Origin of the sequence: Streptomyces hoynatensis (assembly GCF_003626535.1) — a bacterium.
Lineage (GTDB): Bacteria > Actinomycetota > Actinomycetes > Streptomycetales > Streptomycetaceae > Streptomyces > Streptomyces hoynatensis.
The window spans coordinates 225518-453878 of record NZ_RBAL01000001.1; the positions used below are offsets into that span (position 1 = coordinate 225518).

The following is a 228361-nucleotide window of genomic DNA, read 5'->3' on the forward strand; positions in this document are numbered from 1 at the left end:
GCAGGTCGGGAACCGGCGGGCGATCTGCGCCCTGTCCGGCGGCGTGGACTCCGCGGTCGCGGCCGCCCTGGTCAACCGGGCCATCGGCGACCAGCTGACCTGCGTGTACGTCGACCACGGGCTGATGCGCAAGGGCGAGACCGAGCAGGTGGAAAAGGACTTCGTGGCCGCCACCGGCGTCAGGCTGCGGGTGGTGGACGCCGCCGACCGCTTCCTGGCGGCCCTGGCGGGGGTCGCGGACCCGGAGCAGAAGCGGAAGATCATCGGCCGGGAGTTCATCCGGGTCTTCGAGCAGGAGCAGGCCGAGCTGCTGGCCGAGGCGGGCGCCGCCGGGGACGACGTGGCCTTCCTGGTGCAGGGCACGCTCTACCCGGACGTCGTCGAGTCGGGCGGCGGCACCGGCACCGCCAACATCAAGTCGCACCACAACGTGGGCGGCCTGCCGGAGGACCTGGCCTTCGAGCTGGTCGAGCCGCTGCGCACGCTCTTCAAGGACGAGGTCAGGATGGTCGGGCGGGAGCTCGGCCTGCCCGAGGAGATCGTCCACCGGCAGCCGTTCCCCGGCCCGGGGCTCGCCATCCGCATCGTCGGCGAGGTCACCCGCGAGCGGCTCGACGTGCTGCGCGAGGCCGACGCCATCGTGCGCGAGGAGCTGACCGCCGCCGGACTCGACCGGGAGATCTGGCAGTGCCCGGTGGTGCTGCTCGCCGACGTCCGCAGCGTCGGCGTGCAGGGCGACGGGCGCACCTACGGCCACCCGGTGGTGCTGCGCCCGGTCTCCTCCGAGGACGCGATGACCGCGGACTGGTCCCGCCTCCCCTACGACCTGCTGGCCACCATCTCCACCCGCATCACCAACGAGATCGCGGAGATCAACCGGGTCACCCTGGACGTCACCAGCAAGCCGCCCGGCACGATCGAGTGGGAGTGAGCCGGCCCGGCACACCGGGCCGGCGGGCGCGCTGCGGGCAGGCGGCGCGCTCCCGGCGGGCGCCGCGCTCCCGGCCGGGCGGGCCGGGGCCGGTTCAGACCAGGCGGCGGGCGGTGGCCCAGCGGGTCAGCTCGTGGCGGTTGGACAGTTGCAGCTTGCGCAGGACCGCGGACACGTGGCTCTCCACGGTCTTCACCGAGATGAACAGCTCCTTGCCCACCTCCTTGTAGGCGTAGCCGCGGGCGATCAGCCGCAGCACCTCGCGCTCGCGCTGGGTCAGCCGGTCCAGGTCCTCGTCCACCGGCGCCGCCTCCGAGGAGGCGAAGGCGTCCAGCACGAAGCCCGCCAGGCGCGGCGAGAACACCGCGTCGCCCTCGGCCACCCGGAAGATCGCCGCCACCAGGTCGTCCCCGGTGATGGTCTTCGTCACGTAGCCGCGCGCCCCGCCCCGGATGACGCCGATCACATCCTCGGCGGCGTCCGACACCGAGAGCGCGAGGAAGCGCACCGGGTGCTCCGCGTGCGACATCAGCGCGGCGCTGCGCCGCAGCACCTCGACCCCGCCTCCGCCGGGCAGGTGCACGTCGAGCAGGACCACGTCGGGCCTGGCCGCCTTGATGACGTTCACGGCCTGGTCCACGTCCCCGGCCTCGCCGACCACCTCCACGCCGGTCTCCTCGGTCAGCCCGATCTCGGCCTGCACCCCGGCGCGGAACATCCGGTGGTCGTCCACCAGCACGACGCGCGCCCTGGCCTGCGCGCGGCCCGCCGTTCCCTCGACGGCCCCGCCGCCCTCGCCCCCGGCCCTCCGGTGGGATTGGTCAGTCATCCGCTCGCTCCATCGTCAGTTCCACCTCCGTGCCCTCGCCGGGCGTGGACCGCACGCGGGCGGTGCCGCCGTTGCGCTGCATCCGCCCGACTATGGACTCCCGCACGCCCATCCGGTCCGCCGGCACCGAGTCCAGGTCGAAGCCGGGCCCGCGGTCGCGGACCGATACGAAGACCGTACGCCCCTCCACCTCGGCGAAGACCCGGACGGGTCCGCCCTCCCCGCCGTACTTGGCCGCGTTGACCATCGCCTCGCGGGCCGACTGGAGTTGCGCGGCCAGCCGCTCGTCGAGCGTGCAGTCGCCCACGCACACCACCTCGATCGGCACCCCGTGGTGGTCCTCCACCTCGGCGGCCGTGGCGCGCACCGCCTCGGCCAGGGTGCCCGGCTTCTCCTCCTCCTCGGCCGGCTCGCGCACCCGCTCCGCCGACTTGTACAGCCACACCCGCAGCTCGCGCTCCTGGGCCCTGGCGAGCCTGGCGACCTCGCGGCCGTTCTCCGAGTTCCGCTGGATCAGGGTGAGGGTGTGCAGCACCGAGTCGTGGATGTGGGCGGCGACCTCGGCCCGCTCCTGCGCCCTGATGCGCATCGTCCGCTCCTCGGACAGCTCGCGCACCATCCGGATCACGTAGGGCCCGGCGAGCAGCGCGATGCCCACGACCACCGCCACCGAGGCCTGCAGGACCAGGGCCAGCGCCTCGGCCGGCGGGCTCTGCCCCACCACGAAGCCGGCCACGCCCAGGCACACCAGGACCGTTCCGGCCGCGGTGCGGAGCAGCGGCAGCCAGCGGCTGCGCCGGGTCGCCGCCGCCCAGTACGCCCGGCGCGAGTCGTCCGCCTGCCGCCACACCACGGCGGCGCCGATGCCGACGACGAGCAGCGGCCACAGGTACCGGGCGTCGACCGGGAAGTGCACGTTGGCGCCCAGCGTGGCCAGCGCCGCCGCCAGCACCGCGAGCGCGAGGACCTGCCGCTTGTCGGGGCGCCGCAGCAGGTGCCGGAGACCGGGCGTGGCCGGGGCGCGCGGGCCGGCGGCCGGCGCGCCCAGCGGCACCACGAACCAGAACAGGCCGTACAGCGGCACGCCCAGGCCGTTGGCCATCATCATCACGACGAACGCCAGGCGCACCCAGGACACCGGCAGCCGCAGGTGCCCGGCGAGACCGCGCGCCACCCCGCCGAGGACGCGCCCGTCGGCGCTGCGGTACAGCTTGCGCAGGGGCGCCTCGTCGAGTGCGGCCGTCTCGGCCGCGCTGGGCGTCGTCATGTCCCCGATACTCACACGAACGGCCGAGCGCGGGCATCAGGGTGTCCCCCCAGGCACCTCAGGGAACGCTCGGGGCCGCCCCGGATTCCGCCGCGGCGCGCGGGCCGCCACCATGGGAGCATGACCCAGGACCTCGGCGCCCGCCCGGAGCAGGCCACACAGCCGCGGCTGTCCCGCAGCCGCAGGCACAAGGTGATCGGCGGCGTCTGCGGTGGGGTCGGCCGCTCCTACGACATCGACCCGGTGATCTTCCGGGTGCCGCTGGCGGTCCTCTCCGTGATCGGCGGCCTGGGCTGCGTCGCCTACGGCCTGGCCTGGCTGCTCATCCCCTTCGAGGGGGAAGAGGAAAACGAGGGCAGGCGGCTGCTCTCCGGCCGGGTGGAGGGCCCAGGACTCACCGCGCTGCTGTTCATCCTCGCCGGCTGCGGGCTGCTGCTCGCCTCGATCGGCCGCGACGGGGCGGTGCCCGGGTTCTCGATCCAGGTGTTCGCCGCCCTGGCCGGGGTCGCCTACTGGTCGCGGCGCCGGGCCGGAAGGCAGGCCGGGGAGGCGGAGGGCGCGGCGGCGGACGGGGCGGCGGAGCGGGTGGTGGCCGAGGCGCCGCCCGAGGCGCAGGCCCCGCCCGCCGCGGCCGGGCCCTCCTGGTGGCGCGGCACCGGCGAGGGCGGCTACCTGTGGGGTCCCGAGGACGCCAGGCCGGGCGACTACCGGCGGCGCGCGGCCGGCCAGGGAACGCTGCCCGCGCAGGCCGGGTGGACGCCCGGCGTGTGGGCGCCGCGCGAGCACCTGCCGGCCGGGGAGCCGGAGCCGCGCGAGTTCCGGCTCGGCGCGCTGGTGCTGCTGCTGGCGATGCTGGCCTGCGTCGTGGGCACGGCCCTGTCCTGGGAGAGCCAGCCGCTGGGCACCGCCCTCGTCATCGGTCTCGGCGCGGCGCTCGCGGTGTTCGGCCTCGGCTTCCTGGTCAGCACCTTCTTCGGGCGCCTCGGCGCGGGCACGGTCCTCGCGGTGATCCTGACCGGCGGGCTGCTCAGCGGCGCCTCGCTGCTGCCGGACAACATCACCACGGGCTGGTCGGAGCCGGTGTGGCAGGTGACCTCGGCCGCGGAGCTGCGCCCGGTGTACGAACTGGGCACCGGCGACGCGGAACTCGACCTGACGGGCCTGGAGGTGGCGCCGGGCCGGACCGTCAGCACCGCCGTCGAGGCGGGGGCGGGGCAGGTGACCGTGCTGGTCCCGCCGGACGTGACGCTCAAGGTGGACACGGAGATCGACCTGGGGGCGTTCAGCTACACCCCGCTGCCCGGCGGGGACCGGACGGGGCCCGACACCTCCTTCGGCGGGATCGGCCAGGAGGAGCGTTCCGTCTACGAGGCGGAGCAGGGGCAGGAGCCGGGTGGCACCATCGAGCTGCGGCTGGAGATGGGGATCGGCAACGTGGAGGTGCACCGCGCCGTGGAGGGAAGCCGATGAGTTCCCCCGTGGTGCGGGGCACCCGGTATGGCGGCGGAGAGGAGATCAGGTGAGCGCGCGGAACAGGCCCATCCTGCGGCGGCACAGGTTCGAGCCGGCCAGGCTCGTGCTCGGCCTCGCGCTGCTCGGCATCGCGGCCGTGCACCTGATCCGGGCGACCGGGGGCAAGGACCGGGTGCCGCTGCCGGTGCTGCTCGGCCTGCTCCCGGCCGCGCTGCTGGTCTCCGGCGTGGTCGCGGTGCTCGCCTTCGGCGCCCGCATGCCGCGGCGGCGGGAAGGCCGTACGGAAGGCCGGAGAGACATGGCGAAGGGGGCGGCGGCGCCCCGCGCGGGCGGCGAGGACCTGCGGGCCGCAGAACCGGTCGGCGCCGCGCACCACGGTGGCGCCGCGCACCACGGTGGCGCCGCGCACCACGGCGGTGCCCCGCGCGACGGCGGTGCCCCGCGCAACGGGGGCGCCTCGCGCCGCGACGGCGCCTGATCCGTCCCGGGCGGGATCCGTCCCGGGCGGGCGCGCCCCGGCCGGCCTGGCCCTGTGCGCCTCGCCCTCGGGACTGCCCCAGGACGGGGGTGGTGCCAGGTACACCGCGGAATCGGGCGTCCGCCTCCGTGTGCCGGGTGGACGGGTACCGGAACGCTTGGAGCCGTCGGACAGGAAACGAACGACGGGAACATGAATGCGCATACGCCCACGCAGGACCTCCACCCTCGCCCTCGCCTGCGCCCTGACGCTGGCCGCCTGCGGCCTCTCGCTGGCCGGCACCGCGGCCGCCCGGAGCCTGCCGCACGGCCCGCACCAGGCCGCGCCGCAGGCCGCCGCGGGGGGACAGGCCGCCGCCGGCGGCGCCGAAGGGCACCGGGCCGGCCGGGCCGGCGCCCGCGGAACGCTGGTGGACGCCGAGTTGCGGTACTCCCTGCCCGAGCCGTCCGATGCCGCGGACGAGCTGGTGGCCTCCGGGTTCGACGGCGGGGTGGCCGCCTACGGCGTCGACGCCTACCGGCTGACCTACCGCACCGTGGACCGGGAGGGGGAGCCGACCACCGCGAGCGGGCTGCTGGTCCTGCCCCGCACCGGGCGGGCCGCGCTGCCCACGGTGTCCTTCGCCCACGGCAGCGGCGTCCACCGCGACGACGCTCCCTCGATGCAGCGGGCGAGCTTCGTGACCGGGCCGGCGGTGGGCTACGCCGCCGCGGGCTACGCCGCCGTCGCGCCCGACTACCTCGGCATGGGCCTCGGCCCCGGCAGCCACCCCTGGATGGACATCCCCTCCGAGACCTCCGCCTCCCTCGACATGCTGCGGGCCGCCCGGCAGTTCGCGCCGCAGGCCGGGCACCGGCTGAGCCGGGACGTGCTGATCACGGGCTTCTCGCAGGGCGCCTCCGCCGCGGTGGGGCTGGCCAGGGCGCTGGAGGCGGGCGAGGACCGCTGGTTCCAGGCCACCGCGCTGGCGCCGGTGAGCGGCGCCTACGACTTCGCGGGCACCGAACTGCCCGCGCTGCTCGACGGCCGCCTCGACCCCAAGTGGAGCACGATGTACCTGGCGTACGCGCTCACCTCCTTCAACCGCCAGACCGGGGGCGCCGTCTACGCGGACCCGGCCGAGGTGTTCCGCTCCCCCTACGACCGGACGATGGACGAGCTGTTCGACGGGACGCACCAGGGGCCCGAGGTGATGGCGGGCACGCCGGACACGGTGGACGCCCTGCTGACCCCGCACGGCCGTGCGCTGCTCGCGGCCCCCACCGGGGCGCTGGCCGAGGCGCTGCGGGCGACCAGCGGCGTGTGCCGCGACTGGACGCCCGAGGTGCCCGTCCGCCTGTACTACGCCCGGGGCGACGAACAGGCCCTCACGGAGAACACCGCGGGCTGCGCCGCCGCCTTCCGCGCCGCCGGGGCCGAGGCCGGCGTCGTGGACCTGGGCGAGGTGGACTACGAGGGCTCCCGCCACGTCGGCAGCAGCGTCGCGGCCCTCCCCGAGACGATCCGCTGGTTCGACTCGCTGCTCGGCCACAGGCCGTGAGCCACGCGGCGGCGCCCGCCCAGGACCGGCCTGGCCCCCGGGCCGGGCGCCGCCGCCGGGGGCGCCTCAGGCAGGGGCGGCAGCCGGGGTGGCTCGGCCGGGGGCGGCTCAGTCGGCGACGGTGATGACGTAGCGGCCGGACTCGGTGCCCGCCGCGGTGATCACCTGCACGTCCACCCGGCCCGCGTCCACCTCCGCGGGGACCGGCACCGTCAGCCGCGTGTCCCCGGGGTTGCTGAACCCGCCGCGCACCGGCACCAGCGGCACCGGCACCAGCACGCCGCCGATCCGCACCACCGTCTCGGCCAGCCGTTCCGCCGCCTCGGCGCCCGCGGGCACGAAGCCCGAGCCCCTGATCTCCAGGTCGTCGCCCGGCCGGATCGGGGCGTGCAGCTCACCGGGCTCGCGCACCCTGACCACCGACTGGATGACCGGCCGCCCGCCGTCGGTGTACTTGGCCGCCACGTAGGTCAGCGCCGAGACGGCGACCAGCAGGGCCACCGTCCACGGCACCCCCGGCACCTCGCGCGGGGCGCGGGCCAGGCCCGCGCAGCCGAGCAGCATGGCCACGGTGTTCACCAGCACGTACTGCACGTCCGTGAAGCTGCCGCGGCCCGAGTCGTCGGTCAGCAGGTCGGCGGCCCGCGGCCGGGCGGCCCGCACCTTCTGCATCCGGAAGCCCCGCACCCGGGTGGCCACCGTGTGCCGCACCCACACCGTCACCGCGCAGGTGACGCCGACGGCGGTCAGCAGGCCGCCGCCGTGCTCCAGGTCGAGCCCGGACAGCAGCGCCTCGCGCTCCCCGGCGGAGCCCCCGAGCCCGGCCAGGGTCAGGGCCAGCAGCAGCACGGCGTACCCGGCGAGCAGCAGCCAGGCCCCGGCCACGGCCCGGGAGGTGGAGAGCCGGTTGTCCTCGCCCACCAGCGGGGCCAGCACCCCGCCGCGGTCCCGGTGCAGCCAGGCGATGGGGGTGAGGAGCCCCGCCAGCAGCACGGCGGCGAGCAGCCCGGCGGTCCTGGCCAGGGTCCAGCCGCCGCCGAACGCGGTCAGCACGTCAAGCACCAGCAGCAGGCCGACCGCAGACCACAGGGCCACGATGGTCCGCACGGCCAGCCGGGACAGCCAGGCGGAGCCCGCCTCGCCCGCGCGCCGCGACAGCTCGCGGGCCGCCTGGGTCAGCTCGTCGGAGATCCACTGCCTGGCGGCCTCGGGGGAGTGGGCCAGCGCCTGCGGTATCCCGGTGCCCGCGGCCAGCTCGTCGCGCTTGCGCAGGAACGCGGCGACGGCGCGCCTGTGCCCGGCTCCCGCGCCCTCCCGGCAGTCGCCGCAGGCGCAGTCGCTCGCGTGCGTTTCGCTTGCCGCGCTGTCGCGGGACGCCTCCACGGCCACTGTGCTCCCTGATTCCTCTCCCGGACCCCTGAGAAAGGATTGTGCCCTACGCCACGCCGGGCTAGGACGCGGGCCGGGTGGCGGCGGCGAACGGCATGGAGTCGACCGGGGCCACCCGCACCGGGGCGCCGGGCCGTGAGGCGTGGATGATCTGCCCTCCGCCGACGTAGAGGGCGACGTGGCTGTAGCCCGAGTAGTAGAAGACCAGGTCGCCCGGGGCGAGTTCGGCGCGGGAGACCCGGGTGCCCGCGCCGACCTGGCGGTAGCTGGTGCGCGGCAGCGCCACCCCGGCCGAGCTCCAGGCGGCCTGGGTGAGGCCGGAGCAGTCGTAGGCGTCGGGGCCGGTGGCGCCCCACCCGTAGGGCTTGCCGAGCTGGGCGTAGGCGAAGGCGACGGCCGCCGCGGCGCGCGGCCCGGGCGCCGCCACCGGCGCCTCCGGGCGGGCGGCGGCCGGGGCGCCCGCGGTGCCGAGGACCCGGGCGCGCTGGGCCGAGGTGAGGGTGCCGAGGAGCTGTTCGGCCTCGGCGAGCCGCTCGGTCACCCGCTCGCGCTCCTCGCGCGCCTCCTCCCGGGCGCCGGCCAGGGCGTCCGCCTGCTCCCCGGCCTCGGCGCGCAGCTGGTCGAGGTCGCGCAGCTGCCGCCGCACCTCGCGCACGGTCCCGGCCTCGCGGTCGCCGGCGCGGTCGAGGACGGCGGCCCGCTCCAGGAAGTCGTCGGGGGAGGAGGAGAGGGCCAGCTGCACCGAGGGCGGTAAGCCGGCCAGCCGGTACTCGGCCCTCGCGCGGGCGCCGAGGGAGTCGCGGGCCGCGTTCAGCTCCTCGGTGCGGCGGGCGGCCAGATCCTGGAGCCGCTCCAGGCGGGCCTCGGCGCCGGCCGCGGCCTCGGTGGCGGCGTTGTACCGCTCGGTGGCCTCCTCCGCCTCGTGGTGCAGCGCGTCCACGCGGTCGCGGACCTCGGCGAAGTCGGCGGCGGCGGGCGCCGGCTCCGCCAGGGCGGCGTCCGCGCCGAAGGGGAGGGAGGCGAGGCTGAGGGTGGCGGCGGCGGTGCGCAGGACGGGACCGGTGATCGGCGAGGGCCTGGATCGCTTCCGGTGGGCCCCGCGGTGCCGGTGCCAGAGGCTCTTGCGTTGCTGTGACATGGCCTTGGACGCTAAGCCTGCGCGGGGTGGCGCGCGTGCCGCCGGAACGGGATTGGTGCCAATCCCAGGGAAACTGGCGGAAGCCGACGAAACTTGACCGGCGACTTAACTGCTTGTCGTCGCAGTGTGACCATTCGTGATCGGCGCGGCGAGCCTCCGTGCCCCGGCCCTCCGGCTCCGGCCGCCCGGCCGCCCGGCCGCGCGGGCCCGGCTACCCGGCCCCCTGCGCTTCCTCCAGGGCCAGGTCGATGGCCTCCTCGAACTTGTCCAGCTGCTGCGCCCCCTGGAGCGGCCGCCCGTTGACCAGGAAGAGCGGCGGGGTGGTGACGCCCACGTTCAGCGCCTCCTGCGCGTCCCCGCCCACCGCCTCGTCGGCCGCGGAGGACTCCATGTCCGCGGCGAACCGGTCCAGGTCCGCCACCCCGGCCTGCTCGGCGAGCCGCCGCAGGTTGTCCTCCTCGAACCGGCCGCTGTTCTGGTGGAACTCCTCGCCGAAGGCCACCCGGTAGAACTCCTGGAACCGGCCCTGCTGCCCCGCCGCCCAGGAGGCCCGCGCGGCCGCGTCCGACTCGGGGCCGTAGATCGGGAAGTTGCGGAACTCGATGCGCAGCTTCCCCGCGTCCACGTACTCCTCCAGCAGGCGCGGGTAGGTGTCGCGGGCGTAGATGCCGCAGAAGGCGCACTGGAAGTCCGCGTACTCGATCATCACCACCGGCGCGTCCGCCTCGCCCACGGCGAGCGGGTCGTCCGCGTCCCTGCGGGCCAGCGCGGCGAGCGAGGGATCGGCCGCGGGCGCGCTCGCCTCCGCGTCCTGGGCGCCCTCGTCCGCGCCCCCCCGGCTGCCGCCGAGCGTGGAGAGCACGCCGATCGCCAGCGCGCACACCAGCAGCACCGCGAGCACCACCGCGCCCCAGCGCACGGGCGCCCGGCCGCGCTCCCCGGCCTGCGCGCCGGCGGGTCCGCGGCCCGGCCGCGCGGGCCGGCGTCCGGCGGGCTTCTTCCTGGTGCGTGAGACGGGCATGCCGCAAGGGTAGGCCCGTCCCGCACGCAACGCGGTCGCCCCCGGCGCGGTCGCGCCTGCCGCCCGCAACGCGGCCGCCCGCCCCGGCCGGAGCCGGGGCGGGCGGATGGGGTCTGCCCCACCGGCCGCCGCCCGGAGGCGGGCGGCCGGGGGAACGGGCCTGTGGGCCGGATGGCGGTGGTGGTCCCGGCCCACAGGCCCGGGCCGTCACCCCCCGGCCCGCGGGCGGAGGGGCGGGTCGCGAGGGGCGGTGACGGCCGGGGTGGTGGCTTGCGGAAGGTGCCCCGGGAGGCGCCCCGGAAGGTGCCTCAGGACGTGCACGCCCCGCCGTTCAGCGTGAAGCCGGCCGGGTCGGACACCGAGCCCGACGAGGTGCCGTTGAAGCCGAAGCTCACCGACCCGCCCGGCGGGATCGTCGCGTTCCAGCCGAGCGGCTTGGCGCTCACGTCGCTGCCGCTCTGGGTGACGGTCGCGTTCCAGGCGTTGGTGATCCGCTGCTGGTCGGCGAAGGACCACTTCAGCTCCCAGGGGCTGATCGCGGTGTCGCCCGTGTTGCGGACCTCGACCTGCGAGGTGAAGCCGCCGCTCCAGCGGTAGGAGACGTAGTTCACCTCGCACGCCGCCGGGTCGGGGTCGCCCGGGTCACCGTCGTCCGTGCCCAGGCCCGCCACGTAGCCCGCGATCCAGGCCAGCGGGGCGTTCCAGTTGATCGCGACCTCGTTGGTCGAGTACGACTGGATGTCGTCGATGTAGCACATGGCGCCGACACAGCCCTGCAACTCGGCCTCGGCCGTCGGGTCCTGCAGCGCGCTGTCCGGGCCGCCGGAGAGCGAGCCGTCAGGCGGGTGCGGCAGGTCGGGGTCGAGCTGGTGCGCCCAGAACCTGTGGTGCTGGTTCTCCGAGGCGCGCTCGCCCCAGCCGGTGACGTACGAGTGGTTCAGCGGGTTGCGGCCCAGGATGTAGTCGAGGCCGGTCAGCACCGCGTCCCGGTAGGCCGACTCGCCCGTCAGGTCGCTCGCCGTGGCCAGGACGATCATGTTGTTCAGCACGCCGCTGTTGGAGCCCCAGAAGTAGTCCGCGCTCGCGGTGCCGAACGGCAGCCCGTAGGCGGCCGAGTCCGCGGCGTCGACCAGCGCGTCGGCGGCGTCGGTGACCGTCCCGCGCACCGCGGCCAGCTGGTCGGCGGTCAGGTCGTTGGGCACCGAGGCCAGGTCGAGCTGCCCCAGCGCGGCCGTCGAGCCCCAGGAGAACCCGCCGCTCGGGAAGATCGCCTCGGTGTCCCCGCTCAGCGGCGAGCCGAGCACGTCCTGCCGGTAGGAGTCCTCGCCCGTGGTGATGAACAGCTCGGCCGCCGCCCAGTAGAACTCGTCCGTCACGTCGGCGTCGTTGTACGCGCCGCCGCCGGTGGCGTCGGACGCCGGGGCCAGGATGTCCGGGTGCGCCAGGGCCGCCGCGTACGCGGTCTCCGCCGCGTCGAGGGCCTGCGCCGCGAAGTCCGGGTCGTAGGGCTCGAACAGGCGGGCGCCCTGGGCCGCCGCGGCGGCCAGGTTCAGCGTGGCCGCGGTCGACGGCGGGTGCAGCTCACGGGGCTGCGAGTCCTCGTTCGGCAGCTGCGGCAGGCCGGTCCACTGCGCGTCGTGCAGCTTGTGGTGGACCATGCCCGCGAGCTCCTCGCCCGCCGGCACCTGCATCGACAGCAGGAACTCCAGCTCCCAGCGCGCCTCGTCGAGGATGTCGGGGGTGCCGTTGCCCTGCTCGGGAACGGCCAGCTCGCCGTCGGCGAGCTGCTCGCCCGCCGCGTTCTCCGCGGTCAGCGTGCGCTCGTACTCCGACATCAGCTGCGCGACCGAAATGCCGCCGTTGACCACGTACTTGCCCTGGTCACCGGCGTCGTACCAGCCGCCGGCCGCGTCCAGGGTGTAGTCGCAGACGCCCTCCTGGCAGGGGACGTTGTCGTCGCCCTGGTTCGGCGCCACGTTGGCGTGCCCGGCCGGGCGGGCGTACTCCTCGCCCACCAGGTCGGCGTCGATCTCGATGCCGCTGCGCTGCTGGTAGAAGAACGACAGCGAGTCGTCCACCAGGTCGTCGTAGAGGTCGTCGCCGATCGAGAAGGGCTCGCTGGTCTCGCCGTCGATGGTGACCGTGTACCCGTCGCCCGGCTCGGTGACCTCGCTGAAGTCGAAGCCCTGCACGTTCTGGCCGGAGCTCGGGTCCACGCCGAGCGGGGTGGTGGTGCCGCCGGCCACCTCGCTGCCGTCCGCGGCGTTCAGCGTCCAGTCGCGGGCGCCGGTCTCCTCGGTCACGAAGGTGCCCTGCTTGGGCCCTTCGGTGAGGTAGCCGACCTGGTTGACGCGCACCGGGGAGCCGGTGTCCGGGTCGTAGGGCGGCTGCTCGGCCCCGCCGGTGAGCGAGACGTCGTCGAGGCAGAAGGTGTAGGGATCGTCGCTCCCGCCGATCTGGAACACCAGCTGGGCGGCGTCCAGGTCGGTGCCGGCCGTGAAGACGTGGGTGATCGGCTCGGCGACGTCCGTGATCTGGTCGGCCGAGCTGAGCTCCGGCGTGTACGGGTCGACGTTCAGCTGGACGTTGTTCTGGATGGTGACCGGGATGCTCGCGGTGGCGGTGTACGTGAGCTGGTAGGTCTCGCCCGCGGTCAGCGGGATGTCGTTGTAGCCGATGATGGCGTCCCAGAAGTTCGTGGTGCCACCCGGGACGTCCGTGCACAGCCGGCCGTCGACGACGGAGCTCGGGACGTTCTCCGTCCACCACCAGGGAGTGGTGGAACCGCTGGAGAAGTCGCCGTTGCTGATGAGTTCGGGGCCGGCCGCGACGGCGGGGCCGGCTCCGGCGGTGGCGGCCAGGCCGCCCGCGACGAGCCCGGCCGCGAGCGCGGCGCCGAGGAGTCGTCTGCGGTGTGGTGAGCGTCCGGGCGACTGGCCCGGTATCCGGTGTGACGAGGAAGGACGTTCGTTCACGGCTCGATCCTTCGGCAGGGGCGGACTGGGCATGGGAGCGCTCCCAAAAGATCCTCTGTGTCATGGCAGGAACCCGTCAACCCCTCGTCACCCCCCGAGTACCGCCAAAAACACCCAGCACTAAACTCCGCCCCGTGGACGTGACCATCGACCTCGTGCTCGCCCTGCACATCCTCGGCATCGGCGCGCTGCTCGGCGGCTTCCTCACCCAGGTGCAGGCCGCGCGCGGCGGCCAGGCCGCGATCGTGCCGGCCATGCTCGCCGGGGCGGCGGCGATGCTGGTCACCGGCGTGACCCTGGTCGGCCTCGACCAGGCCGCCGACCATCCCGTCGACAACGTCAAGATCGGCGTGAAGCTCGCCGTCCTCGTCGTGATACTCGGAATCGTGTACGTGCGGCGCGGCGAGCGGGTCCCTGCGGGGCTTTTCTGGGCGGTGGGGCTGCTCACGGCGGCGAACGTTTTCATCGCGACGGTGTGGTGACGCTTGGCGCTTGGCGCTTGGCGCTGGCCGCTGGTTTGGCGGGGTGGGGCGCTTTGGGGTGCCGTTCGGGGGTTTTCTGCGGGTTTGTTCGTGGTTGCTGCGGTTTGCGGCCCACGGCCCCGCACCCGCCCGGGGTGGGTATCGCCGAGAGGCGACGACGACGAGTACGCGTGGGTGCGGTGAACGTGCCAGGCGCCCGGGGAGGGGCCGTCACTCTCCCCGCCCGGGCGCCGGGAGCGTACGGGCGCCGTCAGGGGCCGGCAGGGGCAGGCCGGGCATCTGCGGGTGCCGCAGGTGCTGCTCGCCGTCGTCAACGTGCAGGGTGAACGTCTCCGGTCCCGGGGCTCCGGCCGCGTCGTAGGCGCCCAGGACCCGCTCGATCCGCTCCCACAGCCGGACCGGGCCGCCTTCCCTGACCTGCCACCTGCCGTCGGCCGGGGTGAGGGTGGCGGCGGAGCCGGTGACGACGTCGACCAGGTGCACGACCTCGCCGACGGTTGCCATCTGCGCGCCTGGCACCGCGCTTTGGGCCAGGAACCGCAGGTGGAACGCTTCCTCGGTCGCGGCGGTGATCCGCTCCGGGCCGTGCGGCGTCGTACGGGCCTTCCCGGGAAGGCCCGCAGCCCAGTGGGCGGGGTTGCCGAACGCCGGTGCCGCGTGCGTACGGGCCGACATGAAGGACACGGTGCCGGGCAGCAGCTGCCCCTCGGCGGTGCCGTCCTTGGCCACGGTGAGCAGGACCCGCGCGTACCCGTAGAGCCAGCCCGACAGAGTGAGCAGGATTTTTCCGCCCGGCCGGGCCTGCGCGAGGAGTGCGGGCGGGACGGCGCGGAAGGAGCAGGCGGCCACGATCCGGTCGAAGGACGCCTCGGGCCAGTACCCGTACAGTCCGTCCGCCACGGCGAGGGTCGGCGTGTAGCCGCAGCCGTACAGCGCGCCCGCCGCCTGCTCCAGCCGGTGGGGGTCGACCTCGATGGAGGTGACACCGGCGGAGCCGAGCCGTTCGCAGGCGAGCGCGGTCGAGTAGCCGGTGCCGGTGCCGATCTCCAGCACCGTGTGCCCCTCGGTGACCTCGGCGTCGGCCCACATCCGCACCACGAGCGAGGGCAGCGTGGACGACGAGGTCGGGGCGCCGCCGTGCCGTACGGCGGGCTGTTTCCAGTCGGGTTCGTTCCCGTCGAACTGCGTGATCAGGGTGGTGTCGGAGTACGCGGCGCCGAGCCAGCGGCCGTAGTCGAGTTCGGCGGTGACCGGCTCCCACACCGTCAGGCCGTTCCCGTCGCGCTCGTCGGCGGGCAGGTAGAAGCCCGGCACGAACTGGTGCCGCGGCACTGTCGCCACCGCAGCCCGCCAGGCGGAGTCGGCAAGGACGCCGTCCTCGGCGAGGGCCTTCGTCATCGTTTCGCGAAGTCGTGCGGCGTCGGTCTCCGGGTCGGCGGGCATGGTCATGGCCTGCCGCCTCCTTCCATGGTCAGGATGTCGGCGAACGACTCGGTGATGTCGTCGGCGTCGGGCAGCCAGCCCCACTGGCCGTTCGGATTGCATTCGATCGCCGTCCAGTGCCCAGCGTCGTCTCCTTCGCCAGTCAGGGCGAAGTCGAAACAGCCGAAGACCAGGCCGAAGGAGGCGAGGTAGCTGTGCAGCGCGGCCTCTACCTGGGCAGGAACGGTGAGGGGGGTGTGGATCAGCTCGTTCCAGTCGCCCCGGCGCCAGTCCAGCGCACCGTCCGGGGCGGCAATCTGCTGGGCGAAGACACGGCGGCCGACCACGGTGACGCGTACGTCGCCGGTCTTGGGGATCTCGGCCTGGAACAGGTGCGCGGTCACGTTGAGTGTGTCGTCGAACGACTCCGCATCGACGCGCTGGGCCCAGATCGCCCCGGTGTGCCCGTCCTCGTCGCGGGGCAGGCCGCGGAACGTCTTGTAGATGACGCGCTCGTGGCCTGCGGTGAACTTCCGCGCCGCCTCGACGTCGTTGGTGACCAGGGTCGGCGGGATTGTCAGGCCGAGCTCGGCGAACCGCTGGAGCTGGGCGGGCTTGAAGTCGGCACGGGTTACCGCGGCGGGGTGGTTGACATAGAGAGCGCCGTGCAGGTGGTTCAGGACGCCGCCGAGCCCGTGGCGGGCTTCAGCGGCGGCGAACTCGCGTTGCTGGGCGGGCAGGTGCTGATACCGGGCGGTGTACGGGGTGGGGCGGCGGTAGTACACCGCCGCCACCTCCCCCAGCTCCACCTCCCGGCTCGCCGTACGCAGCCGCCCGCCCCACGCCGGGGCGTCCTCGCCGATGTGGAACCCGAAGGTCAGGGCCGGTCCGATGTCGGCGGGGTTGACGCGTACGACGGGCACCTCACGCTCGTTCAGCGCGGCGATGACCCAGTCCGCGGTGACGTCTTCCAGCGCGGTGACGACCAGGACGGTGGAGGCCATCGACTCAGTCCGACTCGTAGTCGGTGGTGTGGTCGTCCTGGGTCTGCGGCTGCGGGTTCTGCCCGTCGCCGCCACCGGACATCGAGGCGGTGCCGGTCGTCCTTGACGTGCCGTGCTTGCCCATCTCCACGACCTGGCCGGCCGTGTCGGTGTAGCGGGCGGTCTGCGTGGACGCGTCGAGTGTCACCGTCGCGTACGACGGTGGGCCGACCGGCAGCCGGTCGGTGACCAGCCGCATCGCCCACGGAGCCTCGGGTGCAAGCGTCGCCATGCGAAGTCCTTTCCTCTGTACGTCACACGGCAGCCGGTGGCTGTCGCCTGAGAAGAATCCGCCCGGCGTGCGGCCCCTGTCGAGTACCGTAGATTTCGCGAACCGTGGCGGAAATGTCACGCGCCGTACATCATGGCGGGGAGGGCAAGACAGGGATGGCCAGAGAAACGGGCAACCCGCACCTGGCGCTGTGGATCGCGGCGACCGGCCAGTCCCAGGGCGAGATTGCCCGCCGCATCACTGCCCTGGCGAAAGCCCGAGGTCACCGGCAAGTCGCCCCGGACGCGACCCGTATCCGCCGCTGGATCGACGGCGAGCGGCCTCGGCCACCGGTGCCCGCTCTCCTTGCCGAGGTGGTCTCCGAGGCAGCCGGGCAGCCGCTCACACCCGGTGATCTCGGCCTGGCGGGTACCGGTGTGGTGCTGGATGGCATCCAGCTCCCGCTGTTGACCGAAGCAGCCGCCCAGGCTCTGGCCGGATGGACGCAGATGGACTTCATGAACCGCCGCGACACCCTCAAGCCCACCTTCGGCGCCCCGCTGATCCTCGCCGCCGAACGGATGCTCGGCGGCACCGCCCGCGCACTGAACTACGACTGCAAGGGCTTCGACGCCGACACCGTCACCGCCCTCGAAGAGGTGACCGCTTTCTTCACCAAGGCCGACGCTTCCAAGGGCGGCGCCCTGCACCGCTCGGCGATCGTCGCCCAGCTCGGCGAGGTCGCCCGCCGCATCCAGGACGGTGTCCCGCCGAAGCTGAAGACGAGGGTGTTCGCGGCGACCGCGGACCTGGCGGCGCTCGCGGGATGGGTCAGTCATGACGTGGGCCGCTACGGAATCGCCCAACGCCTGTGGAGCTACGGCACGTACGCTGCCGGCGAGGCAGGTCAGCGCGACCGGGCGGTGGAGATCGTCACCCGCATGTCTCACCAGATGATCTACCTCGGGCACCCGGCCGACGCCCTCGGCCTGCTCGGCATCGCCGCCCAGAAGGCCACGCTGCCCGCGACGAAGGCGCTGGTCGCCTCGCAGACCGGTCGGGTGCACGCGGCCCTCGGAGACGAGCGAGCGGCCGACCGGCACCTCGGTGACGCCGACGAACTCCTGGCGGACGGACTCGGCGACGACATCCCCGAGTGGGTGGCATACTTCGACGCGGCCGAGCACTCCGGCGCCCGCGCGGTCTCCGCCCGCGACCTCACCGGACTCGGCCGCGGCGGGCGGCCCGCGAGCACCCACTTCGAGGACGCGCTGAAGCTGAGGAAGCCCGGCTTCGACCGTGTCCGGGTCATGGACGGCGTCGGTCTGGCCGCCGCGCTGTTCGACGAGGGTGAGGCCGAGCGGGGAGCCGCCGCGGCCCACCAGGCGCTCGACGACGCCGCCCGTATCGACTCCACGCTCGTCGTCTCCCGGCTCAATACGCTGCTGGAGGCTGCCCGCCCGTACGAGACCGCCGCCGTCGATGAGGTGCGCACGCGGGCGAAGGAACTCGCCGCCGCCCGGCCGACCACGATCGCGGCCTGAGAGTATCGAGCGCATGGGCAAGCACCGCCGACCCGGCCCCCCGAACCAGCCGTCCCGTGCCGTCCCACGCGTGGATGCCGACGACCCGCTCGCCGCGTACAACAAGCGGCGCCGCCCGCCGATGGACACCTACCGGCGCCACCGGCCGGTGCACGGAGGCGCCGGCCACCTCCGTCCAGACGAGCCGCGGGTCTTGGAAGAGTGGAACGACTTCGCGTACGAGGTGGTGGGCACCGCCCCCGACCTCGCGGCGGCCCAGGAGTGGGTGAGTGAACTCCAGATCGAGGACGACTCGGCCGCTTGATGACTCTTGGTGAAGGCCGTGACGCTTCGTGCTCGCAGAAATGACTGGCAGATGGGAAACCGACACGGAGTCTCCAGGCGGACAAACGGTCGTCTGGGGTCCCTGCGGTCGCGATCAGCCTGGTCCCCCTTCAGGGCTTCAAGATCAACTCATTGCCCTTTGGCCCGTATCTCGGCGATACCTCGGGCTGGGTGGGGGGCGCTTTGGGGTGCCGTTCGAGGGTTTTCTGCGGGTTTGTTCGTGGTTGCTGTGGTTTGCGGCCCACGGCCCCGCACCCCGCCCGGGGTGGGGGCGGGAGGGTGGGGTGTGCGGGGGTGAGGGGGTGGTCCCCGGTGGCCGGTGGGCCGTGGCCGTAGGTCGGGGGTCCGGTGTCGGGGGCCGGGGTCTGGTGTCCGGGGGCGGGGGTTTACGGGGTGGGGGTGCGGGTGGTGCGGGTGAGTTCGAGGACGAGCTGGTTGGCGAGGAACCAGTGGGTTGCCGGGTGCCCGTAGGGAACGTGGTCGTCCTCGCTCGCGCTCAGGCCGCCCTGGGGGCGGGGCGTGAAGAACCCGCCGAACACCCCCCACACGCGGGGCTTTCGCACGCGCACGAACGCGGGCTCGCCCAGGTGCGGGCAGTGCCGTGCCGCGAGGTGGGCGCAGGGCGCGCACACGGGTGGCTTGCTGCACAGCAAGCCCTCCGGCCAGCCGGGGATGTCCTCGTCCGGGCCCGGGTGGCGCAGGGCGAACAGCCATCCCCTGCCGTTGCGGTCGGCGGGACGGCCGCAGACCTGGCAGAGCAGTTCGAGCATCGCGCGCCGCTGGCGGGTGGGGTGCATGGTGCGGAAGTCGGGCCGCCCGCTGCCGGGTTGCGGCCGAACGCGCGCCCACAGCACGCCGTGACGGTCGCGGTCCCCGGGGGTTTCGTCGCGGTAGGCCAGCCCCCGGCCGTCGGCCCGAACGGTCAGCGCCCCGTCCGTGACCACCAACTCGCCGCTCCACCGGGCGACCCACGGCACGGGCAGCCTCTTGGGGCCCCAGGCCGGCTGCGGAGGGGTGGGGAGGGCCACGGGAGGTCTGCGGGTACGGGCCGGGGCCGGGCGAGGCGAGATCTCTCTGCTCATCGTTTGCCCTCCGCCGACCAGCCCCCATGGCAACCGTGGACACAGGGATCGAAGGAGATCCCGAGGTGCCGCTCCGGTGGGCGGGGTTCGTGCTGGGTGCAGTCCTGGCAGCGCCGTTCGGCGCAGGCGGGGGAGATGTAGGGCCGCGGCGGATCGGCGGCAAGGCGAGGCTCATGCATGGCGCACGCTCCCCCGGAGGACGGACGTGAGGACCAGGCGCAGGGTTTCGGGGTCGGTCAGGCAGTCCCCGGCCGGGGGCACGAGCCACCGCACCGCGGGGCCGCCGCTCCACGGTCCGCAGCACCAAGTAGCGGGAGGCACTGCCAGGTTCGCGCCTGCGCCGAGGGCGTCGGTCCCCGGCACGAGCCAGGTGGCCGCCGCCCCGGGAGGGAGCAGCCAGGAGGCGACGTGCTGCTCCTGATCCTCGATGAGCGGTGGAGGGCCGCCGGGGAAGCGGCCCGCCGCCTGGAGGGCGGTGAGGCCGGCGACGCGGACGGCGTCGAAGTCCTGGCCGCACGGTATGACGAGTGCGCCTCCACCGGCGGGGGGCATCCACGCGGGCAAGGGGATCGTCGTCATGCTCGGCTCCTGTGACGGTGTGCTTGCTGACCGTCACATCGTGGCGCCGATGGAAGAGCTCAACGTTCCAGGATGTGGAACCTTCGGCGGTCAGGCCATGCCGACCCAGACCGCCAGCGACATCAGTTCTTCGTTCAGGCGCCGCTGCCGCCGGACGAGCGTTCCGACCACCTCGCGCGCCGTCGGGTGGTAGCGCACCTGCTGAGCAGCGGCCTCCCGGGCCCGCCGCAGCGACCTGACGGCCTGGTCCGTCTTGCCCATCTCCGTGAAAGCGCGGCTGAGGTCGATGAAGTGGCGCCCCACCCGAGTCGGCGAGTATCCCGCGGGGAACCGCACGTTCCGGGCGTGCTGGACGGCCTCCGGCAGCTGTTCCAGATCGACCCGTGTCTCGACCGTGTACTGGGCCACGTCCGTGGGGCCGAAGGACAGCCAGTACACGTCCGGCACGTCACGCCCGATGCGCTCCGCGGCCTCCGAGCCGAGCGCCAGGAAATCCGCCGATTGCGTCTCGTCCTTGGCGCGTGCGGCGATGAAGGAGGCGCGCAGGTGCAGCTTTCCGCTCACCGCCAACGCCGATACGCCCCGCGGCTCTTCGGCCTGCTCCACCAGCCGCTGGGCGCGGGCCACCACCTTGAGCCCCACTTCCGGCCTGCCCCGGCGCACGTAGGTCAGGCTTCGCGAGTACAGGCGCACGGCCTGAAGCAGCGGGTCTTCGGCCCGGGCGGCGACCCACCCCATGCGGTCGAGGGCGATCGACGCGAGTTCCGGGTAGCCGAGGCGCCCGGCGAACTGGTGGGCGATCCAGTAGGTGGTCGCGAGGGCCGCCGCGGCACGGCGGCGGTCGTCGGCCGGCTGCTGCTCGCTCAGCACAGTGGTCAGCTCGCCGAGAAGGCCGGGAAGGCGCTCCCCGACCCTCCGGTAGTCGGTGGCCCGGAACAGCCTTACCAACTCACCGGAGGCGATGTGCAGTTCGTGTACGGGCCGGGGGCGGATGTCCGGGTCGGGATCGACGTCGTAGAGGTCGAGCGCCTCGGTCAACGGCGTGATGAGGGAGTCGATTTCGTCCTGCCGCAGCTGCGAGACGTAGGGTTGCCCGTACAGCACGGACACGTCCACGTGGAGGGCGCGCGCCGTGGCGGCGACGAGGGCAGGGCTGGCCGGGACGAGCCCCGCCTCGACCTTTTTGATCATCCCCAGGGACACCGCGGCCCGCTGGGCCAGGCCCTCCTGTGTCCAGCGGCGGAGCTTGCGGTAGTCGGCGATGCGGACACCAGTGTGCTCATTGGCGGGGTATGACATGGTGACATCCGTTCTGACGGGTCACCAGAACGGTAACAGCAGACGGTCGCCTCATCACCCGGTGTGGGCGGGGCCCTTGTGCGATCGGCGGCTCCGCGTCCACCAACGGCGTTCCGCACTGCGGGGAGATGTACCGGCCCGGGGCGAGGCTGGGCGGCGTATTGCGGTTGTCAGGCATGAAGTACCCCCGGCGTCATCGACTGTTGCGATAACAGACCGTAGGCTCACGATTACCCGCGTATCTGAACGGTGGGAATATCTGCAGTTCAGCGGCGGGGGAATCAGTCGTCCAGGCGGAACCTGGTCGACATGCGACGCAGCCGCTCGGACACCGCCGCTCGCTCCGCCTGCCGGATGCGGCGCAGCGTGGCCCTGGCGATCGGATGATTGCGCATCAGCTGTGGGGCCGTGGCCTCGCCCTTCTCCCATTCGGCCAGGGCGCGGTCCCGCCGCCCGGACCAGAGGTAGGCGCGAGCCAGATCGAGGTGGTGATGCCCGCGCCGGGACTTCGGGAGTGCCCTGATCAGTGCCTCGTCCGTCTCCTCGTGCAGCCGCAGCGCCTCGTCCTGCCGGCTCATCTCAAGCTCCACGTTCACGGCGTGGATCGCCACGTTGCCCGCGCTGAACGTGAGGCTGTGCCGGTCGAACGGCGGCGGCCGGAGCGTCACCGTTCGCTCGCTTGCCTCTCGCGCCTGGGCGATGCGGTGCCGCGCCTCGGCGGGATTGTTGCCGCGCGCTGCCGACACGGCCGCGCGCAGATGGAGCGATCCCCATACGCGGATGGCGAGAGGGTCACCGGCGTCGTACCGCGGCTCGACTGCGCGCAACGCCTTGTCGGAGAGGGCGCCCGCGTCGCTCCAGTCGGCCGTGGCCCACATGTCCCACACACGCATCCAGTCGGCCACGGCGGGCATCAGTTCGTCGCCGGACCGCTCGGCCGCCCATGCGGCGCGCTCACAGGCCATGGTGACGAGCTCGGGATGCCCGAGCGCATGCGCTGCGGTGTGCCCGAACTTGCAGGCGATGGCGTAGACGCCGAACGCCTCCTCGCGTTCGCGGCCGGTGGCGACCTCGGCGAGCGCCCGTGCTTCGCGGAGCAGGTCGGGCAGGCGGGCCAGGATGGCGGTGTTCTGCGCGTCATCCCGCAACCGGTGCAGCGCCGCGGTTTCCCGCCACAGAGCCGCGGCGTTCCGCGGCCGTCCGTCGAACACGGGCGTCAGGTCGTAGCGTCGGAGTTCTCTTATGATCGCCGCCGCCGACACCTGCCACTGGTTCGCGGCCGCGGCCCCGGTGTAGGGGCGCTCGATCAGGTCGTTGGGGTGGATGTGGAGCACACCGGCCACCGAGTTGATGAGGCTGGTGCGGTCCAGTTCGATTGCGCCCTTCTCCACCTTCGACACCCATCCCTGGGTGCGGCCGAGCCGGGCGGCGACGTCGGCCTGGGTGAGCCCGAGTCGCAGCCTGGCCTCGCGCATCCGCTGTCCGATGCTCTGCGCCTCGCCCCGCATGTCACGGCACCTCCGTGCGGAAGGGGGCGATGCGCCGGCGTGCCAAGTCGGGCATGGTGACTCCGGTGTTCGTCCTGCGGTTCGCACTCAGGACCGTACCCCCTGCTCCCCTGCCGGGAACGGCGAAGGGCCCTCGGTGCGGGGAGCGGGTCGCGAACGTCCTGACGGGAGGTCGGCCGGTGCCGCGGGCCGGGGGGAGGCCGCGCTACACCCCGCACCAGAGGGCGTACTCCCGCAGTGTCTCCGGGGGTCTGGTGTGTGCCCGCAGCAGGGTTCCCACCGTCTCGTGGACGCCCGGGTCGTACCGCGTCTGCTGGGGCGCCACGTGCCGCGCTCGTTCCAGCGAGGCGAGGGCGTCGTCCGGCCGGGCGGTCCAGGCTTCGGCGCGGGCCCGCGACGCCCAGTAGGCCCCCGCCCGTGCCGCCGGGTACCGCTCCGGGAGCCGCACCCGCCTGGCCTCTTGGAGGGCCTTCGCGTGCCGGTCCATGTCCGCGCTGGCGGACATGGCGTGGATCAGGACGTTCGCCGGGCCGAAGACCAGGCCGTAGTCGCCCAACTCACCGGTCTGCCGGGCCAGTTCTCCTGCCTCCTGCAACCAGTCGTCCGCGGTGGACTCGTCGCCGCTGCGTCGGGCGAGGACGGCGGCGCGCAGGTACAACGCCCCGCGTACGGCCTGCGTCGCGGGCTCCCGGTCGTCGGAAAGGTCCTTCAGCGCCTGGTGGACGAGGGCGAAACCCCTGTCGTGCCGCGCGGCGTCCGCCACGAGCTGCGAGCGATCCCACCGTTCGATCGCCACCTGGCGTGGGTCGCCCGAGTGCGGGGCGGCGGCGGCCATGCGGCCGAGGGCGTGACGGGCCAGATCGACGAACCCGATCTGCCGGGCGACCACGTAGACGGTGCGCCCGAGTTCCGCCTGCAGCCAGCGGACCCGCTCCTTGTCCCGCCCGGGCCTGTCGTGCAGCAGTACGGCGTAGTTGACCTCCGCGATCAGCGCGGGCAACGTCTGGGCCACGTCGAGGTAGCGGCCGGCGGCGCGCGCGGTTTCGGCGTCCCGCACGGAGCGTGCCAGTTCGGGGAGCGCCCGCGGCGGGGGATCGTCCGCGCCCGGCGGGATGTCCCAGTCGTCGAGGGCGCTGCTGATCGGCGACAGCAGGGCGTCGAGCCGGTCCTGCTGGATCATCCGGATGTACGGCTGCCCGTGCAGCACGGAGACGCTCACGCTGAGGGCGCGGGCGAGGGCCGCGACGATGCTGGGGCTCGCGTAGCGCCTGCCCTTCTCGATGCGCGAGATCTGCGCCGCCGACACGTGTGCCCTGGCGCCGAGTTCACGGAGCGAGTAGCCGCGCAGGAGGCGCATCTTCTCGATGCGGGCGCCAATGCCCGTGCGGGCGGAAGAGGAGGGGACCGGCATGGGGAACTCCGTTGGTGCCGACCGTGGGTGACACCTCGACGGTACCCGCGGCTCCCCTGCCGGGAACGGCGAACGGCCCTCGGGGCGAGGCGCCAGGGGCGCGTTGCCCGGCCGGGTGCGGGCGAGGCCCCCGGCAGCCGGGCCGGGTGCGGGCGAGGGCTCGGCCGCCGGGCCGGGCAGGGGCCGGGGCCGCCGGGGTCTCGTCCGCGGTGTGCGCGGCTTCAGGCGGTGGTCGGCTGGTAGGTCAGGACCGTGACGCCGGAGGTGAACGTGGTGGTGTCGGCGAGCCTCAGGCCGGTGACGCTCTCGGGGCGGAACAGCGGCTCGCCCCGGCCCTTGAGGACGGGGTAGATCCAGATCCGGTACTCGTCGAGCAGTCCGGACGTGGCCAGGTGGTCGGTGAGGCGGCCGTTGCCCCAGATGAGGATGTCGCCGCCGTCCTGCTCCTTGAGCCTGGTGACCTCCGCGGTGAGGTCCTCGCCCGGGATGACGACGGTGGGGCTCCACGCGGCGGTGCCGACCGGCTGGGAGGCCACCACGTACTTGGTCATGGCGTTGACCTGGTCGGAGTAGGGGTTGCCGCCCATGTTCGGCCAGGCCTGAGCCATGCCCTCGTAGGTGATGCGGCCCAGCAGCAGCGCATCGCAGCCGGTGGTCAGGGCCAGGGCGTAGGCCATGGCGTCCTCGCTGTTGTGGCTCAGGGACCACTCGTGTGGGTTGTCGATGAAGCCGTCGAGGGTGGCGTAGGTGGAAGCGATGATCTTTCGCACGGTGTCTCCCGGAAAGTGGGTGGGCGGGGCCCTCTGATCGGGCCCGCAAGGGGTGTGGTCAGGCGGCCGCGCGGGTCCGGCGCCAGGGGTCGCTGGGGACGAAGTGGGTGTCGAAGCGCTCCTGGACGGCCAGGAGTTCGCGGGGGTCGGCCTGGCCGCGGCGGACGCGGTCCAGCAGGCGGAAGTAGGCGTCCCGCTCCACGCCCGGGGTGATCACGATCAGCGCGTCGGCAGCCGACCCGGGGGCGGCCGCGAAGGCGTGGACGGCGTGCGGCGGGACCACGAGAGTGCCGCCGGCCTCGACCTCCACCACCTCCTCGCCCGCCAGGACCTGCAGCCGCCCGTCCAGGACGAAGAACAACTCGGCCGAGCCGCGGTGGTAGTGCGGGGTCGCGCCGTCCCGGCCGCGTCCCAGGGTGGTGCGGCTGACTCCCAGGAAGCCGCCGGTGGCCGACGCGTCGGCCAGCAGGGCGATGGTGTCCGGCCCCGCGCCGAGGAACTCGGCGTCCTGCGGGCGTATCACCAGGGGGCCGAACGCGGGCCGCTCGTCCGGGGGCGTCCCCGGCGGGTGTGTGTCGCTCATGCCGAGATGATTGCACGCCTGATAGTACGGCGTCAAACTATACGGTCACGTTTGTATTCGGCCTCGAACTACACTGGGAGGCATGAGCACCGCACACACGCCCGACCCCATCCCCGCTTCCGCCTCACCCGGCGCCGCCTCCCAACCGGGCGAGGCCACGGCGGCGGCCGTCCCGGACGCCCCCGGTGCCCCCGGCGGGCCGGACGTGGCGGACGCCGCCGACGCGGTGGATGCGGTGGTCGCCGCCTGGCAGCGCGAACGCCCCGACCTGGACCTCGCCGCGATCGCGGTGGTCGGTCGGCTCGGCCGCGTGAACCTGCTCCTCGGCCCCGCCCAGGAGCGGGTGTTCACCGAGTTCGGCCTGCAGCGCGGCGAGTTCGACGTCCTGGCGGCGCTGCGCCGCTCGGGCGCCCCCTACGTCCTCAGCCCTTCGCGGCTGTCCGACCTGCTGATGCTCTCCCGGGCGGGGATGACCAACCGGCTGGACCGTCTGGAGTCCGCCGGCCTGATCGAGCGCTCCCTTGACCTCGCCGACCGGCGCAGCTTCCGGGTCCGCCTCACCGAACAGGGCTACGCCACCGTCGACGCCGCCATGACGCGGCACACCGCCAACGTCACCGCCCTGCTGGCGGGCCTCACCCCCGGGGAACTGGCCACCCTGGACGCCCTGGCACGCAAACTCCTGCACCACCTGGCCACCCCCGCCCGCTGAGGTGGGGCGACGCCCGCCGGGCCGACGGCGGGTCCGCCGTCCCGGGGGAGGGACGGCGAGCCGGGGCGGCCCCGGAGGAGGGGGTCAGGCGGCCTGGAGGAGGGAGAGGAGGAGGGTGGCGGCGCACAGGAGGACGTAGGCCGCGGTGGCCAGGGCGACGAGGCGGGTGCGGCGGGCCTCGGGGAGGGGGCGGCGGGCGAGGTAGGCGGCCAGGGCGGGCAGCAGGAGCACCGCGTGCAGGGTGAGGGCGTGGAAGCCCTTCAGGAAGCCGGCCTCCGCGTAGGCCGTGGCCGGGCCCTGTGCCCGGGAGAGGGTGACGCCGCGGACGATCATGGCGACGCCGGAGCCGAGGCCGGCGAGCAGGAGGGCGAAGCCGGCGCGCAGCGCGAGCCGCCGGCTGGGCGGCCCCTCGACGCGGCCGCGGAAGGCGAGAAGGGCGAGGGCGCCCAGGGTGGCGACCAGGACCGCGCCGCCCGCGGCCAGGCTGTAGGCGATCAGCGCGTCGGCCGGCGTCTCCGTGTTGAAGTGCGAGGGGACGTGACGCCAGGCCTGCACGGTGATGCCGGTGACCTCAAGCACGCAGTCGGCGGCGAAGACGCCGAGCAGCAGCGCCCTCGTCCTCGCGGCGAGCCGCAGGTGGGAGGCCACCCAGGTGACGGCGATGAGCGTGCCGCCGAAGGAGAGGCCGAACGTCACCGGCTTGCGCCAGGACAGCGGCCCGAACCAGGGGCGCGGATCGGCGGCGGCCACCGCCAGGTGGCTGAGGCCGGCGGCGATCAGCAGGAGGCCGACGAGGTGGCAGGCGCGCTCCGCGGGCGGGCGGCCGGTCAGGTAGCGGCGGAGGCGGGGCGCGGGCGGAAGGGGAGCGGCCGGTGCGGCGGGCCGCGCCGGGGCGGGAGCGGGAGTGGCGGACACGGGGGTCTCCGGGGCGAAGGGACGGGCGGTGGCGGGGAGTTGCACGGTGCCGACGTGCGGGGCAGTTGCACGGTGCCGACGTGCGGGGCCGGTCGGGGCGGCTCCTGGCCCGGGGCGGGCTTCGGCCGGGGCCGGGAGGGCGGTGGCCCGGTGGTCTCCCCCGCGGGACCGCCGGGCCGCCGCCCTCCCGGGGCGTTCAGGCCGTCACGTCGCGGCGGGCGAAGGCCGTGGCGGAGAGGGCCAGGAAGGCCGCGCTGTAGGCGGCGAGGGTGAGCAGGGCCCGGGTGGCGCTGACGTCCGGGGTGCCGCCCTGGCCGAGCGCCTCCAGCAGGAGGCCGGGGAAGAACTCCTTGCCCGCGCTCCAGGCGTCGCCGGTGAGGTGCTCGAAGGGGCCCGCCCAGGCGATGCCGACGGCCAGGGTCAGCGGCACCGAGCGCAGCAGCATGGCCAGCAGCAGGGCGAAGGTCGCGTACCCGGTCACCCACACCAGCACGGTCGCGTAGTCGGCCGCGGCGGAGCCGATGCCGTCCAGGCTGATCCAGGCGCCCGCGTCCACGTCGAAGGAGCCGGCCAGGAGCCTGGCGACCAGCCACATCAGCAGCTCGGCGCAGGCCAGTCCCGCGGCGGCGAAGGCGAGCAGGGCGGCGAGGCGGCCCACGAGCAGCGGCACGCGCCGCGGCTGGGCGAAGAGCATCGTGCGGTAGGTGCCGCGCGAGAACTCCAGCGCGAACACCCCGCAGAGCAGCGCGAAGAGCAGCGTTCCGGCGAAGGCGACGGCCGAGCGGAAGACCTGGGTGCCGCCGCCCGGGTCGGCCAGCTCCTCCAGGGTCGGCATCATGCCGTCGGTGGGAACCCGGGCGGCGGGCTCCGCGGCGGCCAGGACCAGGGCGGCCCCGGCGGCGGCGAAGACGAGGGCGGCGATCAGGGCGGGCCACAGGGTGCGGCGCCTGGTGAGCCTGGTCCACTCGGCGAGGAACGTGGCGCGCAGCGAGGCGCTGGTGGAGATGGTCACGCGGGCTCTCCTTCGATCATCCGCAGGTAGGTGGACTCCAGGGTGGGGCGGTCGATCCTGAGCTCGGCGAGCAGCAGCCCGGCGTTCGCGGCGGCCCGGTTGACGGTCGCGGCGGCCAGCCGCGGGTCGCGCTCCCCGAGCGGGACGACCAGGTGGTCGCCGGCGCGTTCGGCGGCCAGGCCCTCGTTCGCCACGACGGTGGCCAGCCGTTCCAGGTCGGCCTGTTCTGCCGGGAAGAGGACGAGTTCGGCGCCGGAGCGGGTGGCGAACTCGCCGGCCGGGCCCGCGTAGGCGAGGCGGCCCTGCTCGATGATGAGCAGCCAGTCGCAGACCTGTTCCAGCTCGCCGAGGAGGTGGGAGGAGACCAGCACGCTCCGGTCCTCGGCGGCGAGGCGGGAGATGAGGTCGCGCATGTCGCTCATGCCGGCCGGGTCGAGGCCGTTGGTGGGCTCGTCGAGGATCAGCAACTCGGGCTCGCCGAGCAGGGCGGCGGCTATGCCGAGCCGCTGCTTCATGCCGAGGGAGTACGTGCCGAACCGGTCGCCGCCGCGGTCCGCGAGTCCCACGAGCCGCAGCACCTCGGGGACCCGCCGCGGGTCGTGGCCGCCGAGCCTGGCCAGCACCTGGAGGTTCTCGTGTCCCGTCAGGGAGGGCCACAGCGCCGGGCCTTCGAGCAGGGCGCCGACGCGGGAGACGTAGCGCTCGGGGTGGCTGAGGGAGCGCCCGAGCACGGTGCCCTCGCCCGCGGTGGGGCGGACCAGGCCGAGCAGCATCGCCATGGTGGTCGTCTTGCCTGCGCCGTTGGGGCCGATGAACCCGGCGACCACGCCGCGGGGCAGTTCCATGGTCAGCCCGTCGACGGCGGTCCGGCCGCCGTAGCGCTTGGTGAGGTTGTGCGTCGTCAGCACGGGGGCTTGCGTCGTCATGCCTGCCAGCGTTCCGGGAACGCGCCTCCCGGTCGTCCGCCGGCGGGAGACACCTCGGGCTACCACGCGGGGAGTAGCCGGGAGGGGCACGGGGCCTTCCCTCCGCGGATGCGTGCCCTCCCCGCCCACCCCGAAATGTTTCGAAAGAAGTATGGAAGTTCTCGGGGCGGCGGCGCCCGATGGGGTCTCGATGGCGGTGAAACGGGGCGCGTGACGTGCGGGAACGAGCCGTGCGGCGGGTGAACATGCAGGTCACTGGGTCGAATGGGGGAAGGGTGCCCGAGCGCTGGGCTCTCAGAAAACTTCCGGAAAGAAGTGTTGACCCCGGCCCGATTCGGGCGCAGACTCCCCAACGATCGTTGCCGAATCGCCATGGACACGTCGCCCGACAGCCCCTCGTCAGGCGGCGTTCCAGGAGCCGCGGCAGGTACCACCCCCCACCTCCGGGCGGCCTGTCTCCCGCCCGGGTTCTGGCAGAAGGGTCAGCAATGATCAGAGAAACGGTCAGGAAAACCCATCGCGCGAAACGCCCGCGCCTGCTCTCCGGCCTGCGCAAACTCGCCGTCGTCGCCTCGGCCGGCCTGCTCGCCTCGGCGGGGCTCGTTGCGTTCTCCGGCACCGCCGAGGCCGTCGGCACCCTCGGCAACGCGGCGGCCCAGAGCGGCCGTTACTTCGGCACCGCGGTCGCGTCGAGCCACCTCGGCGAGAGCCAGTACGTGTCCACGCTCGACCAGCAGTTCGGCAGCGTGACCCCGGAGAACGAGATGAAGTGGGACGCCACGGAGAGCAACCGTGGGCAGTTCAACTTCGGCAGCGCCGACCAGATCGTCAGCCACGCGCGCGCCCAGGGCATGAGCGTGCGCGGCCACACCCTGGTCTGGTACTCGCAGCTGCCCGGCTGGGTCAGCGGCCTGGGCGCCAGCGACCTGCGCTCCGCGATGAACAACCACATCACCCAGCTCATGACGCACTACCGGGGCCAGATCTACGCCTGGGACGTCGTCAACGAGGCCTTCCAGGACGGCAACAGCGGCGCCCGCCGCTCCTCGCCCTTCCAGGACCGGCTGGGCGACGGCTACATCGAGGAGGCGTTCCGCACCGCCAGGTCCGTCGACCCCAACGCCAAGCTCTGCTACAACGACTACAACATCGACGGGATCAACGCGAAGAGCAACGCGGTCTACAACATGGTCCGCGACTTCACGTCCCGCGGCGTGCCCATCGACTGCGTCGGCTTCCAGGGCCACTTCAACCCCCAGTCCCCGGTGCCGAGCGACTTCCAGAGCAACCTGCAGCGCTTCGCCGACCTCGGCGTGGACGTGCAGATCACCGAGCTGGACATCGAGGGCTCCGGCTCCGCGCAGGCCGACAACTACCGGCGCGTCGTGTCCGCCTGCATGGCCGTCTCCCGCTGCACCGGCATCACCGTCTGGGGCGTGACGGACAAGTACTCCTGGCGCTCCAGCGGCACCCCGCTGCTGTTCGACGGCAACTACCAGCCCAAGCAGGCCTACCAGGCGGTGCTCACCGCCCTCGGCGGCTCGGGCAGCGACCCCGGCGACCCCGACCCGGGCACCGGTGCCTGCTCCGTGTCCTACGCGGAGACCCAACGCTGGGGTGACCGCTTCAACGGGCAGGTCACCGTCACCGCAGGCAGCTCCGCGATCAGCAACTGGACGGTGACCGTGACCGTCCACTACCCGCAGAAGATCTCCGCCACCTGGAACGGCTCGCCGACCTGGGACAGCAGCGGGAACGTGATGACGATGCGGCCCAACGGCAACGGGCAACTCGGCGCCGGGGCCTCCACCAGCTTCGGCTTCACGGTGATGGCGAACGGCAACTGGTCGGCGCCGACCCTCGGTTCCTGCACCGTCTCCTGACCCGGCCCTGGCCGGCCCGCCAGGACCGGCCGGCCGCGGGTGGCGCGGCGGATCTCCCTCCCGGCCGCCGCGCCACCCACCCGCCGCCCACGCCCGGGGCCGCCGCCACACAACGGCCCGCCCCGGCGTGGGCGGCCGCGTTCCCGGGCCCGGGGCCGATGCGCGGCCCGGGCCCGGGCACGCGGCTGCGTGCCTGGGGTTCGGGGCCGGGCGGACTCGGCCGCGTGCCAGGCGCTCAGGCCGGGCGGACCGCCGCGTACCAGGGCATCGCGTCCACCGACTCGTACGTGATGACGTCGCCCGGCTTGGGCGCGTGGATGATCGTCCCGTCGCCCACGTACATCCCGACGTGGCTGATGTCGGAGTAGAAGAAGACCAGGTCGCCCGGCTGAAGCTGGTCGCGGGACACCCGCGTGCCGATGTTCACCTGGTCCCAGGTCACCCGCGGGATCTCCACCCCGGCCGCCCGCCACGCCGCCTGGGTGAGGCCGGAGCAGTCGTAGGAGCTGGGGCCCGTCGCCCCCCACACGTACGGCTTGCCGAGCTGGGCCTCGGCGAAGGCGACCGCCGCCTCCGCCTGGGAGCCCGCGTCGGCGGGCGCCTCGGACTCCTGCTGCTCCTGCTCCTGCTGCCGGGCCGCCTCCTGCTGCGCCGCCCGCTCCTCCGCGGCCCGGCGCTGCTCCTCGGCGCGCCGCTCGGCCTCCTCCTGCTCCAGCCGCTCCAGCTCGTCGAGTTCGGCCTGCTCCTCGTCGCTGAGCTGGTCGAGCAGCGCCCGCGCCTCGGCGAGCCGGCCCTGCACCGTCTCCTTCTGGGTGGCGAGCTCGGCCCTGCGGTCCTCCAGATCCGTCAGCGCCTCGGCGGCCCCGGCCCGCTGGTCCTCGGCCTCCGCCTGCCGCTCCGTGTACTCCTGGAGCGCCCGCGACTGGAGGTCGCCGAGCCGGTCCAGCGTGTGGTGCCGGTCGAAGAAGCTCTGCGGGTCGGTGGCGAGCAGCAGCGCGGCCGTGTCGGACAGGCCGCTGCCCCCGGTGCGGTACTGCGCCGCGGCGAAGGAACCCAGCGCCCGGCGGGCCTCGTTGACCTGGTCGGTGGCCCTGGCGGCCTGGTCGAGCAGCTGGTCCACGGTGTCCTGCTGCCGGTCGACGTCCTCCTGGGCCTCGTCGTAGCGCTGGGTGGCGACCTCGGCCTCGCGATACAGCTCGTCGACCTGCTGCTGGACCTCGACCGCGCGCTGGTGCGCCGAGTCGGCGCGCTCGCGCTGCTCCTCTATGGAGGTCGGGTCGTTGTCGTCGGCCCAGGCGCCCTGCGTCAGCAGGGTCACCGAGGCGAGAGCGGCGGCACCCACGCCGACGGCGCCGCGACGCGCGGCCGGGGAATCGAGGATGCCGTTGATTCCGTTGCGCGGCTTGCGGTGGGAACCCAAGACGGGCGTCTCCTTCCCTGCCCGCCCTCCCGGGTGGTTCCCCGGCCGGCGGCCGTGAACGAGCCGACGGCACCCCCAGCGTGCCCGGGACAAGCGGCGGCGGCTCGTGCCGCCGGGATCGGCGTCAGGGGAGCGAGCCACCTGCCGCCGCACGGTAGCCACTCGCCGGGCCGTTTGTGAAGGCCGATGTGCGATATGGGCGAAACCAATTCGTGACCTTCGCCACGTCCGCCGCCCCGGCCAGGGCGCGGCCGGGGAGAAGGCGGGAAGGGGAGTTGCCCGAGTGCCGCCGCCCGTGTCAGGGGCGGGCTCTAGACTCGGCAGCGATGAGCGGCCTCTTTGACGACAGCGTTTTTGACGGGCTTGACGGCCTCGGCGGGCCAGACGGGCTCGGCGGGCCAGACGGGCTCGGCGGGCTCGGCGGCCTCCCCGGCGGCACGGCGCCGGCGGGGCCGGGCGGCCTGCCCCGCGGGCGGGCGCCCCTCGCCCACGGCGAGGAGCCGCCGCCGGACCCCGAGGAGGAGCCGGCGGCCGAGGAGCTGCCGGAGGACCTGCCCGAGGACCTGTTCGCCGGGACCTTCGCCGACCCGGCCGCGGCCCGCGCGGAGGACGACGCGTACTACCGCAACGGGGCGCCGAAGCCGCTCGCCGACCCCGCCGCCCTGCTCGCCGGCCTCAACGAGCAGCAGCGCGCGGCCGTCACCCACAGCGGCTCCCCGCTGCTCATCGTGGCCGGCGCGGGCTCGGGCAAGACCCGCGTGCTCACCCACCGCATCGCCCACCTCCTCGCCGCCCGCAACGCCCACCCCGGGCAGATCCTCGCGATCACCTTCACCAACAAGGCGGCCGGCGAGATGAAGGAGCGCGTCGAGGAGCTGGTCGGCCCGCGGGCCGCCGCGATGTGGGTGATGACCTTCCACAGCGCCTGCGTCCGCATCCTGCGCCGGGAGAGCAAGAAGCTCGGCTTCACCTCCAGCTTCTCGATCTACGACGCCGCCGACTCGCGCCGCCTGATGGCCCTGGTCTGCCGCGACCTGGACCTGGACCCCAAGCGGTTCCCGCCCAAGTCCTTCAGCGCCAAGGTCTCCCAGCTGAAGAACGAGCTGATCGACCCCGAGGACTACGCGGCGCAGGTCGCGGGCGAGGCCGCGGGCAGCTACGAGAAGACCGTCGCCGAGGCGTACACCCTCTACCAGGGGCGGCTGCGCGAGGCCAACGCGCTGGACTTCGACGACATCATCATGACGGCCGTCCACCTGCTGGACGCCTTCCCCGACGTCGCCGAGCACTACCGGCGCCGCTTCCGGTACATCCTGGTCGACGAGTACCAGGACACCAACATCGCCCAGTACACCCTGATCCGGCTGCTCGTCGGGCGGCAGGACCCGGGCGAGCTGTGCGTGGTGGGCGACGCCGACCAGTCCATCTACGCCTTCCGCGGCGCCACGATCCGCAACATCCTCCAGTTCGAGCAGGACTTCCCCGACGCCACGACGCTGCTGCTGGAGCAGAACTACCGCTCCACCCAGACCATCCTCTCCGCCGCGAACGCCGTCATCGCCCGCAACGAGGCGCGGCGCCCCAAGAACCTGTGGACGCAGGAGGGCGCGGGCGCCAGGATCACCGGGTACGTCGCCGACACCGAGCACGACGAGGCGCAGTTCGTCGCCGACGAGATCGACCGGCTCACCGACGCGAAGGAGGCCACCCCGGGCGACGTCGCCGTCTTCTACCGGACGAACGCGCAGTCCCGGGTCTTCGAGGAGATCTTCATCCGCGTCGGCCTGCCCTACAAGGTGGTGGGCGGCGTCCGCTTCTACGAGCGGCGCGAGGTCCGCGACGTGCTGGCCTACCTCAGGGTGCTCGCCAACCCCGAGGACACGGTCCCGCTGCGCCGCATCCTCAACGTGCCCAAGCGCGGCATCGGGGAGCGGGCCGAGGCGATGATCGACGCCCTCGCCCAGCGCGAGCGGATCTCCTTCGCCCAGGCGCTGCGGCGGGTGGACGAGGCGTACGGGATGGCGGCGCGCTCGGCGAACGCCGTCAAGCGGTTCAACGCCCTGCTGGAGCAGCTGCGTACCGTCGCCGAGTCGGGGGCGGGACCGGCCACGGTGCTTGAGGCGGTGCTTGAGCAGACCGGCTATCTCGCCGAGTTGCAGTCCTCCTCCGACCCGCAGGACGAGACCAGGGTGGAGAATCTCCAGGAACTCGCCGCCGTCGCCCTGGAATTCGAGCAGGAACGCGAGGAGGACGATCCGGGCAGCCTCGCCGACTTCCTGGAGCGGGTGGCGCTGGTGGCCGACTCGGACGAGATCCCGGAGGCCGCCGAGGAAGGCGGCGGCGTGGTCACCCTGATGACCCTGCACACCGCCAAGGGCCTGGAGTTCCCCGTGGTCTTCCTGACCGGCATGGAGGACGGCGTCTTCCCGCACCAGCGCTCGATGCACCGGACCAAGGAGCTGGAGGAGGAGCGGCGGCTGGCCTACGTCGGCATCACCAGGGCCAGGCGCCGGCTCTACGTCACGCGCTCCGAGCTGCGCAGCGCCTGGGGCCAGCCGCAGCACAACCCGCCCTCGCGGTTCCTCGACGAGATCCCGGCGGAGTACCTGGACTGGCGGCGCACCGGCGCGGCCGCCGCCCCGCCGCCCCCCGCGGCCTCCGCCGCCCCGCGCGCCCGCAACCGGCTGGGCGCCGGCGGCTTCGCCACCGGCCGGATCAAGGACCGCCAGGTGATCGCGCTGGCCCCGGGGGACCGGGTGACGCACGACAGCTTCGGTCTCGGCACGGTCGTCTCGGTGCAGGGGGCCGGGGACCGGGCGGAGGCCACCATCGACTTCGGCGGGGAAAAGCCCAAGCGGCTGTTGCTGCGGTACGCCCCCGTGGAAAAGCTCTGACCTTTGCCGTGTAGTGTCGCCGATATGTCACAGACCGGGGAAAGGGCTTGTGGTAGAGCGGCCGGGGGCGATTAGCTTCGAGCGGCAATGTTCGTACTCCAGTTCCTTCTGTCCCCGGAGTACGTACCGTCTCTGATTCCCAGGGGGAACGACATGAGCCAGCCCTGGCAGCCGCCGCCGGACAACGGCGGCGGATTCGGCCAGCCACCGCAGCCCTACGGCCAGCAGCCCCCGCCGCCGCAGCCCGCGCCCTCGCCCTACGGGCAGCCGCAGCCGCCGCAGCAGCAGGGGTACGGCTACCCTCCGCCGCAGCCGCAGCAGGGCTATGGCTACCCGCCCCAGCAGCCGCAGCCGTTCGGCGCCCCCGCGCCCGGCGGCTACCCGGGGCCCGGCGCGCCGGGCCCGGGCGCCGCGAACAACAACGTGGCGCTCGCGGTCGCCGGCATGGTGGTCGGGGTGATCGTGGCCGCCCTGCTCTACGGCCTCCTCTACCGCGCGATGTACGACGACGACTCGGGCGAGGTCACGCAGATCAGCTACGCCTCCCTCGCGGTGGGCCTGCTGGTCGGCCTGGCCCCGGCGTTCTTCGCCAGGAAGAACTGGCCGCTCTACATCACGGCGGCGGTGCTCGCGCTGCTCGCGGCGATACTCGGGGAGCTGTTCGGGACGGCGCTGATCGTCTCGCACCAGGCGGAGCAGTACATGGGCGCCGACAAGAGCGGCTTCTGGGTGCTGTTCAACTATCCACAGGACACGTGGGACCTGTGGTCGGACGGCAACGAGTTCATCAACTACGTCTTCCTCTGCTTTGCGCCGGCCGGTGCCATCGGCATCTGCCAGGCCATCCTGCGCCGGAGGCCGTGAGCCCGCGCCCCACGCGCGCCCTCGGCAAGGCCCGCCACTTCCCCCGGGGAGCGGCGGGCCTTCCGCTTGCCGCCCCGTGCCGAGGCGGCCCACGCGTCCCCGGCATCCGCGTTCCGGCGGCCGGGGCGTTCGCGCACGCGCGGGCAAGGGCCGGGCGGCACCCGGGGCGCAGGCGTGCGCCGCCCGCGGGCGTGCGCGGGCGTGCGGGGACGGCGGGTCTACGCCGGCGTGCGGGGGCGGGGGGCGTGGGGGAGGGGGCTGCGGCGCGCGGGCCGGTGACCGGGCGACGCGCCCCGGGAGAGACCGGCCCGCCGGCGCCGCCGGGGGCCGGGCCCGGCTCCGCGGCTCAGGTGGGTTCCAGGCCGTGTTCCCGCAGCCAGGGCAGCGGGTCGATGGCCGAGCCGCCGCCCGGCCGCACCTCGAAGTGCAGGTGCGGGCCCGTGGAGTTGCCCGAGTTCCCCGAGTACGCGATGACGGTGCCCGCCTGCACCGAGCCGGACTGGTAGACCGTGCTGCTGAGGTGGCAATACCAGGTCTCGGTGCCGTCCGGGGCGGTGAGGATCAGCATGTTGCCGTAGGAGACGTTCCACTGGGTCCTGATGGTCCCGTCGGTGGCCGCCATCACCGGGGTGCCCCAGGAGACGGGGAAGTCGATGCCGGTGTGCACGGACATCCAGTTGACCCCGGCCTGGCCGAAGTAGGCGCTGAGCCCGTGCTGTTCGACCGGCAGGAAGAACTTGGGCCGCAACGCCTCCTGGCGCTCGGCCTCCTCCTCGGCGGCCCGCTCCTCCGCCTCGTGCTGCGCCTGCAGGTCGAGCTGGCCCTGGGTGAGGCTCGCGCGCTCCGCGTAGTCGCCCGCGGCGGCCGAGAGGCTGACCAGCTGGGTGTCGAACTCCTGGTTGGCCGGCAGCTCCTCGACCTCGGAGGGGTCGGGCGCGGCCACCGGCGCGCGGTCCTCGGAGCCGGTCTCCGTCTCGGAGACGGTCGCCGCGGTGGCGACGGCGGTGACGCCGAGCACCGCGAGCGAGGGGGCGGCGACGCTGAAGAAGGCGGACCTGGCGCGGGGCCTGATCGACCGCCGCCGCCCGCGCCGCGCCGCGAGTTCCTCCCGGCCCCCGGCCGCGGCGGGAGCCGGCTCCTCCCGCTCCCGGGATTCCGCGGGCTCCTCCGGCTCCGGGAGAGCGGCGTCCTGCGCGAGGTCCTGCTCCCCCGCGCCGTCCGTAAACGGCGTGAATTCCGCCGACCCGGCGAACTCGGTCTCGAACTCCGCCCGGAAACCGCCGTCGGGGTCCGTCCCGTCCGCCGTGGCGCCGGCGGGGGCGGCGCCGGGGAATTCCGCCGGAGTTCCGGCCGGGAACTCCGCCTCCGCGCCCGGGTAACCCGGGTAACCGGCGTAGTCGGGACAACTCTCGTAACCGGCCTGGTATTCGGCCTGCCCCGAGTGCCCGGAGGGCGCGAACCGTCCCGCGAATGCGGCGGGTTCGCCCTGTTCCTGCCCGGCGGCCTGCGCCGCCCCGGGAAAACCCGGGTAGGTCCCGTACGCCGCCTCCTGCGGGTGCCCGGCCTCTCCCGGGTAGCCGGAGGGGGCGGGGTAACCCTCCTGCGGAACGCCGCCGTTGCCCGTCTCGCCCGGGCCGCCCCAGCCGGCCTGGGCCGGGTACCCGGCGCCCTGGCCGGCGGCGAATCCCGCCGTGGACCCGTCCGGCACGCCGTCGGTGAACCCGTCCGGCACGCCGTCGGTGAACCCCGCCGGGTAACCGGCCGTGAACCCGGGCTGCGCCCCGGAGCCGTCCGCCGTGCCGTACGCGCCCGCCTGGCCCGCGTCCTGCGCGGCCCAGGCGCCGTCCCAGCCCGGGGTGCCGTGCGCGGGGGTGTCGTAGGAGAGCCCGCCGTCCCAGCCGCCGCCGTACGCCCCCTCGAAGGCCGCGCCCTGCGCCCCGGGGCCCGCCTGTCCGTACCAGTCCTGGGGGGCGTACTGGCCGGGAATGCCCGTCGTGGCCTGGGCCGCGGCGGCCCAGTCGCCCTCGTGGCCGAGGGTGGCGGTTGCGGTGGCGGTGGTCTGCCGGCCGTAGGGGTCGAGAACGTCCGGTGTGGCGTAGGCGCCGTAGCCGGGGTAATCCGATGGCTCGGACGTTCCCGACAGCAGACGATCGCTCACTGACAACGCCTTTCGGCTCGACAACAGGAGCTGGGTGGGTGCCCTGCGGCTGCGGTGCCGCGACTGTACCCGGCGGTAGACGGCGGCCACAATCTTTCCCCCGGGCTTGGCGGCTTTCCCGGGCTCAGGAAACGGGCAATAGCCTGCCTTTTCGGCGGCGCACTCATGGACACGGCACGATTTGTTCGAAAGGCGTTCGAGCGGGGGTGCGGGAACGCGCCCGGGCGGCGGCCCGCGGCACCGCGGGCGCGTTGCCCGAAGTGTCGCGGAGCGCGCCGCCGGGGAAGGGCTCCCGGGCGGGCCGCGGTGCGAGATCCTGGGAGGAGTCTGCGTGCGCAGTCCGTTCGCTATCCGCTGCCGGCGCCGAGCCGGCGGGTTCCCTGGGAGGGTCAGATGGGTGAGCCGGGTCCCCTTCGCGTGGTGGTCGCCAAGCCAGGTCTCGACGGGCACGACCGGGGCGTGAAGGTCATCGCCAGGGCGCTGCGCGACGCCGGGATGGAGGTGATCTACACGGGCCTGCACCAGACTCCGGAGCAGATCGTGGACACCGCGATCCAGGAGGACGCCGACGCGATCGGCCTCTCCATCCTCTCCGGCGCGCACAACACCCTCTTCGCGCGGGTGATCGAGCTGCTGCGGGAGCGGGACGCCGCCGACATCACCGTCTTCGGCGGCGGGATCATCCCCGAGGCCGACATCCCGGCCCTCAAGGCGGCCGGGGTCGCGGAGATCTTCACGCCGGGCGCGCCGACCGGGGACGTGGTCGCCTGGGTCAGGGCCCACGCCCGCCAGGGCATCGGCGCAGCGTAGCGGGCGGGCGGCGCGCGGCGGGCGCGGCGGGCGTGGCGGGGACCGACTGTGACGGGTCTCACCGCCCACTCGGGACCCGGGGTTCATAACCCCCCACGGTGCCCCGATACGCTCGACTTCGGACCTGCCGCGTGCTCCGTCGCTCTCGTACCACGTCACGCGGCCACGCGGCACGCCCACGCTGACAACGAACCGCGAGACATTGATTGAGGGACGGACGCGCGTGGACCTGTTCGAGTATCAGGCGAAAGACCTCTTCGCCAAGCATGACGTACCGGTGCTGGCCGGCGAGGTCATCGAGACGCCGGAGGCGGCGCGCGAGGTGGCCGAGCGACTCGGCGGCCGCGCGGTCGTCAAGGCGCAGGTCAAGACCGGTGGCCGGGGCAAGGCGGGCGGCGTGAAGCTGGCCGCCGACCCCGAGGACGCGGTCGAGAAGGCCAGGGCGATCCTGGGCATGGACATCAAGGGGCACACGGTGCACCGCGTGATGCTGGCGGAGACCGCCGACATCGCCGAGGAGTACTACGTCTCCTTCCTGCTCGACCGCACCAACCGGACGTTCCTCGCCATGGCCTCGATCGAGGGCGGCATGGAGATCGAGGAGGTCGCCGCGACCAAGCCGGAGGCGCTGGCCAGGATCCCGGTGGACCCGATCGACGGCGTCACCGAGGCCAAGGCCAGGGAGATCGTCCAGGCCGCGCGGTTCCCCGAGGAGGTCGCCGGCCAGGTCGTCGAGGTGCTGCAGCGCCTGTGGACCGTCTTCATCGAGGAGGACGCCCTCCTCGTCGAGGTGAACCCGCTGGTCAAGACGGCCGAGGGGAAGATCATCGCCCTCGACGGCAAGGTGTCCCTCGACGCGAACGCCGAGTTCCGCCAGCCGGGGCACGCCGCCCTTGAGGACAAGGCCGCGGCCAACCCGCTGGAGGCCGCGGCCAAGGAGCGGGGCCTCAACTACGTCAAGCTGGAGGGCGGCAGCGTCGGCATCATCGGCAACGGCGCGGGCCTCGTGATGAGCACCCTGGACGTCGTCGCCTACGCCGGCGAGGCCCACGGGGGCGTCAAGCCCGCCAACTTCCTCGACATCGGCGGCGGCGCCTCGGCCGAGGTGATGGCCAACGGCCTGGAGATCATCCTCGGCGACCCCGAGGTCAAGTCCGTCTTCGTCAACGTCTTCGGCGGCATCACCGCCTGTGACGCGGTCGCCAACGGCATCGTGCAGGCCCTCGAACTGCTCAAGTCCAAGGGCGAGAACGTGTCCAAGCCGCTCGTCGTCCGGCTCGACGGCAACAACGCGGAGCTCGGCCGCAAGATCCTCACCGACGCCGACCACCCGCTGGTCGAGCAGGTGGACACCATGGACGGCGCCGCCAACCGCGCCGCCGAGCTGGCCGCGAAGTAAGCAAGCATCCCGAAGACGACGAGGACACACACCACCATGGCTATCTTCCTCACCAAGGACAGCAAGGTCATCGTCCAGGGGATGACCGGCTCGGAAGGCCAGAAGCACACCAGGCGCATGCTGGCCGCGGGCACCACCATCGTCGGCGGCGTGAACCCGCGCAAGGCCGGCCAGCGGATCGACTTCGACGGGACCGAGGTCCCGGTGTTCGGCAGCGTGAAGGAGGCCATCGAGGCCACCGGCGCGGACGTCACCGTGATCTTCGTGCCGGAGAAGTTCACGAAGGACGCGGTCGTCGAGGCGATCGACGCCGAGATTCCGCTCGCCGTGGTCATCACCGAGGGCATCGCCGTGCACGACACGGCGTACTTCTGGGCGTACGCGGGCAAGAAGGGCAACAAGACCCGCATCATCGGCCCGAACTGCCCGGGCCTGATCACGCCGGGGCAGTCCAACGCCGGGATCATCCCGGCCGACATCACCAAGCCGGGCCGCATCGGGCTGGTCTCCAAGTCCGGCACCCTGACGTACCAGATGATGTACGAGCTGCGGGACATCGGCTTCTCCTCCTGCGTCGGCATCGGCGGCGACCCGATCATCGGGACCACGCACATCGACGCCCTGGCCGCCTTCGAGGCCGACCCGGAGACCGAGCTGATCGTGATGATCGGCGAGATCGGCGGGGACGCCGAGGAGCGGGCCGCGGACTTCATCAAGGCCAACGTCACCAAGCCGGTCGTCGGCTACGTGGCGGGCTTCACCGCGCCCGAGGGCAAGACGATGGGCCACGCCGGCGCGATCGTCTCCGGCTCCTCCGGCACGGCCCAGGCCAAGAAGGAGGCCCTGGAGGCGGCGGGCGTCCGGGTCGGCAAGACCCCGTCCGAGACCGCGCGGCTCGCCCGCGAGCTGCTGGCCGCCTGAGCGGGGCGCCGGCGGCCCGAGGGCCGCGCCCCCGTCGCCTCGCGCCCCGGGCGGCGTCCGCGTGCCGGACGCCGCCCGGGGCGCGTTCGCGTCTGCCGCCCGGCTGCCTCAGGGCCAGGCGAGGACCCAGGCGAAGGCGAGGCCGGCGAGCCCGGCGAGCGCGAGGAGGACGGCGAGGCGGGCCAGCCGGGCGTTCCACCGCTCGCTGGCGAGCCTGATCGCCGCGGGCAGGCGGGTCGCGCCCGCGCCCCCCGCCGCCGCGAGCAGGCCGCGGACCTGCTCGGCGAGCAGCCGCTCCCGCGCCTCGGGCGGGGCCTGCGCCAGCCGCGGGACCCGGTCCACGAGGGCCTCCCGCGCGTTCCGCAGCCGCCGCGCCGTCGCCGCGCAGGTCGCCTCGGTCTCGGCCGCGGTCTGCGGCAGGGGCAGCCCGAGCCCGTCGTGCAGCACCACGGTGCGCCGGTAGCAGCGGGGCAGGGCGAGCAGCGCGGCCCGCAGCAGGGCGTCCCCGGGCGGCCCGGCGGGCGCGGGCTCGGCGCCGCGCGCCCGGCGCCGCCGCGGCAGCAGCGCGTACCAGGGCGAGAGGGCCAGCTCGTGGACCGCCGCCCGCACCCAGCCCGCCGGGTCCTCGTCCCGCGCCACCCGCGGCCACTGCTCCCAGGCCAGCCGGAAGGCCCGCGTCACCGCCCGCTCCGCCCGGGCGCAGCGCCCGCAGAGCAGGTACGCCTGGCGGGTCAGCGCCAGGGCGTGCGTGGTGTAGAGGCGGTCGAACGCCTCCGCCGGTGCCTGCGGGGACCCCGGGACCTGCGGGGGCCGCGGGGCGCGTGGGGTCCGTGGAGCGGATTCATGTGTAAAAACGGTCATATGCATATATTGGGCGACACTACGGCGAAACCCCGTTACGCCGGGGCGGACGGCGTTGTTGGCAGCATGGCCGCGTGCGCGACCTCACCTCCCGAACCCGGCGGCCGAAGGACCGGCCGAGGGCCGGCGCCCTCGCCCCGCTCCAGGGCGTGCTTCCGGCGCTCGGGCGCTGCCTGCCGCCCGGCCGCTTCCGGCTGCGCTGGCTGTTCGACGGCGCGCTCGCGGCCGTGCTCGGGATCGGCGCGGTGGCCGCGGTCGTCCTCTCGCTGTGGACCCTCTCGCCCTACCCGGACACCGGGGCCGACGGCGCCCTGCGGGTGGCGGCCGACCTGTGGCTGCTCGGGCACGGCACCGAACTGGTCCGCCCCGCGGCCGCGAGCGGCGGGGCGCCCGTGGGCCTCACCCCGCTGCTGCTCGCCGCCCTCTCCGGCTGGCTCCTCTACCGCTCGGCCCGCGGCTCGCTCGAACCCGACCCGCTCGCCGGAGAGCCGGGCGCCGAGCCGGGCGAGGGGCCGCGGGCCGCGTTCTGCCTGACCGTCGGCTACCTGCTGGTCGCGGCGGCGGCCGTGGCCTACACCCTGCCGGGGGAGCTGCGCGCCGACCCCTGGAGCGCCGCCTGGCACCTGCCGCTCTTCGCCCTGGCCTGCACGCTCGCCGCGGCGTGCGCCACCTGCGGGATCCCGCCCGCGCCCGCCTGGGCCCGCCGGCTGCCCGGCCCCGCCACGCTGCGCGCCGCGGCCCGCGCCGCCGTGGCCGGAACGGGCGCCTACTGCGCCGCGGGCGCCGCCCTCGCCGCCCTCGCCCTGGCCTGCCACGCCCGGGCGGCGGGCGACTCCTTCGGACGGCTCGGCAGCGGCTGGTCCGGCTGGTCGGGCTGGTGCGACCTGGGCGGCCTGGCGCTGCTCGTCCTCGCGCTGCTGCCGAACGCCGCGGTGTGGGCCGTCGCGTACGCGCTGGGGCCCGGCTTCTCGCTCGGCGTCCACGGCGCCGTCGGCCCCCTCGACGTGCGCGGCGAGCCCGCGTTGCCCGACTTCCCGCTGCTCGCCGCCCTGCCCGAGGGTACCCCGGGCGGCGCCCCGGCCTGGGTGGCGCTCGCGCTGGTCCCGGCGGCGGGAGTGGGCGTCACGGCCTGGCGGGCCGGGCGCGAGGCGCCGGCGGGACGGCTGCCGGCCGCGGGCACCGCCCTGCTCGCCGCCTGCGGCGCCGGCGCGTTCCTCGGGGCGCTCGCCGCCCTGTCCGGGGGCCCGCTGGGCGGCGCGGAACTCGCCGGCTTCGGTCCCGAAGGCCGCTCGACGGCCCTGGCGGTGGCCGCCTGGACCGCCGCGCTCGGCGCGCCCCTCGCCCTGCTGCTGCGCCTGCTGCCCACCCCGCGCCCCCGCCCGCTGGGCGCCCTGCGTGCCCGGCTGCGCCGCCCGGCGCCCCGGCTCGACCCGGAGGCCGAACGGTGGCACACCACGGCCGCCCGCCACAGCCGCTGGGCCGCCCTGAAGAAGTCCTCGGGCACCCTCGTCCCCGACTTCCCCGACTTCCCCGACGTCACGGACCTCACCGGCCCGCTCGGCCTCCCCGAGACCGGGGGCGCGGGCGAGGCCGGGGACCTCGGCCCCGGCGGCTCCCGCGACCCGGCCGGGGGCCCGCCCCACCCCGGGGTCCCGGGCCAGGACCCGCCCCCAGGCCGCTGACCGCCGCCCCGGAGGGGCCGCCCCGCGCCCACCGGCCCGCGAGGGCCGAGGGCCGAGGGGCGGCGGGAGACGGCGGGAAGGCGGCGGGAAGACGGCAGGAGGACGGCAGGAGGACGGCAGGAGGACGGTGGGGGACTCAGTTCTGCTCGCCGAGGAACGGCCGCAGCTCCGAGGGCAACAGCACCTCGCAGGACTCGCGCGAGGGCTTGGTCAGCGCCTGGTCCACACAGTCGAAGTAGTCCTTGTACACCAGCTGGAGGGTGTACGAGGCGGCCACGATCGCCAGCGAGAGCCCCGCGAGCACCAGGCCGGAGATCGCGGCCGTCAGCTGCGGCCGGTCCTTGCGCGCCGCCACCCGCGCCGCCGCGCCCTCGCCCGGCGGCACCGCCACCGGCGGGGCCTGGCCCTGGAGTTCCCGCACCCGGCGCTCCCTGGCCTCCTTGCCGTCCTTGGGCCCGCCGCGCAGCGCGCTGACGCCCCAGTAGAGCGCGAGCGCCCCCAGCAGCAGCGCCAGCCACTCCCAGCCGAGCAGCACGCCGCCGCACACGCCCCACATCCCGGCGAGCATCGCGTACCTGGCGTGCCGCTGCGCGGGGTCGGAGGGGTCCCAGCGGGGACCGCCGAAGCCGCCCTGGCGCTCGGGCCCGTTCGGCGGCTCCCCCCAGCGCCCGCCCTGCCGCTGCGGCTGCCGGGCGCTCCACTGGCCGCCCCAGTGCGGGGCCTCCTGCTGTTCGCCCTCGCCTCGCTCCCCGCCGTTCCCCTCGGCGCCCTGCGGGTGGCGGGGGCGCCACGGCTGGTCGGGCTGTCCTTCCGGCGGCGGGGCGAAGGGATTGTCCTCATCGCCCTGCCGCTCCTGCCGCGGTTGCTGGCCGTGGGCTGGGCGTCGGTTGGTCATCGTGGTCGTCGAATCTCCCTCTGGCTGTCCGGTCGCCCCCCGCCTCCCCCGCCTGCGGTCGCGTGGCGGACGCCGATCAGCCGCCGTCTGTGGGCGTCTCCTCCCGACCGTACCTGTCCTGCCCCGCCCCACGGGACGGGGGGAGTGGGGCGTGCCGGTATCGTTGCCGGTGCCTCCCGCACGCGGTCCTTCGGGACCAGTTGAAGAAAGACCTCGTCGTGGCCTCTGTCCCCGAGCCGACGTCCCCGGCGCGCCTCGTTGTCCTCGTCTCGGGTTCCGGAACGAATCTCCAGGCGATCCTCGACGCCGTCGCGGCGCAAGGACCGCGGGGCTACGGGGCCGAGGTGGTCGCCGTGGGCGCCGACCGGGACGGCATCGAGGGGCTGCGGCGCGCCGAGCGCGCGGGGCTGCCGACCTTCGTCCAGCGGGTGCGGGACCACGCCACCCGGGTGGACTGGGACCGGGCGCTCACCGACTCGGTCGCCGCCCACCGCCCCGACCTGGTGGTCTCCGCCGGGTTCATGAAGATCGTGGGAGCGGATTTCCTGGCCGCTTTCGGCGGCAGGTTCATCAACACCCACCCGGCCCTGCTCCCCAGCTTCCCCGGGGCGCACGGCGTGCGTGACGCGCTCGCGCACGGCGCCAAGGTCACCGGGTGCACCGTCCACTTCGTCGACGCCGGTGTCGACTCCGGTCCGATCATCGCCCAGGAGGCGGTGGAGATCCGGGACGAGGACGACGAGATCTCGCTCCACGAGCGGATCAAGGAAGTCGAGCGACGGCTGCTCGTCGAGGTCGTGGGCCGGATTGCCCGGCACGGCTACCACATCGAGGGACGAAAGGTGTATATCCCGTGACCGTCCAAGGCGGCGCGCCAGGCGCGGAGGAGACAGCGGACCAGTCCGCCGAGGCAACGCGGCGCCCGGTGCGCCGGGCCCTGATCAGCGTGTACGACAAGACCGGCCTCGAAGAGCTGGCCCGGGGCCTGCACGCGGCGGGCGTGCGCCTGGTGTCCACCGGCTCCACCGCGCGCGTGATCGCCGCGGCCGGGGTGCCGGTGACCCCGGTGGAGGAGCTCACCGGCTTCCCCGAGGTGCTCGACGGGCGGGTGAAGACGCTGCACCCCCGCGTGCACGCCGGCCTGCTCGCCGACCAGCGCCTGGAGAGCCACCGCGGGCAGCTGGACGAGCTGGGCATCGAGCCCTTCGAGCTCGTGGTCGCCAACCTGTACCCCTTCCGCGAGACGGTCGCCTCGGGCGCCACGCGGGACGAGTGCGTGGAGCAGATCGACATCGGCGGCCCCTCGATGGTCCGCGCCGCCGCGAAGAACCACCCCTCGGTGGCCGTGGTCGTGGACCCGGGCCACTACGAGACGCTGCTCGCCGCGGTGGCGGCCGGCGGCTTCACCCTCGCCGAGCGGCGCGGCCTGGCCGCCCGGGCGTTCCAGCACACCGCCGAGTACGACGCGGCGGTGGCGGGCTGGTTCGCGGAGCTCGACACCACGGCGGACCAGCCCTTCGCGGCCCACGCGAACCTGACCTTCACCCTGGACCGGGTGCTGCGCTACGGCGAGAACCCGCACCAGGCCGCCGCCCTCTACACCGACGGCAGCGGCCGGGGCCTGGCCGCGGCCGAGCAGCTGCACGGCAAGGAGATGTCATACAACAACTACGTGGACACCGAGGCCGCGCACCGCGCCGCCTGGGACCACGACCGGCCCTGCGTGGCGATCATCAAGCACAGCAACCCCTGCGGGATCGCCGTCGGCGCCGACGTCGCCGAGGCCCACCGCAAGGCCCACGCCTGCGACCCGCTCTCCGCCTACGGCGGCGTCATCGCGGTCAACCGGCCGGTCTCCGCGGCGCTCGCCGAGCAGGTCGCCGACATCTTCACCGAGGTCATCGTCGCCCCGGACTACGAGGACGGCGCCCTTGAGGCGCTGACCCGCAAGAAGAACATCCGCGTGCTGCGCTGCCCCGAGGGCCCCGCGGCGCGCACCGAGCTGCGGCCGGTGGACGGCGGCGCGCTGATGCAGGTCACCGACCGGCTCCAGGCGCCGGGCGACGACCCGGCGAGCTGGCAACTGGCCGCGGGGGAGGCGCTGTCCGCGGAGGAGCTGGCCGAACTCGCCTTCGCCTGGCGCGCCTGCCGCGCGGTGAAGTCGAACGCCATCCTGCTGGCCAAGGACGGCGCCACCGTCGGCGTGGGCATGGGCCAGGTGAACCGGGTCGACTCGGCGCGGCTCGCGGTGCGGCGGGCAGGCGCGGAGCGCGCCGCGGGCTCCTACGCGGCCTCCGACGCCTTCTTCCCCTTCCCCGACGGCTTCGAGGTGCTGGCCGAGGCCGGCGTCAGGGCCGTCGCCCAGCCCGGCGGCTCGATCCGCGACAAACTGGTGATCGAGGCGGCGGAGAAGGCCGGAGTCACCCTCTACCTCACCGGAACCAGGCACTTCTACCACTGAACGCCGCCGCCGGGGGCGAACTCCCGCCGCCCCCCGGCGCGTTCGGCAACACCACCGGGCGCCCCCGCCCTCCGCGGACGGCGCACGCACGGGCCCTGCCCCTCCCCCGGGGAGGCGGCGGGGCCCGGGGCGTTCAGGGCTGCGGCCGGTCGAGCAGGCCGACGACGACCTCGTGGACGACCTCGTGATCGCGCGCGTCGTGCAGCCGCCAGGGGCCGCCGTCCACCGTGTACCACTCGTCGGCGCCCGCGTAGCGGATGCGCATCGTCAGGGCGCCGTCCTCGGCCGCGGTCGTATACAGCTCCAACTCGCCGGTGATGACGCCGACCTCCTTGGTCATCACCCCGCCGCGGGGCGGGGTGAAGACGGAATACCTCTCGCTCATGACTCACTGATACCGGAATCGCCGCCCGCCGGTCCGCAGGCGCCGAGCATGTCCTGAAGGGCGGCCCGCTCCTCCTCGTCGACCGTCAGCCCCCACTCGTACTTCACGTCGATCCACATCGCGGCGTAGGTGCAGTGGTAGGACTCCTCGACCGGCTGCCAGTCGGCCGGGTCCTGGTCGCCCTTGGACCGGTTGGCGGCGGCGCTGACGGCGATCAGCTGCGGGTTCTCCAGGTCGTTGGCGAACGAACGGCGCCGGTCCTCGGTCCAGCCGGCGGCGCCGGAGCGCCAGGACTCGGCGAGCGGCACCACGTGGTCGATGTCCACCTCGGAGGGGGCGTCCAGGGTCGCCCCGTCGTAGGGGCTGTGCCAGGTACCCGAGGTGGGCCGGCAGTCCTCGTCCACCTCCACCCCCTCGCCGTCGCGGCGCAGCACCCACTGCCTGGTGGTGCAGCCGTCGGTGGTGATCCAGTGCGGGAAGCGCTCGCGCGCGTACCCGGCCATCGAGCCCTCGGGGGCCGTGGCGAGCTCGGCGAGTTCGGCGCGGGCGGTCTCCGGGTCGGGAATGCCGGGCGGACTCGCCCCGACGGGCCGCGCGAGCAACGTGCCGAGCAGCACGCTCACGCAGCCCCCGACCAGCAGCAACAGCCGCGCACCACGCACCCGTTGACCGCGACGGGGTCCGGCGGCGGCGTGGGGCTTGGCGGCGTCGTGGGGGTGCGGGCCCTGGCGGGGCCCGGCGGTGTGGGGGTCCGGGTGAGCCATCAGGTACCTCCGGGGGGAGGGTGGGGATTACCTGATGTTCCGCTTACCCGAAGTGACGCGAGCATGCCCGATCGTGACCCCCCGCCCACAACCGGCAGAGGCGAACCCCCCACCCGCACGCCCACCCCACGCGCCGGAGCCGCCCGGGCGCGCGTGCGGAGCGGGGGCGCTCACCGGGCGCGGACCGCCTTGCTGGCCTTGGTCACGCCCACCTGGAGGGCGTGGCCCGGGCGTCGTCCTCGGTGACCGGGTCACCCAGGTCGATCAGGTCGTCATCGTCCGCAAAGGGGGTGTCCCAGGTGCGCACGGACATGGCGGCGATATGGATGCCCCGGCGCAGAATCTCGGCCTCGGGCACTCCGAGGCGGGCAGCGCCTTCCTTGATCAGCGCGAGGTCTTCGGGGTCGGCGTATACGTTCGTTCGCTGCATGGGCATGCACCACTCTTACTCGTGCACCGCGCTGGGACATAGGCGGGCAGCGCTATGGCGCTGGTTCGCGGGTGGTGCGGGTGAGTTCGACGACGAGCTGGTTGGCGAGGAAGAAGGGCGCGGCCGGGTGGCCGTAGGGGAGGTAGTCGTCGGGGCCGGGGGCCAGGTGCGGGTCGAAGATTCCGCCGAACACGCCCCAGACGCGGGGCTTGCGCGCGCGCACGTACACGGGCTCGCCCAGATAGGGGCAGTGCCGCGCCGCGAGGCGCGCGCACGGCCGGCAGACCGGTGGCTTCGTGCACAGCAGCCCTTCGGGCCAGCCCGGCATGTCCTCGGCCGCCTCGGGGCGGCGGACGGCGAACAGCCAGCCCTTCGCGTTGCGGTCGGCGGGTCCTGAGCAGACCTGGCAGCGCCGCTCCAGCATGGCCTGCCGCTGCCGGACGGGATGCATCACGCGGTAGTCGGGCCGCCCGCTGCCCGGGGCCTGCCCGACCCGCGCCCACAACACCCCGTGCCGGTCCCGCTCCCCGGCCCTCTCGTCCCGGTAGGCCAGCCCCTGCCGGTCGGGCCGCAACGTCAACGGCCCACCCGCGAGCACCGGTTCACCGCTCCACCGGGTGACCCAGGGGACAGGCAGCCCCCGGGGACCCCAGGTCATCACGCCGGACATGGCCTCGTTCACGATGTCTTCCTGTCTCCGAGATGCCTCCGGATCGCCTCGGTCAACTCGGCAACCCTTCTGCGCAACTGCGCGAGTTCCTGAGCGGTAGGGCGCGGGTCACTTGGGGACTCGTTCCCGGGGCGCGGGGGTGTGGACATGGGCATCACCTGCTGTACTTCGACCTCCCAGGGCAAGCACGGTCCGTGCGCTGCCGGTTACCCAGACAACACCCGCGCTGCTACCGTCAGCAGGGGTGAGCGGAGGTTACTCACCTTGCACGCGTGGACGGACGGATAAAGGCGCAGGTGGGGGTATGGGCGAGCGCATCGCAGGCGACGAGGTGAGTGACCTCGCCGCTTTCGGTATCGAGGTGCTGGCCGCGCGCGAGTCGCGCAAGATCAAGCAAAGGCATCTCGCGGACGCGACGGGATACAGCCGGTTCTATGTGTCCAAGGTCGAGCATGGCGTACAGATGCCGAGTGACCGGTTCGCCGAACGCTGCGACGAGGTGTTCGGCACGAACGGACTCTTCCGGCGGTTGCGCCGCAGGATCAGCAATCTGGACCCGCCTGCCTGGTTCGCTCCCTATCTCAGGCTTGAACCCCAGGCCGCCCGCATCTTCGACTGGTCGGTGCACTGCCTTGTCGGGTTCGCGCAGACAGACGCGTACGCGCGCGCGATCTTCCGCGCCGGATATCCGCGAGATACGGCGGAAAGCATCGCACTGAAGGCCGCCGAACGGCTGCGGCGGCGCGAAAAGCTCGACCGGGCGGACCCTCCCCCCGAGATCTGGCTGGTCGTTTACGAGGCCGCGCTACGTGCTGTAGTGGGGGGTCCAAGGGTCATGGCCGATCAACTCGCCAGCCTCGCACGGTACGCCGAGTCGCCCGGCGTCGATTTTCAGGTCATGCCGTTCGGGGCCGGGGCCCACGGCGTGCACATGTCCGCCTTCACTCTCCTCACCTTCTCCGACGAAACCGCAACAAGCGTGTGGGCAGACGGCCCGCGCGGGGGCAGGCTGTATCAAGAGGCTGCCGTGACGGCCGAAGCCGCGCGCGTGCACGAGCGCATGCGGGCGCACGCGCTGTCGCCTCGTGATTCGCTCAATCTGCTGTGCGCTATCCGTGAGGAGCACCTGAAGAATGTCTGACCTGAACCGGGCCCCCGGGCTGAAGTGGGCCACGTCCTCGTACAGCGGCAACGGGAGTCAGTGCATCGAGGTCGCCGCGCTGTCCGGGGCCGTGGCCATGCGCGACACCAAGAACCAGAGCCGCGGGCCGGTCCTCACGGTGCCAGGCGCCGCGTGGCGCGCGTTCGTCGGCGCCGCCGTCAACGACCGACTCCGCGCGTGACGGGGCGCAGTCGTGTGTCCGGAAACCCGCGGAGCGGCCCCTCAGACGGCGAGGGGGACCTGGGTGCCCTGGGGCGGGGCGTTGTAGTGGTCGATGATCTTGTTCAGCTCGACCTGGTAGTACAGCGCGCCGAGGCCCCACAGGAACATCAGCAGCAGGCCGACCACGGGGCTGCAGGTCTGCGCGAGGCCCGCGGAGCGCTGGGCCTGGGCTATGCGCTTGCCGGTGTTGTAGAGCGAGACGAACGGCGGAATGATCAGGAAGATGCCGAACAGGATGGTCACCACGGCCATGCCGGGGTTGACCTCCACCCGCTGGTCGTACTCCTTCAGCTCCTTGTTGATCTTGTAGTACCAGACGATCCGGTAGATGCCGAAGGTGATGAGCGGCAGGCCGATCCAGGCGGCCGCGGGGCTGCGGCGCTTCATGGCGAGGCCGAAGCCGACCGGCTGCGCGGGCAGGCCCGGCTGGCCCGGGGCGCCCGGGTAGGGGGCGGGCGGGTAGCCGCCCTGGCCGGCCTGCGGCCCCGCCTGCTGCGGGCCGGGGGCGTACGGGCCCGGCTGGCCCGGCTGGGCGTAGGGCCCCGGCTGGCCCGGCGCCTGGTACGGGCCGGGCTGCCCCGGGGCCTGCGGGTAGGGCCCCGGCTGCCCGCCCTGTGCAGGCACCCCCTGGGGGCCGGGAGGCGTCTGGTAATTGCTCACGGTGGAGCTCCTTGACTGTGATTCGGTCGATGGCGTCGGGCACCGCCCGGGCGCTGCTTCGCGCCGCGGTGCCGGGCCGTCCGTGCCCGCCGGGAAGGCGCGGCACGGGAGGGGCCATGGCCCGGCCGGGGTGAAGCCGCCGCAGGCGTGCGTGTGTTCCACGGACGCGCGTGTCTTCCCCCCGAGTTGCCCGGCGTGCTATTCGACCCTTCCGGCGGGCCCGCTGTCCAGTCGGATGACATGACTGTGGCGTAGTGGGTGCTTCGTGTGACAGCACGGTGATCCGGCGGTGACGGAACGCGCCGCGGCGCGGGCCCCCGGATTGCGCGGCCCGCGCCGGTATCCGCGAGGATGGGGGCATGAGCGCGAAGACTCTCGATGGCAAGGCCACCGCCGCGGCGATCAAGTCCGGGCTGAGTGCCCGGGTCGAGGTCCTCAAAGAACGCGGCCTCACGCCCGGGCTCGGCACGCTGCTCGTGGGCGACGACGTGGGCAGCCAGAAGTACGTCGCGGGCAAGCACCGCGACTGCGCCGCCGTCGGCATCGCCTCCATCCAGCGCGAGCTCCCGGCCACCGCGACCCAGGCCGAGATCGAGGCGGTCGTCGCCGAGCTGAACGAGGACCCCGCCTGCACCGGCTACCTGGTGCAGCTGCCGCTGCCGCGCGGCATCGACGTCAACCGCGTCCTGCGGCTGATCGACCCCGCCAAGGACGCCGACGGCCTGCACCCCACGAACCTGGGCCTCCTGGTGCTGGGCGAGCCGGGCCCGCTGCCCTGCACCCCGAACGGCATCATCACCCTGCTGCGCCGCTACGAGGTTCCCCTGGCGGGCGCCGACGTCGTCGTCGTGGGCCGCGGGGTCACCGTGGGGCGCTCGCTGCCGCTGCTGCTCACCCGCCGCACCGAGAACGCCACCGTGACCCAGGTCCACACCGGGACCCGCGACCTGGCCGCGCACCTGCGGCGCGCCGACATCATCGTGGCCGCGGCCGGCGTACCGCACCTGGTGAAGCCGGAGGACGTGAAGCCGGGGGCGGCCGTGCTCGACGTCGGCGTCAGCAGGGACGAACAGGGCAGGATCGTGGGCGACGTGCACCCGGGCGTGGCCGAGGTGGCGGGCTGGCTCTCGCCCAACCCCGGCGGCGTCGGCCCGATGACCCGCGCCATGCTGCTGCAGAACGTCGTGGAGGCCGCGGAACGCGCCGCCGCCCCGGCGGTGGCCGAGTGAGGGCCGCGGGCGCCGCCTGGCGCGACCGCTGGCTCGTGCCGGAGAAGTACCGCACGCGCGACACCGCCAGGCCCGAGGGCGGGCAGCGGACGGCGGGCGGCGAGGCGCCGGCGCCGATCCGCCAGTGGCCCCTGCTCGCGGTGCTCGGGACGACGCTGCTCGGGCTGCTGGTGGCGCTGAGCGACTTCAGGATCGGGCTGCTGATCGTCGGCTGCGCCCTGCTCGGGGGCGGGGTGCTGCGCGGCTGGCTGCCCGCCGTGGGCATGCTCGCGGTGCGCTCCCGCTTCACCGACCTGCTGACCTACGGCGTGCTCGGCGGGGCGATCGTGCTCTTCACCCTGATGGCCGAGCCCGATCCCTGGCTCGAAGTGCCCATCCTGAACGACCTGTTGAGGTTCTCCGCGGGCGGTTAGCCCCCGGGTGGCCATGCCCGGGCCCCCACGGCCGGACGCCCCCCTCCGGCGAGCCGGGCGCCGCCTGGCGGGCGAAGCGGCGGGTGCCGGGCGGCAGACGCAAGGCCGGGCGGCAGGCGCCGAGCGCCATGCGCCGTGCGGGAGATCGAGCGGCAAGCGCCGCGCGGCAGTCGCCGTGCGGCACGAGGCGAAGCGGCGGAGGGAGCGGCAAGCGGAGGTTCAGCGGAGCCAGGCGGCCACCGTTGCCTGGTGGCCGCCGACCCACTCCTCCGCGGCGGCGGTGGGGGTCATCCCCTCCCCGGCGATCAGCTCGGCCACGTAGTCCTGGTCCTCGGCCGTCCAGGAGAAGGCGCGCAGGAAGTCGGCGGCCTCGCCGCCCTCGTCGGCGAAGTCGGCGTTGAGGTATTTGCGCAGCTGAATGCGCGGATAGTAGGAGGGCAGCTCCACCTCGGAGAGCCCCACCCGGCCGGTCAGCCAGTGCGGCTGCCACAGGTACGTCAGCAGCGGCCGGCCGTCGCGGCCGGCCTCGGCTATCTGCTCTTCGAGGGATTCCTCGCTGCCCGTGGCCACGGTGCGGTAGTCAAGACCGAGGTCCTCGATGATCGCCTCGTCCCTGGTGGCGAACTCCGGGTCGCCGTGCAGCACTTGCCCGCCCAGCTGGTCCGCGAACTCGTTGAGGTTGCGCCAGTCGAGGACCTCGGGGTGCTCCTCGGCCCAGGCCGTGGGCACGAACCAGCCGACGTGCCCGGTGATGCCGAGCGGCCCGGCGTCCACGACGTCCTCCTTGCGCTCGACGTGCAGCTCGCGCCGCTCCGGCACCGCCCCCCAGTCCTCCAGGATCGCCTGCACGCTGCCGTCGCCGAGGGCGTCCCAGGCGCTCTGCTGATCGGTCTCCACCCGCTCCACCGGGATGCCGAGCTCGTTCTCCAGCACGTACGCCACCACGGCGACGTTCGCCTGCCCCCCTGGCCAGGAGGGGACGGCGAGCGTGACCGGCTCGGGCTCGTCGTCGGTGCCGACCACCCCGTCGGCCAGGCTGCACGCGCTGAGCGCGACCAGGCTCAGGGCGCCCAACCCGGCGAGCAGCGGATGACGTATGCGAGGGCGCATGCTGTGGGTTCCTTAGGCCGTGACGGCGTACGCGGCGCACACGGCGAACGCAGCGTGGCCCCGACGTCAGGTCTGGGGCCACCGGTGCTGCGCGTGTGCTGCGGGAGCAGTCTGTCAGATCAGTCCGAGCCCGGATACGGCCTCGCGCTCGTCGATCAGCTCCTGCACGGAGGCGTCGATCCGGGGCCGGGAGAACTCGTTGATCTCCAGGCCCTGGACGATCTGCCAGGAGCCGTTCGCGGTGGTGACCGGGAAGGAGGAGATGAGGCCCTCGGGCACGCCGTAGGAGCCGTCCGAGACGACGGCCATGGAGGTCCAGTCGCCCTCGGGGGTGCCGTGCACCCAGGTGTGGACGTGGTCGACGGCGGCGTTGGCCGCGGAGGCGGCCGAGGAGGCGCCCCTGGCCTCGATGATGGCCGCGCCGCGCTTGGCCACGGTCGGGATGAACTCCTCGGCCAGCCAGGTCTCGTCGCCCACGGCCTCGGCCGCGTTCTTGCCCGCGACCTCCGCGTGGAAGATGTCCGGGTACTGGGTGGCCGAGTGGTTGCCCCAGATCGTCAGGCGGCGGATGTCGCTCACGCTCGCGCCGGTCTTCCTGGCCAGCTGGGTGAGCGCGCGGTTGTGGTCGAGGCGGGTCATGGCGGTGAACCGCTCGGCCGGCACGTCCGGGGCGGCGGCCCTGGCGATCAGGGCGTTCGTGTTGGCCGGGTTGCCCACGACGAGGACCTTGACGTCGTCGGCGGCGTGGTCGTTGATCGCCCTGCCCTGCGGCTTGAAGATGCCGCCGTTGGCCTCCAGCAGGTCCCCGCGCTCCATGCCCTTGGTCCGCGGCCTGGCGCCCACCAGCAGCGCCACGTTGGTGCCGTCGAACGCGGTGGCCGGGTCGTCGGTGATGTCGATGCCCGCGAGCAGCGGGAAGGCGCAGTCGTCGAGCTCCATCGCGGTGCCCTCCGCCGCGGAGAGGGCCGGGGTGATCTCCAGCAGCCGCAGCCTGACCGGGGTGTCGGGACCGAGCAACTGGCCGGAGGCGACCCGGAACAGGAGGGCGTAGCCGATCTGGCCGGCCGCGCCGGTAACGGTGACGGTGACAGGAGTGCGGGGCATGAGTGGCCTTCCGAAGTCGGAGAGTTCGGACGTGAGTCGGGCACCGATCCGGCACCGGGCTCAGGCGGCGGATCAGGTGCGCGGTGGGGGAAATATAGGGGAAATATCGGACAGTCGAGACAGTGTCGGCCGGTCCACGCCAGATTAGCCGAAGGCCCCCGGCCCACCTGCGCCGGGGCGGCGGCACGGCGGCCGTGCGGCGGGGGCCGCGCCGGCCGTGCGCCGGGGGGCGCGGTGGCGGTGCGCCGGGGGCCGCGCCGGCCGTGCGCCGGGGGGCACGGCGGCCGTGTGCCGGGGGGCGCGCGGAGCCGTTCACCCGCCGGGTCCGGCGGTGCGCGCGGGGCGGTGCGCCGGGCGGGATGGGCTGTCGGAGGGACCTGAGACAATGGATGGCATGGCCACCGAACGCCCCACAGAGCGGCTCCGGGTTCTCTCCGGCATCCAGCCCACCGCAGGCTCGTTCCACCTGGGCAACTACCTGGGTGCCGTGCGCCAGTGGGTGGCGCTCCAGGAGACGCACGACGCCTTCTACTCGGTCGTCGACCTGCACGCGATCACGGTCCCGCAGGACCCGGCGGCGCTGCGCGAGGCCACCAGGCTGGCCGCCGCCCAGCTGCTCGGCGCCGGCCTCGACCCCGAGCGCTGCACGCTGTTCGTGCAGAGCCAGGTGCCGGAGCACGCCCAGCTGGCCTGGGTGCTCAACTGCGTGACGGGCTTCGGCGAGGCCGCGCGGATGACGCAGTTCAAGGACAAGTCGGCCAGGCAGGGCGCGGAGAGCACCACCGTCGGCCTCTTCACCTACCCGGTCCTGCAGGCCGCCGACATCCTGCTCTACCACGCCCGCGAGGTGCCGGTGGGCGAGGACCAGCGGCAGCACATCGAGCTCACCCGCGACCTCGCCGTGCGGTTCAACGGGCGCTTCGGGGAGACGTTCACGGTGCCCGGCGCCTACATCCTCAAGGACGCGGCGAAGATCTACGACCTCCAGGACCCCGCGGTCAAGATGAGCAAGTCGGCCTCCTCGGCCAAGGGCATCGTCTGGCTGATGGACGAGCCGAAGACCTCGGCGAAGAAGCTGCGCAGCGCGGTCACCGACACGGACACCGTGATCCGCTACGACCCCGAGGCCAAGCCGGGCGTCAGCAACCTGCTGTCCATCTACTCCGCGCTGACCGGGATAGGCGTGGCCGAGGTCGAGGAGAAGTTCGCCGGGCGGCTGTACGGCGCGCTGAAGACGGAGCTCGCCGAGGTCTTCGCGGAGTGGGTGACGCCCTTCAGGGACCGCACCCGGCAGTTCCTCGACGACCCGGCCGAGCTCGACCGGCTGCTGGCCAGGGGCGCCGAGAAGGCCAGGGCGGTCGCCGCCCCGACCCTGGCGAAGGTCATGGACCGGGTGGGCTTCCTGCCGGCCGGCTCCTGACCGAGGCCACCGCGGGCGGGCCCCCGGGCGGGGCGGCCCGCCGGAGCGGCGTCCCGGCGCGCGGGAGGAAGGCCCCGTGCCGAGGCCGGGGAGCCGGGGAGCCGGGGAAGCCGGGGAAGAGGCCCCCGTACGGGGGCCGGGAAAGCAGGCCCCGTACGGGGCCGGGAGAGAGGCGAGGACGAAGGAGGACCTGTCGTGGGGACGGTGACGCTCGGCGTGTCGATCGCGGTCCCCGAGCCGTTCGGCAGCGGACTGCAACGCCGCCGCCTCGGCTTCGGCGACGCCGCCGCGGCGGGCATCCCCACCCACGTCACCCTGCTGCCGCCCACCGAGGTCGAGGCGGCGGCCCGCCCGCTGATCGAGGACCACCTCGCGGCGATCGCCGCCGCGGGCCGCCCCTTCCCCCTGCGGCTTTCCGGCACCGGCACCTTCCGGCCGCTCACGCCCGTCGTCTTCGTCCGGGTCGCCGAGGGCGGCCGGGAGTGCGGCCGGCTCCAGGAGCGGGTGCGCGAGAAGGGCGGCCCGCTCGCCCGCGAGCTGCCCTTCCCCTACCACCCGCACGTCACCGTCGCGCACGGCATCGCCGAGGAGGCGATGGACCGCGCGCAGGCCGAGCTCGCCGGGTACGAGGCGGCCTGGACCGTGGGCGGCTTCTCGCTGTACGAGCAGGACGGCGCCGGGGTCTGGCAGCAGCGCCGGGAGTTCCGCTTCCCGGCCGGGCCCGCGGGCGGCCCGGCCGGCTCCGCGCTGGAGCGCGCGGCCCCCGAGGCCGCCTGAGGCCGCATGGGAGCGCCGGGCCGGGGAAGGCGCCCGGTGCGGGGGGGCCGTCCCCTGCCGGTCACGGTGCGTGGCCGCCGTCGCCGCGCGGCGCGCGTCGCCGCGGCGCCGACCGTAGCGTGGACAGGATGGATTGGCTGACCCGGCTGCCCTGGATCGGCCCGTTGTTCACGCGGTTCTTCCGCAGCCGCGTGTGGCGGGTCTACCGGCATCTGGACGAGCGGGCCTGGACCCGGCTGGCCGCGGCGATCACCTTCACCAGCTTCGTCACGCTGTTCCCGGTGCTCGGCCTGGCCGCCGCGCTCGGCGCCTGGCTGCTCACCGACCACCAGCTGGGGCAGATCCAGGACTGGATCTCCGACCAGGTGCCCGGCATCTCCGACCAGCTCGAACTGCACGCGGTCTTCGCGCACTCCCACGCGATCGGCATCGTCTCGCTGATCCTGGTGCTGCCCACCGGCGCCAGCTGGGTGGACGCGGTGCGCGGCTGCCTGCGGGCGCTGTGGGACCTGCCCGACCCCGAGGAGAACCCGCTGCTGCGGCGGGCCAAGGACGTGGGCGTGCTGGCGGGGCTCGGCGCGCTCACCCTGCTGTCCCTGACCGGCTCGGCCTTCGCGCTGAGCTTCGTGCGCACCCTCGCCGGGCACGGCGCGGGCAGCGTCTTCATCCAGACGGCGGCCTACCTGGGGGCGACCGCCGTCACCTACGTGCTGCTGTCCTACGTGCTGGTCTGGCTGCCCGGGGTACGGCCCCCGCCGCGCTCGGTGGCCTTCGCCTGCCTGCTGGGCGCCGTCGGCTTCGAGGTGCTCAAGCTGCTGATCGGCGGCTACCTCACCGAGGTGGCCACCCGCAACCTGTACGGCGCGTTCGGGGTGCCGGTGGCCCTGCTGGTGTGGATCAACCTGATGGCCAAGCTGCTGCTGTTCTGCAGCGCCTGGACCGCCACCTCGCTCAGTCCCCGTCAGCGTCCTCGTGCCGACGCGCTCGACGCCCAGGAAGGGACCGCAGGGCGGCCGGGGACGGAAGCGGGTGGCGACGGTGGAACAGATACGCCGCCAGGGTCAGCACCGCCAGACCCGCCACGGTGAAGGCGAGGACGAGGAAGCCGCTCACCGGCTGTTCGCTCTCGGCTGAACTCGCCGTCTGCCCCCCGGCGGCCTCCGCCTCCGGGGACTGCTCCGCCTCCTGCTGCCCGGCCCCGGCCGCCGGAACCTGGTCGCGGGGCGGCACCAGCTCGCCGACCGGCCGGGCCTGCCCGGCCGCCGCGAAGCCCCAGTCCAGCAGGGCCGCGGCCTCCCGGTAGACGGCCAGCGGGCCCTGCTCCTCGTCCGGCGCCATCGCGGTCACCAGCAGCACGCGCCCGTCGCGCTCGGCGACGCCGGTGAAGGTGTGGCCGGCCTGCGTGGTGTAGCCGTTCTTCACCCCCGCGATGCCCTCGTAGGGTTCGAGCCCCTGGGCGCCCACCAGCAGCCGGTTGGTGTTCTGGATCTCGTAGGTCTCGCGGTCCTCGCCGCTGCCCTCGCCGGGGAAGTCGGCCCGCGGCAGGGCCACGTACTCCCGGAAGTCGGCGTCGAGCATCGCGTCCCGGGCGATCAGCGTGAGGTCGTAGGCGGAGGAGGTCTGCCCCTCGGCGTCGTAGCCGTCCGGGTTGACCGCGTGGGTGTCCAGCGCCTGGAGTTCCCGGGCGCGCGCGTTCATCTGGCCGACCGTGCGCTCCACGCCGCCGTTCATCGCGGCGAGCGCGTAGACCGCGTCGTTGCCCGAGGCGAGCAGCGCGCCGTGCCACAGGTCCTCGACGGTGTACGTCTGCCCGTCCGCCACGCCGACCGAGCTGCTCCCCTCGCCGAGCCCGGCGAAGTCCTCGGGGCGGGCCCGGTACACGTCCTGCCGGTCGAGGCCGGGCATCACCGTGTCGGCGAAGAGCATCTTCAGGGTGCTCGCCGGCGGCAGCGGCCAGTGGGCGTTGTGGGCGGCGAACACCTCGCCCGTCTCGGCGTCGGCGACGATCCACGACTTCGAGGTCAGGTCCCCGGGCAGGGCGGGGACGCCGGGCCCGCGATCCACCTGGGTGCCCACCTCGCCCAGCAGCTCGCCGCCGACGGTGGACATGTGCTCGGGCGGCTCGGGCGCTCTGCCCTCCGCCGCGGCCATGGCGGGCAGCAGCGCGAGGGCCGGGGTGACTATGGCCGCCACCAGCGCGTGAACGGAGGTCCGAAAAGAGGACGAACGATTGAACGGCACACCGCGAACTTACCGTTGGGCCCCGGGACCCGGGCCAGTGGAGAGGCCCAAACCGGTGAGAGGCCACCGTCGGGTGGGGGATGGGCGTCCCACATACTGGCGGCAGCAGTCGCCGGCCGGCCCGGGAGAGGAACCCCTTCGTTGGACATCATCGTGGGTGCCGTCATCGGCATCGTGCTGGCCGCCCTTCTCGCGGCGGCCCAGTGGTATCTGTGGCGGCGGCTGATACGCGACGTCTCCGCGCCCGGCGGGTGGTACCGGCGCGCCGCCACCGCGGTGGCCTGCGTCCTGCCGGTGACCACGCTGCTTGCGCTGCGCGGCCGGGAGTTCGGGCTGCCCTTCGGCTTCCTGCAGGTGGTCTCCTGGCCCGGCTACTACTGGATGGCCGCGCTGCTCTACCTGCTGCTGATCCTGGCCGCCGTGGACCTGGTACGCGCCGTCCTGGCGCTGCGCGGCCGCCGCCTCGCGCGCCGCGCGGCGCGCGAGGCCGCGCCCGAGGCCGCCGCCGTCTCCGGCGGGGGAGCCGCGGCGGGGGCCGCCGGGGAGCCCGCGGCCAAGGCCGGAGCGCCGCAGACCGCGGGGCAGGAGAGCGAGGGGCAGGAGAGCACGGGGCAGGACGCCGCCGGGCCGGAGAGCGAGGGGCAGGACGCCGCCGGGCCGGAGGCCGTGGGGCAGGACGCCGCCGCGTTCGGGCGGCGGCGCTTCGTGGCGCGCGGGGTGGCGATCGGCGCCGGCCTGGCCGTCACCGGCACCCTCGGCTACGGCACCTACGCCGCGCGCCACCTCACCACCAAGCACGTGCGGGTGGCGCTGCCCCGGCTGCCGCGGGCCGCGGAGGGCTACCGGATCGCGGTGGTCAGCGACATCCACCTCGGCCCGCTCATGGGCGGCTCCCACTGCCGGCGGGTGGTGGACGCGGTGAACGCCACCCGGCCCGACCTGATCACGGTGGTGGGCGACCTGGTGGACGCCGAGGTCGACGACCTGCGCTCCGCCGTGGCGCCGATGGCCGACCTGAGCGCCAGGCACGGCGCGTACTTCGTGACGGGCAACCACGAGTACTACGTGGACACCGGGGCCTGGGTGGACCACGTCCGCGAGCTCGGCCTGCGCCCGCTGGTCAACTCCCGCGAGGAACTGGAGTACTTCGACCTGGCCGGGGTCAACGACGTGAGCGGGGAGGGCAGCGACTTCGGCGGCCCCGACTACGAGGCGGCCCTCGGCGACCGCGACCCGGGCCGCGTCTCCGTGCTCATGGCGCACCAGCCGGTGATGGTGCACGAGGCCGCGGACTGGGGCGTGGACCTCCAGCTCTCCGGGCACACCCACGGCGGCCAGCTCTGGCCGATCACCTGGGTCGCCGCCGCCGCCAACCCCACCCTGGCCGGCCTCGACCGGTTCGGCGACACCCAGCTCTACGTCAGCCGCGGCGCCGGCGCCTGGGGCCCGCCGGTGCGCGTCGGCGCCGACCCGGACGTCACGGTGGTCGAACTGCGCCGCGCCTGAGACCCGTCGGGATGTCCGGTTTTCGTATCAAGGTCTCCTCTGGGTCAACTATTCGCGCCACGTAGGTGTCTTGGATAACGAGCGGGGCACAAACTGACAGCGTGACCGCAACGAAGACCGCTGCCGGCGCAAGGAGGAGCGTGGAGGCATGGCAGAAGATCTCAGAGCCGGAACGGGGGCGGAGGCCGGCGCGGCGGACGCCCTGGTGATCCGTGGCCGGGTGCGGGACGCGCTCGGCGTCGCGCTGCCGCGCGCCGTGGTCACGCTGTCGGGTCCTGACGGCGGGCGCAACCTGGCCAAGACGCGCAGCGCCGACGACGGCCGCTTCACCGTCGCGGCCCCGGGGGAGGGCGACTACCTGCTGGCCGCGTTCTCCCCGCAGTTGGGCAGCCAGAGCATCGTCGTGCGGCTGGACGGCCGCCCGGTGGAGGTGGAGTTCAGAATGGAGGTGCCGGGCGCGGTCGTGGAGTGAGCGCGCCGGCGGGTGCACACCGGATCGCCACCGGCCGCTCGCCCTTTTCCCGAAGTTCCCGGTGCATGACAGAAATCCCTGTGGTTGGCTTGCCTCGCGTGTGTCGTCCGAGAAGGAGCGCGAGGTGCCGAGGACCCAGGGCCGCAGGGCCGTTCGCGGGGCGGTCGCCGCCGGAGTCGCCGTGCTGCTCGTCGCCGGCGCGGTCGGCGGCTGGATGTTTTTCCGCCCGGGCGGCGGCGAGGATCGGCCCATCGTGGTGGGCACCACCTCGGCGCCCACCACACTCGACCCCGGCGGCGCGTACGACACCGGCGCGTTCGCCCTGCTGAGCAACCTCTACCAGTCCCTCATGACCTTCGTGCCCGGGCAGGAGGAGCCGGTCCCCGACGCGGCCGAGCGCTGCGAGTTCACGGACAACCAGCTGACCGTCTACCGCTGCCGGCTCAGGGACGACCTGACGTTCAGCAACGGGGACGAGGTCACCGCCGAGGACGTCAAGTTCTCCTACGACCGCATCCTGGCCATGGCCGAGCGCGCCGCGCAGGAGGCGGCGGACCCGGGCATCCCCGCGGAGGAGAAGTTCTCCTACGCGGGCCCGGCCGGCCTGCTCGCCGGCATCGAGGCCGTCCGCACCGACCGCCGCGACGTCATCTTCGAGCTCAAGCACCCGGACGCCACCTTCCCGTTCGTCGTGGCCGGCAGCGCCGGGGCCATCGTCGACCGCCACAGCTACGAGGAGCTCACGCCGCGCCAGGACGGCGTGGTCGTCGGCTCGGGGCCCTACGTGCTGAGCGACTACCGGCCCAACGAGTACGCCGAGCTCGAACCCAACCCGCACTACCACACCGAGAGCGGCATCGAGGCCCCGAAGGAGCCGGTCACCGTCCGGTTCTTCGTCCAGGGCGAGGACGGCACCTCGGCCGAGGAACAGCTCGCGGCGGCCTGGCACGAGGGGACGCTCGACGTCAACGCCGGGACCATGCCGCCCGACTTCATGGCGGGCGTCAACCACAGCGACCCCACCTTCCAGCTGGCCGAGTCGACCGGCGCCGACATCCGCGTGCTCGCCTTCAACACCGACGCGGACTCGGGCGTATCCGAGCGGGCCGTCAGGCGGGCGGCGGCCGCCCTGATCGACCGGGAGGCGATCGCCGGCCACGCGCAGCACGACACCGTCGAGCCGCTGTACTCGCTGATCCCGGTCGGCTACCCGGGCCACGCCACCCCCTTCTACGATCGCTACCACGACACCGACGTCGAGGAGTTGCGCGCGCAGCTGCTGCAGGCCGGGCTCAGCCTGCCCGTCCACTTCACCCTCGCCTACTCGCGCGGCACCGCGGCCGAGGCCGAGGCCGCCGAGATCCAGCGGCAGCTGGAGGACGGCGGCCTGTTCGACGTGGACGTCGAGTACCACGAGTGGTCGGAGTTCATCCAGCACGTCTACGGGCCGCGGGACTACGACGCGTATCTCATGGGCTGGACGCCGGACTTCCCCGATCCGGCCGCGTTCACCGGCAACATCCTCGGCGAGGGCGACGGCCTGGCCACCGGCTTCCGCGACGAGTCCGTGGACCGGCTGATCGCCGCCACCGAGGCGGAGCCCGACCGCGGCCGGGCCGCCGAGGACTTCCAGGAGATCGACGACAGGGCCGCCAGGTCCGCGCCCGTCATCCCGCTGTGGCAGAGCAAGCGGATCATCCTCGGCGGGCGCGACATCACCGGCATCCAGACCCTCTCCTCGGGCGGCGGGGTGCTGCGCCTGTGGGAGCTGAGCCGCATCTGAGCCCGCCCGGCCCCGCGGGGCAACCGGCCGCGCCGGCTGCGCGAATGGTGATCTTTGCGGCAGGATGCGGGCATGGCACGTTTACGGCACACGATCAGGCTGGCCGCGGTCCAACGCCGGGCCACGGAACGGCTCCTCGCCGCATTGCACGAGGCCATGGAGGGCCTGCGGGTGCGGGACGGGGCGCTGGTGACCGGGCAGGGGCACGCGGTGCGGGGCCTGGCCCTGCACGCCGGGGAACACCTGCGGCCCGGCGCGGCCTACGCGGTGGGCGGCGCCGAGGGCCTCACCCTGCTCGCCTGGGACCGGCGCGAGGAGACCGCCGTGCGCTACGACGCGGTCCAGCCGGAACAGCAGGCGCCGGGCGGCGGAACCACCCCGCCGGCGCGCGCCGTGAGCGAGCTGCGGCTGCGCAGCGCGGAGCGCCCCAGGCGGCTCGAACTCACCCTCCAGGCCGGGCTGACCCGGCCCGACGGGCGGCGGCGGCGCCTGCGCTGGTTCCTGCTGCGCGGCGAACTCGACCTGGAACGCTGGTGGCAGAGCGCGGCAGGGGCCACCGGCGGCGCGCCGCTCACCCTGCGGATGCGGCACCCGCTGCTGCGGGCGGTGCTCACGGCCACCCCGCGACCGGGCCCCGAGGGCGACTGGTGGGTGGACGTGGTCACCACGATCCAGGGCCGCGGCCTGGTCAGGCCGGTGGCCGCCGTCCCGCTGCGCGCCACCCGCGGCCTGCTGCGGCGCGGCCTGGGCGACGCGCTGGGGCGCCTGGCGGAGGACTGGCGCGCCTCGGGCGCCCCGCTGTTCGGCAGGCCCCCGGACGAGGTGGTGGCGGAGCTCCTCTCCCCGGCGCCCCCGGCCGAGCGCTGAGCCGTCCCCCCGGCCGGGGCGCGCGGGCAGGCCGGGGCGCCGGGCCCTACAGCACCTTGCCCGGGTTGAGGATGCCGAGCGGGTCGAAGACGCGGCGCACGGCGCGCTGCATCTCCACGCCCACCTCGCCGAGTTCGCGGGCCAGCCACTCGCGCTTGAGCACCCCGACGCCGTGCTCGCCGGTGATCGTGCCGCCGAGTGCGAGACCCAGGGCCATGATCTCCTCGAAGGAGGCGCGGGCCCGGCGCCGCTCGTCCTCGTCCCCGGCGTCGAAGCAGACCGTGGGGTGCGTGTTGCCGTCCCCGGCGTGCGCGACCACGCCGATCGTGAGCCGGTTCCGCTCCGCGATCTCCGCCACGCCGTCGAGGAGTTCGGCCAGCCTGCCGCGCGGCACGCAGACGTCGTCGATCATCGTCGTCCCGGTCAGGGCCTCCAGCGCGGGCAGCGTGGCGCGGCGCGCGGCGAGCAGCAGCTCCGACTCGGCCACGTCCGCGGCCGGCACCACCTCGCTCGCCCCCGCGGCCCGGCACAGCTCGCCCACCGCGGCCAGGTCGGCGGCGGGCTCCGCGGTGTCGAAGGCGGCGAGCAGCAGCGCCCGGGTGGACTCCGGCAGGCCCATCCGCGTCAGCTTGTTGACCGCCCTGACCGCCGTGGCGTCCATCAGTTCCAGCAGCGAGGGGGTGTGCCCCTCGGCCATGATCCGGGCCACCGCCTCCCCGGCCGCCGCCGAGGAGCCGAACTCCGCGGCGAGCGCCAGCTGCGGCGCCGGGGCCGGCTTCAGCGCGAGCACCGCCTTCACGACCACCCCGAGCGTCCCCTCCGAGCCGACGAACAGCCGGGTCAGGTCGTAGCCGGCGACCCCCTTGGCGGTCCGCCGCCCGCAGCTCAGCAGCCGCCCGTCCGCGAGCACCACGTCGAGCCCGAGCACGTACTCGGCGGTCACCCCGTACTTCACGCAGCACAGCCCGCCCGAGCCGGTCCCGATGTTGCCGCCGATCGTGCACTGCTCCCAGCTGGAGGGATCGGGCGGATAGGCCAGGCCGTGCGCGGCCACCGCCTTGGAGAGGTCGGCGTTGACCACCCCGGGCTCCACCACGGCGAACCTGTTCACCGGGTCGATCTCCAGGATGCGGTCCATCCGCACCAGCGAGAGCAGCACGCAGCCGTCCACGGCGTTGGCCCCGCCCGAAAGCCCGGTGCGCGCCCCCTGCGGCACCACGGGGACCCGCAGCTCGCTCGCGGTCCGCAGCACGTGCTGCACCTGCTCCACGCTCCGCGGCAGCACCACCGCAGCCGCTCTGCCCGCCGGGCAGAAGCTGGCCATGTCATGGGCATAGGAGGCGAGGACATCGCTGTCGGTGAGGACCGCTGACGCGGGCAGCCCCTCGCGCAGCCGTGCGACAAGAGTGCTCATACCCGCAGCTTGGCAGCTCGGCGGGCAAAAGCCCATGCCCCGGGGCGCGCCCGCTCTCGCCTGGCGGAAGGGAACTTCCCCCGCGGCGGGCGCGTCCCGGGCCTGGCGTTCAGACGCGCCGGGTGACCAGGGCCCGCTTCACTTCCTGGATCGCCTTGGTGACCTCGATCCCGCGCGGGCAGGCGTCGGTGCAGTTGAACGTGGTCCGGCAGCGCCAGACCCCGTCCCGGTCGTTGAGGATCTCCAGACGGCGCTCGGCCGCCTCGTCCCGGGAGTCGAAGATGAACCGGTGCGCGTTGACGATCGCCGCCGGGCCGAAGTACTGGCCGTCGCTCCAGTAGATCGGGCAGGAGGAGGTGCAGGCGGCGCACAGGATGCACTTGGTGGTGTCGTCGAAGCGCGCCCGGTCGGCCGGCGACTGCAGCCGCTCCCGGGACGGCTCGTTCCCCTCCGTGATCAGGAAGGGCAGCACGTCCCGGTACGCCTGGAAAAAGGGCTCCATGTCGACCACGAGGTCCTTGAGCACCGTCATGCCCTGTATCGGCTCGACGGTGATCGGCTTGGTGCCCCGGCCGTCCTTGAGGACGGCGATGTCCTTGATCAGGGTCTTGCAGGCCAGCCGGTTGCGCCCGTTGATCCGCATCGCGTCGGAGCCGCACACGCCGTGCGCGCAGGAGCGGCGGAACGTCAGGGTGCCGTCGATCTCCCACTTGATCTTGTGGAGGCCGTCGAGCACCCGCTCCTTGGGGTCGATGGCGAGTTCGAAGTCCTGCCAGGACGCCTGGTCGGAGACCTCGGGGTTGAAACGGCGGATGCGGAAGGTGACCGTGACCAGGTGATCGGCCCCGGCCTCCGCCCCGGCCGGCTTGTCCAGCGTGGGTGTGGCCATCAGTACTTACGCTCCATCGGCTGGTAGCGGGTCTGGACGACGGGCTTGTAGTCCAGCCGGATCGACTCGTTGCCTTCGCTGTCCACCTCGCGGTACGCCATGGTGTGCCGCATGAAGTTGACGTCGTCGCGGTGGGGGTAGTCCTCGCGGTAGTGGCCGCCGCGGGACTCCTTGCGGGCCAGCGCCGACACGACGAGCACCTCGGCGAGTTCGAGCAGGTTCCCCAGCTCGAGCGCCTCCAGCAGGTCGGTGTTGAACCGCCTGCCCTTGTCCTGGATCGACACGTTCCGGTACCGCCTGCGCAGCGCCGTGATGTCCTCCAGGGCCTCCTTGAGGGTCTGCTCGGTGCGGAAGACCATGGCGTTGCGGTCCATCGTCTCCTGCAGGTCCTTGCGGATCTCGGTGACCCGCTCGCTGCCGGTCGACTCCCGCATCCGCGCGACCTCGTCCGCGACGAACTTCTCCGGCGCCTCCGGCAGTTCGACGAACTCCGCGCGCGAGGCGTACTCGGCGGCGGCGATCCCGGCCCTGCGGCCGAAGACGTTGATGTCGAGCAGCGAGTTGGTGCCCAGCCGGTTGGCCCCGTGCACCGAGACGCAGGCCACCTCGCCCGCCGCGTAGAGACCCGGCACCACGTCGGTGTTGTTGGCGAGGACCTCGCCCTGCACGTTCGTGGGAATGCCGCCCATCGCGTAGTGCGCGGTCGGCTGGATCGGGATCGGGTCGGTGTACGGCTCGATGCCCAGGTAGGTGCGGGCGAACTCGGTGATGTCCGGCAGCTTCGCGTCCAGCTGCTCCGGCGGCAGGTGGGTCAGGTCGAGGTACACGTGGTCGCCCTCGGGGCCGCAGCCACGGCCCTCGCGGATCTCGGTGTAGATCGAGCGGGAGACGACGTCGCGCGAGGCCAGGTCCTTCATGACCGGCGCGTACTTCTCCATGAAGCGCTCGCCGTCCTTGTTGCGCAGGATGCCGCCCTCGCCGCGGGCGCCCTCGGTGAGCAGGATGCCCATGCGCCAGATGCCGGTCGGGTGGAACTGGAAGAACTCCATGTCCTCCAGCGGCAGCCCGCGCCGCCAGGCCGCGGCCTGCCCGTCGCCGGTGAGGGTGTGCGCGTTCGAGGTGACCTTGTAGAACTTGCCGTTGCCGCCCGAGGCGAAGACCACCGCCTTGGCCCGGAAGACGTGCAGTTCCCCGGTGGCCAGCTCCAGGGCCACCACGCCCGCGGTGCGCCGCTGCCCGTCCACCTCGTTGAGCAGCAGGTCCAGGACGTAGAACTCGTTGAAGAACTCCACGCCCTGCTTCACGCAGTTCTGGTACAGCGTCTGGAGGATCATGTGGCCGGTGCGGTCGGCCGCGTAGCAGGAGCGCCGCACCGGGGCCTCGCCGTGGTTGCGGCTGTGACCGCCGAAGCGCCGCTGGTCGATGCGGCCCTCCGGGGTCCGGTTGAACGGCAGGCCCATCTTCTCCAGGTCGAGGACCGAGTCGATGGCCTCCTTCGCCAGGATCTCGGCGGCGTCCTGGTCGACCAGGTAGTCACCGCCCTTGATCGTGTCGAAGGTGTGCCACTCCCAGTTGTCCTCCTCGACGTTCGCGAGGGCGGCGGCCATGCCGCCCTGCGCGGCGCCGGTGTGGGAACGGGTCGGGTACAGCTTCGTCAGCACGGCCGTCCGGCTGCGCTTGGTGGCCTCGATGGCCGCGCGCATCCCGGCACCGCCGGCCCCGACGATGACCGTGTCGTACTTGTGGATCTGCATGTTCGTCTGGGCTCTCGTCTGCGCTCTCGTCTGGCTGGGTCTCGCCGGCGCCGTACGTCAGCGGATGTTCGGGTCGAAGGTGAAGATCACCAGCGTGCCGAGCAGCACGGTGAAGACCGTGGCCGTGTACAGCAGCGCCTTCAGCCAGAAGCGCGTGTCATCGTTCTGGGCGTAGTCGTTGATGATCGTTCGCAGGCCGTTGCCGCCGTGCAGCATGGCGAGCCACAGCATGGCGAGGTCCCAGACCTGCCAGAACGGCGAGGCCCAGCGCCCGGCCACGAAGGCGAAGCTGATCTTGCTGACGCCGCCGTCGAGGACGAGCTGTATCAGCAGGTGGCCCAGCACCAGGATGACCAGGACGATGCCGGACAGCCGCATGAAGAGCCAGCCGTACAGCTCGAAGTTCGTCCGGGTGGCCCGCGGGCTGTGCGGGGTCCTGGTCCGCGGCGGCTCGATGAGCGGCGCCGGGTTGTCGGGGGAGAACTCTGAGCCGGCGGCCCGGGTGGTGTCGATCGCCATGGTCATCAGCTCCCGAACAGTTCGCGGAAGGCGTGGTTGAGCACCGGGTAGGCGGCCCCCGCCATCAGCAGGGCCCACAGGCCCACCGCCACCCACAGCATCTGCCGCTGGTAGCGGGCGCCGCGCTGCCAGAAGTCGACGGCGACGACCCGCAGGCCGTTGAGCGCGTGGAAGAGGACGGCCGCCACCAGGCCGTATTCCATGAAGCCCACCAGGGGCGACTTGTACAGGTCGATGGCGTCGTCGTACGCCTCTGGGGAGACGCGGACCAGTGCGGTGTCCAGCACATGGACGAACAGGAAGAAGAAAATGAGGACACCGGTGACGCGGTGCGCCACCCATGACCACATGCCTTCCCGGCCGCGGTACAACGTTCCTGCCGGCACGGAAGAACCCTTCGCAAGCGATTCGGGGCCTGCCGGCTGCTCCTGCTTCCTCGGGGACGTCGGTCGGGCCCGGCCGGATATGGTTCACCGGCCGCCGCCATGGTAGCCGCGGGAGAGGGGTGACCCGGGCCCGGGGGCACCCGACACCGGTTGCCGGGTCGCGTCCTGCGGTTACCGTCGTTGCTATGCGACAAGCGCCATGGCGAATATTCGCGCTGGTCGTGGCCGTCTTCGTGATGGCCACGGGGACGTTCCTCGTCCTCACCCAGCGTTCCGAGACCGGGGTCGCGTCGCCGCCCTCCGCCACCCCCACACAGCCCCCACAGTCCCCCACCGCCCAGCTGCCCGACGGGCCGGGCGGCGAGCCGCAGACCATCCCCGCCGTCCGCTCCTTCGACCCCGCGGAAGGGGAGGGCTGGGCGCCGGCCGAGGGCGTCACCCGCGTGGTCGCCGACTCGGACGGCCCGCTCGACGGCACCGCCGACCGGCTCGCCGAGGAGCTCGACGTGCGGCGCGCCGACGAGGGCGCAAGGCCGGGCGACGTCGAGCTGAAACTGGACGAGGACGCGGACACCGGCCGCGAGGGCTACCGCCTGGTGACCCGCGACCACCGGGTCACCATCACCGGATCGGACGATGCCGGGGTCTTCTACGGGACCAGGACGGTGATCCAGTCCGTGCGCGCGGCCGGCGGCCTGCCCGAGGGCACCGTCTCCGACCGCCCCGACCGGCCGCAGCGCGGCCTGCTGCTCGACATCGCGCGCAAGTTCTACCCGGCCGACTGGATCGAGGACCGGCTGCACGAGATGGCCGACCTCAAGCTGAACCAGCTGCAGCTGCACCTGAGCGACGACCAGGGCTTCCGGGTGGAGAGCTCCTCGCACCCCGAGGTGGTCTCCGAGGAGCACCTCACCAAGGACCAGGTGCGCCACCTGCTCTCGGTGGCCGACTCGCTGCACATCACGGTCATCCCCGAGATCGACTCGCCGGGACACCTCGGCGCCGTGCTCGCCGCCCACCCCGACCTCCAGCTGCACCGCGCGGACGGCTCGGTGACCGAGGGCGCGATCGACATCTCCAAGCCGGCCGCCGGGCGGCTGGTCGACGACCTGCTGCGCGAGTACGGCGACCTCTTCCCCGGCCGCTACCTCCACCTCGGCGGGGACGAGTACGTGGCGCTGATGAGCTCGGACCCCGAGGCCACCTACCCCGACCTGGCCGCCACGGCCCGCGACCGCTACGGCGAGAACGCCGGCATCGCGGACCTGGCCACCGCCTGGCTCAACGACCGGGCGGAGACCGCACGGGACGTCGGCAAGACGCCGCAGGTGTGGAACGACGGCATGTTCGCCGACGGGGAGGTCGAGCCCGACCACGACCGGCAGGTGGCGTACTGGACCGGCCGCGAGGCGGGCGCGCGGGAGCCGTCCGAGTACCTGGAGGAGGGCTTCCGGCTGATCAACAACAACTCCGAGTACCTGTACTACGTGCTCGGCCAGCCCAACGGCTTCACCTACCCGACCGGGCAGCGGATCTACGAGGAGTGGACGCCCGACGTGCTGCGCGGCACCTCGCCGGTGGCCGAGCGCTTCCGCGGCGCCGACCACGTGCCGGGCGGGCGGCTCGCCGTCTGGGGGGACGTGCCCGACGCGCAGACCGAGGCGGAGGTGGCCGAGGGCATCAGGCTGCCGCTTGCCGCCCTCTCGCAGAAGCTGTGGAATCCCGATCGGCCGCGGCTGAGCTGGCAGGAGTTCACCGCACTCGACTCCCGGGTGACGGAGGCGGGCACGGGCTGAGCGCCGCGGGGCGGGGCGGCGGGGCGCCCGCCCGCGGGCAGGGAACAGCCGGGGCCGCCACCCCCCACAGGAGAGACCCCGGCTGTCACCGGGCACGAGTCGCAAGGTCCCGGGCCCGTATCCCCTTCAGCGTCGGCCGGACGTTTTCCGTTACCGAGCGGATACGTCCGGATGCGCCATGGACTTGGGCCCGCGAGGCCGCGTAGCGTTCAGGCACTAGAGACACACAGTCACCAGCCTTGGGAAAGCGTGCGGTGAACGCCGCAAAGGGGGGCCGGGAGTGCAGGGGGCAGACGTGGAGCTGACCGCCGCGGTGCGGGCGGCTCAGCAGGGGGACGAAAGCGCGTTCCGCGCGGTGTTCAGGGCCGTGCACCCGCGCCTGCTCGGCTACGTGCGGACCATCGTGGCCGAGCCGGACGCCGAGGACGTCACCGCGGAGGCGTGGCTGCACATATCGCGCGACCTGCAGCGGTTCAGCGGCGACGCGGACCGCTTCCGCGGCTGGACGGCGAGAATCGCGCGCAACCGGGCCCTCGACCACCTGCGGGCGCGCGGCAGGCGCCCCAGGGAGTGCCGGGCGGACGAGGACGCGCTCGCCGACCTGCCCTCCTCGGCGGACACCGCGGAGGAGGCGCTGGCGGCCGTGGCCACCTCGCAGGCGCTCGCGCTCGTCGCCGAGTTGCCGCAGGAGCAGGCGGAGGCCGTGGTGCTGCGCACCATGTTCGGCCTCGACTCCAGGCGGGCGGCGCTGCTGCTCGGCTGCCGCCCCGGCGCGGTGCGCACCGCCAACCACCGGGGGCTGCGGCGCCTGGCGCAGCGCCTGGAGCTGGTGCAGGACTGAGGCCGCTGCGGCGCGAAGGGACGCGCCGGTAACGGAATCGGCGGCTACGGCGCAGTAAGAAACAGGCCGACTGGTCATCGGCCGGCGGGCAACCCGAGGTCCCCCCCGTACCTCAGGGAAGCCCCAGGCGCGGGCGGGGCGGCATTCCCCCTAGCCCCGCCCGCGCACTCCGGCCCTCGCCGGCGCCGCGTTCCCCGCGGCGGTTCCGTGGCGTTCCCTGTGACCTTCCCTGTGACCTTCCCTGTGGCGTTCCCTGTGGCGGTGTCCCGGGCCCCGGGTGTGCCTTGGGGCGTGCCCCGCCGCCACTCCCGCCGTTCCGGCCTGCCCCGGCGTGCGGCGGCCCGGGGGTTCCCCGGGGTTCCCCGGGAAACAGTCTTGCTATTCGCCCGCCCCGGCGGCTCCCGGCGGCCCCCGGTCCCGCGCCGCGCGGCTGGGCGGGGGGCGCGTTCCGGCTCGCCTTTCCCCCCTTTTCCGCGGCCTGGCCGCGCGTTTGTTCACCTTCTTTGCCTGAAGTTCACCAAAGGGCGTCCGGGGAAAGGTGAACACCAGTGATACGGGACCTGTCCGAGTAATGAATTTCATCGGATAATTGCTCGAAACTGCCAGCTTGGAGCGCGAGTTGGCCGTGAGGTGTCGTGCTGTTAACTGGTTGTTGTGACTGAGTTGGCCCGACCCTCGACCTCGACGCCTACGGTTCATTCCGTGCCCGATTCATCCCCCACGTCACTTCGAGTGGCCGTGCTGGCGGATTCTGACACCAGGTGGAAATGGGGCGCGCTGACCGCGCGCCGGATAGCCCCCGAGTCATCCGTCCACGGCTATCTCCTGCGGGGGCGTGCCACGCCGACCGCGCGGCAGCTGGCGGAGACGAGCACCGGCGTGGACGAACCGCGCGAGATCAACGCCATCGACTTTCTCGCCGAGGTGAACGGAAACGGCGCCCAAGAGAAAGAGCGGCCGTTCGATCTCCTCGTGCTCTCCTGCGTCGGCAATACCGTGCAGGCGATGTTGCACGGCCTGGCCCGCGCCTGGCACGGCACCGCCCGGCGCACCGTCGTCGTCACCGGCTATGTCGGCGTCGTCTACGAGAACCTGACAAGCGGCCTGCTGCTGCGGCACGGCGCCGATCTCATCCTCGCCAACAGCCCGTACGACGCCCGCCGATTCCGCGAGGCTTTCCAGGGAATGCGCGCCGACAGCGCGGCCGTCACCGAATGCGCCCTCCCCTTTCTCGACGGCAGGCCGCACGACCCCGGCGCCGTCGCCCGCGGCGAACGCCCCTACCGGGTGGTCTTCGCCGTCCAGCCCTCGGTGCCCGCCACCCGCAAGGACCGCGCCTACCTGCTGGAGCGGGCCATGGAGCACGCCAGGCGCCACCCGGACCGCGAGGTCGTCCTCAAGCTGCGCAGCAAGCCGGGCGAGCACACCACGCACGTCGAGGAGCTGCCCTACCAGCGGCTCGCCGAGCGCGCCAAGTCCGAGCAGCCCCCCAACTTCCGCCTCTCCTACGGGAACATGGGGGAGATACTCGACGGCACCGACCTGCTGATCACCGTCAGCTCCACCGCCGCCCTCGAATCGCTGCACCGCGGCATTCCCACCGCGATCCTCACCGACCTCGGCGTCCGCGAGCTGCTGGGCAACCACTACTTCATCGGCTCGGGCTGCTTCGCCTCCTGGGACGAGCTCGACAGCGGGTACCTGCCGAACGCCGACCCCGCCTGGCTGGAGAACCAGGGCCTCACCACGTCCACCGAGCACGCCTTCGCCACCGCGCGCGGCCGGCTCGCCGGGCTGCTGGAGCAGGCGGCCGAGGAGGTGGGCCTCCCGCCGCTCGACCCCTACTACACGGTCCGCACCGCCCCCGGCTACCTGCCGGGACTCCTCGCCAGGCACGGCCTCGACGTCAAGGGCGCGCCCAAGTCGGACTACCAGGGCCCGGCGCAGGACACCGGCGTGCGCGGCGCCTCGCGCCGCCTGCTGCGCCGCACCGCCCGCGGCGCCTACCGGGCGGGCGTCCAGCGGGTCGCCCCGCTGATCAGGAGGTGGGGGCAGCTGTGAGCGGCGCGGCGGCGCCCTTGGGCGCCACCCCACGACGTAACCCACCCACCGAACAAAGGGTTCAGGCATGAGCACTGTGCTGGCTGTGATTCCCGCCCGCGGCGGCTCCAAGGGGGTGCCCGGGAAGAACCTCGCGCCGGTCGGTGACGCCCCCCTGGTCACCCGCGCCGTCAGAGAGTGCCGCGCCGCGCGGCTGCTGACCGCCGTCGTGGTCTCCACCGACGACCCCGGCATCGCCGCCGCGGCGCACGCGGCGGGCGCCGAGGTGATCGAGCGCCCCGCGGAGATCTCCAACGACACGGCGACCAGCGAGGCCGCCGTGCTGCACGCGATGGGCGTCTACGAGGAGCGGCACCACGTCGCCGTGGACGTCGTCCTGCTGGTGCAGTGCACCAGCCCCTTCCTCACCCGCGAGGAGGTGGACGGGGTCGCCGCCGCCGTGCTCGACGGCGCGGACACCGCGCTGACGGTGGCCCCCTTCCACGGCTTCGTCTGGCGGGAGGCGGCCGGCACCGGCGGCCACGGCGTCAACCACGACAAGGCGTACCGGCCGCGCCGCCAGGACCGGCCGCAGGACCTGCTGGAGACCGGCGCCTGCTACGGGATGCGCGCCGAGGGCCTGCGCCGGGAGCGGCACCGCTTCTTCGGGCGCACGGAGCTGGTGCGCGCCGACCCCGCGCGGGTGCTGGAGATCGACGACCCGCACGACCTCGCGCGCGCCCGCGCGCTCGCGCCGCTGCTCGACGGCGGCACGTCGGGGCTGGCCGGCTGGCCGCTCCCCGACTACCTGCCGACCCGCGCCGACATCGACGCGGTCGTGCTCGACTTCGACGGCACCCAGACCGACGACAGGGTGCTCGTCGACTCCGAGGGACGGGAGTTCGTCTCGGTTCACCGCGGCGACGGGCTCGGGATAGCCGCCCTGCGGCGTGCCGGACTGCCGCTGCTGATCCTGTCCACGGAGGAGAACCCGGTCGTCGCCGCGCGGGCGCGCAAGCTGCGCATCCCCGTGCTGCACGGCATCGACCGGAAGGACCTCGCCCTCAAACAGTGGTGCGAGGAGCAAGGAATCGCGCCGGAGCGCGTGCTCTACGCAGGCAATGACGTCAACGACCTGCCGTGCTTCGACCTGGTCGGCTGGCCCGTCGCCGTGGGCAGCGCCCACGACATCGTCCGCGGAGCCGCCCGCGCGGTCACCTCCGCGGCGGGCGGGGCCGGTGCGATCCGCGAGATCGCCTCGTGGATTCTCGGAAAGGAACTGACCCAATCATGACCCCAGGCAACCGACTTCGTAAGCTCGGCGACCGCATCGTCGGGCCCGGCCGCCCGGTCTACGTCACCGGCGAGATCGGCATCAACCACAACGGCGACCTGGAGAACGCCCTCGCGCTGATCGACGCCGCCGCCGAGGCCGGCTGCGACGCCGTCAAGTTCCAGAAGCGGACGCCGGAGGTCTGCACCCCGCGCGACCAGTGGGACATCGAGCGCGACACCCCCTGGGGCCGGATGCGGTACATCGACTACCGGCACCGCGTCGAGTTCGGCGAGGACGACTACCGCGCCATCGACGAGTACTGCGCCAAGCGCGGCATCCACTGGTTCGCCTCGCCCTGGGACACCGAGGCCGTCGACTTCCTGGAGCAGTTCGACGTCCCGGCCCACAAGGTGGCCTCCGCCTCGCTGACGGACGACGAACTGCTGCGCAGGCTGCGCGCCACCGGCCGCACGGTCATCCTCTCCACCGGCATGTCCACCCCGCAGCAGATCAGGCACGCCGTCGAGGTGCTCGGCAGCGAGAACATCCTGCTCTGCCACGCCACCAGCACCTACCCGGCCAAGGCCGAGGAGCTCAACCTGCGGGTGATCCACACCCTCCAGGCCGAGTACCCGAACGTGCCGATCGGCTACTCGGGCCACGAGACCGGCCTGCAGACGACCCTCGCCGCCGTCGCGCTCGGCGCCGTCTTCGTCGAGCGGCACATCACCCTCGACCGCGCCATGTGGGGCTCGGACCAGGCGGCCTCCGTCGAGCCGCAGGGCCTCCAGCGGCTGGTGCGCGACATCCGCACCATCGAGGAGTCCCTGGGCGACGGCGTCAAGAAGGTCTACGAGAGCGAGCTGGCGCCGATGAAGAAGCTGCGCCGGGTCAGGGGTGTCATCGCGGAGCAGGAGGAGAACGCCGACCGCGAGCCCGCCGGGGTCTGAGCGGGCCCCGAGTCCGCGAGGCACCCACAGCGCATGTGACAACGGGAGACGGGACGGAACCGCCGCATGAGTGACACCGGGGCGCAGACGCTGGCGTTCGCCGAGAGTCCGGTGCAGCTGCTGAACATACTCGAGTGGGCCCACGCCGCCGCCCCCGGCGCGTTCACGGTCGTCATCCTGCCCCCGCACGACCCCACCACCCGCGGTCAGCTGCGCCGGATGACGCAGCTCGCCGAGGAGACCGGCTGCCGCGTGCTGTGGCGCGAGGCACGCGGCGGCGCACTGGCCCCGCCGCGCGCCCTGGCCGCGCTGGCCGGGCCGCTGCGCCGGGCCAGGCGGCTGGTCATCGGGGACCCGTTCTCCCGTTACCTGCAGGTGCTGCTCTCCATGGCGGGCCGCTGCGACGTCGTCGTGGTGGACGACGGCACGGCCACCATGGAGTTCACCGCCCAACTCGCCCGCGGCGAGCGGCTGGTGCGCTGGCACCGGCCGTCCTCGCGCGGGCCGCGGGCGCTGCTCTTCGCGCCCGTCGCCCGGCGCGCGGTGCGGCGGCTGACCCCGGCCGCCCGGCGCCGCGTCGAGGTGTTCACCGCGATGCCGGTGGAGCAGGTGGCGGGCGTCTCCTTCACCGAGAACACCTTCGCCTGGACCAGGGCCGGCTCCCCGCCGCCGCGGCTGACCGGCGGCGCCGACCTGGTCGGCACCTCGCTGGTGGAGACGGGCGTCATCGACGAGGAGCGCTACGTCGCCGGGGTCGCCCGGCTGGCCGCCGAGCACGGGGTCACCCGCTACTTCGCCCACCGCAAGGAGGGCGAGGAGAAGCTGGCCCGGCTCGCCGAGGCGGCCGGCCTTGAGGTGGTGCGCCCCGACCTGCCCCTCGAACTCGTCGCCCGCCGCGGCCCGATGGGCGCCACGATCCTCAGCTTCCCCTCCACCGTGGTGCACACCCTGCCCCGGGTCCTCTCGGACACCGAGGTGCGGGTCGTCGTCTGCGACATAGCCGAGGGCTGGTTCACCGACCGGGCCACCGAGCGGGCGAGCGGCTTCCTCTCCGCGGTCACCAGCACCGCCCTCGGCGGGCGCGGCGTGACCTCCCTGGCGGCGCCGCAGTAGCCGCGCCGCCCGGCCGGCGGGGGCCGCGAGTGCCGCGGGGAGACGGGCGAAGCACCGCCGGGCCGGGTCGGCCTGAAGGCGCGCTGATGTCCGTCCACGCGCGCGCCGTGAAAAAAAGGAGGCATACCCAGTCACTTGCGACCTTATGCAGCCGGGACTGCGTTCATCACAGTAACTTTCCATGATCGATCGCCATTTGGGGCCTCAACAGCGTTAACCTCGTCACGTGAGTGATCTGCTGTCTCCCGAGTCCACCCTCACGTCGCCAGGGCTGCCGGAGCTCTCCGAGGCCCTGCGGGCCGAGCTGGTCGCCTTCCGCCGGGACCTGCACATGCACCCCGAGCTGGGCAACCAGGAGGTCCGCACCACCGCCGTCGTCAAGGAGCGCCTGGAGCGGGCCGGCCTGGCCCCGCGCGTCCTCGACATCGGCACCGGCCTGATCTGCGACGTACGGCAGCCGGGACTCGAGGGGCCGCTGCTCGCGCTGCGCGCCGACCTGGACGCCCTGCCCATCCCCGACACGAAGACGGTGCCCTACCGCTCGACCATCGCCGGCCGCGCCCACGCCTGCGGGCACGACGTGCACACCACCGTGGTGCTCGGCGCCGGGCTGCTGCTGGCCGAATTGGCCGCGGCCGGCCGCTTGACCCGCCCGGTGCGGCTGCTGTTCCAGCCCGCGGAGGAGGTGCTCCCCGGCGGCGCGCAGGACGCCATCGACTGCGGGGTCCTGGACGGGGTGGGCCAGATCCTCGCGCTGCACTGCGACCCGAAGGTGGACGCCGGCCGGATCGGGGTGCGCACCGGCGCCATCACCTCGGCCTGCGACCGGATCGAGGTCACGCTCTCCGGGGCCGGCGGGCACACCGCGCGCCCCCACCTGACCACCGACCTGGTCACCGCCGCCGCCAAGGTGGCCACCGAGGTGCCGGCCCTGCTGGCCCGCCGCGTCGACACCAGATCGGGACTCGCCGTCACCTGGGGCCGGCTGGAGACCGGCCACGCCGCCAACGTCATCCCGCAGACCGCGGAGCTCTCCGGCACGATGCGCTGCCTCGACCTGGACGCCTGGCACGCCGCCCCCGACCTGGTGCACGCGGCGGTGGACGAGGTGGCCACGCTCTACCGGGCGAAGTCCGAGATCCAGTACGTCCGCGGCGTTCCCCCGGTGGTCAACGACGCCGCCTCCACCGCGCTGCTCACCAGGGCGATGACCGCGCGCTTCGGCCCCGACTCGGTGGAGCCCACCGAGCAGAGCCTGGGCGGGGAGGACTTCTCCTGGTACCTGGAGCACGTTCCGGGCGCCATGGCCCGCCTCGGGGTGCGCCCGCCGGCCGACCCCGCCGCGCCGGCCCGCCGCCCCCCGCAGGACATCCACCAGGGCGACTTCGACGCGGACGAGCGGGCCATCCCGGTCGGCGTGGAACTGCTCGTGGCGGCGGCCCTCCTGGGGTGAGCCGCGCGGCCGTGGGGCGGGCGATCACGGCCTCCCGCCCCACGGCCCCTCCGCCCGTGCCGGCGCGCTCCCCGCCCCGCAACCCGGCGGACGCCGGCCGCCCCAGGCGGCTCTCACGTCGCGTTCACACCGATCTGATAACGGGAAGAGCGCATGGGTAGACGCCTGTTCTACGCGCGTTACGATCGCCGCAACGGCGCCGTAAGGGGCGCTTTCGACGGACCGCCAATGGAAGGGATCGCCCTCTTGCGCCGCGTATCCAGGCTTCTTGCCACCGTGGCCATTTCGGCCACTCTCGCACTGACCGCCGCCTGTGGCGAGAGCTCCACCGAATCGAACGACAACGACAACGGCTCCGGGAACAACGAGCAGCCCGGCGTCGGCATCGCCTTCGACGTCGGCGGCCGCGACGACCACTCGTTCAACGAGTCCGCCGCCCGCGGCGGCGACCGGGCCGAGGAGGAGCTGGGCGTCCACATCGACTACCAGACCGCCCGCAACGGCGAGGCGGACGCGGACCGCGTGCAGCGCCTGACCGCCATGGCCCAGGCCGGATACAACCCGGTCATCGGCGTCGGCTACCTCTACGGCAGCGCCATCGAGCAGGTCGCGCAGGACTTCCCCGACACCACCTTCGGCGTGGTGGACTCCGCCCCCGAGGGCGACAACGTGTACGGCATGACCTTCGCCGAGCACGAGGGCTCCTACCTTGCGGGCGTGGCGGCGGCCCTGAAGACCGAGAGCGGCCAGGTCGGCTTCATCGGCGGCGTCCAGACCCCCCTGATCCAGAAGTTCGAGGCCGGGTACGTGCAGGGCGTGCACGACACCAACCCCGACATCGACGTGGACGTCCGCTACCTCTACACGGACGACGACCGCGGCTTCAGCGACCCGGCCCGCGCGGCCGAGCAGGCCGACGCGATGCTCGGCGACGGCGTCGACGTGATCTACACCGCGGCCGGCTCCTCCGGGCAGGGCGCCATCGAGACGGTCGCCGGCGTGGACGGCGCCTGGGCGATCGGCGTGGACTCCGACCAATACCAGCAGCCGGGCCTCGCGGAGTACCAGGACCACATCCTCACCTCGATGGTGAAGGGCGTGGACGTGGCGGTGTACGACCTCATCGAGGCCGTCCAGAACGGCGAGGCCCCGCACGGCGCCCACGAGTACACCCTGGCCGAGGACGGCGTCTCGCTGGCCACCTCCGGCGGCTTCATCGACGACATCGCCGACCGGATCGACGAGGCGTCGCAGCGCATCGTCAACGGCGACATCGAGGTGCAGGACACCCCGTAGCGGCCCCGGCCCCCTCCGACTCGCCGGGCCGCCAATGCCATGGGGCTTGGCGGCCCGGCGACCCGGGCCCGGCCGCCCCCGGGCCCGTCTCCGGCCCGCCTGCTCCCGGCTTCCCCCCGTCCCCTCGTCACCACGACGCGATACCGTCGGGCCGGGACCGGCGGTCCCCGCGCCGCCCGTTCCGTATCCTGCCCGGCCCGCAGGCCAAGGAGAGTGCGTCATCCCACCCCAAGACCTCCGCAGCAGCCCGGCCGAGTCCGGCGGCGCACCGGCCGTCGAACTGCGGGGCATCACCAAGCGCTTCCCCGGCGTCGTCGCCAACCGCGACGTCGACATCACCGTCCGGCGCGGCACGATCCACGCCCTGGTCGGCGAGAACGGCGCGGGCAAGTCGACCCTGATGAAGATCCTCTACGGCATGCAGCGGCCGGACGAGGGCACCATCGAGATCGACGGCGAGCGGGTCGCCCTCCGCGGCCCCGCCGACGCCATCGGCCGTGGCATCGGCATGGTGCACCAGCACTTCATGCTCGCCGACAACCTCACGGTGCTGGAGAACGTCGTGCTCGGCGCCGAGCGGCTGCACGGCATCGGCGCCCGCGCCCGCCGCCGCGTCCTGGAGATCTCCGACACCTACGGCCTCGGCGTCAGGCCCGACGTGCTGGTGGAGGAGATCGGCGTCGCCGACCGCCAGCGGGTCGAGATCCTCAAGGTCCTCTACCGCGGGGCCAGGACGCTGATCCTCGACGAGCCGACCGCCGTGCTGGTCCCGCAGGAGGTGGAGGCCCTCTTCGGCAACCTGCGGGAGCTGACCGCCGAGGGCCTGACGGTCCTGTTCATCTCGCACAAGCTGGGCGAGGTCCTCTCGGTCGCCGACGACATCACGGTCATCCGCCGCGGCACCACCGTGGCCACCGTCGAGCCCTCGGCCACCACCCCGCGGCAGCTCGCGGAGCTGATGGTGGGCAGCGAGCTGCCGACCCCGGAGACCCGCGAGTCCACCGTGACCGACGAGCCCGTGCTGACCGTCTCGGGGCTGCGGCTGACCGGCCTGGACTCCGGCGGGGTGCGCCGCGAGCTGCTGGCCGACATCGACTTCACCATCCACCGCGGCGAGGTGCTCGGCATAGCCGGCGTGGAGGGCAACGGGCAGGCCGAACTCGTGGAGGCCATCATGGGCATCCGCGACCCCGACGGCGGCCGCATCACGCTCGACGGCACGGACGTCTCCCACGCCTCCACCCGCCGCCGCCGCGAGGGCGGCATCGGCTACATCCCCGAGGACCGGCACCGGCACGGCCTGCTGCTCGAAGCCCCGCTGTGGGAGAACCGGATGCTCGGCCACGTGACCGAGCGGCCCAACAGCAGCGGCGGGCTGCTGACCGCGCGGGACGCCCGCGCCGACACCCGGCGCATCGTCGCCGAGTACGACGTCCGCACCCCCGGCATCGAGGTGACCGCGGGCTCGCTCTCCGGCGGCAACCAGCAGAAGCTGATCGTCGGCCGCGAGATGAGCCACCGCCCCAAGGTGCTGATCGCGGCGCACCCGACCCGCGGCGTGGACGTCGGCGCCCAGGCGCAGATCTGGGACCAGATCCGGCAGGCCAGGCACGAGGGTCTCGCGGTGCTGCTGATCTCCGCCGACCTCGACGAGCTGATCGGCCTCTCCGACAGCCTGCGCGTGATGTACCGGGGCCGGCTGGTCGCCGACGCCGACCCGGCGCGCATCACCCCGGAGGAGCTGGGCAGCGCGATGACCGGCGCGGCCAGCGGCCACCTCGAACACCACGCCCCGGACGAGGGGCCCAGGGCCCCGGCGGCCGCCGAGGGGCACGAGGGGCAGGAAGGCGAGGAAGCGCGGTGACCACCCTGCTCAAGCGCGTCGACCGGGAGAAGCTGGTGCTCGCGCTCGCGGCCCCGCTGCTCGCGGTGGTGACCGCCCTGGCGATCACCTCCGCGGTCATGGGCCTCACGGGCGACAACCCGTTCCGCGCCTACCAGGTGATGGTGGACTTCGGCTCCAAGAGCGACAGCCAGGTCTGGATCATCAACAAGGCCATCCCGTACTACCTCTCCGCCGTCGCGGTGGCCGTCGGCTTCCGGATGAACCTGTTCAACATCGGCGTGGACGGCCAGTACCGGGTGGCGGCCTTCTTCGCCGCGGTCGTCGGCGGGGCGCTGACCCTGCCCGGCTTCGTGCAGATCCCGGTGATCATCCTCGTCGCGATGGCCTGCGGCGCGATCTGGTCGGGCATCGCGGGCTACCTCAAGGCCACCCGCGGCGTCAGCGAGGTCATCACGACCATCATGCTGAACTTCATCGCCGGCTCCCTGATCTCCTACTTCCTCCAGGAGGGCAGGCTCGCCGAGCGGGACGAGAACATCATCCACACCCCGGACATCCCCGACTCCAGCCACTTCTTCGAGTTCTCCACCCAGGTGCAGCCCATCCACGGCACCGTGGTGATCGCCGTCCTCGCGGGAATCGCCTACTGGTTCCTGCTCGGCCGCACCCGCTTCGGCTTCGACCTGCGGGCCGTCGGCCGCTCCCAGCCCGCCGCGGAGGCCAGCGGCGTCAGCGTGACCCGCACCGTGATCACCGCGATGCTGCTCTCCGGGGCCGTCGCGGGCCTGGTCGGCATGCCGACGCTGCTGAACGAGTCGGGCAACTACGGCAACGACTTCCCCGAGGGCATCGGCTTCACCGGCATCGCCATCGCCCTCCTCGGCCGCAACCACGCGGTGGGCATGGGGCTGGCCGCCCTCCTGTGGGGCTTCCTCGAACGCACCGGCACCCAGCTGGAGTTCGAGGGTTACCCGCAGGAGATCGTGGGCGTGATGCAGGGCATCATCGTGCTCTCCGTCGTCGTCGCCTACGAACTCGTCCGCCGCTGGGGCCTCAGGCGCCAGCAGCGCCTGGTCGGCGAGGAACTCGCCGCCAGGGCGGCCGGGACAGGCCCCCGCAGCACTGACGACCAGGACCCGGCGGAGGTGTCCGCGTGACCACGAATCTCTCCTCCAGGCCCCCGGCGGACCGCGCGAGCGCGGCCCCCGCCGCGGAGGGGGGCGCGTCCGCCGCGCCCGCCCCGCGCCGCCTCGGCTACCCGGGGGTGCTGCTGCTCCTGGCCGGGGCCCTGGTGCTGCTCTCCCTGGTCAGGTCCGTCACCGACGAGGGCAGCCTCACCGCCACCGGGCAGTGGAGCGCGGCCATCACCTTCGCCGTCCCGATCGGCCTGGCCGGCCTCGCGGGGCTGTGGGCCGAGCGCTCCGGCGTGGTCAACATCGGCCTTGAGGGCATGATGATGCTCGGCCTGTTCGGGGCGGGCTGGGCCGGCTGGCAGTGGGGCCCCTGGGCCGCGGTGTTCGCCGGGATCGTGGGCGGCGCGCTGGGCGGCCTGGTGCACGCGGTGGCCACCGTGTCCTTCGGCGTGGACCACATCGTCTCCGGCGTGGCGATCAACATCCTCGCCCAGGGCGTCGTGCAGTTCCTGGCCAAGCAGTGGTTCGGCCAGGAGGGCAGCGCGGCCGCCGCGGCGGGCGGCAACGACAAGCAGTCGCCCTCGATGGACCGGATGGAGCCGTTCACCGTGCCGGGGCTCGCCGACTGGCTCGGCGACCTGGCGGACAAGCACTGGTTCCTGGTCTCCGACCTGGCCGGCATCCTCGGCGCCGCGGTGCACGAGGTGTCCTGGCTGACGCTGCTGGCCGTGGTCCTGTTCCTCGGCAGTCACCTGGTGCTCTGGCGCACCTCCTTCGGGCTGCGGCTGCGGTCCTGCGGCGAGAACCCGCAGGCCGCCGAGTCGCTCGGGGTGAACGTCTACCTGTACAAGTACGCCGCGCTCGCCGTCTCCGGCGCCCTCGCGGGCCTGGGCGGCGCGTACCTGGCGGTGCTGATCAGGATGTACCAGGACGGGCAGACCGGCGGGCGCGGCTACCTCGGCCTGGCCACGATGATCTTCGGGAACTGGCGTCCCGGCGGCATCGCGGCGGGCGCGGGCCTGTTCGGCTTCATGGACGCGCTCCAGACCCGCGGCGGCGGCGCGGTGGTGCACGCCACCCTGCTGCTGTTCGGCCTCGGCCTCGCCGGGCTCGCCGTCTGGCAGTTCACGCGCGGCCGGCGCCTGCAGGCCGGGGTGAACGCCGGCCTCGCGGTGCTGCTGTGGCTCTGGTTCGCCACCACGGACGAGATGCCGCTCGAACTCGTCACCGCCAGCCCCTACCTGACGACCCTGCTGGTGCTCACGCTGTTCTCGCAGCGGCTGCGGGCGCCGCGGGCCGCGGGCCGCCCGTATCGCAGAGGCCAGGCCACGTGAGCGAGACGGCGCCCGGGGCCGCGGGCACACCCGGGCGGAAGGAGCCGCCCGAGACACCAGGAAGGCGGGAGATGCCCGACACGACGCCAGGCAGGTCCGCGGGGACGGAGAATCCTGCCGTGGATTCCGCGGACGACACCCCCCAGACCCCCGGGGCCGCCCCCGCCGGCGAGGCGGACTGGGCGGCCCTGCGGGCGGCGGCCAGGGACGCCATGTCCCGGGCCTACGCCCCCTACTCCGGCTACCCGGTGGGCGCCGCCGCGCTCGTCTCGGACGGCCGCACCGTGACCGGCTGCAACGTCGAGAACGCCTCCTACGGGCTCGGCCTGTGCGCCGAGTGCGGGCTGATCTCCGCGCTGCACGCCTCGGGCGGCGGCCGGCTGACCCACTTCACCTGCTGCAACGGCGAGGGCGAGATCATCACGCCCTGCGGGCGCTGCCGCCAGCTGCTCATGGAGCACGGCGGTCCCGAACTGCGCATGGACACGCCCCAGGGCGTGCGCCCGCTCGCGGAGCTGCTCCCGCATGCCTGGCACCTGGAGCGGTACTGATCGCCGCGTGTTCCCCTCGTGCCTCCCGGCGTCCCGCACGCCTTCCGGCGAGCGCCTTCCCCGGCCCCCGCACGCCCCCCGGCGCGCGCGTTGCCCCGCTTCCCCCGCTTCCCCCGAGAGTTTCCCTGTGAGTCATCCATGAGCCACGCCGGCAGCTTCGACGCCATCACCGTCATCCGCGCCAAGCGCGACGGCCACGCCCTCGCCAAGGACCAGATCGACTGGGTCCTGGACGCCTACGTGCGCGGCGAGGTCGCCGAGGAGCAGATGGCCGCGCTGGCCATGGCCATACTCCTCAACGGCATGGACCGGCGGGAGATCGCGGACTGGACGGCCGCGATGATCGCCTCGGGCGAGCGGATGGACTTCTCCTCGTTGCCCCTGCCCACCACGGACAAGCACTCCACGGGCGGCGTCGGGGACAAGATCACCCTGCCCCTGGCGCCGCTGGTCGCCGCCTGCGGCGCGGCCGTCCCCCAGCTGTCGGGCCGGGGCCTGGGGCACAGCGGCGGCACCCTCGACAAGCTGGAGTCCATCCCCGGCTGGCGGGCCCGGCTCTCGGCCGGGGAGATGCTCGGCGTGCTGCGCGAGGCGGGCGCCGTGATCTGCGCCGCGGGGGAGGGGCTCGCCCCCGCCGACCGCAAGCTGTACGCGCTGCGGGACGTGACGGGCACCGTGGAGTCGATCCCGCTGATCGCCTCCTCGATCATGTCGAAGAAGATCGCCGAGGGCACCGGCGCCCTGGTGCTCGACGTCAAGGTCGGCTCCGGCGCCTTCATGAAGACCTACGAGGACGCCCGCGAGCTGGCCGGGACGATGGTGGGCCTGGGCACCGACCACGGGGTGCGCACGGTGGCCCTGCTCACCGAGATGTCCGTCCCGCTCGGGCTGACGGCGGGCAACGCCCTTGAGGTCCGCGAGTCCGTCGAGGTGCTGGCCGGCGGGGGACCGGCCGACGTCGTGGAGCTGACCCTGGCCCTGGCCCGGGAGATGCTGGACGCCGCCGGGCTGCCGGACGCCGACCCGGCCGCGGCGCTCGCGGACGGCTCGGCCATGGACCGCTGGCGGCGGATGATCCGCGCCCAGGGCGGCGACCCGGACGCCCCGCTGCCCACGGCGCGCGAGCGGCACACCGTCCCGGCCCCGGCCTCGGGCGTGTTGACCGCGCTGGACGCCTACGCGGTGGGCGTGGCGGCCTGGCGGCTCGGCGCGGGCCGGGCCCGCAAGGAGGACCCGGTGCAGGCGGCGGCCGGCGTCGAACTGCACGCCAAGCCGGGGGACCGGGTCGCCGCGGGCGCCCCCCTGCTGACCCTGCACACCGACACCCCGGAGCGGTTCGAGGCGGCGCTCGCCGCGCTCGGCACGGAGGGGGCGATCGCGGTCGCCCCCGAGGGGTCGGCCGAGGCGGCCGCCTGGGCGGGGCCGCGCCCCACGGTGCTGGGCCGGATCGCCTGAGGACCGGGGGCCGCGGGCCGCGGTGACGCGCCCCGGCCCCGCCCCGGGCAGCGCCCCGGCCCCGCCCCCGGTGGAGTTCCGGGTGAGGTTCCGGCGAGCCGGGTCACTCGCCGCCCTGAATGTCGGATTGTTTACCGCGACCGTGACCGGCGCACCGCCGATGCCTAGTACCCTGAAGAACGGTTTCGGCGGAACGAGACGGCGGGAGGTGGTGCTGCGATGCGCAGTGAGCCTCCCAGTCATCCACCGCGCCGCGCCAGACCGCCCAGGTAGCCGAACGGCCCGGGCGGCAGGCGTGTGCGCGCACACCGGATGCCCGTGACCGTCTCCGTTCCCTGGGGGTTCCCTCGTCATGACCCACCTGCCTGCGCTGCTTGAGGAGCACGACCTCGCCGGCGCCCTGGAGTGGCTGGAGACGCAGCCGCCGTACACCATCGCGGACGAGATCGCGCGCATGGACGCCGTGGAGTCCGTCATCACCTTCCGGCTGCTGGACAAGGACCGGGCGCTTGAGGTCTTCGAGGAGCTTGAGCCCGTCGACCAGCAGCAGATCCTGGAGGGCCTGCGCGACCAGGCGTTCCGGGACCTGGTGGAGAACATGGACCCGGACGACCGGGCCCGCATGCTCAAGGAGGCGCCGGCCAAGGTCGCCAAGCGGGTGCTGGCCGGACTGAGCGCCAGGGAACGGCAGATGACCGCCGCCCTGCTCGGCTACCCCGAGGGCTCGGTCGGCCGGTACATGACGCCCGAGACGGTCGCGCTCCAGCAGGATCTGACGGTCGGCCAGGCCCTGGAGGTGGTCCGCCGCCGCGGCGGCCAGGCCGAGACGATCTACACCCTCCCGGTGGTGGACCACGGCCGGCGGCTGACCGGGATCGTGGAGCTGCGGGAGCTGGTCCTCAGCGAGCCCGGCGCGATGGTCTCCGACCTGGTGGTGACCGCCCCGCCGATGGCGAAGGCGACCGAGCGGGCGGAGGACGCGGCCCGCCTGATGCGCGAGACCAACGTCCTCGACCTGCCGGTCGTCGACAGCGAGGACCGCCTCGTCGGCCTGCTGACCAGCGACGACGCCTTCGAGGTCATCGAGGCCGCCGACACCGAGGACGTGGCGAGGCAGGCCGGCTCCGAGCCGCTGGAGCGGCACTACATGTCGGCGAGCGTCTTCCAGCTCTCGCGGACCAGGATGATGTGGCTGCTGCTGCTGATGGTGGCGGCCACCCTGACCGTCACCGTCACCCAGGTGTTCGAGAGCGAGCTGGACGCGGTCACCGAACTCGCCCTCTTCGTGCCGCTGCTCATCGGGACCGGCGGCAACGCCGGGGCGCAGGCGGCGACCGCCGCGGTCCGCGCGCTCGCCGTCGGCGAGGTGCGCACCTCCGACCTGCTGCGGGTGATCTGGCGCGAGTGCCGCACCGGGCTGCTGCTCGGCGCCATGCTCGCCGTGGTCGGCTTCGCCGTCGGCTCCCTGTTCGTCGGCGCCGACGTGGCGGCCGTGGTCGCGCTCACCCTCGTCGTCATCTGCGGCTGGGCCTCGACGGTGGGCGGCACGATGCCGCTGCTCGCCAAGCGGCTGCGGATCGACCCGGCCGTGGTCTCGGCCCCGATGGTGACGACCCTGGTCGACGCCACGGGCCTGGTCATCTACTTCAGCACCGCCAAGGCCGTCCTCGGGATCTGAGCCGCCCCGGCGCCGGGCGGCCGGGGCCGTGGGGCGCACAGGGGGGAGAAAATCGGGCCGGGGGCGGGGAGAATACTGCCCGTGGACGCAACGGAGACGCCTGAGATCACTCGGACGCCGCCGTCCGCGCGGCAGCGCACGGTGGCTCCCGGGCCCGGCCTGCTGCACGCGCTCGGCCTGACCGCGCTCCTGGTGTCCGAGTGGGCCCGCCGGCACGCGCGTTCCGCCGGCGAGTCGGAGCTCGCCCTCGACCCCTACCTCCGGGAGGTGGCCCGCACCTCGGCCGACCTCGCGGACGCCGGCTTCTACCGGTTCGTCGCCGACCTGTTCGACACCCTGTGCCTGGGCCAGCCGCGCCTGGGGCTGTGGGCGGCGGTGTACGTGGCGATCGTGGTCCGGCTCAACCGGCGCGGCCCGCACCGGCTGCAGAACGTGCTCTCGCGCCTCGCGGCCACCTACTGCCTGCTGGGCTACCTCACGCTGCTGCCGGTGCTGATCCCGCTCGACGCCGGCTTCTTCCTGCTGCCTGGCATCTGTGCCGCCGCGGTGTGGCTGGTCACGAGGTGACCTCGCGGGCGACGGTCGTGCACAGCAGGGTCTCGGCGGTGCCGGTGGTCTCCGCGGCTCCCGTGGCCCCGGTGCTTCCCGTGCTCCCCGTCGTTCCCGTCGTTTCCGCGCTGTCGGTGGGCTCGGTGGCTCCGCCGTCCGCGGCGGCTCCGGGAGTTCCGGCGGTGCCGGCGCCCTCGGGGTCCCCGGGGCCTTCCGGGCCTTCCGTCGGGCCGGCGCCCGCGGTGCTCCCCGGGCCCTGGGCGTCCCCGCTGCCGCCGTCGGTCCCCTCGGACCCGTCCGTCCCCCCGCTTCCTTCGTCGTCGGTGTTCTCAACGTCCTCGGTGTCCTCGGCGTTTTCGACGAACCAGTACCAGTACGAGGTCGTGTCCTGCGGCCCCCGGGCGCACAGCGGCCCGCTCATCTCCTCCGGGGCGTCGTAGACGCCGGTGATGCGCAGCACCCGGTTGTATCCCTCGGGCACCTCCCCGGCCTCGCAGTCCGCGACCGTCAGCAGGCCGGCCTGCATCTCCGGCTCGTCCTCGCCGTCGGAGCCGCGGGTCTCGTCGGCCAGCAGGCAGGAGCCCACCTCGAACCTGCGGGTCAGGCACAGCGCGACGGTGTGCACGCCCCGGGCGTAGCCCCAGAAGCTCTGCCCCGCTCCCTGCGGGCAGTCGGCCGCCTGCATCTCGACCGCCGACACCTTCACATAGGCGTCGGCCTCTCCACAGTCCACCCGGCGGGGCCGGTGCGCGCTCCACGCGCCGGTGCCGGTGTCGTAGACGGCCAGGCAGTCGCCGGCACTCACCGCCTCGAAGGCCTGGCCCGTGGCGTCGGGGGGTGGGTCCGGGGTGGGCGAGGCGCCGGAAGGGAGGGAATCCGCACTGGTCGCCGCGTCGCCGGCGGGCAGCGCCGCGGGGATCATCGCCTCGCCCGCGCGCTCGAAGACGTTCGGCGCGATCACTCCGGCGAAGGCGGCGAGGGCGGCCACCAGCAGCCAGACGCCGACTCGTCCCTCCTTCTCCACGGTGCCTGACTACCCCCCAAGCGCCCTTCGGTACACCCGGCTTGACGCACCCACGCACGTGCGTGCCCGAAACGTGCAGGAAGGCCGCACACGGTGAAGGCGCAGGGCACAGCGTAATCGCTTTCCCCCAAGGGGGGCCACCGTTGTCCGGGGGGTGGAAGCCGTGGCACGCGCGAAGGCCCGGCCGCCCCGAAGGGCGCCGGGCCTTCCCGATCTCGTAGCGGGGACAGGATTTGAACCTGCGACCTCTGGGTTATGAGCCCAGCGAGCTACCGAGCTGCTCCACCCCGCGTCGACACGTCGAACTCTACGTCACCCGCGCCGCTTCTGCCCAATCGGTTTTCCCGCCCGCGCCTGCCACGGCCGGCGACGGGTCACGAGACGCGGGTCGTGGGGTGCGGGTCGTGGGGTGCGGGTCATAAGGATGGGGCGGGGCGGGGGGCCCGGCGGGTCACCGGCGGCCCGCGGCCCGGCGGAGCAGGCTGACAGGCGGAAGAGGCGAGCCGAGCCGGAAGGAAGCAGCCATGTCCGAAGCCCCGCCCCCTTCGCCTCCGCCGCACCCGCCGTACCCGGCGGCCGGGCCCACGGCCCGCCGGGCGGCCCGCCCCGCGGCGGGGGCGGGCGCGTGAGGGCGGCCTGGTACGAGCGGCAGGGCCCGGCCGGGCGGGTGCTGACCGTGGGGGAGTTGCCCGATCCGGTGCCGGTGGCGGGGGAGGTACGGGTGCGCCTGGCGGCGGCCGGCGTCAACGCGGCGGATGTGGACCGCCGTTCGGGCCGGGACGGCCGCCCGATGCGGGAACCCCTGGTGGTGCCCGGGCAGGACGGGGCCGGGGTGGTCGACCTGGTGGGCCCCGGCGTGCCGAAGGCGCGGCTCGGGGAGCGGGTGTGGGTCTACTTCGCCGCGCGCGGCAAGGCGTTCGGCACCTCGGCCGAGTACGTGGTGGTGCCCGCCGCGCAGGCGGTGCCGCTGCCCGAGGCCGCCTCCTTCGAGACCGGCGCCGCGCTCGGGCTGCCCGCGCTGGCCGCGCACCACGCCCTGTTCTGCGCCGGTCAGGTCCGGGGGCGCGCGGTGCTGGTCCCGGGCGGGGGGCGGGCGGCGGGGCGTTGCGCGGTCGAACTGGCCGCGCGCGCCGGGGCCCTGGTCCTGGCGACCGCGGCGGGCGAGGAGGAACGGCGGGCCGCGCGGCGCTCGGGCGCGGACCACGTCCTGGAGGAGGGCGACGGCGAACCCGGGCGCCTGGCGCGTGCCGTGCTCGGCCTCGTGCCGGGAGGCGTGGACCTGGTGGTGGACGCCGCCCTCGGCGACCACCTGCCGTGGGCGGCGGCCGTTCTCGCCAGGCGCGGCACGCTCGTCGGCCACGGCCCGGGCAGCCTCCCGGAACCCGCCCTTCCGCTCGCGGAGTTGCGCGCCCGCCAGGCCACCCTCCGGCTGCTCGACGTGCTGGAGACGCCGCCCGGGGAACTGCGGGCGGCGGTGGCGCACCTCGGCCGGCTGCTGGCCGCAGGGGCGCTCGCGCAGCCCATCGCCGCCCGCCACCCGCTCGCGGCGGCCGCCGCCGCCCACGAGGAGGTGGAACGCGGCGCCGGCCTCGGCGCGGTGCTGCTCCTGCCACGGGCCGGGGCAACGGACGAGGGGGAGGGCGGCGGTTCGGGCGGGGCGCCCGGCGCCGGGCCGGGCGCCGGGGCAGGCGAGGGGCCCAAGGCGTGGAACCGGCCGCCGGAGGCCGGACGGGAGCCGGGCCCCCGGCCCTGACCCGCGGCGGCCTCGCCCCGGGTCCCGGCGCTCCGGCTTCCCGGCCGCAGGGCGGGGCGGGGCAGCGGCGCGGGCGGGGTGCGGCTCAGGCCGCCGTGGAGAGGACGCGGCGCTCGCGGAAGGCGAGCCGCGTGGCGTACAGCGTGATCAGGGCGGTGACGAGCAGCGCGGCCAGGGCGAAGGCGACCAGGCCGGGCCAGCCGGCGGCGTGGAAGAGAACCGCGCCGAGGGTGCCCCCCGCGCTCGCGCCGAGGTAGTAGGCCACCTGGTACAGCGCCGACGCCTGGGCCCGGCCGTGGGTGACCGTGCGGCTCACCGAGCCGGAGGCCACCGCGTGCCCGAGGAAGAAGCCGCCGGTGATCAGCACCAGGCCGCCCAGCACGAGCAGCAGGCTGCCCGCCAGGCTCAGCAGCAGCCCGGCCGCGACGGTGCCGATCGCCAGGTACAGCGCCCCGCGCCGCCCCAGGCGCTCCATCACCGGCCCGGTCGCGGCCGAGGAGCCGGTGCCCACCAGGTAGATGACGAAGACCGAGCCCGCCAGCCCCGCCGACAGGTGGAAGGGCGCCTCGGTGAGCCGGAAGCCGACGACCGTGTACACGGCGCTGAACGCCGCCATCAGCAGCATCCCGATCGCGTACAGGCGCAGCAGCAGCGGCCTGGCCAGGTGGTCCTGCACCGTCCGCAGCACCAGCCGCGGGCGCAGCGGGGCCGGGTGGAAGTTGCGCGCCCGGGGCAGCAGCGCCCGGAACGCCACCGCGGAGACCACCGCCATCGCCGCCACCGCGCCCAGCGCCGCGCGCCAGCCGAACGCCTCGGCGACCCAGCCGGTCAGCACCCGGCCGGTCATGCCGCCCACGCTGTTGCCCGCGATGAAGAGGCCGACCGCCCCGACCGTGGCCCGGGCGGGCAGCTCCTCGGAGAGGTACGCGACCGCGGAGGCGGGGACCCCGGCGAGCGCGGCGCCCTGCAGGGCGCGCAGCAGCACCAGCCACGGCAGGCTGGGCGCGAAGGGGATGGCCACCGCGAGTGCCACGGCCACGCCGAGCGAGACGGTCATCGTCTGCCGGCGCCCGAAGCGTTCGGACAGCGTGCTCAGCGGCAGCACCGCCGCCGCCAGCCCGATGGTCGTGGCGGACACCGTCCAGCTCGCCTGGTCGGCGCGGACGCCGAAGCCGCCGGCGAGGTCGGGCAGCAGGGCCTGGGTCGAGAAGAGCAGCGCGAACGTCGCGAGACCCGCGGCGAACAGCGCCAGGTTGATGCGTATCCTCATGCGCGTTCCGCCGGCGGTGGCCGGCAAGGGCTGGGTGGAGGCACCCGCGGTGGCGGGCGCCCCGGGCAAAACGGTGGGCATGCTTCGACCGTAGAACGCCCGGTTTCATGCGTCCAATGCATGAATCTGTCATGATTCATGCGCTGACGCATAAGGAGAGGTGGGCGCCCGGCATGTCATCCCCTCGCAACACACAACGCGAGTCGGTAACACCCGACACCACGCCCCAAGCCGACATCTCGGCCGAGTCCTGGGCGGCGGTGCTGACCCCGCGGCTGGCGCAGTTCGCCGGCGTGGCCAGGCAGGAGCACATCACCCAGGCCGCCCGCGACCTGGGCGTTCCGCAGTCCACGCTCAGCCGGGCGATGGCGCGCCTCGAAGCGGACCTCGGCGTCGCGCTGCTGGCCAGGCACGGCCGCACCGTCTCGCTCACCCCGGCGGGGCACGCGTTCGCCCGCTCCGTGGAACGCGCCCTGGGCGAGGTCGAGCGGGCCGCCGAGTCGGTGCGCGCCGACGCCGACCCGGCCGCGGGCAAGGTGGCCTTCGGCTTCCTGCACACGATGGGCCCGGAGACCGTGCCGGAACTGCTGAGCGCCTTCCGCGCCGACCACCCCAGGGTGCGCTTCGCGCTGGTGCAGAGCTACGGCGAGGACATGATCGAGCGGATGCGGGCGGGCGAGCTCGACCTGTGCCTGACCTCCCCGCTGCCCGACGCGCCCGACCTGGTCAGCCGCCGCCTGGACGAGCAGCGGCTCCACCTCGTCGTCCCGGCGGGCCACCGGCTTGCGGGCCGCCGCAGGGTGCGGCTGGCCGAGGCGGCACAGGAGCCCTTCGTCACCCTGGAGCCCGGCTACGGGCTGCGGCGGCTGACCGAAGTGCTGTGCGAGCAGGCCGGGTTCAGGCCGCGGGTCGCCTTCGAGGGGGAGGAGCCCGAGACGCTGCGCGGCCTGGTCGCGGCCGGCCTCGGGGTCGCGCTGCTGCCGCCGCCCACCGTGCCGCGCCCCGGCGTGCGGGAGCTCGCGGTGACCGCCCCGCGCGCGGTGCGCGAGATCGGGGTGGCCTGGCCGGCGGGCCGCCCCGACACCAGGCCGGTGGCCGACTTCAAGCGGTTCCTGCTGAGCCGCAGAGGCCGGATCACCACCCAGGCCCCGGGCCGGCCGGAGGCGTCCCCGGGCCGGCCGGAGGCGTCCCCGGGCCGGCGGGGCGCGCCGGCCGGCCCGCCGGCGGCGGAATCCGGCTCGCCGGCAGGTGATCTACGCGCGTAGGCGCTAGAGTGCCGCGGGTGACCACCCCACGAGACAATCCGCCCTCGCCGGAGCAGATCCGGCGCGCCCCCAAGGTGCTGCTGCACGACCATCTCGACGGCGGGCTGCGGCCGGCCACCATCGTCGAACTCGCCGCCGAGCAGGGCTACGACCGGCTGCCCGCGACCGAGGCGGGGCCGCTTGGCGACTGGTTCCGGCAGGCCGCGGACTCCGGCTCGCTCGTCCGCTACCTGGAGACCTTCGACCACACCGTCGGCGTGATGCAGACGCCCCAGGCGCTGGCCAGGGTGGCGGCCGAGTGCGTCGAGGACCTGGCCGCCGACGGCGTCGTCTACGCCGAGGTCCGCTACGCCCCCGAGCAGCACGTGCAGCGCGGCCTCGCCCTGGAGGAGGTCGTCGAGGCCGTCAACGAGGGCTTCCGGAGGGGCGAACGGCAGGCCGCCGCGGCCGGGCGCCGCATCCGGGTCGGCGCGCTGCTCACCGCGATGCGGCACGCGGCCCGCGCCCTGGAGATCGCCGAACTCGCCAACCGCTACCGGGACCTGGGCGTCGTCGGCTTCGACATCGCGGGCGCCGAGGCCGGCTTCCCGCCCACCAGGCACCTGGACGCCTTCGAGTACCTCAAGCGCGAGAACAACCACTTCACCATCCACGCGGGCGAGGCCTTCGGCCTGCCCTCCATCTGGCAGGCGCTGCAGTGGTGCGGGGCCGACCGGCTCGGGCACGGCGTGCGCATCATCGACGACATCGACGTCGCGGAGGACGGCTCGGTCAAGCTCGGCCGGCTCGCGGCCTACGTCCGCGACAAGCGCATCCCCCTGGAACTGTGCCCCACCTCCAACCTCCAGACCGGCGCGGCCTCCTCCTACGCCGAGCACCCGATCGGCCTGCTGCGGCGCCTGCAGTTCCGGGCCACCGTGAACACCGACAACCGGCTGATGAGCGCGACCAGCATGAGCGGCGAATTCGCCCACCTGGTCCGGACCTTCCACTACTCGCTCGACGACATGCAGTGGTTCACGGTCAATGCGATGAAGTCCGCGTTCATTCCTTTCGATGAACGTCTGGCGATGATCAACGATGTCATCAAGCCGGGGTACGCCGCCCTGCGTTCCGAATGGCTGTTTGGCGGGGGCGCCGACGCATCCCTCTGACCAGGGGCGACGACGCGAAAGAGGGAAGCGGGGCGGGGCCGGTACGACATGTGGGGCCGGGCGGGTCACGGGCGGCGGCGCGCTTTTCGATTCATTGCGACGGCGACCGGGAAATGGCTACCGTCCCCCTCGCCGCTCGAAACCCGACTCCCCCTCAAGGAACGAAACAACTGATGAAGCAGTCAACCGTGAAGACCCTCGGCGCGGCCGCTCTCGGCGCCGCCTTCGTCGCCGCCGCGGCGGGCTCCGCCTCCGCCGCCCCGCTGTCCTCCGGCGTGCAGTCCACCACGGACGACGTGGTGCACACCCTCCCGGTCCACGAGGCCGCGGACACGCTCCCCGGCCGGAGCGGCGAGGTGGTCGAGACCGGCGCCGACATGCTCTCGGGCGAGTCGAGTGCGCTGCCGGTCGCGGACCAGACGCTGTCGCACACCGCGGCCAACGCCCCCGGCCAGGCCGAGACCCTGCTCGAGCCGGCCACCCAGCTGCTCGGCGGCCTGCCGATCCAGCCCGACGGCCTGGCCGGGCTGCCCGCCTCGGACCTCCTCGGCGGCCTGCACCTCGGCTGAGCGGCACCCCCCACGGCGAGGGCCGTCCTCCCGCCCAGACGGGAGGACGGCCCTCGCACGCGTCGTGGCGGCGGGCGCGGGTCAGCCGCGGCCGGTCAGGGCGGGCGCCGTGCTCTCGTGACGGCCCAGGCCCCAGGCGCAGCGGCGCGTCGCCGACTCCCGGTGCGCCTCGGGCGAGGGCAGCGGGGCCGGCGGCCCGGGCGGCACCGGCCGGGACGGGGGCGCGGCCCGCCGTTCGCCGGGGCAGGAGGCCCGGCAGGTGAAGGAGCGCAGCCGCCGGTAGCACAGCTGGTGGGTGAGGGCGACGCCCAGCGCGTCGAGGATGACCGAGTCCACGTTCGCCACCCGGCTGGGCACCAGCGACTGGCCGAACTCCAGGGCGAGCGAGATCGCCGCCCCGGCGAAGACGGCGTGGACGAGGGAAACGAACCGCGGCCCGCCGAACCGCCGCCCGAGCAGCGGCACCAGCACGCCCAGCGGAGCCAGGCGCAGCATGCCGAGAAAGATGACGCGACCGGCCTCCTCGGGGCCCTGCTCGACGTCCTCCCTGAGGGTGGCGAGCGGTTCCAGGTTGGCCGGGGAGACCCACAGCACATCCAGCGGGCGGAGCGCGAGCCACGCGGTCACCGCCAGGTAGAGCACGAGGAGCAGGAGAGCGGTCATCCGGATGCGTGGACAGACGCCGGGCCCGTGGGGACCCAAGGGATGATGCTGCACGCACGCATGGACGCGGCCCTCCTCGGACCCGGTTCCCTGCTTGGGATGTGACCTGCGTCTACCGTGGGCGCGGGCCGGGGCGTGGGCCGGGCGCCGGTGGCCTCAGGGCTTCTGCCCGACGCCGGGAGGCTGGCCGCTGTCCGGGCTGGTGCGCATGGCGGTGCTGCAGGAGTACGTCCTGGGCTGGCCCCGCGGCTCCCCCGGCGGGCCGCCGAGCACCACGGTCTGGCCGCCGTCCCCGAGCCGCGAGCTGTTGGCGAAGGTGCAGATGATCTGGCCGAGGGCGAAGGCCGGCAGGTCACTGGGCCGCTCGCTCAGCCGCAGCACGCCCGCGGGGTCCCCGGGTATGGGGCCGCTGACGCCGAGGTCCTCGGGCACCGCGCTGCTGAACCCCGCGGCCCGCTCCTCCCGGCGCGGCGTCGCCTCCAGCTCGTCGAGCAGCGCCTCGGCCACGGCGACGCGTTCGCTCACCGCTCCCGCCCGGCCGTCCTCGCCGCTGACCGGCGCGGGGTACTCGATCGCGCGGTGCACCGGGTTCACCTTGGAACCGCAGACGAGGAAGACGTCGGTCTGCTCGGTCCCCTCCGCGGCGGACGGCGCCTCGCAGCTGGCGCGGGTGGGCGCGGGGCCGCCGTCCACCGGAACGTCGGTCGCCCTGATCCCGCAGCCCGCGACGCCGGCCAGGAGCCCGAGGAACAGCCCGCGGGCAGCCTTCGCCCGGAACAGCGCGCTCACCGCTGCTCCTCCCGGTCCACGGCCGCCTCGCGCTCGCCGCGCGCCCTGGGCACGGCCGTGCCCGCGCCCTCGGCACCCGCCCCGGACCCCGGCTCCCCGTCCCGCCGGCCCTGCCCGGCGCCCTCCGCGGGAACGGGGGCCTCGTCCGCGGGCGCGGCCGCACCCGGGGAGGCGGCGGTGCCCGTGGACGAGGCGCGTTCTCCGGACCCGGCCGGCCCCTGGGACACGGCCGGGGCTTCGGGCGTGACCGGGGCTTGTGTCGTTTCGGTTGCGCCGGACGTGGTGGATACGGGGGTGGTGGCCGGTCCTTCCGGCGTGGCGGATTCCGCGGGCCCGGCCGAAAGCGCGGGGGTGGCGGATTCCGGGGCCTCGGACTGTTCCTGCTCCTCGTCCGGCTCGGCGAGCTGGGCGTTCCGCGGCAGGCGCAGCGTGAACACGGCGCCGCCGCCCGGCGCGTTGCTCGCCGTGATGTCGCCGCCGTGCAGGTGGGCGTTCTCCAGGGCGATCGAGAGGCCGAGGCCGCTGCCGTCGGAGCGCGGGCGCGAGGCGCTGGCCTTGTAGAAACGGTCGAAGACGTGCGGCAGCACCTCTTCGGGGATGCCCGGGCCGCGGTCGGCGACCTCCACCAGCATCTCGTGCCCCTGCGGCCCCTGCTCCTCGCGCACTGTCACACGTACGGGGGAACCTCCGTGCTTCAGGGCGTTGCCGATGAGGTTGGCCAGGATGACGTCGAGGCGGCGCGGGTCGAGGCGCGCGATGATCCCGCGCGGCGCGTTGACCTGCACCGCGTCCAGCCAGGCGCGGGCGTCGATGCAGGCGGTCACCTGGTCGGCGACGTCCACGTCGTCCAGCACCATGCGGGCCGTTCCGGCGTCGAAGCGGGTGACCTCCATGAGGTTCTCGACGAGGTCGTTCAGCCGGCGGGTCTCGCTGACGACGAGCTGCACGGCCGGCGCGATCATGGGGTCGAGGTTGTCGACCTCCTCCTCCAGGACCTCGGTCATCGCGGTGATCGCCGTCATCGGGGTGCGCAGCTCGTGGGACATGTCGGCGACGAACCTGCGGCTGGCCGCCTCCCGGTTGCTGAGGTCCTTCACCCGCTCCTCCAGGGAGGCGGCGGCGCTGTTGAAGGTCCTGGCCAGCTGCGCCAGCTCGTCCGCGCCCCGCACCTCGAGGCGGGTGTCGAGCTTGCCCTCGCCGAGGCGCCTGGCCGCGTCGCTCAGCCGCTGGACCGGCCGCAGCACCGTGGAGGCGGCGGCCTGCGCCAGCAGCACCGAGCCGATCACGGCGAGGGCGGTCGCGACACCGAGGGACCAGGCCAGCGAGTTCAGGTCGTCGCGCTCCGCGCCCAGCGAGGTGAGCATGTAACCGGTCGGTCCCGCGTCCTCCTCGTCGATGATCTCGGTGCCGCTGATGAGGAAGGGCTCGCCCTCGCGGGAGATCCGCTGCCAGTACATGTGGTAGTCGGAGGAGACGTCGCCGTTGCCCCGCCGCTCGCGGACCGCCTGGGACAGCGAGCCGGGGACCATTTCGACGTTGAAGACCGAGGGATCGGATTCGGCCGTGCAGGCGGGCTCGGGGCCCTCGTCGTCCACGAGGATGACCTGGTAGTTCAGCGCGTTGTTGGCCACGGCCGCGGCCATGCCGCGCAGGTCGTCGCAGGTGAAGTCCTCGGGCAGGGCGCCGGCGTGGTCGCCGAGCGACTTGCGGAAGTCCTTCAGCGCCGCGTTCTGCGCCCTGGTGAGGACGGCGTCGCGGTTGAGCCAGTAGGCGATGCCGGAGACGGAGACCGCGGCCACCAGGGCCACCAGCGCGAAGACGGTGACGAGCCGCAGCCGCAGGCTGGTCAGGCGCAGCAGGCCGCGCAGCCAGCCGCGTAGCGCGCCGTCGGGGCGTTGACCTGCTCTTTCCTTCACGAAAACGCGTCCAGTTCTCTCACGAGGGCGCGTCCAGCCGGTAGCCCACGCCGCGTACCGTGCGGATCAGCTTGGGGGAGGAGGGCACGTCCTCGACCTTGGCGCGGAGGCGCTGCACGCAGGCGTCCACCAGCCGCGAGTCGCCCAGATAGTCGTGCTCCCACACCAGCCGCAGCAGCTGCTGCCTGGACAGGGCCTGGCCGGGGCGGCGGCTCAGCTCCAGCAGGAGGCGCAGTTCCGTGGGGGTCAGCTGGAGGTCGGTGCCGTTCTTGGTGACGGTCATGGCGGCCCGGTCGATGACGATCGAACCGAAGGTGGCGGAGTCGTTGGACTCGCGCTCGCCGCGCCGCATCACCGCGCGGATACGCGCGTCGAGGACGCGGCCCTGCACCGGCTTGACGACGTAGTCGTCCGCGCCCGATTCGAGGCCGACGACCACGTCGATGTCGTCGCTGCGGGCCGTCAGGAGAATGATCGGGAGCTGATCGGTCCGGCGGATGCGACGGCAGACCTCGAATCCGTCAATGCCGGGCAACATGACGTCCAAGACGATCAGATCCGGCCGCTGCTCACGCAGCTGCCGTAGGCCGTCCTCGCCCGTGGCCGCGGTCACGACGCGGTGACCCTGGCGAGTGAGGCTCATCTCCAGGGCCGTCCGCACTGCCTCGTCGTCCTCGATCAGCAACAGGAAAGCCACGCGGCTCATTGTGTCGTATGGGCCCGCCGAGTTCGACAGTCAGGTCGGGATGGGGCGATCCAGGCGATGTGGGACCCGGCCGCTGTGACACCGCTGTGACAGTTGGGGGACTCCGCCATGAAACTGGAGCGGCAGTGTATTTCCCAGCGAAAGGCCCCGGAGACGGGGTTCCGGACGGCGGAGTACACGAAGGGGGAGCGGGATGAGCGCAATGCACGGCATCACCGACGCAACGACGGTGAGTGGGACGCGCACTGCCACCGCCGTGGTTCCGGTCCGGCGCGGGGAGAAGTCCGGTGCCGCGAACAGGCTTGGGGGTCGTCGCAGCATCGGACACCAGCGTCCGCCGCACCTTGCGGCGGTGGGCGCGACGGTGAAAGGGGGACGCACAGGGGGCGCGCGGCGCGAGGGGGCCACGGAGGCGGAGTTCACCGCCTACGTGCGTGAGCGCCGCGCCTCCCTGTACGCGACCGCCTACCACCTGACGGGCGACCGGTTCGAGGCCGAGGATCTGCTCCAGAGCGCGCTGCTGTCGACGTACCGCGCCTGGGACCGGATCAGCGACAAGGCGGCCGTCGGTGGCTACCTGCGGCGCACCATGACCAACCTGCACATCAGCGCGTGGCGGCGGCGCAAGCTCAGCGAGTACCCGACCGAGGAACTGCCCGAGGCGCCGGGCGAGCAGGACACGATGCGCGGCACCGAACTGCGCACGGTGCTCTGGCAGGCGCTCGCCAGGCTGCCCGAGCAGCAGCGCACGATGCTGGTGCTGCGTTACTACGAGGGGCAGACCGACCCCGAGATCGCGGAGACGCTGAACATAAGCGTCGGCACGGTGAAGAGCAGCATCTGGCGCACCCTGCGCCGACTGCGTGAGGACCGGGCGCTCAGCCTCGGCCAGGACCAGGAAGAAGAGTCCTTCGGCGAGCTGGTCGCCTGACCGGGCGGGACGCCCCGAGCGGACGGCCCGAGGGGGCGGGGCACTCCGGTGCCCCACCGCGCCCGCGGAGGCCGGGAACCGGCCGGGAACCGACCGGGAAACCGGCACCGCGGACGTGGGGAAAGACGGGGGAAACGGGGGAACGGGGGGGGACCCGGGGGGTTTACGGGGATCGGGGGACACGGGGGGGACAGCAGGGGGACGGGGGAGCCGCGCGGGGTTCGGCCGACTGGGGGGTTGGGCCGGACCCCGCGCGTTCTTGTGCCCACGCCAAGACGGCACCGCACCCGCCGCCACGCCCACCACGCCGGCCACGCGCGGGGCGGGCCGCCCACCAGGCCAAGACGCGCCGCGCGCGGCGCCCGGCCCCCACGCGCTTTGCGCGGCGCTCACGCGGCGCTCACGGGGGCGCTCGCCCGTCTGCCGGGGTGCCCGGCCCCTCCCGGCGGTCACGCCCTGTCTCGGCCGGTCACGCACGTGCGGGTGTCCTTCCCCAGGGCGGCCGGCTGCCGGGCGGGGCGTTCCCAGGGCGGTCAGGCGCGGGGCGGGGCGCGCACGCGCTTCGCGTGAGGCCCGCGCCGGTTGTTCAGCGCTCGACCGGGCGCGGGCGCGCGGGCACCCGCAAGGTGCCCGCAGGGTGGCGTGCCCCGGGGATACGACGCGCCCGTAGGGCCCCCCGCACGCCCCCGCGTCGCGGCCCGGGGGGCCTCAGCCGTCCGTGCCCCCAGGCAACCCGCCCGCGAGCAACGCGTCCCCCAGTGGCGAACGGCGGTAGACGACCTCACGGCCGCGCCGCGTGGTGGTCAGCAGCCCGGCGCCGCGCAGGGCGGTGAGGTGCTCGGAGACGGTGCCGGGGGAAAGGCCCAGGCGGGCCGCGAGGCGCGAGGTGCTGCCCGGTTCGGACAGCGTTTCGAGCAGCGCGGCCTTCGTCCTGCCGAGCACGGCGGCCAGCCGGTCCGCGCCGCCGGGCGGCCGCTCCCAGAGCGCGCCGACGCCGCGCGCCGGATAGATCAGCGTCGGCTGCCACGGAGGCACGGTCACCACGCCGATCGCGGGCCAGGCGAACACGCTGGGCACCAGCAACAGGCCACGGGCGTCGAGCCGGGTCCTGATCCGCGCATGGCTGTCGATCACCAGCGTGTCCTCGCCCTCCCGGCCGGCGACCAGGGCAACGCGCGGGTGCAGCTCGGCGAGGACGGCGGCGAAGCCCTCGGCGGCCAGCAGCCGCGCCCGGTGATCGATGTCCGCGGCGAGCACCTCGGCGAGCCGGGGCCACTGGGGCGCGACCAGGCGGGTCCAGGCCAGCTCCATCTGGTCGGCGAGCAGGTCGCGCGCCCGCGCCGGGTCCCGCGGCAGGGAACCCAGGTCGGCGTCCACCATGGCCAGCTCCCTGGCAACCTGTGCCGGCGGCGTGCTCCGCAACTCCGCGAGCTGCGCCTCGGCCGTGGTCTCCCGGCCCTGCGGCGGCGGGCCGAGAAACTCGGTGATGTAGCGCCGCGCGCCCAGCACCCGCGCCAGCTCCGCGAGGGGCAACTCCCGTGCGGTCCCGGCCGCGGCGGCCAGCCAGGGCAGGTGGACGGGGTGCCGGTGCCTGCCGAGCAGCACCCGCAGCGCGCCCAGCGTCTCCTCCAGCGGGGAGACGGCGAACCTGAGCCGCCGCGCCGCGGCCGAGGTGATCAGCAACTCGATCACTCGCCCACCTTCCCTGACCGCCCCCACGGCAGCGCCCGCGCTCGCCAGCGTGATTCGGCTAGACCCGAATCAGTATCCCCGTGCCGGCCCGGGGCGGATAGTGCTCTTATGGCCGCTGAACCCACCAAAGCGCGCAAAACGCCCATCACGGAGGCGTCCACCGTGGAGGCGCCTACCGCCGACGCGCCCCCAGTCGATCGCGGCCCTGCCGATCCACCCGGCACCGAGAAGCCCGCCGCTGAGGGGCGCGCCGCCGAGCCCGCCGCCCGGTCGGCCGGCGAGGAGGCTCACCCGGGACCGGCCGCAACGCGCGTGCCGCTCCGCACCTCGGCGTACTGGCACTGGTCCGCCGGGGTGCAGGCGGGGCGGCTGCCCGCGGCGATGGCTCCGCTCGCCTTCACGACGCTCACCGTCGCCACCACCGGCTCCTATCGGCTCGGCGCGGTGCTGATGTCCGTCTTCGTGGTCGTCCAGACGCTTGGCGCGGTGCCCGCGGGCCGGCTGCTGGACCGCGTCGGACCCGGCCGCGGGGTGCCGGTGCTGGCCACCTGCGCCGCCGTGGCCTTCGGCTGCCTCGCCGGCGCCGCGGCGGCCGGCGCCCCCGCCCCTGTACTGCTCGTGCTGGTCGCCGTGCCCGGAGCGGTCGCCGGCGGGCTGCCCGGCGGATTCCGCGGCCTGCTGGCCCGTCTCGTGGACGACGCGGGGCTGCCGCGTGCCGTGTCGGTGGACGCGATGCTCGTGGACGCCGTGCTGATCACCGGGCCGGTGCTGGTGGCGTTCCTGGCGGCGGCCGGTACATTCCTCCCGATTCTCGCGATGGCGGGCTCCTTCCTGGTCTGCGGTCTGCTGATGGCCGCCCTGCCGGGCCGCCACGTGCGGCCCGCAACCGGCCCCGGCCACTCGCGGCCCCGGCTCCCCCTGCGGGCCGCCGCCCCCTGGCTCGGCTGCCAGTTCGCCGTCGGCCACGTCCTGTCCACGGTCGAGGTCTCCCCGCTCGCCTACGCCCAGCGGCTCGGCGCGGGCGAGGCGGGTGCCGCGCTCATCATCGCCACACTGTGCGGGTCGAGCATCGTGGGCGGTGCCCTCTTCGCCTGGCGTGGCCGCCCCGCGGCCGGCTGCGCCGCCGCCTTCCTCGGCTGCTTCCTCGCCGGCTCGCTCGTGCTCACGGCCCAGGGCCGCTGGGCCGGACTCGTCGCCGCGGTCGTCCTCATCGGCGGCTGCACCGGGCCACTCCTCACCGTCGCCTCCCTCCAGATCCAGCGGCTGCTGCCGCCGGGCCGCCGCGCCGAGGGCTTCTCGGTCTCCTTCGTCGTCCAGGGCACCGGCTTCGGCCTCGGCTCCCTGGCCATCGGCGCACTCTCCCTTCCCGTCGCCGCGCTCCTCGCGGCGACGACCGCCGCCCTGGCCTGCGCCGGAGTGCTCAGGCGCACCCGCCGGGGCGCACCACCCCTTCCCGAGCCCGCCGGACCGGAGATAGCCTCCACGCCGTGAGGTGAACTCCCGTGGCGCGTCGCCCCGATGCGCCACTTCCCGCAGCGCCGCGCGAGCCCGCGCCCTCCCGGCGCGCCCCGGGGCCGTCATCCGGCCACGGCCGGTCCCGCCTGCCAGGAGAGTTCACCCATGCCGGAACCGAACCCCGACCTTGCCACTCCCGAACCGCCCGCGCCCCACCTCCTCGCTGCCGCGCATCCCGCCGAACCGCCCGCCGCGCCGCTTCTCGCGGCGATCTCCGAGCCCGCGAACCCGGCCGGCTGGATTGCCGGGCTGCGCGACGAACCCGCCGTGCTGGGCCTCGTCCTCAGCGGCTCCCAGGCCCACGCGGGGATGCCGACCCCGCACTCGGACCACGATCTGCACGTCATCACCGCCGACGAGGCCCCCGCCTGGCTGACCGCGCTGGACGGCTTCCGCAGCCCGCACCTCGACCTCGTCGTCATGCCCCTCGCGGCCTTCCGCCGCCGCGCCCTGCCGGGCGACGAGTACGGCTGGGCCCGCTACGCCTACGTCCACGCGCGGCTCCTTTTCGACCGGTTGGGCGGCACGATCGGCGAACTCCTCGACCGCAAGCGGACGCTGAGCCCCGCCGAGGCGCGGCGGCACGCCGACGGCCACCTCGACGCCTACCTCAACCAGACCTACCGCTCCCTCAAGAGCCACCGCGACGGCCGCCCCGAACTCGCCCACCTCGACGCCGCCGAAAGCCTCCCCTTCCTCCTCGAATCGCTCTTCGCCCTGCACCGGCGGGTCAGGCCGTACAACAAATACCTGGAGTGGGAGCTCAGCAGGCACCCACTCGGCGCCCCCACCTGGCAGGCCGGCACCCTCCTCCCGCGGCTGCGCCGCATCCTGGCCACCGGTGAACCGGCCGCCCAGCGTGCCCTGTTCGCCGATGTGGAACGGCTGGCGCGGGCCCGTGGCCACGGCGAGATCCTCGACTCCTGGGGCACCGACCTCCTGTTGCTGCGCCCGCCGTCCCGGCCGGACCGCGAGAGCCCCTGACCTCGGAGGCCGGCGGAACTCTGGATCCCCCGGGCCACCGGACGCGCCGCGCCGCCCGCCCCCGGAGCCGTCGATGCCCCGAGTCCGTGGCCACCACGGCGGATCCGAGACGGAGGCGCTGAGGCGGCAGGGAGGCCGCGCCCGCGGACCGCGTTCCCCGCGGCGCGGGTCGCGGGCGCCGCCTCCCGGCGCAGTCCGCCGCTGGATCGGCTCAGTCCGCCGTGCGTCCGGCGCAGAGCGCGTCGTCGATGAGGGTGCGGACCCCCGCGTCCACCGCATCCTGCCGGGCGGTGTCGGCTGCGTCGTAGCTGTTGACCGAGACCGTCACCGCGCGGTCGCCGTCCACCGTGATACCGTCCTCGCTCTCATAGCCGAGGGCGTTGCCGCCGTGGTGCCAGTAGAAGCCGCCGCAGCTCAGCGGGGTGGTCTCGATGCCGAGGCCGTAGCCCCGCCCCGGCTCGCCGGGTATCGGGTGGGTGTGCAGCATCTCCGCCAACTCGGGGCCCTCCAGCAGCCGCCCGCCTATCAGGGCGCCGAAGAACCGGTTGATGTCCCGGGGAGTGGAGATCAGCGCGCCCGAGGCGTCGGCCGCCGTCGCGTTGAACAGCGTGGTGTCGACCGTGCGGCCGTCCTCCTCGTAGGTGTGGTACCCGTGCACGGCGGGTGGCGGGAGCACGGGATCGTCCCCGGGCGCGTAGGTGCCCGTCAGCCCCAGCGGGCGGATGATCCGGTCGCGTACTTCCTCCTCCCACGAGTGGCCGGTGACCCGCTCGATGATCAGGCCGGCCAGGATGTAGTTGGTGTTCGAGTAGGCCCAGTCGGTCCCCGGCTCGAAGCGCGGCGGCAGGCGCATCGCCCCGGCCACCAGCTCCTCGGCCTCGTAGTGGCGGAAGCGGTGCGCGTAGTACTCGGCCGCGGAGTAACCGGCAGGGAACACCTCCCTCACGCTCGTGTAGTTGGGCAGGCCGCTGGTGTGCTGGAGGAGCTGCCGGATGGTGATGCGGCTGCCGTCGTTGCCGTTGCCCGAGACCAGGCCGGGCAGCCGGCTCTCCACGGTGTCGTCGAGCGACAGCCGTCCCTCGCCCACCAGTTGGAGGACGACAGTGGCGATGAAGGTCTTCGTGGTGCTGCCCGCCCGGTAGTGCGCCTCCGGGAACACCGGAGCCCCGGTGCGCAGGTCGGCCGTGCCGCTGTGGGCGGTCTGCGTGCCCGACGGGGTGTCGAGTACGGCGGCCACTCCCACGGCCCCCGCCGCGTGAAGTGCCGCGGCATCACGCTGCAGGAGGCCGGGCCCTGGCGCCGCCGCGGCCGACAGACCGGAGGCGAGCACGGCGGCGGCTCCGAGGGCGGCACCGAGGGCCGCCAGGCGCCGCCTCATCGCGTCCCCCGGCAGAGCACGGTGTCCATCAGCTGCCGCAGCGCCGCCTCGGCCCGCAGCAACTGCTCGTCGTCCTCCGTCTTGCCGCTCGCGTTGATCACGATGCTGCGCCGCCCGTCCTCGGTGACGCCCTCCCTGACGGTCGCCCCCGCCAGGTCGCCGCCGTGCCCCCAGCGGTGGCCGCCGCAGGACAGCGGCTCCCGCATCAGCCCGAGCCCGTAGGTGAGGCCGGGGAAGGCGATCTCGAAGTCCGGGTCGACGGGCACGGTGTCGCGCATCTCGGCCAGCTCGCGCGGTGGCAGCAGCCTGCCGTCGAGCAGCGCCGTGAAGAACCGGTCGAGGTCCCGCTCCGTGGTGACGAGAGCGCCGGCCGCGTCGGCCCAGGACATCGAGCGGATCGTCGTGTCCGTCCACTCCGGCGCCCCGGCGAAGTGGTGGTAGGTGTGCAGGTAGGGCTCGGGCAGGGAGGGATCGTCCCCCGGCGCGTAGGTGCCCGCCAGGCCGAGCGGCTCGATGATGCGCTCGGTGACCGCCGTGGCCCAGTCCTGCCCGGTGACCCGCTGGATGATCAACCCGGCCAGGATGTAGTTGGGGTTGGAGTATCCCCAGTCGGGCGCGGGGTCTCCCGGGGCGGCCGGCGGGAAGTCGGGCGCGCTGCCCATGGCGCCCGCCACCAGCTGCCAGGGGCTGACCTGGTCGAACCTGTGCTCCTCGAAGGCGGCGGCGTCGTCTCCCACGTCGTCGGCATAGTCGTAGTTGTGGATGCCGCTGGTCTGCTGGAGCAGATTGCGGATGGTGATGCGGCTGCCGTCGTTTCCGTTGCCCGTGACGACGCCGGGCAGCCATTGCTCCACCGTGTCGTCGAGCGAGAGGCGCCCCTCGGCGGCGAGCTGGAGCACGACCGTCGCCACGAACGGCTTGGTCGCACTGCCGGCCCGCAGGCTCGCCCCGGCCGGAACCTCGCGGCCCGTCCCGAGCTCCGCCTCTCCCGCCTGGGCGCGCGACCGATGCCGACCGTCGCGGACTTCGACGGACAGGCCGACGAACCCTCCGTCCCGCAGGGCCCGTTCCACCTCCTGCCGCAGCTGCTCCGCCGTCAGCGGGGCCGTGGCGGACGGGGCCGCGGCCGCTGCCGCGGCGGCCGGGACTACCGAGCCGCCCCCGGCGAGCACGGCGGCCGCCGCCATCGCGGTGGCCGAAGCACGTAACCGGCGAATTCGCACCGATGTGTTGGTCATGCCCCATAGTCCATCAAAAGGGGCCAGTGGTTCCTATGGGGTCAGCCTCCGTCTTCAACTGAGGACAACCCCAGTACCATTTCGCCGGCTCGGCCACCCTCACTGCGGGAATCCCGAGGCGCAGCCGACCGCAAGGCACCCAGGCCGCGACCCCGCGCGCACGGCCGCGGCCGCCCGGCGCGGACCGTCCGGGCACCGCGGCGCCCGGCGGCTCAGCGGCCCTTGACCCAGGGCGATGGACGCCCCGCGGCGGCGTCGTGGGCGAGCAGCGCTGCCTGCACCCTGTTGCCCACGTCGAGGGCGAGGAGTATCCGGCTGACGTGCGCCTTCACCGTGCTCTCCCGCATCCCGAGCGCCGCCGCGATCTCGGCGTTCGTCCGGCCGTCGGCCACCAGCGCCAGCACGTCTCGCTCCCGTGGCGTCAGCCGGTTCAGGCGGTCCCTGGCCGCCTCGGCCTGCGGGCGTGCCACCAGGTGGTAGCGGTCGATCACCCGCCGGGCGGCGGCCGGGTGCAGCATGGCCGACCCCGCGGCCACCAAGTGCACCGAGCGGAGGATCTCCGCAGGGTCGCTGTCCTTGAGCAGGAAGCCGTCGGCGCCCGCGGCGAGCGCGTTGTAGACGTACTCGTCCAGGTCGAAGGTGGTCAGCGTGATCACTCGCGGCGGGTGGGGGAGCGCGCGCAGCCTGGCGGTGGCGGCGATGCCGTCGAGGCGCGGCATCCGCACGTCCACCAGGGCCACGTCCACCCGGTGCGCCATCGCCCGCTCCACCGCCTGGAGGCCGTCGGCGGCCTGGGCGACCAACTCGATGCCGGGATCGGACTCCAGCAGATCGGCGAGGCCGAGGCGGACGAGCGCGTCGTCGTCCACGATCATCGTGCGGATCACGGACGCCTCCCCTTCCCGGTGGAGTGGCACTCGCGCCGCTCGCGACCGCCGGCGTCGCCGCAGGTCTCAGGGTCGGGCACGGCCCCGGGCGGCGGGCCGGGGACGAGGGGCAGGCGGGCCGAGACGCGCCAGGCCCCGTCCCCGGAGGGGCCCGCCTCGAGTTCGCCCCCGAGGGCCCGCACCCGCTCCCCGAGGCCGATCAGCCCGTAGCCGGAGCGCACTGCCGCGCCCTCGCCCCCCGCGGCATTGGTGACCTCCACACGGGTGGCCGGAGCGCCGTACCGCACCCTGACGTGCACCGCTGCCTCGGGGGCGTGCTTGCGCGCGTTGGTGACCGCCTCCTGTACCACCCGGAACACCGCGAGCCGGTGGGCGGCGGGCGCCCCCGCCGCATCGCCGCCGAGATCGGCCACCACCCGCTGCCCGGCCTCGCGGGCCGCGTCCAGCAGTTCGTCCACCTCCCGCAGGGCGGGCGCGCGCGAGTCTCCGCGCGCCGTGGAGTCACGCAACGCACCCAGGACGTCCCGCAGGTCGGCGAGCGCGTCGGTGGAGGCCGTCCGCAGCAGCCTGACCCGGTCCGCCACCACCGGCGGCAACTGCTCGGCGCGGGTGGCGAGCACGCCGCTGTGCAGGGCTATCAGGCTCAGCCGGTGCGCCAGCACGTCGTGCATCTCCGCCGCGATCGCCGTCCGCTCCGAACTGCGCGCCGCGCTCTCCCGCAGCTCGCGCTCGCGGTGCAGGTGTTCCATCTGCCGGGCGAGGGCGTCGGCGAGCCTGCGGCTGCTGCTCGCCCACAGCCCGAGCGCGAGGGCGACGATCAGCAGCCCGCACGGCCCGTAGGTGCGGGGCGCCCACAGGCTCAACGGCGGCTGCACCAGCGCGTTGACGCCGAGCGCCAGGGCCGTGGACGAGGCGGCGATCTTCACCTTGCCGAGGGCCGTGAGGTGGAAGGAGACGAGGAGCAGCGGCAGCATCGCGCCGAAGCAGCCCCCCGCGGCCACCGCGAGCGCGGTCACCGGCAGCGGCCGGCGGTGCCGCAGCGGAAGGGCGCAGCCCGCGACGAGCGAGGCCACGACGTCCGGGCTGGTGAACCTCCCCCCGGTGGCCACGCTCGCCTCGGGCACGGACACGAAGCAGACGACCACCACCAGAACCGTCTCCACCCACCAGGGCCACCGCGCGTCGTGCCTTGCCACCCGGCCGATGGTAGGGGCCCGGGCGGCCCGCCACCCCCTACTTTCGTCGGGGGTGAAGGCCGCACATCGTCCGGGGCCGCGCGCGTGCCCCGTCCCTAGCGTCGGCACCATGCCGAGCATCACCCTGGGCGGCCCGCACGGGACGTTCCTCGCCGAGTCCTTCCGAAGCTTCCGCGCCACCGGCGCCATCGCCCCGAGCGGCCGCCGGCTCGCCATGGCCCTCGCCGCACCGCTGGGTGGCGCGGGCGGCGCGGGACCGCTGCGGGTCCTGGAGGCAGGCGCCGGCACCGGGGCGGTCACCCGCGAGCTGATCGAACGGCTCCCGCCCGGTGGGGAACTGGACCTGGTGGAGGCCAACCCGAGGTTCGAGACCTGCCTGCGCGAGCTGGTCGCGCGGGCCACCGCGCGCGGCCGGGCAGGCGCCGGAGCCGTCAGGACCCATCTCGCGCTCATCGAGGAGTTCACGGCCTCCGCGCCGGACGCCGGGTACGACGTCATCGTCTCCGGGCTGCCCTTCACCAACTTCGCCCCCGGGCGTGTCGCGGCGATCATGGACGAGTACCTGCGGCTGCTGCGCCCCGGCGGCGAGCTGACGTTCTTCGCGTACGCCGGCACGCGCGCCGTTCGCGCCCTTTTCGCCTCCCGCGCCGAGGCCGCCAGGCACCGCTCGGTGGAGGCGGTGCTGGCCGGCTACCGGCGTCGTTTCCCCGCGGACATCAGGATGACCTGGGGCAACATCCCGCCGGCCCGGGTGTGGCGGCTGAGGCCGGAACCCCCGGAACCCGCCGCGGCTTTGGCCGGGCCCCGCTCGGGCCGGCGCGTCGGCGTGGCCGCCGGGCGAGCCGGCGGCCGCCGGTGAGCCGCGGACGGTGCAGCGCACAGGCGGCGGGTCGGTGCCCCGGGGCCGGCCGGCGGGCCGCGGCCGAGCAGCGCGCGGCCGACCAGCGCGCGGCCCGATCAGCGCGCGGTCAGGCCGGCGCGGCGCGGTCAGGCCGCCGCGCCGCCGTCACCGGTGCACCGTGGCGCACCGTGAGCCGCGGCGCGGCCGTTCACAGTCCCGTCGTGTGCCAGACGGTCTTGGTTTCGAGAAACGCGGTCAGGCGGCGAGTGCCCGGGTCGCGCGACCAGTCCTCGGGCCCGCGCGGGCGGTGGACGCGCTTGAGGGTCTCGGCGGCCGCGGCCTCCAGGTCCGTCGCCAACTCGGCGGCGGCTCCGGTGAGATCCAGCGCGTTGACGTCCCGGTGGGCGGCCAGGTGCGGGCCGAGTTCCGCCGGGTCGCCGGACAGGATGTTCACCACCCCGGGCGGCAGGTCGGAGGTGGCCAGGACCTCGGCCAGGGTGAGCGCGGGCAGCGGTGCGTCCCGGCTCGTGACGAGCACCGCCGTGTTGCCGGTGGCGATCGCGGGCGCCAGCACCGAGACCAGGCCCAGCAGGCTGGAGTCCTGGGGCGCGAGGAGGGCGACGACGCCGGTGGGCTCGGGAGCCGAGAGGTTGAAGTAGGGCCCGGCCACGGGGTTGGCCGCGCCGGCCACCTGGCTGATCTTGTCGGTCCAGCCCGCGTACCAGACCCAGCGGTCGATGGCGGCCTGCACCTGCGTGCGGGCCTGTGCCGGGGTGAGGCCGCCCGCGGCGGCCACTTCGTGCTGGAACTGGTCGATGCGGCCGTGGAGCATCTCGGCGATGCGGTACAGGATCTGGCCGCGGTTGTAGGCGGTCGCCCCCGACCAGCCGGGGAAGGCCTTGCGCGCCGCCACCACCGCGTCCCGCGCGTCCTTGCGCGAGGCCAGCGGCGCGTTCGCCAGCCGGCGCCCGTCCTTGTCGGTCACCGGGTAGACCCGTCCGCTCTCCGAGCGGGGGAACGCGCCCCCGATGAACAACTTGTACGTCTTGAGAACGCCAAGTGCTTCCGTACGCCCCGGGGCGTGCGCCGCATCGTGCAGGAGGGGAGTGCGCGACGCCTGACCGGCGCCCGGTTCTCCGGCGGCACCAGGGGAGTGCGGCGCGTGCGAGGTCCCGGAGCCGCCCGGCGACTCGGCGGAGGCCGAGGCATCCCGCGTCGCGGCGGCGGTCGCGGGCTGCGCGGCCTCGTCTCGTTCCACGGCCTGTTCCTGCCCCTTCTCCCGCCCCTGCGGCGCCCCCTTCCGGGCGTTCTCCCCCGGCGTCTCCCCGCCTGCTGCCCCCGCCTGCACCGCCTTTGCCGCCCTTGCCTCCGTCGTCTTCACCTTCTTCTCGTTCTTGTCCTTCTTGTCGCTCTTCTCGTTCCTCGCCTTCTCCCCGGTCCCGCCGCGCCGCGCCGCCTCGCCGGCCCCCTGGGCCTTCCCGGCCTTGCGGGGCGTGCCGGTGGCGGCACCGGCGCGAGTCGTGCCGCCCGCGCCGGTCCGCGGCTTCCCGCCGCGCGTGGGGCCGGCGGCGCGCGCCGCGTCCGTGCCGCGACCGGTGCTCGCGGCGTCGCCGCCGGTGGGGTGCTCGGGCACCTCAGGCATCTCAGACATCGAGGTAGGGCTCCAGTCCGTGTCGGCCGCCTTCCCGGCCGAAGCCGGACTCCTGATAGCCGCCGAAGGGCGAGGTCGGATCGAACTTGTTGAAGGTGTTGGACCAGATGACGCCGGCCCGCAGCCGCTGGGCCATCCACAGCATCCGCGAGCCCTTCTCCGTCCAGATGCCGGCCGAAAGCCCGTAGGGCGTGTTGTTGGCCTTGACCACCGCCTCCTGGGGCGTGCGGAAGGTCAGCACCGACAGCACCGGGCCGAAGATCTCCTCCCGCGCGATCCGGTGCGAGCCCGACACGTTCGTGAACACCGTGGGCGCGAACCAGTAGCCGCGCCCCGGCAGTTCACACTCGGGCGCCCACCGCTGCGCCCCCTCGGCCTCGCCCGCGCCGGCCAGCTCCTCGATGCGCGCCAGCTGGGCGGCCGAGTTGATCGCGCCGATGTCCGTGTTCTTGTCCAGCGGGTCGCCCACCCGCAGGGTGGCCATGCGTTCCCGCAGGGCGGCCAGCAACTCGTCGGCGACGGACTCCTGCACCAGCAGCCGCGAACCGGCGCAGCACACGTGGCCCTGGTTGAAGAAGATCCCGTTCACCACGCCCTCGACGGCCTGGTCGAGCGCCGCGTCCTCGAAGACGATGTTCGCCCCCTTGCCGCCGAGTTCGAGGGTCAGCCTCCGCCCCGTGCCCGCCAGCTGCCGTGCGATCTCGCGCCCGACCTGGGTGGAGCCGGTGAACGCCACCTTGTCCACCCCGGCGTGCGCCACCAGCGCGGCCCCCGTGGAACCGTCCCCGGTGACGATGTTGACCACCCCGGCAGGCAGCCCCGCCTCCTGGCAGATCTCGGCGAAGCGCAGCGCCGTCAGCGGAGTGGTCTCGGCGGGCTTCAGCACTACCGTGTTGCCGCAGGCCAGGGCCGGGGCGATCTTCCAGGCCAGCATCAGCAGCGGGAAGTTCCACGGGATGATCTGCCCGGCCACGCCCACCGGCCGCGGGCTCGGGCCGAACCCGGCGTAGGCGAGCTTGTCCGCCCAGCCCGCGTAGTAGAAGAAGTGCGCGGCGGCCAGCGGCAGGTCCACGTCCCGCGACTCGCGGATCGGCTTGCCGTTGTCCAGCGACTCCAGCACCGCCAGCTCCCTGGCGTGCTCCTGCAACAACCGCGCCAGGCGGAACAGGTACTTCGCCCGCTCCGCACCCGGCAGCCCGGACCAGGCGGGCAGCGCCGCCCTGGCCGCGGCCACCGCCGCGTCCACGTCCGCGGGACCGCCCTGCGCGACCTCGGACAGCACCTCTTCCGAGGCCGGATTGACCGTCTTGAACGCCGCTCCCGCCGCCGCGGGCCGCCACTGCCCGCCGATGAACAGCCCGTACGAAGGGGCGATGTCCACGATCGCCCGCGACTCGGGCGCGGCAGCGTATTCCAGCAACACCAGCAAAACCCCTGTTCTCTTTCGACCGCGCGGCTCCCCGCGCCCGCCGCGTCCCTCAGTCGACCGTCACGTAGTCGGGGCCGCCGTACGCGCCGGTGGCCAGCTTGTGCCGCTGCATCAGCAGGTCGTTGAGCAGGCTCGAAGCGCCCAGGCGGAAGCGGCGAGGGGTCAGCCACTCCTCGCCCAGCGTCTCGTTCACCAGCACCAGGTACCTGATCGCGTCCTTCGCCGTGCGAATGCCGCCCGCCGCCTTGACCCCCACCCGGCGCCCGGAGAGGCGGAAGAAATCGCGCACCGCCTGGAGCATCACGAGGGTGTTCGCCGGCGTGGCGTTCACCGCGACCTTGCCCGTCGAGGTCTTGACGAAGTCGGCGCCCGCCAGCATCGCCAGCCAGCTGGCGCGCCGCACGTTGTCGTAGGTGACCAGCTCTCCGTTCTCCAGGATCACCTTCAGATGCGCCCCGCCGCAGGCCTCGCGCACCGCCACGATCTCCTCGAAGACGCGGCGGTAGTCGCCCGCCAGGAACGCGCCGCGGTCGATCACCATGTCGATCTCCGCGGCCCCCGCGGCCACGGCCAGCCGCGTGTCCGCCAGCTTCGCCTCCAGGGGGCCGCGCCCCGAGGGAAAAGCCGTCGCCACCGAGGCCACCGCCACCTCGGAGCCGGCCAGGGCCTCGACCGCCACCCCCACCAGGTCGGGGTACACGCAGACCGCGGCCACGCGCGGCACGTCCCGCACGCCGGGGTCGGGAACCAGCGCCTTCCCGCACAGGGAACGCACCCGGCCCGGGGTGTCCGCGCCTTCGAGCGAGGTCAGGTCGACCATCGAGATCGCCAGGTCGATCGCCAGCCGCTTCGAGGTGGTCTTCACCGATCGCGAGCCGAGGACCTGGGCGCGGGCCTCCAGGCCCACCGCGTCCACGCCCGGCAGGCCGTGCAGGAAGCGGCGGAGCGTCGCATTGGAGGAGGCGACATCCGCCAGGTCCCCCAGGTCCCCCAGGTCACCCGGGGCGGCCGGATCCGCGGGGGCGGGCGGGCTTGCCGCGCTGCCCGCCGGGCCCGGCACGTCCGCGCGGGAGGCCGGGAGGGTGGGGGAAGGACCGGCCGCGGCCTGCGCGGCGGGCCCGGCCGAGGCGGGGGGCTCAGGGGACTGCGGCGAGGGAGGCGGCTGCGGGGAGGGCGGCGAGGCGGGTGGTGCGGCTGGCTCCGATGACATGCTCACCAGGTCAGCATATCTACGCGCGTAGCCGCCTGTCACCGCCGAGGGACGGATCGATCAAAACTGCGTGCTCTCTCCGGGCAACCGAATCGCTGCAAACGGTGGTCGGGAAGGTGAGGGGGTGCCGGATGTACAACGAAGCCGAGGAAGCGTTCCAGGAGTTCGTCCGCAGCAGATGGTCCGCGTTGGTGCGGACCGCCTACCTGCTGACCGGCGATCGGCACTTGGCCGAGGACGTCGTGCAGAGCACCTTGGCCAAGGCCTACCGGTCGTGGCCTCGCGTGTGCCGCAGTGACAACCCTGACGCCTACGTGCGCCGGATGCTCGTCACCTGTCACAGGGACCGTTTCCGCAAGAGACGGGTCGCCGAGCACCTCACCGACATACCGCCCGAGGAGGCGACGGCGCAGGACGACATGGCCCGGGCCGACGAACGCGAGGTGCTCGCCAGGGCACTCGCCGGCCTTCCCAAGCGGCAGCGCGCGGTCGTCGTCCTGCGGTACTGGGAGGACCTGAGCGAGCCCGAGGTGGCCCGGGCGCTGGGCTGCTCCGTCGGCACGGTGAAGAGCCAGGCCGCCAAGGCGCTCGCCAAGCTCCGTGTCCTCCTGGGATCGAGCCGCCTGGCCCTGACCGGCTGAGGCGGAAGCCGAGGGCAAACGAGCCGGGCCCCGCACCGCCGACGGCGGGAGGCGAGAGCCACCGCGCGCGGAAGGCGCGGCGAGCCGGGCGACGGTACGGCTGGGGCCGGTACGCCCCGGTCCCTGGGTGCGGGGCGCGACGCCGCGGCGGCCCTTCGGCCACGTCCGCGCCTCCGCAAGCGCGCCGGAGCGCTCGTCCGCACGGGACGGGAAGCGGCCCGGGCACGCAGCGAACGCAGCGATCACGAGATCACGGGATCGCGGAAGAGAGGGGAAAGGAGAGTCATGACCGACTCGCACATGGAGGAGCAACTGCGCAGGATGCTCGCCGAGCAGGCGGCAGGAGCCGCGCCGTCCGAGCCTCCCTACGGCGCGATAGTGCGGCAGGGGCGCAAGGCCAGGCGCCGGTTCCGCGCCGGCCTCGCGACCGCGGCGGTGGTGCTGGCCGCCATCCCCGGCGGGGCCTTCGCCGCCCAGGGGGAGTGGTTCCGCGACTCCGGGTCCGCCCACGCCGCGGCCCGGCACACCGGCTTCCCCGACGGCGCCGGCGTGACCCCGGTGTCCTCGCCGGCGGACAGCGGTGAGTCCGGCGGCACCGGCCCCTCCGGGCCAGCCGACCCGGAGCGGCAGCTCCTGGACGGCATCACGCTCGCGGACGCCACGGAGTCACTGGAGCGCTGCCTCGACGAGTACCCGCAGGACGTCACCTCCGAGCAGCTGCGGATCGTGCTCGCCTGGGTCTCCCAGGGCGACCCGAACCGCGGGGAGGAGCCTCTGCGGGAGGTGCTGGCGATCAGCGACGACCCCGGGGGGAACTTCCAGGTGGTGTGCTCGGACCGGCCGGAGGGCGACCTTACGGGAGTGATGGTCTCGGGGAGCGACTACGGCACCGGCCTGCCCGTGGCGCCCGACCTCAACGCCACGCGGTTCTTCCACCCCACGACCGGGGAGTGGCGGACGCCCTTCCGGTGGGCGGACTTCGGCCTGGTGGAGCCCGAGGTCCGGCGCGTGACGGTGTCGTACGCGGGGTCGACGGAGGAAGCCGTCCTCGAAGGGCAGTACTTCCTCGTCGCCGGCATAGCGGAGGACCAGCCTACGGATCCCCCGGTGGTCATCGGTTACGGGGCCGACGGCGAGGTGCTGTACGACTCGCGGCAGGACCCCTTCTACGAGCCGGGCATGTGAGCGGCGAGCACGGCATGTGATTGCCGAGACGCCTGGGGACAGGGCCTGACCGAGAGCGCACGGGGTCCGGCACAATCGGAGGCATGAGTAAGCCCGAGAAGTATGCGGACCGCGTCTACCGCTCAGGTTCGGCCATGCTGGCAGGGGTGCTGCTGCTCGGCCTGGCGGGGTGGCTTGGGGGCGACGCGGTGCTGCGTGGCTCGGATCGCACGCCCGTGACCGCCGTGTCCGCGCTGCTCCTGGTGGCGCCGCTGGTCATCGCCTTCACCTTCCGCCCGGCGGTCTTCGCCTCCGACGAGCGCCTGCGCGTGCGGAATCCGTTCCGCACCATCACGGCGCCCTGGGGCGCGGTGGAGACCGTCAGGGCGGGGTACTCCACGGAGTTCCTGGCAGGCGGCGTGAAGTACCAGATGTGGGCCATCCCCGTCTCGCTGCGCGCCCGCTCGAAGGCGACCAGGCACAACGAGGCGCTGGCCGTCCCGGACGAGTCCGGAAGGGCCAGGCGTGGCGGCCTCCTCAGGGCGGGGCTCGGCCTCGGTGGCGGCGGGGGGCTCGGCCTGCCGCAGGACAACGAGCCGCGGACGGCCCCCGGCGACCAGGCGGTGGCCGAGCTGCGGGAGCTGGCCGAGCAGCACGGCGGCGACGAGGCCGCTCAGGGCACCGTGTCGGTGAGCTGGTGCTACGAGGTTCTGGCCCCGGCGGCCCTCGGCGCCGTGTCCCTGCTCGTCCTCTGGCTCACCAGCTGAGCGCCCGGCCGGCGCCCGTCGGGTGAGCGCCTGACAGGCTCCGCGTCGGCCGCCCCCGGCTCCCCGCCCGCGGGGCCGCCCGCGCCGGCCGAGCCGCTCGGCCGCCGGGCGGCACCGGCGCCCGAGCCCGGCCCGTCACGGAGCCGGGGCAGGGCGGCCTCGCGGCCGGGTCAGAGGCCGGCCTGGGCCGCGAAGTCCTCCTTGAGTCCGGCGAGCACCCGGGCGGCCGTGGCCCGTGCACGGGGGAGCGCGTCGAGGCCGGGGACGGGCAGCACCGCCTCCAGGTAGCACTTCAGCTTCGGCTCGGTGCCGCTTGGCCGGACGATGACGCGGGCGGCGGAGACCTCGCCGGCTCCGTCGAGGAGGTACCGCAGTCCCTCGGTCGGGGGCAGCTCGGCCGAGCCCTGCCGCAGGTCCTCGGCGGTGCGCACGCGCAGTCCCGCGAGTTCGCGGGGCGGCTCGGCGCGCAGCCGCCGCAGCGCCTCCGCGATCAGCGAGAGGTCCTGGACCCGCACCGACAGCTGGTCGGTGGCGTGCAGGCCGTGTTCCACCGCGATCTCGTCGAGCAGCGAGGTGAGCGTGCGGCCCTCGCGCTTGAGGCCGGCGGCCAGTTCGGCGAGGGCGAGGGCGGCGGTGATCCCGTCCTTGTCGCGCACGCCCTCCGGGTCGACGCAGTAGCCGAGCGCCTCCTCGTAGGCGTAGGCGAGGCCGGGCACCCGGCCGAGCCACTTGAAGCCCGTGAGCGTCTCGCGGAACGGCAGACCGGCGGCGGCCGCGATCCGGCCGCCGAGGGAGGAGGAGACGATCGAGGTGGCGTGGGTGCCGCGGACGCCCTTGCGCACCAGGTGTGTGGCGAGCAAGGCGCCCACCTCGTCGCCGCGCAGCATGCGCCAGCCGCCGGGCGCGGCCGGGTCGGGCACGCCGACGGCGCACCGGTCGGCGTCCGGGTCGTTCGCGACGACCAGGTCCGCGCCGGGGTCTCCGGCCGCGCGGGCGGTGGCGAAGGCCAGGTCCATCGCGCCCGGCTCCTCCGGGTTGGGGAAGGAGACGGTGGGGAAGTCCGGGTCGGGGGCGGCCTGTTCGGGCACCGGCAGCGGGGCCGGGAAACCGGCCAGGCCGAAGGCGGCGTTCAGCACCTCCTGGCCGACACCGTGCAGCGGCGTGTAGACGATCCGGACGTCGCGCGGCGAGCCCGGGGAGAGGACGGCGCCGCTGCGGGCCAGATAGGCGTCGAGGACCTCCTCGCCGAGCACCTCCCAGCCGCCTTCCGGCCGGGGGACCTCGGCCAGGGGCCCGACGGCGGCGATCCGGGCGGAGATGGCGGTGTCGGCCGGCGGGACGATCTGGCTGCCGTCTCCGAGGTAGACCTTGTAGCCGTTGTCGCGCGGGGGGTTGTGGCTGGCGGTGACCATCACGCCGGCGACCGCCCCCAGGTGGCGGATGGCGAAGGCAAGCACCGGGGTCGGCAGCGGCCGGGGGAGCAGGGCGGCGCGCAGCCCGGCGCCGGTGACGACGGAGGCGGTGTCGCGTGCGAAGTCGGCGCTCTTGTGCCGGGCGTCGTAGCCGATGACGACCAGGCCGGGCGCGTTCTCCCGCAGGTAGGCGGCCAGGCCGGCGGCGGCGCGGATGACGACGGCGCGGTTCATGCGGGCCGGGCCGGCGCCCATCTCGCCGCGGAGTCCCGCCGTTCCGAACTGGAGCGTGCCGAGGAAGCGTTCCGCCACGGCCTCGGTGTCGCCGGCGTCGAGGAGGGCGGCGAGTTCCCGCCTGGTGTCGGGATCGGGGTCCTCGGCGAGCCAGGCGCGTGCCCGGGCGAGCAGTTCCTCGTTGTGCGCGGGGTTCGCCGGGTTTGCCGGGTTTCCTGCGGCCGCTGCGGCCTCTGCGGTCGCGGGGCCGGTCCCGTTGCCGGTTGCGTCGAGGCCTGCGGGGGCCTGTGGCGCGCGTCCCGTCTCGTCGGTGGTGTCGGCCATGCTCAGATCCTGCCGAGTACCTGGGTGAGCAGGGCTCCCATGCGGGCCGCGGAGTCCCGGCCGGCCTGGAGCACCTCCTCGTGGCTGAGGGGTTCGCCGGTGATGCCGGCGGCGAGGTTCGTGACCAGGGAGATGCCCAGCACCTCCGCCCCGGCCTCCCGGGCGGCGATGGCCTCGAGCACCGTGGACATGCCGACCAGGTCGCCGCCGATGGTGCGCACCATGCGGATCTCGGCGGGCGTCTCGTAGTGGGGGCCGGGGAGCTGGACGTAGACGCCCTCTTCCAGGCTGGGGTCGATCTCCTTGCACAGGGCCCGCAGCCGGGGGGAGTAGAGGTCGGTGAGGTCGACGAAGTTGGCGCCGGTGAGGGGGGAGGCCGCGGTCAGGTTGATGTGATCGCTGATCAGTACCGGCTGGCCGGGGACCATGCCGCCGCGCAGGCCGCCGCAGCCGTTGGTGAGCACCACCGTCTTGCAGCCGGCGGCGGCCGCGGTGCGCACCCCGTGGGCGACGGCGGCCACGTCGCGGTTCTCGTAGTAGTGCGTGCGGCCGAGGAAGAGGAGCGCGCGCCTGTCGCCCACCTGGTAGGAGCGGATTTTCCCCTGGTGGCCCTTGGCGGTGGGGGGCGGGAAGCCGGGGAGTTCGGTGACGTTGAACTCGGCTTGGGGTTCGCCGAGTTGGTCCGCCGCCGGGCCCCAGCCCGAGCCCATGACGAGGGCGACGTCATGACTCGCGGTGCCGGTCAGCTCGCGCAGCCTGGCAGCCGCCGCCTCTGCGGTCTCCTCAATCTCAGATGCGTTCACGCGCTGAGCCTAACCGCTCACGGCCTACGCGCGTAGAGGATTGTCACAGGCTACCCGCCGGTCTCGGCCATTCCGGCCGGAAGCGATCGGGAACCTCGGCCCCGGGCCCGGCGGGCGGCGGGTCCCGGCGGCTGCCGCAAGGAGCCGGGCCCGCGGCGCGGCCGGCGAGGCGCGGCGGCTCAGCACGGCCGTTTGCGGAGTTCCATCACGTAGTCGTGCGGGGCCCCGGCCGACTCGGCGGCGTCGGCGATCTCGCCCAGGTAGCGGGCGGAGGGGAGGCCGCCCTCGTAGCCGTTGAGGACGTAGCCCCAGGCCGCGAGGTCCCCGTCGAGGGTGTGCACCCGCAACCTGGTGCGGCGGTAGATGCCCATCCCGACCCCCTCCCAGCGGTCCATGGCCTCCTCGTCCGGTGGCGCGATGTCGTACAGCGCCACGAAGACGCCGGCCGTGGCGAGCTGGTCCTCCACGATGGTGGCCAGCGCTCCCTCCCAGCCCATCTCCTCTCCGCCGAAGGTGAGCCGCCAGCCGGTCAGCCAGCCGGTGCCGCGCAGCGGCGAGTGCGGAGCGCGGCGGGACATCAGCCGGGCGTCGAGGTTTCCGGCGTATGCGGCGTAGAGGGACATGGGACTGAGCGTACGGGAGGGGCGGGGGAGAGCCTCTCTGGTGGGTGGCTGGTACCCCCCGGCCGGGGGCAGGGGGCTGGCCGCGGTTCCGGTCGCTCGTAGGAGACACTGGGAGAGTGACTCGAATCGTGATCATTGGTGGCGGACCCGGCGGCTACGAGGCGGCGCTGGTGGCGGCGCAGCTCGGTGCGGAGGTGACCATCGTCGATCGCGACGGACTCGGCGGTGCGTCGGTGCTGACCGACTGTGTGCCGTCGAAGACCCTCATTGCCACCGCGGAGGTGATGACGAGCTTCGACTCCTCGCACGAGGAGCTCGGCATCGAGATCGACCACGACGGCGACGGCATCGGCGACGAGGTGCGTGGCATAGGGGTCGACCTGGGGAAGGTGAACCGCAGGGTCAAGCGGCTCGCGCTGGCCCAGTCCCACGACATCGACGCCTCGGTCACGCGCGCCGGCGTGCGGCTGCTGCGCGGGCGCGGGCGCCTGGAGCCGGAGCACGCGCTGGACGGTTCGCGCCGGGTCACGGTCACCGACGCGGGGGGCGGGAGCGAGGAGCTGCTCGCCGACTGCGTGCTGATCGCCACCGGCGGCATGCCGCGCGAGCTGCCCGACGCCCGGCCGGACGGCGAGCGCATCCTGACCTGGACGCAGGTGTACGACCTCTCCGAGCTGCCCGAGGAGCTGATCGTGGTGGGCTCCGGGGTGACCGGCGCCGAGTTCGCCGGGGCGTATCAGGCCCTCGGCTCGCGGGTCACCCTGGTGTCCTCGCGCGACCGGGTGCTGCCGGGCGAGGACCCGGACGCCGCGGCCGTGCTGGAGGACGTCTTCCGCCGCCGGGGCATGAACGTGCTCTCCCGTTCCCGGGCGGCCGCGGCCAAGCGGGTCGGCGACCGCGTGGAGGTGACCCTCTCCGATGGGCGCGTCATCTCCGGCACGCACTGTCTGATGGCGGTCGGCGCGGTGCCGAACACGAAGGACATGGGTCTGGTCGAGGCGGGGGTGAAACTGACCGAGTCCGGCCACATCTGGACCGACAAGGTCTCGCGGACCACCGCTCCGGGTGTCTACGCGGCCGGTGACTGCACCGGGGTCCTGGCGCTCGCCTCGGTGGCCGCGATGCAGGGCCGGATCGCCATGTACCACTTCCTGGGCGACGCGGTGACCCCGCTCGACCTCAACACCGTCTCCGCCAACATCTTCACCGACCCGGAGATCGCGACGGTCGGCTACACCCAGGCCGACGTCGACGAGCGCAGGATCGACGCGCGGATCGTGAAGCTGCCGCTGCTGCGCAACCCGCGGGCGAAGATGCAGGGCGTGCGCGACGGATTCGTCAAGCTGTTCTGCCGTCCGGGCACCGGGATCGTCGTCGGCGGGGTGGTGGTCTCGCCCCGCGCCAGTGAGCTGATCCATCCGATATCGATCGCGGTCGACAACAGTCTGACGGTGGAACAGATCGCAAAAGCGTTCACTGTGTACCCGTCTTTGTCCGGGTCGATCGCGGAGGCGGCGAGGCAGCTCCATACCCGGAAGTCGGTCGAGTAACAGTAGGCACTGGTCAGCGCGGGTATCGCGCGGGTGCGCCCCCGACGCATATCACGCCGGGGGCGCACGCACAGACAACTTCGGAAATTCCCCGCAACCTGCTGAAAGTAGACGGTCGTTGGCGTTACTGTCGGTTCCGTGTTCGCTGCAGAACGTCGTCAGATGATTCTCGAGATGGTGCGAGCGAACGGAGCCGTGTCGCTCCGGGAGCTCGCCCGCGTTGTCCAGACCTCAGAAGTGACCGTACGGCGCGATGTACGCGCGCTCGAAGCGGAAGGGCTGCTCGACCGCAGGCACGGTGGTGCGGTGCTGCCCGGTGGCTTCACCCGCGAGTCCGGCTTCCCCCAGCGCGCCACGGCCGCGACGGCGGAGAAGACCGCGATCGCCGAATACGCGGCCGGCCTCGTGCGGGAGGGCGAGGCCATCGTGGTCGGCGCCGGCACGACCACGCAGGAGCTGGCCCGCCGGCTGGCCCGGGTCCCCGGGCTCACGGTCGTGACGAACTCCCTGCTCGTCGCCCAGGCCCTCGCCCACGCCAACCGCGTGGAGGTGGTGATGACCGGCGGCACGTTGCGCGGCTCCAACTACGCGCTGGTCGGCAGCGGGGCGGAGCAGTCGCTGCTCGGGCTGCGGGTCAGCCGGGCGTTCCTCTCCGGGGCCGGGCTGACCGCCGACCGCGGCCTTTCCACCTCGAACATGCTGGCCGCGAGCGTCGACCGGGCCCTGGTGCGGGCCGCGGCCGAGGTGATCGTGCTGGCGGACCATACGAAGCTCGGCTCGGACACGGCGTTCCAGACCGTGCCGACCGACCACATCGCGCACCTGGTGACCAACCAGCCGCCCTCCGAGGCGGTCCGGGCCGCCACCCACCACGAGACGCTGCGGGGCGCGGCCCCGGAGGGCCCGGGGCACGGGGAGCCGCACGCGGACGGGGAGAAGGCCGCCGCGGAGATCGAGGCGCTCATCGAGCAGGGAGTGCGGGTCTCGGTGGCGGGCGGGCCGGCGCCGGCCGCGAAACACCCGGCCGAGCCGCAGCGCCGCGACGGTTCGCTTCCCGGCCCGCGTTCGACGCATCCACCGCTCGGCCCGCGCCTGCCCGACCTGTCCCCGCCCCGCCGCCGGTAGCCGCGCCGGCCCCGGCGCGGCGTTTCGCCCTCCGGCCGCGGAGGGCCATCCCCGGCCCGCGGGAAGGACGGCGCGAGCGCCGGTGGGCGCGCGCCCACCGCTCGTCCGGTGGCGTGCCGGGAAGCCCGCGGGTGCCCGCCCCGGGGGCCTGAGTCTTGCGCGGTGCCGCGCCGATGGGCCCGCCGGGTGGGCCGACCGCCAGGGGGCTCCCCAGGGGGCTCGCGGCGTGCGCTCGCGGGACCAGGAGGGTGCGCCCGCGGGGGGCGTGGGCGCGCGGGCTGCGCGCCGGGCCGCGGGGCCGGGCGCGGCGGCCGGGTGGCGCGGGCCGCCGGGGAGGGCGGCGTCGCGCCTGCGGCCGGGCCGCCGCGGCGCCCGGCTCAGTCCTTGATCTCGCAGATCACCGCGCCCGCCGAGACGGCCGCGCCGACCTCGGCGCTGAGGCTGGTCACCGTGCCCGCCCGGTGCGCGTTGATGGGCTGCTCCATCTTCATCGCCTCGAGGACGATGACGAGTTCGCCCTCCTCGACCTGCTGCCCCTCCTCGACGGCGACCTTCACGATCGTGCCCTGCATCGGCGAGGCAAGCGCCGCTCCGCCGGCCACCGCGCCGCCCCGCTTGGCGGGCTTGCGCCTGGCCGGCCTGGCGCCGCCCGCGACCGCGGCCCTGGCCAGCGGCATGGCCAGCGTCGCCGGCAGGGACACCTCAAGGCGCTTGCCGCCGACCTCGACGACCACCGTCTCGCGGCTGTTCGGCTCCTCGCCCTCCGCGGCCCCGATGCCGCCGAAGGGCTCGATGGTGTTGACGAACTCGGTCTCGATCCACCGGGTGTGGACGGAGAACGGCTCACCGGCGCGGCCGGTCACCTCGGGCGCGAAGGCGGGGTCGCGGACCACGACGCGGTGGAAGGGGATGACGGTCGCCATGCCCTCCACCTGGAACTCCGCCAGCGCGCGCGCCGCGCGCTCCAGCGCCTGCCTGCGGTCCGCGCCGGTCACGATGAGCTTCGCCAGCATCGAGTCCCAGGCCGCGCCGATCACGGAGCCGGACTCCACGCCGGTGTCGACGCGCACGCCGGGGCCCAGCGGCGGGTTGAACGTGGTGACGGTGCCCGGGGCGGGGAGGAAGTTGCGCCCGGCGTCCTCGCCGTTGATGCGGAACTCGATGGAGTGCCCGCGCAGCGGCGGGTCGTCGTAGCCGAGCTTTTCGCCCTCCGCGATGCGCAGCTGCTCGCGCACCAGGTCGAGGCCCGTGACCTCCTCGGAGACCGGGTGCTCCACCTGGAGCCTGGTGTTGACCTCGAGGAAGGAGATCGTGCCGTCCTGCCCGACGAGGAACTCGCAGGTGCCCGCGCCGACGTAGCCCGCCTCCTTGAGGATCGCCTTGGAGGCCGCGTACAGCTCGGCGTTCTGCGCCTCGCTGAGGTAGGGCGCGGGGGCCTCCTCGACGAGCTTCTGGTGGCGCCGCTGGAGGGAGCAGTCGCGGGTGGAGACGATGACCACGTTGCCGTGCCGGTCGGCCAGGCACTGGGTCTCCACGTGCCGCGGCCGGTCGAGGTAGCGCTCGACGAAGCACTCGCCCCGGCCGAAGGCGGCGACCGCCTCGCGCACCGCGGAGTCGTACAGCTCGGGGATCTCCTCCAGGGTGCGCGCCACCTTCAGGCCGCGTCCGCCGCCGCCGAAGGCGGCCTTGATGGCGACCGGGAGGCCGTGTTCGCGCGCGAACTCCACCACCTCGTCGGCGCCGGAGACCGGGTCCTTGGTGCCCGCGACGAGCGGGGCGCCGGCGCGCTGCGCGATGTGCCGCGCGGCCACCTTGTCGCCGAGGGACCGGATCGCGGAGGGCGGCGGCCCGATCCAGGTGAGGCCGGCGTCGAGGACGGCCTGGGCGAAGTCGGCGTTCTCCGACAGGAATCCGTATCCCGGGTGGACGGCGTCGGCGCCGGAGTCCGCGGCGGCCTTGAGGACCTTCTCGAAGTCGAGATAGCTGGCGGCGGGGGTGTCACCGCCCAGCGCGAACGCCTCGTCGGCGGCCCGGACGTGCACGGCGTCCCGGTCCGGATCGGCGTAGACGGCCACACTGGCGATCCCGGCATCCCGGCATGCCCGAGCGACCCGAACGGCGATTTCGCCGCGGTTGGCGATGAGCACCTTGCGCACGATGGCTCCCTCCTTGGAACAAGGCGAGTTTAGGTACTGGCGACACCTTGCAACGAGTCGCCCACAGGAGTGACCTTGCCCACACGCGCCGGAGAGCTGATGCCCCGGCAGGTCATCAGCCCTGCTGTCCCAAGGTACGCGCCCTCTTGGGGTTTCCCTTGGGAATCGGCTGACCGAGTTCAACTCGGGCGCACCAGCACAGCGAGTGGCGATTCCTTTTGTATGGAACCGACAAGAGTGGGGCGGATTCTTTGCGCTCTCGAAAGCCGTTGCACGAGGGCTTGCCGGGTGCGTTACCCGGAAGTAGCGTGCGGGGCGTGAGGCGGGGAAGACGAGGGGTGGCCGCCGGAACGGCGGTGGTGGTGGCCGGCGCCGCGGTGACTCTCGCGGTGCTGAACTGGGTCGTGGGCCTGGCGGCGGACCGGCAGGAGATCTCCGTCGGCGGGGTGTCGCCCGAGGCGCTGAGCGTGGGGGCGTACTGCGGGGGCGGCGTGCTCGGAGCGTTCCTGCTGCTGTGCGGCATCCTGCTGGTGCGGATCGCGGTGCTCGACCGCGCGCCGGGGCGCGCGGCGCGCGCGGCGCTCGTGGCGGCCGCGGTGCTGCACGCGCTGCTGGGGGCGCTGGCCGTCGGCCTGGTGGGCTGGCCGGCCTTCCTCCTGCTGATGCTGGTGTTCTCCCTGCTGATGCTGACCCTCACGCTCTACCCGCCGCCGCCGGACGGGGCAGCGGCCGGCTGAGCGGGCGAGGGGGCCGACGGGGGCCGGGCGGACGGGAGTTCAGGCCCACAGATCGGTGACGGCGAGGCCGAACCCCTCCAGGAGGAGCCGGCGCAGCAGCGGCAGGGACAGCCCGATCACGGTGCCCGGGTCGCCTTCGATGCCCTCGACGAAGGGCGCGGAGCGGCCGTCCAGGGTGAAGGCGCCCGCCACGTGCAGGGGTTCGCCCGAGGCGACGTAGGCGGCGATCTCGGCGTCGGTCGGCTCGCCGAACCGCACGGTCGTGGCGGCCACGCCGGTGGCGCGGCGGCCGTCGGCCGCGTCGATCAGGCAGTGCCCGGTGCGCAGTACGCCCGCCCTGCCGCGCATCGCCTTCCACCTGGCGGTCGCCTCCTCGGCGTCGGCGGGCTTGCCCAGGGCCTGCCCGTCGAGGTCGAGCACCGAGTCGCAGCCGAGGACGAGGGCCCCGGCGGCCTCGGGCCGGGCCGCGACGCTGGCCGCCTTGGCCGCGGCGAGGGCCTGCGCCAGCTCGCCCGGGGTGGGGACTCCGGCGCCGAGCGCCTCCTCGTCCACCCCGCTGACGATCACCTCGGGGGCGAACCCGGCCTGCCGCAACAGCCCGAGCCGCGCCGGGGACTGCGAGGCCAGCACCAGTCGTCTCATGCCCGTCAGGGTAACGGGCCGCGCCGGCGGGCACGCTCCCGCGCCCGCCGCCCGCGCACCCCCCCGTCCGCCTCTCGCGCAACCTCGGCCCGCCCTCCGCGCACCCCCGTCCGCCCCTCGCGCAACTCCCGCCCGCCGCCCGCGCACCGGGCCCACCGGTACCGGCGGCCCCGGGCCACGGCGGGGCGCGCGGAGAGGCGGCGCGAGAGGAGGCGAGGGCGCGGGGGGGCGCGAGACACGGTGGAGCGGGGGCGCGAGGCGCGGCGGAGCGGGGGCGCGAGGCGCGGCGGAGCGGGGGCGCGACGTGCGGCGCGGCCGGGTCAGGCGGAGGGCACGCCGCCGGAGGGCACGTCGTCCGAGGGCACGTCGCCGGCGGGGAGTTGGCCGGCGTCGCCGGAGGCGGCCTCGGCCGGGGGGCCGGGCGGGGCGGGCGCGGGGCCGGCGGGGCCGCGCGTGCGCTCGGTCAGGGAGATCCGGCCGCCGGAGAGGGTGGCCACCCGATCCGCCCGGCGCGCGAGGGAGCTGTCGTGGGTGACGAGCACGAAGGTCAGGCCGAGTTCGCGCCACCTGCTCTCCAGCACCTCCATCACCTCGTCCCGGGTGGACTCGTCGAGGTTGCCGGTCGGCTCGTCGGCGAGCAGCACCTGGGGGCGCTTGGCGAGGGCGCGCGCGATGGCCACGCGCTGCTGCTGGCCGCCGGACAACTCGTCCGGCAGGTGCCCGGCGCGTTCGGCCAGCCCCACCGACTCCAGCGCCTCGGCCGCGCGCCGCCGCCGCTCCGCGGTCCGCAGCCCGAGCGGGACGAGCGCGGTCTCGACGTTCTCGCGCGCGCTCAGCGTCGGGATGAGGTGGAACCCCTGGAAGACGAAGCCGATCCGCTCGGCGCGCAGCCTGGTCAGCTTCGCCTCGGAGAGCCGCGACAGGTCGGTGCCGTCGAGCACCACGCTGCCGCTGGTCGCCCGGTCGAGCCCGCCGAGCAGCTGGAGCAGGGTGGACTTGCCGCCGCCTGTGGGCCCCTTGATGACCAGCCGGTCGCCGGTGGGGACGGTCAGCGAGACGCCGTCGAGGGCGTTCACCGTGGCCTTGCCGCGGCGGTACCTCTTGGTCACGCCGGTGAGTTCGTACATGGATGGCTCTCCGTATCGAAGGGTGCGTCGGGGCGGGGGCGGGTCAGGCGATGCGGCGGAAGGCGTCCGCGGGGCGCAGCCGGGCGGCGCGCCAGGCGGCGAACGCGCCCGCGATCAGGCCGCCGACCACGGCCAGCGCGACGGCGAGCACGACGATGTCCGCGCTGACCGGCGCCGTGAGCCCGATGTCGAGGGACCGGCCCGCGGACTGCGCCGCCTCCTGGCCGCCGAATCCCATCCGCGGCCCGCCGCCCCCGCCGCCGGGCCCGCCGAGTCCGCCGAGCCCGCCCGCGCCGAGTTCCGCGGTGAGGTCGGGCCGTATCTGCGTGAGGGTCCAGGCGGAGCCCAGGCCCACCGCCAGGCCGAGCGCCCCGCCGAAGAGGCCGGTCACCAGCGACTCGGCGAGCACCTGCCGGGTGACCCGCCAGCGCGTCCAGCCCAGGGCCTTGAGGGTGCCGAACTCCCGCACCCGGCGGCTGACCGAGGAGGCGGCCAGCAGCCCGGCGACCAGGAAGGCGGCGGCGAGCACCAGGGAGGAGAGCCACCTCCCCACGCCGTCGGCGAGGTCGGCCGCGGTGGACAGCGAGCCGGAGACCTGGTCGGCCAGGTCGTCGGCGGTGGTGACCTCGGCGTCCTCGATCCGGGCGCCGATCGCCTCCGCCACGGCGTCCAGCCGCGTGGAGTCGGTGGCCTGCACGTAGACGCCGGTGACCTCGTCCTCGTGTCCGGAGAGCCGCTGGGCGGTGGCCAGCGGGATGACGACGTCCGCCGTCGACTCGCCGGTGCCCGGCGTGGTCAGGCCGATCACCTCGAAGTCGGTGTCCGCCATGGTCAGCGTGCCGCCCACCGCGAGGTCGTTTTCCGCGGCGTAGTCGGCGTCCACCAGCGCGGCCTCCGCCTCCGTCTCGTCCGTCGCGAAGGCACGGCCCTCGGTGACCTCCAGGGCGGCCAGCGGCCCGAGCTCCGGCCGGCTGACGTCGGCGCCGAAGACGCTGAACTGGTTGACGTCGAACTGGGCGCCGCCGCCGCCGATCCGGGACTCGCCGCCCTCGCTCCCGCCGGGGCCGCCCGGGGCGGCGCCCCCGGAGTCCTGGCCCTCTTCTGCCTGGTCCTGCCCGCCGTCTTCCCCCTGGACGATCCGGCCGGGGTCGAAGGAGCCGTTGACGCCGATGTCGCGCAGGCTCAGCCCGCCGACCGCGCCGGCCACGTCCCCGAGGCCGGCGATGGTTGCCACCTCGTCCCCGGTCAGCGTCGCGAAGGAGTCGAGCATCAGCATGTCGCTGCCCTGCTCCTCGCCCTCCTGCGCGTCGAAGTCGAATCGCGGCCGGCGCGCATCGCCGCCCTCGGCCCCCTCCTCGCCCTCGCCGGAGGCCCCGGGCTGCTGGAAGGACTTGCCGACGGTCATGTCGGTGCCCAGGCCGTAGAGCGACTGGAGGACCTCGTCCTGGGCCTTGCGCAGGCCGGCGGAGGCCGCGTTCACGATGAGGACCAGGGCGATGCCGAGGGCCAGCCCGGCGGCGATGACGAGCTGCGCCCTCCGGCGTCTGCGCAGCTCGCGTCGCAGGTAGGTGAGGATCATGCCCGGACGTTATGGGCGGGCGCTGAGCCGGTCCTGAGGAGTGCATGAGAGCTCGATGAGAACGCCGGGGCGGCCCCGGCCGGCGCTTCACCTTCGCGCTTCATCGCGTTCATATTCGGTTCTCACAACGTTTTCATTTTCGTCCAGTTGGTTGGTGCCGGCCAGACGAAAGGAGAGCGCGTGACGGCCAGCCGACTGCACGCCTTCAACCGGTACGAGATCAAGTACCTCATCCCCGTGGAAGAGGTGGCGCCGCTGCGGGAGGACCTCGCGCGGCGCCTCCAGGGCGACCCGTTCAGCCCGCCGGGCGGGTACGGGGTCTGGAGCCTCTACTACGACACCCCGCAGCTGCGTTTCTACTGGGAGAAGATCCAGGGCCTGAAGTTCCGCAGGAAACTGCGCATCCGGCACTACGGCGACCTCTCCTCGCTGACCGACGACTCGCCGGTCTACGTCGAGATCAAGCAGCGCGTGAACCGGGTCACCCAGAAGCGCCGCCTGCGGCTGCCGTACCGGGCGGCCAGGCTGCTGTGCGACCGAAGGACCGCGGTCGACCACGCGGAGCAGGAGCGGGCCTTCGTGCAGGAGGTCCTCGACCTCGCGGTGCGGCTCGACCTGCGGCCCACCGCCGTCACCGGCTACCAGCGTGAGGCGCTGGTCGGCCGTGACCAGGACACCGGGCTGCGCGTCACCTTCGACCGGCGAATCCGCGGCCGGGACCGGGACTTCCACCTCGGCACCCAGGGCGCGGAGAACCGGTTCATCATCCCGCCCCGCCTGGCCGTCATGGAGATCAAGGTGAACGAGCGGGTCCCGTACTGGATCACCGACCTGACCGCGAAGCGGAATCTCAGCGTGGTGCGGGTCTCCAAGTACTGCCAGGGCATCGAGGCGTACGGAAGAGCCCCCCGCTCGGTGTTCCACGTCGCGGAGGAGGACGTCACCCTCCCCGGACGCTCCCCCGCCGGCCGCCCCGGCCCCCACGCGGACCCGCACCCTCACGGCGGGACGCATCCCCACGCCCACGCCCACGCCCACCCCGAGGAAGGCCCCCTCCATGTCGCTTGATCTCCAGGATCTGAGCGGGACGTTCAGCACCGCCGACATCGTTCTCTGCCTCGCGCTCTCCTTCGCGCTGAGCATGATGACCGGCTTCGTGTACCGGGCCACCCACAGGAACGTCTCCTACAGCCAGTCCTATGTGCAGACGCTGGTCATCGTCGGCATGATCGTCTCGCTGATCCTGCTCGTCGTCGGCTCCAACCTGGCCCGCGCCTTCTCGCTGGTCGGGGCGCTCTCCGTGGTCCGGTTCCGCAACGCGATCAAGGAGACGCGGGACGTCGGCTTCATCTTCCTGGTGATGGGCCTGGGCATGGCCTGCGGCGCCCGCTTCTACACGCTGGCCCTGATCGGCGGCGTCACCATCTGCGTGATCATCTTCGCGATGCACCGGTTCGACGTCTTCGCGCTGAACGTGCAGCGGCAGGTGGTCAAGGTGCAGGTGCCGGCCGGCGAGGATCACGCGCCCGCCATCGAGGACGTCCTGGTCCGCTTCACCACCGAGTTCGAGCTGGTGAGCACCGAGTCCATCCGCGGCGGCGCCCTCACCGAGGTCTTCTACACCGTGCGCCTGAAGAAGGGCCACACGCCGGGCGAACTCGTCGCGGCGATACAGGAGCGGACGTACGGCCAGCGGGTCACGGTCCTCACCGGATACGACCAGACGGACCTGTGATGGGAGCGCTGCGGCGACGCCTTCCGGTCCGGGTGCGGCAGAACTGGCGGCCGGTGTCGGCGCTGGTGGCCGGCCTCGGGGTGCTGCTGGTGTTCTTCGGCAGCTCCCGGGTGAGCCCCTGGGTCACCAGCGCCTCGGACGGCGAGGGCGAGCAGATCGTCGAGAACATCTCCGGGGCCGTGGACCTCTACGACCGGTCGGTGGCGCACTCCATCCGCCTCGACTACGACGAGGACGACTACGCCGAGATGATGGAGGACTTCCAGGAGGACGGCGAGAAGAACTCCATCGAGGCCGACCTCACCCTCGACGGCACCTTCATCGAGAGCGTGGGCCTCAGGCTCAAGGGCAACTCCACGCTCCAGAGCCTGCGTACCGGCGATTCCGCGCCCGGGGGCGGCCGGGCACCGGCGGAAGGCGGGGCCGGGCCCGACCAGGAACAGACGCAGGAGGGCCAGGAAGGACAAGAGGCTCAGGAGGGGCAGGGCGAAGGGGCGGGGGAGGTGCAACGTGGCTTCGGCGGCGGCGGGTTCGGCGGCATGGTGCAGCTCTCGCCGGACAAGCCCGAGGAACTGCCCTGGCTCATCAGCATCGACGAGTACGTCGAGGGCCGCGCCTACCAGGGGCACCAGGAGATCTCCGTCCGCCCGGGCAGCGACGGCCAGGTCCCGCTCAACGAGGCCGTGTCGCTGTCCCTGATGGACGCCTCGGACCAGCCCGCGGAACGGTTCGCCTTCTCCTCCTTCGCCGTGAACGACCGGCCCACGACCACCCGGCTCGTGGTGGAGAACCCGGGGCCGAGCTACGGCGAGGCCACCGTCGGCACCAACGGGGTGCTCTACAAGGCGCGCGCCGGCAGCCGGTTCGCCTACCAGGGTGAGGACCCCACCGCGTACGAGGACGACTTCAACCAGCTCACCAAGAAGGGCAGCCAGGACCTCCAGCCGGTGATCGACCTGATCAAGTGGGCCGAGGAGGCCACCGACGAGGAGTTCGCGGCCGAACTGTCCGCGCACGTCGACGTCTCCTCCTTCGCGGACTACGTGGCGACGCAGAACCTGCTGCTGAACAACGACGACATGGCGGGCCCCGGCCGCAACTACCTGCTGTGGTACGACCTGGACACCGGGAGGTTCTCCGTCCTGGGCTGGGACTTCAACCTGACCTTCAGCGGGGACCCGGCGCTGGGGCCCGAGGAGTCGACCTCCATGGGCGGCGGCATGGGCCCGGGCGGCGGCGCCCTGGACGGCGCGGATCAAGGCACGCAGGACGGCGCGGATCAAGGCGCCCAGGACGGCGTGGCGGAAGGGGCGCAGCCCGCGCCCGGGGAGGGACAGGCCCCGCCGGACGCCCAGGGACAGGACGCCGCGGGGGCCGGCGAGCCCCCGCAGCTCCCGGAGGGCTTCCCGGCCGGCGGCCCGGCGAACGGAGCCGGCGGCTTCCCGGCCCCCGGAGTCCAGGAGGGTGGCACGGACGGCGGAGGGGACGGCGCAACGAACGGTGGGGGCGACGGCGGCGCGGCCGGGGACGAAGGGGCCCGAGGCGGCCCCGGCGGGGCCGGGGGCGGGATGACGGCGTCGAACACCCTCAAGGACCGCTTCCTGGAGCTCGACGCCTTCGACGAGGTCTACGCGGACGCCTACCGCGACCTCTACCAGCGGTTCTACGCCTCGGGCACGGCCGTGGACCTGCTGGACACGCTGGCCGGCCAGGCCGCGGACGCGGGCGCTGGAGGGTCTGAACTCGACGCCGCCGTGGAGCAGTTGCGCGGCACCCTCACCGAGCGCGCCGAGGCCCTGGCGGGCGAGGAGCTGATCGGCGGCTGAGGCGCCGCGCCCCCGCCGCCGGCCGAGGCGCCGCGCCCCGTGGCCCCGACGCCCGTGGCCCGGCGCCTCAGGCCCCGGCGGGCCAGTAGCTGGTCCGCCAGGCGCCGGGGGCCGGGGCGGGCAGCGGGCGCGGCACGTTGCGCGCCGGGTCGGACCAGGCCGGGATGCGGGCCTGGCGGCTGGTGGCCTCGGCGCCGGCCGCGGCGGCGACGCGCGCCTGCACGACGGCGACGGCGGCGGCCAGCTCCTCCGGGGTCGGATTGCCCCGCACGATTCTGATCACGGCCACTCCCGGGTCGCTCGCGCCCTTCACCGGCCCGGTCATTCTAGGCTCGCCCCGCGAGGACCCGGGCGCAGGAACCGGGCCGGGCAACGGAGCGGGACCGGGATGCGGAGTGGAGAGGCCCTGACATGCGCGCTGTGGTGATGCTCGACGCCGCGCCGGGCGAGCCCGTGGTGGCGGACGTGCCGGTGCCCCGGCCGGCCGAGGACGAACTGCTGGTCAAGGTCGCCGGGGCCTCCGTCAACGGCCTCGATGTGGCCGCGGCCTCCGGGCGGCTGGAGGCGGCGGCCGGGCGGCGCCGTCCCCTCGCGCTCGGCCGGGACTTCTCCGGCACCGTCGTCGCCATCGGGGCGGGGGTGACCGAGTTCGGCGTCGGCGAGGCGGTGTTCGGCGCGCTGCCGATGCCGGGCCGCGGCGTGGGCTCGCTGGCCGAGTACCTGACCGTGCCCGTGGGGCAGGGCGTCGCGCGGATTCCGGGCGGCGTCACCCCGCGGGACGCCGGGGTGCTCGCCGTGGCGGGCAGCGCGGCGCTGGCCGCGGTGGAGGCGGTGCGGCCGGAGCCGGGGGAGGCGGTCCTGGTGGTCGGCGCCACCGGGGGCGTCGGCTCCTTCGCCGTGCAGTACGCGGCGCAGCGCGGCGCCCGGGTGATCGCCACGGCGCGGCCCGGCGTGGAGACCCAGTTCGTGCGGGACCTGGCCGGCCGGGAGGGCCGGGTGGTGGACCGCAGCCGGGAGCTGACCGCGCAGGTCAGGCGGCTGGAGCCCGGGGGAGTCGCGGCCGTGCTGCACCTGGCGGGCGACGCCTCCCCGCTGCCCGGGCTGCTGGCGCCCGGCGGGCGCCTGGCCTCCACCCTCGGCCCCACGGCGCAGGGCGCCAGGGCCGTCACCGCGGACCCGGACGCGGCCACGCTAAAGCGGCTGGGCGAGGACGTCGCCGCGGGCCGCATCGAGGTCCGCATCACCCGCACCTACTCGCTGGGCGAGGCCCCCACGGCGTTCACGAATTTCGCCGCGGGCACCCTGGGCAAGCTGGCCGTCAGCGTGGCCTGACCGGCGCGCGGCACGGCCCGGCGGCGGGCACGTCGGCGCGCCCGCCGTTCCGGCCCCTCCGGCACGGCCCCTTCCGGCACGGCCCCTTCCGGCACGGCCCCTTCCGGCACCCCTCGGAGACGGCCCTCCGCCGCCGCGCCCGGCCCGGGCTACAGCGGGATGTTCCCGTGCTTCCTCGGGGGCAGCTGCTCGCGCTTGGTGCGCAGGGCCCGCAGGCCCCGCACGATGTGGCGGCGGGTCTGCGAGGGCGGGATCACCGCGTCCACGTAGCCGCGCTCGGCGGCGACGTACGGGTTGAGCAGCGCGTCCTCGTACTCCCGGGTCAGGCGCTCGCGCGTCTCCTCCCGCTCCTGCTCCGAGTCGAGCGCCGCCAGGGTGCGCCGGTGCAGGATGTTCACCGCGCCCTGCGCCCCCATGACGGCGATCTGCGCCGTCGGCCAGGCGAGGTTGAGGTCGGCGCCCAGGTGCTTGGAGCCCATGACGTCGTAGGCCCCGCCGAAGGCCTTCCTGGTGATGACCGTGATCAGCGGCACGGTGGCCTCCGCGTAGGCGTAGATCAGCTTCGCGCCGCGCCGGATGATGCCGTTGTACTCCTGGTCCGTCCCCGGCAGGAAGCCCGGCACATCCACGAAGGTCAGCACGGGGATGTTGAACGCGTCGCAGGTCCGCACGAACCTGGCCGCCTTCTCCGAGGCCTTGATGTCCAGGCACCCGGCGAACTGCAGCGGCTGGTTGGCCACCACCCCCACCGCGTGGCCCTCCACCCGGCCGAAGCCGGTGAGGATGTTCGGCGCGAACAGCGGCTGGGTCTCCAGGAACTCCCCGTCGTCGAGCACGCCCTCGACGGCCTCGTGCATGTCGTAGGGCTGGTTGGCCGAGTCGGGGACCAGCGCGTCCAGCTCCAGGTCCTCCGCGGTGACCTCCAGGTCCGCGGGCTGCTCGTAGGCCGGCGGCTCGGAGAGGTTGTTGGAAGGCAGGTAGGACAGCAGGGCCCTGACGTAGTCGATGGCGTCCTTCTCGTCGCCCGCCATGTGGTGCGCCACCCCGGAGAGCGTGTTGTGGGTCCGCGCGCCCCCGAGGTCCTCGAAGCCGACGTCCTCGCCGGTCACCGTCTTGATCACATCCGGGCCCGTGATGAACATGTGGGAGGTCTGATCGACCATCACCGTGAAGTCCGTGATCGCGGGGGAGTAGACGGCGCCGCCCGCGCAGGGCCCCAGGATCAGCGAGATCTGCGGCACCACCCCGGAGGCGTGGACGTTGCGCCGGAAGATCTCCGCGAACAGGCCGAGCGCCGCGACCCCCTCCTGAATCCGCGCCCCGCCGCCGTCGTTGATCCCGATGACGGGGCAGCCCGTCTTCAGCGCGAAGTCGAGGACCTTGACGATCTTCTCGCCGTAGACCTCGCCGAGCGAGCCGCCGAAGACCGTGAAGTCCTGCGAGTACACGCAGACCGGCCTGCCGTCCACCGTGCCGTAGCCGGTGACGACCCCGTCGCCGTAGGGCCGGTTCCGCTCGATGCCGAAGGTGGTGGCCCGGTGCCTGGCGAACTCGTCGAGCTCGGTGAACGAGCCCTCGTCGAGCAGCAGGTCGATCCGCTCACGGGCCGTCAGCTTGCCCTTGGCGTGCTGCTTCTCCACCGCCCTCGCCGACCCCGCGTGGGCCGCCTCGGCCGTACGGCGTGCGAGGTCCGCCAGCTTGCCCGCGGTGGTGTGGATGTCGTCAGCGTCGGACACCGGCCGGTCCTCCTCGTCCTCGGGGCGCCCTGGTGGCTACCGCACCGTAGGGTAACGGCGCGTCCCACGCGGGCAGCCGCGGCCCCGGCCCCCGCATAGGGTGGGCGGCGTGAGCGAGCCGAAAGCGAACGAGGAAGGCGCGGCCCGCGGGCCGGGCGCGGCGCGCGGCCCGGCGGCCGCGGCCCGGGGCGGGGGCGCGGGAGCGAGGGCGCGCGGGGTGGCGCGATGAGCCCCGCGCCGGGCGGCCGGTGGTCCGACCTCGACCGGCCGCCGCTGGACCCCAGGGCGCTGCGGCGGGCGCTGATCGTCCCCGGCGGGCTGTGGACCCGCCTCGACGTCACCGAGGTCACCGGCTCCACCAACGCCGACCTCGCCGCCGCGGCCGCCCGGGGCGAGGCGACGGCCGGGGCGGTGCTGATCGCCGAGGAGCAGACCAGGGGCCGCGGGCGCCTGGGCCGCACCTGGAGCGCCCCGGCGCGCTCGGGGCTCTTCTTCTCGGTGCTGCTCGACCCCGCGCGCGACGGCGTTCCCGAGCGGCACCTCACCTGGCTCCCGCTGCTGGCCGGGGTGGCCGTCGCCACCGCGCTGGCCCGCGCCGCCGGCGTGGACACCTCTCTGAAGTGGCCCAACGATCTGCTGGTCGGCGTGGACGGTGCGGAGCGCAAGTTCGGCGGGATACTCGCCGAGCGCGTCGAGCAGGCGGGCGGCGCCGTCGTGCTCGGCATCGGCCTCAACGTGTCGCTGCGCGCCGGGGAGCTGCCCGTCCCCCAGGCCGGTTCCCTGCTGCTGGCCGGCGCCCGCTCCACCGACCGCGACCCGCTGCTGCGGGCCGTGCTGCGGGCGCTCGCCGACTGGTACGGCCGCTGGACCGCCGCGGCGGGCGATCCGGCGGCCAGCGGGCTGCATGCCGCCTACGCCGCGGGCTGCGCGACCCTCGGCCGCGAGGTGCGGGCCGAGCTGCCTGGCGGCGGGGAGCTGAGGGGCGAGGCGAGGGCGCTCGACGGCGACGGACGCCTGGTCATCGCGACGCGGGAGGGCACCCGCCACGAGGTGGCCGCGGCGGACATCATCCACCTCCGTGCGACGTGACATAAGGCACAGCTGCCGTAGGGTGGGGGCCGTGACGCGCGAGCGACGCCCCCCCGCCTGCGGGAGCCTGCGGACTACGTCCGGCCGGGTCCCCGCTGCCGCCGCTCGGGCGGATCAGCCAGCTGAGGACCGCGCGCGCCGCAGGCGCGGTGGAGCGACGAACGGTAGGGCAGTGCACAGCGACGGGATGCGCATCCTGAGGGCGGGCGAGGGCCGTGGCCGAGTCTGACCCGGGCCCGTCGGCCTCGTCCGGCGGCCGCGAGCCGGGGGCGGGCGAGTCCGGTGCCGGGAAGGCCCGTCCGGCCCCCGGCGAACCCCGCGCAGCGCAGGAGCCCACCGGCGCCGCCGGGCCGGCCGAGGAGCCGCCGCACGGCCCGGCCACCCCGGCGCCGGAACGGCCCGCGGGCGCGGAGCCGGCGGATGAGGAGACTGCCGAGACTCCCGCGGCTGCCGGTGCCGCCGGGGACGGCGAGTCGGCCGGGGCTACGCCTGAGGGCGGGCGCCGGGCCGCGGGCCGCGGGCCGGGGATCTTCCGCCGCGCCGCCAAGCCGGGCCGGGCCCCGCGCCCCGGCCGCCGCCCCGGCCAGGGCCGTTGGTCGCGGAACCTCCCCGCGGCTGAGGCGGGCGGCGCGGGCGATGCCCCCGCCGCGGAAGCCGGGTTCCCGGCCGACGGGACCGAAGCGGAGGCCACGGCGCAGGAGGCGCCACGGGACGCACGGCAGGACGCGGGCGGGCCCGCACCCCGGAACGCGGCCGAGGGCACCGGCCCGGCCGCCGTCTCCGGCGAGGAGGGCGCGCCGGGGCGCGCCCCTGGCGTTCCCTGGGGCGCGGGGGCCGCGCCCGGCCGGGGCCGCGAGGAGCCGCAGGCGCCTGGCTCCGCCGCCGAGGCGCCGGGCCGCCCCGAGCAGGCGGACGACACGATCGCCCTGCAGATCGAGCAGTTGATCATCGGCGCCGAGCGGCAGTACACGCCGTTCCAGGCGGCCCGCGCGGCGGGCGTCTCGATGGAGCTCGCCTCCCGGTTCTGGCGGGCCATGGGCTTCCCCGACATCGGCCAGGCCAAGGTGCTGACCGAGGCGGACGTGCTGGCGCTGCGGCGGCTCGCCGGCCTGGTCGAGGCCGGGCTGCTGAGCGAGCCGATGGCCGTGCAGGTGGCGCGGTCGACCGGCCAGACCACGGCGCGGCTCGCGGACTGGCAGATCGACTCCTTCCTCGAGGGCCTCACCGAGCCGCCCGAGCCGGGCATGACCCGCACCGAGGTGGCGCTCCCGCTGGTGGAGCTGCTGCTGCCCGAACTCCAGGAGTTCCTGGTGTACGTGTGGCGGCGGCAGCTGGCCGCCGCCACCGGGCGGGTGGTCCAGGCCCAGGACGACAAGGAGATGGTCAACCGCAGGCTGGCGGTGGGCTTCGCCGACCTCGTCGGCTTCACCCGGCTCACCCGCCGCCTGGAGGAGGAGGAACTCGGCGAGTTGGTCGAGGCGTTCGAGACCACCGCGGCGGACCAGGTGGCCGCGCAGGGCGGCCGGCTGATCAAGACGCTCGGCGACGAGGTCCTCTTCGCGGTGGACGACGCGGGCACGGCCGCCGACATCGGGCTGCGCCTCGTGGAGACCCTCGGCGACGACCCGATGATGCCCGAGCTGCGGGTGGGCATCGCGTTCGGCACGGTGACCACGCGCATGGGCGACGTGTTCGGCAACACGGTCAACCTGGCCAGCAGGCTGACCTCGATAGCGCCGAAGGACATGGTGCTCGTGGACGGGGCGATGCGCGAGGAGCTGACGGCCGCTCGCCTCGCCCCCCAGTCCGAGAAGGCGGCGGACGAGGCGCACGGGGCGAGCTACCGCTTCGCCCTCCAGCCCCTCTACCAGCGCCCCGTCCGCGGCCTCGGCATCGTCGAGCCCTGGCTGCTCACCCGCCGCGGCGAGGTCGGTTCCTGAGCGACGGCGCCGCAGCCGGCTCCTGAGCGGCGGCGCCGCGCGCGCCCGGCGCGCGCTTTGGGCCTGGGCGCCCGCGTGGGGACGCCCGGCTGCGCGCCCGGCGCTCTCCGCCCGGCCGATCCGCGCCCGCCCGGGGCGCGCGCCCGGCCCCCGGTGCCAGAATGCGCGGCATGGGCGTGCGTGAACGGCGTTATGGCGAATGGGTCGTGGTCAGGGTCGACGAGGAGAGCCGGGTCGGCGAGGTGGTGCTCGACCGGCCGGGGGCGATGAACGCTTTGTCCACCGAGCTGGCCGCGCGGCTGACCGAGGCCTGCGGGGATCTGGCGGCGGACCGCGAGGCGCGGGTGGCGGTGCTGACCTCGACGCACGAGCGGGCGTTCTGCGTCGGCGCCGACCTGAAGGAGCGCAACGGGCTGAGCGACGCCGCGTTCCGGCGGCACCGCACCGTGCTGCGCGGGGCGTTCGCCGCGGTGCTCGACCTGCCGATGCCCGCGATCGCCGCGGTGGGCGGCTACGCCCTCGGCGGCGGCTACGAACTCGCCCTGTCCTGCGACCTGATCGTCGGCGACCCCTCCTCCGTGGTGGGCCTGCCCGAGGTCTCGGTCGGGGTCATTCCCGGCGGCGGGGGCACCCAGCTGCTGCCGCGGCGGGTGGGCGCGGCCCGGGCGGCCGAGCTGATCTTCACCGCCCGCCGGGTGCACGCCGCGGAGGCGCGGGAGCTGGGCCTGCTCGACCTGCTGGCCGAGGGCGGGCAGTCCGCCGGGGAGGCGGCGCTCGACCTGGCCGCGCGCATCGCCGCGCACTCCCCCGTCGGCCTGCGCGCCGCCAAGCGCGCCCTGCGCACCGGCTTCGGCCTCGACCTGCGCGCCGGTCTCGAGGTGGAGGACGCGGCCTGGCGCACGGTCGCCTTCTCCGCCGACCGCGCCGAGGGAGTGGCCGCGTTCAACGAGAAGCGCCGCCCGGAGTGGCCCGGCGAGTGAGCGGGGGCCGGCCCGCCCAGGACCCGGCCGATCGGGGCGTCTGCCGGCCCGTTCCGGCAGGCCGGCGTGCGGCCGGCCCGGGGGCGGGTCCGGGCGGCGCGCGGGGCGTCTCCCGCGCCGGTGCCGGGTGGGGTGCGCGGTCCCCGGAACGCCCCTGGGAAAGGTGCAGGGAGTAGCTGAAGGCATCAAAGCGTGGCGAAGGCCCATAGCCTGGGCGCATGGGTGAGGTGACGCAGTTGCGCGCCGTGGTCGCGCTCGCGCAGCGGATGGCGGCGGAGCCCGGGCTGCCCGAGGTGGCGCGGGCCGCCGCCGACGGCGCGCGCCGGGCGCTCGGCGGGTCCTTCGCGGCGATATCCGTCTGGGAGCGGGAACGCGGCAGGCTGCGCGTGCTGGCCAACGTGGGGGAGCTGGCCGAGGGCGAGGAGGAGTTCCCCGCCGACGAGTCCTACCCGGTGGGCGACTTCCCCGAGATCGCGGAGCTGCGGCCGGTGCCCTGGGTCCGCGGCGAGGAGCCACGCGCCTGGGTGGTCAGCGCCGAGGAGGCGGGGCGGGAGCCGGAGGCCGCCGGGGGCGGCGGGCCCGGCGCGGGGGCGCGGACCGGCGCCGCGGAAGGGGCCGGGACGCGGCCGGCCCGGGGGACGCAGGGGGCCGGGGGGAGCGGGGGGCGTCAGGCGGACGCCGGTTCCCGCGGGACGAGCCGCGCGGCCGCGCTGCTGCGGCGCGGGCGCGGCAGCTGCGTGGTGGCGCCCGTCGTGCTGCACGGCAGGGCCTGGGGGGAGCTCTACGTGGCGCGGGGGCGGCGGGCCGCGCGGTTCGGCCCCGACGAGGCGGACTTCGCCTCGGTGCTCGCCTCGGTCGCCGCGGCCGGTCTGGTGCAGCACGAGCGGCTGGCCGAGGCGCGGCGGCTGGCGCTGACCGACCCGCTGACCGGACTCGCCAACCGGCGGGCGGTGGACGCGGCCCTCGACGAGGCGCTGGAGCGGCACCTGGCCACGGGGGCCGCGGTCAGCCTGGTGGTCTGCGACATCAACGGCCTCAAGCGCGTCAACGACACCCACGGGCACGCCGTGGGGGACCGGCTCCTCGAACGCTTCGGCTCGGTGCTCTCGCGCTGCGCCGCGGCCGTGCCGGGGGCGCTCGCGGCGCGTCTCGGCGGCGACGAGTTCTGCCTGCTCGCGGTCGGCGCCCCGCCCAAGGAGGTGGAGCGCGCCGCGGAGGAGCTGTGCCGCCGGGCCGGGGAGCTGCCGCTGGGCGAGGGCGTGGCCTGCGGGATGGCCGCCACCGGCGAGGCCGTCGGCCCGCTGCGGTCGGCCAGGCGCCTGTTCCGGCTGGCGGACGCGGCGCAGTACCAGGCGAAGGCGGCCCGCTCGCGGCTCCCGGTGGTGGCCGGGCGCGGCGGGGCCGGCGACGTGGTGCTCGCGCTGGCCGAGGCCCCGGCGGCGGAGGGCGGCCAGGACCGGCGGGCCTTCCGCGGCAGGGCCGGCACCCGCGGGCGGGGCGGGCCGAGCCGGGACAACGGGCGGCCAACCGCTGGATGACGAGAGCCGATTCACTCCTTAGGGTTAGTGAATATGGATATGCGAAAGGTCGTGCTCGGCACCTCGGGCACCTCTCCCGAGGACGTGGTCGCCGTCGCCCGCGGAGGGGCGCGGGTCGAGCTGTCCCCCGGCGCGCTGGCCGCGATGGACCGCTCCCGCCGGGTGGTCGAGGGACTGGCGGCCTCCCCCGAGCCGGTGTACGGCGTCTCCACCGGCTTCGGCGCGCTCGCCGTCCGCCACATCGGCCCCGAGCTGCGCACCAGGCTGCAGCGCAACCTCGTCCGCTCGCACGCCGCCGGCGTCGGCCCGCGGGTGGAGGCCGAGGTGGTGCGGGCGCTGATGTTCCTGCGGCTGAGGACCCTCGCCACGGGCCACACCGGGGTGCGCCCGCTGGTGGCCGAGACCATGGCCCGAGTGCTGAACGCGGGCATCACCCCCGTGGTGCCCGAGCACGGCTCGCTCGGCTGCTCCGGGGACCTCGCGCCGCTGGCGCACTGCGCGCTCACCCTGCTCGGCGAGGGCGAGGCACAGGACCGCGACGGCCGGGACGCCCCCGCGGCCGAGCTCCTCGCCGCGCACGGCATCGCCCCCGTCGAGCTGCGGGAGAAGGAGGGGCTCGCGCTGCTCAACGGCACCGACGGCATGCTCGGCACCCTCCTCCTCGCCTGCGCCGACCTCGGGCGGCTGATCACCTCGGCGGACGTCACCGCGGCCCTGACCCTGGAGGCGCTGCTCGGCACGGACCGGGTGCTCGCGCCCGAGCTGCACGCCCTGCGCCCGCACCCGGGACAGGCGGCGAGCGCCGCGAACATGCGGCGGGTGCTGGCCGGCTCCGGCCTCGTCGGGCACCACCAGGACGCGGCCCCGCGGGTGCAGGACGCGTACTCGGTGCGCTGCGCGCCCCAGGTCGCCGGGGCGAACCGGGACACTCTCGCGCACGCCCGCGCCGTCGCGGCGCGGGAGCTGGCCGCCGCCGTGGACAACCCGGTGGTGATCGAAGGACGCGTCGAGTCGAACGGCAACTTCCACGGCGCCCCGCTCGGCTACGTGCTCGACTTCCTCGCCATCGCCGCCGCCGACCTGGCCTCGATCGCGGAGCGGCGCACCGACCGGCTGCTCGACCGGGCGCGCTCGCACGGGCTGCCCCCCTTCCTCGCCGAGGACGCGGGCGTGGACTCGGGGCTGATGATCGCGCAGTACACGCAGGCCGCGCTGGTCGGCGAGTTGAAGCGGCTCGCCGTGCCCGCCTCGGTCGACTCCATTCCCACCTCGGCCATGCAGGAGGACCACGTCTCCATGGGCTGGGCGGCCGGGCGCAAACTGCGGCGTGCCCTGGACGCCCTGGCCCGCGTGATCGCCGTCGAACTCTTCGCCGCGGCCAGGGCCCTCGACCTGCGGGTGGCCTCCGGGCCGGCCGGGGCGCGGCCGGGACCTGCGGCGCGGGCGATCGTGGCCGCGGCGCGCGAGGCGGGGGTGGGCGGGGCGGGCGCGGACCGGTTCCTGGCGCCCGACCTGGCCGCGGCCGAGGTCTTCGTGCGGGGCGGCGGGCTGGTGGCGGCGGCCGAGGCGGTGACGGGTCCCCTGGACTGAGGGCCGTGCCCCGGCCTGCCGCGGGGCGGGGGACGGCCCGGCGGGCCGGGCGTGGCCGGGCGGCCGGGCCCAACGGCCTTGCCGCGGGCGGTGGTTGTGCCGGGTTACCGTCCCTGGTCGAGGTCGAAGTGCGGCTGCTCGACCGGGATCACCGAGCCGCCGGCGTCGCCGTCCCCGTCCGGGTGCGCGGTCGGCAGCAGCCATACCAGGCAGAGCACGCCCGCGGCGACCATGGCGCAGACGAGGGGACGGCGATTGACGTGGTTGCTGCGGAGACCGTCCATGGGCGCTCCCAAGTGAAGCCGTGCCGTGCCGGGGGTTGCTGCGTATCGGCGGAGTGAAGTGCGATGTTACGGGCCGGTGCGGGTCGTGGGGAAGAGGTGGTGTTCCGGCGCCTTACTCTCCGGGGCATGAGTGACGACATGAGCGAGGAGACGCGGCACGTCCGTGTGCGCGTCGAGATGGTGCTGGAGATCACCGAGCCCGACGAGTTGATCAGGGCGGCCTGGGCGCGGATCGAGAACGACGAGCTGATGCCCCAGGAGGAGCGCGACCAGGCCGCGCAGGCCGTCTCCCGCGACGAGGCGGAGGCCGTCGCCTACCTCATCGACCCGCTCGACCTCGTCGGCGGGGTGCCGGGGGTCGTGCTCGCCCAGGCGTCGTGGAGCAGCGAGCTCGCCGAGTACGACCCCGATGCGGCGTGGGACGAGGAAGAGGAGGACGATGACGTGGACTGACAGCGGCGCCTCGCCCGGGGTCCCCACGACCGCAGGCGGCCGGCGCCGCGAGGCGGGCGAGGGAAACGGCCGTTCCTCCGGCGGCGAGCCCGGCGGAGGAACACACGAACGAGTGGTACGTGGTACGGATTCAGCTGAAGTGGAACCGACTGCGGCTGTATGACGTTTTCCTCCGTGTGCCTTTGGGGAGGCGCGGCAGTGGACGGAGTAGCGAACTGATGAGGAACGGCATGCGGCGCAGAGGACTGACGGTGGCGGCGGCGCTGCTCACCGGTGTCTTGGCGTTGACGGGGTGCGGTGGCGGCGGGGGCGACGACGACAAGCCCGGCGACCAGGACGGCTCCGGCAGCAGCGAGCAGCAGGAGGCGGACCAGGCCGCGGAGGACGCCGACACCTCGGACGCTGTGATCACGATCACACCGGACGACGGGGCGGACAACGTCGGCATAAACCAGGACGTCCAGGTCTCGGTCGAGGGCGGCACGATCGACGAGGTGACCATGACGGCCACCGAGACCGGGGCCGAGGTCACCGGCACCCTGTCCGAGGACAAGACAAGCTGGCAGCCGGACGCCCAGCTGGAGCGCGCCACCCAGTACACCCTGGCCGTGCAGGCGAGCGACAGCGAGCAGCGCGAGGCCCACCAGGAGGCCACCTTCACCACGGTCTCCCCCGAGAACAGCTTCATCGGCTACTTCACGCCGGAGGACGGCTCCACGGTCGGCGTCGGGATGCCCGTCTCGCTCAACTTCGACAAGCCGATCACCGAGAAGGCGGCGGTCGAGGGCGGCGTGCACATCACCGCGAGCAGCGGCCAGGAGGTCGTCGGCCACTGGTTCGGCGACTCCCGCCTCGACTTCCGTCCCGAGGACTACTGGCAGGCCAACACCACGGTCACCGTCGAGCTCGACTGGGACGGCGTGGAGGGCGCCGAGGGCGTCACCGGCGTCCAGGACCGCACCTTCAGCTTCACCGTCGGCCGCTCCCAGGTGAGCACGGTCGACGCGGCGGCGCACCAGATGCAGGTCGTCCGCGACGGCGAGGTGCTGCGCACCGTGCCGATATCCTCCGGCAGCGACGAGAACCCGACGTACAACGGGCAGATGGTGATCTCCGAGAAGCTGCTGGAGACCCGGATGGACGGGGCGACCGTCGGCTTCACCGACGACGACGGCGAGGGCGAGTACGACATCCCCGACGTCCCGCACGCGATGCGCCTGTCCACCTCGGGCACCTTCGTCCACGGCAACTACTGGGCCGCGGACAGCGTGTTCGGCAGCGTCAACACCAGCCACGGCTGCATAGGGCTGAACGACACACAGGGGGCGGACGACGACAGCACCGACGCCGCCTGGTTCTACGAGGAGTCCATGATCGGCGACGTGGTGATCGTCGTGAACTCCCCGGACGAGCAGATGCAGCCCGACAACGGCCTCAACGGCTGGAACATGAACTGGACGGACTGGAAGGCCGGCAGCGCCCTGTGACCGGCGGCGCCGCGCGGCCGCCCGGCCGCGCGGCGCGGTTCCGCCACACCCCACCGGCCGACCCGGACTCGGGCCCGGGCCGCGGGAGCGGCAGCCCGCCCGGGCGCGCCGCCCCCCCTCGTCCCGGTCGTCTCCGTCGTCCCCGTCGTCCTCAGGGTGGACGCGGAATGATCCTCATCCGGGTCGACGACCACCCCCCGCTCCGGCGCCTACGGTGCCTGTCGTGACGAAGACAGCGCACTCCTACGGCGCGCGGACCGAATTCCGCGCCGGCCGTGACCTCTTGGCGGCCCTCGGCCGTGACCTCTTCCGGGATGTCCTCGCCTTCCGGCCGCTGCCCCCGCTGGCCCTCGGGCCGTAGCGGCTCCCCGGACTTCCCGCCCGGGCGCGGGCCGCGGTGCCCTGGCTCCCGCACGCGGCGATCGCGCTGACCGCCCTCGTGCTCATGGGCAGCACGGCCGCCGGCGCCTACGGCGACATCCGGTCGTGGTCCTGGTTCGGCGCCCTCTGCGTGGGCCTGCCCCCGCTGCTGGCGCTCTCCCGCCCGGTGGCGGCCTGGTGGCTCTCCCTGGCGGGGGCCGCGAGCCTGGCCTACCTGGAGGTGCCGGGTGCCTGGCCCTGGACCGGCCCGGGACTCGCCGCGCACCTGCTGGTCATGGCGGTGGCCGCGGCCTCCTCCGGCCCGCGGCTCGCCCTCGGGATCTGGGCGCTGACCGCCCTCTTCGGCCACTTCTGGGAGACCCACAACCCGGTCTGGTTCTCGGCCCGGGACCTGGCGGCCACGGGGGGCTCCCTGCTGCTGCTCGTGCTGGTCCTGCTCACGCGGGGCCTGTTGCTCTCCCGCTCCGAGGCGAGGTGGCAGACGGCCGTCAGCGCGCGGGAGCGGGCCCGGCACGCGCAGCTGGAGGAACGCGCCGCCATCGCCCGTGAGTTGCACGACGTGGTGGCCCACCACATGTCGGTGGTGGCCATCCAGGCCGAGGCCGCGCCCTACCGGGTGAGCGAGCCCCCGGGAGACCTGGTCCGTGCCTTCGCCACCATCAGGGAGAACGCGGTGGTCGCGCTCGGCGAGTTGCGGCGGGTGCTCGGCGTGGTGCGCGCCGAGGGGCAGGCGCCGGCGGACGCGCCGCAGCCCACGCTCGCGGCGCTCGACGCGCTGCTCGGCAATGTGCGCGAGGCCGGCCTCCGGGTGGAGAAGTCGGTGCGCGGCACGCCCCGCCTCCTGCCGCCGAGCGTGGAGCTGACGGCGTACCGGATCGCGCAGGAGGCTCTCAGCAACGGCCTGCGTCACGCCCCCGGCGCCCGGGCCACGCTGGAACTGTCCTACGGCGGCGAGGGGCTGGGCCTGCGCGTGGTCAACGGCCCAGCGAGCGGCCCGGTGATGCCCTCGCCCGGCGCCGGGCACGGCCTCGCGGGCATGCGCGAGCGCGTCGCGATGCTCGGCGGGGAACTCGCCTGCGGCCCGGCGGGCGACGGCGGTTACGAGGTGCTGGCCTTCCTGCCCGCTCCGGCCCCCGGCGGGGCCGCTCGCGCCGGGACGGCCGCCGGGGAAGCCGGGGCGGCATGAGCATCGCCGTGCTGGTCGCCGACGACCAGGCGATGGTCCGCGAGGGCTTCGCGGTGCTGCTGAACGCCCAGAGCGACATCGAGGTGGTGGGCGAGGCCGAGGACGGGCGGGAGGCGGTCGCCCAGGCCGCGGCCCTGCGCCCCGACGTGGTCCTGATGGACATCAGGATGCCCCGGCTGAACGGCATCGAGGCCACCCGGGAGATCGTCGCGGCCGAACCCGCCGCCAAGGTGCTGGTGCTGACCACCTTCGACCTGGACGAGTACGTCTACCAGGCGCTGCGCGCGGGCGCCTCCGGCTTCCTGCTGAAGGACGCCTCGGCGCGGCAACTCGCCGAAGGCGTACGGGTGGTGGCCTCGGGCGAGGCGCTGCTCGCCCCCGCCGTCACCAAGCGCCTCATCGGGGAGTTCGCCCGCCTCGGCGCCGCGCCCAGGCCGCCGGCGCAGGAACGCGTCGGCGAACTCACCGCGCGCGAGACCGAGGTGCTCGCCCTCGTCGCCCAGGGCCTGTCCAACGCGGAGATCGCGGCCCACCTGACGGTCGGCGAGTCCACGGTCAAGACGCACGTCAACCGCCTGCTGGCCAAGCTCGGCCTGCGCGACCGCACCCAGGCCGCGATCTTCGCCTACGAGACGCGCCTGGTCACGCCCTCCTGAGACGGCCGCGGGCCGGGCGGGCCCGCCGGAACGGCACTGCCCGGACGGGCGAGTTGAGCCGTGCGGCGCGATGCATACTCGGTATAGTGCGCGGTATATACCGAGTATGTATCGGCGCGCCGGCGCCAGGAGGGACCCGAAAGTGCCACACCCGAAACAACGCCGCGGCGCGCGGCGGGCGCTGCTGCTCGCCACGGTGACCGTGGGCGCCACCCTGTGGACCGCCCCCGCGCACGCCGCGCAGACCCACCGGCTCGCCGTCCACGGCATCGACCTGCGCGGGCAGGCCGCCGCCGACTGGTCCCTGACCGCGGAGGACCTCCGCACCGGCGAGTCGTTCCACCCCGACGTCGAGGCGGGGGAGGGCACCCTCGACCTCCCGCCGGGCGACTACCTGCTGATCTCGGACATGGGCTGGGAGGGAGACGACCGGCCGATGGACCTGACCGTGCAGGTCCACACGATCCTCGGCCTCGACGCGGACGCCGAGGTCACCTTCGACGCCAGAAAAGCCGAGGAGATCGACCTGGGCGTCTTCGATCCGCGGGCCGAGCCCGCCACCCTCACGCTCGGCCTCACCGTCGAGGGCGGGGTCAGCACCCAGTGGCGCACCACCCGCGCCGCCGACTCCACCTTCCGCACCGGGTTCACCGGCCCCGCCCTCGGCGAGGACAGGCTGCGGGCCGTCGCCGGCGAGAGCTGGACCGACGGCGCGGGCACCGAGTACCACGCGGCCTACCAGAGCCGGGGCGGCACCTTCTTCACCGGCCTCACCGAGTTCGCCGAGCGCTCGGACCTCGCCCGCCTCGACCTCGGGCAGGCGGCCCCGCCCGCGGGCGAGCAAGGCCGGCTGCACGTCGCCTACGAGCTGTTCCACGAGGGCCCGTACGTCGACCGCGCGTTGCCCGGGACCACCACCCTGTACCTCACCGGCGGCCGCTGGAGCTACGGCCTCGACGTCACGGACGCGGCCGGCGAAGTGACCCGGTTGCACAGCGACTACACCGCCTACCACCCCGGGCGGCACTACCGGGAGACCGTGGGCGGCGGGGTGTTCGGGCCCGGCTTCGGCGACCGGGACGGATTCAGCCGCACCGGGGACGAGATCCGCGCCTGGCTGGGCCTGCTCACCGACGGCGCGGGCCACCGCGGCGCGCCCGCCACCTACACCGAGGCCGCCACGAGGCTCTACCGCAACGGCGAGCCCTACGCCTCCAGCGAGGAGCCGATGGACCGGACCTGGATCGAGGTGCCGCCGGATGCGGCCGACTACGAGCTGACCACCTCCTTCAGCCGCCCGGCCGGGGCGAGGGGCGGCACCTCGGTCTCCGCCTCCTTCACCTTCGCCTCGGGGCACACCGAGGAGGAGACCGAACTCCCCGCCACCGTCGTGCGCTTCGTGCCCCGGCTGGACGGGGACGGCACCGCGGCGGCCGGGGCCCGCCTCCGCGTTCCGCTGCGCCTTTCCGGCAGCGCCTCCTTCGGCGAACTGCGCTCGCTGGCCGTGGCGGTCTCCCTCGACGGCGGCGCCACCTGGCGGCCCGCCGCCGTGACGGACCACCGGATCACGGTGCGCAACCCGCCGCCCGGGGCACCGTCTCCTTCCGCGCCCGGCTCACGGACCGCTCGGGCAACACCACCACCGAGACGATCCTCGACGCCTATCGCACCGCCTGACCGGGCGCCGCAGGCGCCGGGCCGCGCCCCGGCGCCTGCGCCGTCCGCTCCGGCCGCCCCCGCGGCTCCGCCCCCGCCCGCCGAACGCCGGCGGGCGGGGGAGCGGGGCGGCGGGGGCGGCGGCCCTCACTCCGGGCGCTGGGAGAAGGAACGCTCGCCGTGGACGGCGAGTTCGGCCAGCACCGCGGCCGGGTCGCCCGCCTCGACGAGGTCGAGGAGATACCGGTGGCGGGCCACGTGGACGTCCAGATCCTCGTAGTAGCGCTCGCGGACGTAGAGGTTGCGCGCCATGCACAGCAGCAGTTGCCGGTGCAATGAGGCGTAGATCTCGTCGATCCTCCGGTGGCCGGCCAGGCCGACGATCGCCGCGTGGAAGGCGTAGCCGCTCTCCACCAGGGTCGCCCGGTCCTCGGCGCGCGCCGCCGCCTCCATCCGCCCGAGCGCGGCGCGGCAGACCTCGAGCCGCCGCTGGTCCCGCACGGGGACGCCGAGCTCCACGGCGGTCCGCTCCAGGCCGGAGCGCAGGGTGAGGATCTCGTAGACGTCGCGGTCGGTCAGCGTGGCGACGGTCGCGCCGCGGCGCGGCTGGACGACGATCAGGCCCTCCTGCTGGAGCAGCCGCATCGCCTCGCGCAGCGGCGGGCGGCTGATCCCCAGGCGCTCGGTCAGCGCGAGCTCTATCAGCCGGTCGCCCGGGCCGAGTTCACCGGAGAGGATCATCTTGCGGATCGCCCCCGCGGCCAGCTGGACGAGGCTCGGCGGGTCCAGCTGGTGGCTGGCGGCGGACTTGGGGGAGGCCATGGCTGCCTTTCCGGGTTTCGGAAGCCCCGGGCCGGGGTCCGGGGCTGCTGCCGGGATGGGTTCCGGGTGGGACGGCGCGCGGCGCACGCGGTGGCCGTGCGGCGCGACCGACAGCGGCATGTAATCAAACTCCATCGATCCAGGGGCTTGTCGAACGCGTGATGCCTATTGTAGACAATAGTTCGCGCCCAAGGAATGGGCAGGACCGATGGGATGAGAGTCCATGGAGACAGCTGAAGTACTGGAACTTTTCGACGGATTGCGCGTGGCCGACGTCCGTGACGGCATGGACTGGGCGGGGTTGCACGCCAAGGGCAGCATCGGGCCCGAAGTGACGCCGCTGGCGCCGGGGATGCGCATGACGGGCGTGGCGCGCACGCTGCGCTTCCGGCCGTCGGAGAAGGCCGTGCCGCCGCTGACGCCCGAGGAGTACACGGAGTGGGCGGCGCGTTGGTACCGGGACATCTACCCCGACCGCGTCGGCCCCACCATCGAGCAGGGCGAGGTGATCGTGGTCGAGGCGCCCGACATCCCGGTGGGCGCGATCGGCTCCAACAACTCCCTCGACTGGCACGCGAAGGGCGCCACCGGCATCGTCACCAGCGGCGGCGTCCGGGACACGGACGAGTGCGTCATGCAGGGCGTGCCCATCTTCTGCCGCTACCGGGCGCAGAGCATGGTGCAGGGCCGGATCGAGTTCGACGCGCTCCAGGTGCCGGTCAACGTCTGCGGCGTGCTGATCAGGCCGGGAGACGTCGTGGTCGCCGACGGGGACGGCGTGATCGCCGTGCCGATCGAGCACGCAGAAACGGTCGCGAAGTACGCCAGGCAGGAACTCGACAACGACAAGAAGGGCCGCCGGGCGATCTACGAGCGGCTCGGCCGCCCCCTGGACGACACCGTCCGCTGAGCCGGCCGCGGCCCGGCCGCCGGCGGGGGCCGCCGCCCCCGCCGCGGCGGGGGCGCTCCCCGCGCCCCCGGCCCCGCCCGGCGGCCCCGGAGGCCCACCGAAGTCCCCTGGCCACGCGCCCTGCCGCGGCCGCAGACCCGAAGGAGAGCACCGTGCCCGACCCGTTGCGGCGCGACCGCACCCACGTCGGCTTCGCCGGCCTCGGCAATCTGGGGCAGGCGATGGCCCTGGCCCTGATCGAGGACGGCTGGCGGCTGACGGTGTACGACCGGGTGCCGGACAAGGCGGCCCCCTGCGCCGCGCGCGGCGCCCGGGTCGCGGCGGGTCCCGCCGACCTGGCCGGCTGCGACGTGCTGGCCCTGGCCGTGCCGGACGACGAGGCCGTGGCCGAGCTGCTCGAAGGCCCGGGCGAGCCGGGTGCGCCCGGTGCGCCGGGTGAGGCGGCCGGGGGCAAGGCGGCCGGGGGCCTGCTGTCCCGGCTGCCGGAGGGGGCGCTGGTGCTGGTGCACAGCACGGTGCTCCCGCACCGGGTGCGCGAACTCGCCGCCCGCGCCGCGGAGTCCGGCGCCGGCCTGCTGGACGCGCCGGTCAGCGGCGGGGCCGAACGCGCCGCCCGCGGGGAGCTCGCCGTGATGGCCGGCGGGGCGGCGGCCGACGTGGAGCGGTCCCGGCCGCTGCTCGACTCCGTGGGCAGCGACGTGCGGCACGTCGGCCCCTCGGGGGCGGGGGCGGCCACGAAGCTGGCCAACCAGCTGATGATGTTCGCCGCGCTGGCCGGCACCCACGAGGCCCTGGACCTGGCCACGGCCTACGGGGTGCCGGCCTGGGAGGTGCTCGGGGTCGTCGCCGAGGGCACGGGCGACTCGTGGGTGGCCCGCCACTGGGGCTTCTTCGACGAGGTGGCCCGCGCCTACGAGGCGGGCGGCACCCCGGTGGCCGACCGCCCCTGGAGCAAGGACCTGTGGGAGATCACGGCCGCCGCCCGCGCGGCCGGCGTGACCGTTCCCCTGGCCGGACTGCTCGCCCAGACCATGGCCGACCGCGTGGAGCGCCACGCCGGCACGGCCCGAGGCCGGTGACGCGCCCCGAGGCGCGACGGCCCACCCGCAGCGGAGGTTTTGCGATGAAGGAAAACGATCCGGGCGGGGCCCGCGGAGGCGTGGGAACGCTTCCCGGGCCCGGGGCGCCCGCCCAGGCGGCCGCCGGCGGCGCCCGCCGCAGGGGAGGCCGGGCCGCCCGGGACAACCGCGCCGCCTACGCCTTCCTGACCCCGTGGCTCGCGGGCGTGCTGGTGTTCACGATCGGGCCGATGCTGTTCTCCCTCTACCTGGCCTTCACCAGGTACGACCTGGTCAGTGCGCCGCACTGGATCGGCTTCGACAACTTCCGGCACATGTTCGAGACCGATCCGCGCTACCTGAAGTCCGTCCGGGTCACCCTCACCTACGTGGTGGTCTCGGTGCCCCTGCTGCTGGCGTTCTCCCTGGGCCTGGCCATGGTGCTCAACCGGGGGCTGCGCTTCCTCACCGGCTACCGGGCGCTGTTCTACCTGCCCTCGCTGATCGGCGGCAGCGTCGCCGTGGCGGCGCTGTGGCGGCAGGTGTTCGGCGAGGAGGGCATCGTCAACAAGGCCCTGGGGGCGATCGGCATCGACCACGGCAGCTGGGTCGGCAACCCCGGCTCCGCCCTGTACACGATCGTGATCCTCCAGGTCTGGGCGTTCGGCTCCTCGATGATCATCTTCCTGGCCGGCCTGCGCCAGATACCGAGGGAGCTCTACGACGCCGCGGCCGTGGACGGCGCCGGGGCCGTGCGCCGCTTCCGCAGCGTCACGCTGCCCATGCTGTCCCCGCTGGTCTTCTTCAACCTGCTGCTCGGCGTCGTCAACGCCTTCCAGGCGTTCACCGGGGCCTACGTGGTCAGCAACGGCACCGGCGGCCCCTCGGACTCCACCCTCTTCTACACGCTCTACCTCTACGAACAGGGCTTCGCCCAGCTCAACATGGGCTACGCGGCGGCCATGGCCTGGGTGCTCGTCCTCGGACTCGCGATCTTCACCGGGCTCCTCTTCCTCAGCTCCAGGTACTGGGTCCACTACGGAGACGAACGATGAGTACAGCCCCCGGCCTCGCAGCCGTCCGCACCCCCCGCCAGAGCCGCCCTGCGCACCGCCCGCGCCCGCCGCTGTTCGGCAGACGGCTCACCCGCAGCCCCCTGCTGCTCGCCGTGGCCAGGCACAGCGGCCTGATCGTCCTGCTGGTGGTGATGCTGTATCCGCTGCTGTGGATGGTCGGCGCCTCCTTCCGCCCGGACAACAAGGTCTTCACCACCCTCGGCCTGTTCACCGGCGACTTCACCACGAGCAACTACAGCAGCGGCTGGTCGGGCGGGGACCAGCTCAACTTCTCCCGGTTCTTCCTCAACTCGCTGACGATCACGGTGCTGGCGATCCTCGGCAACCTGCTGAGCTGCTCGCTGACGGCCTACGCCTTCGCGCGCCTTGAGTTCCGCTTCAAGCGGGTGCTGTTCGCGCTGGTGCTCGGCACGCTGCTGCTGCCGTACCACGTGACGATGGTCCCGCAGTACATCCTGTTCAACCAGCTCGGCTGGGTGAACACCATCCTGCCGCTGGTGGCGCCCAAGTACCTGGCGACGGACGCGTTCTTCGTCTTCCTCATGGTGCAGTTCATCCGCGCGCTGCCCCGCGACCTCGACGACGCGGCCCGCATCGACGGCTGCGGTCACCTCGGGATCTTCTGCCGGGTGATCCTGCCGCTGTCCGTCCCGGCGCTCGGCACCACCGCGCTGTTCACGTTCATCCACACCTGGAACGACTTCCTGGGGCCGATGCTCTACCTGACCGACCCCGACCACTGGACCGTCTCGCAGGGCTTGGGCTCCTTCCTGGACGCGACCGGACAGTCCTCGTACGGCTCGCTGTTCGCCATGTCCACCCTCTCGCTGGTGCCGATCGTCGGGTTCTTCATCGCCGCCCAGCGGCTCCTCGTCGAGGGCGTCGCCACCAGCGGGCTGAAGTGAGTTGAGGTGAAGACGATGATCCACCTGCGGCACGCGACACGACGGCAGGTCAGGTCACGCGCGAGGACGGCACCGGGCCGCGGCCCGCGCCGCCCCTCGCGGGTGGCGGCGCTCGCGGCCGTCGCGCTGGCCCTGCTCGCCGCCGGCTGCGGCCAGCGGATGCCCCACCACACCGAGGCAGAACTCCAGGGCCGGGGCGACATCCAGGGCAGCATCAGGTTCTCCTGGTGGGGCTCGGCCTCCCGCAACGACAAGACCAACGAGGTCGCCGACATCTTCGAGCAGGACCACCCCGGGGTGCGGGTCAAGCGCGAGGCGGCCGACTTCTCGACCTACTTCAACCGGCTCAACGTGCAGGCCGCGGGCCGCAACATGCCCTGCGTCACCCAGCTCCAGGCCCGGCAGCTCAACGACTTCACCGACCGGAACGCGCTGCTGCCGCTCGACCCGATGATCGAGTCGGGCGCGATCGACGTCTCCGACATACCCGAGGACGTCCTCGACACCGGCCGCGGCCCCGACGGCAAGCTCTACATGCTGCCCACCGGCATCGCCTACGACGCGCTGACCGTCAACGCCTCCCTCGTCGAGGAGGCCGGCGCCCAGCTGCCGCCGGAGAACTACGACTGGGAGGACTACGGCCACTTCCTGGAGTCCCTGCGGGACGGCCTGCCCGAGGGCGTGTCCCCCGCCAACTACCAGGGCGGCCTGCCGAACTTCTTCATCGCCTACCTCTCCGGCCTCGGCGAGGACCTGTTCCGCGACGGCCGGCTCGGCTTCTCCAGGGAACTGCTCACCGACTACTGGGAGATGTGGGTCCACCTCCGCGACGAGGGCGTGACCAACTCGCCCGACGAGGTCAGCGAGGAGCCGCCGTCCCCCGAGGCCGGCTACGTCGCCCAGGGCGACGTCGTCAGCGACAGCGGCCCGGGCAACGCGCTCACCCCCGTGCAGAGCGCCCTCGAGGGCGCCCACCCCGGGCAGCGGGTGACCACCCTGCCGCTGCCGAGCGGCCCGGCCGGCACCGGCAACATCCTCGTCAGCTCCGGCATGGCCATCCCGCGCAACTGCGGGAACGTGCCGACCGCGGCGGCGTTCATCGACTTCTGGGCCAACGACGAGCGCAGCGGCGACACCTACGCCTCCGACAACGGCGCGGTCAGCAACACCCGGCTGCTCGAACGCCAGCTGAACGACCCGGACCTGCCGGAGACCAAGAAGCACGAGCTGACGCTCTACGAGGAGCTCGTCGCCCGCCATCCGGAAAACGTCCTCTATCCGCCCGGCTACACGGCGGTCTTCGAATCGGCGTTCACCCGCGCCTTCGAGGACATCTCCTTCGGGCACGCATCGGTGCCCGAGGCCGTGGACTCCTTCTTCGCCGAAGCCAACGCCGGGCTGGCGAACTAACCGCTCGGGAGAGTGCATGCACGACCACGACCGACACGACGCGCCCCACGAACGGCACGACGCGCCCGAAGGCGGCCGGCGCGCCGAAGGGGGCACCGGACGGCCACCGGGCGCGGACACGGCGCTCGGCGGGATGCGGGTGGTGGACCTCACCCAGGTGATGGCCGGCCCCTTCTGCACCATGATCCTCGCCGACCTCGGCGCCGACGTGATCAAGGTGGAGAACCCGGGCGGCGGCGACCAGACGCGGCACTCCTGGGGCGAGACCGGCGAGGGCCGCGACTCCACGGCCTTCTTCGCCCTCAACCGCAACAAGCGCAGCGTCTGCCTCGACCTGAAGAGCGAACAGGGCCGCGCCGACCTGCGGGAACTGGCCCGCACCGCCGACGTCCTCGTCCACAACTGGCGCCCCGGCGTGGCCGAGCGGCTCGGCGCCGACTACGCGAGCCTGTCCGCCCTCAACCCCGGGCTCGTCTACGCCTGCATCTCCGGCTTCGGCACCAGCGGCCCCTACGCCGACCGGCCCGGCTACGACCTGATAGCCCAGGGCATGACCGGGGCGATGAGCGTCACGGGCGAGCCGGGCGGGCGCCCGGTCAAGAACGGCCTGCCCGTGGGCGACCTGGGCGCCGGGCTGCTGCTCGCCAGCGGCATCCTGGCCGCCTGCCTGCACCGGCTGCGCACCGGGCAGGGGCAGCGCGTGGAGACCTCCCTGTACGAGGCGGTGCTCGCGATGTCGGTGTGGGAGTCCACCGAGTACTGGGCCACCGGAGAGCCGCCGCGGCCCCTCGGCTCGGCCAACCGGATGTCCGCCCCCTACCAGGCGCTGCGCACCCGCGACGGCTACCTGACGGTGGGGGCCAACAACCAGCGCCTGTGGCAGGGGCTGTGCCGCGCGCTCGGCCTCGGCCATCTCGCCGAGGACCCCAGGTTCGCCACCAACATGGACCGCATGCGCAACCGAGACGAACTCGCCGCCCTCCTGGAGGAGCGGCTGACCGAGGACGACACCGGCACCTGGGTGGACACGCTGCTGGCGGCCGGGGTGCCGGCCGGCCCGATCCTGGACTACGCCCAGGTCCTGGAGTCCGACCCGCACGTCAGGGCCCGCGGCCTGGTCCGCGAGGTCGACCATCCGGTGGCGGGGCGGGTGAAGGTGCTGGCCTCGCCGCTGACGCTCACCGGCAGCCCGGCCACCATCCGCCGCCATCCGCCGCTGATCGGGGAGCACACCGCCGAGGTGCTCGCCGAACTCCGCGCCGCGCGCGAGGCGGACCCGGCGGACCCCGTGGCCCCGGCCGGCTCCGCGGGCCGCCCGGACCCCGCGGACCCGGCGGACCCCGGGCACCGCGCGGACCCCGGGGGCCCCCGGGACGGCGCGGGGGGCCGGGACGGGGCAGGGCACGAAGGCGAGGCAGGCGCATGAGCGGCGAGGTGCTGGTGCGCCACGAGACCCTGCCCGAGGGCACCGTCGTCCACCTGACCCTGGCGCACCCCGAGCGGCGCAACGCGCTCACCTTCGCCATGTACGAACAGCTCGCCGCCGCCTGCGAGGCGGCCGACGCGCCCGGGGTGCGGGCCGTGGTGCTGCGCGGCGCCGGAGGCCGCGCCTTCGCCGCGGGCACCGACATCAGGGAGTTCACCGCCTTCGCCACCGGGGAGGCGGACGGCGGGGCCGACGGGCTCGCCTACGAGGCCCGCGTCGGCCGCGTCCTCGACCGGCTGCTCGCCGTCCGGGCCCCCGTCCTCGGCCTGGTCGAGGGGCCGGCGGTGGGCGGAGGGCTGGCCCTGGCCGCCGCCTGCGACCTGGTCCTGGCCACGCCGGACGCCACCTTCGGCGCCCCCATCGCGCGCACCCTCGGCAACTGCCTGCCCGCGCGGGTGGTCGCCCGCCTCCAGCGCCGGATGGGCGCCGGCCGCGCGATGGCGATGCTCCTCACCGCGGAACTCCTCGACGCCGAGTCGGCCCGGGCCGCCGGGCTCGTGCACCGGGTCGTGCCGCGCGAGGAGTTCGAGGAGCGCGCCGCCGCGCTGCTCCGCCGCCTGTGCGGCTCCGCGCCGCTGACGCTGGCCGCCCTCAAGGAGACCGACCGCCGGCTTGAGGCCGCTGCCGCCGCCGTGGACACCGACGACCTGCTGCGCGCCTGCTACGGCAGCCGCGACTTCCACGAGGCGGTCCGCGCCTTTCTCGACCACCGCACGCACTCCTGGGAGGGCCGCTGATGTCCGCGCCCGAGGCCCCGCCCGCCGGCGGCCCCGTCGTCGACGCACACCACCACTTCTGGCAGGTGGCCAGGCAGCCGCAGTCCTGGCGCACCCCCGCCCACCGGGCGATCGAGCGGGACTACGAACCCGCCGACCTCGCCCCGCTGCTGGCCGCGGCCGGGGTGGACGCCACCGTCCTGGTCCAGTCCGTGGACGGCCCCGAGGAGAACGACCGGCTCGCCGCGTACGCCGCGCGGGCCCCCTTCGTGGCCGGGGTGGTCGGCTGGCTGCCGCTCGCCGACCCGGCCGCCGCCCGCGCCGAGCTGGCCCGCCTCGCCCCCGAACCCGGCGCCCCCGGCACGCCCGGCTCGCCGGGCGCGCCCGGCGCGTTCGGCGCCTTCGGCCGGCTGTGCGGGGTGCGCACCCTCATCGCGCGCGACCCGCTGGACTGGCTGGCCGCGCCGGACACCAGGGCGCTCTTCCGCGAACTCGCCGACCGCGGCCTCGCCTGGGACGTGGTGCCGGTCACCGACGCGCAGGCCAGGGCGGTCACCGCGCTCGCCGAGGCGGTGCCCGGGCTGCGGATCGTCGTGGACCACCTGTGCCGCCCGCCGGTGGAGGGCGGCGATCCCGGCGCCTGGGCGAACCGCCTGGCGGCGCTGGCCGCCTGCCCGGGAGTGGCGCTGAAGGTCTCCGTCGGCATCGACGTGCTCACCGACTGGCCCCGCTGGCGGGCCGACGCGCTGCTGCCCCACGTGACCCGGGCCGTCGAACTCTTCGGCCCCCGGCGCCTGATGCTGGCGAGCAACTGGCCCGTCGTCCTGCTGCGCCGCGACTACGCGGGCGCGCTCGCCGACCAGCTCGGCCTGCTGCGCGCCGCGGGGCTCGACGGCCCCGCGCTGGCCGAGGCCGCGGGCGGCACCGCGATCCGCTGGTACGGACTCGGCCCGCGGCCCGGCGGGCTTCGGGAGGCGGGTTCCGCCGGGCCCGCCCGCGGGCAGGTCTCGGGGCACGCGCCCGGGCACCCCGGCGGGCAGGCCGCCGGGACGGGGGCCGCCGGGGCCGCGGGAGCCGCCGGGGCCGCCGCGGCACCCGCCGCCGGGCGGGGGACGGAGGAGACGTGAGCCTGATTCCCTTCGAGGACCGCGCGCCCCGCCTCGCCGAGGGCGCCTGGGTGGCGCCGGGCGCCACCGTCCTCGGCGACGTGCGCCTGGGGGCCGGGGCGAGCGTCTGGTACGGCACCGTGGTCCGCGCCGATCTGGAACGCATCGAGATCGGCGCGGGCAGCAACGTGCAGGACGGCTGCGTCCTGCACGCCGACCCCGGCTTTCCCGCCGTCCTCGGCGCGGGCGTGTCCGTCGGCCACCGGGCCGTCGTGCACGGCTGCCTCGTCGAGGAGGACTCCCTGGTCGGGATGGGGGCGGTGCTGCTCAACGGGGCGCGGGTGGGCCGCGGTTCGCTGATCGCCGCCGGGGCCGTGCTGCTTGAGGGCACCTCGGTGCCGCCGGGATCGCTGGTCGCGGGGGTGCCGGGCAAGGTCAGGCGCGCCCTGACGGCGGCCGAGCGGGAGGGCCTGCGCGCCACCGCCGCCCGCTACCGCGACCTCGCCCGCCGCCACGCCGCCCACCCCGCCCCGCCGCCCGGCTGAGGCACACCCCGACCGCATGCACCGGGGTCCCCGCCCGCCCGGCCGGGCGGGGACCCCCGCCCCCGCACACCGACACTTCGACACGCCAGGAGGCAGCGCAGACATGACCCCCACCCCGCCGGAGACCCGGCCCCAGGCCACGCCCGCACCCCTGCCCGAGGCGCCGGGGACGCTGCCCGAGGACGCCGCACGCGCCACCCTCGTCGGCCGCCTGTACGACCCGGCCGCCGGCGGGCCGTGCGTCGTCGCGGTGCGCGGCGGCGAGCTGGCCGACCTCACCCCGCACGCGCCCACCGTCGCCGACCTGCTCGACCGCGAGGACGCCCGCACGCTCGCCCGCAGCGCGCCCGCCGCCACCACCTGGCCACTCGCCGAGGTGCTCGACGCCACCCTGCACGGCCGCCGCGACGTTCCGCACCTGCTCGCCCCCTGCGACCTGCAGGTGCTCAAGGCCTGCGGCGTCACCTTCGTCCGCAGCATGATCGAGCGCGTCATCGAGGAACGCGCCAAGGGCGACAGGTCGGGCGCCGCCGCCGTCAGGGCCCGGGTGCGGGACGTGGTGGGCGGCGCGATAGGCGACCTCGTGCCCGGCTCGCCCGAGGCGGCCCGCGCCAAGGAGGTGCTCATCGCCGAGGGCCTGTGGTCGCAGTACCTGGAGGTGGGCATCGGCCCGGACGCGGAGGTCTTCACGAAGGCGCCCGTGCTCTCCGCGGTGGGCACCGGCGCCGAGGTCGGCGTGTGGAGCCGCTCCCAGTGGAACAACCCGGAGCCGGAACTCGTCCTCGCCGTGGACTCGCGGGGCCGCGCGGTCGGCGCCACCCTCGGCAACGACGTCAACCTCCGCGATGTCGAGGGCCGCAGCGCGCTCCTCCTCGGCAAGGCCAAGGACAACAACGCCTCCTGCGCGATAGGCCCGCTGCTGCGGCTGTTCGACGAGGAGTTCACCGTCGACGACGCGCGCTCCCTCGACATCCGGCTCACCATCGCCGGCGCCGACGACGGATTCGTGCTGGAGAGCGTGAGCTCGCTGCGCGAGATCAGCCGCGACCTGCTCGACCTGGTCGGGCAGACGATCGGGGAACTGCACCGGTACCCGGACGGGGTGATGCTGTTCACCGGGACGATGTTCGCGCCCACCCTCGACCGCGACGGGGCGGGCCAGGGCTTCACCCACCACCTCGGCGACACGGTGACGATCTCCTCGCCCCGGCTCGGGGCCCTGGTCAACACGGTGGCGCACGCCGAGCAGGCGCCGCCCTGGACCTACGGCATCCGGGCCCTGATGGCCAACCTCGCCGCAAGGGGGCTGCTCGGGTCATGACCGCCAGGATCGTCGTCACCGACCAGGCCTTCGGCCAGGTCCGCCACGAGCGGGCCGTGGCCGACAGGTTCTCCGCCGCGTTCGCCGAGCACTCCTGCGTCGGCGAGGAGGACACGGCCGCCGCCGTGCGCGGCGCCGACGTGGTCTTCGTCAACTTCGCCCCGATGACCCGCAGGGTGCTCGCCTCCCTCGCGCCCGGCGGCACCGTCATCCGCTACGGCATCGGCTACGACAACGTGGACGTGGAGGCGGCCCGCGCGCTCGGCGTCCGCGTCGCCAACGTGCCCGACTACGGCACCGAGACCGTCGCCGACCACGCGGTGGCCTGCCTGCTCGCCCTGCTGCGCAGGCTGCCCTGGTACGACCGGTCGATCCGCGAGCGCGGGTGGGTCACCCCGGCCGAGGCCGGGCCCGTGCCCAGCTTCTCCGCCACCACCGTGGGCCTGGTCGGCACCGGCCAGATCGGGCGGGCGGTGCACCGGCGGCTGCGGGCCTTCGGCTTCACCGTGCTGGCGAGCGACCCCTACGCCACCCCGCCGCAGGGCCCGGAGGAGGGCCCGGAGCTGGTCGGTCTTCGCGAACTGCTCGGCCGGGCCGACGCCGTGTCCCTGCACGCCCCGGCCACGCCGGAGACCCACCATCTGATCGGCCGCGAGAACCTGGCCCTGATGCGCGAGGGCGCCGTCCTGGTCAACACCTCGCGCGGCCCCCTGGTCGACACCGAGGCGCTGGCCGAGGCGCTGCGCTCCGGCCGGCTCGCGGGGGCGGCGCTCGACGTCTTCGACCCCGAGCCGCTGCCGGCCGGCTCCCCGCTGCGCGGCCTGCCGAACGTGGTGCTCACGCCGCACGCCGCGTTCTACTCCACCGACTCCCTCGACGCGCTCCAGCGGCTGGCCGCCGAGGAGGCGGCCCGCGCCCTCAGTGGCGAGCCGCTGCGCTGCCGGGTCGCGTAGGCGTGAAGGGAAGCGGCCGGGTGGCGGCGGGAGAGCGGTGCCGCGAGGGGCGCGGCGCGGGCCCGTCGCCCGGGCCCGCGCCGCGCCGTGCCCGACAGGTTCGGGGGGCGGCCTGCCGGGGGCGCGACCGCGGGTGCGCGGGGTGTGTGAGGGTGGTGCGACACCCGCGGGCGCCGGCTCAGAAGGTGTACGGCGTCAGGTACTCCGGCAGGAGCACCCGCGTGCCGGGGGCGGTCTCCCGGATCGCGGCGACGAGGGCGTCCAGCCGGTCCCGGGTCACCGGGTCGGGGACCGGCGGGTTGGACAGCTCACGCTCGAAGTGGTCCCAGTGCACGGGCACCACGGTGGGCGGCTCGTCCAGCGCCTCGACCAGCCGCCGCGCGTAGTCGTGCGTGCTCCCGCTGGAGGGGACGGCGATCATCGCCACGTCCGGGGAGAGGCCGGCGAGGTTGCGCGCGACGAAGTCGCTGGCGCCCATGAAGAAGACCGAGGGCCCGTCCTTCACGTTCAGCTGGAAGGTGAGGGTGTTCCCCTCGGTGAGGTCCGCGACCACGGTGGGCGGGGAGGACAGGGGCAGGGCGTGCACGCCGGGGAAGGCGATGCTGTTGTTCGCGTTGCGGCTGTGCAGGGAGGAAACGACCTCCACCGTGTAGTCGCCGAACTCCAGGACCTCGCCGCCCTGGACCGGGCCGAGCTGCGCGGAGGGCACGCCGAGCGCCCGCGCGAGGTGGTGGGTGGTGAGGGTCCCGAAGACCCGGGCGCCGGTGGAGGCGGCGATGTACGGCACGTCGTTGAGGTGGTCCCAGTGCGAGTGGGTCACCAGCACCGTCTCCGGGCTGCCCACGTGCGCGTCCACGGCGGCCTGGTCCACCGTCAGCGGGGTCCGCTCGTCGAAGGTGCCGTCGAAGAGACCGGTGGAGTACCGGCTGAGGAAGGGGTCGACGAGGACGGTCCGCTCGCCGATGTCCACCCGCCAGCCGGCCGTTCCGAGCCAGGTGAAGGTCGCGTCGCCCCCGCGCGAGCCCCCTCGGCGCTGCCCGCGCCCACGGTCCCGCGTCGCCGCGGCCGCCCCGATCGTCCCCGCCGTCGCCAGCGTGGTGCCCCCGGCCACCCCCGCCAGGAAACCGCGCCGTCCCATGCGCATGCCAGCCATGCTCGACTCCCCTCATTCAGAACACTCGGACAGAACACCCGGATCACCGAGACGCCCCGGACCACCGTGACGGCCCGGACCACCGGGACGCCGCGGACCACCGTGACGGCCGGAACACCCGGGTGGACCGGGCCACTTGAGCCATCCCGGCCACCCGGGCCCGCGGGCCACCTGGGCCGGTCGGGCCACCCCGGCCGGTCGGGCCATTCGGGGCAGGCGGTCGAGCCGCGTCGCCCGCGGCGTTCGGGCCGTCCGGGCTCGCCCCCGAACGCCGCGACCCAACCACCCCGATCGCCGCCGCGTCCAAGACCCGGGCCCCCGCGCACCCATAGCCGTCCGGGTATCGAGCCAGGTCAGAGGCTCCGACCGGGGCCGTCGGCCCCGGAAAAACCGGGGTGGCGCGCGGCCGGGGGAGCGGCGGCCCGCAGGTGCTCGACGGCCGTGCGGGCGGCCTCGCCGATCGCCAGATCGATGTCGATGCCGCGGCTGCGCAGCGACTCCGCGGCGGCGAAGACGGCGATCGCGTACCGGCCGCCGTCCGGGTACTCGACGACCCCCGCCTCCATGTGCAGCCCGGGCAGCGTCCCGGTCTTCGCCGCCAGCCGCACCTCGGGCGGGAAGCCGGAGCCGAGGCGGGTCCAGAAAACCTGCCGGGCCATCAGCTCCCGCACGGCGGCGCAGGCCGCGGGCGGCCCGGCCGCGTCCTGCCAGATCAGCTCCAGGAGCCGGGTGATCTCGCGCGCCGTGCTGGATGTGGTGTGCTCCGGGTCGAAGACGCGCAGGGCGCGCACCTGCTCCGTGGTGAGCGTCGGATACACCCGCGCGAACTCCCCGCCGTCGCGCGCCCCCACGTCCGCGAGCATCGATTCGAGCAACTGCCGCGGCCCGCCGCGCACCCGCGTCCTGGTCAGGCCGAGTTCCGCCGTCAGCAGCGGCAGCACGTCCAGTCCGATCCGGCGCAGCAGCACGTCGGCGGCGGTGTTGTCGCTGACCGACATCGCGAAGTAGGCCAGGTCCCGCAGCGAGAGCTCGGCGTCGTCCGCGCACCCGGCGACGCCCCAGCCGCCGAGCCGGTCCCCGGCCCGCACCCGTATCCGCTCCCGCGGGTCGAGCCGGCCGGTCGCGGCCTGCCTGGCGAACTCGAGGACCAGCAGGATCTTGAAGATCGAGGCGATCACGACCTGCTCGTCGGCGCGCAGCGCCACCTCGCCGCCCCGCCCCTCCCGCGGCCCGTCCCCGGCCGCCCCGAGCGGGCGCACATGCAGCCGCCCGGTCACCCCGACCGAGGCAAAGATCCCCTCGACCGCCTCGACCGCCTCGACCGCCTCGACCGCCTCGACCGCCTCGACCGCCTCGCCCGGCCCTTGGACGCCGTCCGCCGCCGCGCCCGGCCCTTGGGCGCCGTCCGCCGCCGCGCCACCTGCCTGCGCCCCGTCCGCGGGACGAGCCGTGCCCGCCCCCTCCACCGGGGGAGCCGCGCCCGCCCCGCCGGCCGGGCCCCGGGGGCGTGCGTTCGGCCCGTTCGCGCCGGGGCCGGCCTCGTTCCTCGCCTCATGTTCGACTGACACGGGTCATATCGTCTCCCCGTGGACCTTTCTCGCCACCTGCGGCACTTCCTCGCGGTCGCCGAAGAGCTGCACTTCGGCCGCGCCGCCGAACTGCTCGGCATGGCGCAGCCGCCGCTGAGCCAGTCCGTGCAGCGCCTGGAGCGCGAGCTGGGGGTCGAACTCTTCGACCGCTCCCGGCGCAGCATCGCGCTCACCGCGGCGGGGCGGGCGCTCGTGGGCGAGGCGCGCGCCCTGCTCGCCGCCGAGCGGCGACTGCGCACCACGATGGCCGCGGTCCGCGAGGGCACGCACGGCACCCTGCGCGTCGGCGTGCCGCCCGAGGTGCCGGCCACCAGGCTGCGCGAGGTGCTGCGGCGGCTGGCCGCGCAGGCACCCGGCCTCGACGTGGAACTCCGGGAGCTGACCAGCGCCGAGCAGCTGCGGGCGCTGGCCGACCCGTCCCCCGCCGCCGGCCTCGACGTGGGACTGGTGCGGCACCCGGTCCCCGAGGGGGCCGGGCTCCGCTTCGGCCCGGCGGTCACCGAGAGCCTCGGCGTGGCCCTCCCGCGCGCCTCGCCCCTGGCCCGCGGCCCCGCCTGCGCCCTGGCCGACCTGGCGGGCCACGACCTGATCCTCTTCCCGCGCGCGGCGGCCCCCGAGTTCCACGACCAGGTGCTTGACGCCTGCCGCAGGGGCGGCTTCGAGCCGCCCCGGGTGCGCGAGGCGCGCAACCCGGACTTCCTCCTCGGCCTGGTCATGGCCGAGCGGGGAGTGGCGCTCGTCACCGAGGAACTCGCCGCGGGCCAGCCCCGCGTGGCCTGGCGGCCGCTCGCCGGGGAGCCGCTGCCGGCGACCCTCTCCGCGGCCTGGCCCGCCCGCGCCGCCCACCCGGCGGCCGAGCGCTTCGCCGCGCTGGCGGCCGAGGTGCTGTCCGCCGGCCTCGCCCCGGCCGCCCTCGCCGTTCCCGGTGCCCCACCGCCCTGGTCCGTGGTCTTCGGCAGCAGGTAGACCCGCCGGAACGGCCGACCGCCGCCGACCCACGCCCCTGGAAGCGGCCTCCGGCGAGCGGTCCGGCCCGGTGAGCGGGGCGGCCGGAGCGGGCTGAGCGGCGGAGCCGCCCCGCGCCGGGAGGGCAGGGGCGCGGGGGCCGGGGGCGTCCGGTCAGTCCGCGGGCTCCTCGTCGTGCAGCACGCACTGGTGCAGTTCGTGATCGCGCCAGGCGCCGTCGATGTGCAGGTAGGCGCGGGCGGTCCCGATGCGCTCGAAACCGCACCGGGCCAGGACCTGCAACGAGGCCGCGTTGTACGGCAGTACGCTCGCCTCGATCCGGTGCAGGGAGAGGCTCTCGCGGGCGAACCGGCACACCTGCCGCACCGCGGCGGTGGCCAGGCCCCGGCCGGTGTGGGAGGCCGCCACCCAGTAGCCGAGGCTGGCGCTGCGGAACGGGCCGCGCACGAGCTGGGAGAGCGTCACCGCGCCGACCACCCGGCCGGCGCCTCCTTCCGCGCCACCCTCCGCCCCGCTCCCCGTGCCACCCTCCGCGCCGCCCCGCGCGCCGTCCTCCGCGCCGCCGGCCTCCCCCGGGCGCTCCTCGGCCAGCACCCAGGGGACGAGTTGGCCGGCCTCGAACTGCCGCAGCCGCTCCCTCAGCCTGGCCTCCTGCCCCGCGGGAGTGAAGAACCCGGCGTCCCGCCTCGGCTCCCAGCGCCGCAGGTGTTCCCAACTGGCCCGGTACGCCTCGGCCAGGGCCGGTGCGTCGGCGAGGCGGGCCTGCCGCAGGACGAGGCGGGGCGGGCCGGGGGACAGGGTGAAGGGCTCCACGTGCACGAGCCCGCAGTCTAGGAACGGACCGGTGGCGGGCCCGCAGGGGGGCGGTGCGGGAACAGGCCGGGAGGGGCCCCGCGGCGCGGCGGGCCCGGCGGGGTGGCCGGCCGCGGCGCCGCTCCGCTACCCCGCCTTGTGCCTGCTGACCTCGGCGAGATACTCGGCGATCGCGTCCCGGTTGCGGGTCAGGCACCTGATGCGGTCGGTCATCCGGTTCAGCTCCTGCTCCAGGGTGGCGAGCATCTCCGGGGTGGCGTCCCTGAAGTGGATGACCCGCGGCTTGTCCAGGCAGGGCAGGATCTGCCGGATGATGCGAGTCGGCAGCCCGGCGTCGAGCAGTCCCCTGATCTGCAGGACGCGGTCGACGGTGTTCTCGTCGTACGCGCGGTAGCCGTTCGCGGAGCGGCCCGGGGCGATCAGACCCTGCTCCTCGTAGTAGCGCAGCAGCCGGCGGGGTGTCCCCGTGCGCTCGGAAAGCTCGCCGATCCGCATGTGTTCCACCTCACAAAGGTCCGGATTGACCTTCACATCAATGTGACGGTTCGAGCATACGGGCCATGGCTCAGGACACCACCCGCCCCCGCCCCCAACGGCCCGCCGATCCCGCCCCGAAGGCCCCCGCCCCCGCCCCCGACCCCGGCTCGCGTCCCGGCCCCGGCTCGGGCCCCCGGCGCGACTCGCCACCCGACTCCCCACCCGGCTCGCGCCCGGCCGGGCGGCTGCCGATGGCCGCGCTGCTCGCGCTCGCCACGGCCGTCTTCCTCACCAGCCTGACCGAGACGCTGCCCGCGGGCGTACTCCCCGCCATGAGCGAGGACCTGGGCGTGGGGGAGCCGGCGATGGGGCAGTCGGTGACGATCTACGCGCTCGGCACCGCGCTCACCGCCATCCCGCTGTCCGCCGTCACCGCGGGCCTGCGCCGCAAGCGGCTGCTGCTCGCGACGATGGCCGGCTTCGCCCTCGCCAACACCGTCACCGCCGCCTCACCGGACTACGCCCTGACCATGGCGGCGAGGTTCCTCGCCGGGGTGGCGGCCGGACTCGCCTGGGCGCTGCTCGCCGGATACGCCCGCAGGATGGCGCCCCCACAACTCCAGGGCCAGGCAATCGCCCTCGTCATGACGGGCATTCCCGTCGCGCTGTCGCTCGGCGTGCCGGCCGGCACCTTCCTCGGCGGCACCCTGGGCTGGCGGACGGCCTTCGCCCTCATGACGGCGCTCACCCTGGCGCTGCTCGCATGGATCGTGGCCCTCGTGCCGGACTTCCCCGGGCAGCCGGCGCGGGAACGAGCCCCGATCCTGCGGGCCGCGGCCGTACCCGGCGTGGCGCCGGTGCTGCTCGTCACGCTGGTCTTCGTCCTGGCCCACACCCTCCTCTACACCTACATCGCCACCTTCCTCGATCACCTCGGCATGGAGGACGCCACCGACCTGGTGCTCCTCGTCTTCGGCGCCGCCTCGATGCTGAGCATCTGGATCACCGGCGCCACGATCGACCGCCGGCTGCGCGCGCTCACCCTCGCCGCCACCCTGCTGGTCGCCGTCGCGGCGGCCCTCCTCGCGGCCTCATCGGGCCACCACCCGCTGGTCTACGTGGCGGCGGCACTGTGGGGCCTGGGGTGGGGCGGGGTGCCCACCCTGCTGCAGACCGCCGCGGCCGACGCGGGCGGAAAGGCGGCGGACGCCGCGCAGGCGATGCTCGTCACCCTGTGGAATGCGGCCATGGCGGGTGGCGGCGTCGTGGGCGGCCTGCTCCTGGACGGTCTCGGCGCCGCCTCCTTCCCCTGGAGCGTGCTCGGACTGCTCGCGCCCGTGCTCGCGATGGTCCTCGGGGCCCGCGCGCACGGCTTCCCGGCGAACCGGCCGGGAAGCCCGGGCTGAGTGCGGCGCGGGCGGAAGGCGGGGGCGCACCCGTCCTCGCCCCCGCGCCCCGCTGTCCCCTCGTCGCTTCCCGCCTGCCGTCCTCCTCCTTCTCCCTTCCTTCCGATGTGGGGTTAGGCTGCGCGGATGCGGACACGTGTGACGGAGAGCGACCTGGACCTCGGCGACGGGCGAAGGCTGCACGTCTACGACACGGTCACGGACGGCGCCGAGGACTCCCTCCCGGTCTTCTGGCACCACGGAACCCCCAACCTCGGCGCCCCGCCACGGCCGCTGTTCGCCGCGGCCGAACGCCTCGGCCTGCGGTGGGTGTCCTACGACCGGCCCGGCTACGGCGGCTCGACGCCCGCTCCCGGACGGGACATCGCCTCCGCCGCCCGGTACACGTCCGCCGTCGCGGACGCGCTCGGCATTCGGCGCTTCGCCGCCGTGGGCCACTCCGGCGGCGGCCCGCACGCCCTGGCCTGCGCGGCGCTGCTGCCCGACCGGGTCGTCGGCGCGGTCAGCGCCGCCGGGATGGCGCCCCTCGGCGCCGAAGGGCTGGACTGGTTCGCCGACATGGCCGCCTCCGGCGTGGCCTCGCTGCGCGCCGCAGCCCGCGGGCGGGAGGAGAAGGAGCGGCACGAGGCCTCGGACATCGTCTACGACCCCGAATTCACCCCCGCGGACGAGGCGGCCCTCTCCGGCGCCTGGTCGTGGTTCGGGGAGGTCGTCGGCCCGGCCAAGGACCAGGGACCCGGCGGCCTGATAGACGACGACCTCTCCTACGTCACTCCCTGGGGCTTCGACCCGGCCCTCATCACCGTCCCCCTCCTCCTTCTCCACGGCGGCCGCGACCGCGTCATCCCGCCTGCCCACGCCCGGTGGCTGACGGCGCACTGCCCCACGGCCGAACTGCGCCTCGCCCCAGACGAGGGACACATCTCCGTCCTCAACGCGGCCGAGGACGCCCTCGCCTGGCTGGCGGCCAGACCCCGCTGAACCTGTCCGCCGCGGCACCGCCCCCGGCCCTCTCCGCCGGCCATCGACTCCACCCCTCTCGACGCCTCAGGACCCTTCTCGGCCCTCTCGGCCCTGCTCGATCCTTCTCGCCCCTTCTCGGCGAGCCCTCACCTCTCCATACTCACCGCCCCGCACCGGCCCCCGCGACCCTCCAAAGTCGCTTCCCGCACATCCCAAAGTCGGAATCCGCCCCCGGCGGGCGGCGCGTGTCGATGGGGGGAGTGGGCGGGGGACGGGTTTGGAATGGGGCCTGTGGGCCGGACGAGCAAGATGGATCGGATGAGCAGAACGAGCCGGACGAGCAAGACAGGTCGGATGAGCAGGACGAGCCGGATGAGCGGGACGAGCAGGACGAGCAAGGCGGGCCGGATGGAGGAGGGCGCGAGCAGGGTGCGGTGGCGGAAGCAGGGGAGAGCCAGATGGTGACGAGCGAAGCGGCGCCGGGCGGCGGCGTGCCGCGGAGCCGGGAGCGGATGACCGAGGTCAACGGCGTGCGGCTGTGCCTGCAGACCTTCGGCAGGCCGTCCGATCCCGCGCTCCTGCTGCTGGGAGGCGCCTCCAGCTCGATGGACTGGTGGGAGGAGGAGTTCTGCGAGCGGCTCGCCGCGGGCCCGCGGTTCGTCGTCAGGTTCGACTACCGCGACACCGGCCGTTCGGTCAGTTACCAGGCCGGTGCCCCGCCGTACACGGGCCCCGACCTCGCGGCCGACGCCCTCGGCCTGCTCGACGCCCTCGGCCTGGACCGCGCCCACCTCGTCGGCGTCTCCATGGGCGGCGCCATCGCGCAGGGCCTCGCCCTCGACCACCCCGGGCGCGTCGCCACGCTCACGCTGATCGCCACCACCGCCCTGGGCCCCCTCGACGTCGAGCTGCCGCCCATGGCCGACCGGCTGCGCGCGGTGCTCGACGCCCCCGCGCCCCAGCCGGACTGGTCCGACCGGGAGGCGGTGATCACCTACCTGGTCGAGGGCCAGCGGCCGTTCGCCGGCTCGCTCCCCTTCGAGGAGGAGCGGCTGCGCGCCCTCGCCGCCCGGGTCTTCGACCGCAGCACCGACATCGCCGCCAGCATGACCAACCACTGGCTGCTCGACGGCGGCGACACCTCCCACTACGCGGTGGGGGAGATCGCCGCCCCCACGCTGATCCTGCACGGCACCGAGGACCCCCTCTTCCGCTTTCCGCACGCCGAGGCGCTGGCGGCCGCGATTCCCGGCGCTCGCCTGATCCCGCTGGAGGGCGTCGGCCACCAGACGCCCCCGCACGCGGCCTGGCCCATCGCGATTCCGGCCATCCTCCGGCACACCGCGCGCCGGGAGCGGGAGTAGGCGCGAGCGGGGCGCACGGACGGTCCCGACGCGCCCGCGGCCCGCGCCCGGCGCGAACCCCCGGCCCGCGCCCGGCACCAGCCCCCGACTCGCGCCCGGCGCGAACTCCGGACCCGCCCGCGGCCCGCGCCCGGCGCGAAAGGCCGCCGCCCGCCGACGGCAGGCGGCCCCGGCCCCGGCCGCTACGCCCCGGAGGCCGCGCCGATTTCGAGGTGTTCCCTCGCCAGGCGGGTCAGCTCGGACTCGGAGGACTCGCCGCGGAAGGAGGTGAGGACCAGGGCCTGGTGGTCCTGCGCCGTGGGGGCGTCGAGGGTGATCAGCACCGCCGGTTCGCCGAAGTCCCGGCAGCTGTTGGTGCACTCCGTGTAGGTCTGGGTGAACGCGAGGGCCTGGCCAAGCGCGGTGTCGACGACGGAGGTGGCCACCGGCCCCTGGGGGACGTCCCCGGCCGAACGGAAGGCGGCGTGGCGGCCGTTGATCGGGCTCTCGTTGGTCTCGGCGTCGATCGGGCAGGCGAGGTCCAGCGAGTAGAGGGTGAACAGGGTGGTGGCGTCTGCTTCCTCCTCGGGACGGTCGAGGACGTGCCAGGCCACCGCGTCGCAGCCCGTCTCGGGCCCCGGCGCGCCTCCCTCCCTCACCTGCCACTGTGCGGGCAGCTCGATGCGGAAGGTGGGCAGCGGTCCGCCGCCGAGATGGTGCCAGGCGGTCTCGCTCCCGTCCGCGTCCCACCGGCCGTGGCGCTCCCCGGGGCGGCCGCCGTCCTCGCACCCGGAGGCCGCGAGCGCGCAGCACGCGGCGAGGCCCGCCGCCCGGGCCAGGATTGCCGCCCGGCTTCGCCTGATGTGCATCGTCGCCCCCCTCTTCTCTCCCGCCCCCGGCGCCGCCCCGGCGCCCCACGCTGCGCCCGCCCCGGGCCCGCCCCAAGCCCGGCGCCGGCCCGCCGCGCCCGCCCGCCGCGGCCCTTCCCCGAACGGTGCCGCGCCCCACGGCCGTTCCCGGCGCAGACCGCGTCGCCCGCACAGGACGCCGTGGCCGCCGGGTCCGGTTCCCGCGGCGGCGCACGCCCGCAACGGGGCCGAAAGAGGCGACCCGGCCCGCGCGTAGGGGCCACGCCACCAGGGAAGTTGTCAGGTCCATGCTCTATTTGGAGGAGGCCGTCGTGCCCAGTCGTCACCCCAGCCGCCACAGAACCCCGCGCCGTCCCCGCCGGTTCCTCGCCGTCGCCGCAACCGCCGTGACGGCGCTCGCCGCCCTGCTGCTGCCGAGCGCCGCCGAGGCCGGCCAGCGGCCGGGGGCCGCGCCACTCGCGGCCCTCGGCGAGGCGATGCGCGCCGCCGACGTGCCGGGCACCGCCTGGGCGGCCGACCCGGCGAGCGGGAGCCTCCGGGTCCTCGCCGACGAGACCGTGTCCACGGCCGAACTCGCCCGGCTACGGGAGGAGGCCGGGGCGCTCGCGGGGGCGCTCGGCATCACACGCGTGCCCGGCGCGCTGCGCCCCCTGCTGAGCGGCGGCGAGGCCGTCTACGCCGACTCGGGGCAGCGGTGCACCGTGGGCTTCGACGTCCGGGTGGGCGGCGCGTACTACTTCCTCACCGCGGGGCACTGCGCGGACGGGCTGCCCACCTGGTACGCCGACCCCGGCCTGACCGACTACGTCGGCCCCACCGTGAGCGCCAGCTTCCCGGCGAACGACTACGGCATCGTGGCCTACGACGACGGCACCGTGCCCTTCCCCGGCACGATCGAGTGCAACGGCACGGTCGTCGAGATCGACGGTGCCCTCGACCCCACCGTGGGCATGACGGTCTGGATGGCGGGGGCGGTCTCGGGCTGCCATTCCGGAACGGTCACCGGCCTTAACTACACGGTCAATTACGGCAACGGGGACATCGTTTCCGGTCTCATTGCGACCACGATCTGCGCCGCGCCGGGCGACAGCGGCGCCCCCCTGTTCACCGGCAGCTACGCGGTGGGCATCCTCTCCGGCGGCTCGGGCAACTGCGCAGGCGGCGGCACCAGCTTCTTCCAGCCCGTCACCGAGATCCTCAGCGCGTACGGCGCCACGCTTCCCTGAGTCCGTACCACGGGCCCGGTCCCGCACCCACCCCCGTTCCGCCCGAGTTGCCCGGCCCGGCTTGTGGGTGCTTTCCGGACGGTGGCGTTCCGTGGGCGTTCACGTCCTGGTCGGCTCCGGGGCATAGCGTTCCGGCCATGATCGGAAAGAGCATGCGGCAACGAGCCGGGGCCAGGGCCCAGGGGAAGGCCGAAAACCCGGCAGGGAACCACTCGGGGAACGCGGCCGGGAACCACCCGGCGAACCGTTCGGGGAACGAGGCGGAACGCGCCCTCGCGCACGGGCCCGGGGGCGCCGCCGCGGTCCCGGCGCCCGGGGCCAGGGCAGCGGGCGCGGGGGCGTTCCGCCGGCGCGCCGTGCTCGGCGGGCTCCTCGGCGGCGCCGCCACGGCCGCCCTCGCCGGCCCCGCCGTCGCGGCGCCCCCCGCGGCGCCCCCCGCCTCCCGGGCGCACGGCCGCCGGCTGCGCGTCCTCGTCGCCACCAACGAGCCGTGGGGCACCTACCACGTCAGCCCGCTCCTCGAGGAGGCCGCGCGCCGCCGGGTTGACCTCGTGCAACTGGTGCCCGACCACACGCAGATCGAGGCGGGCGACCCGGTGCCCGTCGCCACCCCGGGGGAAGCCCCGGACGCCGACCTGCTGGTGGTGACCGGCGCGGGCGACTGGCCCGCCGACTGCGCGACCCGCTTCCGGCGGCTCCCGCTGGCCGCCTCAGCCCTGGCCTACCAGCAGCCGTCCGAGGCAGAACGCGCGCACGAACTCCGGCCGCGCATCCGCCTGTTCACCGCCTCCTCGGCGGCGGAGGGCCGCGCGTTCGCCCGCTACTTCGGCACCGGGAGGCGGATCGAGGTGGTCGGCTCCCCGCAGACCGACGACCTGCCGCCGCGCCGGCCAGAGCCCGGGCTGGTCCTCGTGCTGACCAGCGTCACCTACCCCGACGCGACCGGCGACGCGGCCCCCGGCACCCGGCTCCTGCTCGACAGCGCGGCACGGCTGGCCGCCGCGGGCAGGCGGATACTCGTCGGCATCCACCCCCGCGAGGACCGCAGCCTGTGGGACGCGTACGAGATCAGCGCCGACCCCTCGGTCACCGCCTCCGCCCGCGCCGAGGCCGCCATCGGCATCCCCGGCACCGTGTTCCCGCTGGTCACGGCCGTCGGTACCCCGGTGGTCGGCTGCACCGACCCGGAACTGACCGTGCCCGACTACCTGCTGGCCGTCTGCTCCGCCACGATCGGCGACCCGGCGGCGGCGGTTCCGGCCGTGGCGGCGGCCCACCTGCCCGACGCGGCCACCCTCGCCGACGCGGTGGGCCCGGTCGGCGGCTCCGCCGCGCGGCTCCTCGACGCCTGGCGCGCCTGCGTGCTGCCCGGCCACGGCCGACTCCGCGGCTGAGCCGGTCCGGCGCGCCCGCGCACGCCCCCACCGGGGTTGGCACGCGCCCACCGGGGTTCGCACGCCCCCGCGCGGGCGCGCACGCCCCCGCCGGGTGCCCGCGCACCCGCCGGGCCCGCACCCGCCGGGCCCGCGCGGGCGCCGGGCTCCGCCCGCCGGGCCCGTCGGTCCCCGGCCGCATGACGTCGGGAGTCATCGACCCGCCCGCGGCCCCGGGCGCAGGATGGAGCCGTCAAGGGCGCCACGGCGCCGAGAAGGCACGAGACGGGAAGACGTGATCACCATGGCCGCCTACGCGCTCGCCCGGCTCCGCGTCCGCCGGGAGCACCCCGACATCGCGGACTACATCGAGCTCATCCAGCCCACCCTCGATCCCTTCGGCGGCAGGTTCCTCATCCACGGAGGCCGCAGCGAGGTCGTCGAGGGGCAGTGGGAGGGCGACACCGTCCTGCTGGAGTTCCCGGGGATGAAGGAGGCCCGCGGCTGGTACGAGTCGGAGGAGTACCGCGAGATCCTGCCCCTGCGCACCCGCCACATCGAGGGCGACGTCATCCTCGTCGACGGCGTCCCGCCCCACTACGACCCGAGAACGACCGCCGCGGCGATGCGCGAGAAGCCCGGCCGGTCGTAGAGTTCCCCCGACGACACAGGGGGTGACCACCGTGGACGATGTGGAGACGTACCGGCGCGTGGCCGGGATGCTGGTGGGCGGGCTGCCCGTGCTGCTCGTGCTCGTCGGCGCCTATCTCCCGCGCTGGCGGCGCGGTTTCCGCACCCGGCCGGACAAGTCGCGCGCCGCGTCGCCGCTGTGGGCGGTGGGCGCCGCGCTGCTGGTGGGCGCCGCACTGCTGGCCGGGTTCACGCTGCACCTGAACAGCAGCAAGGACGCCGCCCTCCTCGAAGGGGACTTCTTCGGCGGCCTGCGCGACGGCGCCATACTGATCGGCCTGGTCGGCGGCCTGCTGGTGATGCTCCTGCTGCTCGTGGTGCGGGCGCTGACGATGCGGGCGCGCGGCGAGCAGGCCTACCGGACCGAGGAGCGGATGTCCGTGGGCAAGCTCCAGCGCGCGGCCCGGGAGGCGAACGACGCCCTGGCCGCCGCCCTCGAGGCCCACCCCGGCGAGTCCCCCGCGCGGGCCCAGGCCGCCGACTGCCTCGCGGTGGCGCGCGAACTGACCGCGCGCGCCCGGCCCGGCCGCGTGCCCTACGGCCTGGGCGCGGGCGAGTTGCTCGCCGCGGCCGTGCTCAGCCGCGCCGGCCGCGACGCGCTGGAGAGCGGCACGCCGGTGGCGGGCGGCGCGCGTTTTTGCGTGCTGAACCCGCTGCACGGCCGGGCCGAGGCCCGCCACCCGCTGTCCCTCGGCCCGAAGGACTCCCGCCGGCCGCAGCCGCTGTGCCAGACCTGCCTGGGATACGCCCTCGCCGGCCCCGAGCCCGAGGTGGCGGCGCGCGCCCTGCGCATCCCCGTGCGCGGGGGAGAGGACAGCTACTGGACCCAGGACCCCTTCCGGCCCTGGGGCATCTCCCTGGACGAGCTCTTGCGGAACGCCAGGGAAAACCTCACCGTCGCCTGAGCCCCGGCACCTCGCCGGCAACGCCCCCGGCGCGCGCCCGGCGGCACGTCGGCCACCCGGACTCCGGCGCCAGGCCCCCGCCGCACGCCCGACGCGCGCCACCACAAGCCCGCCCGCGCGCCACCGCACGCCTACAAGCGCGCCACCGCACGCCCACAGCGCGCCACCGCACACCCGCCCGCACACCCGCCCGCACGCCCGCCCGCACGCCCGCGGCGGGCGCACGGCATGCCAACGGCGGGTCCACGGCGCGTCCGGGGCGCCCGCGCGCCCGGCTGACCGGGCAAAGGCGGCCCGGCGCGCGGGCGTGGCGTCACGGAAAGCGCGGCGCCCGCCACGATCGTGCCCTGGTGACCGAACTCTCCAGACGCCGCGTCCTCTTGGGCACCGCAGCCCTCGGCGGCCTCCTTGCCCGCGGGACGGGAGCGGCGGGCGCCGCCCCCCGGCGCGCCGCGTACCCCTTCACCCTCGGCGTCGCCTCGGGCGACCCGCGCCCGGGGGATGTCCTGCTGTGGACCCGCCTCGCCCCCGACCCCCTCGCCCTCGACGGCCGCGGCGGCATGCCGGACGCGGCGGTGGAGGTGGAGTGGCAGGTCGCCGCGGACGAACGGTTCGCGCGGGTGGTGCGGGAGGGGACCGCGCGCGCCGTGCCGCGCCTTGCGCACTCCGTGCACGTGGAGGCGCGCGGCCTGGAGCCGGGCCGCGCCTACTTCTACCGCTTCCGCGCGCAAGGGCACCTCAGCCCCACCGGCCGCACCAGGACCGCGCCCGCGCCCGCCACTTCCGCCGGCCAGTCCTTCGCCTTCGCCTCCTGCCAGTGCTGGTACGAGGGCTTCTACACCGCCTACCGCCATCTGACCGCCGAGGACCTGGACTTCGTGGTGCACCTCGGCGACTACCTGTACGAGTACGGGGTCGGCCCCACCGCGGGGGTGCGCGGACTCCGCCTCGACTCCTCCTTCCAGCGCGAGGCCCGCACCCTCACCGACTACCGCAACCGGCACGCGCTGATCCGCCTCGACCCCGATCTCCAGGCCGCGCACCGGGCGTTCCCCTGGGTGCTGACCTGGGACGACCACGAGGTCGAGAACAACTGGGCGGGCGACGTCGCGCAGGTGGACGCGGACGGCTTCCCCGACGGGGACGTGGCCGCGTTCCGCGCGCGCAAGGCCGCCGCGTTCCAGGCGTACTGGGAGCACCTGCCGCTGCGCCTGCCGCAGAAGCCGAACGGCGCCCGGGCGCGGCTCTACCGGCGGCTGTCCTTCGGCCGCCTGCTGCGGCTGCACGTGCTCGACACCCGCTCCTACCGCGACGACCAGGTCTGCGGGGACGGCACCAAGCCCGGTTGCGACGCCGAACGCGCCGCGCCCGGCCGCACCATGCTGGGGGCGGGCCAGGAGCGGTGGCTGCTCGACGGCGCGGCCGCGCCGGGCGCCACCTGGAACGTGCTGGCCAACCAGACGCTGATCGCCCAGGTCGACCACGACCCCGACCCCGGGGTCCTCTCGGTGGGCCTGGACATGTGGGACGGCTACACGGCCGCCCGCGACCGGCTGCTGCGCGGCCTCGCGGAGCGGCGTGTGGCGGGTCCCGTCGTGCTGACCGGGGACATCCACCGCAGCGTCGTCGCCGACCTGAAGACGGACTTCGGCGACCCGGGCGCGCCGGTGGTGGCCACGGAGTTCGCCGGCACGTCGATCAGCTCGGGCGGCGACGGGGCGAGCAACGACGCGATCGGCGAGGCCATCCTGGCGCCCGGCGTGAACCCGCACCTGAAGTGGCACAACGCGCAACGCGGTTACACGGTCTGCCGCCTCACCGGCGGCGAGTTCCTGGCCGAGTACCGCACCGTGCCCCGGGTGACGGCGCCCGGGGCGCCGGTCGGCACCGCGGCCCGCTTCGCCGTCGCCCCCGACCGGCCGGGCGCCCACCCGGCCTGAGACCCCTCAGGGACCGCGGGGGCCCCTCCGGGGGGACCGCGGGGGCCCCTCCGGGACCGCGGGCGCCGGGCTCCCGAGGTCCCGCGGGCCTTCCCCGCCCCGGCCCCGCGAAGGACCGCGGGGAGGGAGGTGCCGGGCGCGGCGCGCGGGTGTGGGCGACCCGCGGTCGGGTCATGCACCTGCCATGACAGAAGACGCCGCGCGGCGGGACGTGGACGTGCCCCAGCTGACCGCCGCCGAATACGCCTCCCTGCGCGAGGAGATACTCAAGCTGGTCGAGCTCCAGTTCCAGCACGTCGGGCTGACCGTGGCCTCCCTGGGCACCGTGATGACGGTCGGCCTCGGCACCCGGAGCGCCCCCATCGTGCTGGTTCACCCGCTGCTCTCCCTGATCCTCTTCCTGAGCTGGTTCCACCACACCTCCCGCATCCACCGCATCGCCTCCTACATCCGCGTCCACGTCGAGCGCCGGGTGGGCCTGGAGGCCATGTCCTGGGAGCACTACGTGCAGCGGCACCCGCTGCCGCACGGCCGCGCCTCGTACGTCGGCCTGCGCGCCGCGTTCCCCTTCAGCTCGCTGCTGTCCCTGGGCACCAGCCTCACCGTGGCCTCCCGCGACGCCCAGACCTACGTCCTGTTCGGGCTCGCCCTGGCCTGCACCACCGCCACCTGCCTCGCGTTCTTCGCCTGGCGCGAGCCCGCGCCCGAGGCCAGGCCGCTGCGCCACCCGCGGCGTGGCGGCGCTTGACCCTCGACCGGGTCGAGCCCCGAGAGTGGCCGCGTGGAGAGAGAGACGCACGAAACCGGGCGCACCATCGGGCAGCTGGCCAAGGCCAGCGGTCTGCCGGTGAGCGCCCTGCGGTTCTACGACGGGGCGGGGGTCCTGGCGCCCGACTGGGTCGATCCGGCGAGCGGCTACCGCTGGTACGGCCCGGGGCGGCTGGCCGAGGCCAGGCTGCTCGCCAGGCTGCGCGGGGCGGGGATGCCGCTTTCCGACATCAGGCTCCTCCTCGCGAGCCTGCAGGGCCGGGACGACTCGCTCGCCCGGAGCCTGCTCGACGCGCACCGGCGCCGCCTTCGGACCCGCCTCGCCGAGGCCGAGGCCGAACTCTCCGCCGTCCACGCCCTACTCGACTCCAGGGAGAGCCCCATGACCCCGCCCACCGCAGAGCCCACCCCGGCCCGGCCCACCAGGCTGTCGGCCGGCGCCGCAGAACTGGCCGCCGCCCTCGACTCGGTCCGCTTCGCCGTCGGCACGGACCCCGAACTGCCCGCCCTGGGCGGCGTGCTGTTCGACTTCGACGCGTCGGAGGGCAGGCTCAGGCTGGTCGCCACCGACCGGTACCGGCTGGCCCAGGCCACCGTGGTCCCCGCCGGGCACGAGGGACCCGCGGCCAGGGCGCTGGTGCCCACCCCGCTCGCCGAGGCGATGCGGGCGCTGCTTGCCGCAGGCCCCGGCCGGGAGGCGGACGCCGCGGAACTCGCCGTCGAGGGCGAGCTGGTGACCCTGCGGACGGCCGGCCGCACGGCCTCGGGCCGGCGCCTTCCCCACGAGTTCCCCGACTACCGGCGGCTGGTGGCGCTGCCCGAGGGGCGCAGCGTCACGGTGGACGCGCCCGCCCTGGGCGCCGCCGTGCGCCGGGGCCCGGTCCTGACCGAGCGGCGCGAGCAGGACGGCGAGGAGTTCCCCGTCACGGTCCTCACCCTCACCCCCGAGGGGGAACTCGCCGTGGCCGCGGACCCGGCGCGGGCCGCGGAAAAGGGGGCGATCGCCGTGAACCGCCACTACTTCCTCCAGGCCATCGACGCGGCGGCCCACGACCGCCTCGTCCTGCAACTGGGCGAGCCCACCACGCCGTTGGCGATCCGGGTGCCCACCGACGAGGAGCGGCGCCTCTCGATCCTCATGCCGGTGCGGCTGAGCGCCTAGCCCGGGCCGGGCGGCCACCTGGCCGCCCCGCCGCCCACCGCAGGGCCCTGCCGCATCCGCGCGCGCCGGCCGGCCGCCCCCGCGCGCCGCGGTGTGGCCCCCGCGCGCCGTGGTGTGGCCCCCGCGCGCCGTGGTGTGGCCGCCGCGCCGCCCGCCCGGGGCGTTCCGCCGATTTCGCGGGTGGCGGAACGCCGTCGGCTGGCGCGGCGCGGCAACGCTCCTACTCTGAAGAGATGGAAAGCCACGCGTCGCATCGAGCACGAGTCCTGCCCCTGCGTCCGGTCGCCGCGGCCCCCGCCGAGGCCGCGAAGGAGCCGCTGTGGCGGCACGTGGTGGGCGGCGTCCTGCGGCGCGAGCGCCTGGCCCAGGAGCGCACCCTGCAGGACGTGGCAGACGAGGCGCGGATCTCCATGCCGTACCTGTCCGAGCTGGAACGCGGCCGCAAGGAGGCCTCCTCCGAGGTCCTCGCCGCGGCGGCCAAGGCCCTCGGGCTGCGGCTCGCGGACCTGCTCGGCCTCGTGCAGGGCGAGTTGGCCGGCCTCTCCCGGCCCGCGGGCGGGGCCGCAGCCGCCCGGCGGGGCCGGGCGCGGCCGGAACGGGAAGGCGTCGCGGGCAAGGAGGCCGCCGCCGGCGAGCAGGCCGCCGCCCGGCGGGCGGCGGGCGAGGGCGGCGCGGCCGAACCGGCCACGGCTTCCCTGGTCTCCACCGGCCCCGCGCCCCAGGCCGCGCGCCCGGCCGGCCCCGCGGCGCAGCCGGCCCCGGCGGCCGCCACGGAGACCCCCCTCGTGTCCTCCGTGTCCTCCGCGCCCTCCGTGGTCTCCTCCGCCGCCTCCCCGGCGCCGTCCTGCGCGCCCTCCTCGGTGCCCTCCGCCGTGAGCCGGCTGCGCGCCCGCCGGCGCGGGCCGGCGGCCCCGCAGCAGGGCGAGGTCCGCCTGGCCGCCTGAGCCCCGCCGTTCAGGACTCGGGGTTGCGCCGGCTGAGCACGTGGTCGGCCAGCCCGTAGGCCACCGCCTCCTGGGCCGTGAACACCTTGTCGCGGTCCATGTCGGCCCGCAGCTTCGCCACGTCGTGGTGGGTGTGCCGGGAGAGGACCTCCTCCACCTGGGCGCGAATCCGCAGCATCTCCTTGGCCTGCAGGGCGAGATCGGAGACTGTGCCCTGGCTGCCGCCGGTCGCGGGCTGGCCCAGCAGCACCCTGGCGTGTTCGAGCACCACCCGCCGCCCGGGGTCGCCGCCGGCCAGCAGCACCGCCGCGGTGGAGGCGGCCTGCCCCACGCAGTAGGTGGAGATCGGGGCGCCGATGAACGTCATCGTGTCGTAGATCGCCATCAGCGCCGTGTACGAGCCGCCGGGGGAGTTGATGTAGATCGAGATCTCGTTGTCCGGGCTCGCCGACTCCAGGTGGAGCAGCTGCGCGATGACGACGTTGGCGACGCCGTCGTCGATCTCCGTGCCCAGGAAGATGACGCGTTCCGCCAGCAGCTTGCTGTAGACGTCGTAGGCCCGCTCCCCGTGCGGCGTGCGGTCGATGACGGTCGGGATCGTGTACTGGCCCATCTCAGAAGCCCGCCTTCCGCTGCCCCACGGCCGGCCGCACATCCTCCAGCGAGGCGACGACGTGGTCCACCATTCCGTACTCCCTGGCCTGTTCCGCCGTGAACCACCGGTCGCGGTCGCCGTCCCTGGCGATCGTCTCCTCGCTCTGCCCGGTGTGCTCCGCGGTGATCCGCTCGATCGCCTTCTTGGTGAACTCCAGGTTCTCCGCCTGTATCGCGATGTCCGCGGTCGTTCCCCCGATCCCCGCCGAGGGCTGGTGCATCATGATCCGCGCGTTGGGCAGGGCGAAACGCTTGCCCGCGGCCCCGACGGTGAGCAGGAACTGCCCCATGCTGGCGGCGAAGCCCATGGCCAGCGTGGAGACGTCGTTGGGGATCAGCCGCATGGTGTCGTAGATGGCGAGGCCCGCGGTGACCGAGCCGCCCGGGCTGTTGATGTACAGGCTGATGTCGGTGCGCCTGTCCTCGGCCGACAGCAGGAGCAGTTGCGCGCAGACCCGGTTCGCCGAGACCTCGTCGACCTGGGTGCCGAGGAAGACGATCCGCTGCGTGAGCAACTGCGCGGCCAGGTGGTCGTCGAACGCGCTCGCGGACGTCTCTCCCTCGGCGGCGCGCGGTGCTCCGTCCGGCGCCCACCCGAAGATTCCCGATGGCATGAGCCCTCCTCGCTCGACCGGCGGGCTCCGCCGGTCCGATTGCCTCGCCGCGGCCAGGAACGCCGCGGCGCCTCCCAGCCTCCGGCGGGCGGGCGGCGAAGGGGAGGGAACTCGCCCGGGAGCGAATCAGCCGAGGGCAGAGCCCCCGGGATCGCCCGCCGGGGGCGCCGGTGCCGCCGGGTGGCGAACGGCGCACGTCACCCGCTGCGGGCGACCGGCCGCATGTCTTCCCGTACGGTGGGTAGTTGATCCTATGCCGAGCGTATGCGCCCGAGGGGAGGTAGCGACGATGCGTGAGGAAGTGCGTGCGGCCGAGCCCCGGGAGGTCTATGTCCCCCCGGTGCTCGCAGCGGCCGGGGGCTTCGCCGAGGAGACCCGGGGACACGACTACCAGGGCCTGGCCGAGGGCAACAACCTCTACTGGTGCGGGGCCTGTTGACGCCCCGCTGAGCCTTCCGCAGGCGCGGGCCGCCCGGCGGGGCCCCACCCCCGCCCGGCGGCCCGCGCGTGTGCCGTGTCACCGGGGAAGGCGCGGACGTGGAGAGGCGCCGCCCGCGTTCGGTGAAGGTGCCCGCGGAGGGCGTCCGCACCCGCGCCCGCGGCCCGGTCCGCTGGGCCGACGTCCGCGGCTCTCTGCCCGACCTCGCCCGAACCGCCGGTGGCGCACCGCGCATGCGGCCCGGCAAGGGGAAGGTGGCCCGCCCGGTGGTGCCGCTCCTCCTCGGCCCCGGCGAGACGGCTGAGAACACGCCCGCCTCCCGCGCGATTCATCGCCCGCGGCGGGATCCCGTCACCCGACGCTCCGGGTCAGGCGGTGAAGCCGCCGTCGATGGTGAGGCTGGCTCCGGTGATGTAGCCGGCCTCTGGGCCGGCCAGATAGGAGACCATTCCGGCGATCTCCTCCGGTGCCGCGATGCGGGACAGCGCGAGCCACTGGCGCATGGCGTCCGCGGCCGGGCTGTCGACAGGCATGCGGTCGTTGGCGGTGGGGCCGGGCTGGACGTTGTTCACGCCAGCCTGCGCCGAGACGAGCTCGACGCCTGCTTCCCCGGCCTCCTCGACGCGGTACTCGCCACCGCCCCGGAATGCATCGGCACACGCTGATGCATCCCCACCGGGCCCTGCTTCCTGGTCCGGATGCCCGCGGCATCGGGCTCCATCACTCCGCAGAAGCACTCAGGCTCCTCATCAGGTGGAATCAGATACTCTGATTCCATGAGGACGATGACGGCAACGGAGGTCGCTCGCAATTTCGCCTCGGTGCTCGACCGAGCCGAGCACGGAGAGACGATCGTGATCACCCGTGGTGGGCGACGGCTGGCGACGCTGTCTCCCGCGCCCGCGGGTAATGGTGCGGCGATCAAGGAGTTCCTGGCCGAGCACCCCGTGGACGAGGACTTCCCGGACGACGTTGCCGCCGCCCGGGAGAGCATCACCGATGAGATGAGCGGGGCGTGGCACGACGACTGATCCTGGACACCGGCATCCTCACCGGGGCCGATCGCGGTCATGCCAGGCTGGCAGGCGTGCTCGACGAGCACGATGACGTGACCATCGCGGCCGTGAGCCTCGCCGAGCTGCAACTCGGGGTGGAGCTGGCCGAGGGGCAACGCCGTGTGCGCAGGCAGGAGTTCGTCGACGGGGTGCGCGCCCTCATCCCGGTGGAGGACTACACGGACGACGTGGCGCTCGTGCACGCCCGGCTGCTGGCACACGTGCGCCGCGAGGGAAAGCCCCGGGGCGCCCACGACCTGATCATCGCCGCGACCGCCGCCGCCACGGCCAGGACGCTGCTGACCACGGACGGCAAGGCGTCGTTCGACGACCTCCCCGGCGTTCGCGCAGTTGTCGTGCACGCCTGAGATCCGCCACCGGACCGCCTCCACGCGGGCACCGGCGGCCGCTCACCCCTTGGCGGGACTCTGCTCGCTGTGGCGGCCTGTGGCGAGTGCCGCCTGCAGTCGTCCGAACGGGTGCGGGCAGGCGACTGCGGTGCTCATCCCTCGACGCGCGCCACGCCCACCGGACACGAAAGCCCCGTCCCGCCCAACCTACAGTAACCCGTTGTGTTGCGATCGATGTACTTCGTAGTTAGTTACTGCCGTCTTTTGGTTGAACGACTTGATTCCCGACCTTTGTTCGACTTGGGGGAGAGTTTATCTATGGCGGTTCGTGCCAGCTCGCCGAAAGTCTTATACTCCTTCCCCTCGTAATGTCTCATTTTGTTTAAACGGCTTTTCTGTCTCTCTTGGTCGCTTTGGGAGTATTCACTCATGGTTTCTAGGGCTAGAGCGGGGACGGCTTCGAGTGCTTCATGTAATAGTTGCTCGATGGGTATTGCCTCTTTGCTTACGTCGACGTTCACCGTGGCCGCCCATTTTTCAGGTTCGTAGCGTGCCAGCATGGAAAGCGCATACAATGCAGCCCACCATGCGAGGATTGGGTGCATTGGAAGAGAATTCCCCGTAAGTGCTGGAAAGGCAAACGAGCGCCCCCGGTACTTAGTCCCATGCAGTGCGACGAAACCCCCTCTGGCGTATTTACGTTGGGGATTGAGGTAGATCTGCCCGGTCAAACCTCTTCTTGGGGATGGCAGATAATTGTTTTCCTGAAGGCCCTTTAGAGGCCATACGGTTGGATAGTGCTTCAGGAAGTCTTCAAGTGGAGGGAGGTTTTTCGGAGTTCCACTCAAAATGTACACGCCTGGCGCACCACGTTCTCCCCAGTCCTCACGTGTACAGTCCGCTCCTTCTGATAGATCCAGAGCTGGATAGCGGCCGCCGCTTGGCAAAGGGTAACCGTTCATCTCGGGGATGGAGTCCCATATCTCGGCGAGCGGTACCGGGTTGGAAAGTGAAGGAGAATCGAGGAGTTGGGCGAGCTGAGTGAATGAACCCTTGCCTTGATCGCGAACTGCCAGTCGGCCAATATTACCTTGAACAGTAGGTTGGGATAACCCTGGTACTCGTACTCCGTGGCCGGAAAGTTGCCAGTCGGTAGGAGATTTATGCCGGTCGGGATGTGTTGCAACCGCGATTGCTCGACCTAGTTGAGAAAGGCCGTAAAATGCAAGCACGGGGCGGGTTTCGTGTCCAACTCCCTCCGCCGCTTTGAAGTATTGTTCCGACTGTTCCAATGAGGCGGAAAACAGTTCCCTTTTCCTTCTGTCCTGCCCGATAGGGGTGGGTGGATCGGAGCGTAAGGAACGCAGGGATCTCCACGTCTGCTGAATACTCATCACCTTCTCCTAATTCATCAGTCGTCCGTTGGCGCGCGGCTCGCGCGGTTGATATCCAAGCTCAGTGCTGCGAGGCGGAAGGCAAGTGAAGTGGCCACAGTTTGACCACCTTCGGCCACGTGCCGTCAGGGTGCTTAACCTGCATTTCGATGGAATCGGTAACCGTGAATCGGAGAATCCCGTCTGGCCTTCTGATGTTCATGCCCATTGTGACTCTTGCATCGGGCCCTGGATGAAGTGAGGAGAAGGCGTTTCCGGGAGTGGCCCAAAGGGCCCAAAGTGACAGCCGGTTTGGGATTTCGCCAGACTGCCGGATACCCCTCAGTAGACTTGGAACTGCTTTGACCTCGGGAAATACTCCCCTGGGTTTAGCCTTCGCTGTTAGCCCTACGTAGTGGACCCCGGGATGGTGGCACATCAGCACCGTCTTGATGAGCCATTGAGATAGCGGAGCTGAATCCTTCGGCGGTGCAGTGAAGAGCGTGAGGCCCTCAAAGAGCTTCGGAAGGTGTTCGGTAGCCGGCTTTTCGAATCTCTCATTCAGCCAACTGTTGCACGGAGTACAACTCGGCACCTGGATCAGGCGGAGGGGATTTTCTAGCCTTCTGACTTCATTTAAGCTAAAGCCGCGAGAAGTTGCGCCATGCATCGCGTAACTGCCGCCGAACGTACGATTGTTGGCGCTCTGTAGCTGCTTCAGCAGTTGCTTGGGCAGCGCGTGTTCACCAGTGGGACTTGCTGTTGGGGAAAGGCAGAGGGCGCAAGAATATTGCCGCTTGGACACGAGGTAGATGGTAGTCGCTTGTCGGTCAGGCGGCGATCCGCTTTTGATGCAAGCCAGGGTGTGCGCCGCCGCAGCCCGCTCGGTGGTTCTTATTAACGTCGGTCTCGACCGTAAGATCGCGATCTACAGTCGGGGCGCGTGCGTCACCCCCGGAGCCCATGGCGGCTCCCGGGGTGCTCGCTGTCGGGGAGGGTCAGCCGTCAGCCGGCGCCACACCCACCGGGCACGCGATCCCCGTGCCGCCGAGGCCGCAGTAGCCCGCCGGGTTCTTGTCGAGGTACTGCTGGTGGTAGTCCTCGGCCGGGTAGAAGGGGCGCTCGCCGGCGGGGAGGATCTCCGTGGTGATCGGGCCGTAGCCCGAGTCGGCGAGGACCTTCTGGTACGCCTCGCGGGAGGCGGTGGCCGCGGCCTGCTGGGCCGGGGAGTGGGTGTGGATCGCGGAGCGGTACTGGGTGCCCACGTCGTTGCCCTGGCGGAAGCCCTGGGTCGGGTCGTGGGACTCCCAGAAGACCTTCAGCAGGTCCTCGTAGGAGATCCTGGCCGGGTCGAAGACGACACGGACCGTCTCGGTGTGGCCGGTCAGGCCGCTGCAGACCTCTTCGTAGGTCGGGTTCGGCGTGATGCCGCCCTGGTAGCCGACCAGGGTCGTCCAGACCCCGGGCGTCTGCCAGAAGCGCCGCTCCGCGCCCCAGAAGCAGCCGAGCGCGAAGTCCGCCACCTCAAGGCCCTCCGGGTAGGGGCCGGCGAGCGGGTTGCCGAGGACGGTGTGGCGCGCCGGGACGTCGAACGCCGGCTCGGCCCGGCCGGGGAGGGCTTCCTTGGGGGTGGGGAGGTGGGTCTTGTAGTGCGGGTACAGCATGGTGGTCTCAAACCCCTCGGATCGTGCCTCGGATGCGTTCCTATTGTCCGGCAATCGCCATGGCCCGGTACTCGGCGTACGCCCCGGCCGGATTTTCGCCGTCCACCCACGGGATCGCCCCTACATAACCATCGACGACGCGCACCTGTTCCGCCGCCTCCGGGTACCGCTGTGCGCGCACCAGGAAACACAGCAGCAGGTGGCGCACGTGCGGCTCCACAGGGTGACCGTTACGGGCGGTGTTGACCGCGTACTGGGCGGCCTCGATCGCGTCCGACACCACCGCGCCGGTGTACACGCCGGGGGAGAGGGTGATCTCGGGCAGGTGCTCGTAGACGGAGAACAGCGGCAGGGCGGGGAGCAGGCTGCCCTCGGGCGCGGTGGCGGCCGCCGCGGTGGCGAAGGCGTCGGCCTCGGCGCGGGAGCCGTGCCACTTCTCCGACCAGTAGGCGAGGGCCGCGAGGTGGGCGCCCATGTGCTGCGGGTCACGCTCGCGGACCTTGCCCCACAGCGCCTCGAACTCGGCCCGCGGGTAGCCCAGGCCGCGGGCGATGATCAGCTCGGTGATGAACGGCACCGGGTCGCGGGGGGCCAGTCCTGTGGCCTCGCCGCACACGGTCCTGGCCTCCTCCAGGATGATCCGGTGCTCGGCGGAGCCCGGGTCCGCCATCGCCTGCCAGACCAGGAACTGCGCGTACACCTGGGCGCCGCCCGCGTCCTTGGGCTCCTCCGTGCGCCAGCGGCGCAGCCAGCCGGCGTCGGTGCCGGTGCGGGTCGCGCGGTGGCGGGCCAGCTCCATCGCGGCGGCGCCCGCCAGCGACTGGACGCGCTGCCAGCGCAGCTCGGCGTCGTCGGTCAGGGCGAGCAACTGGCCCGCGGGACGCCAGTTCTGGTCGCGTTGCGCCTCGGTGAGCGCCGCGACGAGCTGCGGGTCGGGGCCGGGCAGCCGCACGTCGAGCTGGTCCACCGGCACCAGGCCCGTGGAGGCCGCGGCCAGGGCCTCGGGGCCCATGCCGAACGGGCCGGGACCCCCGTCCTTGCCCAGGGCCACGGGGCCGGGGCCGGTCTGCGCCTCGGCCGCCGCGGCGGCGCGTTCGAACTCCTGCCGTTCCCTGTGCCGCCTGAGCATCGGCATCACCAGCACGCCGAAGATGGCGACGAGCGCGAACAACAGCAGCAGGGCATCCATGGCGGTGCGCCCTCCCCCTACATAGGTCGGTGCCGAGACGGTCGGCAGGGCCCGTTGGTGCGGTACTCCCACCGTACGGCCACTACCGTGTAGCCATGAACGAGCAGCACAGCGCGCACCGTTTCGAGACGGTGGCCATCCACGCCGGGCAGGAGCCCGACGCGGCCACCGGCGCCGTGGTCCCGCCCATCCACCAGGTGTCCACCTACAAGCAGGACGGCGTCGGCGGCCTGCGCGGGGGATACGAGTACAGCAGGTCGGGCAATCCCACCCGCGCCGCCCTGGAGGAGAACCTCGCGGCCCTGGAAGGCGGCAGGCGCGGGCTCGCCTTCGCCTCGGGTCTCGCCGCTGAGGACTGTCTGCTGCGCACCGTCCTGTCCCCGGGCGACCACCTGGTGATCCCGGACGACGCCTATGGCGGCACCTTCCGGCTGGTGTCCAGGGTGGCGGAGCGCTGGGGGGTGGCCTGGTCGGTGGCCAACACCTCCGACCCGGACTCGGTCAGGGCCGCGCTGCGCCCCGAGACGAGGCTGGTGTGGGTGGAGACGCCGTCCAACCCGCTGCTCGGCATCACCGACATCGCGCTGGTCGCCGGGCTCGCCCGCGCGGCCGGGGCCAGGCTGGTGGTGGACAACACCTTCGCCAGCCCCTACCTGCAGCAGCCGCTGGCGCTCGGCGCCGACGTCGTGGTCCACTCCACGACCAAGTACCTCGGCGGGCACTCGGACGTGGTCGGCGGGGCGCTGGTGACCTCGGACGAGGAACTGGCGCGGGAGCTGGCGTTCCACCAGAACGCCATGGGCGCCATCGCGGGGCCCTTCGACTCCTGGCTGGTGCTGCGCGGCATCAAGACCCTGGCGGTGCGGATGGACCGGCACAGCGCGAACGCGGCGCGGATCGCCGAGGCGCTCCAGGCCCACCCGCGGGTGACGCACGTCTGCTACCCGGGCCTGGCCTCGCACCCGGGGCACGAGACGGCCGCCAAGCAGATGCGGGACTTCGGCGGCATGGTGTCCTTCCGGGTCGCGGGCGGCGAGGCGGCGGCCGTCGAGGTGTGCAACCGGGCCGAGCTGTTCACGCTCGGCGAGTCGCTGGGCGGCGTGGAGTCGCTGATCGAGCACCCGGGGCGGATGACGCACGCCTCGGCGGCGGGCTCGGCGCTTGAGGTGCCGGACGACCTGGTGCGGCTCTCGGTCGGCATCGAGTCCGTGGACGACCTGCTCGCCGACCTGACGCGGGCGCTGGGCTGAGGCCGGGCCGGGCGCCCGGGCCGGGTGGGGCGCCTTTGCCGGGTGGGGCGCCCTTTCCGGGCCGGGCGCCGGCCGAGCCTGGCCCGGGCCCCTGCGCGCCCCGGCGTGCGGGAGCACGGCGGGGGCTCAGCCGCTCGCCAGGCGCGAGACGGCCGAGTTGAAGCGCAGGAGGAGCTCGCTGAAGAGGGCGCGCTCCTCCGGGGTCCAGTCCTCCGTGAGCAGGGCCATCAGCCGCCGCCGCGAATCGCGCACCTCGGCCAGGCGCTCCCGGCCGGGACCCGAAAGCCGCAGCACCACCGCGCGGCCGTCGTCCGGATCGGCGCTCCTGGTCACGAGCCCGGAGTCCACCAGCGGCGCCACCTGCCTGGTCACCGTGGAGGAGTCGATGCCCATCGCGGTCGCCAGCGCCTTCACGCCCGTCGGGCCGTCCTGGTCCAGCCTGCTGAGCAGCAGGTACGCGGCCCGGTCCATGGCGCCGCGGTCGGCGCCGAGCGTGGCGAGCCTGGTCTGCTCCGCGCGCCGCGCGAAGACCGCCACCTGGTGCTGGAGCGTGTCGAGCAGCCGGCTCTCCCCGGTCTGGGAAGGCGGCGCGGGGGCGGGGGCGGTGGGTTCCGGTGTCATGGTCGAGTCTGCGTCCGAAGGTAGTCCGAGGATTGACGGGCTTGTGGGGGCGGAGAGTTCGAGCGGCTGCGAGGGACTGCGGGGCCTTGCGAGGGGGTGGGTCCTGGGCCGCGCGCGGCCTGCCGTGGGCCTGCGGCTCCCGGCCGGACCCGGGCCGGCCGCGGGCCGTGGCGGAGCGCGTTTCCCGGCGCGCCCCGGTGCGAGGCCGCTTCCGTGAATGCGCCTCAGCGTACGCTGCCCCGCCCCGGGGCGGGGCGGGCAGGGGTGAACCCGTCCGAAACCGGCGGCGGCGCGCCTGTCAGACTGGCGACATGCCTGAAGACCAGCGGCAGCGTCCCCTGCTCGAGGACGTGCAGGCCGCGCGGAAGACCCTGGAGGGGATCTCTCGCGTCACGGCGCTCGAGGGCAGCCGCTACCTGAGCCGCCTGGTCGGCGCGCCCGTGCACCTCAAGTGCGAGAACCTCCAGCGCACCGGCTCGTTCAAGCTGCGCGGGGCGTACACCAGGATCGCGGGCCTGGGCGAGGAGGAACGCGCCCGCGGCGTCGTGGCGGCGAGCGCGGGCAATCACGCGCAGGGCGTCGCCCTCGCCGCCTCCCTGCTCGGCGTGGCCTCCACGGTGTTCATGCCCGTCGGCGCCCCGCTGCCGAAGATCGCGGCGACCCGCGAGTACGGCGCCAGGGTGCTGCTTTCCGGGCAGGTGGTCGACGAGACCCTGGCCGCGGCCCAGGAGTACGCCGAGCGGACCGGGGCCGTCTTCATCCATCCCTTCGACCACCCCGACGTGGTGGCCGGGCAGGGCACGGTCGGGCTGGAGATCGTCGAGCAGTGCCCCGAGGTCGGCACCGTGGTGGTCGGCATGGGCGGCGGCGGGCTCGCGGCCGGGGTGGCGGTCGCGGTCAAGGCGCTGCGCCCGTCGGCCAGGGTCGTCGGGGTGCAGGCCGCCGGCTCCGCCGCCTACCCGCCCTCGCTGGCGGCCGGGCGCCCGGTGAGCCTGGAGGGGGTGGCCACGATGGCCGACGGGATGAAGGTGGGGCGGCCGGGCGACGTGCCCTTCCGGATCGTCGCCGACTTGGTGGACGAGGTCCGCACGGTGTCCGAGGACGCGCTCTCCGCGGCGCTGGTGCACTGCCTGGAGCGGGCCAAGATGGTCGTCGAGCCGGCCGGCGCCGCCCCGGTGGCCGCGCTGCTCGACCGGCCGGGGGCGTTCGGCGGCAACGGGCCGGTGGTGGCCGTGCTCTCCGGCGGGAACGTCGACCCGCTGGTGCTGGAGCGGACGCTGCGGCACGGCATGGCCGCGGCCGGGCGGTATCTGTCGCTGCGGCTCACCGTGCCCGACCGGCCGGGCGCCCTGGCCGCGCTCCTGAAGAAATTGTCAGAGGCGGACGCTAACGTCCTGGCGGTCAACCACGTCAGGACGGACCCCCGGCTCGGCGTGGGCGAGGCGGAGGTGGAGCTGCAGCTGGAGACCCAGGGCCCGAAGCACTGCGCCGAGCTGTCGAGGACGCTCGGGGCGGCGGGATACCGGATCGTCGGCTGAAGCACGCGCCGGAAAAGGGCTATCGCGATACATCGCGTCAGCCCTACACTGGCGGCTCCGCCCTTCGCGGACCAGCCTTGTAATCTGCCGACCCCACTTTGGGAGAACACCATGCCAGGCGCCATCTACGCCGAGGGTCTGGTCAAGACCTTCGGCGATGTCAGGGCACTGGACGGCGTCGACTTCGACGTTCCCGAGGGCTCTGTCCTCGGGCTGCTCGGGCCCAACGGCGCGGGCAAGACCACAGCCGTGCGGGTGCTGACCACCCTCATAGAGCCCGACAGCGGGCGCGCCGAGGTCGCCGGCCTCGACGTCGTGAAACACCCGAACGAGGTGCGCCGCTCCATCGGCCTCTCCGGCCAGTTCGCCGCCGTGGACGAGTACCTGACGGGCCGCGAAAACCTCCAGATGGTCGGGCAGCTCTACCAGCTCTCCGGGCGGGACGCCAAGCGCCGCGCGGCCGAGCTGCTGGAGCGGTTCAACCTCCAGGACGCCGCCGACCGCACCGCCAAGACCTACTCGGGAGGCATGCGCCGTCGCCTCGACCTCGCCGCCGCCCTGGTGGTCAGCCCGCCCGTGATGTTCATGGACGAGCCCACCACGGGTCTCGACCCGCGCAACAGGCAGGCGCTGTGGGAGGTCATCGAGGAGCTGGTCGCCGGCGGCACCACCCTGCTGCTGACCACGCAGTACCTGGAGGAAGCCGACCACCTCGCCGACACCATCGCCGTCGTCGACCACGGGCGGGTCATCGCGCGCGGCACCTCCGACCAGCTGAAGGACCAGACCGGCGGCGACGTCGTCGAGCTGGTGGTGCACGAACGCGAGCACATCCCGCTCGCCGAGGAGGTGCTGCGCCGCCTCGGCGACGGGGACACCAGCCTGGTCGAGCACACCCGCAAGCTGAGCGTCCCGGCCGCGGGCGGCGCCAAGCTGCTCGCCGAGGTCATCCGCGAACTCGACGCCAGGGGCGTGGAGATCGACGACATCGGGCTGCGCCGCCCCACCCTCGACGACGTCTTCCTCTCCCTCACCGGGCACACCGCCGAGGACGAGGCGGCGGGGACGGCCGGGGAAGAGGACGGCCAGGCAGGCACGAAGGCCGCCGGGAAGCGGGCGGCCACCGAGGGGGACAAGTGAGCATCACCGCCGACAAGCCCGCCCCGGCGCGGAGTCCGCGGCCGGAGCGGATCACCTTCGCCCAGGGCATGCGCGACTCCCTGGTCGTCGCCAAGCGCAACCTCCTGCGGATGCTGCGCATCCCCGAGGTCGTCATCTTCGGCCTCGTGCAGCCCATCATGTTCGTGGTGCTGTTCTCCTACGTCTTCGGCGGCTCCATCAACATCCCGGGCGCGGGCCTCGACCCGGACGCCTACCGGGAGTTCCTGATGGGCGGCATCTTCGCGCAGACCGTCACCTTCGCCACGGCGGGCGCGAGCGCGGGCATCGCCGAGGACATGCAGAAGGGCATCATCGACCGGTTCCGCTCGCTGCCGATGGCGCGCGGCGCGGTCCTCACCGGCCGCACCTTCGCCGACCTGACGCAGACCGCGGTCATCCTGCTCGTCCTCGCCGTCGTCGCCGTCCCGGTCGGCTGGCGGGTGCACAACGGGCTGGGGAACATGCTGGCCGGATTCGGCCTGCTGCTCCTGCTCGGCTACGCCTTCACCTGGATCGGCGCCCTGATCGGCCTCTCGGTCCGCTCGCCCGAGGCGGCCACCTCCGGCGGCCTGGTGTGGCTGTTCCCGCTGACGTTCATCTCGGTGGCCTTCGTCCCCTCGGAGAACATGCCGGGCTGGCTGGCCCCGATCGCGGAGTGGAACCCGTTCAGCGCCACGGTGCTCGGCGTGCGCGACCTGTTCGGCAACCTGCCCGAGGGCTACGAGGCCCCCGACGCCTGGCCGATGCAGCACCCGCAGCTGGCCTCGGCGCTGTTCTCGGTGGTCATCATCGCGATCTTCCGCACCTTCGCCGTCAGGAAGTACAAGCGCGCCACCGGCTGAGCGGCGCGCATCCCCCCGGCCCCGGGCGCCCGTGCGCGGCGCCCGGGGCCCTCGCCCGCCCGCCGCCGGCCTCGCCGCCCGCCCGCGGCCCGGCGCGGCCCCGGTCCGCACCCCGGTCCCTGGCGTTCCGCCCGAACATGCGGCAGGGTGCAACGCCACGGCACACAACGGCGTGTTGACCACAGGGCCGGGCATGCGCCCGGACGAGGACGGGAGGGGGAATGCGCCATGGCCGGAATCGAGCAGGAGCTGAGCCGGCGGCACCTGGCGGAGGTCGACGCGCTCGTGGTGCGCGCCGTGGAGGAGGAGGCACGGAACTCCGAGGGCAGGATCGACGCGGAGGCGCTGCTGCGCCGGGCCCGCGGCGCCCTGGAGGAGATCACCCGCCCGGCGCGTGAGGAGTACGAGGCGCTGCTGCGCGCCGAGGCCGAGAGCGCCCCGGCCCGGCTGGCCGACCGCTTCGGCCCCGGCCCCCTCGCCTCGCTCGCCGGCGCGGCGCTGGGCGCCGCCCTCGCCGCCCTGCTGCTCGTCGGCGGCCTCGACGGCTCGGTGACCACCGCCTTCGGCGACGCCCTCCTCGTCGCGGGCGCGGCCGTGCTCGGCTTCGCCGTCCAGGCGGTCCTCGCGCACCTGTGGACCGCGGAGCGGCACGCCGGGAGCCGCGCCCAGCCGGGCGGCGTCGAGCAGCTGCGCCTGGCCTGGCGCAACGCCGTCGAGGTCCGCGGACTTCGCCCCTACCTGGCGCAGCAACGCGCCGTCGCCCCGCGCCGCGAGCCGCTCGGCGACGGCGGGGCGGAGACCCGCCGCCCGCCGCAGCAGCTGCAGCGGCGCACCCGGGACCGCAGCGGCGCCGCCCGCACCCGCGCGGTGCTCGCCCGTTCCTTCGACCGGCTGCCGGACGCCGGCCACCCCTTCATCGGCCGCCGCAGCCAGCTGTCCCAGATCACCCAGTGGGTCAACCGCGACCGGGCAGGCACCGACCCGCGGCCCACCGTGGTGGTGCTGCACGGCCCCTCGGGCTCCGGGCGCACCATGCTCGCCCGCTGGGCCGCCCACGAGGTGCGCGCCCTCTTCCGCGGGGCCTGCCTGGTCGACCTGCGCGGCCAGAGCGAGGACCCGCTGCGCACCCGGGAGGCGATCCTGCACCTGATGAACCGGCTCGGCGCCCCCCGCGAGCAGCTCCTCTTCCGCGAGGGCACCGGCGAGGCCGCGGGCCGCGGAGAGGCCGGCTCGCCCCGGCTGCGCCGCCTCGTCGAGCGCTACCACCAGCACCTCACCGGCCTGCCCGTGGTGATCATCCTGGACGACGCCACCGACGCCGAGCAGGTCCGCACCCTGGTCCCCGAGCGCTCCGACTCGCTGGTCCTGGTCACCGCGGCCGGGCCCCTGGCGCTGGGCGAGGACCTGGCGGCCTCCGTCCACCACATGGAGCTCGGCCCGCTCGACGGGGCCGCGGCCGAGGAACTGCTGCGCGCCTCCGTCACCGAGGGCGTGCCCGAGGGCCCCTACGACGCCCAGGGCTGGCAGCGGCTGACCGAGCTGTGCGACGGCCGCCCGCTGCTGCTGCGCATGGTGGGCGCGGCCCTCGACCGGCGCTCGCCCGCCGAGCTGGCCGAGGCCCTGGCCGCGCACGGCGCCCCCGGCACCGACCCCGCCGAGCGCGCCCTGCGGATGCGCTACGCCGAGCAGCCGGAGGAGGCCAGGCGCCTGCTGCGTCGCCTGGCGCTGGTCGGCCGGGCCAGCCTCGGCGCCCGGGCCGCCGCCGCGCTCCTGGACGTCCGCGAGCAGGAAGGGGCCCGCAGGCTGGACGAGTTGACCGCGGCCGGCCTGCTGCGCCACGTCCGTGGCAGCCGCTACCGGCTGCACGACCTCGTGCGCCGCTTCGCCCGCGCCAGGCTGTTCGACGAGGAGACCGACGAGGAGCGCTCGGCCGCCCAGGAGCGGCTGATCCGCAGCTACGCCGAGCTGGCCGACACGGTCATCCGGCTGGTCGACGGCAAGACCTCCACCCGGGCCGACGTGCTGCCCGCCGCCGCGGGCGGCCACGGCTTCCCCTCCCTCGACGCGGCCCTGCGCTGGCTCGACGACGAGACCAGCTTCATCACCGCGACCCTCAGGCACGCCGACGAGCGCGTGGACCGGGAGGCCGTCGAGCATCTGCTCGGCGCCCTGTGCGACTACTGCCTGCTGCGCGGCGACCTCTACCGCCTCGGCGAGCTCAACGAGCTGACCCAGGCCGTCAACCAGGGCCTGCTGTCCCGCTCCGTCCAGTGGCGCACCGGCGTCGCGGCCCGCCAGCTCGGCGAGCTGGACAAGGCGCGTTCCACCCTGACCTCGGTGGTCAGCCTGTACCAGCAGGCGCACCACGAGGCGGGCACCGCCCGGGCGCTGCGCGACCTGGGCATCACGCTCCAGCACCAGGGCCGGCTGCGCGAGGCGGGGGACAGGCTCCGGGAGGCCCTGGCCCTCCAGGAGGCCGCCGGGCTGGCCGGCGACCGGGCCTGGACCCTGCACGCGCTCGCCGCGGTGGAGCGCGAGTGCGGCCGGATCGTCGGCGCCCGCACGATGCTGGAGGAGGCGCTGCACCTGCACCAGGGCAGCGGCAGCGTGCACGGGGAGGCCTGGACCAGGTTCCAGCTGGGCCAGACCCTGCTGCGCGGGGGCGACATCCAGGCGGCCGAGCGGGAGATCCGCCTGTCCCTCGACCTGTACGACCGCTCGCGGGACGTGCGCGGCGTCGCCTGGGCCCAGACCGAGCTGGGCCTGGCCCGGGTCTACGCGGGCGACCCGACGGCGGCCGGGGAGCAGCTGCGCGCCGCGCTGGCCAGCCACCGCGAGACGGAGGACGCCCGCGGCGAGGCGTGGACCCTGTACAACCTGGGCCAGGCCCTGGAGGAGGCGGGGGAGGCGGCCGGGGCCGTGCGTTCCCTGGAGCGGGCGCGCACCATGTTCAGCCGGATGCGGGACCTGTACGGCCTGGCCTGTGCGCGCCACCACTCGGCCCGGGTGACCCGCGACATGCGGGCCGAGAGCACCGGTTCGCTGCGCAACAGCGGCTTCGCCCGGCAATTGCTCACCGACGCCCGCCGCGACTTCGGCCGTGCCGGGGCCCGCTACGGGGAGGCGTGGTCCTGCGTGGAGCTCGCGGTCATCGAGGCCGGCAACGAACGCCTCGGCCAGGCCCTTGAACTGGCCGACGAGGGACTGCGGTTGTTCACCGAGGGCTACGGCGAGGGCCGCCCCGACCTGCGCGGCGCGGACTGGGCGCAGTTCCTGCGGATCACGCTGCTGCCGCTGGCCTCCCCCGGGGGCAGCGAGGTGGGCGAGGCGGTCGCCCAGGAGGAGCTGGCCCGGCTGCTGGCCGCCGGCCACGCGCAGCGCGACCCGCACCTGGCGGAGGCGGCCGCCGGCTACCAGCTGATGCTGGAGCGGGGCCAGGGCCCGGAGGCCGGCTGGACCGCCTGGCGCCTTGGCATGGTGCCGCGCCGCGGCGCCAGGGACGTCTTCGGCGTGCGGGGCGCGCCCGCCCTCGCCTGAGAGCGCGGGCGGCGGGCGGCCGGGCGGCCGGGAAAAATCCGCCGGGGCCGGTCGGGCGACCGGCCCCGGCGGCCTCGATCACGGGCGGGGGCCGCAGCGGCTCCCCGGCGTGACACGGGTGACGCAGGTGACAGAGGTGACACGGGTAACAGAGGTGACACGCGTGGCGCGGGCGGTACGGCGGCCCGGTGCGCCCGGCGTGCCGCTCAGGAACGGGACGGCGCCCGGTCCTCGCTGCTGCCGCGCCCCTGCCGCGGCGCCGTCGCGCCGCCGGGGGCCGGCGAGCCCTCCGCCTGCCGCGGGCCCGCGCCCGCCTCGTCGGGCAGGGAGATCCGGCCGAGGTGTTTGCTCATGGACTTCAACAGAATCCAGACGCCGACGCCGAGGACCGCGAACACGATGAAGCCCAGCACGCCAGGCGTGACCGTGTATTCGTTCAGGTCACTGGCGGCCTGGGGCAGCCACTCGCTCATTTCGTCCATGTCGTCAATTCTGGCGGATGCCGGCGAAGAGGTCCGACTCGGGTAGCGAGGTGTCCACGTGGGAGCGCGCCAGCTCGTAGTCCTCCGTCGGCCACACCTCCTGCTGCACCTCCATCGGCACCCGGAACCAGCCGCCGTCGGGGTCGATCTGGGTGGCGTGCGCGATCAGCGCCTTGTCGCGCACCGGGAAGAACTCGGCGCAGGGCACCCGGGTGGTCAGCGTCCGCTCCGGCATGCCGCTGCCCTCCCAGCGCTTGAGCCACTCCCCGTAGGGGGACTCCAGGCCGCGGGCCAGCATCGCCTCGTGCAGCGCCTGGGTCCTCGGCCGGTTGAAGCCCTGCTGGTAGTAGAGCTTGAGCGGCTGCCACGGCTCGCCCGTCCCCGGGTAGCGCGCGGCGTCGCCCGCGGCCTCGAAGGCCACCATCGAGACCTTGTGGGTCATGATGTGGTCCGGGTGCGGGTAGCCGCCGTTCTCGTCGTAGGTGAGGATCACGTGCGGGCGGAAGGACCGGATGAGCCGCACCAGCGGCTCGGCCGCCTCCTTCGGGTCGACCAGGCCGAAGCAGCCCTCGGGCAGCGGCGGCAGCGGGTCGCCCTCCGGCAGCCCCGAGTCGACGAACCCGAGCCACTCCTGCCGGACGCCGAGGATCTCGCGCGCCTCCGCCATCTCCTTGGCCCGCACCTCGTGGATGTGCTCCTCCAGGTAAGGGTCGCCCTGGAGCTTGGGGTTGAGGATCGAGCCCCGCTCACCGCCGGTGCAGGTCGCCACGAGGACGTCCACGCCCTCGGCCACGTATTTGGCCATGGTCGCGGCGCCCTTGCTCGACTCGTCGTCGGGGTGGGCGTGCACGGCCATCAGCCGCAGCTGGTCACTCAAGGCTGGTCCTCGTCGTCTCGGTCCACGGTCTGCCTTCTATAGTGACCGATGGGCCCCGGCATCCTATTCCGCGGCCCTGGACGGGCGCACCGGCTTTCCGGTGCCCCCCGCCCTCCCGACTCGCCCGAGGTACCGGCCATGACCGATGCGCGCACGCAGCTCCCCGAGGGGCGCTACGGCCGTTCCCGCTCGGCCGACGCCAGGACCGACCGGCACCTGAAGATCGTGGGGCTCGTGCTCGGCGTGGTGCTGCTCGGCTTCGTGGCCTGGGCGGGGATCTCCTACGTCTCGGGGCAGAAGGTGTCCGGGGAGCTGACCGCCTTCGACGTGGTCTCCGAGCACGAGGTCGAGGTGACGCTCGCGATCCGCAAGCCGGCCGGCACCGACGGGGTCTGTACCGTGCGGGCCCAGGCGGAGAGCGGAGCCGAGGTGGGCCGGGCCGACTTCAGCTTCGACGAGGACTCAGGGAGCCTGCAGCGTTCCGTTACGCTGAGGACGACGGAGCGTGCCACCGCCGCGGAGCTCGTGGGCTGTTCGGAGGCGGCTACGCCCGCCGAGTGAGCCGCGCTTGGTTTGCGCGCGGCAGCGGAGGGTAATCCTTCCGCACATCGACCGGCGTTGTTAGAGTCGATGATTCGATCGAGACCCGCCCGCCCAGGAGCGCAACAGTCCGGGACGGGCTTGTTTGTTTTCGTTTGGTTTTACATTCGTTTCACCCGAAGGAGCACCTGTGACCCAGCCCAGCGGCACTGTCACCTGGCTGACCCAGGAGGCGTATGACCAGCTCAAGGCAGAGCTGGAGCACCTGTCGGGTCCCGCACGCGCCGACATCGCCAAGAAGATCGAGCAGGCGCGTGAAGAAGGCGACCTGAAGGAGAACGCCGGGTACCACGCGGCCAAGGAGGAGCAGGGGAAGATGGAGGCGCGCGTGCGCCAGCTGACCCAGCTCCTGGAGAGTGCGCAGGTGGGCGCCGCGCCCGCCGACACCGGCGTGGTGGCCCCCGGCATGGTGGTCACCATCGCCTTCGACGGCGACGAGGACGACACCCTGGCCTTCCTGCTGGCCTCCCGCGAGTTCGCCACCTCGGACATCGAGACCTACTCGCCGCAGTCGCCGCTCGGTTCCGCGGTCCTCGACAAGAAGGTCGGCGACATGGCCGAATACCAGCTGCCGAACGGCCGCACGGCGCGCGTGAAGGTACTCGCGGCCAAGCCCTACCAGGGCTGATACCCAGCCGGCGGCGGCGCCCCCGGCGGGGGCGCGGAGCGAACCGGGCCCTCGGACGGGCCCGGTGGCCGCCGCCGGTGCACGATGGAGGCATGGCCAACCGACTCGCCGCCGAGACCTCGCCCTATCTCCAGCAGCACGCGGACAACCCCGTCGAGTGGTGGCCGTGGTGCGCGGAGGCCTTCGAGGAGGCGCGGCGACGGGACGTTCCCGTACTGCTGAGCGTGGGCTACGCGAGCTGCCACTGGTGTCATGTCATGGCCAGGGAGAGCTTCGAGGACCCGGCCACGGCGGAGTACCTCAACCCCCGCTTCGTCCCGGTGAAGGTGGACCGCGAGGAGCGGCCCGACGTGGACTCGGTCTACATGGACGCGGTGCAGGCCGCCACCGGGCAGGGCGGCTGGCCGATGACGGTGTTCATGACGGCCGACGGGGAGCCCTTCTACTTCGGCACGTACTTCCCGCGGGAGCCGCGGGCGGGGATGCCCTCCTTCAGGCAGCTCCTCGAAGGGGTGCACAGTGCCTGGCAGGACCGGCGCGGGGACGTGACGCGGATCGCCTCGCGCATCGCCGGCCGGCTCGCCGAGGGGGAGCTGGCGTACGACGCGCCGCGCCCGCCGAGCGCGGAGGACCTCGCGGTCGCGGTCAGCGGCCTGGCCGGGGAGTTCGACGAGGCGCACGGCGGCTTCGGCGGCGCCCCGAAGTTCCCGCCCTCGATGGTGCTGGAGTTCCTGCTGCGCCACCACGCGCGCACCGGCTCGGCGCAGGCCCTGCGGCTGGCCGAGCGCACCTGCGAGGCGATGGCCCGCGGCGGCATCTACGACCAGCTCGGCGGCGGGTTCGCGCGGTACGCGGTGGACGCGACCTGGACCGTGCCGCACTACGAGAAGATGCTCTACGACAACGCCCTGCTGTGCCGCGTCTACACGCACCTGTGGCGGGCCACGGGCCGGACGCTGGCGCGCCGCACGGCCCTGGAGACGGCGGCGTTCATGGTGCGTGAGCTGCGCACGCCGCAGGGCGGCCTGGCCTCGGCGCTCGACGCGGACAGCGAGGTGCCCGGCGGCGGCCACGAGGAGGGCGCGTACTACCGGTGGACGCCGGCGCAGTTGCGCGAGGCGCTCGGCGCCGAGGAGGAGGCGGCGCGCGCGGCGGAGGCGTTCGGCCTCGGCGAGGAGGGCACGCTGCGGCTGCCGGACGGGGACCCGCCCGCCGGGCTGCGCGAGCGGCTGTTCGCGGCGCGCGAGCGGCGGCCGCGGCCGGCCCGCGACGACAAGGTGATCGCCGCCTGGAACGGCCTGGCGATCGCGGCGCTGGCCGAGGCGGGCGCCTGCTTCGAACGGCCGGAGCTGGTCGAGGCGGCGCGCCAGGCGGCCGAGTTGCTGGTGTCGGTGCACCTGAACGCGGAGGGCAGGCTCGTCCGCACCTCGCGCGACGGGCGCCCTGGGCCGAGCGCCGGCGTGCTCGACGACTACGCGGACGTGGCCGAGGGCTTCCTCGCCCTGTACGCGGTGACGGGCGCGGCGGCGTGGCTGGAGCGGGCGGGGCTGCTGCTGGAGACGGTGCTGGCGCGCTTCACGCGCGAGGACGGGGCGCTGTACGACACGGCGGACGACGCGGAGCGGCTGATCAGGCGCCCGCAGGACCCCACGGACGGGGCCACCCCCGCCGGGTGGACGGCCGCGGCCGGCGCGCTGCTCTCCTACGCGGCCTACACCGGGAGCGAGCGGCACCGGCGGGCCGCGGAGCGGGCGCTGGGGATCGTGACGCCGCTCGGCGCCCGGGCGCCCCGGTTCATCGGCTGGGGTCTTGCCGTGGCCGAGGCGGCGCTGGACGGGCCGCGCGAGGTGGCCGTGGTGGGCCCGCCGGAGGACCCGGGGACGCGGGAGCTGCACCGGGTCGCGCTGCGGGCGACGGCGCCGGGGGCCGTGGTCGCCCTCGGGGCGCCGGGCGAGGCGGCGGCCTCCCCGCTGCTGGCCGAGCGGCCGATGCGGGAGGGGCGGCCCACCGCGTACGTCTGCCGCAGGTTCGTCTGCGAGGCGCCCACGACGGAGCCGGAGGCACTCGCGGCGCAGTTGCGGTAGACCCGGGCGCGCGCCTCGCCGCGCGCGCCCGGCCTGCGTGCCGGCACTCCGGCGTCACCCGTACTGGTAGGCGACCAGTGAGATGCCGACGTAGTGCACGACGAAGGCGGCGAGCGTGAACGAGTGGAAGACCTCGTGGAAGCCGAACCACCGCGGCCACGGGTTGGGCCGCTTCAGGCCGTAGATCACCCCGCCCGCGCTGTAGAGCACGCCGCCGCCGACGACCAGTATGAGCACCGCGAGCCCGCCGGCGTGCAGGAAGTCGGGCAGGAAGAACAGCGCCGTCCAGCCGAGCGCGATGTAGCAGGGGGTGTAGAGCCAGCGCGGGGCGCCCACCCAGAAGATCCGGAAGGCGATCCCGGCCAGCGCCCCGGCCCAGACGATCCACAGCAGCACCTGCCCGCGGGCGCCGTCGAGCAGCAGGATCGTGAACGGCGTGTACGTGCCCGCGATGATCAGGAAGATGTTGGCGTGGTCGAGCCTGCGCAGGACGGCCTCGGCCCGCGGGCTCCACTCGCCCCGGTGGTACAGGGCGCTGACCCCGAAGAGCAGGCAGGCCGTCAGGGTGTAGACGGCGCAGGCCACCCGGCCGCTGGGGCTGTCCGTGAGCGCGGTGAGGAAGACCCCCGCTATCAGCACGGCCGGGAACATGCCGGCGTGCAGCCAGCCACGCAGCATGGGTTTGGCGTGCGAAGTCATGCCGCAGATGGTATCGCCGCTCCCTCCTCGCTCACATGAGCTGCACTGGACACAGGCGAGAACGAGGAGGAGTATCAGGAGCATCAAATGAGCGTTCCGTGTTATCGGATGAGCGCTCTGCCGGGGCCTGCCGTGCCCAGGAGGCGGACGGAAAGCCGCCGTGGCCCGCGGAGTTGTGCAGCCCGCGGGCACCCTCCGGCCCGCCCGCCGAGGGCGAAGGCCCCGGCACAGGTAAAAACCGCGCAAAAACACAACACCGCAGAGCGCCGCGGGGAGTTGCCGAGAACCGCCGATCCCCCGCGAAGCGCTCCTCGCTCGCCGAAACCCTCAACCCTCAGGAGCGAACGTGATGCCGGCCCCAGCAGCTCCCGTCGCCGCCCACGCCCCGACCCGCCACCGGAAGCTCGTCGAGTGGGTGGAGGAGATCGCCGCCCTCGCCGAGCCGGACCGGATCCTCTGGTGCGACGGCTCACCGGAGGAGTACGACCGCCTGTGCGCCGAACTCGTCGCGCGGGGCACCTTCCGCAGGCTCGACCCCGACCGGCGCCCGCACTCCTTCTACGCGGCCTCCGACCCGGACGACGTCGCCCGGGTGGAGGACCGCACGTTCATCTGTTCCGAGCGGCCCGAGGACGCGGGCCCCACGAACAACTGGCTGGCCCCCGCCGAGATGCGCCGGATCTTCACCGGGCCGCGCGGCCTGTTCCGCGGCGCGATGCGCGGCCGGACCATGTACGTGGTGCCCTTCTGCATGGGCCCGCTCGGCTCCCCGCTCTCCGCGCTCGGCGTGGAGATCACCGACTCCGCCTACGTCGCCGTCTCCATGCGCACGATGACCAGGATGGGCAGCGCGGTGCTCGCGGAACTCGGCGAGGACGGCGCCTTCGTGCGGGCCGTGCACTCGGTGGGCGCCCCGCTCGCCGAGGGGGAGCGCGACGTGCCCTGGCCCTGCAACCCGGTCAAGTACATCTCCCACTTCCCCGAGACCCGCGAGATCTGGTCCTTCGGCTCCGGCTACGGCGGCAACGCGCTGCTCGGCAAGAAGTGCTACGCCCTGCGCATCGCCTCCGTGATGGCCAGGGACGAGGGCTGGCTCGCCGAGCACATGCTGATCCTCAAGCTCACCCCGCCCGCCGAAGGCGAGGCGGGATCGGCCGAGCCGGTCTACGTGGCCGCCGCGTTCCCCTCGGCCTGCGGCAAGACCAACCTGGCCATGCTCCAGCCCTCCCTGCCGGGCTGGCGGGTGGAGACGGTCGGGGACGACATCGCCTGGATGCGCTTCGGCGAGGACGGGCGGCTGTACGCGATCAACCCGGAGGCCGGCTTCTTCGGCGTCGCCCCCGGCACCGGCGCCCACACCAACCCGAACGCGATGCGGACCCTGTGGGGCAACGCCGTCTTCACCAACGTGGCCCGCACCGACGAGGGCGACGTCTGGTGGGAGGGCATGACCGAGGAGCCGCCCGCCCACCTCACCGACTGGCGCGGCCGGGAGTGGACCCCCCGGAGCGGGACCCCGGCGGCGCACCCCAACGCCAGGTTCACCGTGCCCGCCGCCCAGTGCCCCACCATCGCGCCCGAGTGGGAGGACCCGGCCGGCGTGCCGATCTCCGCCCTCCTCTTCGGCGGCCGGCGGGCCACCGCCGTCCCGCTGGTCACCGAGTCCCGCTCCTGGCGGCACGGCGTCTTCCTCGGCGCGAACATCGCCTCGGAGAAGACCGCGGCGGCCGAGGGCAGGGTCGGCGAGCTGCGCCGGGACCCGTTCGCGATGCTGCCCTTCTGCGGCTACCACATGGGCGACTACTTCGCGCACTGGCTGACGATGGGGGAGCGGGCCGCCGACCCGGAGCGGCTGCCGCGGATCTACTACGTCAACTGGTTCAAGAAGGACGGCGAGGGCCGGTACGTCTGGCCCGGCTTCGGCGAGAACATCCGGGTCCTGAAGTGGATCGTCGAACGCCTCAGGGGCCGCGCCGCGGGCGTGGACACCCCGATCGGGGTGGTCCCGGCGCCGGGCGCGCTGGATACCGAGGGGCTCGATCTGACGCCCGCCCAGCTGGAGTTCCTGCTGGAGGTCGACCCCGAGGTCTGGCGTGAGGAGGCCGCGCTGATCCCCGGGCACCTGCGGACCTTCGGCGACCGCACGCCCGCCGGCCTGTGGGAGGAGTACCGGGCGCTGGCCGCGCGGCTCGCCGCCGGCGGCTGAGGCCGCCCGGCGCGGCTCGCCTCCCGCGCCCCGCCGCCCCGGCCGCGGGGCGCGGGACGTGAGCCGCCGCCGGCCGCCACCGGGGAAGGTTGCGGGCGGGGGCCGGGCGAGGACGGCGGGGGATCAGTACTGCGCGTAGCCGTCGAGGAAGGCGCCGATCCGCGTGACCGCGTCGGTCAGCTCCGCGGCCGAGGGCAGGGTGACCAGCCGGAAGTGGTCGGGTTCCGGCCAGTTGAAGCCCGTGCCGTGCACGATCATGATCTTCTCGGCCCGGAGCAGGTCAAGCACCATCTGCCGATCGTCCTTGATCTTGTAGACCTTCGGATCGAGCCGCGGGAACGCGTACAGCGCCCCCCGCGGCTTGACGCAGGTCACCCCGGGGATCTGGGTCAGCAGCTCGTAGGCCGTGTCCCGCTGCTCGCGCATCCGGCCGCCCGGCAGCACCAGCTGCTGGATCGACTGGCGGCCGAAGAGGGCGGCGGCCACCGCGTGCTGCGCCGGCATGTTGGCGCACAGACGCATGTTGGCCAGGATCGTCAGCCCCTCGACGTAGCTGGTGGCGTGGTCCTTCGGGCCGCAGACCGCCAGCCAGCCGCAGCGGAAGCCCGCCACCCGGTAGTTCTTCGACAGGCCGTTGAAGGTCAGCGTCAGCAGGTCGGGCGCCAGGGCGGCGGTCGAGGTGTGCGTGACGCCGTCGTAGAGGATGCGGTCGTAGATCTCGTCCGAGCACAGCACCAGGTGGTTGCGCCTGGCCACCTCGGCGAGCCGCAGCAGCATCTCCTCGTCGTACACGGCGCCCGTCGGGTTGTTCGGGTTGATCACCACCAGCGCCTTCGTCCGGTCGGTGATCTTCCGCTCGATGTCGGCCAGGTCGGGCATCCAGTCGGCCTGCTCGTCGCAGCGGTAGTGCACGGCCGTGCCGCCGGCCAGCGAGACCGCCGCCGTCCACAGCGGATAGTCGGGGGCGGGGACCAGCACCTCGTCGCCGTCGTCGAGCAGCGCCTGCATGGACATCTGGATCAGCTCGGAGACCCCGTTGCCCAGGTAGATGTCCTCAAGGCTCAGCTCGATGCCCTTGGTCTGGTAGTGCTGCATCACGGCCCGGCGGGCGGACAGCAGGCCCTTGGCGTCGCCGTAGCCGTGCGCCGAGCCCACGTTGCGGAGGATGTCCTCCAGGATCTCCGGCGGGCACTCGAAGCCGAAGGCCGCGGGATTGCCCGTGTTCAGCTTCAGGATGCGGTGGCCCGCCGCCTCCAGCCGCTGCGCCTCGTCGAGAACCGGCCCGCGGATCTCGTAGCAGACGTTGGCGAGCTTGGCCGACTGGAGCACCTGCATCATGCACGCAACCCTACGGCCGTGTAACGGAGCACGCCCTGTGTTTTCCCCCACCCGGGTCTCGCGCGCATCCGGACGGCGCGTGGCGGCGGCCGGGCGCCCCCGGCGCGCCCACAGCGGCCGAGGCGGCGTCACGGGGCTCGCGAGACGTTGACCAGGCGGGCACCGGGTGCTAGGCAGAGGGGCGCCGCCCTGCCTCCGCCGCCCCGGAGCGCGGTCACGCCCCGTCCCTCGGCCACCGGAGGCCCCATGACCAGCCCGCTCGAAGCGCTCGCCGACGAGCTCGTCGACCACCGCTTCAAGGGGCTGCCGCCGGACGCGGCGGGGCGGACCGTCCGCGCGCTCGCCGCCGAGCGGCGCAACCTGTACACGGGCGGCTTCACCACGCCCGTGCTGACGCTCTCCGCCGAGGCGGTGCACCACAACCTCGGCGCGCTGGAGCGCTTCGCCGCCCGCCACGGCCTCGCCCTGGCCCCGCACGGCAAGACCTCGATGGCGCCGCAGCTCTTCCGCCGCCAGCTCGACCGCGGCGCCTGGGGCCTCACGCTGGCCGTCCCGCACCAGGTCCGGGTCGCCAGGGCCTTCGGGGTGCCGCGGGTCTTCCTGGCCAACGAACTGGTCGACCCGGCCGCCCTGGCCTGGCTGGCCGCCGCGCAGGACGAGGACCCGGCGTTCCGCTGCGTGACCTACGTCGACTCGGCACGCGGGGTCGCCCTCATGGACGCGGCCCTGCGCGAGGCCGGCGCCCTGCGGCCCCTGGACGTCGTGGTGGAACTCGGCGCGGCCGGGGCCCGCAGCGGCGTCCGCGACGCCGCGCAGGCGGCGGCCGTCGCCGACGCGGTGGCCCGCACCGGGACGCTGCGGCTGACCGGGGTCGCCGGGTACGAGGGCGAGCTGCCGGGCGCGGACGCGGCCTCGGTACGGGAGTGGCTCGAAGCCCTGTGCGCGCTGGCCGTGGAGTTCGACCTGGCCGGGCGCTTCGCCGGCACGCAGGAGATCATCGTCAGCGCGGGCGGCAGCGCCTGGTTCGACGTGGTGGCCGAGGTCTTCGGGCGGCTGCCCGGCCTCTCGCGCCCGGTGCTGAGGCTGCTGCGCTCGGGCGCGTACGTCAGCCACGACGACGGCCGCTACCGGGACGCGACCCCCTTCAACCGCGTGCCGGCCGAGGGCTCCCTGCTGCCCGCCTTCCGGCTGTGGACCCAGGTCGTCTCGCGGCCCGAGCCCGGGCTCGCGCTGCTCAACGCGGGCAAGCGGGACATCGCCTACGACCTGGGGCTGCCGCTGGTGCAGGCGGTGCGCTCCGCCGGGGGCGAAGTGCGCCGGGGCGCAGGACTCGTGGTCCAGCGGCTCGCGGACCAGCACGCCTTCGTCACCGGGCCGCAGGCGGCCATGCCCGAGGTGGGGGACTGGGTGGGGCTCGGCATGTCGCACCCCTGCACGATCTTCGAGAAGTGGCCGCTCATCCCGGAGGTGGCAGGCGACGGCACGGTCGTCGACTACATCCGCACCTTCTTCTGAACGCGCCCCCTTCCGAACGCGCCCCCTCGCGCCCACCTCCTTGCGCCCGCGCCCGCCCGCGCCCGCGCCCGCCCGCGCCGTCCTCCGCCCGCGCCGCCCGCGTCCGCGCGCCTCCGCCCGCGCCCGCCCGCGTCCGTGCGCCCGCGCGTGCCCGGGGCCGCGGGCTAGTAGAGCAGCGCGTGGTAGCCGCCCACGTCGGCGCGCATCGCCTGCAGCAGCGCCTCCCAGCCGATCTCCTCCGGCAGGTCGTCGAGGCTGCCCTCGCCGTCCCAGTCGGGGTAGATGACCTGGCCGTGCAGGGTGTACTCGGGAAGCAGGTCCTCCGTCAGCATCCCGGGGGCGAAGGCGGCCTGCAGCTGGCCGCGTTCCAGCTCGCCCACCGCCGGGCCCCCGACGTCGATCCGCCCGTCGGCGATGCCGGTGACGGCCTGCTGGAAGGCGATGATCGCGCCGTCCGTCTCGGGGCCGAACAGGCCGTCCTCGCCGATCAGCGGCAGGTTCTGCCGGCCGCGCCAGTCGTTGAGCAGCAGCTGGGCGTACCGCACGTCGGCCTCGAGGTTCGGCGCGTCGCCCGCCGTCGCCGACGCCCTGCCGACCGCCTGTTGCAGCGGTGACCGTGCCGCGTCGAGGAGGCCGCCGAGCAGGGCCGAGGTGTCCTCCGCGCTCAGCCTGATCCGCACGACCGCGGCCAGGGCCGCCGCCCGCAGCAGCGCCGTGCACTTCTCGTCCTGCTTGGGCCTGGTGCTCTTCAGGCACAGGTCGTAGAGGATGAGGCCGTCGGTCTCCCAGAAGATCCGCAGGAAGATCTGGTAGGCGCCGCCGAGGGAGAGGCCGTTCGGCAGCGGGACCATGAGCTTCGGCTGGTACGTCCGGCCCGGGACGTAGGGCAGCTTCGCCATCTCCGGCTTGGCCAGCAGCATGAACCAGGCGATCTTTTCCTTGCCCGCCTTTCGCCCGCTCGCCGAGTTCGGCTTGATCTCGTAGAATTCGGACCTGCCGAAACGGTGCGAGATGATGTCGGGGACCTTCACATCCATGATTTTCGGGCTGCTCGCCAGGCACTGGTCCACGATCGCCTGCCGGTCGACGTGGGAATTGTGGAACTTGAGATAGTCCGCCATGTTCGCGCAGCGGTGCTTTCCCACGTTGATGTCGAAGAAGTCCAGCTTTCCTCCGGTCGAGGGAAACCAGAGCTCGCAGCCGCCGAAACCCTGCTGCGTCAGGTGCCGGCAGTAGTCCTTCGCGACCACGGCCTCCACGAGGTCCGCGACCGCCTGGCGGTCCTCCGGCCGGTCGAAGAGCTCACCGGGGGGCTTGCAGGGCGGGGGCATGGGGTCCTCCTCGATATGCGGCGCCCCGGGGCGCCGAATTTCCCGCGCCGCGCCGCGGCCCCCGAACTGCGCGCCGCCTTCCTCACTGTCCCGAGCCGTTTTGCCCTTGTCAAGACGAGCCGAAAGCGGCGGAAATCCGGAATTGCCGCGCCGTCCCCGGTGTCCGCCCCGTCCGCAGGTCCGCGCCGGCCCGATCGGGCCGCACACCGGGATGCCGCGGCGTGCGCGCAGGGCGGGGGCAGGCACGCCGCGGCCCCCGCCTCCCCGGGCCAGGCCCACGGGCGCCGGCCCCGGCCGGGCCTGCGCCCGCGGCCCGGCCGCACGCGGCGCTGTTCCCCCCTGCCGCGATGTCGATAGGCTGCCCAACTGGCAGACTCATCCAGGAACGAGACGGGTGCTCAGCCGGGGGCCCAGGGGGGAGCGGCATGCCGATTGCCATCGCGGTGACCAGCGCCGACCTGGTGCTGCCGCCCACCGACCAGCACACCCCGGGCGCCCACGTGCTGACGCCCCCCGAGCGGCAGGACTTCCCTTCCGCCCTCGCGGAGGTCACCCGGCTCCTCGAACTCCACGGCTACTTCATCGTGCTGTACCCGACGACCACGCCTCGTGCGTATGTCCAGCGGCTGCACGCGGTGCGCGCGGTGCTCGAATCCGACCGCATAGCCCTGCTGCCCAGCGCCCTGCCGCCGCTCGGCACCGCCGTGCTGGTCAGGCAGCTGCGGCAGCTGTCCGCCTGCGATTTCAGCCCCGGGGTGCTCGGCGCCTCGGCGCGGTTGCTCGCCCACTACATCTACGCGGGTGCCCTGCTCGCCTCCGGGAGCCGCCTCGACCGGGTCCCGGTCACCCTCCCCGCCACCAACGGCGGCCGCCAGCCCGGCGGCCAGTGCGCCGTGCTGGCCGGTCCCACGCCCCAACTCGTCCGCGCGGAAGGCGACGTGACGCTCGCGGGTCCCCAGTTCTCCACCGCCCTCACCTACGCCCCAGGCAGCCTCGGCAGCGAGTGGGTCTCCCGCAGGCTGGCCAGGCAGTGGCAGGTGCAGGCGCTGCACCCGGTGCCGCTGCCCGCGGAGTCGGCCGAGTGGTGGGCCACCGCGAAGCTGGTGGAGTTCGCCGCCGCCATACCCGACGTCTCGCTCCTCTACCAGATGGTCAGCTCCATGCGCCAGGAGGCGTGTCGCTGGTGCGGCCTGACGCTCATCGGCGACCGCTGCGCCTTCTGCTCCTCGCCCGTCGCCCCGCCGGAGCGCGGCCCGCGGGCCATAGGTCACGCGCGGCGCCGGGCGCTGGCCGCGGGCAGCTGACGTGCCGTGGCCGTCAGCCGGGTACACGATCCGGACGGGGCAGGGACCGCGGCGCCGCCCGAAGGCCGCACCACCCCGAACGACCGGGAACGCGCAAGGCCATGACGATCCGGACGAGGACGAGAAGGTAGAGACGCATTCATGAACGCTCGCCAGCGACGCGGCATGCTGCTGCTGATCGTCTCGGTCCTGCTTGCGCTCGGCGCCTTCGCCGGGGTGCTCGCGGTGATCAACGACGTCGAGTCGAAGGTCGGCCCCGAGCGCACCGCCTACGAGCTGCGCGAGGACGTGGCCCCCTACGAGGAGGTGACGGAGGACCAGCTGGAGGAGGTCAGCATCCCCGAGCGCTACATACCCGACTCGGCGGTGACCGACCTCTCCCAGATCGAGGACCAGGTCGCCGTGGGCCCGCTGCGGGCGGGCTCCCTGCTCCAGACCGACATGCTCTCCGACCGGCCCGACCTGGAAGCCGGCCAGCAGGAGATCGCCGTCATGATCGACGCCTCCACGGGCGTCGCCGGCAAGATCTATCCGGGCGCGACCATCAACATGTACGCGGCCTTCCGCGTCCAGGAGGACGGCTCCGGCGGCGACGAGGACTCCTACGAGGTGGTCCGGCTGATGGTGAACAACGCGCGGGTCATCGAGGTGGGCGACCTCACCGAGGTGGAGGACGACGACGACAACACCACCGAGGCCGTGCCCATCACCTTCGCGCTGGACAACACCGACGCCCAGCGGGTCACCTTCGCCGAGGCGTTCGCCGAGCAGGTCAGGCTCGCCCTGGTCGCCCCCGGCGACGAGGAGGAGATCCCGGACGAGGAACGCACCTACACCATCGTCGGTGACATCAGCGGCGATCCGCACGCGGATCTCGACCAGCTTTTCCCCTAAGGAAGCCAGGTGGACCGATGACGACGCGCATTCTGCCGGTGGTGGGCGACCCGGACGCCGCCCGTTCGCTGATCACGCTGCTGAGCCAGCTGCCCGACAGCGAGCCGATGCGCCCGGTCCCGGACTCCACCACCCTGCTCGACACCCTGGCCTCCCTCACCCACGAGTCGGTCGCCGGGCTGCCCGACGTCGTGGTGGTGCACGAGCGGATCGGGCCGCTGCCCGCGCTGGAACTCGTCCGCGAGGTGTCGTTGCGCTTCCCCGCGGTGGGCGTGGTGCTGGTCTCCGCCGAGCCCTCGGCCGGCCTGTACTCGGCCGCCATGGACGCCGGCGCCAGGGGCCTGGCCGGCTTCCCGCCCAGCTACGAGGAGCTGGCCGCCCGGGTCGGGGCCGCCGCCCAGTGGGCCGCCGGGATGCGCCGCCACCTCGGCGCGGGCGAGCACGTCAACACCGGCCCAGGCGGCCGGATCGTGACCGTCTCCGGGGCCAAGGGCGGGGTGGGCACCACCCTGCTCGCCACCCAGCTGGCGCTCGCCGCGCAGACCGCGGGGCCCTTCGACCGCGGCGCGATCCTGGTGGACCTCGACCTGCTCGGCGGCGACGTGGGCTCCTACTTCGACGTGCAGTTCCGGCGTTCGGTCGCCGACCTCGCGGGCATCCCCGACATCTCGCAGCAGGTGCTCGGCGAGGCCGTCTTCCACCACGAGACCGGGCTCGCCATGCTCATCGCCCCGGCCGAGGGCGAGCGCGGGGAGGACGTCAGCGACGCCACCGCCCGCCAGCTGCTGATGGCCGTGCGCTCCCGCTACGACGTCGTCCTCGTGGACTGCGGCTCCCACATGAACGCCGCCACCGCCGCCGCCGTCGAACTCGCCGACGTCGCGATCCTCGTCACCACCCCCGACGTCATCGCGGTCCGCGCGGTCAACCGGATGGTGCGGATGTGGGACAGGCTGCGCATCCGCAAGGCCGCCGAGACCCTCACCGTGGTCAACCGGATGGGTCGCTCCAGCGCCATCCAGCCCCAGCTGATCTCCCGGATCACCGGCACCCACGTGGCGCGCAGCGTCATCCCGGCCGGGTTCAGGGAGCTCCAGGAGGCGCAGGACGCCGGCCGCATCCAGGACCTCGACGGCCGCGGCCAGGTGCGGCGCGCGATGTGGGCGCTGGCCACGGAACTCGGCCTCGCCCCGCCCGAGGGCGCCGCGGGCGGCGGCAGACGCAGGGGCAGGCGGGCGTGAAGCGGGGCATAGGTACCGGTATGACACAGCGCCGCTCGCCCGCCCCGGGCCGCTTCCGCGCGCCGGGCGCGCGCCCGCGCCGCCCGCGCCGCCCGCGCGGCCGCCTCCTGCCGCGCGGGGAACGCGGCTCGGTGGTCGTGGAGTTCGCCGGGCTCTTCCCGCTCATCCTGGTGATGATGGCCGTGATCTGGCAGTGCATACTGATCGGCTACACCTTCTCCCTCGCGGGGAACGCGGCCGACGAGGGCGCCAGGGCCGCCGCGGGCGCCGAGGGGGACGCGGCCGCCGCCTGCGCCGCCGCGGCCCGCGAGCACATCCCGGGCAGCTGGGACGTCGACGTCTCCTGCCCGCTCGTGGGCCACGTCCGCAGGGCCAACGTCGACGTGCACGTCCCGGTGCTCTTCCCCGGCGCGTTCAACCTCCCGGTCACCATCTCCGGTTCGGCCGGCGCCGCGGAGGAGGGCTGAGATGCGCGGCCGGGCCGCCCCCGGGACGGCGCCCGCCCCCGCGCCCGCCCGGCGCCGCCCGCGCGGCGACCGGGGCGCCGTCACGGCCGTCGAGTTCGCCGGCTGGGTGCCGATCCTGCTGATCGTCGCCCTGGCCGCGCTGCAACTCGGCGTGGCCGGGTACGCGGCCCTGCAGGCCGGTTCCGCGGCGCGGGCGGCGGCGCGCACCGCGGCGCAGCACGAGATCGCCGAGGAGTACGCGGCCAGCGGGCGGGCCGCGATGAGCGGCTGGCTCGCCGAACGCGCCAGCTTCGACCTGTCCGCCTGCGGCCGGGAGGCGACCGTGACCGCGAGCGTGCCGGTGCCCTCGGTGCTGCCGTTCATCGGCAACCTCGGCTCGGCCCACAGGACCGTGACCATGCCGTGCGACTGAGGCCCCCGGCACCACCGGGCCCGGGCCGCGGAACGCGCCGGCGGGAGGGCGGAGGAGGAACGACAGTGAACGACAGGCAACGACGCCGAGGAGGAGGGGACACATGGACGGCAGGTACGCCGAGGAGGGCAGGAGGGAGCGCGGCACGGGCCTGAGGGCCCGGGTGCACGCCACGGGCGAGCCGGCCGAGACCGGTCCAGGCGACGGCAGGCTCGTCGCCACCTACCGCGCCAAGCTCCTGGAGGAGATCGACCTCGCCGAGATGTCCTCCCTCGGCACCTCGGAGCGCCGCGACCGCCTCGAACGGGTGCTCGGTCACATCCTCAGCCGCGAGGGCCCGGTGCTCTCCTCCCAGCAGCGCGCGCTGCTGATCCGCCGGGTGGTGGACGAGGCGCTCGGCCTCGGCATCCTGGAGCCGCTGCTCGAAGACCCCTCGATCACCGAGATCATGGTCAACGGCCCCGACCACATCTACGTCGAGCGTTCCGGCCGGGTCGAGCGGCTGCCGCTGCGCTTCGCCTCCGAGGAGCAGCTGACCCAGACCATCGAGCGCATCGTCTCCACCGTCAACCGCCGTGTCGACGAGTCCAATCCGATGGTCGACGCCCGGCTGCCCACCGGCGAGCGGGTCAACGTGATCATCCCGCCGCTGTCCCTCAGCGGCGCCACCCTGACCATCCGCCGCTTCCCGCGCGTCTACACGCTGCCCGAGCTGATCGGCTTCGGCACCCTCGACGAGCACCTGGTCATGCTGCTGGCCGGGCTGGTGCGGGCGAAGTTCAACATCATCGTCTCCGGCGGCACGGGCTCGGGAAAGACCACCCTGCTCAACGCCCTCAGCGGGCTGATCCCCGGCGGCGAGCGCATCGTCACCGTGGAGGACGCGGCCGAGCTCCAGCTTCAGCAGGACCACGTGATCAGGCTGGAGTCCAGGCCGCCCAACATCGAGGGGAAGGGCGAGGTCACCATCAGGGATTTGGTGCGCAACTCGCTGCGCATGCGCCCCGACCGCATCATCGTCGGCGAGGTCCGCGGCGGCGAGACGCTCGACATGCTCCAGGCGATGTCCACCGGCCACGACGGCTCGCTGGCCACCGTGCACGCCAACAGCGCCGAGGACGCCCTCATGCGCCTCCAGACCCTGGCCTCGATGTCCGAGCTGCACGTGCCCTTCGAGGCGCTGCGCGACCAGATCAACAGCGCCGTCGACGTGCTGGTGCAGCTGGTGCGGCACCCCGACGGCACCCGGCGGCTGGCCGAGATCGCGGTGCTCGCCTCGCACGGCCGCGAGCCCTTCCGCATCGCCACGCTCGCCGAGTTCAGGGCCGAGCCGATGACCCAGGACGGCCGGGTGCACGGCAGGTTCCGGCACCATCCGCTGCCGCGCTCGGTGGCCGCCCGCCTGCACCTGGCGGGCGAGCAGATACCGCAGGCGTTCGGCGTCCACCTCGACGACTCGCACCTCGCGATCAGGGAGGCGAGCTGACCCATGGACTCGCTGTCGCTCCTCGCGCTCGGCCTGGCGCTGCTGGCCCTGCTGGTCGCCCTCGCCGGCATTCAGCTCTACGCCTCGGGGCGGGCCCAGCGCGAGGCGCTGCTCGACCGGCTGGCCACCGCCCCCGGCGCCGGGCCCGTCCCCGCGGCGGGCGGCGGCGGCCCGCGCCGCCGCCGCTTCGACGCGCTCGACCGGCGGCTGCGCGGCACCGGGCTCGGCCGCAGGCTGCGCCTCAAGCTCCAGGCCACCGGCCTCAACGTCACCGTGGGCGAGTACGCGGCCTACGTGCTGGGCGCGGTGGCCGCCCTCTGGCTGATCGGCTCCGCGGTGCTCGCGCCCTTCTTCGGACCGCTGTGCGGCATCGTCGCCCTGTGGGGCGGCAACGCCTTCCTCAACTGGCAGCGCGCCAGGCGCACCGAGCGCTTCATCGGCCAGCTCCCCGAACTCGCCAGGCTGATCGCGAACGGCACCGCCGCCGGCCTCGCGATGCGCACCGCGCTGTCGATGGCGGCCGAGGAGATGGACGACCCGGCGGGCGCGGAACTGGCCACGGTCGCCAACCAGCTGGCCGTCGGCCGCTCCCTCGAGGAGGCGCTCGCCGAATTGGGGGACCGGCTGCCCTCCCGGGAACTCAACGTGCTCGTCACCACGCTGATACTGGCCAACCGGGCGGGCGGCACCATCGTCAGCTCGCTGCGCAACCTCACCACCACGCTCGAGGAGCGCAAGGAGACCCGCCGCGAGGTGCGCACCATGCTGGCGGAGATCAACGCGACCGCCGTCACCGTGCCGCTGCTCGGCCTCGGCGCGCTGCTGATGATCAACGGCATGTCGCCCGGCGCGCTCGGCCGCGTCACCGGCAGCCCGTGGGGCCAGCTGGCCATGGCCGTCGCGCTCGGGCTCTACATCGTCGGATTCGTCGTCGTGCGCCGTTTCGGCCGCATCGACGTGTAGGAGGCAAAGGTGTGGGGACTGCTGCTCGGCCTCGCCATGGGGGCCGCCGTCTTCGGCATCGTCACCGCCGTCCGCATGCTGCGTTCCGGCACGCCGCTGCCCGCCGACCTGGCCATCGCCCTTGAGGTGGGCTCCAGCCGGGTCTCGGCCGGGGCCTCGCTGGTCGACCGGCTCGGGATGCGGTTCGCCCCGCTGGTGCTGCGGCTGATGGGGCGCAGGTCGGTGGAGCGCAAGCGCAGGCGCATCGACCAGGCGGGCAACCCCGGCGGCCTGACCCTCGACCGCTATGCCGCGCGCCGCTTCGTCTACGGCGTCTTCGGGCTGACGCTCGCCGTGGTGTTCTTCGCCGCGGGCTGGCCGCTGTTCTCCCTGTTCGCCCTGGCCTTCGGCCTGTTCGCCGCCGACGCCGCGATCTGGCAGGGGGTCAGGGAGCGCCGGGACGTGATCGACCGCACGCTGCCCGACTTCCTCGACGTGCTCGCCGTCGTCGTCTCCGCGGGCCTCGGCTTCCGGCAGGCCCTCGATCGGGTTTCGGCCCGTTACGAGGGGCCCTGGGCCGACGAGATACGCATCGCGCTGCGGCAGATGGACGTCGGCGTGCCCCGCCGGCAGGCCTTCGACGAATTGCGCCGCCGCAACGACTCCGAGCCGGTCAACCAGTTCGTCACCGCCCTCCAGCAGGGCGAGGAACTCGGCGCCCCGATCGCCGACACGCTGATCCAGATCGCCAGGGACATGCGCCGCACCGACGCGCAGAACGCCAGGCGGCGGGCGGCGCGGGCCATCCCGATGGCCACCATGGCCACGCTGGTCTTCATGGTCCCGGCCACCATGATCATCATCGTCACCGGGATGATCCTGGGCTCCGGCACGGACTTCACCCAGATCCTCGACACCCCGTAGCCGCCGCGGGCCCGGGACGCGCCCGGCCGGGGGCGGCCGGGGCGGCGAACGCGACGATCTTGGCCGAAACCCGGCGGTTGCGCCGATGTGGGGCGGCTGTTACGAATCCGTAGAAGTGCCGGAACGGCCGGGACCGTACGCTGGATGCGAGGGGGTGTTCCCGATGGCGCAGGGCGATCTCGATGTCACCTACCAGGACATGCACGACGCGGCCGACCGGCTCATCGACGCCAAGGACGAGTTGACCACGAAGTTCGACCAACTGCGGTCCTACGTCAGCGACCTGGTCACCGACGGGTACGTCACCGCGGCGTCCTCGTCCGCGTTCGACGAGAAGTACGACGAGTTCACCAGGGGCGGCAAGCAGACGATCGAGTCGTTACAGGGACTCGGCGACTTCCTGCACGGAGCGGCCGACGGCTTCGCCGACCTCGACCAGCAGCTGGAACAGGGCCTGCGCGACTAGCCGCGCGGCCCGGAGGGGAAGCGGTCATGGCCGACAAGTGGGTGGATACCGTCACCGTCGAACGGCAGGGGTTCCGGATCTCCGTTCCCGACTCCTGGTGGGAGTTCGACCTGCGTCCCGAGACCAGGGAGAACAGCATCCGGCGGATGATCGACGAACGGGTGCGGGCCGCGCCGGCGATGGCCGAACACCGCGAGGTGATCGAGTCCTTCCTGCGCCGCCAGGCCAGGTACGCCTGGGACTCGGGCGCGGTCTACTGCGGCTGCATGGCGCAGAGCTTCGGCGGCGGCCCGCCCATCACGGCCTCCGTGACGGTCTCGCTGATCGGCGCCAGGACCTCGGGCGGCGAGATCCTGCCGACCGACCCGGCCTCGATCGTCGGGCAGCTCGGCACCAGGCAGGCCCGCCGGGAGGGGGACCCGTGGCGGGAGGTCGGCACCGTGGACATTCCCGAGGTCGGCACCGCGGCCCGCACCAAGGGCATCGAGGACATCTCGGTGCCGGGCGACAGCCGCACCGTGCGGGCGGTGCTGATGCAGACGTTCATCCCGGTGCCCGGCGACCAGCAGGCGGTCGCCCTGGTGGCCGGGAGCAGCCAGGTGCTCGACCTCGCCGACTCCTTCTTCGACGTCTTCGACGCGATCACCTCCACCTTCCGCTTCGCCGGCTGACCGGGCGCCCCGGCGGGGGCGCGCGGCGGGGGCGTGGCGTGCGGCCGGGGCGTGCGGCGGGCGGGGCGCTCCGGGCAAGAGGCCGGGGCGCCGGAACGGGCGGGGGAGCCGGAAGGGCCAGGCGGGCCGGAACCATTCGGAACAGGCCACGACGAGAAGGGAGGGGCGGCATGGCAGACGGCGGCGAGCGGATGGCGATCCCGCTGTCCGAACTCCAGGAATTCGGCCCCCAGTTGCGGAACGTCAAGGAGTACATGAACCGCACGGGGGACACGTTCGACCAGTACCACGACGCCCTGGGCGACGAGCAGGTGATCGACGCCCTCGACGACTTCGTCAGCGGCTGGAAGGACGGCCGCGGCGACATCAGCGAACAGCTCGACGGGCTCGCCGAGATGGCCGACACGGTGATCACCTCGGTCAACGACTACGAGGCCGAGCTGGAACGCACCCTCACCGACAGCGGCGGCGGGGAGGAGCAGCAGCCCGCCTGACCCGCGCCCCCGGGCCCGCCCGGCGTGCGCCGGCGCCCGGCCCCGCGCGCGACGGCGCCCCTGGGCCGGGCCGGCGCCGGGCTCAGGCGGGCCGACGGCCGGTGTACACGCTCCTGGCCTCCACGTGCCCCAGGTCGGTGCGGCGGCCAAGCCACGCCGGGTCCCCCTCGTCGAGCAGGCGGCGGAACGCCTCCCGGTCCTCCTCGGACAGCAGGCCCTCCTCCGCCGTCCGCGCCACGCGGTGGCCCAGCGAGGCCAGCAGGCTCGCCATGGCGGGGCCGCCCGGCCGCACCTCGTGCTCCACCAGGAAGGTCCGCGTCGCCACCTCGCCCAGCCCCGCCCGGCGCAGCGCCTCGGGCCAGCCGTAGGGCATCGCGGCGACCCCGGGCAGCGAGGCCCGCATCCGCCCGAACCACCGCATCTGCGCCGCGTCCAGCCGGTCCTCGAGGCCGGGCGCGCCCACGCCGACGTCCCACGGCAGGTGACGCACCCGCAGCCCGCCCTCGGCGAGCGCCAGCACCCCGCCGGGCGCCAGCGCCGCCGCCAGCCCGTCCACGGCCCGCTGCTGGTCGGGCACATGGTGCACGGCGCCCGCGACCCACAGCAGGTCGGGCGCCCCGCCGGCGACGGCGCGCAGCGCCTCGCCCCCGTCCTCAAGCCGCGCCACCGCGAACCTGACCCGCGCGGCGGCGCCCCCGATCCGCTCGGCCCGCCGCCGCGCGGCCGCGAGCACCGCCGGCTCGCCGTCGAGGCCGGCGACGGACAGCCCGGCGGGTCCCTGCTGCGCCAGGGCCACCGCCATCCCGCCGCCCCCGCACCCGAGGTCCACCGCGAGCCGCGCCCCGGCCGGCAGCAACTCCCGCGCCGCCCGCGCCAGCCACTCCGCGTCCCGGTCCGCCGCCTCGGCCAGCCGCTCCGCCTCCGTGGCCCAGTCCACGTCCCGCGTGCCGTGCCCGCCATGTCCGCCGTGGCCGCCGTGCTGCGTGCCCGTGCCGTGGGCGTGGCGGCCGGGGTCGTGGCCGTGTCCCGCCTGGGTCCCGTGGTGGGTGCCGCCGGCCTCGTTCACGTCGTTCACCTCGCGTCTTCCTTCTCGGGTCGCCCGATCCTTTCACGCCGGCGCCGGGGTTTGGCGGGCCGCACGGCCGGGCACCTGCCCCTCGCACCCGCACCGCCGGTCGCACAGAGCCAGGAAGCGGCAGCGGCATGTCATCGGATCATCCGGGTCTCCCTGCCCAATCCGCGTTCGGTGTGGCACAGTCAGTGCCGATAGGTGTACGGGTTGGCCCGCAGGGAGGGGGTCGGGCATGGGGCGTCTCACCGTCAAACGGGTACCGAACGGGCCACGTTGCCCCCCGTCCCCCATACCAGGACGCGCCGCTCCGCAGTACCGTTTTCCGCGGAGGGGCAGGGGCCCGGAGAGGTCGGCTGAACCGGCGTCAGCCGGAGGAGAGGGACGCCATGAGCAGGCTGCTGCTGAAGTGGGGACACACCATTGCGCACCGGCTGCGCGACCGGCACGCGGATCGCGGCGCGGGTTTCGTGGAGTACGCGGGCCTGCTTCTGCTGATCGCCGCGGTCGTCGTGGCGGTCGTCTCGCTGGACATTCAGGATTCGGTCGCGGATGCCGTGGGCAATGCGGTGAGCAGCATCACCGGCGGCGACTGACCCGCAGCGACGGAGGGGCGGTCTTCCCCCTCTACATCTGGATGGTCGCCGGGCTGCTGACGGTGGCGCTCCTGTTCTTCGTGGTGGCCCAGGCGGCCGTCACCCGGTCCGGCGGCCAGTCCGCCGCCGACGCCGCCGCGCTCGCCGCCGCCCAGGAGGCGGCCGACCACTTCCTCGACGACTTCCTTGCCGCGGCGGACCGTGCGGCGGCGGAGGACGGGGACCGCGAGGAGGGGGAGGACGGCGAGGACGACGGGGAGAACGGGGAGAACCCGGGCGACGAGGATGCCGGGGAGGACGAGGACCCGGGCCGCGACGAGGAACTCGACGAGGACCTGGAGGACATCCTCGACGGCGACGACCCCGTGACCGGCCCGGCCTGCCAGGCCGCCGCCCGACTCGCCGCCGACAACGACGCCGACCTCACCGCCTGCGAACTCGCCGGCGACCGCCCCGGTTTTCACGTACGGGTGGAAACCCACGACACGGTGGGGAACTCGCTGCTTCCCGGGACCGAGGACCGGACCGCGACCGCGGAGGCCACCGCCGTGATCGACGGGCTGTGCCGGCTTGACACCGACGAGGAGCCGGACGAGGACGGGCACATCCGGCTCAGCTGCGACGAGGACCGCAACTGGTCGATCGACCCGGGAGACGCCGACCAACTGCCGGAAGCCCGGGACCTGTTCAAGGTCTATTTGGAAGACTGACCACCGATCGAGTCGAGATGCAAGGGAAAGGCGCGCCATGGACCTCCGGGATAACAAGTCACGCCTCGTCCTCATCGTGATCGCGCTGGGCGCCGCGCTGGTCATCGGCGTGGCCAGCTGCAGCGGCGGCGGCGATGACTCGGGCACGGACACGTCCCAGGAGAACCAGTCCGGCCAGGACGGCGAGGGCGGCGACGAGAGCGCGGAGCCCTCGGGCGACGAGGAGTCCCAGGCGGAGAACGAGGTCCTGGCCGAGGTGACCGGCGAGCAGGACATCACCCTGACGATCACCAGCGCCGAGCGCGAGTCCGGCGGCTTCCTGACGGTCGAGGGCACCCTCCACAACGGGGGCGGCGACGGCTGGCGCGCGACGGCCTGGGCGGGCGAGGAGCGGGAACTCGCGGGCAACGGCTTCTCCATGGCGGGCGCCACGCTGACCGCCCACGAGGAGGGCAAGCGGTACCTCATCCTCCGCGACACCGAAGGCCGGTGCCTGTGCACGAACTTCGGCCTGGAGATCGGCGCCGGTGACTCCGTCAACTGGTTCGCGCAGTTCCCGGAGCCGGACCCGGGGACCACCGAGGTGGACTTCCAGATCGGGCAGATGCCCCCGGCCACCATCGAGATCAGCTGAGGCGGGCAGACACATGACGAACCGTGGGCACCACGCCGGCCGGGTCGCGGGCATCGCGCTCACCGGCGTGGCCGTTTTTGCGTGGGGCACCCCCACCGCCCTGGCCGACGACGGGGACGACGGGGTGGAGCAGCCGCCCGGGTACGAGGCTCCCGCGACGCCTGAGGTCGACCCCGACGCCGCGGGCCTGAAGCTGGGCGACGGGGCGACCCTCGCCGAGCCCCGGGTGCTCGACATCAAACGGATCACCGAAAACCTGGGCACCGGCGAGCAGTCGGGAGCGGACGGCGGCACCGGCGGCGACTCGGACGGCTCGGGCGACGCCGGAGACCCCGGCGACAGCGGCGACGCCGGAGACAGCGGCGAGACCGGCGGCGAGGGAGACGGCGGCCAGAGCACCGACAGCGGCGGCAGCCGGCGCGAGGAACAGACCGGCAACACGCACAAGTTCACGCTCCAGACGGACGTGATCTTCGGCGAGGGCAGCGACGAGATCACCGAGGCCTCCGCGGACGCCCTCAGGGAGGTGGCCGCCGCGATCGACGAGTACCAGCCCAGCCAGGTGAACATCTTCGGCTTCACCGACGACCAGGGTTCCTACGAGAGCGGCGTCACCCTCTCGACGAACCGCGCCAGGAACACCCAGCAGGTGCTGCTCGGGCTGATCGAGGACCCCTCGGGCATCCAGTTCAACGTCCGCGGCTACAGCGAGGACTACCCCCTCTACGACAACAGCACCGAGGAGGGCCGCCAGCGCAACCGCCGGGTGGAGATCTCCTGGCCGACCGAGGAGTGAACCGGGGCGGCCCCCACCCGGCCGCCGCCCGCCCGCCCCGCTGCCGCCCCCGTCCCCGTGCCGCCTGTCCCCCCGCCTGCCCCGGACGTCCGGCCCGCCGTCCCGAAGGCCCGGGCGGCGCTTGCGCCTTCGCCGGGGCGCGGGTAGGCAAGGGGCATGAGCGCCGCAACCGTGCCCCTCACGTACCAGGAGATCGGCATCACCCGGGCAGCGCCCGAGGGGCCGTTGCCCGCCGGGGCCCACCTGCTGCGGGTGCGCACCCGCCTCGGCCGGGGCGAAGGAGTCCTGCGCGCGGCCGGCGAGGCCCTGCTCGGCTTCGGGATGCAGCGCGGCGTGGGCCTCAGGGTGCGCGCGACGGCCCCCGTCGCGGACGTCGGCGTGGAGGTCACCCTGCTCGCGGGCCTCGGCCCGCTGCGGCTCGGCGCGCCCTGCCGCGTGGTCTGGCGCATCGACGAGCCCGAGCGCATCGGCTACGGCTACGGAACGCTTCCGGGCCATCCCGAGAGCGGCGAGGAGGGCTTCGTCGTGGAACGGCTCGCGGACGACTCGGTGTGGCTCACCGTAACCGCCGTGAGCCGCGCGGCCACCTGGTACATGCGGGCCGCCGGGCCGCTCGGGCGCCTCGGCCAGCGGGTGATCGCCCGCCGTTACGGGCGTGCCCTGCGCCGCCTGAGTGCCAGGGGGTCACAGCTCTCCTGACCGTGCGGTATCGTTCCCTGCGTGTTGGCCAGGCCGACACCCTTTCGCTGCCAGCGTCGTCACTCCCACCCCGGCGACGGCTGGCGGGGCGGACCGTGAGCACCCCCCCGCTCCGGTCCAGCCCAATCGACGGGCCGGTTCGCCCTTCCCCCCACTCGGGCGAGCCGGCCCGCATTACGCTCACGGTGTGTACCCCCTGCTGATCGTGGCCGCCGCCCTTTACGGTGCCCTGGCCGGCACGTTGCTCGTCACGCCCGGCTACCGGCTGGCGGTCCCCGAGGGGGAGCCCTGGCGCGCGACGTGCCCGGCGGGCCACCCGCTCCCGGGCGGCGCCTGGATCGGCCGGCTGCGCTGTGCCTCCTGCCCCGGCGGCCGGGTGGCCGCGGGGGCGGCGCGGTCCGCGGCCGTCCTCGCCTGCTGCTGCGCGGCGCTCGCCGCGGCCGTGGGTCCGCGGCCGGAGCTGGCGGTGTGGCTGCTGGCCGCGCCGGTCGTGGTGCTGCTTGCGGTGGTCGACCTGGCCGTGCAGCGCCTGCCCGACGTGCTGACCCTGCCCCTCGCCCTGGCGCTCGCCGGGGGCCTCGGCCTGGCGGCCGCGGTGCCGGGGGCGGCGGGCAGCTGGCCGCGGGCGCTGCTCGCGGGCCCGGTGCTCGGCGCGGTCTACCTCGTCCTCTTCCTCGTGAACCCCGCGGGCCTCGGCTTCGGCGACGTCAAACTCGCGGTCCCGGTCGGGGTAGCCCTTGGGTGGTACGGCTGGGAGGCGGTGCTGCTCGGCACCTTCGCGGGCTTCCTGCTGGCGGCCGGCTACGGGCTCGCGCTGGTCCTCGCGGGGCGGGCGGGGCGCAGGACGCCGGTGCCCTTCGGGCCCTGCATCGCGCTCGGCGCGCTCGCCGCCGTGCTCGCCGGGGGACTCACGGTTTAATTCCGGTTCCGATGCACTCAGCACGGCCCCTTATGCGTTACCGTGGAATCCCCCCCTCGGGCCGGTCCGTCACCCCCCCCACGGACCGGCCCGCTTTCGTGTCCGCCGGGCCGCCGGGCGCCGCGGGAGTCCGCGGGCCGCACCGCCCGCCGCGCCTCCCGCCTTCTCCGCTCCATCCCCTTCCTCTTCTGCCCCTGGTTTCCGGCTGCCTCCGCTCGCCTCTTCTTTCCGGCCGCCTCCGTGCGCCTTCGGCCCCGGTTCGGTCCCCCTCCGCGCCGGTTCCGCTCCGATTCCGCCCCGGTTCCGTCCCGGTTCCGTCCCGGTTCCGCCCCGGTTTCGTCCTGGCCCGGTTCCGGTTCCGTCAGGGTCCCGTCCGGATTCGCCGGCGCTTCTTCGGCGCACCCGCGGCGCACCCGCGACGTATCTTCCGCTTGTCTCCGGCTTTCCCACGGCCTTGCCGCGGCCTGGCTGCGGCCTTGCGCCGGCGGTTCGTCCGCGCCGTCTTCGCGGTCGTGGCGTGGCCGGGCCGGGGCCGCTGGCCGGATCCGCCGCTTTCGATTCTTCGTACCGGGCGGCGGCAGTAGAGTGCCGGGCACGGGGACGGGCTTGGAGGGGCTGACACAACGCGATGGGCGCGATCAAGAGCGCGATGAAGAACACGCTGCGCCGCCTGGCCGTGCGGCTGTACGCACGGCGGGTGGAGGGCAGGCTCGACACGGAGCGGGGACCCAAGCACATCGGGGTGATCCTCGACGGGAACCGCCGCTGGGCCAAGGCGGCCGGCAGCACCACGCGGCAGGGCCACGAGGCCGGGGCCGCGAAGATCAGGGAACTGCTCGGCTGGTGTGAGGAGACCGACGTCGAGGTCGTCACCCTGTGGCTGCTCTCCACGGACAACCTCAACCGCGCCCCCGAGGAGCTCACCCCGCTGCTGTCGATCGTGGAGGGCGCGGTCCGCGACCTCGCCGAGGACGGCCGCTGGCGCGTGAACCACGTCGGGGCCCTCGACGTGCTGCCCGAGCGGACCAGGCGGGTGCTGGCCGAGGCCGAGGAACTGGCCGGGAACCGCGAGGGAATACTGGTCAACGTCGCCGTCGGGTACGGCGGGCGGCAGGAGATCACCGACGCGGTCCGCTCGCTGCTCGCCAAGCGGGCCGCCGACGGGCAGACGCTGCAGGAGGTGGCCGACTCGCTGGGCGTGGAGGACATCTCCGAGCACCTCTACACCCGCGGCCAGCCCGACCCGGACCTGGTGATCCGCACCAGCGGCGAGCAGCGTCTCTCCGGCTTCATGCTGTGGCAGAGCGCCCATTCGGAGTACTACTTCTGCGAGGCGTACTGGCCGGCCTTCCGCAAGGTGGACTTCCTGCGGGCGCTGCGCGACTACGCGGCCAGGCACCGGCGCTACGGCATCTGAGGCGGCACCGGGCTCTCCGCTTCCCGTACGCGCCCGGCGCGCGCCCCCGGGCCCCCGGGCGCGGGCGGGTGGGAGCGAGGGCGCGGGCGGTGGGTGCACGGCGCGCCCCCCCGGCGCGCTGCCGGGGTGCGGCGGCGGGCGGCCCCGCGGGCCGGGCCCGCCCGCTCGGCGGTCGCCGGGCCGGTCCATTCTTCGCATGAGATGTGCAGCGAGCGGGCATATTCCCGGCGGACCGCGCCTCGCAGCGGTCCACCGGGAGGCCCGTTTGCGCACCACGACACCCCCCTCTTCCGCTGGGGACCTGGGCCGGTACCGGGCCCCGTGGATGCCGGGGCCGGGCCGGCCGGCAGACCCCCGGCGCCCAGGGCGCCGTGATTCCGCACCTCGTCCGAGGGGGTTCGTCCTCACGTGGCCAACAGCAAGAAGCGCTCCGACCGTCGCATGTACGTCCTCGACACCAGCGTCCTGCTCGCCGACCCGTCGGCGCTCACCCGCTTCGACGAGCACGAGGTGGTCCTCCCCGTCGTCGTGATCTCCGAGCTCGAAGCCAAGCGGCACCACCCCGAGCTCGGGTACTTCGCCAGGCAGGTGCTGCGGCGGCTGGACGAGTACCGGGTCAGGTTCGGGCGGCTGGACACCCCGCTCCCGATCGGGGACCTCGGCGGCACCCTGCGGGTGGAGCTGAACCACTCGGACCCGGCGGTGCTGCCCGCGGCGATGCTGGGCGAGCGGGGCCGTCTCGCCGACAACGACTCGCGCATCCTGGCCGTGGCGCGCAACCTCCAGGCGGAGGGGCACGACGTCACCGTCGTCTCCAAGGACCTGCCGCTGCGCATCAAGGCCTCCTCCGTGGGCCTGGCCGCCGAGGAGTACCGGGCCGAGCTCGCCATCACGGACGCCGACGGCTGGACCGGCATGGTGGACGTGCGGCTGAGCGCGGAGGCCGTGGACGAGCTGTTCGCCGCCGAGAGCGTCGCCGATCCCGCCGTCGCGGAGCTGCCGGTGCACACCGGCCTGGTGATCTCCTCCGAGCGCGGGCGGGCCCTGGGCCGGGTCACCCCTGAGGGCCGGATCAAGCTGGTGCGCGGCGACCGGGAGGCGTTCGGCATCCACGGGCGAAGCGCGGAACAGCGCATCGCCCTCGACCTGCTGCTCGACCCCGAGGTGGGCATCGTCTCGATGGGCGGCAGGGCGGGCACCGGCAAGTCCGCGCTCGCGTTGTGCGCCGGGCTTGAGGCGGTGCTCGAGCGCCGTCAGCACAGCAAGGTGATGGTGTTCCGGCCGCTGTACGCGGTGGGCGGGCAGGACCTCGGGTACCTGCCGGGCACCGAGGCCGAGAAGATGAACCCCTGGGCGCAGGCCGTCTTCGACACCCTGTCCGCGGTGACCACGAGGGAGGTCATCGAGGAGGTCGTGGCCCGCGGGATGCTCGAGGTGCTGCCGCTCACCCACATCAGGGGCAGGTCGCTGCACGACGCGTTCGTCATCGTGGACGAGGCGCAGTCGCTGGAGCGGAACGTGCTGCTGACGGTGCTGTCCCGCATCGGCCAGAACTCCCGGGTGGTGCTCACCCACGACGTCGCCCAGCGGGACAACCTGCGCGTGGGCCGGTACGACGGGGTGGTCGCCGTCGTCGAGCGGCTCAAGGGGCACCCGCTCTTCGCCCACGTGACGCTCACCCGCTCCGAGCGGTCGCCGATCGCCGCGCTGGTGACCGAAATGCTGGAGGAGGGGCGGATTTAGCGGGACCTGCCGCGCGAATCGGGTATCCCGGTGGGAAACCGGCGGCGATCGGCCTCGCCGGGATCTCGATTCGGTGACGAAACCGCAGGCAGGGCGTGGTGTGCGCGGGTCGCAAGCGGTGTGCGCCCCCAAACGGGGTGTGAGCTTTCCCACATGGGACTGAATTGCCTCGGGGCATCCGGGTCCGGCAGTGTGTGCGTCTGTCAGGCCCCGCATACGGCAACCGATGCCCCCAAGGGCATTGCAAGGACTGCGTTTTACAACTGAACAGCCGCTCGCCGTATGCCGCCCGAAGTCCACGCGGGCCCCGCGCCAGCCGTGGGGCCGCTACCGGGCCAGCGCCTCCTGCGACCGAACCAGGGGAGGCCCGTGTCAGGGGCACGATTGCGCCCGCGGGGTCTGCCACGCGGGCGATGTCGGAAGGAAACCGTGTGACCGGGATTTCGGTCCGGGGACTCGCAGTGGCGTCCGCCACCGCGGTGACCACCGTCGGCGCTGCCGTCGGCGTCGCCTCGGGGGAAGATCAGGGCGCGTCGGGCGACATCGAGGTCGTCTCCGCAGACTCCACGCTGCTCGCTGAGATACCCGCAGGCACGAATGCCCAGCTGCACACCGCGTCGCTGACCCAGCAGGCGGAGTCGCAGTCGAGCGCGGCCACCGCGGACGCGCTGCGCGCCGCGCAGGAGGCCGCGCGACTGCAGGCCGCGGAGGACGCCCACGAGCGGCGCGCCGCGGAGATCCAGGCCGAGGAGCAGGCCGAGGAACAGGCCCGCCAGGACGCCCTGGAGGCGCAGAACGCCTCCGCGAGCGCCTCGACCGACTTCGCGGTCCAGGCCTCGTACACCAAGGCCGAGGTGCAGGCGATGGCCCGGCAGATCGTCGGCGCCGACCAGTTCCAGTGCTTCTCCAACATCGTGGACCACGAGAGCGGCTGGGACTACACCGCCTCGAACCCGTCCTCGGGGGCCTACGGCCTGGTGCAGGCGCTGCCCGGCTCGAAGATGGCCTCGGCCGGCGCCGACTGGCAGACGAACCCGGCGACCCAGATCCGCTGGGGCCTGAACTACATGGACAGCCGTTACGGAAGCCCCTGCGGAGCCTGGGACTTCTGGCAGGCGAACGGCTGGTACTGAGCGGTTTCGGCGAGCGGGCCGGCCGATGGCCGCCCCGTGAACCGCAGCGGCCCCCGCGCCACGCATGGCGCGGGGGCCTCGCCGTTTCCCCCCCCAGGGAGTCCCCGTCGTGCGGCCGGGCGAGGTAACGTCGACCGCACCGCGGTGACCACAGGGGGCGGAGGGAAACGGGATGTCGAGATGGGGCCGGATCGGGTCCGGCGTGTCGCGGCTGAGGTCGCGGGTGTCGGGCCTCAGAGGCGCGGCTGAGCGGGAACAGGAGCGCCGCGAGCGCGAGGCCGGGGAACGCGGGGAGGCCGAGGTCGCGGCGGCCGCGCCGCGCCGCGCGCCCGAGGCCGAGTCGGGGGTGCCGCGCCAGGGGCAGCCCGAGCGCTCGCGCCGGGAGGAGCCCGCGCCTGCCGCCGCGGCGCAGTCCGGCGGGCGGGCCGAGGAGCCCGCGGCGCGTCCCGCGGCCGAGCACGCCGTGCCGGCGGCCGCGGCCGGCCGTTCGGGAGGCGGGCGCCCGCCCTCGCCGGGTTCCTCGCCCGGCGTCTCGGGGCCGCAGCGGCCCGAGCCGGCGGAGGCGATCCCGTGGGGTGTCCGGGTGGCCGCCGAGGCGGGCTGGCGGGTGCTCGTGGTCGCCGGGGTCATCTGGGTCCTGATGCAGGTGATCAGCGCGGTCAGCCTGCTGGTCATCTCCTTCGCGGCGGGGCTGCTGATCACCGCGCTGCTGCAGCCCTTCGTCGGCTGGCTGAAGCGGATGGGGCTCAGCCGTGGCGCGGCCACCGCGCTGACGGCGTTCGGCGGCTTTGCTGTCATGGGCCTGATCGGCTGGTTCGTGGTCTGGCAGGTCATCGAGAACACCGACCAGCTCGTCGACCAGGTCCAGCAGGGCGTCGACAAGCTGCGGGACTGGATTCTCGACCTGCCCTTCGACATCACCGAGAAGAACCTCGACGAGTGGGTCGACAACATCAACACGTGGATCGGCGACAACAGCGACACGCTG

General features: G+C 74.1%; 205 protein-coding genes, 1 tRNA gene and 2 pseudogenes (2 of these 208 cut by a window edge). 128 read left to right on the forward strand and 80 right to left on the reverse strand.

Going from position 1 to position 228361, the window contains the following annotated elements:
• Positions 1 to 931 carry the 3' portion of a glutamine-hydrolyzing GMP synthase gene (gene guaA / locus D7294_RS01000; RefSeq protein ID WP_120674390.1) on the forward strand. 668 nt of this gene lie to the left of the window's left edge, so only the last 931 of its 1599 coding nucleotides appear in the window; the start codon falls outside the window, past its left edge; it ends in the stop codon at positions 929 to 931.
• A 94-nt stretch (positions 932 to 1025) separates the two neighbouring features.
• On the opposite strand, the gene D7294_RS01005 is transcribed toward guaA, so the two are convergent.
• Both D7294_RS01005 and D7294_RS01010 read right to left on the reverse strand, forming a co-directional pair.
• Entirely contained in the window at positions 1026 to 1760 is a 735-nt protein-coding gene (locus tag D7294_RS01005; RefSeq protein ID WP_174248238.1) for a LuxR C-terminal-related transcriptional regulator, read from the reverse strand.
• Positions 1753 to 3027, reverse strand: coding sequence for an ATP-binding protein (locus tag D7294_RS01010; RefSeq protein ID WP_120674392.1), 1275 nt, complete (start codon positions 3025 to 3027; stop codon positions 1753 to 1755). Before D7294_RS01010 ends, D7294_RS01005 begins: the two co-directional genes overlap by 8 nt.
• Before the next feature lie 120 nt (positions 3028 to 3147).
• On the opposite strand from D7294_RS01010, the gene D7294_RS01015 reads away from it, so the two are divergent.
• From D7294_RS01015 to D7294_RS01025, 3 genes are all read left to right on the forward strand, one after another.
• Positions 3148 to 4497, forward strand: a complete 1350-nt coding sequence (locus tag D7294_RS01015) for a PspC domain-containing protein (protein ID WP_120674394.1) — start codon at positions 3148 to 3150, stop codon at positions 4495 to 4497.
• Positions 4498 to 4546: 49 nt separating this feature from the next.
• Positions 4547 to 4978 carry a hypothetical protein gene (locus D7294_RS32410; protein WP_194117717.1) on the forward strand — a complete coding sequence of 144 codons (432 nt, stop codon included), beginning with the start codon at positions 4547 to 4549 and terminating at the stop codon, positions 4976 to 4978.
• A 196-nt stretch (positions 4979 to 5174) separates the two neighbouring features.
• Positions 5175 to 6518, forward strand: coding sequence for a lipase (locus D7294_RS01025; RefSeq protein ID WP_120674396.1), 1344 nt, complete (start codon positions 5175 to 5177; stop codon positions 6516 to 6518).
• Positions 6519 to 6626: 108 nt separating this feature from the next.
• Here D7294_RS01025 and D7294_RS01030 read toward each other — a convergent pair whose 3' ends face one another.
• The 4 genes from D7294_RS01030 to D7294_RS01045 all read right to left on the reverse strand — a co-directional run bounded on the left by D7294_RS01030 (position 6627) and on the right by D7294_RS01045 (position 13074).
• Positions 6627 to 7907: a hypothetical protein gene (locus D7294_RS01030; RefSeq protein ID WP_120674398.1), complete on the reverse strand. Its 1281-nt coding sequence runs from the start codon at positions 7905 to 7907 to the stop codon at positions 6627 to 6629.
• Between the two features lie 61 nt (positions 7908 to 7968).
• A complete protein-coding gene (locus D7294_RS01035) occupies positions 7969 to 9045 on the reverse strand; it encodes a C40 family peptidase (RefSeq protein ID WP_120674400.1) in 1077 nt (358 codons plus the stop codon).
• Between the two features lie 211 nt (positions 9046 to 9256).
• Complete coding sequence (locus tag D7294_RS01040; protein ID WP_120674402.1) at positions 9257 to 10066, reverse strand: DsbA family protein; 810 nt, start codon at positions 10064 to 10066, stop codon at positions 9257 to 9259.
• Positions 10067 to 10374: 308 nt separating this feature from the next.
• On the reverse strand, positions 10375 to 13074 hold the full coding sequence (locus D7294_RS01045; RefSeq protein WP_120674404.1) for a glycoside hydrolase family 9 protein: 2700 nt from the start codon (positions 13072 to 13074) through the stop codon (positions 10375 to 10377).
• Between the two features lie 101 nt (positions 13075 to 13175).
• Between D7294_RS01045 and D7294_RS01050 the strand changes: the two genes are divergently transcribed.
• On the forward strand, positions 13176 to 13523 hold the full coding sequence (locus D7294_RS01050) for a hypothetical protein (protein ID WP_120674407.1): 348 nt from the start codon (positions 13176 to 13178) through the stop codon (positions 13521 to 13523).
• Between the two features lie 210 nt (positions 13524 to 13733).
• Here D7294_RS01050 and tgmC read toward each other — a convergent pair whose 3' ends face one another.
• The 3 genes from tgmC to D7294_RS01065 are packed head-to-tail and all read right to left on the reverse strand — an operon-like array spanning position 13734 to position 16220.
• Positions 13734 to 14972 (reverse strand): ATP-grasp peptide maturase system methyltransferase, encoded by a 1239-nt coding sequence (tgmC, locus tag D7294_RS01055; RefSeq protein WP_120674409.1) that lies wholly within the window; start codon positions 14970 to 14972, stop codon positions 13734 to 13736.
• A complete protein-coding gene (gene tgmB, locus D7294_RS01060; protein ID WP_120674411.1) occupies positions 14969 to 15949 on the reverse strand; it encodes an ATP-grasp ribosomal peptide maturase in 981 nt (326 codons plus the stop codon). The genes tgmC and tgmB overlap by 4 nt, the downstream gene beginning before the upstream one ends.
• 4 nt (positions 15950 to 15953) lie before the next feature.
• Positions 15954 to 16220, reverse strand: a complete 267-nt coding sequence (locus tag D7294_RS01065) for a putative ATP-grasp-modified RiPP (protein ID WP_120674413.1) — start codon at positions 16218 to 16220, stop codon at positions 15954 to 15956.
• Between the two features lie 155 nt (positions 16221 to 16375).
• Between D7294_RS01065 and D7294_RS01070 the strand changes: the two genes are divergently transcribed.
• Both D7294_RS01070 and D7294_RS01075 read left to right on the forward strand, forming a co-directional pair.
• On the forward strand, positions 16376 to 17743 hold the full coding sequence (locus D7294_RS01070) for an NsdA family TPR-like regulatory protein (RefSeq protein WP_120674415.1): 1368 nt from the start codon (positions 16376 to 16378) through the stop codon (positions 17741 to 17743).
• Between the two features lie 70 nt (positions 17744 to 17813).
• Complete coding sequence (locus D7294_RS01075; RefSeq protein WP_241562011.1) at positions 17814 to 18047, forward strand: DUF6087 family protein; 234 nt, start codon at positions 17814 to 17816, stop codon at positions 18045 to 18047.
• A gap of 406 nt (positions 18048 to 18453) precedes the next feature.
• On the opposite strand, the gene D7294_RS01080 is transcribed toward D7294_RS01075, so the two are convergent.
• The 7 genes from D7294_RS01080 to D7294_RS01110 all read right to left on the reverse strand — a co-directional run bounded on the left by D7294_RS01080 (position 18454) and on the right by D7294_RS01110 (position 25299).
• The gene (locus tag D7294_RS01080; RefSeq protein ID WP_147450746.1) at positions 18454 to 19044 is read right to left on the reverse strand and encodes a hypothetical protein; all 591 of its coding nucleotides are present in this window, start codon (positions 19042 to 19044) and stop codon (positions 18454 to 18456) included.
• A 276-nt stretch (positions 19045 to 19320) separates the two neighbouring features.
• Positions 19321 to 19728, reverse strand: a complete 408-nt coding sequence (locus tag D7294_RS01085; RefSeq protein ID WP_120674421.1) for a hypothetical protein — start codon at positions 19726 to 19728, stop codon at positions 19321 to 19323.
• A gap of 90 nt (positions 19729 to 19818) precedes the next feature.
• Positions 19819 to 21027, reverse strand: coding sequence for a helix-turn-helix domain-containing protein (locus D7294_RS01090; protein ID WP_120674423.1), 1209 nt, complete (start codon positions 21025 to 21027; stop codon positions 19819 to 19821).
• Positions 21028 to 21308: 281 nt separating this feature from the next.
• On the reverse strand, positions 21309 to 22535 hold the full coding sequence (locus D7294_RS01095) for a helix-turn-helix domain-containing protein (protein WP_120674425.1): 1227 nt from the start codon (positions 22533 to 22535) through the stop codon (positions 21309 to 21311).
• A 205-nt stretch (positions 22536 to 22740) separates the two neighbouring features.
• Positions 22741 to 23946, reverse strand: coding sequence for a helix-turn-helix domain-containing protein (locus D7294_RS01100; RefSeq protein ID WP_120674427.1), 1206 nt, complete (start codon positions 23944 to 23946; stop codon positions 22741 to 22743).
• 221 nt (positions 23947 to 24167) lie between these two features.
• Positions 24168 to 24716 carry a dihydrofolate reductase family protein gene (locus D7294_RS01105; RefSeq protein WP_120674429.1) on the reverse strand — a complete coding sequence of 183 codons (549 nt, stop codon included), beginning with the start codon at positions 24714 to 24716 and terminating at the stop codon, positions 24168 to 24170.
• Between the two features lie 58 nt (positions 24717 to 24774).
• The gene (locus D7294_RS01110; RefSeq protein ID WP_120674431.1) at positions 24775 to 25299 is read right to left on the reverse strand and encodes a cupin domain-containing protein; all 525 of its coding nucleotides are present in this window, start codon (positions 25297 to 25299) and stop codon (positions 24775 to 24777) included.
• 82 nt (positions 25300 to 25381) lie between these two features.
• Between D7294_RS01110 and D7294_RS01115 the strand changes: the two genes are divergently transcribed.
• On the forward strand, positions 25382 to 26011 hold the full coding sequence (locus D7294_RS01115) for a MarR family winged helix-turn-helix transcriptional regulator (RefSeq protein ID WP_120674433.1): 630 nt from the start codon (positions 25382 to 25384) through the stop codon (positions 26009 to 26011).
• A gap of 84 nt (positions 26012 to 26095) precedes the next feature.
• Here D7294_RS01115 and D7294_RS01120 read toward each other — a convergent pair whose 3' ends face one another.
• The 3 genes from D7294_RS01120 to D7294_RS01130 form a co-directional block, all read right to left on the reverse strand.
• Positions 26096 to 26926, reverse strand: a complete 831-nt coding sequence (locus tag D7294_RS01120) for a hypothetical protein (protein ID WP_241562012.1) — start codon at positions 26924 to 26926, stop codon at positions 26096 to 26098.
• Between the two features lie 196 nt (positions 26927 to 27122).
• Positions 27123 to 27938, reverse strand: coding sequence for an ABC transporter permease (locus D7294_RS01125; protein ID WP_241562013.1), 816 nt, complete (start codon positions 27936 to 27938; stop codon positions 27123 to 27125).
• Complete coding sequence (locus D7294_RS01130) at positions 27935 to 28864, reverse strand: ABC transporter ATP-binding protein (RefSeq protein ID WP_241562014.1); 930 nt, start codon at positions 28862 to 28864, stop codon at positions 27935 to 27937. The genes D7294_RS01125 and D7294_RS01130 overlap by 4 nt, the downstream gene beginning before the upstream one ends.
• A gap of 488 nt (positions 28865 to 29352) precedes the next feature.
• Between D7294_RS01130 and D7294_RS01135 the strand changes: the two genes are divergently transcribed.
• Positions 29353 to 30747 carry a glycoside hydrolase family 10 protein gene (locus tag D7294_RS01135; RefSeq protein WP_120674437.1) on the forward strand — a complete coding sequence of 465 codons (1395 nt, stop codon included), beginning with the start codon at positions 29353 to 29355 and terminating at the stop codon, positions 30745 to 30747.
• Positions 30748 to 30982: 235 nt separating this feature from the next.
• On the opposite strand, the gene D7294_RS01140 is transcribed toward D7294_RS01135, so the two are convergent.
• Positions 30983 to 32167 carry a C40 family peptidase gene (locus D7294_RS01140; RefSeq protein ID WP_120674439.1) on the reverse strand — a complete coding sequence of 395 codons (1185 nt, stop codon included), beginning with the start codon at positions 32165 to 32167 and terminating at the stop codon, positions 30983 to 30985.
• Between the two features lie 326 nt (positions 32168 to 32493).
• Here D7294_RS01140 and pcrA point away from each other — a divergent pair, with 326 nt between their 5' ends.
• Both pcrA and D7294_RS01150 read left to right on the forward strand, forming a co-directional pair.
• Positions 32494 to 35061, forward strand: a complete 2568-nt coding sequence (gene pcrA / locus D7294_RS01145) for a DNA helicase PcrA (protein ID WP_120674441.1) — start codon at positions 32494 to 32496, stop codon at positions 35059 to 35061.
• A gap of 153 nt (positions 35062 to 35214) precedes the next feature.
• Positions 35215 to 35925 carry a hypothetical protein gene (locus D7294_RS01150; protein WP_120674443.1) on the forward strand — a complete coding sequence of 237 codons (711 nt, stop codon included), beginning with the start codon at positions 35215 to 35217 and terminating at the stop codon, positions 35923 to 35925.
• 346 nt (positions 35926 to 36271) lie between these two features.
• On the opposite strand, the gene D7294_RS01155 is transcribed toward D7294_RS01150, so the two are convergent.
• Entirely contained in the window at positions 36272 to 38083 is a 1812-nt protein-coding gene (locus D7294_RS01155) for a M23 family metallopeptidase (RefSeq protein ID WP_241562015.1), read from the reverse strand.
• A gap of 393 nt (positions 38084 to 38476) precedes the next feature.
• Between D7294_RS01155 and D7294_RS01160 the strand changes: the two genes are divergently transcribed.
• From D7294_RS01160 to sucD, 3 genes are all read left to right on the forward strand, one after another.
• On the forward strand, positions 38477 to 38893 hold the full coding sequence (locus D7294_RS01160; protein ID WP_120674445.1) for a coenzyme B12-dependent isobutyryl CoA mutase small subunit: 417 nt from the start codon (positions 38477 to 38479) through the stop codon (positions 38891 to 38893).
• A 223-nt stretch (positions 38894 to 39116) separates the two neighbouring features.
• Positions 39117 to 40292, forward strand: coding sequence for an ADP-forming succinate--CoA ligase subunit beta (sucC, locus tag D7294_RS01165; RefSeq protein WP_120674447.1), 1176 nt, complete (start codon positions 39117 to 39119; stop codon positions 40290 to 40292).
• A gap of 36 nt (positions 40293 to 40328) precedes the next feature.
• On the forward strand, positions 40329 to 41213 hold the full coding sequence (gene sucD, locus D7294_RS01170; RefSeq protein WP_120674449.1) for a succinate--CoA ligase subunit alpha: 885 nt from the start codon (positions 40329 to 40331) through the stop codon (positions 41211 to 41213).
• A 108-nt stretch (positions 41214 to 41321) separates the two neighbouring features.
• Here sucD and D7294_RS01175 read toward each other — a convergent pair whose 3' ends face one another.
• A complete protein-coding gene (locus tag D7294_RS01175) occupies positions 41322 to 42080 on the reverse strand; it encodes a SigE family RNA polymerase sigma factor (RefSeq protein WP_147450747.1) in 759 nt (252 codons plus the stop codon).
• A gap of 68 nt (positions 42081 to 42148) precedes the next feature.
• Here D7294_RS01175 and D7294_RS33590 point away from each other — a divergent pair, with 68 nt between their 5' ends.
• Complete coding sequence (locus tag D7294_RS33590) at positions 42149 to 43756, forward strand: cell division protein PerM (RefSeq protein ID WP_120674453.1); 1608 nt, start codon at positions 42149 to 42151, stop codon at positions 43754 to 43756.
• A gap of 136 nt (positions 43757 to 43892) precedes the next feature.
• On the opposite strand, the gene D7294_RS01185 is transcribed toward D7294_RS33590, so the two are convergent.
• Entirely contained in the window at positions 43893 to 44651 is a 759-nt protein-coding gene (locus tag D7294_RS01185; RefSeq protein WP_120674455.1) for a hypothetical protein, read from the reverse strand.
• A 218-nt stretch (positions 44652 to 44869) separates the two neighbouring features.
• Here D7294_RS01185 and purN point away from each other — a divergent pair, with 218 nt between their 5' ends.
• Positions 44870 to 45508 (forward strand): phosphoribosylglycinamide formyltransferase, encoded by a 639-nt coding sequence (gene purN / locus D7294_RS01190; protein WP_120674457.1) that lies wholly within the window; start codon positions 44870 to 44872, stop codon positions 45506 to 45508.
• Complete coding sequence (purH, locus tag D7294_RS01195; protein ID WP_120674459.1) at positions 45505 to 47112, forward strand: bifunctional phosphoribosylaminoimidazolecarboxamide formyltransferase/IMP cyclohydrolase; 1608 nt, start codon at positions 45505 to 45507, stop codon at positions 47110 to 47112. Before purN ends, purH begins: the two co-directional genes overlap by 4 nt.
• A 133-nt stretch (positions 47113 to 47245) precedes the next feature.
• Here purH and D7294_RS01200 read toward each other — a convergent pair whose 3' ends face one another.
• The 4 genes from D7294_RS01200 to D7294_RS01215 form a co-directional block, all read right to left on the reverse strand.
• The gene (locus tag D7294_RS01200) at positions 47246 to 47497 is read right to left on the reverse strand and encodes a hypothetical protein (protein ID WP_120674461.1); all 252 of its coding nucleotides are present in this window, start codon (positions 47495 to 47497) and stop codon (positions 47246 to 47248) included.
• A complete protein-coding gene (locus D7294_RS01205) occupies positions 47494 to 48141 on the reverse strand; it encodes an HNH endonuclease family protein (RefSeq protein ID WP_241562016.1) in 648 nt (215 codons plus the stop codon). The genes D7294_RS01200 and D7294_RS01205 overlap by 4 nt, the downstream gene beginning before the upstream one ends.
• 322 nt (positions 48142 to 48463) lie before the next feature.
• A complete protein-coding gene (locus tag D7294_RS01210; protein WP_120674465.1) occupies positions 48464 to 48697 on the reverse strand; it encodes a ribbon-helix-helix domain-containing protein in 234 nt (77 codons plus the stop codon).
• 46 nt (positions 48698 to 48743) lie between these two features.
• Positions 48744 to 49373, reverse strand: coding sequence for a hypothetical protein (locus D7294_RS01215; protein ID WP_147450748.1), 630 nt, complete (start codon positions 49371 to 49373; stop codon positions 48744 to 48746).
• A gap of 292 nt (positions 49374 to 49665) precedes the next feature.
• On the opposite strand from D7294_RS01215, the gene D7294_RS01220 reads away from it, so the two are divergent.
• Positions 49666 to 50502, forward strand: a complete 837-nt coding sequence (locus D7294_RS01220; protein ID WP_120674469.1) for a helix-turn-helix domain-containing protein — start codon at positions 49666 to 49668, stop codon at positions 50500 to 50502.
• A complete protein-coding gene (locus D7294_RS01225; protein WP_120674471.1) occupies positions 50495 to 50704 on the forward strand; it encodes a DUF397 domain-containing protein in 210 nt (69 codons plus the stop codon). The genes D7294_RS01220 and D7294_RS01225 overlap by 8 nt, the downstream gene beginning before the upstream one ends.
• 41 nt (positions 50705 to 50745) lie before the next feature.
• Here the strand turns inward: D7294_RS01225 and D7294_RS32720 are convergent, their stop codons facing one another.
• Positions 50746 to 51405, reverse strand: a complete 660-nt coding sequence (locus tag D7294_RS32720) for a DUF4234 domain-containing protein (protein ID WP_120674473.1) — start codon at positions 51403 to 51405, stop codon at positions 50746 to 50748.
• Between the two features lie 359 nt (positions 51406 to 51764).
• On the opposite strand from D7294_RS32720, the gene D7294_RS01235 reads away from it, so the two are divergent.
• Complete coding sequence (locus tag D7294_RS01235; RefSeq protein ID WP_120674475.1) at positions 51765 to 52634, forward strand: bifunctional methylenetetrahydrofolate dehydrogenase/methenyltetrahydrofolate cyclohydrolase; 870 nt, start codon at positions 51765 to 51767, stop codon at positions 52632 to 52634.
• Positions 52631 to 53047: a DUF3017 domain-containing protein gene (locus D7294_RS01240; protein ID WP_338325597.1), complete on the forward strand. Its 417-nt coding sequence runs from the start codon at positions 52631 to 52633 to the stop codon at positions 53045 to 53047. Before D7294_RS01235 ends, D7294_RS01240 begins: the two co-directional genes overlap by 4 nt.
• 219 nt (positions 53048 to 53266) lie before the next feature.
• Here D7294_RS01240 and D7294_RS01245 read toward each other — a convergent pair whose 3' ends face one another.
• Together D7294_RS01245 and D7294_RS01250 are read right to left on the reverse strand one after the other, a co-directional pair.
• Positions 53267 to 54157 (reverse strand): glycine betaine ABC transporter substrate-binding protein, encoded by an 891-nt coding sequence (locus D7294_RS01245; RefSeq protein WP_120674477.1) that lies wholly within the window; start codon positions 54155 to 54157, stop codon positions 53267 to 53269.
• A gap of 114 nt (positions 54158 to 54271) precedes the next feature.
• A complete protein-coding gene (locus tag D7294_RS01250) occupies positions 54272 to 55261 on the reverse strand; it encodes a malate dehydrogenase (protein ID WP_120674479.1) in 990 nt (329 codons plus the stop codon).
• A gap of 394 nt (positions 55262 to 55655) precedes the next feature.
• On the opposite strand from D7294_RS01250, the gene trpS reads away from it, so the two are divergent.
• The 3 genes and pseudogenes from trpS to D7294_RS32725 form a co-directional block, all read left to right on the forward strand.
• On the forward strand, positions 55656 to 56681 hold the full coding sequence (gene trpS / locus D7294_RS01255) for a tryptophan--tRNA ligase (RefSeq protein WP_120674481.1): 1026 nt from the start codon (positions 55656 to 55658) through the stop codon (positions 56679 to 56681).
• 195 nt (positions 56682 to 56876) lie between these two features.
• Positions 56877 to 57458, forward strand: coding sequence for a 2'-5' RNA ligase family protein (locus D7294_RS01260; RefSeq protein WP_120674483.1), 582 nt, complete (start codon positions 56877 to 56879; stop codon positions 57456 to 57458).
• Positions 57459 to 57586: 128 nt separating this feature from the next.
• Positions 57587 to 58345, forward strand: a pseudogene (locus tag D7294_RS32725) (YihY/virulence factor BrkB family protein); the annotation flags it as partial.
• Between the two features lie 64 nt (positions 58346 to 58409).
• On the opposite strand, the gene D7294_RS01270 reads toward D7294_RS32725, so the two are convergent.
• The gene (locus tag D7294_RS01270; RefSeq protein ID WP_338325598.1) at positions 58410 to 59651 is read right to left on the reverse strand and encodes a D-alanyl-D-alanine carboxypeptidase family protein; all 1242 of its coding nucleotides are present in this window, start codon (positions 59649 to 59651) and stop codon (positions 58410 to 58412) included.
• Positions 59652 to 59840: 189 nt separating this feature from the next.
• Between D7294_RS01270 and D7294_RS01275 the strand changes: the two genes are divergently transcribed.
• The 4 genes from D7294_RS01275 to D7294_RS01290 all read left to right on the forward strand — a co-directional run bounded on the left by D7294_RS01275 (position 59841) and on the right by D7294_RS01290 (position 64327).
• Entirely contained in the window at positions 59841 to 61205 is a 1365-nt protein-coding gene (locus tag D7294_RS01275) for a metallophosphoesterase (protein ID WP_338325599.1), read from the forward strand.
• A 148-nt stretch (positions 61206 to 61353) separates the two neighbouring features.
• Positions 61354 to 61677, forward strand: coding sequence for a carboxypeptidase-like regulatory domain-containing protein (locus D7294_RS01280; protein ID WP_120674487.1), 324 nt, complete (start codon positions 61354 to 61356; stop codon positions 61675 to 61677).
• 124 nt (positions 61678 to 61801) lie between these two features.
• Positions 61802 to 63460 carry an ABC transporter substrate-binding protein gene (locus D7294_RS01285; RefSeq protein ID WP_147450749.1) on the forward strand — a complete coding sequence of 553 codons (1659 nt, stop codon included), beginning with the start codon at positions 61802 to 61804 and terminating at the stop codon, positions 63458 to 63460.
• 72 nt (positions 63461 to 63532) lie between these two features.
• A complete protein-coding gene (locus D7294_RS01290; protein WP_120674491.1) occupies positions 63533 to 64327 on the forward strand; it encodes a hypothetical protein in 795 nt (264 codons plus the stop codon).
• A gap of 46 nt (positions 64328 to 64373) precedes the next feature.
• Here the strand turns inward: D7294_RS01290 and D7294_RS01295 are convergent, their stop codons facing one another.
• The 5 genes from D7294_RS01295 to sdhC all read right to left on the reverse strand — a co-directional run bounded on the left by D7294_RS01295 (position 64374) and on the right by sdhC (position 69253).
• Positions 64374 to 65741, reverse strand: coding sequence for an FAD-binding oxidoreductase (locus D7294_RS01295; RefSeq protein WP_241562017.1), 1368 nt, complete (start codon positions 65739 to 65741; stop codon positions 64374 to 64376).
• A 109-nt stretch (positions 65742 to 65850) separates the two neighbouring features.
• Positions 65851 to 66630 (reverse strand): succinate dehydrogenase iron-sulfur subunit, encoded by a 780-nt coding sequence (locus D7294_RS01300; protein ID WP_120674496.1) that lies wholly within the window; start codon positions 66628 to 66630, stop codon positions 65851 to 65853.
• Positions 66630 to 68384, reverse strand: coding sequence for a succinate dehydrogenase flavoprotein subunit (gene sdhA, locus D7294_RS01305; protein WP_120674498.1), 1755 nt, complete (start codon positions 68382 to 68384; stop codon positions 66630 to 66632). The genes D7294_RS01300 and sdhA overlap by 1 nt, the downstream gene beginning before the upstream one ends.
• Positions 68385 to 68441: 57 nt before the next feature.
• Positions 68442 to 68903 carry a succinate dehydrogenase hydrophobic membrane anchor subunit gene (locus D7294_RS01310; protein ID WP_120675230.1) on the reverse strand — a complete coding sequence of 154 codons (462 nt, stop codon included), beginning with the start codon at positions 68901 to 68903 and terminating at the stop codon, positions 68442 to 68444.
• Positions 68904 to 68908: 5 nt separating this feature from the next.
• On the reverse strand, positions 68909 to 69253 hold the full coding sequence (gene sdhC, locus D7294_RS01315) for a succinate dehydrogenase, cytochrome b556 subunit (protein WP_241562018.1): 345 nt from the start codon (positions 69251 to 69253) through the stop codon (positions 68909 to 68911).
• 221 nt (positions 69254 to 69474) lie between these two features.
• Between sdhC and D7294_RS01320 the strand changes: the two genes are divergently transcribed.
• From D7294_RS01320 to D7294_RS01390, 15 genes are all read left to right on the forward strand, one after another.
• A complete protein-coding gene (locus D7294_RS01320; RefSeq protein WP_120674502.1) occupies positions 69475 to 71085 on the forward strand; it encodes a family 20 glycosylhydrolase in 1611 nt (536 codons plus the stop codon).
• 280 nt (positions 71086 to 71365) lie between these two features.
• Positions 71366 to 71926 carry an RNA polymerase sigma factor gene (locus D7294_RS01325; RefSeq protein WP_120674504.1) on the forward strand — a complete coding sequence of 187 codons (561 nt, stop codon included), beginning with the start codon at positions 71366 to 71368 and terminating at the stop codon, positions 71924 to 71926.
• A 702-nt stretch (positions 71927 to 72628) separates the two neighbouring features.
• Positions 72629 to 73987, forward strand: a complete 1359-nt coding sequence (locus D7294_RS01330) for a DUF6716 putative glycosyltransferase (RefSeq protein ID WP_120674506.1) — start codon at positions 72629 to 72631, stop codon at positions 73985 to 73987.
• A gap of 67 nt (positions 73988 to 74054) precedes the next feature.
• Positions 74055 to 75260, forward strand: coding sequence for an acylneuraminate cytidylyltransferase (locus tag D7294_RS01335; RefSeq protein ID WP_120674508.1), 1206 nt, complete (start codon positions 74055 to 74057; stop codon positions 75258 to 75260).
• Positions 75257 to 76192: an N-acetylneuraminate synthase family protein gene (locus D7294_RS01340; protein ID WP_120674510.1), complete on the forward strand. Its 936-nt coding sequence runs from the start codon at positions 75257 to 75259 to the stop codon at positions 76190 to 76192. Before D7294_RS01335 ends, D7294_RS01340 begins: the two co-directional genes overlap by 4 nt.
• 66 nt (positions 76193 to 76258) lie before the next feature.
• Positions 76259 to 77305, forward strand: a complete 1047-nt coding sequence (locus D7294_RS01345) for a hypothetical protein (protein ID WP_120674512.1) — start codon at positions 76259 to 76261, stop codon at positions 77303 to 77305.
• A gap of 226 nt (positions 77306 to 77531) precedes the next feature.
• Positions 77532 to 78758 carry an amidohydrolase gene (locus tag D7294_RS01350; protein ID WP_120674514.1) on the forward strand — a complete coding sequence of 409 codons (1227 nt, stop codon included), beginning with the start codon at positions 77532 to 77534 and terminating at the stop codon, positions 78756 to 78758.
• Positions 78759 to 79004: 246 nt separating this feature from the next.
• Positions 79005 to 80054: a BMP family lipoprotein gene (locus tag D7294_RS01355; protein ID WP_120675232.1), complete on the forward strand. Its 1050-nt coding sequence runs from the start codon at positions 79005 to 79007 to the stop codon at positions 80052 to 80054.
• 220 nt (positions 80055 to 80274) lie between these two features.
• On the forward strand, positions 80275 to 81918 hold the full coding sequence (locus D7294_RS01360; RefSeq protein ID WP_120675234.1) for an ABC transporter ATP-binding protein: 1644 nt from the start codon (positions 80275 to 80277) through the stop codon (positions 81916 to 81918).
• The gene (locus tag D7294_RS01365) at positions 81915 to 83057 is read left to right on the forward strand and encodes an ABC transporter permease (RefSeq protein ID WP_120674516.1); all 1143 of its coding nucleotides are present in this window, start codon (positions 81915 to 81917) and stop codon (positions 83055 to 83057) included. The genes D7294_RS01360 and D7294_RS01365 overlap by 4 nt, the downstream gene beginning before the upstream one ends.
• Positions 83054 to 84367, forward strand: coding sequence for an ABC transporter permease (locus D7294_RS01370; protein WP_120674518.1), 1314 nt, complete (start codon positions 83054 to 83056; stop codon positions 84365 to 84367). The genes D7294_RS01365 and D7294_RS01370 overlap by 4 nt, the downstream gene beginning before the upstream one ends.
• Positions 84368 to 84438: 71 nt before the next feature.
• A complete protein-coding gene (locus tag D7294_RS01375) occupies positions 84439 to 84918 on the forward strand; it encodes a cytidine deaminase (protein WP_120674520.1) in 480 nt (159 codons plus the stop codon).
• A gap of 138 nt (positions 84919 to 85056) precedes the next feature.
• Entirely contained in the window at positions 85057 to 86373 is a 1317-nt protein-coding gene (locus D7294_RS01380) for a thymidine phosphorylase (protein ID WP_120674522.1), read from the forward strand.
• Between the two features lie 352 nt (positions 86374 to 86725).
• Positions 86726 to 88051: a magnesium transporter gene (gene mgtE, locus D7294_RS01385; protein ID WP_120674524.1), complete on the forward strand. Its 1326-nt coding sequence runs from the start codon at positions 86726 to 86728 to the stop codon at positions 88049 to 88051.
• An 81-nt stretch (positions 88052 to 88132) separates the two neighbouring features.
• The gene (locus D7294_RS01390; RefSeq protein WP_147450750.1) at positions 88133 to 88618 is read left to right on the forward strand and encodes a hypothetical protein; all 486 of its coding nucleotides are present in this window, start codon (positions 88133 to 88135) and stop codon (positions 88616 to 88618) included.
• Here D7294_RS01390 and D7294_RS01395 read toward each other — a convergent pair.
• The gene (locus D7294_RS01395; protein ID WP_120674528.1) at positions 88608 to 89624 is read right to left on the reverse strand and encodes an LppU/SCO3897 family protein; all 1017 of its coding nucleotides are present in this window, start codon (positions 89622 to 89624) and stop codon (positions 88608 to 88610) included. The two genes, D7294_RS01390 and D7294_RS01395, sit on opposite strands and share 11 nt — an antisense overlap.
• Before the next feature lie 218 nt (positions 89625 to 89842).
• Positions 89843 to 89916, reverse strand: a tRNA-Met gene (locus D7294_RS01400).
• 333 nt (positions 89917 to 90249) lie between these two features.
• Between D7294_RS01400 and D7294_RS01405 the strand changes: the two genes are divergently transcribed.
• A complete protein-coding gene (locus tag D7294_RS01405; protein WP_158674544.1) occupies positions 90250 to 91377 on the forward strand; it encodes an alcohol dehydrogenase catalytic domain-containing protein in 1128 nt (375 codons plus the stop codon).
• A gap of 85 nt (positions 91378 to 91462) precedes the next feature.
• On the opposite strand, the gene D7294_RS01410 is transcribed toward D7294_RS01405, so the two are convergent.
• Positions 91463 to 92728, reverse strand: a complete 1266-nt coding sequence (locus tag D7294_RS01410; protein ID WP_120674532.1) for an MFS transporter — start codon at positions 92726 to 92728, stop codon at positions 91463 to 91465.
• Positions 92729 to 92820: 92 nt separating this feature from the next.
• Between D7294_RS01410 and D7294_RS01415 the strand changes: the two genes are divergently transcribed.
• From D7294_RS01415 to D7294_RS01425, 3 genes are all read left to right on the forward strand, one after another.
• A complete protein-coding gene (locus D7294_RS01415; RefSeq protein ID WP_120674534.1) occupies positions 92821 to 93912 on the forward strand; it encodes a LysR family transcriptional regulator in 1092 nt (363 codons plus the stop codon).
• A 17-nt stretch (positions 93913 to 93929) separates the two neighbouring features.
• Positions 93930 to 95066, forward strand: a complete 1137-nt coding sequence (locus tag D7294_RS01420) for an adenosine deaminase (protein ID WP_120674536.1) — start codon at positions 93930 to 93932, stop codon at positions 95064 to 95066.
• Between the two features lie 173 nt (positions 95067 to 95239).
• Entirely contained in the window at positions 95240 to 95635 is a 396-nt protein-coding gene (locus tag D7294_RS01425; RefSeq protein WP_120674538.1) for an ATP-binding protein, read from the forward strand.
• An 81-nt stretch (positions 95636 to 95716) separates the two neighbouring features.
• Here D7294_RS01425 and D7294_RS01430 read toward each other — a convergent pair whose 3' ends face one another.
• The 4 genes and pseudogenes from D7294_RS01430 to D7294_RS01445 form a co-directional block, all read right to left on the reverse strand.
• Entirely contained in the window at positions 95717 to 96298 is a 582-nt protein-coding gene (locus D7294_RS01430; protein WP_120674540.1) for a VanZ family protein, read from the reverse strand.
• Between the two features lie 156 nt (positions 96299 to 96454).
• The gene (locus D7294_RS01435; protein WP_241562020.1) at positions 96455 to 97087 is read right to left on the reverse strand and encodes a hypothetical protein; all 633 of its coding nucleotides are present in this window, start codon (positions 97085 to 97087) and stop codon (positions 96455 to 96457) included.
• Positions 97088 to 97404: 317 nt separating this feature from the next.
• Positions 97405 to 99003, reverse strand: a pseudogene (locus D7294_RS01440) (ATP-binding protein); the annotation flags it as partial.
• Positions 99004 to 99022: 19 nt separating this feature from the next.
• The gene (locus D7294_RS01445) at positions 99023 to 99700 is read right to left on the reverse strand and encodes a response regulator transcription factor (protein WP_174248240.1); all 678 of its coding nucleotides are present in this window, start codon (positions 99698 to 99700) and stop codon (positions 99023 to 99025) included.
• Between the two features lie 202 nt (positions 99701 to 99902).
• Here D7294_RS01445 and D7294_RS01450 point away from each other — a divergent pair, with 202 nt between their 5' ends.
• On the forward strand, positions 99903 to 100640 hold the full coding sequence (locus D7294_RS01450; RefSeq protein WP_174248241.1) for a SigE family RNA polymerase sigma factor: 738 nt from the start codon (positions 99903 to 99905) through the stop codon (positions 100638 to 100640).
• 708 nt (positions 100641 to 101348) lie between these two features.
• Here the strand turns inward: D7294_RS01450 and D7294_RS01455 are convergent.
• Complete coding sequence (locus D7294_RS01455; protein WP_120674544.1) at positions 101349 to 102332, reverse strand: ArsR/SmtB family transcription factor; 984 nt, start codon at positions 102330 to 102332, stop codon at positions 101349 to 101351.
• A 312-nt stretch (positions 102333 to 102644) separates the two neighbouring features.
• Between D7294_RS01455 and D7294_RS01460 the strand changes: the two genes are divergently transcribed.
• Positions 102645 to 103823, forward strand: coding sequence for an MFS transporter (locus tag D7294_RS01460; RefSeq protein WP_120674546.1), 1179 nt, complete (start codon positions 102645 to 102647; stop codon positions 103821 to 103823).
• Positions 103824 to 103952: 129 nt separating this feature from the next.
• On the forward strand, positions 103953 to 104831 hold the full coding sequence (locus D7294_RS01465; RefSeq protein WP_241562022.1) for a hypothetical protein: 879 nt from the start codon (positions 103953 to 103955) through the stop codon (positions 104829 to 104831).
• A 211-nt stretch (positions 104832 to 105042) separates the two neighbouring features.
• Here the strand turns inward: D7294_RS01465 and D7294_RS01470 are convergent, their stop codons facing one another.
• The 4 genes from D7294_RS01470 to D7294_RS01485 form a co-directional block, all read right to left on the reverse strand.
• The gene (locus tag D7294_RS01470) at positions 105043 to 106209 is read right to left on the reverse strand and encodes a serine hydrolase domain-containing protein (protein ID WP_120674548.1); all 1167 of its coding nucleotides are present in this window, start codon (positions 106207 to 106209) and stop codon (positions 105043 to 105045) included.
• Complete coding sequence (locus D7294_RS01475; RefSeq protein ID WP_120674550.1) at positions 106206 to 107447, reverse strand: serine hydrolase domain-containing protein; 1242 nt, start codon at positions 107445 to 107447, stop codon at positions 106206 to 106208. Before D7294_RS01475 ends, D7294_RS01470 begins: the two co-directional genes overlap by 4 nt.
• A 212-nt stretch (positions 107448 to 107659) precedes the next feature.
• Positions 107660 to 108334, reverse strand: a complete 675-nt coding sequence (locus D7294_RS01480; RefSeq protein ID WP_120674552.1) for a response regulator — start codon at positions 108332 to 108334, stop codon at positions 107660 to 107662.
• Positions 108331 to 109530 carry a sensor histidine kinase gene (locus D7294_RS01485; RefSeq protein WP_241562024.1) on the reverse strand — a complete coding sequence of 400 codons (1200 nt, stop codon included), beginning with the start codon at positions 109528 to 109530 and terminating at the stop codon, positions 108331 to 108333. The genes D7294_RS01480 and D7294_RS01485 overlap by 4 nt, the downstream gene beginning before the upstream one ends.
• A 109-nt stretch (positions 109531 to 109639) precedes the next feature.
• Between D7294_RS01485 and D7294_RS01490 the strand changes: the two genes are divergently transcribed.
• Positions 109640 to 110389 carry a class I SAM-dependent methyltransferase gene (locus D7294_RS01490; RefSeq protein ID WP_120674554.1) on the forward strand — a complete coding sequence of 250 codons (750 nt, stop codon included), beginning with the start codon at positions 109640 to 109642 and terminating at the stop codon, positions 110387 to 110389.
• A 190-nt stretch (positions 110390 to 110579) separates the two neighbouring features.
• On the opposite strand, the gene D7294_RS32730 is transcribed toward D7294_RS01490, so the two are convergent.
• From D7294_RS32730 to deoC, 3 genes are all read right to left on the reverse strand, one after another.
• Positions 110580 to 111470: an aldehyde dehydrogenase family protein gene (locus tag D7294_RS32730; protein WP_120675246.1), complete on the reverse strand. Its 891-nt coding sequence runs from the start codon at positions 111468 to 111470 to the stop codon at positions 110580 to 110582.
• 544 nt (positions 111471 to 112014) lie between these two features.
• Positions 112015 to 113445, reverse strand: a complete 1431-nt coding sequence (locus tag D7294_RS01500; RefSeq protein ID WP_120675248.1) for an aldehyde dehydrogenase family protein — start codon at positions 113443 to 113445, stop codon at positions 112015 to 112017.
• 55 nt (positions 113446 to 113500) lie between these two features.
• Positions 113501 to 114667 carry a deoxyribose-phosphate aldolase gene (gene deoC / locus D7294_RS01505; protein ID WP_241562025.1) on the reverse strand — a complete coding sequence of 389 codons (1167 nt, stop codon included), beginning with the start codon at positions 114665 to 114667 and terminating at the stop codon, positions 113501 to 113503.
• A gap of 125 nt (positions 114668 to 114792) precedes the next feature.
• Between deoC and D7294_RS01510 the strand changes: the two genes are divergently transcribed.
• The 3 genes from D7294_RS01510 (at position 114793) to D7294_RS01520 (ending at position 117233) form a co-directional block, all read left to right on the forward strand.
• Positions 114793 to 115302: a SigE family RNA polymerase sigma factor gene (locus D7294_RS01510; protein ID WP_120674558.1), complete on the forward strand. Its 510-nt coding sequence runs from the start codon at positions 114793 to 114795 to the stop codon at positions 115300 to 115302.
• Between the two features lie 285 nt (positions 115303 to 115587).
• Positions 115588 to 116487 carry a hypothetical protein gene (locus tag D7294_RS01515; RefSeq protein WP_120674559.1) on the forward strand — a complete coding sequence of 300 codons (900 nt, stop codon included), beginning with the start codon at positions 115588 to 115590 and terminating at the stop codon, positions 116485 to 116487.
• 83 nt (positions 116488 to 116570) lie between these two features.
• A complete protein-coding gene (locus tag D7294_RS01520; protein ID WP_120674560.1) occupies positions 116571 to 117233 on the forward strand; it encodes a PH domain-containing protein in 663 nt (220 codons plus the stop codon).
• Between the two features lie 170 nt (positions 117234 to 117403).
• Here D7294_RS01520 and D7294_RS01525 read toward each other — a convergent pair whose 3' ends face one another.
• The 3 genes from D7294_RS01525 to D7294_RS01535 form a co-directional block, all read right to left on the reverse strand.
• A complete protein-coding gene (locus D7294_RS01525) occupies positions 117404 to 119203 on the reverse strand; it encodes a phospho-sugar mutase (protein WP_120674561.1) in 1800 nt (599 codons plus the stop codon).
• Positions 119204 to 119205: 2 nt separating this feature from the next.
• The gene (locus D7294_RS01530) at positions 119206 to 120006 is read right to left on the reverse strand and encodes a purine-nucleoside phosphorylase (RefSeq protein WP_120674562.1); all 801 of its coding nucleotides are present in this window, start codon (positions 120004 to 120006) and stop codon (positions 119206 to 119208) included.
• Between the two features lie 179 nt (positions 120007 to 120185).
• Positions 120186 to 120629, reverse strand: coding sequence for a gamma-glutamylcyclotransferase family protein (locus D7294_RS01535; protein ID WP_120674563.1), 444 nt, complete (start codon positions 120627 to 120629; stop codon positions 120186 to 120188).
• A gap of 116 nt (positions 120630 to 120745) precedes the next feature.
• Here D7294_RS01535 and D7294_RS01540 point away from each other — a divergent pair, with 116 nt between their 5' ends.
• The gene (locus tag D7294_RS01540) at positions 120746 to 122179 is read left to right on the forward strand and encodes an NAD(P)H-quinone dehydrogenase (RefSeq protein ID WP_120674564.1); all 1434 of its coding nucleotides are present in this window, start codon (positions 120746 to 120748) and stop codon (positions 122177 to 122179) included.
• A gap of 174 nt (positions 122180 to 122353) precedes the next feature.
• Positions 122354 to 123304 (forward strand): DeoR/GlpR family DNA-binding transcription regulator, encoded by a 951-nt coding sequence (locus D7294_RS01545; protein WP_241562026.1) that lies wholly within the window; start codon positions 122354 to 122356, stop codon positions 123302 to 123304.
• Positions 123305 to 123681: 377 nt separating this feature from the next.
• Here the strand turns inward: D7294_RS01545 and D7294_RS01550 are convergent, their stop codons facing one another.
• On the reverse strand, positions 123682 to 125460 hold the full coding sequence (locus tag D7294_RS01550; protein WP_120674566.1) for an ATP-binding protein: 1779 nt from the start codon (positions 125458 to 125460) through the stop codon (positions 123682 to 123684).
• Positions 125461 to 125798: 338 nt separating this feature from the next.
• Here D7294_RS01550 and D7294_RS01555 point away from each other — a divergent pair, with 338 nt between their 5' ends.
• Positions 125799 to 126197: a hypothetical protein gene (locus D7294_RS01555; RefSeq protein WP_241562027.1), complete on the forward strand. Its 399-nt coding sequence runs from the start codon at positions 125799 to 125801 to the stop codon at positions 126195 to 126197.
• Positions 126198 to 126236: 39 nt separating this feature from the next.
• Here the strand turns inward: D7294_RS01555 and D7294_RS01560 are convergent, their stop codons facing one another.
• From D7294_RS01560 to D7294_RS01570, 3 genes are all read right to left on the reverse strand, one after another.
• Positions 126237 to 126839: a Maf family protein gene (locus D7294_RS01560; protein WP_174248242.1), complete on the reverse strand. Its 603-nt coding sequence runs from the start codon at positions 126837 to 126839 to the stop codon at positions 126237 to 126239.
• Positions 126840 to 127159: 320 nt separating this feature from the next.
• Complete coding sequence (locus D7294_RS01565; RefSeq protein WP_120674568.1) at positions 127160 to 127966, reverse strand: ABC transporter ATP-binding protein; 807 nt, start codon at positions 127964 to 127966, stop codon at positions 127160 to 127162.
• A gap of 43 nt (positions 127967 to 128009) precedes the next feature.
• Positions 128010 to 129545 (reverse strand): ABC transporter permease, encoded by a 1536-nt coding sequence (locus tag D7294_RS01570; RefSeq protein ID WP_120674570.1) that lies wholly within the window; start codon positions 129543 to 129545, stop codon positions 128010 to 128012.
• Between the two features lie 180 nt (positions 129546 to 129725).
• Here D7294_RS01570 and D7294_RS01575 point away from each other — a divergent pair, with 180 nt between their 5' ends.
• The 3 genes from D7294_RS01575 to D7294_RS01585 are packed head-to-tail and all read left to right on the forward strand — an operon-like array spanning position 129726 to position 133106.
• Positions 129726 to 130613, forward strand: coding sequence for a polyphosphate polymerase domain-containing protein (locus D7294_RS01575; RefSeq protein WP_338325600.1), 888 nt, complete (start codon positions 129726 to 129728; stop codon positions 130611 to 130613).
• Positions 130603 to 131280: a DUF4956 domain-containing protein gene (locus D7294_RS01580; RefSeq protein ID WP_120674574.1), complete on the forward strand. Its 678-nt coding sequence runs from the start codon at positions 130603 to 130605 to the stop codon at positions 131278 to 131280. Before D7294_RS01575 ends, D7294_RS01580 begins: the two co-directional genes overlap by 11 nt.
• Positions 131280 to 133106 carry a CotH kinase family protein gene (locus D7294_RS01585; RefSeq protein ID WP_120674576.1) on the forward strand — a complete coding sequence of 609 codons (1827 nt, stop codon included), beginning with the start codon at positions 131280 to 131282 and terminating at the stop codon, positions 133104 to 133106. Before D7294_RS01580 ends, D7294_RS01585 begins: the two co-directional genes overlap by 1 nt.
• A gap of 67 nt (positions 133107 to 133173) precedes the next feature.
• Here the strand turns inward: D7294_RS01585 and D7294_RS01590 are convergent, their stop codons facing one another.
• Complete coding sequence (locus D7294_RS01590; protein WP_120675254.1) at positions 133174 to 133389, reverse strand: acyl-CoA carboxylase epsilon subunit; 216 nt, start codon at positions 133387 to 133389, stop codon at positions 133174 to 133176.
• A gap of 128 nt (positions 133390 to 133517) precedes the next feature.
• On the opposite strand from D7294_RS01590, the gene D7294_RS01595 reads away from it, so the two are divergent.
• Entirely contained in the window at positions 133518 to 134438 is a 921-nt protein-coding gene (locus D7294_RS01595) for an NADP-dependent oxidoreductase (RefSeq protein WP_120674578.1), read from the forward strand.
• 149 nt (positions 134439 to 134587) lie between these two features.
• On the opposite strand, the gene D7294_RS01600 is transcribed toward D7294_RS01595, so the two are convergent.
• Positions 134588 to 136174: an acyl-CoA carboxylase subunit beta gene (locus D7294_RS01600; protein ID WP_120674580.1), complete on the reverse strand. Its 1587-nt coding sequence runs from the start codon at positions 136172 to 136174 to the stop codon at positions 134588 to 134590.
• A gap of 225 nt (positions 136175 to 136399) precedes the next feature.
• On the opposite strand from D7294_RS01600, the gene D7294_RS01605 reads away from it, so the two are divergent.
• The 5 genes from D7294_RS01605 (at position 136400) to hutH (ending at position 143311) form a co-directional block, all read left to right on the forward strand.
• Entirely contained in the window at positions 136400 to 137263 is an 864-nt protein-coding gene (locus tag D7294_RS01605) for a biotin--[acetyl-CoA-carboxylase] ligase (protein WP_120674582.1), read from the forward strand.
• A gap of 527 nt (positions 137264 to 137790) precedes the next feature.
• Complete coding sequence (locus D7294_RS01610; RefSeq protein WP_241562060.1) at positions 137791 to 139203, forward strand: adenylate/guanylate cyclase domain-containing protein; 1413 nt, start codon at positions 137791 to 137793, stop codon at positions 139201 to 139203.
• 176 nt (positions 139204 to 139379) lie between these two features.
• Complete coding sequence (locus tag D7294_RS01615; RefSeq protein ID WP_120675258.1) at positions 139380 to 140183, forward strand: enoyl-CoA hydratase/isomerase family protein; 804 nt, start codon at positions 139380 to 139382, stop codon at positions 140181 to 140183.
• A gap of 218 nt (positions 140184 to 140401) precedes the next feature.
• Entirely contained in the window at positions 140402 to 141721 is a 1320-nt protein-coding gene (locus D7294_RS01620; RefSeq protein ID WP_120674584.1) for a GGDEF domain-containing protein, read from the forward strand.
• A 33-nt stretch (positions 141722 to 141754) separates the two neighbouring features.
• Positions 141755 to 143311, forward strand: coding sequence for a histidine ammonia-lyase (gene hutH, locus D7294_RS01625; protein ID WP_120674586.1), 1557 nt, complete (start codon positions 141755 to 141757; stop codon positions 143309 to 143311).
• Positions 143312 to 143415: 104 nt separating this feature from the next.
• Here hutH and D7294_RS01630 read toward each other — a convergent pair whose 3' ends face one another.
• Positions 143416 to 143595, reverse strand: coding sequence for a hypothetical protein (locus D7294_RS01630; protein WP_120674588.1), 180 nt, complete (start codon positions 143593 to 143595; stop codon positions 143416 to 143418).
• Between the two features lie 126 nt (positions 143596 to 143721).
• Here D7294_RS01630 and D7294_RS01635 point away from each other — a divergent pair, with 126 nt between their 5' ends.
• The 5 genes from D7294_RS01635 to D7294_RS01650 all read left to right on the forward strand — a co-directional run bounded on the left by D7294_RS01635 (position 143722) and on the right by D7294_RS01650 (position 147758).
• Positions 143722 to 144048, forward strand: a complete 327-nt coding sequence (locus D7294_RS01635; RefSeq protein ID WP_338325601.1) for a hypothetical protein — start codon at positions 143722 to 143724, stop codon at positions 144046 to 144048.
• 230 nt (positions 144049 to 144278) lie between these two features.
• Complete coding sequence (locus D7294_RS01640; RefSeq protein WP_241562028.1) at positions 144279 to 145535, forward strand: L,D-transpeptidase; 1257 nt, start codon at positions 144279 to 144281, stop codon at positions 145533 to 145535.
• A 223-nt stretch (positions 145536 to 145758) separates the two neighbouring features.
• Positions 145759 to 145896 carry a hypothetical protein gene (locus D7294_RS32735; RefSeq protein ID WP_241562029.1) on the forward strand — a complete coding sequence of 46 codons (138 nt, stop codon included), beginning with the start codon at positions 145759 to 145761 and terminating at the stop codon, positions 145894 to 145896.
• Between the two features lie 36 nt (positions 145897 to 145932).
• On the forward strand, positions 145933 to 147102 hold the full coding sequence (locus D7294_RS01645) for a sensor histidine kinase (protein ID WP_241562030.1): 1170 nt from the start codon (positions 145933 to 145935) through the stop codon (positions 147100 to 147102).
• Positions 147099 to 147758 (forward strand): response regulator, encoded by a 660-nt coding sequence (locus D7294_RS01650; RefSeq protein ID WP_120674592.1) that lies wholly within the window; start codon positions 147099 to 147101, stop codon positions 147756 to 147758. The genes D7294_RS01645 and D7294_RS01650 overlap by 4 nt, the downstream gene beginning before the upstream one ends.
• Before the next feature lie 1803 nt (positions 147759 to 149561).
• Here D7294_RS01650 and D7294_RS01655 read toward each other — a convergent pair.
• Complete coding sequence (locus D7294_RS01655) at positions 149562 to 150236, reverse strand: GntR family transcriptional regulator (protein ID WP_120674595.1); 675 nt, start codon at positions 150234 to 150236, stop codon at positions 149562 to 149564.
• Between the two features lie 223 nt (positions 150237 to 150459).
• Between D7294_RS01655 and D7294_RS01660 the strand changes: the two genes are divergently transcribed.
• From D7294_RS01660 to D7294_RS01710, 11 genes are all read left to right on the forward strand, one after another.
• Positions 150460 to 151146: an RraA family protein gene (locus D7294_RS01660; RefSeq protein ID WP_120674597.1), complete on the forward strand. Its 687-nt coding sequence runs from the start codon at positions 150460 to 150462 to the stop codon at positions 151144 to 151146.
• Between the two features lie 152 nt (positions 151147 to 151298).
• Positions 151299 to 152225: an NAD(P)-dependent oxidoreductase gene (locus D7294_RS01665; RefSeq protein ID WP_120674599.1), complete on the forward strand. Its 927-nt coding sequence runs from the start codon at positions 151299 to 151301 to the stop codon at positions 152223 to 152225.
• 80 nt (positions 152226 to 152305) lie between these two features.
• On the forward strand, positions 152306 to 153259 hold the full coding sequence (locus D7294_RS01670) for a carbohydrate ABC transporter permease (protein ID WP_241562031.1): 954 nt from the start codon (positions 152306 to 152308) through the stop codon (positions 153257 to 153259).
• A complete protein-coding gene (locus D7294_RS01675) occupies positions 153256 to 154185 on the forward strand; it encodes a carbohydrate ABC transporter permease (RefSeq protein WP_120674603.1) in 930 nt (309 codons plus the stop codon). Before D7294_RS01670 ends, D7294_RS01675 begins: the two co-directional genes overlap by 4 nt.
• Before the next feature lie 15 nt (positions 154186 to 154200).
• Positions 154201 to 155595, forward strand: coding sequence for an ABC transporter substrate-binding protein (locus D7294_RS01680; protein ID WP_241562061.1), 1395 nt, complete (start codon positions 154201 to 154203; stop codon positions 155593 to 155595).
• Between the two features lie 16 nt (positions 155596 to 155611).
• The gene (locus D7294_RS01685) at positions 155612 to 157021 is read left to right on the forward strand and encodes a CaiB/BaiF CoA transferase family protein (protein WP_206619444.1); all 1410 of its coding nucleotides are present in this window, start codon (positions 155612 to 155614) and stop codon (positions 157019 to 157021) included.
• Positions 157018 to 157818 (forward strand): enoyl-CoA hydratase, encoded by an 801-nt coding sequence (locus D7294_RS01690; RefSeq protein WP_120674607.1) that lies wholly within the window; start codon positions 157018 to 157020, stop codon positions 157816 to 157818. The genes D7294_RS01685 and D7294_RS01690 overlap by 4 nt, the downstream gene beginning before the upstream one ends.
• Positions 157818 to 158924: an amidohydrolase family protein gene (locus tag D7294_RS01695; RefSeq protein ID WP_120674609.1), complete on the forward strand. Its 1107-nt coding sequence runs from the start codon at positions 157818 to 157820 to the stop codon at positions 158922 to 158924. The genes D7294_RS01690 and D7294_RS01695 overlap by 1 nt, the downstream gene beginning before the upstream one ends.
• Positions 158921 to 159448 carry a gamma carbonic anhydrase family protein gene (locus tag D7294_RS01700; protein ID WP_120674611.1) on the forward strand — a complete coding sequence of 176 codons (528 nt, stop codon included), beginning with the start codon at positions 158921 to 158923 and terminating at the stop codon, positions 159446 to 159448. The genes D7294_RS01695 and D7294_RS01700 overlap by 4 nt, the downstream gene beginning before the upstream one ends.
• A 103-nt stretch (positions 159449 to 159551) precedes the next feature.
• Positions 159552 to 160769 (forward strand): fumarylacetoacetate hydrolase family protein, encoded by a 1218-nt coding sequence (locus D7294_RS01705; RefSeq protein WP_158674545.1) that lies wholly within the window; start codon positions 159552 to 159554, stop codon positions 160767 to 160769.
• Positions 160766 to 161722, forward strand: a complete 957-nt coding sequence (locus tag D7294_RS01710; RefSeq protein ID WP_120674613.1) for a C-terminal binding protein — start codon at positions 160766 to 160768, stop codon at positions 161720 to 161722. The genes D7294_RS01705 and D7294_RS01710 overlap by 4 nt, the downstream gene beginning before the upstream one ends.
• A gap of 178 nt (positions 161723 to 161900) precedes the next feature.
• On the opposite strand, the gene D7294_RS01715 is transcribed toward D7294_RS01710, so the two are convergent.
• Together D7294_RS01715 and D7294_RS01720 are read right to left on the reverse strand one after the other, a co-directional pair.
• Positions 161901 to 162875, reverse strand: coding sequence for an MBL fold metallo-hydrolase (locus D7294_RS01715; protein WP_206619445.1), 975 nt, complete (start codon positions 162873 to 162875; stop codon positions 161901 to 161903).
• 353 nt (positions 162876 to 163228) lie between these two features.
• Positions 163229 to 164170: a serine hydrolase gene (locus D7294_RS01720; protein ID WP_120675266.1), complete on the reverse strand. Its 942-nt coding sequence runs from the start codon at positions 164168 to 164170 to the stop codon at positions 163229 to 163231.
• A 291-nt stretch (positions 164171 to 164461) separates the two neighbouring features.
• Here D7294_RS01720 and D7294_RS01725 point away from each other — a divergent pair, with 291 nt between their 5' ends.
• Positions 164462 to 165430 carry a LysR substrate-binding domain-containing protein gene (locus D7294_RS01725; RefSeq protein WP_120674617.1) on the forward strand — a complete coding sequence of 323 codons (969 nt, stop codon included), beginning with the start codon at positions 164462 to 164464 and terminating at the stop codon, positions 165428 to 165430.
• A 153-nt stretch (positions 165431 to 165583) separates the two neighbouring features.
• On the opposite strand, the gene D7294_RS01730 is transcribed toward D7294_RS01725, so the two are convergent.
• Both D7294_RS01730 and D7294_RS01735 read right to left on the reverse strand, forming a co-directional pair.
• Entirely contained in the window at positions 165584 to 166249 is a 666-nt protein-coding gene (locus D7294_RS01730; protein WP_120674619.1) for a GNAT family N-acetyltransferase, read from the reverse strand.
• 120 nt (positions 166250 to 166369) lie between these two features.
• Positions 166370 to 166738 carry a MerR family transcriptional regulator gene (locus D7294_RS01735; protein ID WP_120674621.1) on the reverse strand — a complete coding sequence of 123 codons (369 nt, stop codon included), beginning with the start codon at positions 166736 to 166738 and terminating at the stop codon, positions 166370 to 166372.
• A 233-nt stretch (positions 166739 to 166971) separates the two neighbouring features.
• Here D7294_RS01735 and D7294_RS01740 point away from each other — a divergent pair, with 233 nt between their 5' ends.
• The 3 genes from D7294_RS01740 (at position 166972) to D7294_RS01750 (ending at position 170453) form a co-directional block, all read left to right on the forward strand.
• Positions 166972 to 168126: an MFS transporter gene (locus D7294_RS01740; RefSeq protein ID WP_174248253.1), complete on the forward strand. Its 1155-nt coding sequence runs from the start codon at positions 166972 to 166974 to the stop codon at positions 168124 to 168126.
• Positions 168127 to 168252: 126 nt separating this feature from the next.
• Positions 168253 to 169107, forward strand: a complete 855-nt coding sequence (locus D7294_RS01745) for an alpha/beta fold hydrolase (protein ID WP_120674625.1) — start codon at positions 168253 to 168255, stop codon at positions 169105 to 169107.
• Positions 169108 to 169547: 440 nt separating this feature from the next.
• Entirely contained in the window at positions 169548 to 170453 is a 906-nt protein-coding gene (locus D7294_RS01750) for an alpha/beta fold hydrolase (RefSeq protein WP_120674627.1), read from the forward strand.
• Between the two features lie 182 nt (positions 170454 to 170635).
• Here D7294_RS01750 and D7294_RS01755 read toward each other — a convergent pair whose 3' ends face one another.
• The gene (locus D7294_RS01755) at positions 170636 to 171301 is read right to left on the reverse strand and encodes a hypothetical protein (protein ID WP_120674629.1); all 666 of its coding nucleotides are present in this window, start codon (positions 171299 to 171301) and stop codon (positions 170636 to 170638) included.
• Between the two features lie 311 nt (positions 171302 to 171612).
• Between D7294_RS01755 and D7294_RS01760 the strand changes: the two genes are divergently transcribed.
• The 8 genes from D7294_RS01760 (at position 171613) to D7294_RS33900 (ending at position 180309) form a co-directional block, all read left to right on the forward strand.
• Positions 171613 to 172527: a S1 family peptidase gene (locus tag D7294_RS01760; protein WP_241562032.1), complete on the forward strand. Its 915-nt coding sequence runs from the start codon at positions 171613 to 171615 to the stop codon at positions 172525 to 172527.
• 137 nt (positions 172528 to 172664) lie between these two features.
• The gene (locus tag D7294_RS01765) at positions 172665 to 173921 is read left to right on the forward strand and encodes a hypothetical protein (RefSeq protein WP_241562033.1); all 1257 of its coding nucleotides are present in this window, start codon (positions 172665 to 172667) and stop codon (positions 173919 to 173921) included.
• A gap of 283 nt (positions 173922 to 174204) precedes the next feature.
• Positions 174205 to 174552 carry a DUF1330 domain-containing protein gene (locus D7294_RS01770; RefSeq protein WP_120675270.1) on the forward strand — a complete coding sequence of 116 codons (348 nt, stop codon included), beginning with the start codon at positions 174205 to 174207 and terminating at the stop codon, positions 174550 to 174552.
• 31 nt (positions 174553 to 174583) lie between these two features.
• Positions 174584 to 175495, forward strand: coding sequence for a hypothetical protein (locus D7294_RS01775; protein ID WP_147450752.1), 912 nt, complete (start codon positions 174584 to 174586; stop codon positions 175493 to 175495).
• 347 nt (positions 175496 to 175842) lie between these two features.
• Entirely contained in the window at positions 175843 to 177435 is a 1593-nt protein-coding gene (locus D7294_RS01780; RefSeq protein ID WP_479681722.1) for an alkaline phosphatase D family protein, read from the forward strand.
• A 184-nt stretch (positions 177436 to 177619) separates the two neighbouring features.
• Positions 177620 to 178183 (forward strand): hypothetical protein, encoded by a 564-nt coding sequence (locus D7294_RS01785; RefSeq protein WP_147450753.1) that lies wholly within the window; start codon positions 177620 to 177622, stop codon positions 178181 to 178183.
• Between the two features lie 33 nt (positions 178184 to 178216).
• Positions 178217 to 179365, forward strand: a complete 1149-nt coding sequence (locus tag D7294_RS01790) for a DNA polymerase III subunit beta family protein (protein ID WP_241562034.1) — start codon at positions 178217 to 178219, stop codon at positions 179363 to 179365.
• Positions 179366 to 179598: 233 nt separating this feature from the next.
• Positions 179599 to 180309 (forward strand): helix-turn-helix domain-containing protein, encoded by a 711-nt coding sequence (locus D7294_RS33900; RefSeq protein ID WP_194117718.1) that lies wholly within the window; start codon positions 179599 to 179601, stop codon positions 180307 to 180309.
• A 10-nt stretch (positions 180310 to 180319) separates the two neighbouring features.
• Here D7294_RS33900 and D7294_RS01800 read toward each other — a convergent pair whose 3' ends face one another.
• Both D7294_RS01800 and D7294_RS01805 read right to left on the reverse strand, forming a co-directional pair.
• On the reverse strand, positions 180320 to 180922 hold the full coding sequence (locus D7294_RS01800; RefSeq protein WP_120674640.1) for a ClpP family protease: 603 nt from the start codon (positions 180920 to 180922) through the stop codon (positions 180320 to 180322).
• Position 180923: 1 nt separating this feature from the next.
• The gene (locus tag D7294_RS01805) at positions 180924 to 181577 is read right to left on the reverse strand and encodes an ATP-dependent Clp protease proteolytic subunit (protein ID WP_120674642.1); all 654 of its coding nucleotides are present in this window, start codon (positions 181575 to 181577) and stop codon (positions 180924 to 180926) included.
• 289 nt (positions 181578 to 181866) lie between these two features.
• On the opposite strand from D7294_RS01805, the gene D7294_RS01810 reads away from it, so the two are divergent.
• Positions 181867 to 182016, forward strand: coding sequence for a lasso RiPP family leader peptide-containing protein (locus D7294_RS01810; RefSeq protein ID WP_147450754.1), 150 nt, complete (start codon positions 181867 to 181869; stop codon positions 182014 to 182016).
• A 368-nt stretch (positions 182017 to 182384) separates the two neighbouring features.
• Here the strand turns inward: D7294_RS01810 and D7294_RS32750 are convergent, their stop codons facing one another.
• Positions 182385 to 182588 (reverse strand): SDR family oxidoreductase, encoded by a 204-nt coding sequence (locus D7294_RS32750; RefSeq protein WP_241562035.1) that lies wholly within the window; start codon positions 182586 to 182588, stop codon positions 182385 to 182387.
• A 204-nt stretch (positions 182589 to 182792) separates the two neighbouring features.
• Here D7294_RS32750 and D7294_RS01820 point away from each other — a divergent pair, with 204 nt between their 5' ends.
• Positions 182793 to 183047: a type II toxin-antitoxin system Phd/YefM family antitoxin gene (locus D7294_RS01820; protein WP_206619446.1), complete on the forward strand. Its 255-nt coding sequence runs from the start codon at positions 182793 to 182795 to the stop codon at positions 183045 to 183047.
• Entirely contained in the window at positions 183032 to 183439 is a 408-nt protein-coding gene (locus D7294_RS01825) for a PIN domain-containing protein (protein ID WP_120674648.1), read from the forward strand. The genes D7294_RS01820 and D7294_RS01825 overlap by 16 nt, the downstream gene beginning before the upstream one ends.
• Positions 183440 to 183672: 233 nt before the next feature.
• On the opposite strand, the gene D7294_RS01830 is transcribed toward D7294_RS01825, so the two are convergent.
• The 3 genes from D7294_RS01830 to D7294_RS01840 all read right to left on the reverse strand — a co-directional run bounded on the left by D7294_RS01830 (position 183673) and on the right by D7294_RS01840 (position 187647).
• Positions 183673 to 184815: a YaaC family protein gene (locus tag D7294_RS01830; RefSeq protein WP_120674650.1), complete on the reverse strand. Its 1143-nt coding sequence runs from the start codon at positions 184813 to 184815 to the stop codon at positions 183673 to 183675.
• 977 nt (positions 184816 to 185792) lie between these two features.
• Positions 185793 to 186458 (reverse strand): peptide-methionine (S)-S-oxide reductase MsrA, encoded by a 666-nt coding sequence (msrA, locus tag D7294_RS01835; protein WP_120674652.1) that lies wholly within the window; start codon positions 186456 to 186458, stop codon positions 185793 to 185795.
• A 40-nt stretch (positions 186459 to 186498) separates the two neighbouring features.
• Positions 186499 to 187647, reverse strand: a complete 1149-nt coding sequence (locus tag D7294_RS01840) for a hypothetical protein (protein WP_120674654.1) — start codon at positions 187645 to 187647, stop codon at positions 186499 to 186501.
• A 95-nt stretch (positions 187648 to 187742) separates the two neighbouring features.
• Between D7294_RS01840 and D7294_RS01845 the strand changes: the two genes are divergently transcribed.
• Complete coding sequence (locus tag D7294_RS01845; RefSeq protein ID WP_120674656.1) at positions 187743 to 188897, forward strand: cystathionine gamma-synthase; 1155 nt, start codon at positions 187743 to 187745, stop codon at positions 188895 to 188897.
• Positions 188898 to 189023: 126 nt separating this feature from the next.
• Here the strand turns inward: D7294_RS01845 and D7294_RS01850 are convergent, their stop codons facing one another.
• Entirely contained in the window at positions 189024 to 189518 is a 495-nt protein-coding gene (locus tag D7294_RS01850) for a MarR family winged helix-turn-helix transcriptional regulator (RefSeq protein ID WP_120674658.1), read from the reverse strand.
• A 311-nt stretch (positions 189519 to 189829) separates the two neighbouring features.
• Here D7294_RS01850 and ilvA point away from each other — a divergent pair, with 311 nt between their 5' ends.
• The 4 genes from ilvA (at position 189830) to D7294_RS01870 (ending at position 196596) form a co-directional block, all read left to right on the forward strand.
• A complete protein-coding gene (gene ilvA, locus D7294_RS01855; RefSeq protein ID WP_120674660.1) occupies positions 189830 to 191056 on the forward strand; it encodes a threonine ammonia-lyase in 1227 nt (408 codons plus the stop codon).
• Positions 191057 to 191167: 111 nt separating this feature from the next.
• Positions 191168 to 192196, forward strand: a complete 1029-nt coding sequence (locus D7294_RS01860) for an ATP-binding cassette domain-containing protein (RefSeq protein WP_120674662.1) — start codon at positions 191168 to 191170, stop codon at positions 192194 to 192196.
• 2 nt (positions 192197 to 192198) lie between these two features.
• Positions 192199 to 193059, forward strand: a complete 861-nt coding sequence (locus D7294_RS01865) for an ABC transporter permease (protein WP_479681723.1) — start codon at positions 192199 to 192201, stop codon at positions 193057 to 193059.
• A 228-nt stretch (positions 193060 to 193287) separates the two neighbouring features.
• A complete protein-coding gene (locus D7294_RS01870; RefSeq protein WP_120674666.1) occupies positions 193288 to 196596 on the forward strand; it encodes a tetratricopeptide repeat protein in 3309 nt (1102 codons plus the stop codon).
• A gap of 206 nt (positions 196597 to 196802) precedes the next feature.
• Here the strand turns inward: D7294_RS01870 and D7294_RS01875 are convergent, their stop codons facing one another.
• Entirely contained in the window at positions 196803 to 197078 is a 276-nt protein-coding gene (locus tag D7294_RS01875) for a hypothetical protein (RefSeq protein WP_241562036.1), read from the reverse strand.
• 4 nt (positions 197079 to 197082) lie between these two features.
• Positions 197083 to 197955, reverse strand: a complete 873-nt coding sequence (mca, locus tag D7294_RS01880) for a mycothiol conjugate amidase Mca (protein WP_120674668.1) — start codon at positions 197953 to 197955, stop codon at positions 197083 to 197085.
• Positions 197956 to 198093: 138 nt separating this feature from the next.
• On the opposite strand from mca, the gene D7294_RS01885 reads away from it, so the two are divergent.
• The 3 genes from D7294_RS01885 (at position 198094) to D7294_RS01895 (ending at position 201267) form a co-directional block, all read left to right on the forward strand.
• Complete coding sequence (locus tag D7294_RS01885) at positions 198094 to 198516, forward strand: DUF4307 domain-containing protein (RefSeq protein WP_120674670.1); 423 nt, start codon at positions 198094 to 198096, stop codon at positions 198514 to 198516.
• A 169-nt stretch (positions 198517 to 198685) separates the two neighbouring features.
• Positions 198686 to 199183, forward strand: a complete 498-nt coding sequence (greA, locus tag D7294_RS01890) for a transcription elongation factor GreA (protein ID WP_120674672.1) — start codon at positions 198686 to 198688, stop codon at positions 199181 to 199183.
• A gap of 92 nt (positions 199184 to 199275) precedes the next feature.
• On the forward strand, positions 199276 to 201267 hold the full coding sequence (locus tag D7294_RS01895) for a thioredoxin domain-containing protein (RefSeq protein WP_120674674.1): 1992 nt from the start codon (positions 199276 to 199278) through the stop codon (positions 201265 to 201267).
• A gap of 54 nt (positions 201268 to 201321) precedes the next feature.
• On the opposite strand, the gene trhA is transcribed toward D7294_RS01895, so the two are convergent.
• Positions 201322 to 201966, reverse strand: coding sequence for a PAQR family membrane homeostasis protein TrhA (gene trhA / locus D7294_RS01900; protein WP_120674676.1), 645 nt, complete (start codon positions 201964 to 201966; stop codon positions 201322 to 201324).
• Positions 201967 to 202315: 349 nt separating this feature from the next.
• On the opposite strand from trhA, the gene D7294_RS01905 reads away from it, so the two are divergent.
• Positions 202316 to 204172 carry a phosphoenolpyruvate carboxykinase (GTP) gene (locus tag D7294_RS01905; RefSeq protein WP_120674678.1) on the forward strand — a complete coding sequence of 619 codons (1857 nt, stop codon included), beginning with the start codon at positions 202316 to 202318 and terminating at the stop codon, positions 204170 to 204172.
• Positions 204173 to 204295: 123 nt separating this feature from the next.
• Here the strand turns inward: D7294_RS01905 and D7294_RS01910 are convergent, their stop codons facing one another.
• Positions 204296 to 205507, reverse strand: coding sequence for a pyridoxal phosphate-dependent aminotransferase (locus tag D7294_RS01910; RefSeq protein ID WP_120675277.1), 1212 nt, complete (start codon positions 205505 to 205507; stop codon positions 204296 to 204298).
• A 249-nt stretch (positions 205508 to 205756) separates the two neighbouring features.
• Here D7294_RS01910 and D7294_RS01915 point away from each other — a divergent pair, with 249 nt between their 5' ends.
• Positions 205757 to 207025, forward strand: a complete 1269-nt coding sequence (locus D7294_RS01915; protein ID WP_120674680.1) for a type III PLP-dependent enzyme domain-containing protein — start codon at positions 205757 to 205759, stop codon at positions 207023 to 207025.
• Between the two features lie 164 nt (positions 207026 to 207189).
• On the opposite strand, the gene D7294_RS01920 is transcribed toward D7294_RS01915, so the two are convergent.
• On the reverse strand, positions 207190 to 208356 hold the full coding sequence (locus tag D7294_RS01920; RefSeq protein WP_120674683.1) for a peptidoglycan-binding domain-containing protein: 1167 nt from the start codon (positions 208354 to 208356) through the stop codon (positions 207190 to 207192).
• Between the two features lie 425 nt (positions 208357 to 208781).
• Between D7294_RS01920 and D7294_RS01925 the strand changes: the two genes are divergently transcribed.
• The 11 genes from D7294_RS01925 to D7294_RS01975 all read left to right on the forward strand — a co-directional run bounded on the left by D7294_RS01925 (position 208782) and on the right by D7294_RS01975 (position 217657).
• A complete protein-coding gene (locus D7294_RS01925; protein ID WP_120674685.1) occupies positions 208782 to 209660 on the forward strand; it encodes a hypothetical protein in 879 nt (292 codons plus the stop codon).
• A gap of 141 nt (positions 209661 to 209801) precedes the next feature.
• Positions 209802 to 210554, forward strand: a complete 753-nt coding sequence (gene cpaB / locus D7294_RS01930; protein WP_120674687.1) for a Flp pilus assembly protein CpaB — start codon at positions 209802 to 209804, stop codon at positions 210552 to 210554.
• Between the two features lie 17 nt (positions 210555 to 210571).
• Entirely contained in the window at positions 210572 to 211795 is a 1224-nt protein-coding gene (locus D7294_RS01935) for a CpaE/TadZ family protein (RefSeq protein ID WP_120674689.1), read from the forward strand.
• A gap of 20 nt (positions 211796 to 211815) precedes the next feature.
• Positions 211816 to 212262 (forward strand): TadE/TadG family type IV pilus assembly protein, encoded by a 447-nt coding sequence (locus tag D7294_RS01940; RefSeq protein ID WP_120674691.1) that lies wholly within the window; start codon positions 211816 to 211818, stop codon positions 212260 to 212262.
• 1 nt (position 212263) lies between these two features.
• On the forward strand, positions 212264 to 212674 hold the full coding sequence (locus D7294_RS01945) for a TadE/TadG family type IV pilus assembly protein (protein ID WP_120674693.1): 411 nt from the start codon (positions 212264 to 212266) through the stop codon (positions 212672 to 212674).
• Between the two features lie 103 nt (positions 212675 to 212777).
• Positions 212778 to 214160, forward strand: coding sequence for a TadA family conjugal transfer-associated ATPase (locus D7294_RS01950; protein ID WP_120674695.1), 1383 nt, complete (start codon positions 212778 to 212780; stop codon positions 214158 to 214160).
• Between the two features lie 3 nt (positions 214161 to 214163).
• Positions 214164 to 215123 (forward strand): type II secretion system F family protein, encoded by a 960-nt coding sequence (locus tag D7294_RS01955; protein ID WP_120674697.1) that lies wholly within the window; start codon positions 214164 to 214166, stop codon positions 215121 to 215123.
• A 9-nt stretch (positions 215124 to 215132) separates the two neighbouring features.
• Positions 215133 to 216026 (forward strand): DUF5936 domain-containing protein, encoded by an 894-nt coding sequence (locus tag D7294_RS01960; protein ID WP_277751060.1) that lies wholly within the window; start codon positions 215133 to 215135, stop codon positions 216024 to 216026.
• A gap of 163 nt (positions 216027 to 216189) precedes the next feature.
• Positions 216190 to 216492 (forward strand): WXG100 family type VII secretion target, encoded by a 303-nt coding sequence (locus D7294_RS01965; protein ID WP_120675281.1) that lies wholly within the window; start codon positions 216190 to 216192, stop codon positions 216490 to 216492.
• Between the two features lie 26 nt (positions 216493 to 216518).
• A complete protein-coding gene (locus tag D7294_RS01970; protein ID WP_120674699.1) occupies positions 216519 to 217163 on the forward strand; it encodes a hypothetical protein in 645 nt (214 codons plus the stop codon).
• A 170-nt stretch (positions 217164 to 217333) separates the two neighbouring features.
• Positions 217334 to 217657 (forward strand): hypothetical protein, encoded by a 324-nt coding sequence (locus tag D7294_RS01975; protein WP_120674701.1) that lies wholly within the window; start codon positions 217334 to 217336, stop codon positions 217655 to 217657.
• 82 nt (positions 217658 to 217739) lie between these two features.
• Here the strand turns inward: D7294_RS01975 and D7294_RS01980 are convergent, their stop codons facing one another.
• Entirely contained in the window at positions 217740 to 218732 is a 993-nt protein-coding gene (locus tag D7294_RS01980) for a class I SAM-dependent methyltransferase (protein ID WP_206619447.1), read from the reverse strand.
• A gap of 383 nt (positions 218733 to 219115) precedes the next feature.
• Between D7294_RS01980 and D7294_RS01985 the strand changes: the two genes are divergently transcribed.
• The 10 genes from D7294_RS01985 to D7294_RS02030 form a co-directional block, all read left to right on the forward strand.
• The gene (locus tag D7294_RS01985) at positions 219116 to 219322 is read left to right on the forward strand and encodes a hypothetical protein (protein ID WP_120674702.1); all 207 of its coding nucleotides are present in this window, start codon (positions 219116 to 219118) and stop codon (positions 219320 to 219322) included.
• A gap of 41 nt (positions 219323 to 219363) precedes the next feature.
• The gene (locus D7294_RS01990; RefSeq protein WP_120674704.1) at positions 219364 to 220032 is read left to right on the forward strand and encodes a hypothetical protein; all 669 of its coding nucleotides are present in this window, start codon (positions 219364 to 219366) and stop codon (positions 220030 to 220032) included.
• A gap of 37 nt (positions 220033 to 220069) precedes the next feature.
• Positions 220070 to 220666, forward strand: a complete 597-nt coding sequence (locus D7294_RS01995; RefSeq protein WP_120674706.1) for a hypothetical protein — start codon at positions 220070 to 220072, stop codon at positions 220664 to 220666.
• Between the two features lie 13 nt (positions 220667 to 220679).
• Positions 220680 to 221462 (forward strand): OmpA family protein, encoded by a 783-nt coding sequence (locus D7294_RS02000; RefSeq protein ID WP_120674708.1) that lies wholly within the window; start codon positions 220680 to 220682, stop codon positions 221460 to 221462.
• Positions 221463 to 221618: 156 nt separating this feature from the next.
• Entirely contained in the window at positions 221619 to 222161 is a 543-nt protein-coding gene (locus tag D7294_RS02005) for a DUF1990 family protein (RefSeq protein ID WP_120674710.1), read from the forward strand.
• Positions 222162 to 222348: 187 nt separating this feature from the next.
• Positions 222349 to 223080 (forward strand): prepilin peptidase, encoded by a 732-nt coding sequence (locus tag D7294_RS02010; RefSeq protein WP_120674712.1) that lies wholly within the window; start codon positions 222349 to 222351, stop codon positions 223078 to 223080.
• A gap of 628 nt (positions 223081 to 223708) precedes the next feature.
• Positions 223709 to 224497, forward strand: a complete 789-nt coding sequence (locus tag D7294_RS02015; protein WP_422070638.1) for an isoprenyl transferase — start codon at positions 223709 to 223711, stop codon at positions 224495 to 224497.
• A 408-nt stretch (positions 224498 to 224905) separates the two neighbouring features.
• Complete coding sequence (locus D7294_RS02020) at positions 224906 to 226240, forward strand: PhoH family protein (RefSeq protein ID WP_120674714.1); 1335 nt, start codon at positions 224906 to 224908, stop codon at positions 226238 to 226240.
• Between the two features lie 431 nt (positions 226241 to 226671).
• Complete coding sequence (locus D7294_RS02025; RefSeq protein ID WP_120674715.1) at positions 226672 to 227373, forward strand: aggregation-promoting factor C-terminal-like domain-containing protein; 702 nt, start codon at positions 226672 to 226674, stop codon at positions 227371 to 227373.
• A 172-nt stretch (positions 227374 to 227545) separates the two neighbouring features.
• On the forward strand, positions 227546 to 228361 hold the 5' portion of the coding sequence (locus D7294_RS02030; RefSeq protein WP_120674717.1) for an AI-2E family transporter. Its footprint extends 726 nt past the window's final position; only the first 816 of its 1542 coding nucleotides appear in the window; it begins with the start codon at positions 227546 to 227548; its stop codon lies beyond the right edge, outside the window.

Coding starts and splice junctions, on each gene's coding strand:
- D7294_RS01850 (WP_120674658.1), bottom strand. CDS start 189,518: ATGACACCGGAACCCACCGCCCCCGCCCCCGCGCCGCCTTCCCAGACC.
- hutH (WP_120674586.1), top strand. CDS start 141,755: ATGGATATGCGAAAGGTCGTGCTCGGCACCTCGGGCACCTCTCCCGAG.
- D7294_RS01025 (WP_120674396.1), top strand. CDS start 5,175: ATGCGCATACGCCCACGCAGGACCTCCACCCTCGCCCTCGCCTGCGCC.
- D7294_RS01175 (WP_147450747.1), bottom strand. CDS start 42,080: ATGCATATGACCGTTTTTACACATGAATCCGCTCCACGGACCCCACGC.
- cpaB (WP_120674687.1), top strand. CDS start 209,802: ATGAACGCTCGCCAGCGACGCGGCATGCTGCTGCTGATCGTCTCGGTC.
- sdhA (WP_120674498.1), bottom strand. CDS start 68,384: ATGCAGATCCACAAGTACGACACGGTCATCGTCGGGGCCGGCGGTGCC.
- D7294_RS01805 (WP_120674642.1), bottom strand. CDS start 181,577: ATGCCATCGGGAATCTTCGGGTGGGCGCCGGACGGAGCACCGCGCGCC.
- D7294_RS01535 (WP_120674563.1), bottom strand. CDS start 120,629: ATGTCCCTCTACGCCGCATACGCCGGAAACCTCGACGCCCGGCTGATG.
- D7294_RS01380 (WP_120674522.1), top strand. CDS start 85,057: ATGAGCCACGCCGGCAGCTTCGACGCCATCACCGTCATCCGCGCCAAG.
- D7294_RS01915 (WP_120674680.1), top strand. CDS start 205,757: ATGACCAGCCCGCTCGAAGCGCTCGCCGACGAGCTCGTCGACCACCGC.
- D7294_RS01185 (WP_120674455.1), bottom strand. CDS start 44,651: ATGACCAACCGACGCCCAGCCCACGGCCAGCAACCGCGGCAGGAGCGG.
- D7294_RS01945 (WP_120674693.1), top strand. CDS start 212,264: ATGCGCGGCCGGGCCGCCCCCGGGACGGCGCCCGCCCCCGCGCCCGCC.
- D7294_RS01450 (WP_174248241.1), top strand. CDS start 99,903: ATGAGCGCAATGCACGGCATCACCGACGCAACGACGGTGAGTGGGACG.
- trpS (WP_120674481.1), top strand. CDS start 55,656: ATGGCCACCGAACGCCCCACAGAGCGGCTCCGGGTTCTCTCCGGCATC.
- D7294_RS01375 (WP_120674520.1), top strand. CDS start 84,439: ATGCCCGACACGACGCCAGGCAGGTCCGCGGGGACGGAGAATCCTGCC.
- D7294_RS01130 (WP_241562014.1), bottom strand. CDS start 28,864: ATGACGACGCAAGCCCCCGTGCTGACGACGCACAACCTCACCAAGCGC.
- ilvA (WP_120674660.1), top strand. CDS start 189,830: ATGCCTGAAGACCAGCGGCAGCGTCCCCTGCTCGAGGACGTGCAGGCC.
- D7294_RS01650 (WP_120674592.1), top strand. CDS start 147,099: ATGAGCATCGCCGTGCTGGTCGCCGACGACCAGGCGATGGTCCGCGAG.
- D7294_RS01635 (WP_338325601.1), top strand. CDS start 143,722: ATGAGTGACGACATGAGCGAGGAGACGCGGCACGTCCGTGTGCGCGTC.
- D7294_RS01005 (WP_174248238.1), bottom strand. CDS start 1,760: ATGACTGACCAATCCCACCGGAGGGCCGGGGGCGAGGGCGGCGGGGCC.
- D7294_RS01750 (WP_120674627.1), top strand. CDS start 169,548: ATGGTGACGAGCGAAGCGGCGCCGGGCGGCGGCGTGCCGCGGAGCCGG.
- D7294_RS01010 (WP_120674392.1), bottom strand. CDS start 3,027: ATGACGACGCCCAGCGCGGCCGAGACGGCCGCACTCGACGAGGCGCCC.
- D7294_RS01990 (WP_120674704.1), top strand. CDS start 219,364: ATGGTCGCCGGGCTGCTGACGGTGGCGCTCCTGTTCTTCGTGGTGGCC.
- D7294_RS01895 (WP_120674674.1), top strand. CDS start 199,276: ATGGCCAACCGACTCGCCGCCGAGACCTCGCCCTATCTCCAGCAGCAC.
- D7294_RS01415 (WP_120674534.1), top strand. CDS start 92,821: ATGTCATCCCCTCGCAACACACAACGCGAGTCGGTAACACCCGACACC.
- D7294_RS01565 (WP_120674568.1), bottom strand. CDS start 127,966: ATGTACGAACTCACCGGCGTGACCAAGAGGTACCGCCGCGGCAAGGCC.
- D7294_RS01345 (WP_120674512.1), top strand. CDS start 76,259: ATGAGTGACACCGGGGCGCAGACGCTGGCGTTCGCCGAGAGTCCGGTG.
- D7294_RS02000 (WP_120674708.1), top strand. CDS start 220,680: ATGACGAACCGTGGGCACCACGCCGGCCGGGTCGCGGGCATCGCGCTC.
- D7294_RS02005 (WP_120674710.1), top strand. CDS start 221,619: ATGAGCGCCGCAACCGTGCCCCTCACGTACCAGGAGATCGGCATCACC.
- D7294_RS01955 (WP_120674697.1), top strand. CDS start 214,164: ATGGACTCGCTGTCGCTCCTCGCGCTCGGCCTGGCGCTGCTGGCCCTG.
- D7294_RS01560 (WP_174248242.1), bottom strand. CDS start 126,839: ATGAGACGACTGGTGCTGGCCTCGCAGTCCCCGGCGCGGCTCGGGCTG.
- D7294_RS01340 (WP_120674510.1), top strand. CDS start 75,257: ATGACCCCAGGCAACCGACTTCGTAAGCTCGGCGACCGCATCGTCGGG.
- D7294_RS01570 (WP_120674570.1), bottom strand. CDS start 129,545: ATGATCCTCACCTACCTGCGACGCGAGCTGCGCAGACGCCGGAGGGCG.
- D7294_RS01595 (WP_120674578.1), top strand. CDS start 133,518: ATGCGCGCTGTGGTGATGCTCGACGCCGCGCCGGGCGAGCCCGTGGTG.
- D7294_RS01310 (WP_120675230.1), bottom strand. CDS start 68,903: ATGGCGATCGACACCACCCGGGCCGCCGGCTCAGAGTTCTCCCCCGAC.
- D7294_RS01800 (WP_120674640.1), bottom strand. CDS start 180,922: ATGGGCCAGTACACGATCCCGACCGTCATCGACCGCACGCCGCACGGG.
- D7294_RS01470 (WP_120674548.1), bottom strand. CDS start 106,209: ATGAGGCGGCGCCTGGCGGCCCTCGGTGCCGCCCTCGGAGCCGCCGCC.
- D7294_RS01715 (WP_206619445.1), bottom strand. CDS start 162,875: ATGGCTGGCATGCGCATGGGACGGCGCGGTTTCCTGGCGGGGGTGGCC.
- D7294_RS01660 (WP_120674597.1), top strand. CDS start 150,460: ATGGAGACAGCTGAAGTACTGGAACTTTTCGACGGATTGCGCGTGGCC.
- D7294_RS01735 (WP_120674621.1), bottom strand. CDS start 166,738: ATGCGGATCGGCGAGCTTTCCGAGCGCACGGGGACACCCCGCCGGCTG.
- D7294_RS01280 (WP_120674487.1), top strand. CDS start 61,354: ATGGCAGAAGATCTCAGAGCCGGAACGGGGGCGGAGGCCGGCGCGGCG.
- D7294_RS01115 (WP_120674433.1), top strand. CDS start 25,382: ATGAGCACCGCACACACGCCCGACCCCATCCCCGCTTCCGCCTCACCC.
- D7294_RS01940 (WP_120674691.1), top strand. CDS start 211,816: ATGACACAGCGCCGCTCGCCCGCCCCGGGCCGCTTCCGCGCGCCGGGC.
- D7294_RS33900 (WP_194117718.1), top strand. CDS start 179,599: ATGGAAAGCCACGCGTCGCATCGAGCACGAGTCCTGCCCCTGCGTCCG.
- D7294_RS01705 (WP_158674545.1), top strand. CDS start 159,552: ATGACCCCCACCCCGCCGGAGACCCGGCCCCAGGCCACGCCCGCACCC.
- D7294_RS01950 (WP_120674695.1), top strand. CDS start 212,778: ATGGACGGCAGGTACGCCGAGGAGGGCAGGAGGGAGCGCGGCACGGGC.
- D7294_RS01045 (WP_120674404.1), bottom strand. CDS start 13,074: ATGCCCAGTCCGCCCCTGCCGAAGGATCGAGCCGTGAACGAACGTCCT.
- D7294_RS01160 (WP_120674445.1), top strand. CDS start 38,477: ATGGGTGAGCCGGGTCCCCTTCGCGTGGTGGTCGCCAAGCCAGGTCTC.
- D7294_RS01655 (WP_120674595.1), bottom strand. CDS start 150,236: ATGGCCTCCCCCAAGTCCGCCGCCAGCCACCAGCTGGACCCGCCGAGC.
- D7294_RS01035 (WP_120674400.1), bottom strand. CDS start 9,045: ATGTCACAGCAACGCAAGAGCCTCTGGCACCGGCACCGCGGGGCCCAC.
- D7294_RS01970 (WP_120674699.1), top strand. CDS start 216,519: ATGGCCGACAAGTGGGTGGATACCGTCACCGTCGAACGGCAGGGGTTC.
- D7294_RS01300 (WP_120674496.1), bottom strand. CDS start 66,630: ATGGCCACACCCACGCTGGACAAGCCGGCCGGGGCGGAGGCCGGGGCC.
- D7294_RS01320 (WP_120674502.1), top strand. CDS start 69,475: ATGCGACAAGCGCCATGGCGAATATTCGCGCTGGTCGTGGCCGTCTTC.
- D7294_RS01690 (WP_120674607.1), top strand. CDS start 157,018: ATGAGCGGCGAGGTGCTGGTGCGCCACGAGACCCTGCCCGAGGGCACC.
- D7294_RS01425 (WP_120674538.1), top strand. CDS start 95,240: ATGAAGCAGTCAACCGTGAAGACCCTCGGCGCGGCCGCTCTCGGCGCC.
- D7294_RS01830 (WP_120674650.1), bottom strand. CDS start 184,815: ATGAGTATTCAGCAGACGTGGAGATCCCTGCGTTCCTTACGCTCCGAT.
- D7294_RS01910 (WP_120675277.1), bottom strand. CDS start 205,507: ATGCAGGTGCTCCAGTCGGCCAAGCTCGCCAACGTCTGCTACGAGATC.
- D7294_RS01765 (WP_241562033.1), top strand. CDS start 172,665: ATGATCGGAAAGAGCATGCGGCAACGAGCCGGGGCCAGGGCCCAGGGG.
- D7294_RS01640 (WP_241562028.1), top strand. CDS start 144,279: ATGCGGCGCAGAGGACTGACGGTGGCGGCGGCGCTGCTCACCGGTGTC.
- D7294_RS01755 (WP_120674629.1), bottom strand. CDS start 171,301: ATGCACATCAGGCGAAGCCGGGCGGCAATCCTGGCCCGGGCGGCGGGC.
- D7294_RS01810 (WP_147450754.1), top strand. CDS start 181,867: ATGCGTGAGGAAGTGCGTGCGGCCGAGCCCCGGGAGGTCTATGTCCCC.
- D7294_RS01935 (WP_120674689.1), top strand. CDS start 210,572: ATGACGACGCGCATTCTGCCGGTGGTGGGCGACCCGGACGCCGCCCGT.
- D7294_RS01695 (WP_120674609.1), top strand. CDS start 157,818: ATGTCCGCGCCCGAGGCCCCGCCCGCCGGCGGCCCCGTCGTCGACGCA.
- trhA (WP_120674676.1), bottom strand. CDS start 201,966: ATGACTTCGCACGCCAAACCCATGCTGCGTGGCTGGCTGCACGCCGGC.
- sdhC (WP_241562018.1), bottom strand. CDS start 69,253: ATGTGGTCATGGGTGGCGCACCGCGTCACCGGTGTCCTCATTTTCTTC.
- D7294_RS01515 (WP_120674559.1), top strand. CDS start 115,588: ATGACCGACTCGCACATGGAGGAGCAACTGCGCAGGATGCTCGCCGAG.
- D7294_RS01200 (WP_120674461.1), bottom strand. CDS start 47,497: ATGAGCGAGAGGTATTCCGTCTTCACCCCGCCCCGCGGCGGGGTGATG.
- D7294_RS01235 (WP_120674475.1), top strand. CDS start 51,765: ATGAGCGCGAAGACTCTCGATGGCAAGGCCACCGCCGCGGCGATCAAG.
- D7294_RS01710 (WP_120674613.1), top strand. CDS start 160,766: ATGACCGCCAGGATCGTCGTCACCGACCAGGCCTTCGGCCAGGTCCGC.
- D7294_RS01860 (WP_120674662.1), top strand. CDS start 191,168: ATGCCAGGCGCCATCTACGCCGAGGGTCTGGTCAAGACCTTCGGCGAT.
- D7294_RS01925 (WP_120674685.1), top strand. CDS start 208,782: ATGCCGATTGCCATCGCGGTGACCAGCGCCGACCTGGTGCTGCCGCCC.
- D7294_RS01095 (WP_120674425.1), bottom strand. CDS start 22,535: ATGCGGGGCGAGGCGCAGAGCATCGGACAGCGGATGCGCGAGGCCAGG.
- D7294_RS01680 (WP_241562061.1), top strand. CDS start 154,201: ATGATCCACCTGCGGCACGCGACACGACGGCAGGTCAGGTCACGCGCG.
- D7294_RS01975 (WP_120674701.1), top strand. CDS start 217,334: ATGGCAGACGGCGGCGAGCGGATGGCGATCCCGCTGTCCGAACTCCAG.
- D7294_RS01845 (WP_120674656.1), top strand. CDS start 187,743: ATGAACGAGCAGCACAGCGCGCACCGTTTCGAGACGGTGGCCATCCAC.
- D7294_RS01335 (WP_120674508.1), top strand. CDS start 74,055: ATGAGCACTGTGCTGGCTGTGATTCCCGCCCGCGGCGGCTCCAAGGGG.
- D7294_RS01110 (WP_120674431.1), bottom strand. CDS start 25,299: ATGAGCGACACACACCCGCCGGGGACGCCCCCGGACGAGCGGCCCGCG.
- D7294_RS01290 (WP_120674491.1), top strand. CDS start 63,533: ATGGCACGTTTACGGCACACGATCAGGCTGGCCGCGGTCCAACGCCGG.
- D7294_RS01785 (WP_147450753.1), top strand. CDS start 177,620: ATGACAGAAGACGCCGCGCGGCGGGACGTGGACGTGCCCCAGCTGACC.
- D7294_RS01995 (WP_120674706.1), top strand. CDS start 220,070: ATGGACCTCCGGGATAACAAGTCACGCCTCGTCCTCATCGTGATCGCG.
- D7294_RS01675 (WP_120674603.1), top strand. CDS start 153,256: ATGAGTACAGCCCCCGGCCTCGCAGCCGTCCGCACCCCCCGCCAGAGC.
- tgmB (WP_120674411.1), bottom strand. CDS start 15,949: ATGGCCTCCACCGTCCTGGTCGTCACCGCGCTGGAAGACGTCACCGCG.
- D7294_RS01840 (WP_120674654.1), bottom strand. CDS start 187,647: ATGGATGCCCTGCTGCTGTTGTTCGCGCTCGTCGCCATCTTCGGCGTG.
- D7294_RS01770 (WP_120675270.1), top strand. CDS start 174,205: ATGGCCGCCTACGCGCTCGCCCGGCTCCGCGTCCGCCGGGAGCACCCC.
- D7294_RS01210 (WP_120674465.1), bottom strand. CDS start 48,697: ATGCCCATGCAGCGAACGAACGTATACGCCGACCCCGAAGACCTCGCG.
- D7294_RS01070 (WP_120674415.1), top strand. CDS start 16,376: ATGGCCAGAGAAACGGGCAACCCGCACCTGGCGCTGTGGATCGCGGCG.
- D7294_RS01220 (WP_120674469.1), top strand. CDS start 49,666: ATGGGCGAGCGCATCGCAGGCGACGAGGTGAGTGACCTCGCCGCTTTC.
- D7294_RS01920 (WP_120674683.1), bottom strand. CDS start 208,356: ATGCCCCCGCCCTGCAAGCCCCCCGGTGAGCTCTTCGACCGGCCGGAG.
- D7294_RS01965 (WP_120675281.1), top strand. CDS start 216,190: ATGGCGCAGGGCGATCTCGATGTCACCTACCAGGACATGCACGACGCG.
- D7294_RS01580 (WP_120674574.1), top strand. CDS start 130,603: ATGTCGCTTGATCTCCAGGATCTGAGCGGGACGTTCAGCACCGCCGAC.
- D7294_RS01605 (WP_120674582.1), top strand. CDS start 136,400: ATGAGCCCCGCGCCGGGCGGCCGGTGGTCCGACCTCGACCGGCCGCCG.
- D7294_RS01520 (WP_120674560.1), top strand. CDS start 116,571: ATGAGTAAGCCCGAGAAGTATGCGGACCGCGTCTACCGCTCAGGTTCG.
- D7294_RS01885 (WP_120674670.1), top strand. CDS start 198,094: ATGACCGATGCGCGCACGCAGCTCCCCGAGGGGCGCTACGGCCGTTCC.
- D7294_RS01015 (WP_120674394.1), top strand. CDS start 3,148: ATGACCCAGGACCTCGGCGCCCGCCCGGAGCAGGCCACACAGCCGCGG.
- msrA (WP_120674652.1), bottom strand. CDS start 186,458: ATGCTGTACCCGCACTACAAGACCCACCTCCCCACCCCCAAGGAAGCC.
- D7294_RS01465 (WP_241562022.1), top strand. CDS start 103,953: ATGCCGGAACCGAACCCCGACCTTGCCACTCCCGAACCGCCCGCGCCC.
- D7294_RS01135 (WP_120674437.1), top strand. CDS start 29,353: ATGATCAGAGAAACGGTCAGGAAAACCCATCGCGCGAAACGCCCGCGC.
- D7294_RS02015 (WP_422070638.1), top strand. CDS start 223,709: ATGGGCGCGATCAAGAGCGCGATGAAGAACACGCTGCGCCGCCTGGCC.
- D7294_RS01430 (WP_120674540.1), bottom strand. CDS start 96,298: ATGACCGCTCTCCTGCTCCTCGTGCTCTACCTGGCGGTGACCGCGTGG.
- D7294_RS01065 (WP_120674413.1), bottom strand. CDS start 16,220: ATGGCGACGCTTGCACCCGAGGCTCCGTGGGCGATGCGGCTGGTCACC.
- D7294_RS01410 (WP_120674532.1), bottom strand. CDS start 92,728: ATGCCCACCGTTTTGCCCGGGGCGCCCGCCACCGCGGGTGCCTCCACC.
- mgtE (WP_120674524.1), top strand. CDS start 86,726: ATGACCCACCTGCCTGCGCTGCTTGAGGAGCACGACCTCGCCGGCGCC.
- D7294_RS01245 (WP_120674477.1), bottom strand. CDS start 54,157: ATGCGCCCTCGCATACGTCATCCGCTGCTCGCCGGGTTGGGCGCCCTG.
- D7294_RS01490 (WP_120674554.1), top strand. CDS start 109,640: ATGCCGAGCATCACCCTGGGCGGCCCGCACGGGACGTTCCTCGCCGAG.
- D7294_RS01475 (WP_120674550.1), bottom strand. CDS start 107,447: ATGACCAACACATCGGTGCGAATTCGCCGGTTACGTGCTTCGGCCACC.
- D7294_RS01820 (WP_206619446.1), top strand. CDS start 182,793: ATGAGGACGATGACGGCAACGGAGGTCGCTCGCAATTTCGCCTCGGTG.
- D7294_RS01875 (WP_241562036.1), bottom strand. CDS start 197,078: ATGGACGAAATGAGCGAGTGGCTGCCCCAGGCCGCCAGTGACCTGAAC.
- D7294_RS01150 (WP_120674443.1), top strand. CDS start 35,215: ATGAGCCAGCCCTGGCAGCCGCCGCCGGACAACGGCGGCGGATTCGGC.
- D7294_RS01740 (WP_174248253.1), top strand. CDS start 166,972: ATGGCCGCGCTGCTCGCGCTCGCCACGGCCGTCTTCCTCACCAGCCTG.
- D7294_RS01090 (WP_120674423.1), bottom strand. CDS start 21,027: ATGTCATACCCCGCCAATGAGCACACTGGTGTCCGCATCGCCGACTAC.
- D7294_RS01225 (WP_120674471.1), top strand. CDS start 50,495: ATGTCTGACCTGAACCGGGCCCCCGGGCTGAAGTGGGCCACGTCCTCG.
- D7294_RS01040 (WP_120674402.1), bottom strand. CDS start 10,066: ATGCCCGTCTCACGCACCAGGAAGAAGCCCGCCGGACGCCGGCCCGCG.
- D7294_RS01905 (WP_120674678.1), top strand. CDS start 202,316: ATGCCGGCCCCAGCAGCTCCCGTCGCCGCCCACGCCCCGACCCGCCAC.
- D7294_RS01745 (WP_120674625.1), top strand. CDS start 168,253: ATGCGGACACGTGTGACGGAGAGCGACCTGGACCTCGGCGACGGGCGA.
- D7294_RS01295 (WP_241562017.1), bottom strand. CDS start 65,741: ATGAGCACTCTTGTCGCACGGCTGCGCGAGGGGCTGCCCGCGTCAGCG.
- D7294_RS01510 (WP_120674558.1), top strand. CDS start 114,793: ATGTACAACGAAGCCGAGGAAGCGTTCCAGGAGTTCGTCCGCAGCAGA.
- D7294_RS01620 (WP_120674584.1), top strand. CDS start 140,402: ATGGGTGAGGTGACGCAGTTGCGCGCCGTGGTCGCGCTCGCGCAGCGG.
- sucD (WP_120674449.1), top strand. CDS start 40,329: ATGGCTATCTTCCTCACCAAGGACAGCAAGGTCATCGTCCAGGGGATG.
- D7294_RS01085 (WP_120674421.1), bottom strand. CDS start 19,728: ATGACGACGATCCCCTTGCCCGCGTGGATGCCCCCCGCCGGTGGAGGC.
- D7294_RS01870 (WP_120674666.1), top strand. CDS start 193,288: ATGGCCGGAATCGAGCAGGAGCTGAGCCGGCGGCACCTGGCGGAGGTC.
- D7294_RS01985 (WP_120674702.1), top strand. CDS start 219,116: ATGAGCAGGCTGCTGCTGAAGTGGGGACACACCATTGCGCACCGGCTG.
- D7294_RS01100 (WP_120674427.1), bottom strand. CDS start 23,946: ATGCCGGTCCCCTCCTCTTCCGCCCGCACGGGCATTGGCGCCCGCATC.
- tgmC (WP_120674409.1), bottom strand. CDS start 14,972: ATGACCATGCCCGCCGACCCGGAGACCGACGCCGCACGACTTCGCGAA.
- D7294_RS01685 (WP_206619444.1), top strand. CDS start 155,612: ATGCACGACCACGACCGACACGACGCGCCCCACGAACGGCACGACGCG.
- D7294_RS01585 (WP_120674576.1), top strand. CDS start 131,280: ATGGGAGCGCTGCGGCGACGCCTTCCGGTCCGGGTGCGGCAGAACTGG.
- D7294_RS01525 (WP_120674561.1), bottom strand. CDS start 119,203: ATGGCCGACACCACCGACGAGACGGGACGCGCGCCACAGGCCCCCGCA.
- D7294_RS01545 (WP_241562026.1), top strand. CDS start 122,354: ATGGTGCGAGCGAACGGAGCCGTGTCGCTCCGGGAGCTCGCCCGCGTT.
- D7294_RS01630 (WP_120674588.1), bottom strand. CDS start 143,595: ATGGACGGTCTCCGCAGCAACCACGTCAATCGCCGTCCCCTCGTCTGC.
- pcrA (WP_120674441.1), top strand. CDS start 32,494: ATGAGCGGCCTCTTTGACGACAGCGTTTTTGACGGGCTTGACGGCCTC.
- D7294_RS01250 (WP_120674479.1), bottom strand. CDS start 55,261: ATGCCCCGCACTCCTGTCACCGTCACCGTTACCGGCGCGGCCGGCCAG.